Raw genomic sequence first — 228,122 nt, 5'->3', positions numbered from 1 at the left:
GCCGTTGAACAGGATATCACCGGCAGGGTAAACCACCGGCGGCGCGGGCAGCAGGCGCAGTATCGACAGGGCGGTGACGCTTTTGCCGGAGCCGGATTCCCCTACCAGCGCCAGCGTTTCCGCCGGCGCGATTTGCAGCGAGAGTGCGTTGACCACCGGCGTGACGGTGTCGCCCTGGCGGAAGGCGATGCTGAGATCTTGAATTGCGAGCAAAGGAGTGGCCATATCAATGCGCCTTGCTGGGGTCAAAGGCGTCGCGCACCGCTTCGCCGATAAAGATTAATAACGACAGCAGCACTGCCAATACCAAGAAGGCGGTGATGCCGAGCCACGGCGCCTGCAGATTGTTTTTGCCTTGCAGCAGCAATTCGCCGAGCGACGGCGAGCCTATCGGCAGCCCGAAGCCGAGGAAATCGAGCGACGTCAGGGTGGTGATCGAGCCGCAAAGGATAAACGGCAGGAAGGTCAGCGTCGCCACCGTGGCGTTAGGCAGCATATGGCGGGACATGATCACGCGATCCGGCACGCCCATGGCGCGCGCGGCGCGGATGTAGTCAAAGTTGCGGGTGCGCAAGAATTCGGCGCGCACTACGCCCACCAGGCTCATCCAGCCGAACAGGATGGTGATGCCGAGCAGCCACCAGAAATTGGGCTGGACGATGCTCGACAACAGGATGATCAGAAACAGCGTCGGCATGCCCGGCCACACTTCGATAAATCGCTGCCCCCACAGGTCGAAACGCCCGCCGTAATACCCCTGGGTCGCGCCGACGCACACGCCGATCAGGCTGGAAAACAGCGTCAACGCCAGGCCGAACAGCATCGAGATGCGAAAACCGTACAGCACCCGAGCCAGCACATCGCCGCCGTTGCTGTCGGTGCCCAGCAGGTTATGGCGCGAAGGCGGCGAAGGGAAGGGCACCTCGGTGGCGAAGTTGATGGTGTCGTAGCTGAAACGGATCGGCGCCCAGACCGCCCAGCCGTGCCGTTCGATCTGCCGCTGGACAAACGGATCCTGATAGTCGGCCTCGGTGTTCAGCTCGCCGCCGAAGGCGGTTTCGCTGTAGCTAATCATAAACGGCAGGTATAACCGGCCTTCATAACGCACCAACAGCGGTTTGTCGTTGGCGATCAGATCGGCGGCCAGACTCAGGGTGAACAGCACCAGAAAGATCCACAGCGACCAGTAGCCGCGGCGGTTGCGGCGAAAGCGCGCCCAGCGCGCCTGGTTGATTGGGCTAAGGCGGCTCATTGGCGGGCCTCGAAGTCAATGCGCGGATCGACCAGGGTGTAGGTGACATCGCTGAGGATGTTCAACAGCAGGCCGATCAAGGTGAAGATATACAGCGTGCCGAACATCACCGGGTAGTCGCGCTGCAGCGTGGCGTCGTAGCCCAGCAGCCCCAGACCGTTGAGCGAGAACATCACCTCAATCAGCAGCGATCCGGTAAAGAACATGCTGATAAAGGTGGCCGGAAAACCGGCGATCACCAGCAGCATGGCGTTGCGGAACACGTGGCGGTACAGGATCTTTTTTTCGTCCAACCCTTTGGCGCGGGCGGTGGTGACGTACTGTTTGCGGATCTCATCGAGGAACGCGTTTTTGGTCAGCATGGTCAGGGTGGCGAAGCCGCCGATCACCGTCGCCAGCACCGGCAACGTGATGTGCCACAGGTAGTCGGCGATCTTCGCCGGCCAGGAAAGGGTGTCGAAGTTGCTGGACACCAGGCCGCGCAGCGGGAACCAGTCGAGGTAGCTGCCGCCGGCGAACAGCACGATCATCAGGATAGCGAACAGGAAAGCCGGAATGGCGTAGCCGATGATGATCAGCGTGCTGCTCCAGGTATCGAATGCGCTGCCGTTGTGGACGGCCTTGCGGATGCCGAGCGGGATCGACACCAGATAGATGATCAGCGTGCTCCAAAGGCCCAGCGTGATGGAGACCGGCAGGCTCTGCCTAATCAGTTGCATCACCGAAGCGCCGCGAAACAGGCTGTCGCCGAAGTCGAAGCGCATATAGTTCCACAGCATGGTGAAGTAGCGTTCGTGCAGCGGTTTGTCGAAGCCGTACCGTTGGGTGATCTCGGCGATCACCTCCGGATCCAGGCCGCGCGAACCGCGATATTGGCCGTCGCCTGCCGCGATGCCCGTCCGGGCATGGCCCAGGCCTTCGCCGACACCGCCGCTGCCAAAACCGCTGCCGTGCCCCAGCTCGATGGCGGCGATGGCCTGATCCACCGGGCCACCGGGCGCGATTTGCACGATAAAAAAGTTGATGGTGATGATCGCCCACAGCGTGGGGATCACCAATAACAGTCTGCGTATCAGATAGGCCGCCATTCCGACTCCTTATTGCCGCTGAGCCGGTAAGCGCGCCGCCTTGTTGACGTCGTACCACCAGTTGTCGAAGCCGATCGCATAGGCCGGGCGGATCGACGGCGTGGAGAATTTGTCCCAATAGGCATAGCGATCGTGGTTGGAGTACCACATCGGCAGCATGTAGTTGTTCCAGGTCAGCACCCGGTCCAGCGCGCGGCCGAGCGGCAACAGGGCTTTTTCATCGCCCTGATGGGCGGCGATTTGCCTGACCAGGCTGTCAACCGCCGGGTCCTTGACGCCGGGGGTGTTATAGCTGGAATCGATGTACTGCGAATCCCAAATGATTTGCAAGTTGGCGCTGGGGAACGGCATTGCCATATACACCGTCGACATCATGTCGAAATCGCGCTCGCGCAGACGGCGGGTGTACTGCGAGGCGTCAATCTCGCGGATTTGCATCTCGATGCCCAACCGCTGCAGGTTGTGGCGGAACGGCATCACATATTGGAAGTTGCTGCCGCTCAGCAGCATCAATTCAAAGGTGAACGGCTGGCCGGTTTTCGCGTTGACTAACTTTTGATTTTTGACCACCCAACCGGCTTCTTTCAGCAGTTGGGTCGCCTTCAGCAGGTTTTGCCGATCGTTGCCGCTGCCGTCGGAGGAGGGCGGTTGGTAGATGCTGGTAAACACCTCTGGCGGTATCTGGCCTTTGAGCGGCGCCAGCAAGGCCAGTTCAGCGGCGTCCGGGTAGCCGCGGGCGGCGTAGGCGGTATTTTGGAAATAGCTGTCGGCGCGCTGATAGGCGTTGTAATACAGCGCTTTGTTCATCCAGTTGAAGTCGAAAGCCAGGCCGATCGCTTCCCGTACCCGACGATCGGCGAACAGCGGTTTTTGCAGGTTAAACGCCAGCCAGCGGGTATTCTGTGCCGCCTGATTGGTTTCGTCCTGTTTGATGATGTAGTTGCGCGCGAAATTACCGCCCTGATACTGGGTGGCCCAGCTCTTGGGCGACGGCTCGATGCGGAAATCATAAGCGCCGGCCTTGAAGGCTTCCAGCGCCACTTTATCGTCCAGGTAATAATCGTAGCGAATGCTGTCGAAGTTATAGCGGCCGCGATTCACCGGTAGGTTGGCGGCCCAGTAGTCGCGCACCCGCTGATAGGTGATGTACTGGCCGAGGCGGTAATCGCCGATTTTGTACGGGCCGCTGGCGAGCGGCGGGGTGCTGAGCGGTTCGTTGAGCTTATGGTTTTTCCAGAAGCTTTCCGGCAATACGCGCAGGCTGAGCAGGCTGAGGATTTGATCGCGATTTGCCTTAGGCAGCTCGATGCGCACCGTCAGCCGGGAAATGGCCTTGACCGTGACGCCTTTGTAAAAGGAGCGAAACTGCGGTACGCCTTCGGTCATGAATTTATTGAAAGTAAAGGCCACGTCGGCGGCGGTGATCGGGCTGCCGTCCTGGAAGCGGGCGCGGGCGTTGATATCCAATTCCATCCAGCGCATGTCGGCTGGGAAACGGGCCGATTCGGCAATCAACGGGTAATAGCTGCCGGGTTCGTCGTCGGAGTTGGTGAACAGCGTATCGTACAGCTCCATCGTGCGCTCGCCGGGTACGCCGCGGGTAGCGAAACGGTTGAAGTTGTCGTAGGTGCCGATGGCCGCCAGCCGTACGTCGCCGCCTTTGGGCGCCGCCGGGTTGACGTAGTCGAAATGGCTGAAGTCGGTGGCGTATTTCGGTTCACCGAGCAGGGCGAAAGCGTAGCTTTCGTTGAGGGCTTCGGCCTGCAGACCGAAACTCAGTGCCGAGAGCACCAGAGCAGCGAAAATGCGCACGGACATCGGACGGTAAGCTCCTGCTGTGGAATAAGGTACAACCTGCGCCCGGCATAACATTCTTCGGGTGGGCGCAGGGTAAAGTTGCCTAAAGATTAACTATTTTTTTCCTGATAATCAAAGACCTGATTAGCATTGCAGTAAGCGACGAAATCATCGATGCTCAGCGGCTTGCTGAAGTAGTAGCCCTGCATGAAGTTGACGCCGTGTTCTTGCAGGAACTGCATCTGCTCGGCGGTTTCCACGCCCTCGGCCACCGTCAGCATTTTCAGCTTTTTCGCCAGCGAGATCACCGCATCCAGCACCGGCGCGGTGACCGTATCCTGGCCGATGGTGTTGACGAAGCCGCGATCGATCTTCAGGTAATCCATGGTGAAGCGCTCAAGATAGATCAACGCGCTGTGCCCGGTGCCGAAATCGTCCACCGCGATCTCGATACCCTGTTTGTGCAGCCAGTCGAACTCCGCCAGCGCGCTCTCTTCTTCCACCATGCCGCGTTCGGTGATTTCAAACACCAGCGTAAAGTAATCGCCCGGCAGTTGCGTCAGTAGTTCATACACGTCCTGATGGAACGACGGCGCGCTAAGGTGGGCGGGGGAAATATTGAGACCGACTTTGCCTCCCCGTGGCAGCGCTTTGGCGAGCTGCGGCGCATCTTCGGCGATCAGCCTGAACAGATGGCGGGTAAGCGGCACGATCAGCCCGTTGCTTTCGGCGTAGGGGATAAAGACATCGGGCGGGATGCGGCCCTCGAGCGGATGCTGCCAGCGGATCAGCGCTTCCAGCCCACCAATGCTGTTGCTGTCGGTATGGAACACCGGCTGGTATTCGATAAAGAACTCGTTGCGCTTGATGCCGCGCAGCAGCGCGCGCTCCGGGCTTTGCCGCAACAGCAGCATATAGTAGCAGAGCACGCCAATCATCAGTGACAGCACCAGGCTGCCCAGCAGCGTCAGGCGAATGTCATTGGGCGTCAGTTTCTCGTTGTAGAACAGGATGGTCAGCGGCAGATTGGGCATCGTCAGGGTATCCGCCTTGCCTTTCGGCAGTTGATCGACCGGCATCAGGTTCGGGCTGAAGGTGGTCAGGGCGCGGTTGCCCATCACGATGGCGATGCCCGGCGCCTGTTCGTCATGCGAGGTGAACAGTAAATAGGGCATCAGATCGATGTCCAGCGTAGCGAGGATGCCGGTGGCCTTTTCGCCGGGATGCCGCAGCCAAACCGCCACCGCCGGTTTGTTCGGTACGATCGGCGTGCCCTGCTGCAGCTTCAGATCCAAAGGCAGATCCCAGTCGATTTCCTGGTAGAGATTTTTCATCGGCAACATCATGTCACCGGTGGCGGAAGAGCAATAGGCGTAGCCGCCTTTTACCAACAGGAAGGTGCGCACGCCGCTGGTAAAGGCCGCTTGGTAGGTAATATCCGACTGGCTGGAGAGGCAAGGCTTGTCCAGTAGCGGCATCATTTGCTGCATCACTGCCGTCAGGTGCGAGATATAACCCAGCGTGAATTTTTGCGTACGCGCTTCGACCTTGTGTTGATATTGCGTGCGCTGGTGGTTGATCAAAGAAAGCGTGACCGCAGTGAAGAGCGTAAAAAATACCAGGGCAGCGACACCGCTTTTAGCCAGGCTGCGCTGTCGGTGAGACACGCTGCGGGCAAAAGCTCTTTTCAAGCCCATAACCGAGTCCTCTGCAACCGGGCGTCAGGGGTGTCGCACAGCCAGTTAATGGATTGTGCAAACGGCTTTTTTTTCATTTTTGACTTTTTATCCCGAACCAACCGGCGGCGCCGTTTAAATACGCGACGTCGCCGACAGAAATATAATGCGCCTATTTTAAGCGGAAACGTTTTAAATAACGCCGGGGCGCCGTTGCCGTCATCTGACGATAATAGGCGAGTTTTTCCTCGATGGCGCGATTTCCTGCCAACAGTTTATCAAAATAACGACGTGCGGCAGTGTTAAGTGGGGAACGGTGACGATAAGGCAGGGATCAATCTTGATGATACCCATTCGACAGCCAAAAAAAAACGCCGCCCGTAGGCGGCGCTTATCGCTCGTTTGGTATTCAGGATCTTCAGGGCGTTGCGCCGTCAGCCGTTGGTCAACACTCGGCGTGCTTCTCGATAACGTTTATTCCAATAGTTATCGGTCAGCTTGGAAATCATGACGCCACTGCTGGTAGAAGCGTGAACGAACTGATCGTTACCTAAATAGATACCGACATGGCGCCCGGTAGAACCGGCGCGGAACAGCACTAAATCGCCGGCGCGCAGCTTGGTGCGCTGGATTTTCTTGCCGAGATCTTCCTGTTCATAGGTAGAACGCGGTAAATCCATACCGAACTGTTCGCGGAAGGTGCGCTGTACAAACGCCGAGCAATCGATGCCGCGCTTGGTGTCACCGCCTAAGCGGTAGCGAACACCTTTCCAGTCCGCGTACTGATCCATAATCTTTGACTTGACGTCAACGTTGCGGACCATCGCTTCGAATTCATCCTGAGAGGCTTGCAGTAAAAGACCGTCTTTGTCATTAACTGCACGCATCTCAGTTTGTGCGTTATTCAAGTTCGAAGTGTGAGTCGAGCTGCACGCTGACAGCATAACCGCAGCGGCAATTGCAGGGACTACCCGCAAAAAATATCTCAGAAACGGTTGAGATTTGACCATTGTTGTTGTTTTCCCTTGAAGTCCTTAACGACGAAAGTCGCTACCTGAAAAATGCCAAACGGAACGAGCCTAGTCCGCACCTGTTGCATCGACAACCAGTTACCGTTGAAAACGTGCGAGAACGCACATTTTTATCGGATTCCATACTGATTCGACTTAAACCAGGCACAAACGCATCTGAGATTACCGGAACAAATAGGGGATTGCGAGCCTTTTTCCCGTCTTTTTTATATGAATTTGTGATGTAACATAATGTAAATCTTCATATAAAAAACGCCAATTGTCCGATGTATGAATCTGGCGTGAAATCAGGTTGCAAAAGCGTTAACGACTGGTGGCGACATTTTGCGCTCGGCGAAGGGGGAAAGGCCGGGAGGCGGGCACCTCCCGGTATGAGTCATAAATGCATATTATGGTTGGCTGGGACGGTGCTTGCCGGGCAACAGGCGGTTCAACCGATCGACGATCCAGTCGCTGCAAGGCGTCATCAGCACCCAGCTGGCACCAACCAGCACCACGGACAGCGAGCCGACGGCGATATCGGTAAACCAGTGGGCGCCAATCATCACGCGTGGCAATGAGAAGACCAGCGTAATCAGCAGGGCGATGGCAAAGGCGCCGCGGCCGAAATAGCGCAGCATAAAGCAGGAAAAAATAATCAGCATCATGCCGTGGTCGCCGGGGAAGCTGTCGCCGGAAGCGTCCTTAGTGGGGATGCCGGTCAGTTCGCTGACGCGATTGATATTGTCAAAGGTCAGGGTGGGGCTCGGATGCTTCACCGGCAGCAGATGGCCAAGCTGGTTCAGCACCACGGCGGTCAGCAGCATCACCACGCCGGTGATCACCAGACGGCGGCGGCCGGCGGCGTCCTGCTTCAGATAAAAGTACAGATACAGCAGCCCCATGGCGAGCAGCGAGATCGCGTCGAACGCGCGGTTGTTGGTGATGGCGACCAGGTGCAAAAACGCCGGGTCGGTGGCCAGATGGCGGTTAAAGAAGAAGAAGATCGCCGAATCCAGGGTAAACCAGCCGCCGTGATTGGCCGGCAGGAACCAGGACAGAAACAGCGCAACGCCCAGTAAATTGAAGAAGAGAATGAAGGGTAAATTGCGGCGTGTCATGACATAAACCTGTTGGAAAAATGAAAACGAAACAAAACCCGGTTGCCCTGCGACAACCGGGGGGCAACGGTACGGGGTTTAACTTAAACGAATCTTAAACAAGGCGGATTGCAGGGCGTTCCAATCGGCATTTTCGCTGTGGATCAGTTCAATTCGGCTGTCGAGCGGTGCGAGCGGGCGGGTTTCGATGTTGAGATCCTGCCCCTGGCGATTGATCAGCAATGTGCCTTCGGGGATGCGCACCACGCCTTTGATTCGTTCGACCGGCGCCAGCCGCACCCACTCCATGAAACCGACGGTATCGAACCGGGTGTCGCCGTCAAAAATCCAGCCGCAGCTGGTGAAGCCTTGCCCTTCGTTCAGCGCTCGCCGCCAACGGGCGTGTTCCGGCAGCCGCAGCGCCGCCAGCCCCTGCTTTTTCGCCTGACCATGATGATGCTGCGCGTCCGGCAATTCTGTACGATTTGTGCGAGGAAGTGACAACAGCGCGACATCTGCTTCGCCTTGCGCGATGGCGTAGCAGGGCCGCTGCAGCGAATCTTGCGCCCTCCAGGCTTCCAGCGCCAGTCTGTCTTGCGGTTGATAGGTGTCGTTTTTGCTGGCCAGAATAACGTCGGCCGCGGCCAGCTGATCGCGGAAATTTTCGTTGTCGCGGTAGCGGGGTTGGCTAAGCTGGCGGGCATCCAGCAGGCACAGCGTGGCCTGCAGATCGATCCAGCCGGCATAGCTCTCCTGGGTCAGCAGTGACAGGATTTGCTTCGGGTGTCCTAGCCCGGTCGGCTCGATCAGCAGCCGGTCCGGTTTGGCCTGTTGCAACAGCATATTCAAGCCCACCTGCATCGGCAGGCCGTTGACGCAGCACATGCAACCGCCGGGGATCTCTTTGAGCACCGCGCCGCTGTCCGCCAGCAGCGCGCCGTCGATGCCGATCTCGCCGAATTCATTGACCAATACCGCCCAGCGTTCATGTTCGGGTTTATGAGCCAGCAAATGGCGGATAGTGGTGGTTTTACCGCTGCCGAGGAAACCGGTAATCAAATTGGTTTTGGTCATTAATCATTCCTGGCGCAAAAATTAACCTGCTTAATAAATGAGTTACGCAGCCGTATCGGTGAAACGACCGCGATTTAATTTGTGCTCTATCTCGCAAATTTTGCACGTCACCCTGCGCTTTTCAACCGATAAAATCCACCTTTCTTTGCAAGAAAATTCTTAGATAAAACCCTGTATTAGATACGGTTAACTTTTGTTAGTAGCTTGTTTTTACATTGTTAATGACGCGATTAACGATCAAATCCTGTCCCTTTCCTTGCGATTATTCCTAACAAGATCCTCTATGGTTAAATTGGCTTAACTAAAAATGAGGTTGCCATGAATACCTTTCGGTTATTTTTGATCGTAGGAATGTTGTTTTCATGGACGGCAGTGAGTCAGGCAGGAGTGGCCGGCGGGGTAATTCGCTTCGTCGGCTCTATCGTTGAAAGTCCTTGCACGGTCAAGATTGCAGATTCTAAGGCGAATACGCAATGTTACCGCAACGGCCAGCATTATCAGGCCCAGCAAGCGTTGTCAGGTTTTGATACTACACGCAAAGAACTTCCGCTGAATCTTGGCACAACCGAAATGAAGTGGGTAGACCAACAGAAGAAACTTGCTGTTATGACGGTCGTTTATCGTTAAGTCGTTCCGCCATGCCGGCGTAACGTTACGTCGGCATGGTTATTCTCAGCCTGCAGGCACTTCACCGCTTCACCCACTCCTTCACCGTTTCACGCGCACCGCGATCGCGCAGTGACAAATAGGCTTGCGTCACTGCGTCGGTAAACCCCCCATGCGTCGCCAGCGCTTCGCCGAACACCGGTTTGAGCGCCAGCAGCGCCGTTACGCGCCGCCGATCGTCCGGCGTGGCGGCGACAGTCTGTTGCAGCACATCTGCCAGCGGATCGCGAATGTCGATCGGCTGTCCGGCGTCATCGACGCCGCCGATGTAACGCATCCAGCCCGCCACGCCCAGCGCCAGCCCGCTATAGTCGCCGCCGTGCCGCAGATGCCAGCGCACGGCGTCCAGCAGACGCTGCGGTAGCTTCTGCGAACCGTCCATGGCGATCTGCCAGGTGAGGTGTTGCAGCGCCGGATTGCTGAAGCGCGCGATAAGCTGTGCGGCGTAGTCGGCCAGACTGATGCCGGTGACGCTCAGCGTCGGGGCCTGTTCGTCCAGCATCAATCGCAGGGCGGCGCGGCGGTAGTGCTCATCCGCCATGCACTCGTTGATATAGCGGTAGCCGCCCAGGTAGCCGAGATAAGCCAGGAACGAGTGGCTGCCGTTCAGCATGCGCAGCTTCATGTGTTCAAACGGCAGTACATCGCTGACCAACTGGGCGCCGGCCAGCTCCCACGTCGGGCGTCCGTCGACGAAGTTGTCTTCCACCACCCATTGAATGAAGGGCTCGCAGGCGATAGCGCATTCGTCGCGCACGCCGCCCAGCGCGGCGGCGATCTCATCCAGCGTAGTCGGCGTGGCGGCCGGCACGATGCGGTCCACCATGGTGCAGGGGAAGGTGGCGGCGGCGGCGATCCAATCGGCGAGCGACGGATCCCGCGCCTGCGCTAGATCGAGCACCGCCCGGCGCAGCACGTGGCCGTTCTCCGGAATATTGTCGCAGGAGAGCAGGGAAAAGGCGGGCAGGCCGCGTTCGCGCCGCAGCCGCAGCGCCTCTACCACAATGCCGGGCACGGTCTGCGGCTGATGCGGCGCCGCCAGATCGGCGACGATCCCCGGATGCTGCCAATCCAGTTGCCCGTTGCCGGGCTCGATGCAGTAGCCTTTTTCGGTGATGGTCATCGAGACGATTGCCACCTGCGGCTCTGCCAGCTTCTCCAGCACTGCGGCGATGCCCTCCAGCTTGCGGTGCAGGCTTTCATGCACCGCGCCGATCACAATGGCCTGATGGCCGTCCGCGCCTTTCTCCAGCACGCTGTACAGATGATCCTGCTGCCGCAGCGCCTCAAACAGCGGCACGCCGCCAGACAGGCTGATTTCGCAAATGCCCCAGTCGCCGCCCTGGGCGTTCAATACCCGATCCGTCAGCAGCGCCTGATGTGCGCGGTGAAACGCGCCGAAACCCAGGTGCACGATACGGCTGCGCAGGGCACGGCGATCATAGTTCGGTTGCCGGACGGTGCCCGGTAGCGGGGTGTTGGCGATCGTTTTCATCTCATCTCCAAAGCGTGTAGGACAGCTGGCGGGCCACTTGCATCAAGTTAGCGGACCAGTTTGCCGCCGTATGGGCAGGGTGGCGCCGGCGATAAAAAACTGCGACCAGTGTAGGTCTGTCGACAGGTTAAAGGAATTGGTCAGTCCAAAATAAGCCAAAATCGTGAAGTGGATCAACCAATGCGCGGTTCACTTTTGACAGCGCGTTGCGAAAGAGTACTTTAAAGGTAACTGACATCTACGTTAAACTGGTATAACAGCATCGCGATGCGAGACAGGCATAAGGACAAAACATGGAACAAACATGGCGTTGGTATGGCCCGAACGATCCGGTCTCTTTGGATGATGTGCGTCAGGCCGGGGCGACCGGAGTCGTGACGGCGCTGCATCATATCGCGAACGGCGAAGTCTGGCCGATTGATGAGATCCGCGCGCGCCAGACGTTACTGGCGGAAAAAGGACTGGTGTGGTCGGTGGTGGAGAGTGTGCCGGTGCATGAGGAAATCAAAACTCACAGCGGTGACTGGCAGCGGCATATCGCCCATTACCAGCAGACGCTGCGCAACCTGGCGGCCTGCGGCATCGATACCGTCTGCTATAACTTCATGCCGATCCTCGACTGGACGCGCACCGATCTGGCCTATTCGCTGCCAGACGGCGCCAAAGCGCTGCGTTTCGATCAGATCGCCTTCGCCGCGTTCGAGCTGCATATCCTGCAGCGCGTCGGCGCCGAGGCGGACTATACGCCGCAAGAGCGCAGTCAGGCGGCAGCCTATTTCGCCGCCATGAGCGAGGAGGAGAAAGCCACGCTGACCGGCAATATCATCGCCGGCCTGCCGGGAGCGGAAGAAGGCTATACGCTGGATCAGTTCCGCCGCCGCCTGGCGGAATACGACGGCATCGACAAGGCGCAATTGCGCGAAAACATGGCGGTCTTTCTGCGCGCCATCGTGCCGGTGGCGGAAGAGGCCGGCATCCGGCTGGCGGTGCACCCGGACGATCCGCCGCGGCCGATCCTCGGCCTGCCGCGCATCGTCTCCACGATTGAAGACATGCAGTGGCTGAAGCAGACCGTCGACAGCCTTCATAACGGTTTCACCCTGTGCACCGGTTCCTACGGCGTGCGCGCCGACAACGATCTGGTGCGGATGATTGAAACCTTCGGCGATCGCATTCACTTCACCCACCTGCGCGCCACCTACCGTGAGGAGAACCCGAAAAGCTTCCACGAGGGGGCGCACCTGCAGGGCGATGTGGACATGGTGGCGGTGATCGAAGCGATCCTGACCGAAGAGCTGCGTCGGCAACGGGCCGGCGATCGGCGGCCGATCCCGATGCGCCCCGATCATGGGCATCAGATGCTGGACGATTTGAAAAAGAAAACCAATCCGGGCTATTCGGCCATCGGGCGGTTGAAAGGGCTGGCGGAGTTGCGCGGCGTCGAGCTGGCGCTCAAGCGGCGTTTTTTCCCGGAGTTGCCGTAGCGGAAAATGAAACGGGGCCAAGACTCGGCCCCGTTGGCACCGACTAGTCGGCGCGGCTCATGTAGCGGCGTTCGGCGATATGAATGCGAATTTTGTCGCCGGCGCTGAGGTATTCCGGCACGTGGATCACCAGACCGGTCGCCATGGTGGCCGGTTTGTTGCGGGCGCTGGCGGAGGCGCCTTTGATGCCCGGCGCGGTCTCGACGATTTCCATATCTACGGTCTGGGGCAGCTCCAGCGCCAGCACCTGGCCATCCAGCGTCAGCACCTGCATGCCCGGCAGGCCGCCTTCCGGAATGAACAGCAGCTCGTCTTCGATCTGGTCTTTCTTGAAGATGTACGGCGTGTAATCTTCGTCATCCATAAACACGTATTCTTCGCCGTCGATATAGGAGAAGTTCACCTTGCGGCGCGACAGGGAAATGGTGTCCAGGATATCGTCGCCCTTGAAGCGTTCTTCCACTTTCAGGCCGGTGCGCACGTCGGAGAAGCGCATTTTGTACAGGGTGCTGGCGCCGCGGGCGCTCGGGCTCTGCACGTCGATATCTTTTACCAGCAGCAGCTTGCCGTTGTAGCTGATCGCCATGCCGCGTTTAATTTCGTTAGCTCTTGCCATTTCAATTCATCCGCAATGAAGAGTATTAGAGAAGTTGCGACAAGGTACTCGCGCCACCGATTTCAGGCAATAGCCCGGCGCAAAAACAGTGCGGGAAAGGGAGGGCGGCCGCCCTCCCGTCGGGGATTAGTGGAAGACCGGCAGCAGGCCGAAAAGCGACAGAATATGCGCGGCGGCGTTGATCAAGCCGAACAGGATGACGAACAGGATCACGCCGTTACCGCCCGGTGCGCGGTAACCCGCCTGCGGATAGCGGCGGCGGCTGGCGCGCGCCATCAGCGCCGGCACGATCACCGCCCAGATGGTGGCCGCCAGCCCGGCAAAGCCGATGGCGTACAGAAAACCGTTCGGGAACAGCAGCGCGGCCAGGGTCGGCGGCACAAAGGTCACCAGCGCGGTCTTGCTGCGCCCGACGGCGTCATCCTTGAACTTGCAGAAGTCTGCCAGGTAGTCGAACAGGCCCAGCGACACGCCGAGGAACGAGCTGGCCAGCGCCATATAAGAGAAGGCGTTCAACAGTTGGCTGACGGTCTGGCTGCTGGAGACGTTGCCCATTTGCTTGAGCAGGCTGCCGATATTGCCGCCTTCGGCGATCACCTGCTTAAAGGCGTCGCGCGCGATATTGCCCTGAATCACATACTGCCACAGGATGTAGATAGCCAATGCCAGCAGGGTGCCGTACACCAGGCTGCGCACCACGGAGCCGCTGTCCTTGTGGTAGTACTTCACCAGCCCGGGAATGTTGCCGTGGTAGCCGAACGAGGTCAGCAGGTAAGGCAACGCCGCCAGGGCGTAAGGCAGATAGCTGGCCTGGCTATCGCCGGTATTGAACAGCACCGCAGGCTGCACGTGGGTGAACATGTCGCCCACCGACATCACGAAGGTGATCACCATGCCGCCGATCAGAATGGTGCTCAGGCGGTCGACCGCGCGGGTGGAGAGCCAGACGATAAACGCCACGACCAGCGCGAAGACCAGGCCGGCGGTGGTCTGGCCGACGCCGACGATGCCCTCCAGCGTATGCGCGATAATCGAGCCGCCGGCGGAGATATAGGCGTAGGTCAGGATGTAGAGTACGAACGCCACCGACAGGCCGTTCACGGCGTTCCAGCCCTTACCCAGCAGATCCTTGACCATGGTGTTGAAGCTGGCGCCGCTCGGGTAGTGCAGCGTGGCTTCGAGGATCATCAGGCCGGAAAGCAACATGCAGGCCCAGGTATACACCAGCAGCGCGACGGAGCCGCTGAACCAGACACCGGAAGTGACGATCGGAATGGAAAACATGCCGGCGCCAACGGCGGTTCCGGCAATGATCATCGCGCCGCCGAGGACGGAAGGGCGGGCTAGCTTCTGGATGGTGTCCGTAGACATGCGTGCTCCTGATGGAAGAAGTTCTTTTGTACTAGCTCAATGGTACATGGGTGCATGGCGCATGTAAAGCGGGGGGATTGCACGTTTCACGCGTTTTTGTCTTTAAATTGCGGCTTTTTGGGCGTTTACTCGCCAGGCGGCGAATCAGGCGGGGTAAGACGGTTGCGGGACGAGTGTAAAGATCGCCAAGGCGCAGGGATTCTGCTGGCGGCCACCGCGCGCGGCTGCTATTGTCGCGCTTCTTTTCCCCAGCCCACCAGGAGTAGCGCTGATGGACTGTCGCAGCGACTGCGGCGCCTGCTGTATCGCGCCGTCAATATCCAGCCCGATCCCCGGCATGCCGAACGGCAAGCCCGCCAATACCCGCTGCATTCATCTGGATGAACAGCTGCGCTGCGGCCTGTTTCATTCGCCGCTGCGGCCGAAAGTGTGCGGCAGCCTGCAGCCGAGCCGCGATATGTGCCACGATCACCGCGATCAGGCGCTGATCTACCTCGCCAGGCTGGAAGCGGACACCGCGCCCTAAACTTCCCTCAGCTTCCACAGACACAGCGTCGCACCTGCCGCCATCGCCAGCGCGGCGTAAAATACCGCATGGTAGTTCCAGATTTCCGCCACCGCACCGGCGATGGCGCCGGCAATGACCCAGCCGACCCGAATGGTGTTGGTGAACAGCGTGGTGGCCGTGCCGGCCTGGCCGGGCATCAAATCCTGGAAGTAGAGCATGCCGATCCCCGCCAACACGCCGATAAACGCCGCATTCAGCAGCTGCAGGGCGATGAGTTGGACACTGCCGGTGATAAACAGCAGGCTGCAATAGAATAATACGCCGGCGACGGCAGCACCTAGCATCAAACAACGCTTGCCGCAGCGTTTCGCCACCAGACCGGCGATCAGCATGATCGGGATTTCCAGCCCGGCGGCGGTGCCCATCAGCACGCCGACCAGCCGCTCCGGCAGCCGCAGTTCGTGCACCATATACAGCGGCATGTTGATCAGGTACATGCTGTTGGCGGTCCACATCAAAGTGCTGGCGCCAAACAGCAGTAGCGCATCGCGGCGATGCTGGCGCGGTGCGGCCAGGGGCGCACTCGCCGCGGCAGTTTTCGGCATGGAAGGCAGCCGTTTCCACACCAGCAGGCCGCACAGCACAAAGGCCGCCGCGCCCGCCAGATACATGGCCTTGAAGCCGAAGCCCAGCGCCAGCGCGAAGGCGATCGGCGGGCCAATGACCCAGGCGAGCGAGACCTGGGCGCGCATGATGGAGGTGAACATGACCGCCTCGCGGCCGGTGCGATCGGCGTGTTCGCGCGCCAGAGCGAACATTTGCGGGTTAGCGGTGGAACCGAAGCTGGTGAGCAGTACGCCGACGAGCAGCAGCAGGTAATAGTTGCGGCTCCAGGCGAACAGCGTGAACCCCAGCGCACCCAGCATGCAACAGAGAAAAATCAGTGATTTGCGGTCGCCTTTTTTATCCGAGCGGCCGGCGAGAAACTGGCTGACCAGAATGCCGATCACCGCGCTGCCGGTAAAGAACAGCCCGACCAGCGCCGGCCGCACCTTGACCTCGGTTTCCAGAAACAGGCTCAGCGTCGGGGTTTGCAGGGCGCCGGCGATGCCGGTAAGAAACGCCACCGCCAAAAAGGCCAGCGAAGTGAGATCGGGCGCGCGTCGCGTTACTGCGGATGAAGTCGGCATGGTGGTTGAGAATTCGTCGAAAAAGGAAGGGTCGCGCGCATCATACGCCCGTTGAAATGAAACGCAAACCGCTCCTTTGCGGCGAAGGGTAAACGGATATGTCGCGCGGCGACGAGAAAAAGGGGCGCGTTGCGCCCCCTTGCTTGCCGGTAAATCAGGCGCCTTGCGGCACCGCGTGCGCGGTATTTTTCAGCGCCGGCCCCTGATATTTCTCGATCTGCAGCTGCGCCATCTGCCCGCAGTTGCCCTGCGCCAGGCTGGAAGAGCCGATGTCGAAGGTCAGGCAGTTGACGTTACCGTTCTTGCACAGCGAGCCGGGCTGCGCCGGATCGGCCGGATCGAACCAGGCGCCTTCGCTGATGCGCACCACGCCGGGCCGCACGTCTTCGCTGACCACCGCGCCCACCAGGATCTGGCCGCGATCGTTGTACGCCCGTACCAGATCGCCGCCACTGATGCCGCGCGGCTGCGCGTCCTGCGGGTGGATCAGGATCGCTTCACGATCCGCTACCGCGTATTTCTCGCGCAGCGGCGTGTTGTCGAGCTGAGAGTGCAGCCGGTTGGTCGGGTGCGCGGTATTGAGCGACAGCGGATACTTGGCCGCTTCCGGCCCGCGATACCACTCGTGCGGCGGCATCCAGGTCGGGATGCCGGGGCAATCCGCATAATGCATTTTGGCGATCGCGTCGGAGTAGATCTCGATCTTGCCCGACGGCGTGCCCAGCGGGTTCAGCAGCGGGTTGTCACGATAATCGGCGAAGCGCACCCACTGCTTATTGGCCTCGGGCACCGGGAAACGCACGTAGTTATTGGATTGCCAGAACATGTCGAACGGCGGCAGCGCCACCCGCGCGGCGCGCGCCTGGTTTTTCATGTCGTCATACATGCCTTTCAGCCACTGGGTTTCATCCTTGCCCTCGGTAAAGGCCTCCTGCACGCCCAGCCTGGCCGCCATCGCCGAGAAGATGTCGAAGTCACTGCGCGATTCGTGCTGCGGCGGCACGCATTGATGCATCGGGAACACATAGAGCTGCGAATAGTCACCCCCCATCTCCAGATCGTTGCGCTCGTAGCTGGTGGTGGCCGGCAGCACGATGTCGGCATGCTTGGCGGTGGCGGTCCAGTAAGGCTCGTTGACCACGATGGTGTCCGGCCGCTGCCAGGCTTTGACCAGGTTATTGGTGTCCTGATGCTGGTGGAAGGTGTTGCCGCCCGCCACATACACCATTTTCACCTCAGGGTAGGTGACCTTGGCACCGTTGAAGTCGATGGTTTTGCCCGGGTTGCTCAGGCATTCGGCGATGCGCGCCACCGGGATCGGCGCCGGGGAGTTCTTCGGCGCGTTGCCGGCGGAGATGCCGGCGATGATGCCGCCTTTGGCGGTCGGGCTGCCGCCGGAGGAATAGTGGTAGCTGAAGCCGAAGCCGCCGCCCGGCAGGCCGATCTGGCCGAGCATCGCCGCCACCGTCACCAGCAGCCAGTGCTGCTGTTCGCCGTGGTGCTGGCGCTGAATGCCCCAGCCGCCCATGATCATGGTGCGATGCTTCGCCATCTCGCGCGCCAGACCGCGCAGCGTGTCGGCATCGACGCCGCTGATGTCGGCCGCCCATTCGGCGGTTTTCGCCACGCCGTCGCTCTCGCCCAGCAGGTAGGCCTGGAACTTGTCGAAGCCGACGGTGTAGGTTTTCAGGAAGTCCGGGTTATGCAGCTTCTCGGTCAGCAGCGTGTGGGCGATGCCGATCAGCATGGCGCCGTCGGTATAAGGACGCGGGGCGATCCACTGCGCATTGACGAACTTGGCGCTGTCGCTGTGCACCGGATCGATGCTGATCACCCGGGTGCCTTTCTTCTTCAGCGCCTCGAAGCCGGTCTGGCCGACGTGATCCGGCACGTTCCAGCTGTTTTTCAGCGTGACCATCGGGTTGCAGCCCCACAGGATCACCAGTTCGCTGTTCTCGATCACGTTCGGCCAGGCGGTCTGCTGTTCGTAGACCTCCATCGAGCCGACCACGTGCGACATGATCACCTGCGCCGCGCCGGTGGAGTAGTCGCCGGCGTAGCCGAGGAAACCGCCGGTCAGGTTCATCAGGCGCTGCAGCAGCGTGCGGCTGTTGTGCAGCATGCCGACGCTTTTCCAGCCGTAGGAACCGGCGTAGATCGACTGCGGCCCGTGATCTTTTTGCAGGCGGGTGATCTCATTGCACACCAGCTCGGTCGCTTTGTCCCAGCTGACGCGCACCCACTCGTCACGGCCGCGCAGCTCGGTGCGGCTGCCGGGGCCGCCTTCCAGCCAGCTTTTACGTACCATCGGGTATTTGATGCGGTTCTCGGCGTGCACCTGATAAGGCGCCATGGTGATCAGCTCATTGGGATACGGATCGTCCTGCACCGGCTGCACGCCGACCATCTTGCCGTCCTGCACGATGGCCTCAAACGCGCCCCAGTGGGCGCCGGTCAGGATGCCTTTTTGCGCCTGACGCAAGACGATGAACTGCGGCAGCGCTTCGCTGATGGCCTGCGCCAGCGCCGCTTTGGGCCATAAGCCTGCCAGCAGCGGGGCGGTGGCCAGCGCGGCGGCACCGGTCAGGAAGCGGCGGCGGCTCATTGTTAACGGTTGTTGGTTGCTCATTGCGCTTCTCCCTTAAAGCTTGGCCGGTGCGGCAGTTGGCATGTCGCTGGCGTGTTTTTGTACGTATTGTGTCAGCACGCGCAGCTGTTCCTGCGTCAGCGAGGTGCGCGGCGCCATGCCTTTGATGACGCCGATCCATTGGTTGGCGTTGAAGCGATCGAGCGCGGTCAGCCCGTGGCAGCCGGTACAGTTGGCCGACATCATGTCCGCGGCGTAACGCCAGATTTTTTGCTGGTCGTCGATCAACTGTTTACGCGGCAACCACACTTGCAAAGAGACCTGATGCCAGACCAGACCGGTTTCCGCATCGGTCTGGGTGGACGCGGTCTTCAGCTGTTTGCGCGCGTCTTCGCCCAACAGCACGCTGAGGATGCGTTTGCCCTGCGCCGCGTAGAACACTTCGCTGACGCCGTCTTGCTGCCAGCCGCTCACGGTGGCCTGCACCTTGTCGCCCTCCTGTTTCACCACCTGCACTTCGGTGGACGGCATCAGGTTGCCGGCGTTATGGCTGTCGTCCGCGCCGAGGAAGAACGGTTCGGTGGCGATGGTGTAGAGGGTGGTGGCGCCCGGTGCGGTCAGCGCCGCGGCCTTGGCCAGCTCGGCGGCACCGGCCTGGGTTTCGCCGCTCATGTCAGGCAGAATGTGGGCCACGCCTTTATGGCAGTCGATGCAGGTTTCGCCCTGTTTGATCGCCACCGGGTGCTGCAGGCGCGCCTCAGGGCGCTGGGCGGTGATGTCCATGGCGTCGTAGCTGTGGCAGGAACGGCAGGTGGCCGAATCGTTTTCTTTCAGCGTCTTCCAGACCGACTGCGCCATCGCCAGCTTGTGCGCTTCGTATTTTTCCGGCGTATCGATGGTGCCGACCATCTCGCCGTAGATGTCTTTTACCGCGCGGATCTTGGTCCACAGGTAATCGATCGGCTGATGGGGGACGTGGCAGTCGGCGCACTCGGCGCGGATGCCCTTGGTGTTTTGGAAGTGGACGCTGCCCTGATATTCGGCCAGCGGTTGTTGCATGGTGTGGCAGGAAACGCAGAAGGCGGTATCGCTGGTTTTATGGAATACGGTGGCAGTCCCGGCCAACAGCGCCGCGCCGAGGATAATCCCCAGCAGCAAAAGCCATAACCATCCCCACCGGCGCTTTTTTTCAAAGCCAGTCAGTTTTTTGCTCATGGTAAACCCGCTTATAATTATGAATTTAAAATAAAATCTTGCCAAAAGGCCACCGACCGAAGGTCAGAATGCCACGTCGATTGCAGGGGTAATAATAGAAGAGGGTTAACCCCATGGGGTTATCCGTAGTCAAAAAAATGGTTTATATCGCAAAAAATAGCGTTATATTCTAATTTATATAGCGGTGGGGCGGCGCAGCACGCGCTCGCGATGGGTCAGGCCGTGGGCAGATAGGCTTGGCCGCTCAGCCACAGGCGGATCGCTGTGCGGCTGGCTTCGAAATGGGGTTCCGGTAGAGAGTCTGGCGCGCACCAACGCCATTCGGCGCATTTTTCGGGTTCTTTCAGCTCGGCTTCGCCGCCGGGGTGATCCACCTGCAGGCAGATAGACACGGTGTGTTTGCCTTCGGCGTGCCAGGTTTGCAGATTGTTGCTGACGCCAACGAAGCGCGGCGGATCGATGATCAACCCGGTTTCTTCGGCGATTTCGCGCTGGGCGCACTGCTCGAAGGTTTCACCGGCATCCAGATGTCCGCCGGGGATCGACCAAAAGGGCGCGTGGGAGCCGCAGCGTTTGCCCAACAAAATCTCACCTTGTGGGTTGACGATGATCACCCCGACGCCCGTCACTACGTTCATGCTTTTCTCCGTCAGCAAAGTTTCAGCACAGTATGTCATTTTGCCCCGGCGCTGACCAATGCGCCGATGAAAGTGTGCGTAAGCTCAAAAATCTGCAATGGCGAAAGGGAGAAAGCTTGCTTTCATCTTGCGCTGCTTACACACTCCTTGAAACGTTTCAGCGTTATCCGACCGCTTGTGGGCAGCGGGTAACGCTCCTTTTTCTCAATAAAGCTGAAACGATTCAATTCAGCAGGAGAGGAGAATCATGTTCCAGTTGTCACCGCAAGACATTCATCTGGGCGCCGCTGCCGCCGATAAGCAGGGGGCCATCCGTCAGGTGGCCGCCGCGCTGACCGAAGCCGGCTGCGTCAGCGCCGGTTACGTGGACGGCATGCTGCAGCGCGAACTGCAGACGTCCACCTACCTGGGTAACGGCATCGCCATTCCGCACGGCACCACCGATACCCGCGATCTGGTGTTGAAAACCGGCGTGCAGGTGTTCCAGTTCCCGCAGGGCATCGCGTGGGGGGAAGGCCAGACCGCCTATGTGGCGATCGGTATTGCCGCCCGTTCCGACGAGCATTTGGCGCTGCTGCGTCAGCTCACCCACGTGCTGAGCGATGACAGCGTGGCGGAGCGGCTGGCGAAAACCACCTCCGCGGAAGAGCTGCGCAGCCTGTTGATGGGCGAACGGCAGAGCGCTGAATTCCAGTTCGACGTTTCGCTGATTGCGCTCGACGTCGCGGCCGACAGCCTGATGACGCTGCAGGCGCTGAACGCCGGCCGTCTGCAAAAAATCGGGGCGGTCAACGCGCAGTTCGTCAGCGATGTCATCACCCGCAGGCCGCTGAATCTGGGGCAGGGCATTTGGCTGAGCGACAGCGTTGAAGGCAACCTGGCCAGCGCGGCCACCGTCAGCCGCCCGGCGCAGGCTTTCGTGGAAGATGGCGAGCCGGTGGCGCTGCTGCTGACGGTGTCGGTCGCCGACGCGCAGCCGCTGGCGGTGCTCAACTACCTCAGCGATCTGCTGCTGGCCAACAAAGCTGAACGCTTGCTGAAGGCGGATGCCGCCGGGGTGCTGGCGCTGTTGACCAGCGACGTGGCGGAAGAGAGCAGCGTGCTGAGCGCCGAATTCGTGATCCGCAACGAGCATGGCCTGCACGCGCGGCCGGGCACGGCGCTGGTCAACGTGATCAAAAGTTTCAACAGTGACATCACCGTCACCAACCTGGACGGCAGCGGCAAGCCGGCCAACGGGCGCAGCCTGATGAAGGTGGTGGCGTTGGGCGTGAAGAAAGGGCATCACCTGCGCTTTACCGCCAATGGAGAAGATGCTGAAGCCGCGCTGAAGGCGATTGGCGAAGCGATTAATGAAGGACTGGGCGAGGGCGCAGCATGAGCAGAAGAGTAGCAACAATCACCCTGAACCCGGCGTACGATCTGGTGGGTTTCTGCCCGCAGATCGAGCGCGGGGAAGTCAACCGGGTAAAAACCGCCGGCCTGCACGCCGCCGGTAAGGGCATTAACGTCGCCAAAGTGTTGAAGGATTTAGGCATCGACGTCACCGTCGGCGGCTTCCTGGGCAAAGACAATCAGGACGGTTTCCAACTGCTGTTCAGCGATCTGGGGATCGCCAATCGCTTTCAGGTGGTGCCGGGCCGCACCCGCATCAACGTCAAGCTGACGGAAAAAGACGGCGAGGTGACCGATTTCAACTTCTCCGGCTTTGAAGTGACATCACAGGACTGGGATCGCTTCGTCAGCGACTCGCTGAGCTGGCTGGGCCAGTTCGACATGGTGGCGGTGAGCGGCAGTCTGCCGGCCGGTGTCGATCCCGACGCCTTTACCGACTGGATGACCCAGCTGCGCGCCAAGTGCCCGTGCATCATTTTCGACAGCAGCCGCGAAGCGCTGGTCGCCGGGCTGAAGGCCTCGCCGTGGCTGGTGAAGCCGAACCGCCGCGAGCTGGAAATCTGGGCCGGTCGCCCGCTGCCGACGCTGGCGGACGTGGTCGAGGCCGCGCATGCGCTGCGTGAACAGGGCATCGCCCACGTGGTCATCTCCCTCGGCGCGGAAGGCGCGCTGTGGGTTAACGCCTCCGGCGCCTGGATCGCCAAACCGCCGTCCTGTGAGGTGGTCAGCACCGTGGGCGCCGGCGATTCGATGGTCGGTGGCCTGATTTACGGCCTGCTGATGCGCGAATCCAGCGAACACACTCTGCGTCTGGCCACGGCGGTAGCGGCGCTGGCGGTCAGCCAAAGCAACGTCGGCGTGACCGATCGTCCCCAGTTGGCCGCGATGATGGCGCGCGTCGATCTGAAACCTTTCAATCAATAGCAGGAGGCAGAATGAAAACGCTGCTGATGGTAGACAGTTCGCTGGGGCAGGCCCGTGGCCACCTGGCGAAACGCATGCTGGAGGCCGCCGCGGCCAAAACTGGCCTGACGCTGGTCGAGTCACTGCAGGACGCCGAACTGGTGGTGGTGGCGGGGCAGGCTGCTCCTGCTGACGCCGGGCTGAACGGCAAATTGGTGTATGTGGGCGATGTCGAACAGGCGGTGCGGGAACCGGACGCTTTTCTGGCGCGTGCCCAGGCCGAAGCTGAAACCTATCAGGTGCCGCAGGCGGCGGCACCGGTGAAAGCCAATGGGCAAAAACGCATCGTGGCGATCACCGCTTGCCCAACCGGCGTGGCGCATACCTTTATGGCGGCCGAAGCCATTGAAAGCGAAGCCAAGAAACGCGGCTGGTGGGTGAAGGTGGAAACGCGCGGTTCCGTCGGCGCCGGCAACGCCATCACCCCGGAAGAAGTGGCGGCGGCGGATCTGGTGATCGTCGCGGCGGACATCGAAGTGGATCTGGACAAGTTTGCCGGTAAGCCGATGTATCGTACTTCCACGGGTCTGGCGCTGAAGAAAACCGCGCAGGAACTGGACAAGGCGCAGGCCGAGGCGGAGGTGTTCCAGCCGCAGCAGCGCGGTAGCGCGGCGCCGGCGGCGAAAAAGAAAGAGGGCAGCGGCCCGTATCGCCACCTGCTGACCGGCGTGTCCTACATGCTGCCGATGGTGGTGGCCGGCGGTCTGTGCATCGCGCTGTCGTTCGTGTTCGGCATCAAGGCGTTTGAAGTCAAAGGCACGTTGGCGGCGGCGCTGATGCAGATCGGCGGCGGCTCCGCCTTTGCGCTGATGGTGCCGGTGTTGGCCGGTTTTATCGCCTTCTCCATCGCGGATCGTCCGGGCCTGACGCCGGGCCTGATCGGCGGCATGCTGGCGGTGAGCACCGGCGCCGGGTTCCTCGGCGGCATCATCGCCGGCTTCCTGGCGGGTTATGTCGCCAAGGCGATCAGCAGCAAGCTGCGCCTGCCGCAAAGTATGGAAGCGCTGAAGCCCATCTTGATCATTCCGCTGGTCGCCAGCCTGATCACCGGCCTCATCATGATTTACGTGGTCGGCACGCCGGTGGCGAAAATCATGGAAGGTCTGACCCATTGGCTGCAATCGCTGGGCACCGCCAACGCCGTACTGCTGGGGGCAATCCTCGGCGGCATGATGTGTACCGACATGGGCGGCCCGGTGAACAAAGCGGCCTACGCGTTTGGCGTGGCGCTGCTCAGCTCTTCGGTGTATGCGCCGATGGCGGCGATCATGGCGGCGGGCATGGTGCCACCGCTGGCGATGGGTCTGGCGACACTGCTGGCGCGCCGCAAGTTCCCGAAATCCGAACAGGAAGGCGGCAAGGCGGCGTTGGTGCTGGGGCTGTGCTTCATCACCGAAGGGGCGATTCCGTTCGCCGCCCGCGACCCGATGCGCGTGTTGCCGTGCTGCATCGCCGGCGGGGCGCTGACCGGCGCGCTGTCGATGGCCTTCGGCGCCAAACTGATGGCACCGCACGGCGGGCTGTTCGTGCTGCTGATCCCGGGCGCGATTTCGCCGGTGTTGCTGTACCTGGTGGCGATCGCCGCCGGTACGCTGCTGGCGGGCGTAGCTTATGCCCTGCTGAAACGTGCTGAAGTACCGGTTACCGCCGCGGCGTAAGCCTCGCGATACCGCAAAACGCGCAGCCCCGAGCTGCGCGTTTTTGTTTGTGCCTTAGGCAGTTAGCACGATTTACCCCTGGTCAGAAACCACAACGCTTTCTAAGCTGATAGCGCGACTTTGTTCCTGCGAACAAGCAATGACTCAAGGAGATTCATCCGTGGCTAAAAAAGTGGCGATCGTACTCACACCCGGTTTCGCCGATTGGGAATACGCGCTGATTGCCGGCGTTGGCGGCCCGTTTTATGGGCTGGAGGTGGCGTTTTTTGCGCCGCAGGCCGGAACGCTTCGCTCACAGGGCGGGCTGACGGTCGAGGTTGAAAAAAGCGTGGCCGAACTGGCGGATTGGCGCCCCGAGGTGCTGGTGGTGGTCGGCGGCACCCTGTGGGAAACCGAACGGGCGCCGGATATCCGCGCGTTGCTCAACGAGCAGTCTCAACGCGGCGCGACTCTGGCGGGCATTTGCGGCGGGACGTTGGCGTTGGCGCGGGCTGGCCTGTTGAACGGCAGGGCGCATACCTCCAACGCTGCCGAGTTCTTGACGGGCAATGTTGAGGGCTACAGCGGGCAGCGCCATTACGTTGCGAGCGCCGCCGCCGTCGTGGATGACCGTGTCATTACGGCACCAGGCTCGGCGCCGGTCAGCTTTACCACCGCGGTGTTTAGGGCGGCGGGCCTGGATGAAGAAACGCTGCGCCAGTTCAGCGCCATGCTGGCGGCGGAGCACACGGTGGGGGAAACCGCTCGCGCATAGGCGAGCGGCCAAGGGAGGGTTACTGCTGTGCTTTCAGCCAGGCGATCTCTTCCGCCCAGATATCCGGGTTTACCGTTTCCAGAATCAGCGGAATATTGTCGAAGCGCGGATCGCGCATGATGTAGCTGAACACCGTTTTGCCGATGTTGCCTTCCCCCAGGCTGTGGTGGCGGTCGACGCGGCTGTTGAACTCGCTCTTGGCGTCATTCAGGTGCATGCCGCGCAGGTAGTTGAAGCCGACGATGTCGCCCAACTGCTTGAAGGTGTGCTCGCAGTCTTCTTCGGTACGCAGATCGTACCCGGCGGCGAAGGCGTGGCAGGTGTCGATGCAAACGCCGACGCGGCTCTTATCTTCCACGCCGTCGATGATCGCCGCCAGATGTTCGAATTTGAAGCCCAGGTTGCTGCCCTGGCCGGCGGTGTTCTCGATCACCGCCGTCACGCCGGCGGTTTTATCCAGCGCGATGTTGATCGATTCGGCGATGCGCGCCAGGCACTTGTCTTCATCGATTTGCAGCAGGTGGCTGCCGGGATGGAAGTTCAGCAGCGTCAGCCCCAGCTGTTCGCAGCGCTGCAGTTCGTCGATAAACGCCTCGCGCGATTTTTCCAACGCCTCGGCCACCGGGTGGCCCAGATTGATCAGGTAGCTGTCGTGCGGCAGGATCTGCCCCGGCCCGAAGCCGTACTGGGCACATGCGCTCTTGAACTTATCGATCACGTCGGCGGCCAGCGGTGCGGCCTTCCATTGACGCTGATTTTTGGTGAACAGGGCGAACGCGGTCGCCTCCAATTCGTGCGCGCGGATAACCGCCTGATCCACGCCGCCTGACGCGCTGACATGTGCACCGACAAACTTCATCTTCATTCTCCTGTGTTATCGGTGACATTATGGCATTGATGGCGGGCGGATTGAATGGCGAAAAGCGGCGGCCCGCCGAAGCGGACCGCCGAGGGGGATTACAGCAGGTGTTGCACCAGTTGGTTTATCGCGCCGCCGCCGACCAGCAGCCAGACGAACAGCAGCGTCGCCAGCAGAATCGGTTTCATCCCGGCCTGGCGCACGGCGCTGATGTGGGTGGTCAACCCCAGCGCCGCCATCGCCATCGCCAGCATCCAGGTGTCGGCGGTGATCAGATGGCGCACCAGCGTGGCCGGCAGCAGGTTGAAGGAGTTCAGCCCGGCGACGGCGATAAACAGCACGGCGAACCACGGAATGGTGATGGCGGATTTTTCCGCCTTGCCTGCGCTGCCGCGGCTGATGTAGCCCGACAGCAGCAGCAGGAACGGCGCCAGCATCATCACGCGGATCATCTTGGCGATCACCGCCGCATTTTCGGCGTCCGGCCCGATGGCGTGCCCGGCGGCGACCACCTGAGCCACTTCGTGGATGGTGGAGCCGGCGTAAATGCCGAAGGTTTCCTGGCTGAACGGCAGCCACTGGAAGTGTTCATTCAACTGATACAGCCAGGGATAAACGAAAATAGCCAGGGTGCCGAATACCACCACGGTCGAGACCGCTACCGCCACTTTGCTGGAATCGGCCTTCAGCACCGGCTCGGTGGCCATCACCGCCGCCGCGCCGCAAATGCTGCTACCGGCGCCGATCAGTATCGCGGTCTGGCTGTCGATGCCGAACACTTTCTTGCCGAGCCAGCAGGCCAGCAGGAAAGTGGTGATCAGGGTCAGTGCGTCGATGATGATGCCGCTGGCGCCGACGTCGGCGATCTGCTGAAAGGTCAGCCGGAAGCCGTAAAGGATAATCCCCAGACGCAGCAGCCGCTGTTTGGCCAGCTGTACGCCGCTGTGACAAACGGTTTGCCAGTGGGGGTACAGCGTGTTGCCCACCAGAATGCCGAGCAGGATCGCCAGCGTCAGCGCCCCCAGCCCCAGCTCCGCCACCCAGGGAATATCGCCGGCCCAGACGGCCAACGCGGTGAGCGCGCCGGTCAGCGCCAGCCCCGGCACCAGCCGTGGCAGGCCAAACAGCGGAAAGCGTCGCTCGGGATAGGTGTGAGTGGTATCAGTCGCCATAAAAGTCAGTCCTTCAGTCTGTTTCTTGCTGCTAAGAGTACGTTTGGGCTGAATAAAAGAGAAATTGATTATATATTTATAACCTATCTGAATAAGTGGTATGGGATCAGGCATTGGCATAACGCCGCATTGCGGCTAGGGTGTGGAGGAGCGGCGAGCCGCCGTCAACTTTCCAACTAACAGGAGCAGGCGATGGATACCGACGATCAACGCAGAGAGCAGGTAGATCAGGAAGTGGGGCGCGCGGTGCGGCGGTTGATTGAAGAAAACAAGGCGATCGACCGCGATCATCTCGTTGCGATGCTGCAATTGATACTGCGGGACGAAGCCGGCACGCCGCGCGAGCCGGTGCTGGCCGCGGCGGCGCAGCTGGTCGCGTTGGGTAAATAGCGCGCCGATCTGGCCGCAAACAGGGTAGCCTGGCCGGGCTGCCCACATCACCATGTTGGGTTCTCTGGCAGAACCTTCTTTCAATACCGGGACGGCTATGCATATCACGTTGCGTCAACTGGAAGTTTTCACCGAAGTGCTGAAAAGCGGTTCGACCACTCAGGCCTCGGTGGTGCTGGCGCTGTCGCAGTCGGCGGTCAGCGCGGCGCTGGCGGATCTGGAGGGGCAGCTGGGCGTGCAGCTGTTCGATCGCGTCGGCAAACGGCTGGTGATCAACGAGCACGGCCGGTTGCTGTATCCCAAGGCGCTGGCGCTGTTGGAACAGGCGGGGGAGATAGAGCAGCTGTTCCGCCATGACGGCGGGGCGCTGCGCATCGCCGCCAGCAGCACCATCGGCAACTACATGCTGCCGGAGATGATCGCCCGTTACCGTCGGGATTTTCCGGCCACGCCGCTGGAGCTGAACGTTGGCAACAGCCAGGACGTGATCGTAGCGGTGGCGGATTTTCGCGTCGATTTGGGGCTGATCGAAGGGCCTTGCCATATGCCGGAGCTGGTGACGCAGCCGTGGCTGGAGGACGAGCTGGTGGTGTTTGCCGCGCCGGACAATCCCTTGACCCACCAACCGCCGACGCTGGAGGCGCTGGCCAATGCGCCTTGGATCCTGCGCGAGCGTGGTTCGGGCACCCGCGAGGTGCTGGATCATCTGCTGTTGGCGCACCTGCCGCACTTCCAGCTGGTGATGGAACTCGGCAACTCGGAGGCGATCAAGCACGCGGTGCGGCACGGTATCGGCATCAGCTGCCTGTCGCGGCGCGTGGTGGCAGAACAGCTGGCCAGCGGCGCACTGGTAGAACTGCCGGTGCCGCTGCCGCCGCTGCGGCGCACCCTGTACCTGATCCGCCATCGGCAAAAGCACATTTCCAACGCCTTGCAGCGTTTTCTCAGCTATTGCGCGCTGTAATCGACAGCGCGTCACGTCCTCTGCTGCTGCGCAGGCCGAAGAAAGCATAAAAACCTGCGCGCGCTCACATTAATGAGAGTAAGTAAGGCCATAAGGGCCGCGGCTAATAATTGCCTCTGAATTATGAAGCTATCTTATATCAGTGCAATGTTGCTAGTTCACCGGCGGGTATTTGTTACAATCCGCCCTCATTTTTTCAAAGAGCAGATAGGGTACGAATGGCTCAGCAGGATATAAAAACATCGGGGCAGCAAGCACCCGGATTGCGCCGCGAGCTGAAAGCCCGGCATTTGACCATGATCGCCATCGGCGGCTCCATCGGCACCGGCCTGTTTGTGGCCTCGGGGGCCACGGTTTCTCAGGCGGGCCCCGGCGGGGCGCTGCTGTCTTACGCTCTGATCGGTTTGATGGTGTACTTCCTGATGACCAGCCTGGGCGAACTGGCGGCCTTTATGCCAGTCTCCGGTTCATTCTCCACTTACGGCGCCAAATACGTGGAAGAAGGCTTCGGCTTCGCGCTGGGCTGGAACTATTGGTACAACTGGGCGGTGACCATCGCCGTTGACCTGGTGGCCTCGCAGTTGGTAATGAACTACTGGTTCCCGGACACCCCTGGTTGGATCTGGAGCGCCCTGTTCCTCGGCCTGATGTTCCTGCTGAACTACATTTCGGTGAAAGGGTTCGGCGAGGCGGAATACTGGTTCGCGTTAATCAAGGTCAGCACGGTGATTATCTTCATCGCCGTCGGTGTGCTGATGATCGTCGGCATTCTGAAGGGCGGCGAGCATGCCGGCTGGCAGAACTGGACGGTAGGAGACGCGCCGTTTGCCGGCGGCTTCTCGGCGATGATCGGCGTGGCCATGATCGTCGGCTTCTCGTTCCAGGGCACCGAGCTCATCGGTATCGCGGCCGGCGAATCGGAGAATCCGGGTAAAAACATCCCACGCGCAGTGCGTCAGGTGTTCTGGCGTATCCTGCTGTTCTATATCTTCGCCATTCTGATCATCAGCCTGATCATTCCGTACACCGATCCGAGCCTGCTGCGCAACGACGTGAAAGACATCAGCGTCAGCCCGTTCACCCTGGTGTTCCAGCATGCCGGCCTGCTGTCGGCGGCGGCGGTGATGAACGCGGTGATCCTGACGGCGGTGCTGTCGGCCGGTAACTCGGGCATGTACGCATCGACCCGCATGTTGTACACCCTGGCGTCGGAAGGCAAGGCGCCGCGCATTTTCGCCAAGTTGTCGAAAGGCGGCGTGCCGCGTAACGCGCTGTATGCGACCTGCGTGGTGGCTGGCCTGTGCTTCCTGACGTCAATGTTCGGCAACCAGTCGGTTTACCTGTGGCTGCTGAATACCTCGGGCATGACCGGTTTCATCGCCTGGTTGGGCATCGCCATCAGCCACTACCGTTTCCGTCGCGGTTACATGCTGCAGGGGCGCGATCTGAACGATTTGCCGTACCGTTCCGGGTTCTTCCCTCTGGGGCCGATCTTCGCCTTCGTGCTGTGCCTGATCATTACCCTGGGGCAGAACTACCAGGCCTTCCTGCAAGATAAGATCGACTGGTACGGCGTGACCGCGACCTACATCGGCATTCCACTGTTCCTGCTGATCTGGTTCGGTTACAAGCTGTCGCAAGGCACCCGTGTCGTGAAGTACAGCGAAATGGAATTCCCGAAGATGGACGTGAAGTAATTTTCGGTGAGTGATACGCGGCGGGGGTTCCCGCCGCGTTTGGCTTTACTTTTTCCCGCCTTTGGCTTCCGCCAGCGCCTGCTGCGCCGAACTCATCAAATCTTCCACCGTCGCATAATGCTGCGTCAGCGCCACAATGCCAGCGTTGAGCTGCATGTTCACCTCGCCGAACGCGCCAAAATCGTAAGGTGCCTCCAGCGGCGGCACGATGCGCGCCAGGAACTCGCTTTCCGCGCCGTAGGGCAGATCGTGCACCAGAATCAAAAACAGGCCGCCGGTATAGCGGCAGACGTAGTCGCTCGGGCGGATCAGCGTCTTGAGACGCTCGCCGACGGTGCGCAGTACGTCGTCGCCGATCTGGACGCCGTGGCTTTGGTAGAGCGCCGCCAGCGGACCAAACTCAAGAATGAACAGGTGAGAGATCGTCTGTGCCGCTGCGGGGCGGCAGATGCTGCGCATCACCACCTCGCCGCCCGCGCGGTTGAGGAAGCCGGTCAGGCGATCGCGGTGCGACGCCTGCTGCTTCTCCCAGGCCAGCGTGACGTGCTGCACCAGTTGGCGGTGGTAGCGTGCGATCATGCCATGGGCCAGCACCAGCCACAGCGGCGCGAGGTCCGCCAGGACAAACAGATTTTGCACGCGCGACAGCGGTGCTGCCAGCAGGTAAGGCAGCGTCAGCGCGATCACCTCAAGCAGCGCGAAGCGTGGCGCGGCGGCGTGGCGCTGCATCAGCCAGCAGGCCAGAGCGGTGATGGTGAGGCCGGCGAAAAGTATTAAAACGAAGCGGCCCGACAGCATCGCCAGCGCGGCGCTGGCGCCGACCAGCAGCGTCCACAGCAACACCGTCACCAGCATGGCGTCCGGCCAGGCGGGTTGACGCCGGCGCGCCAGCCAGGCTCGCCCGGCGGTCAACAGCAGCAACAGCAGCAGCAGGCCGATACCGACCAGCGGTCGGTTCAGCCAGGCGTACCCCACCAACAGCGCGACCGGCCCTGCGGCATTCAGCCAGGGAGTGAGAGGAGAGGGCGTCAGCGTGAGACGCAGCTGGCGTTGAAACGGCTCGTCATCGGCCTGCAGCGGGCTGTATAACAGCCAGTTCAGCAGCGCCGGGCGTTTGGGCGTTGTCGCCGGAGATGGACTTCTCATTACAGCCTCGTCAATAAGGCCGCTCTTGCGGCGGCCTGAAGGTTTTTTGCACGCGCGGTGCTGTGGCTTTGGATTCTATGTGGTTTTGCCGTTATTTGTCAGAGTCTGGTCGGATCAGGGATCACTTTCAGAATAATGAACCTACTGGCCGCTGGCGGGGGTAAGCGTGGTGGTTTGAAAAATGGCGTGTAAAAACAAATTGTTACATTTCGATAACGCTGTTTTCACCGATTGATATGATTGATAAGTATTATCGTTTGCTTTATTGTGGACGGCTGCGCGCAGGCTGCTGCCGCACACTTTCCGGTTCACGGCGGACGCCTTCGCGCCGCTGTCATGATGGTTGTAACAGGTATCTTAACGAATGAGCGTATCCACCGATCCCATGACTGACGCCAAGGGGCAACCCAACGCCGGCGTGATGGGGCGTTATCAGCATATTCTTCGCCATCGCCTGATGATGATGGGCGTGTTGGCACTGGCGATCCTGGGCTCGCTGCTGCTGGATTTCACCATGGGGCCGTCCGGCCTGTCGCTGTCGTCCTTATGGCACACGCTGCTTGACCCCGCCGCGGCCGATGCCGGCACGCGGGTGATCGTCTGGGACATCCGATTGCCTTACGCGCTGATGGCGGTGGTGGTGGGCTTTGCGCTCGGCCTGGCCGGGGCGGAGATGCAGACCATCCTGAATAACCCGCTGGCCAGCCCCTTTACCCTCGGGGTCTCTTCCGCCGCGGCCTTTGGCGCCGCGCTGGCGATCGTGCTTGGCATCGGCATTCCGGGGATCCCCGATCAGTGGTTCATCTCCGCCAACGCCTTTATCTTCGCGCTGTTCGCTGCGCTGATGCTCGACGGCATCACGCGCTGGACGCGGGTCGCCACCTCCGGCGTGGTGCTGTTCGGCATCGCGCTGGTGTTTACCTTCAACGCGCTGGTCTCGATGATGCAATTCATCGCCAGCGAGGACACGCTGCAGGGGCTGGTGTTCTGGACCATGGGCAGCCTGGCGCGCGCCTCGTGGGACAAACTGGGCATTCTGTTCGGGGTGTTCGCCGTGCTGCTGCCGCTGTCGATGATGAGCTCGTGGAAACTGACCGCGCTGCGTCTGGGGGAAGACCGGGCGGTGAGCTTCGGTATCGACGTGCGTCGTCTGCGTTTGACCACGCTGCTGCGCATCAGCATGCTTTCGGCGCTGGCGGTGGCGTTCGTCGGGCCGATCGGCTTTATCGGCCTGGTGGCGCCGCACATCGCCCGCATGATCTTCGGCGAAGATCACCGTTTCTACCTGCCGGCCAGTGCGCTGATTGGCGCGCTGGTGTTGTCGATGGCCTCGGTGGCGTCGAAAAACCTGGTGCCCGGCGTGATCATTCCGGTGGGCATCGTCACGTCGCTGGTCGGGGTGCCGTTCTTCCTGAGCATTATTCTGCGCCACCGGGGGAACGTATGAGCCAGGGTTTACGGATAGAAAACTTCTCGGCGGGCTACCCGAAACGCCAGGTGATCGACAATCTCTCGGTGCCGATGCTGCCGCGCGGGCAAATCACCGTGCTGCTGGGGCCGAATGGCAGCGGCAAATCGACGCTGCTGCGCTCGCTGGCCGGGCTGAACCCGGCGCAGGGCAAGCTGTGGCTGGACGACGGCGATCTGATGCAGATGCCGTTCGCCCGTCGGGCGGAGAAAGTGGTGTACCTGCCGCAGTCGCTGCCTGCTGGGGTGCATCTGCACGTGCTGGAGTCGATCATCGTGGCGCAGCGCGCCTCGGGCGGCCGCAGCAACGCCGGCAGCGAAGCGGAAGTGATGGCTTTGCTGGAACAGCTGGGCATCGCCCACCTGGCGCTGAGCTATCTCGATCAGCTGTCCGGCGGCCAGAAACAGCTGGTGGGGTTGGCGCAGTCGCTGATTCGTCAGCCGTCGCTGCTGCTGCTGGATGAGCCGCTGAGCGCGCTCGATCTCAACTACCAGTTCCACGTGATGGATTTGGTGCGCCGCGAAACCCGCAAGCGCAATATCGTGACGGTGGTGGTGGTGCATGACATCAACATCGCGCTGCGTCACGGCGACCACGTGCTGATGCTGCAGGATGGCGATCTGATCGCCGATGGCGCGCCGGATCAGGTGATTACGCCGCAGAGCCTGGCGCGGGTCTACGGCGTGCGCGGGCGCATCGAGCGTTGCTCGCAGGGCACGCCGCAGGTGCTGATAGACGGTCTGGTGAACCAGCCGACGATTTAACCCAAGAAAAAGCCCGGCATCGCCGGGCTTTCTTTATCGCGCAGCGTGGTTTAGGGCCTCGCTCACGCGTTCGACGACGTGCTGGGCGGTGACGATGCCGCCGGACAGATACACCTCGGCTGCCGGCAGGTAGACCACCTGGCCTTTTTTCACCGCCGTGGTTTTCTTCAGCGCGGTGCCGGTGAGGATTTTCTGCGGTGCCACCGCGTTCGGCCGCCCGGTCGCGGCGTCTCTGTCGATGACGAACAGCCAGTCCGGATTCAGTTTGGCGACCTGCTCTGGCGTCAGCTTGTTGCCGCGCACGTCTTTTTCGTCGGACTGCAGCGCGGACGCGAAGCCGAGGGCGTCATAGACGAAGCTGAAACGGCTCTTGGGCGCGTAAGCGCTGATCTTGCCGCCGGAGAACAGCACCACCAGCCCACGCCCGGCCTGGGTGGCCTGTGGTTTGACCGCGGCGATCTGCGCATCCAGCTTATCGACCGCCGCCTGCGCCTGTTGCTGCTTATCGAACAGCTCGCCCAGCTGCAGGGTGCGCTGTTTCAGGCTGCCCAACTGATCCTGCGGATCGACGGACATGTTCAGCGTCGGTGCCAGCGCGTTCAGCTCGTCATAGGCTTTGGACGCCCGGCCGGCGATCAGGATCAGGTCCGGCTTGGCGGCGCGCAGCACGGCCATATCCGGTTCGAACAGGGTGCCGGCATTGAGGTATTTGTCATCCTGATAGCGCTTCAGGCTATCCGGCAAGTTCTTGCGGTTGCCGGGCAGCGCCAGCGGTTCGACGCCCAGCAGCTGCAGCGTTTCCAGAGACGCGTAATCCAGCACGACGATGCGCTGCGGGTGCTTCTTCACCTCGGTGCTGCCGTTCAGGTGCTGGACGTTGACGGTGGCCGGAGTAGCGGCTATCGGCGTATCGGTTTTGCTGTGGCAACCCGCCAGCGCCATTGCGGCCAGCAGGGCGATCATCAGGGGGGAGCGGCGTAATCTCATGGAGCTTCCTCACGGTGATGGAATGAAAAGGGCGCGCAGCGCGCGCCCAGGGGCATCAGAAGTTGTAGGTCATGCCGACGGTGTAACGGCGGCCGTCCAGCGTGGTGCGGTAGTGATCGTAATCCACGGTTTTGTCGAGGATGTTGTAAACCCCGCCGGTCAACTGCAGGTTTTTCGCCGCCTGATAGCTCAGGCCTGCATCGACGAAGGTGTAGGACGGCGTGCTGGTCTCCATCGACGTGCGGCTCAGGTAGTCTGAGGTGCGGCTGCGGAAGTTAACGCGCGACCACAGGCTGAGGTCCTGCGTGGCCTGCCAGTCCAGCACGGTATTCAGCATATGCTTCGGCATCTGGTTGAGCGCCTTGCCCTGGAACTCGCCGCTCTTCTGCTCGGAAGCGGTGTAGGTGTAGTTGGTGTTCCACTTCCAGTCTTTGTTAATCTGCCAGCCGAAGGTGGCTTCTACGCCGCGCATATTGGCTTTGTCGACGTTGACGCGATCGCTGATAAAGTCATAGACCTCGTTGCCGATCTTGCAGTCCGGCGTGTCTTCGCAGCGGCGGACTTCGGTGATCTTGTTCTTGAAATCGGTGTTGAAGACGGTCACGCCGGCGTTGACGCCTTTCAGGCTATCCCACATCAGGCCGATCTCTTCGCTCAGGCTCTTCTCCGGCTGCAGATCCGGGTTGCCGACGATGATGCCGTTACGCACGCCGCCGCCGGTGACCTGGCCCCAGCTGGCGGAGGATTGGCGCAGATCCGGCGAACGGTAGCCGGCGGAGACGCCGCCTTTCATCGTCCACTGCTCGGTCAGGTGCCAGACGCCGTACATGCGCGGCGACCAGTGGCTGCCGAAGTTCTGATCGCGGTCCATACGGATGCCGCTGGTCAGGCTGAAGTCGTTGGTCAGCGCCCATTCGTCTTCGGCGAACAGCGCCCAGCTCCAGCGCGTCAGCTGGTTGACGTCTTTCGCCGAGCTCAGCTGGTTGCCGCTGTCGCCCAGTTTCTCATAGCGGTATTGGCCGCCGAGGTTCAGCATGTGGGAACCCAGCTCGAACTGGTTCTGGGTGTTGAAGATGGTGTTGTACATCTTCATCTTACGGCCCGGGTTGTTGGTCTCTTCCCGCTGAACGTAGCTGGTTGAGTTACCGAAGTCGTAATAACCGTTGTGGGTCAGCGAGTAGTTGGTGCGGGTGTAGAGATCTTCGCTGCGAGAGGTAGGTTTGCACTTGCCTTTGCTGCAGCGCTCCGCCACCACCGATTTGCCCGGCGTGCTGTTACGATCCTGCAGCGAGCGGCCGATTTCGAAGTCGAATTCGTTCTTCTCGTCCGGCGTCAGGGTGAACACCGCGGTGCCGCTGCGCATGCGCTGTTCGTTATAACCGTTGGTGATTTTATCTTCGGCGCGGCGCGACAGCAGGCCGTTGACCCGCACGCCGAGCAGGCCTTCAATCAGCGGGCCGGAGGCGTAGGCGTTGGTCTGGAACAGATCGCCGGAATCGCGGTTTTCCTGAAGGGTGGCGTCGCCGTGCAGCGAGCCTTTCCACTCGGTGCGGGAAGTCTTGCGGGTGATGACGTTGATCACGCCGCCCATGGCGTCGGAACCGTACAGCGAAGACATCGGGCCGCGCACCACTTCGATGCGCTCGATGGCTTCCATCGGCGGCAGCCAGCCCTGTTCGATGCCGGCGTTGTCGCTGTTCGGACGGGTTCCGCGGGTGTCAACGCGCTTGCCGTCCACCAGGATCAGCGTGTACTTGGAGGACATGCCGCGGATGCTGATGTCGCTGCTGCTGGCGCCGCCGGTGACCACCACGCCAGGCACGTCTTTCAGCGCGTCGGTCACGTCGCGATAGGCCTTGTCTTCGATCTGCTGGCGCGGGATCACCGAGATGGACGCGGCGGAGTCCTGAATTTTTTGCTGGAAGCCGGAGGCGGTGACGACCATGGTGTCGTGGGTGTCGTCCTGCGGCGCGGCCAGTGCGGCGGTGGCGCTGAGTGAGGCAATCACCAGAGCGGCGAGCTTGCTGTAACGTGGCGTTTCCATGAGGTGAACCTTTCCTGGATTGAAGTGAAAGTAATTAACCAATTGAATTTCTAATGAAATTATTCATCGTTCGCTGAGAAATACTTCGCTTCATCAGCGTTGCGTGAGGGTATTGTAAGGATTTTTTACTGAATGTAAACGCTAATGATAATTCATATCATTTGTATGCTTGTTCTACTGACGGGAAAGGGTAACCGGATGAATTAAAGGGAAAAGCGGCGCAGCGGGCGTGCGCCGGGGAGGATCAGCGTTTCTGGATGTAGGTGATGGCCAGCGCCAGCGCCAGCACCAGGCCTTTGATAATATCCATGGCGTAGTAGGGCACCGACAGCATCACCAGGCCGTTTTGCAGCACGCCGAGGATCACTGCGCCGATCAGGGTGCCGAGCGCATTGGGTTTGCCGGAGCCCGCCAGCGAGAAACCGATATAGGCCGCCGCCACCGCGTCCATCAGATAGCCGCCGCCGGCATTGACCTGCGAAGAACCGATACGTGACGCCAGCAAGATGCCGCCAAGCGCCGCCAGCCAGGAAGAAATGACGTAAGCGGCAACCCTGTAACGTACGGTGCGGATACCCGACAGACGCGCAGCCTCGGGGTTGCCGCCGATGGCGTACATCCGGCGGCCGTGCTTGGTCAACGAGAGGAACAGCTGTACCGCCACGGTGACCGCCAACATGATCAGCACGATCACTGGCACCTGGCCGAGGGCGGAAAACACCTCTGGGATCAGGCCTTCCGCCATGTCGCCATTCGGCAGCACCATGTTTTGGGTGATGGAGCCGCCGTAGCTGTAGGTCATCGCCACGCCCTGGATCACGAACAGGCTGGCCAGCGTCGCCAGCATGTCGGGGATTTTGAGCACCACGATCAGCAGGGCGTTGAACAGGCCGACCAGCGTGCACAGCAGCAGCGTCACCACGATGGCGCCGGTGGTGCCGAACCCGTGCCAGACGAACAGTGAAATCACCAGCGCGTTGGCCAGCGAGGCGGTCGAGCCGACCGACAGATCGAAACCGCCGACCGACAGCGAGATAGAGACGCCGATGGCGATCACCGTCACGATGGCGATCGAACGCAGGATATTGATGATGTTATTGGCATCGAGAAAGTTGTCCGACGCCAGGCCAAACAGGGCGATCAGCGCCGCGACGGTCAGCAGCATGCCCCACTTGTAGAGGAAATCAAACAGCTGTTGGCGCCAGGGCAGCGCAGGCCGCAAGGCAAATTCTTTACTCACGCAGGGGTTCCTCCGGTGGAATAGAGCAATAAGGTTTCTTCGTCGATGTCGGCGGCGTTCAACTCCGCCACGATGCGGCCGTCCCACAGCACGCAGATGCGATCGCACAGGCCAATCAGCTCGGCGAACTCGCCGGAGGCGTAAATCACGCTTCTACCGGCGCGGGCCAGGCCGTCGATCAGGCTGAACAGCTCCTGCTTGGCCTTGATGTCCACGCCCTTGGTCGGCTCATCGAAGATCAGCACCTCGGCGTTGCCGCGCAGCCACTTGCCGATCGCCACTTTTTGCTGATTGCCGCCGGACAGGCGCGCCAGCCGCTGTTGCGGGCCGGAGGCGCGAATGTTCAGACGCTGCATGATCTCGCGCGCCCAGCGCAGCTCTTGCCGCCGGCTGAACAGGCTCCAGCGCGAGAAGCTGTCGTCGGCGCTGACGCTCAGGTTCATCGGGATCGCCTCATCGATGAAAATGCCCTCTTTGCGGCGCTCTTCCGGCACCAGCGCCAATCCTTGTTCGACCGACAGGTGCGGCGCGCGTGGCGCCCAGGGCTGCCCGCGCAGTTCGCCGCGCTCGAGCTGCACGGTGCTGGCGCCGAACAATGCCTTGCACAGTTCGGTTTTGCCCGCTCCGGCCAGCCCGGCGATGCCGAGGATCTCTCCTTCATGCAGCCGCAGCGAAACGTCGCGCAGCTTATGGCGATCGCGCAAGCCCTCCACCTGCAGCAGCTTACGCCCAGCGTGCGGCGGGCGCGGCGGCGGGAAAATGTCGTCCAGCCGATGGCCGAGCATTTTCTCGACGATCTGTTCGCCGCTCAGCCCGCGCATGGCGTCTTCGCTGACGCGCCGCCCGTCGCGCAGCACCGTCAGCCGATCGCAAATGTCGCTCAGTTCGTGGATGCGGTGAGAAATGAACACGATGCCGATGCCTTCGGATTGCAGGCGGCGCACCACGTTGAACAGGCGCTCGCTCTCGGCGCGATCGAGCGGCGCGGTCGGTTCATCGAGCACCAAAAAACGGCAGCGGTGCGACAGCGCGCGCGCCAGCAGCACCTGCTGTTTTTCCGCCAGCGTGCAGTCCGCCAGGCGTCTGCGCGGGTTGAGCGGCAGCGCCCATTGCTGCAGCAGCTGCGCGGCGCGGCGGTGCAGCTCCGCCCAGTTCAGCCAGTGGCCCGGCTCGTTCAGCCAGTCCAGCATGATGTTCTCCGCCACCGACAGCGTGGGGATCAGCGCGACGTCGACCTCTTGCTGTACCACGTGGATGCCGTGGCGGCGCGCCTGCAGCGGGGAATGAATTTCCACTGCCCGGCCGTCGATCAGGATCTCGCCGCGGTAGTGATCGTGGGCGCCGGAGAGGATCGCCATCAGCGTCGACTTGCCCGCGCCGTTGGCGCCGACCAGCGCATGGATTGAACCGCCCTGCAGCGTGAAGTCCACGTCCTGCAGCGCGTTGAAGCCGGCGAAGGCGATCGAGATATTGCGCATCTCGAGGCGTGAAGGCGTTGCGGTTGACATAGGGTGGTAAGGCCGTTTAGATGTTTAGATGGCTGTTTTGCTCTGTTGTAACACAGATTGCGCCGTTGGCAACCAACAAAATGGCATAACGGCGATGAAAAACGTGGAGAGGCAGGGGCGCAACCCGCGTCAGGCTGCGCCGGTGCGAGAAGCGGTCAGAAGGTGGTGGGGGTGTGTGCGCTGACGATGCGGCAAATGCGCGCCGAGGTATTGCTGAAGCTGTGCGGAATGCCGGTGTTGATGGCGTAACTCTGACCGGCGGTCAGGCAATAGCTCTGGCCGTTGATGGTTAGCACAATCTCGCCCTCCAGCAGGGTGCCTATCTCTTCGCCCTGGTGCTTGATCTTTTCACCGGTGGTGGTGCCGGGCTGGTAGGTTTCCAGCATCATCGCCAGGTTGCGCGTCGGGCTGCCGTTGTGCACCAGCTTCATCGACACCCCCTGGCTGCCGATCTCAATCAGATCTTCGGCGTCGATCACCACGCGCGGTTCGTCGGCGGCTTCCGGTTCGGCAAAGAATTCAGACAGCGACAGGCCATACACCTTCAGCAGCTTTTGCAGCGTGCTGATGGCCGGGCTGACCTTGTCCTGTTCGATGGTGCTGATCGCACTGTGGGTTAACCCGGACAGTTCGGCGACCCGGCGCTGTGACAAACCCAATTGCTGACGGATCTGCGACAGGCGTTTGCCCGGTGCCAAGCTGACTTCGCTCATAGCGGTACTTCCTTCTGGTAAGGGCGACAGGCAGAAATGAAGATCGCTATCGGGTGCCTGTCTGGTCGATAACGATACTGCATGATATCGGTAGTTAGGGTGGGTTTGGAAAATATATTGCCCATGTTCACTCTTGGTGCGTTGGACAAAATAGTTGACGTGAAAATGGCAGTAAGGCCTTTTCGGTCAATATTTTATCAATTTAGCAGCCGCTGGCGAATAATCAAACAGGATTGTAACATTTGCAAACCCATTCTGTTAATACTATGTTTCATATTGTGGATGTTATTTTGAGCGCCCGGCAGCGGCGCGGCCTGACGAGAAATCCAATCATGTGTTGAATCGAACGGTGGACGGGCGCCAACGCGCCTTCAGAGCATAATGGCGGGTGACGTATGCAAACCAATAGCGCAGCAGTTGAACATTTTGCACAGCATCATGAAGAGAGGCGAAGTAGCGCGTTCCAAAATGAGGTTGCTCATTATTTGGAACGCCATCCCGCCACGCAGTATGTCGATATCCTTCTCACCGATCTTAATGGTTCCTTCCGCGGCAAACGCATACCCGTCTCTGGGTTAAAAAAACTGGAAAAAGGCAGCTACTTCCCCGCGTCGGTGTTCGCCATGGACATCCTTGGCAACGTGGTGGAGGAGACCGGCCTTGGGCAGGAGCTCGGCGAACCGGACCGCATTTGCCTGCCGGTGCCCGGTTCGCTGACGCCATCAGCCGCCGATCCGGAGCACATCGGCCAGGTGCTGCTCACCATGTTGGATGAAGATGGCACTCCCTTTGACGTTGAACCCCGCAATGTGCTGAACCGCGTGTGGCAGGCGCTGCGCCAGCGCGGTTTGTTTCCGGTGGCAGCGGTAGAGCTGGAGTTTTATCTCATCGATAGGCTGCGCGACGCGGAAGGCGATCTGCAGCCGCCGTGTGCGCCCGGCACTCAGGAACGCAACACCCAAAGCCAGGTGTATTCCGTCGATAACCTGAACCATTTCGCCGAGGTGCTGAACGATATCGACGCGCTGGCGAAGCTGCAGGGGCTGCCGGCGGACGGCGCGGTGGCGGAGGCGTCGCCGGGGCAGTTCGAGGTCAACCTGCGTCATACCGACGACATCCTGCTGGCCTGCGACCACGCGCTGGCGCTGAAGCGGCTGGTGCGGCTGGTCGCCGAGAACCACGACATGCACGCCACCTTTATGGCCAAACCCTATGAGGATTACGCTGGCAGCGGCATGCACGTGCATGTCAGCATGCAGGATAGTGCGGGCAACAACCTGTTTGCCGACGCCGAAGGCGAGGATTCGCCGCTCTTGAAACAGGCATTGGCCGGGATGATCACCCTGATGCCGGCGTCGATGGCGCTGCTGGCGCCGAACGTCAACGCCTACCGGCGCTTCCAGCCGGGGATGTATGTGCCGATCCAGGCCGCCTGGGGCCACAACAACCGCACCGTGGCGCTGCGCATTCCCTGCGGCGAACCGGAGAACCACCGGGTGGAGTACCGCGTGGCCGGCGCCGATGCCAATCCTTATCTGGTGATGGCGGCGATCCTGGCCGGCATGCTGTACGGGCTGGACAACCTACTGCCGTTGCCTGAGCCGGTGACCGGCAACGGGCTGGAGCAGGAAGGGCTGCCGCTGCCGATCCGCCAGAGCGACGCGCTGTACGAGTTTGAACATCAGCACGCGCTGACGCACTATCTGGGCGAGCGTTTCACCCAGGTGTATCACGCCTGCAAGACCGACGAACTGCTGCAGTTTGAACGGCGGGTGACGGAAACCGAGATCGACTGGATGTTGAAAAATGCCTGAATGGGCGTATAAAGTAAGAGGTATGTGCGGGTGACTGGCCTGCCGGCAGCGGATTAATTCGCCTGCCGGGCTGGTTTTCCGTGCGATCGACAAAAAGAATTTGTATTTGAGGGTTTCCGGATCTTGTCATTCGGAGGCATTCTGGTGCAAAATATCTCAAATGCAGATAGCCGACGTTTTGAAAGCGTCGGTTATTTTTTTTGCATTATGTTTTACCAACGTAGCGTTTCATACACCAAGCGAGGCCGGACACCGATCCGGATAGATAAATAGTTTCGTGCACGATCAAACAAAACTTTATGGTCGTGACTCATGAGGATTAGAAAGATGGGGCAATTTTTCACTTTAGCGCCGGTGCCCGCCGGTTTCCGCTGTGGCCGCAGCGACTATGGAGCAGCCGAGGTTTCCTCGACCCGTTATCCAGCTTACAACCCCCTTCTTTTAGAATTAAGTCGCTCGTTGCGAAGTTTCCCCGCAACCTTAAGTCTTGGCGTGTCCGCCATCCGCAAGGCTCAAGGTAAGGGGGGGCTGAACAATGTCCGATAACACCATCAACGCCGCTCCGGCTCAGCGCACTCAGCTGCGTAAAACCCTGACATTAGTTCCGGTAGTGATGATGGGCTTGGCTTACCTGCAGCCAATGACCATTTTCGATACCTTCGGCATCGTATCCGGCTTGACCGATGGTCACGTCGCGACCGCGTACGCCTTCGCTCTGCTGGCGATCCTGTTTACCGCCCTGAGCTATGGCAAGCTGGTGAAGAAGTTCCCTTCCGCCGGTTCCGCCTACACCTACGCCCAGAAAGCCATCAGCCCGCACGTCGGCTTTATGGTGGGCTGGTCATCGCTGCTGGACTATCTGTTCATGCCGATGATCAACATTTTGCTGGCCAAGATTTACCTGGAAGCGATCTTCCCGGGCGTACCGTCCTGGATCTTCGTGGCGGTGCTGGTCGGCTTGATGACGATTTTCAACCTGCGCGGCATCAAGCTGGTGGCTAACCTGAACTCCATCATCGTGGTGGTGCAGGTGGCGATCATGATCGTGTTCCTCGGCCTGGTGATCAACGGTATTTACCACGGCGAAGGCGCCGGTACGCTGGTCAGCAGCCGCCCGTTCTGGTCCGATAACGCCCACGTGGTGCCGATGATTACCGGCGCGACCATCCTGTGCTTCTCGTTCCTGGGCTTCGACGGCATCAGCTCGCTGTCCGAAGAGACCAAAGACGCGGAAAAAGTGATCCCGAAAGCCATCTTCCTGACGGCGCTGATCGGCGGCATCATCTTTATCGTGGTGTCTTACTTCGTGCAGCTGTACTTCCCGGACATCTCGCGCTTCAAGGATCCGGACGCCTCACAGCCTGAAATCATGCTGTACGTGGCGGGCAAGTTCTTCCAGTCGGTGATCCTGGTGTTCTCCTGCGTGACGGTATTGGCGTCGGGCATGGCGGCGCACGCGGGCGTTTCGCGTCTGATGTACGTGATGGGCCGCGACGGCGTGTTCCCGACTCGCTTCTTCGGCTATGTGCATCCGAAGTGGCGTACCCCGGCGCTGAACGTGCTGCTGGTAGGCGCCATCGCGTTGTCCGCGGTGTCGTTTGACCTGGTGACCGCGACCGCGCTGATCAACTTCGGTGCGCTGGTGGCCTTCACCTTCGTTAACCTGTCGGTGATCTCGCAGTTCTATATTCGCGACAAGATGAACCGCACCGTGAAGGACACATTTAACTACCTGATCCTGCCGGTGATGGGCGCACTGACCGTCGGCGCGCTGTGGATCAACCTGGAAGCCAGCTCGATGACGCTGGGCCTGGTTTGGGCGGCCATCGGTTTGATCTACCTGGCCTTCGTCACCCGCAGCTTCCGTCTGCCGGTGCCGCAAGCGAGCGAAGACGCCGCCTAAGCGCGAGCCGTCTCCTCAGCCACAAAAAAGGCCGCTTTCGCGGCCTTTTCCTTTTCTGCTTGCTGCGGGGTTTATCCCACCAACTCTTTGCCGTAATCGAACAGCGCTTTCAACAGGGCGGTTTTCTCTTTGTCGCCTTCGTGCAGGTTATACAGCGATTCGAGCTGCAGCAGGTAACTCTGCACGCGCTCTGCGCTCAGCGCTTCCTGGCGGTGTTGCAGCCAGCGACGCTGCTCGGCGTCGTCCAGCGTATTCGGGTAGTTGCGCGCGCGGAAGCGGAACAGCAGCTCTTTCATGCGGCCGTCGCTGAAGGCCAGATCCAGCGCCGGCAGGTTCTGCGGTTTGGTCTGCTGGATAATCCTCATCGCCGCCTTGTCGGCGTCGCTGAAGAAACCGTCGTACAAGCGGGCGTCGACGTCGTCGGCGCCTTTGAACGGCTCGGCTTCGGCGAACAGCGCGACCACTTTCTCGCGCACTTCCGGATGCTGTTTCAGCAGCTGCAGATTTTGCAGACACGCCTGACGATCGATGCCCAGCCGCTCGGCATTCTCCGGCAGCAGGGTTTTGGCCGGCGCCAGCACCGGGCATTTGTTGATGTGCACCAGCTTGATCGGCACCGGTGCCTGATCCGGCGCCAGATCGTCACGGCGGGTATACAGCCGTTCACGCAGCTGCTCGGCGCTCAGCGTCAACAGCGGCGTCATGTCGCCGGCCAGATCGCACATGATCACCGCGTTCTTGTTGTCCGGGTGCCAGGCCAGCGGCGACACCCAGCTGGTATTGCCGCGCGCCGCGCCGAACATGCCGGAGACGTGCACCAGCGGCGTCATGTCGGCGACGTCGATCAGGGCGTTCAGCTTGTGCTTGTTGCGGTGCTGCAGCAGGAAATCGAACAGCCGCGGCTGTGCCTGTTTGACCAGCTTGGCCATGGCGATGGTGGCGTAAACGTCCGACATCGCGTCGTGAGCCTGCGAGTGCTCGACGCCGTTGGCGCGCGTCAGATGTTCCAGGCGGAAGCTGGGGAAACCGTCTTCGTTTTCCGGCCAAACGATGCCGTCCGGGCGCAGAGCGTAGCAGGCGCGCATCACATCCAGCAGATCCCAGCGCGAGTTGCCGTTTTGCCAGCTGTAGGCGTAGGGATCGTAGAAGTTGCGATAGAAGATATTGCGGCTCACTTCGTCATCGAAGCGGATGTTGTTGTAACCGAGAATGCAGGTGCCGGCCACGCTGAAGGCCTGATGGATTTGGCGGGTGAACTCGGCCTCGTTAACCCCTTTGGCACGCGCCACCTGCGGCGTGATGCCGGTGATCATCACCGCCTCGGGTTCCGGCAGGTAGTCATCGGCCGGGGCGCAGTAGATGACCAGCGGCTCTTCGATAATGTTGAAATCCATATCGGTGCGCACGCCGGCGAACTGCGCCGGGCGGTCCAGCGACGGGCTCTTGCCGAAGGTCTCGTAATCGTGGATATAAAATGTGGCCGGTGCCTTGCTGCTCAAAATCGCGTCTCTTCAGTGGCGGATACAATATGCCTCTATTGTAACGGCGTAGGGAGCGATGCCAAGCGGCGGTTAGCGAAATGCGCGCAATTACGCACGGCGATAGAAATCCAGCCGCTGGTGAAAGTAGGGGAGCAGGTGGTCGGGGATCTGTCGTTCTGTTTCCGCCTGGGTCGAAGCGATGCCGTAGCGCTCGTTGTAGATCACGCTGATGGCCAGCAAATCGGCTTCTATTTTCTCGCGTTGCGCCTGCGGTAAGCTATCCAGCTTTCGAACCATCGTTATCTCCCTGTTAACCTTAGGGTATAATAGGATCGTTAGCGGGTCTTGTCCCTACCCATTCCGAGGGGAGGTGGACGCCTGCGCGCTTTGCTTCGAGCTGGGGGCCAGACTGTGGCGCGCGGCGAACTCGCTCTGCGCCTGGTGCGCATTGAGGCGATCTGCCCGGTTATACAGCGAACAGGCGCCGCTTATCACCGCCCCCCAAAACAGGGTGCACAGCAGTAAAACCCCCAACCAGATTTTTTGGTTATAGGTCATAGGTCCTCCACGGACGAGAAGAGAAATAACATTGACCGTTAAATTAAATCAGGCACTACATCAATGGTATTTAAACGGCAGAGATTAATCATCCAATCTACGCGCTTCTTTTGTTACTAAAGCCACGATGGATGTTTCAAAAGATTCCTTAAGATAATATTAAGAAAAGTGATTCTGGGCGCCGTAATTCTATTTAATATTTGTTTAAATATCCGCAGATACAATCTCCCACATTCAATACCAATGTGGGTGACAATGATGAAAACGCTACTGTTAACCGGCGCTACCGGCTTTCTCGGTGGTGCAGTTCTTGAAAAATTATTGATTGAAAATCAGTCCATTAATTATCTTTTACTGGTGCGCGCCGATGATGCGCAGCAAGGATTGGCTCGTATTCGCACGAATATGGAAAAGTTTAATATCGACGCGAATCTGCTGTCTAAAATTACGATAGAAAATATATTGTTGGGAGACCTTTCCGAGCCGGCCGAATTTTTAACTGACGCACGTATTAACAATGTCACGCACGTTATTAACTGTGCGGCTGTTGCTTCATTTGGTAATAACCCGCTCATTTGGAAGGTAAACGTAGAAGGCACCCTGGCCTTTGCCGAAAGAATGGCGCAGGTGCCGGGATTAAAACGCTTTCTGCATGTTGGTACCGCCATGTCCTGTTCCCCGGAACCGGGTTCGCTGGTGGCGGAGAGCGGCGAATTTGAGGAAGATGCCGAGCATCTGGTGGAATATACGCGTTCCAAATCCACCATCGAACAGCTGATGCGCCAACGCTGCCCGCAAATGCCGCTGACCATCGCTCGTCCGTCGATTGTCGTGGGCCACACCCGCCTGGGCTGCCAGCCTTCCAGCAGCATTTTCTGGGTGTTTGGCATGGCGCTGATGCTGCGCAAGTTTATGTGCTCGCTGCAGGACAATATCGACGTGATCCCGGTGGACTACTGTGCGGATGCGCTGGTGATGCTGATGAACAGCGAAACGCTGGAGAACGACGTTTATCACATCTCCGCCGGTGAAGAGCGCAGCGTCAGCTTTGCCGAAATCGACCGCGCCATGGCGGCAGCGCTGGAAAAAGCGCCGGTGGGCGATGAGTATGCGCAGGTGACGTATGACGCGTTGGTGAAAATGCGCCGTCAGCTGAAAGACATTTTCGGCCCGTGCAACGAGCGGCTGATGCTGAAGGCGATGCGCCTGTACGGCTCGTTCGCCATGCTCAACGTGCGTTTCAGCAACGAGAAGATCCTCAAGCTGGGCATGCCGAAACCGCCGCGCTTCACCGACTACATCGCCGGTTGCGTGCAGTCGACTCGCGGGTTGTCTATCCAGCAGCAGATGGTGGTGGACTTCAAATAACCGCCGGGCGCAGCGGGCGCCCGAGGTTGCTCTGCTACCAGGACGAAGAGGACCAGAAGACGCGGCCGAGCACCACCAGTTGCTCCTTGCGCTGCTGATAGCTGAGATGCTCGTCCTGGTACTCTTCACGGTTGAGGGAGCGGATGATGACGCCGCCGTCCGGCTGCTCGATCAGCACCTTCACCCGCAGCAAATTGCCGTGGCGGATGGCATAGGTTTTGCCCTCGCGGATGCGCGTGTCGTCGGTGTTGATGCCGACCACGTCGCCATCCTGCAGACGTGGTTCCATGCTGGAGCCGGAGATGCGGATAATGCGCGCGGCGTTGACCGCCACCCCCATCTTGTGCAGATAGTAACGGCGGAAGATCAGCGAAAATTCCTCGCGATCGACGATTTCGTAGCAGCCGTCGCCGGCGGAAAAATCAATATCCAGCAGCGGGATCTCCACAAACTCTTCCTTGTCCTGTTCGGTATCTTCCCATACCACCGGTTTTAAACGGGCGGGCTGGAAGTCCGACTCCGCCGCCACGTTGTCAAACGGGCGCACCAGCTGCTTTTCATGAAACACGTCGAACCAGCCCTTGGGCAAATTCAGCCTGGCCTCGATCCGCCTGGCCAGATTGTCGCCAAGATTGCGGGAGGATTTTTCCCCGATGATTTGGCTCAGCGTTGGCGCGGAAGACTCAACCAGCGTGGCGAATTCATTCTGGTTGACGCCTTGCCGGGCGTAGCGGGCCATCAATTCGCGCAGATTGTTGCGCCTGATTTCTTTAGTTTCCATCGTGCAATGATCGCACTCTTTAGCAAAAAGGTAAATAACGATTTTGCTAAAAAACACTTGCGCATGATTTAGCAATTAGCTAAAACAAAAAGGGTGAGCCAAGGGTTCACCCGTGCGGGGCGGCCTGTCATGATGAGGGGCCGCTCAGTGAAATCAAACGAGAGAGGGACTTTACGATGTACAAGATTGATTACAATAGCTACCGATCGGTCGCCAGCTTCGGCCACCGCGTGCGCTTTCTGGTGCTGCACTACACGGCGCAAAACTTCGCCGACTCGGTGAAGTCGTTGACCGGAAAATCGGTCAGCGCGCACTATCTGGTGCCGGATCCGACCGAGGCCACCTATCAGGCCGCCGGCTTCAGCGGCGTGCGCATTTTCAACCTGGTGGACGAGAACGAGCGCGCCTGGCATGCCGGCACCAGCCAGTGGGGCACCCGCAGCAATATCAACGACACCTCGATCGGCATCGAGATCGTTAACCTGGCGAGCGGCGACGGTGGAAACATCACCTTCCCGCCGTTCAATCCGCAGCAGATCGAGGCGGTCACCCAGCTGGCGCAGAACATCCTGCAGCGTTATCCGGACATCTCGCCGGTGAACGTGGTGGCGCACTCCGATATCGCGCCGGGCCGCAAGAGCGATCCGGGCCCGCAGTTCCCGTGGCAGCAGCTGTATCAGGCCGGCGTCGGCGCCTGGTATGACGAAGCGACCAAGCAGCAGCGCCAGCAGGAATACTGCAGCCAGGGCCTGCCGGCGCAGGCCGATTTGCTGAAACTGTTCGCCCAATATGGCTACGACACCTCGGCGGCGAACACCGCAGAAGGCTATCGCCAGCTGGTGCGCGCGTTCCAGCTGCACTTCCGTCAGCAGAAGTATGACGGCGTGATGGATGTTGAAACCGCCGCCGTTCTGCGCGCGCTGGTCGACAAGTACGCCGCCTGAGCCTGACCGCGAATGGGGGACGCCTCATTCGCCTTTTCCTCGCCGGGCTTCCTCCGCTAAAATAGCGGCCTGGCTGGTCTTTATCGGAGGCATTGTGCGCCTCGATCGAAAAATCTCTTCCCTTGAACTGCTGACCTATCGCCACTACCGCATCGTACACGGCGTGCGCATCGGGCTGGCGTTTATTCTGACCTTTCTGCTGATCCGCCTGCTGGCGGTGCCCGAAGGCACCTGGCCGCTGATCACCCTGGTGGTGGTGATGGGGCCGATCTCGTTTTGGGGCAACGTGCTGCAGCGGGCGCTGCAACGCATTGCCGGCACGGTGTTCGGCGCCGCGTCCGGCCTGATCGCCCTGTATCTGGAACTCTATTCGCTGCCGCTGATGCTGGCTTGGTGCGGCGTGGTGATGTTCGTCTGCGGTTACCTGACGCTCGGCAAACGGCCGTATATGGCGCTGCTGGTGGGGATCACGCTGGCGGTGGTATGCGGCGCGGGCGCCGGTGACATGCACACCGCGCTGTGGCGCAGCGGCGACGTGATCTTCGGTTCGCTGCTGGCGCTGCTGTTCACCAGCATCTACCCACAGCGCGCCTACATTCTGTGGCGCATGCAAATGGCGGACTGCCTGCAAACCGCCGCCCGCCTCTACGGCGCGTATTTTTCGCCGAACGTCATTGAGCGGCCGCGGCTGGAGCCGCAGCTCAAGGATCTGTTGAATCAGGTGGTGAAGCTGCGCAGCCTGATCGTGCCCGCCAGCAAGGAAACCCGCATCCCCAAAGCGGTGTTCGAGGCGGTGCAAACCCTCAGCCGCAATTTGGTGTGTACACTGGAGCTGATGGCCGACGCCTACTGGGCCTCGCGCGAAACGCACTTCATCATGTTGAACGCCCGCACGCTGCGCAGTACCCAACTGCTGACGCTGAGCTCGCTGGAATCGCTGGCGGTGCTGATGCGCGAAGGGCCGCAGGCGCAGCGGCAGGCGGTGGCGGGGCAGCTGGCGGAGATCGCCGGCGAGCTGAAAACGCTGATGCAGGAGGTCAGCCTCGGCCAGCACGGCGAAGCGCCGATTTACGGCTACGTTTGGCTCAGCATGGAGCTGGCGCAGCAGTTGGAAGAGTTGGGGGATCTGCTCCAGGTTTGTACCGCCGCCGGGCGTGAATAGGGGGTCAGATCATGAAGGCGGCGCTTTGGGTTTTGGCCGCCGGGGCAAAGTGGGTAAGATAAGGCAATCACTGTTGTGCCGGACCGCCACAAACCTGTATCTTGGTGCCATGTGGCCGTAAGCAAATGAATCTGTGTATTACTAAAGCAAGGGTATAAAGATGGATAATGCAAATAAGCCGAGTTTCCAGGACGTGCTGGAGTTTGTGCGTATGTTCCGCCGCAAAAACAAACTGCAACGCGAGATCGTCGACAACGAAAAGAAAATTCGTGATAACCAGAAGCGCGTGCTGCTGCTCGACAACCTGAGCGAGTACATCAAGCCCGGCATGAGCATTGAAGACATTCAGGGCATCATCGCCAACATGCGCAGCGACTACGAAGATCGCGTTGATGACTACATCATCAAAAATGCCGATCTGTCCAAAGAGCGCCGCGAGCTGTCCAAAAAGCTGAAAGCGATGGGCGAAGTGAAGTAACCCGCTTTATCGGGCCGGGTGCGATGCCTGGCCCGCATTCCTGCCAATCATCTTCTTCCCGCCGTTTCGATCATCTCCCGATCCTCATCGATCCTTTAAATGGGATCGCGATCCGCATTTGTAGCATTTTTAGCCGTAATGTTAACGAACTGTGATTTCGCTCAAATAATTATTTTTGCAGCTTTGGTTATATGTCGCTCTATGTTCACGTTGTCATTTTGAGTTTTCCTGGATGCTTGATGATTAATCAATTGAAATTTATCACTTTATAACGTTTTTTGTTTTTTGTTGGATAAAAATGACAACGTCAACATTAAGAAAATTCAAGCGTTTAACGAGTGTATTGGAGGAAGAGATGAGCCAGTTGCCGGAAAAAATGCGCGCGGTCGTTTGCCACGGCCCGCAGGATTATCGTTTCGAACAGGTGCCTACGCCGCTGCCGAAGGCGCGCGAGCTGGTGATCAAGGTGGAAGGCTGCGGCATCTGCGCCGGCGACTGCAAATGCAAGAACGGCGCGCAGATGTTTTGGGGGGAGAACCCGTGGGTCAAACCGCCGGTGGTGCCGGGGCATGAGTTCTACGGCCGCATCGCCGCGCTGGGCGAGGGCGCGGAAGGCAAATACCGGATCGGCGAGCGGGTGATCGCCGAGCAGATCGTGCCGTGCTGGGAGTGCCGCTACTGCAAATCCGGCAGCTACTGGATGTGTGAGACGCATAACATTTACGGCTTCCAGAAAGACGTGGCGGAGGGCGGCATGGCGGAATACATGCGTTTTTCCGAGAACGCCATCGTGCACAAGATCCCGGAAAGCCTGAGCCATGAAGACGCGGTACTGATTGAGCCGATGGCCTGCGCCATCCACACTGTGGCGCGCGGCGACATCCAGCTGGACGACGTAGTGGTGTTGGCCGGCGCCGGGCCGCTCGGGTTGTGCATGGTGCAGGTGGCGCGCCTGAAAACGCCGAAGAAACTGATCGTGATCGATGCCATCGACGAGCGGCTGGCGCTGGCGAAGGAGTTCGGCGCCGACGTGGTGATCAACCCGCTGAAGGAAGATGCCGACCAGATCGTCAAATCGCTGACCGGCGGCTATGGCTGCGACGTGTACATCGAGGCCACCGGCGCGCCGATCGGCGTCACCCAGGGGCTGCAGATGATCCGCAAGCTGGGCCGCTTCGTGGAGTTCAGCGTATTCGGTAAGGAAACCACCGTCGATTGGTCCATCATCGGCGATCGCAAAGAGCTGGACATTCGCGGCGCGCACCTGGCGCCCTACAGCTATGAAATCGCCATCGACCTGTTCGAGCGCGGGCTGGTGACTTCCAACGGCGTGGTGACCCACAGCTATTCATTGAACGACTGGGACGAAGCCTTCGCCCTGGCGGACTCGACCGACTCCATCAAGGTGATCCTGGTTCCCTGACCCTCCCGCCGTACCGCTGTTGCAGTCACGACCGCCGGCCCGTTCGCAACGGGGGGCCGGTTGGTCGGCCAAACGTAAAGACATGCTGTTGCTCTGATAACCACAACAAGAAGCTTCCCTACAGGAGAATTGGCTATGTTTTCATTATTCAAAAAGACCCTGCCTTTTATCGTCGCCGGTGGAATGTTGGCGGCCAGCCATGGGGCGCTGGCCAAGCAAATCACTATCGGTATGTCGTTCCAGGAAATGAACAACGACTACTTCGTCACCATGAAGCAGGCGCTGGATCAGGCGGCGGCGGATATCGGCGCCAAGGTGTACGTGGCCGATGCGCGCCATGACGTTGCCAAACAGATCGGCGACGTGGAAGACATGCTGCAGAAGAAGGTGGATATCCTGCTGATCAACCCGACCGATTCGGTGGGGGTGCAGTCGGCGGTGATCTCCGCCCATAAGGCCGGCGCGGTGGTGGTGGCGATCGACGCGCAGGCCGAAGGGCCGCTGGATTCGTTCGTCGGCTCGGAAAACTACGACGCCGGCTTCCAGGCGGGCGAATACCTGGCGAAAGCGCTGGGCGGCAAAGGCAAGGTGGCGATCCTCGACGGCATCCCGGTGGTGCCGATCCTGGAGCGCGTGCGCGGCTTTGAAGCGGCGATGAAGAAATACCCCGACATCAAGATCGTCACCAAGCAAAACGGCAAGCAGGAGCGTGACACCGCGCTGACCGTTACCGAAAACATGCTGCAGTCGGCGCCGGATCTGGCGGGTATTTTCAGCGTCAACGACGTCGGCGCGCTCGGCGCCCTGGCGGCGATCGAAAGCAACGGCGCCAAGGTCAAGCTGGTGAGCGTCGACGGCCAGCCGGAAGCCATCAAAGAGATCCTCAAGCCGAATTCGCCGTTCATCGCCACCTCAGCGCAGTTCCCGCGCGACCAGCTGCGCATTGCGCTCGGCATTGCGCTGGCCCGCTACTGGGGCGCCACGGTGCCGAAAACCGTGCCGGTCAAAGTGAAGCTGATCGACCGCAGCAATGCGGCCGGCTTTAGCTGGTAACAGCAGCCGGGTTCGCCCCGCTGCGGCGGGGCGTTCGGTGCGGAGGGCAATACGGTGACACCTTTACTGGAACTGAAGCGAATAAAAAAGAGCTTTCCCGGCGTGAAGGCGCTGGACGGCATCGATCTGGCCATTCAACGCGGCGAGGTGCACGCCCTGCTGGGCGAAAACGGCGCCGGCAAATCGACGCTGGTGAAAATCATGTGTGGCATCTATCAGCCGGACGAGGGCGATATTTTTATCGACGGCGAGCAGCGCCGCTTTAACAACTATCGCCAGGCGATCGAGGCCGGGGTCGGCATTATTTTTCAGGAATTCTCGTTGATTCCCTACATGAGCGCCATCGACAACATCTTCCTCAACCGGGAGATCAGGAACCGCTGGGGCCTGCTGGATCGGCGTGCGATGCGGCGCAAGGCCGAGGCCATTTTCAAGCGGCTGACGGTGGCTATCGATCTCGATTGCCCGGTGGAGCAGCTGAGCGTGGCGCAGCAGCAGTTCGTTGAAATTGCCAAGGCGCTGTCGCTGGAGGCGCGGGTGCTGGTGTTGGATGAGCCGACCGCCACGCTGACGCCGGGCGAGGCCGAGCACCTGTTCAGCGTGATGAACGATCTGCGGCTGCTGGGCGTCGGCATGGTGTTTATCTCGCACCACCTGGACGAGATCTTCACCATCTGCGATCGCATCACCGTGCTGCGCGACGGCACCTACATCGAAACGCTGGCCACCGGCGACACCAACGTGGAAGAGCTGGTGCGGCTGATGGTCGGGCGCAAAATCGAAAACGCCTTCCCGGTGAAACAGCACCCGGTCGATACCGCGACGGTGCTGCTGGAGGCGGAGATCCAGCGCGAGAAGCACGGCGCAACCGACCGCTTCCACCTGCACAAGGGCGAGATCCTCGGCTTCGCCGGGCTGGTGGGCTCCGGGCGCACCGAGACCGTCTCCGCGCTGATCGGCGCCAGCCGCTGCCACCGTAAACGCGTCAGCCTCGGCGGCCAACCGGCGGCGCTGCGCTCTCCGGCGCAGGCGCTGGCGCAGGGTATCGGCCTGCTGCCGGAGAGCCGCAAAACCGAGGGCCTGGTGCTGCCGTTTTCGGTGGCGCAGAACATCACCCTCAATCGGCACCACCGGCGCGGCAAGATCTTCGTCAGCGCCCGCAAGGATCGCGACGTGGTGCAGCGGTTGATCCGCGCCGTGGGCGTGAAAACCCCGGACGCCGAGACCGCCGTCAGCACCCTGAGCGGCGGCAACCAGCAGAAGGTGGTGATCGCCCGCTGGCTCAACAACGACTGCAACATCCTGATCTTCGACGAGCCAACGCGCGGCATTGACGTGGGCGCCAAGGCCGAGATCTACCAGCTGATGCAGCAACTGACCCAGCAGGGCATCTCCATCATCATGATTTCTTCCGAACTGCCGGAGATCATCGGCGTGTGCGACCGCGTGCTGGTGTTTCGCGGTGGCCACATCGTTGCCGAGCTGACCGGCGACGACATCGAATCCAACCACATCATGCTTCACGCGACCGGGAGTGCCTTATGATCGGAATTGAACAACCCGCCGTGGCGCGCCGTGCCGCCGGCACCAGCCTCGGCAAGCGCTGGGAAAAACTGCTGCATCACCCGGCGGTCTTGCCGTTTATCGGCTTCGCTGTCCTGTTCGTATTGATGAGCCTGTTGAACGACAGCTTCCTCAGCGTCAACAACCTAACCAACGTGGCGCGCCAGGTGTCTATCAATGCCATCATCGCGGTGGGCATGACCTGCGCCATCTTGACCGGCGGCATCGATCTCTCGGTGGGGCCGGTGATGGCGCTGGCCGGCTCGGTCGCCGCCGGGCTGATGCTGGCAGCGGTGCCGATCCCGCTGGCGATGGTGGCGGCGCTGGCGGTCGGCGCGCTGTTCGGCCTGGCCAACGGCGCCTGCATCGCCTACCTGCGCATGCCGCCGATCATCGTCACCCTGGCGTCGATGGGCATCGCCCGCGGCCTGGCGCTGCTCTATACCGGCGGCTACCCAATCTCCGGCCTGCCCGACGTCTTCGCGTTCTTCGGCCGCGGCACGGTGCTGGGCATTCAGGTGCCGATCCTGATCATGCTCGGCGTGTATGTGCTGGCCTGGCTGATGCTCAACCAGCTGCCGTTCGGCCGCTACGTGTACGCGATGGGCGGCAACGAAGAGGCGGCGCGCCTGAGCGGCATCCGCGTGCCGCGCTACAAGATGCTGGTGTACGTGATCAGCGGCCTGACCGCCGCGCTGGCCGGGCTGGTGTTGACCTCGCGCCTGATGAGCGGGCAGCCCAACGCCGGCGAAGGCTTCGAGCTGGACGCCATCGCCGCCGTAGTGCTGGGCGGGGCGGCGATCTCCGGCGGGCGCGGCGCCATCATCGGCACGCTGGTGGGGGCGATGATGCTCGGGGTGCTCAACAACGGCCTCAATCTGATGAACGTGTCGCCATATATCCAGAACGTGGTGAAGGGCGGCATCATCCTGGCCGCCATCTACCTCAGTTCCGTGCGGCGCAAATAGGAGGCGCGATGTCAGTCTTTCTTGGCATAGACGTCGGCGGCACGGTGATCAAGGCCGGGCTGTACCGGGCAAGCGGCGAAGAGCTGGCGATCGCCGAGCGCGACGGCGCGGCGATTGCCGCCCAGCCGGGCTTCAGCGAACGCAATATGGACGCGCTGTGGGATGACGTTTGCGCGGCGATCCGCCAGACGCTGCACGCGGCGGGGTTGGAGGCCGGGCAGGTGCGCGGCGTCAGCTTTTCGGCGCACGGCAAAGGGCTGTACGCCATCGACCGGTACGGCAAGCCGGTCGGCAACGGCATCCTCTCTTCGGACAACCGCGCGGCGGCCACGGCGGCTGAGCTGCGCTGCGCCGGGGTGGACGCGCAGACCTACCCGCGCAGCCTGCAGCCGCTGTGGCCCAGCCACCCGGCGCTGCTGCTGCGCTGGCTGAAGCAGCGGCAACCGGCGCAGTACGCCGCCGTCGATCGCATCCTGATGGCGCACGACTACCTGCGCTTTCGCCTCACCGGCGAGGCGGCGGCCGAAGTGACCAACATCTCCGGCAGCAACCTGTTCAATCAACACAGCGGCGCTTACGATCCGGCGCTGATGGCGGCCTTCGGCATCGAAGAGGCACAGGAGAAGACCGCGCCGGTGATCGGCTCGGCGCAGCTGGCCGGGCGGGTGACGGCCGCTGCGGCGGTGCAGTGTGGCCTGCGCGCGGGCACTGCGGTGTACGGCGGCCTGTTCGACGTGGTGGGCGCGGCGCTCAGCTCCGGCGTGGCCGACGATCGCACGCTCAGCGCGGTGGCGGGCACCTGGTCGATCGCCACCTGCGTGACCGAGCGCATCATGCCCGCCGATTACCCCTACGCCTGGGGGCGCTACTGCATCGACGGCCGCTATTTCGTGCACGAAGGCAGCCCGACCTCGGCCGGCAACCTGGCCTGGTTCCTGCGCCAGTTCTGCGCCGACGATCGGCAGCGCTATGCCCAGTTCAATGCCTGGGTGGCCGAGCGCCGCGAGCAGCCCAGCGGGCTGCTGTTCCTGCCTTATCTGTACGGCTCCAACCTCGGCGGCAACACGCCGGGTGGGCTGATCGGCCTGAGCGCCCACCACGAGATGGCGGACGTGGTGCAGGCGATCTACCAGGGCATCGTGTTCTCGCACCTGATCCATCAGGAGCGCATGGTGCAGCTGAACCCGCGCATCGAGCGGGTGCGCATGACCGGCGGGCCGACGCAGTCCGAGGTCTGGATGCAGATGTACGCCGACGCCGGCAACCTGCCGCTCGAGGTGGTGGAAACGCGCCAGAGCGGCTGCCGCGCCGCCGCCCTGTGCGCCGCCGTCGGCGCCGGGGAGTACGCCGGGTTCGCCGAAGCGATCGCCGCCGCGCCGCCCAAGCTGCGCTGTTATTATCCCGCGACCGCCGCCCACCGGCGCCTGCGCGCCCAGCAGGCGCGCTATCTGGCGGTCGCTCAGGCTTTGAGTGAGGTGACTGATGCAAACGACTAACGCCGCCTGTCTGGGGCTGTATGAAAAGGCGCTGCCCGCCGATCTGAGCTGGCCGCAGCGGCTGGCCACCGCCGCCGAGCTGGGCTTTGAGTTCGTAGAGATGTCGATCGACGAACAGCCGGCGCGCCAGCAGCGGCTGGATTGGGATCGCCGCCAGCGGCTGGCGTTTATCCAGGCGCGACTCGACAGCGGGGTGACGGTGCCGAGCCTGTGCCTGTCGGCGCACCGGCGCGACCCGTTCGGCAGCGCCGACGCCGCCACCCGCGAGCGGGCGCGGGTGCTGATGAGCAAAGCGCTGGAACTGGCGACGGATCTCGGCATCCGCAACATCCAACTGGCGGGTTACGACGTCTATTACGAACCCGCCGATCGCCACAGCCGCGAACGCTTTATCGAGGGCATGCAGTGGGCGGCGGCGCAGGCCGCCAGAGCGCAGGTGATGCTGTCGGTGGAGGTGATGGACACGCCGTTCATCAACAGCATCAGCAAATGGCGCGACATCGCCCGCCACGTCAACAGCCCGTGGTTCACGGTGTATCCCGATCTCGGCAACCTCAGCGCCTGGGGTAACGATGTCGCCGCCGAGCTGGCGCTGGGCATCGGCAGCATCACCGCCGTGCACCTCAAAGACACCGTCGCGGTGGGGCCGGGCAGCGCCGGGCAGTTCCGCGACGTGCCGTTCGGCGAAGGCTGCGTGGATTTCGCCCACGCCTTTTCCGTGCTCAACGCGCTCGGCTATCGCGGCCCCTACCTGCTGGAGATGTGGGCGCGCGAAGACGGGCAGGATAAGCAACGCATCGCCCAGGCCAAGGCCTGGATCGAACAACAGATGATCGAGGGAGGCATCGCATGCTGAACGAACTCAAGCGGCAGGTGCTGGCCGCCAACCTCAGCCTGCCGGCATACGGGCTGGTGACCTTTACCTGGGGCAACGTCTCGGCGATCGATCGCCAGAGCGGGCTGGTGGTGATCAAGCCTTCGGGCATCGCCTACGAGGCGATGACGCTGGAGGATTTGGTGGTGGTGGATCTGGAGGGCAAGGTGCGCGAAGGGCACCGTAAACCCTCATCCGATACCGCCACCCACCTGGCGCTGTACCGCGCCTTCGCCGATATCGGCGGCGTGGTGCACACCCACAGCCGCAACGCCACCATCTGGGCGCAGGCCGGGCAGCCGATCCCGGCGCTGGGCACCACCCACGCCGACTACTTTTACGGCGACATTCCCTGCACCCGGCCGATGAGCGAGGCGGAGATCGCCGGCGATTACGAGGGGGAAACCGGCAAGGTGATTATCGAGACCTTCAATCAGGCGGGGCGCGATCCGCAGCAGGTGCCGGGGGTGCTGGTCTATTCCCACGGCCCGTTTGCCTGGGGCAAGGACGCGGCGGATGCGGTGCACAACGCGGTGGTGCTGGAAGAGGTGGCGATCATGGCGATGGCGACGCGCCAGCTGGCGCCGGCTATCGCCCCGATGCAGCCGGAGCTGCTGGACAAACATTTCCTGCGCAAGCACGGCAAACACGCCTACTACGGGCAATAGCGCCCGTCAGCGATTCAACAGCGAGCCGGTGAAGAACTCTCTGCGCACCGGCAACTCGCCGCGCGGGCTGTTAATGGCGCTGAACAGCAGCTCCGCGGCGATCTCCCCCAGTTTTTGCGTATCGTGATACACCCCCGGAATATGCAGGCCGTAAGCGCCGGCGCGCGGCGGTTCGTCTATCGAGAAGAATTTCACCTGCTGATAGAGCCCCATCTCGTGGCAGATGGCGATGGCGCCCAGCGTGATGATGCCGTTCAGGCCGATGATGCAATCCGGGCGGTTCTCCGGCTGCGCCAAATAGGTGCGCACCTCGCTCTCTTGCGAGGTGAAATCGTAGTCGCCGTTGATGATGTGAATCTCACGGCCGCTGCCCTGCAGCGCCGCGACGATGCCGGCGGTGCGCGTTAAGGTGATCTCCGAATCCGCCGGGCCGCCGATAATCAGCAGCTTCTGCTCCGGCTGCTCCGCCAGATAGCGCCCGGCCAGCACGCCGATCTCGCGGTTATCGAGGAACACGCCGCTCAGCTGCTGATCGTAGAGATCGCGGTCGATCAGGATCAGTGGCACGCCATACACCTCGGCCAGCTCGAGATAGGCGGGGCGGTAGCGCTTGTCGTCGCGCACCGCCGAGAGCAGGATGCCGCGCGCCTTGTAGCCGAACAGCGCCTGAATGGCGCGCATTTCCGCCTCTTCGCTGCCGTCGGTGTCGAACAGCATGATCTGATAGCCCTGCTGGCGTGCAATGCGCGACACGGTCTTGATCAGGCCGGAATAGAACGGGTTGTACATGCTGCTGGTGACGATGCCGATAATCTGGCTGCTGCTGCTTTTCAGCCCCTGCGCGAAGGCGTTGGGCACATAGTTCAGCTCTTTGGCGATGGCGTGAATGCGCTCACGGGTTTCCGGCTTGACCAGCTCGGGCTTATTGAAGGCGCGGGAAACGGTGATATTGGTCACCCTGGCGCGGCGGGCGATATCCACGATAGTGGCATTGGGATTGGCTTTCGACACCGTCTTTCCTTGCGTTATGCCTCAACAGATCCCTTATTGTAGGGAAAGGGCGAGGGCGGTGCTAGGGGGGAGTTGGGGGAGAGACTTTCGTGGGGAAGGGAAAATAACGAAATGAAAACGAAGATAATAATTTCATTTATTTATTAATTACGAATTAAATGATTTTTATGTGGCTATATTTTGTTGGCGGTGAATTTGATAAGGTGTTTCTCATGGCCGAAGTTAGGTATCAATGGCTGCTTTGTGACGGAGCGGACGTTTGTGATTCTGGAAGCACATCTTATGATGCGGCCACTTTTTGTCGACCACTTCAGATCAAGTGCCTACCTGTGTGGACGACTTCACGAAGAAATGTCTGACAATGACCTTCGCATTCGGTATTCCAAGCACTCAGGTCACGCGTATCCTGGACCGCATTGCACTATTTCGAGGCTATCCGGCGACCATAAGAACTGACCTTCACTTGCCACGTCCTGGATCAATGGCTTTTGAGCATGGTGTTGAGTTACGCTTAATCCCGTCGCCGGGCAAGCCAACGCAGAACGAATTTATTGAGAGGTTTAACGCACGATTCAGAGATGAGTGCCTGAATGAGCACTGGTTCAGCGATATCGCTCACACCAGGAAAACGATTAATGACTGGCGGCAGGATTATCACGAGTGCCATTCCCATTCATCACTGGATTACCAGATGCCCGCGGAATTTGCAGCCAGGCTGAAGCCGGTTATTCCTGATTATGACTGGAGCACGTTCGGGGTCAGGGGCAAGCTAACCGGCATTACTAACTGAAGGTGGTATCAAAATCAGGGGGCAGGTCATTGATTTGATGATTGTTGAGTATTGAATAAATTTGAAATCTAAAATAAATGGCATTAAGCTCTAAGTTGTTGTACTTTAATGTTTTTAGATATAATTGGTCCTAGAGTTTACCCAACAGGATTGAATGAGTTAAAAAATGGCAGAAACACAATTTAAAAGCCCATTATTTGATGCGTCAGCGACATGGAATGGTTTTTCCTACCAAGGAAAAATTGGGCTCTATGTATGTCTAAAAATAATTTCCGATGCTTTAAATAGAAAAGCAAACATAGATGAGTTTTGTTGTAGATATAGTATTCAATTTGAGTGGTTGGAAGATTTCTCTATACTCAAAGATGATATATATGTTAGCCATCATCAAGTTAAGCATTATAATGAAGTGGCATTTAGTAAATATATAGATGCATTTATTACTATTATGTCGAGACAGCAAGGTCGAATATCCGAAAGTGATCTGTTTAAATATGTCAATCACTATGCTCAGGTACATACTAAAGGTTTTAATAAAGATAGTTACATTGAAATATTAGTTGATAATTTAATTAAACATAATATAGTTAATCAAGAGCGTTTCGCAACAGGGAATAAAATCTCTAAAATATCAAATTATCACTCTGATGTAGCAACAGCTATAAATCTGTACTTGGATGATCTTGACGTTATAAGTAAACAATTTTCAGGTGGATGTATTTATGTTCATACATCTAAAGAGATAATGCAACCAGATAAAGATATATGTGAATATTCGGACGTAATAAGATCGAAAGTGATTTTAAAGACAAACGAAAAAAATACATTAAAAAGCCATAATATACTATGCTCGCTTGACATTGACATTGACACTGAATATGAATTAGCTCTCGATGACGAATCATTAGCGAAAAAGTTGCTTGGTTTAGCTAAAGAAATTCTGCAACATCTAAAACCAGATCTCAACACCACTGATGATGTATTAATTATCTATATTGCTGTATTAAAGAGCAAAGTTGATGAATATATTAAACAGCGGCATCAAAACCTAAGTAATCCAGATGCCGTACGGCTGACTGAAAAAATAAAACAAAAACTATCATTTTCAGAAATTTTAGAATTATTAAAAATGGAAATTATCGATGAGTCAAAGGATGAATATTGGGAACTAATTTGCCGTGAAAATTTTGAGAATGCATTCCAAAAGCAAATTGATTCACTAGATGAGGAAAACTTGGCAGAACGCAATAATCTTAATAGGCATTATAAAACCACTTATGAAAGATATATAAAACAAGGAAGGTTGGTTTTTTTGTTGAAAGAACTAAAACCACACTTATCTATCGATAGGCAATCAAATAAAAGTAATTATTATCAACAGCAGATTGCAGCAGAAAACGATATTAGCGCGGCATTTTTAAACTTCCTGGAAAATCTACACATAGAACATGATGATTGTCTCTTATTCGCCAAAAATGGTAAACATTTCCAAGCAAGTACCATCAGCGTCAACAATTCAAATAAACGTGTTGTAGAACAAGCCATCACAGCTCTAAAAATAGATTTTAAAAATGAATTTATTTATTTAAATAAAGATACGGATTTTATTGTTATTGACTCACCAAATAATACGAGTTTTTCAGGCCGCCTTGAAAAATTTGTAGAGGTACCTAACGTACTTAACTATAAAGTTATAGATGAGCCTCATATAACCTCAACCAAAGATATTACCTTTGTACATTATGTGCTAGCACAGGAAAAATTAAATGAATAAGGATCTTTTCAGCATTATCACTCAATTATTGCTAGAGTTAGAATTAAATGCTGGGATGTTCAGTTTAGCTGAGAACAGTATCACAACATTGGAATCAAAAAATATCATGCTAGTAAGAAAAGCAAGCATGGGGGATTATTTTTTACTGGCGGAAATCCAAGCATCTGAACTACATTTCGTGAATCGTGATTTGCAAACTAGTTTAATGTCGCACCTAAATAGCTTACTCTCCGATACTGGAGTTGTTGATTTGCAATTTTTAAACGGGGTGTCAAAATTAAAAATAGATAATCATTTCGAGAAAAATACAACTTTATTGTTATTCATGAAAAAAAAAGATGATATTAATAAACTTCTTACAAAAATTACTGAAATAGAAGAAGATGAATACTTTTTCAAAAAACAAGTCGTACTATTCTCTGATGACTTTCTAAGCAATTTGGTGAGTGAAGTAACTAAGTCAACGAGTTGTAAGATAACTACATATCTACAAAATTCTATGAATAATACTGATAAGTTCAAAGAATTCATAACAAATCCAAATAATGATACTGACTATGCAGGATGCGCCCAGCTTTTTGAAAAACTACCTTTTTTACACTTGAACATATCTAGCTCGGAATCAAATTCACTGCAAAGTATGATAGAAAATGACCTTTTGTCAAATACAAAAAGATACAGTATAAGAAATAATAACGTACAAGATAATAATGATTCTACCTCACAGGACATAGTTAAGAACCTTAGTGATATTGTCTTGGAAGCGTTAAAATATTCGTCAGAAATAGAAAAGACTAGTGGTAACTTAGATGTTGAAGCACTACTAATCAAATTACAAGGAAATTGATTTTATGAATGATTTTAAGATTGGTCGATTGCTCATTAAAAATTTCAAGTCGTACACTGAAGAATTTTCCTATAATTTTGCGAAACAAGATTTGATTGTTCTAGATGGTCCTAATGGTTTTGGTAAAACAACAATATTTGATGCTATTGAAATAGCGCTTACAGGTACTGTTAGTCGATTTAAAGATTCTAAAAATATTGATACGAAAACAAGAAATAAAAACATGTTGATATCAACTAATGGAGTCGAAGGCGATCCCGCTTTCGTGGTTTTAGAATTAATTGATAATAGCAACTCATTAATCATTGGCACTTATATTGAGGCTAAAAAAGCACAAAACAAAGAATGGTCTAATCATATTTTTCGAGGATTATTAAAATATTGGCCTGATAATGTAAACGATATAATTCCAGAAATAAAGATCGGTAATGACGATGTAGCGGAACAGTTACAGCGAACGTTAAAATTTAAAGAATTGCCTAAAATGTTTAATGTATTCAATTACATTCAACAAGAAGAAACTTTGCATTTTCTTAAGCTCGATGAGAAATCGAGGTTTAAACAAGTAGATCACTTATTTGGCATTGACAATGAAAAGAATGCATTAGCACAATTAGAAAAATTAAAAGACGCAGTGAAAAGTAAGCTGTCATCCTTAGGTTTAGAAAAACAAGAAAAAGAGATACAACTTGAAAATATTAAATCTGATAACAGTGAAGCAAACGTAGTTGCTCTATCTGGTACTACAATAAAATCGCTAGATAAAAACGTTACAATTGAAAATCTTGAAAAGTATAAATCTGCGCTTCTTCAATGCAAATATATCTTGAGTGATGAAGGTAAGGAAAATTGGCCACTTATCAAGCAAAGATATGAAGTTAAATCATTGCTTCAGGCTGATAGTAAAACAGCAATAAAAAACTTGCTTCTTTTTGCTAAAATATCTGAGTTTAGCTATATTGAGTCATTAAGTAATCATATTCTCTGGATTAGCAGTACTACCAATAAATGCAATGATTATAGAGAATTAAAAAATTTAGATATAACTGAGAATATAAGCATTACAGAAAATTTATTAAATAATATTAAAAAATATTTTTCGGGCCTGTATAATGAAAATGAAGCCAATGTTAATAATTATAATGCTCTTGTAAATGCCCAAAGTACAACCGAAAAAATTTTAACCAGTATAAACAACTCAAGTGAAATGCTAATTAAAAAGTTTAAAGAATACTACCATGAAGAAGGTGAAACCATTGAGCATTCGGACCATAAAGGCGTCGATTGTCCATTATGTGGGCAATCATATGAGGGTTTAATCGAACTTAATGATGCATATAAAAAACAAAAGGCTGTTTTTGAAAAATTACAAACAGATACAGGTGAAAAGCTAAAATTGGCTTATGAAAAAGTCATAGATGAATTAATTTCACCTGTTATTCAACGAAGTAAAATTCGTCATGAAAGATACAGTTATTTTGATAACACTTACAAAAACGTATTGAGAGAACGCCAGATTAGCAAAAAGAGCTTCGATGAAATGTTAAAAATTAAAGTTTGGTTTGATCGTCATCTTGCAGAATACAGTGAGCACACTTGTTCAAGCTTATTTTATGTAGATTATCCCATTGAGGAAAAGTATATTGAAATTAAAAATCTTTTAGAAACTTTAGATAGCGAGCTTTCAGTCAAAGTAAATGATGACCTTGAGGTTATTAAAAGGGAGTTAGATTACATTGGAGTAGATACGAATATAGAACTTAGTGATTGGCCTTTTTCATTAGATAATGTTACGAACGATATTATTTATGTTGAAAACCAATTTAAACTTTTAAAAGATATTGAATACAGAAAGCTGAAAGATGAAATAATGGAATGTGAAACAGGCGTTACCAACTACAAAAATATACTAGCCGCAATAAATGATGGACATAAAATATATAAAGATAAAATTTCTCGCTATGAAAAGGAAATAGCCAAAAAAATACAAATACCTTTTTACAATATTAGCAGTAAGATCTTACAAACAAGACTTGAATCAGGGGGGGCAGCCAGTGGTGTTATCTTGGTGGCACCGGATAAGTTGAACAATAATGGTTATTATCGTTTTTGTTCAAATATCAGCGCAGAGCATGATGCTTGGAGTACAATGAGTTCTGGCCAGCTAGCTGGTGTCATTATAGCTTTTATGCTAGCGATGAATAAAGTATTCCCCACAGGGCTAAAAACGTTATTAATCGATGATCCAATTCAAAGTATGGATGACATAAATATGGCATCATTTGTTCAATTGTTGAGGGAAGAATTTATGGACTATCAAGTGATAATGTCTACTCATGAAAGTAGAATTGCAAATTATGTTTCCTATAAATATAAAACATCTGGCTTAAACACATTGGCCATCAACTTAAAAAGTGAGAAGAAAAATAGAGTATTAATTTGATAATTATTGGCGAGACGATTCACGTAATTTCGTGGTTTGTGAAGGTTTTTCTTATTTTTTGAAATTCAGAGGTAGTTGGCAAAGATGGAAAAGATAGATTGATAATATCCGCTTGCATTTCAACGAAGATTATTATAATGGCCACGGCCTTGTTCTGTTATTGACAGAGGGCTGCTGTTACTATATGTATCCCTGTAAAAGAAACTATTCACTTTAACAGATATGCCAACGTCCGCTCCTCGCTCAGAGCAGACCTAGCATCGTTCTGAGTGATGAGTTCCAAAAGATGATGTTGCTAACACCGTCGTGTGTTGATTAAAGAGGAAAATGTCAACGCTTTGCAGGAAGTACAAGAAGATAATTTAATGAGGTAGACCAGCAAACTAATAACCAATTATCGATTGCTGGTCTTACAGAAGCTCACTAAGAGAGTTTGAGTGCTAGCGTTGTACAATTTGACCGTTGGAATCCAACCACATTCCATCAGATAGATACACCATTTCCCCGGGGTCATTTGTTACCTGCAGGTCATGGTAAATTGAAGTAAGTTCGTTTTCGCGCGAAGGCACAATATCGTCGTTTCCAAAAATCATATCTTGGTACTGCGACCAGTTTTGGCGAATTCCGAAATACATATCAACATCATAATCCTGCATTCTTAGTTCATCATCTGAAGTTACATTCAACGTCTTTTTTAGACCGATAATGTTAAAGATCCACTTCCTCCCACTTTTAATGAAGTATGCCCCCGTATAAGCCTCTTGGTCTGGTACTGCCTCATAACCTAAATTTAAAGCTAACTGAATTTGTTCTGCCAATGTAAGAGACTTTTCCCATCCATCCATACTTGTTTACCTGTTTACTGTACGAAAGCGATATAATAAAGCATTATTGATAACCATGACCTAAGTAAACTTAACTAAATATGTATTATAAGATCATTTTACCAAACCTGTTCCCAGCATAAGGTCCGCTCCTCACTCAAAGCCGCCCCTCAAATGCCGTCGTTTAAAGCAATAAACCAGCGCTAGCAGCGCTGGAACGAAGGCGCTGAGGGGCTCATTGGAGGAAGCATCAATCCCCGCTCAAGAATGATCGTATAAACAACGCAGGTGATGATCCCCACGATCGACTATCGGTAACAACACCGCTAATCTAACAGCGACTTCTCACCCCCCAACCCCGCGCCACAACCCCGGCAACAACCCCAGCGTCTCATCAATTAGCGCCCGTCGGTCATTACCCGGTTTCCAGATGGTCACCATGGTTTGGCTGATCCCCTGGCTGCCGACTTCGGTGCGCAGCGTGCTGACGTTTTTCCACTGTTCCGCATGCATATGTGTCGGCAGGAATCCCCAGCCGCAGCCCTGTTCGAGCAGGGCGCGCAGCATCTCCAGTTCGTTGGTAAATATTGTATGCCCGGAGATTTGCAGGCGGCGCGCCACGGGTTCGTCAGAATCCGGGTGCATGATCACCTGTGGCGCGAGCGAGAGCTCCAGCAGTGAAAGCGGCTGTTCCGCGTTGGGGAAAAGCGTTTTTGCGGCGTAAAAATCCATCTCTATCGCCCCTAAGGCGCGCCACTCCATGGCGTCGCCCACGCTGCGATGGCGCGCCTGGCAGATACCCAGATCGGCCTGGCCGTTTGCCAGCAGCCTTTCCGCTTCGTCGCGCGAGGCGTTAATCAGGCTCAGCCGTGTGTTGCGCTGGGCCATGGCGGCAATCAGCGCCTGCAGCAACGCGCGGGGCGTAAAGGGATCGTAGACCAGCGAGATTTCCTGCGCCGCGCTCTTCGGCACGTCTTTGGCAAACGCCTCAAACGCTTTCACCTGGCGCATCAGCAGGTGCGCCTGGCGCTGCAGCTGTTCGCCTTCCGGCGTCAGGTGCAGGCTGCGCCCCTCGCGCAGAAACAGCGCATAGCCCAAGCCATCCTCGAGAAAATCAATCAAATCGCGCAGCGTCGTGCGGTCTTTGCCCAGCTTGAGCGCGGCTTTCGCCAGGCTGCCGTGCTCGGCGACGGCGGTGAAGGCTTCCAGTTGGGCAAAGGAATAAATCAGGCTCGGCACGCGGTTCTCCCGTCGATTTTTCGGGGGATTTTCCCCCATCAGGCGTTTTTTATTATAGGCCGCGTTTTTTTAAGCTGAACGCCTTCCTGAGCTAAGTGAGAAAAAATATGAAAAACAAAGTGTTTAACCGCAGCCTGCTGGCGGGCGTTGTCATCAGTCTCTGCAGCGGCCTGTTGGCGCCCGCCGCGCTGGCCGCCTGTGCGGGCACCGAACTCAGCGCCTGTCCGGCGCCTTTCGATGCGCAATTGCCGGACACGCACAAGATGCTCACCTGGAGCCAGAGTGATCGGGTGATCGGTTTTCGTAACGACTATCGCAACTATGCGGGGGATGTGTTTCATCACGGTAACGCTGCGCCGCTGCTTACTGCCGCTAAACAGCTAACGGACGCCAGTTATCGGGTGAATGGCAAAACCTACAGCCTGCAGGACTATCTGCAGCGCCAGAACGTCAGCGGCATGCTGGTATTGAAAGACGGCAAAATCGCCTGGAAATATCTTGGGGAGGGCAATACCGACGCCACGCTGTGGACGTCGCGCTCGGTGGGCAAATCCGTGGTCGCCACGCTGGTGGGCGTGGCGATTAAACAGGGCAAAATCCGCTCGCTCGACGATCTCATCACGCAATACGAACCCGATCTGAAAGGCACCGCGTGGGACGGCGTGACCCTCAGGCAGCTGATCACCCACACCTCCGGCGTGGCGTGGAATGAGGATTACACCAACCCGAAATCGGACTTCGCGCAGCTGACCGAGTGTGAAGCCAGGCCCGGCACCTACGCCTGCGTGCGCAAGCTGGTGGCCGGCTTGCAGCGTGCGCACCCTGCCGGGCAGAACTGGTCTTACTCCTCCGGCGGCGCGTGGCTGCTGGGCGACGTGCTGGAGCGCGCCACCGGCATGCCGCTGGCGGCCTATCTGCAGCAAAGCATCTGGCAGCCGTACGGCATGGCGAGCGACGGCGTGTGGCATGCCTACGCCAAAGGCCAGCACGACGTGGGCGCGCACGGCTTTAACGCCACGCTGGAAGACTGGGGGCGCTTCGGCGAGTTCATTCTGCATAATGGGACGTTGCCGAACGGCAAACAGATCTTGCCGGAAGATTGGGTAGCCCAGTCGTCCAATTGGACTCAGGCGGTGGGCTCGGTGTCGGCGGCGCATCCCAACGGCATTTACGGATTCCAATGGTGGAACAACGAAGTGCCGGTGAATGCGACCAACGTTGAGCCTGTTCCGCAGGCCTCCCTCAAGCATTCCCTGTGGGCGCTGGGGATCTTCGGCCAGATGATTATGGTCAATCAGGCGGAGAATCTGGTGATCGTCCAGTGGTCCACCTGGCCGCAGGCGGAGCCTTCTTTCAGCGCGCAACCGCTGGAGGCGTCGCTGATGTTTAGCGCGATAGCGAAGGAACTGCGTTAAGCCCGCGGAGCGAGCAGGGGCTGGATGGCGTTTGCTATTCAGCCCCTGAGCGGCATATTACATGTCTTCGACGTCGACCTTAGGGGAGTCTCAATTCTCTACAGGGAGTGGAGGCCAGTCACCACCCTTTTTAATTAATAACTCTTTTATCTTGTCAATTTTCTCTTTATCCTCGGCATCTCCTACGCCTCTATCTATAAAGCGCTGAAGCTGATTGCCCATAGTCCAACCAAACTTCCCTTTGATTTTACTATCCGCACCTCTCTCTAACAAAAGAATCGTATGATCAAACGAATGAGAATCCAATGAGCTTATTAACAAGGTGTTTCCCAATGAGTCTCTTGTATTTATGTCTGCGCCATAATCCAGCATCACCTTTAACGTTTCAGGTTTTTTGGCTTTGATTGTTTGGAATATAATGGGTTCATTGAATACCTTGTCTTTTGCGTTTGGCGGTAAACCGCCGTCGAGCATGGCTTTGACCCAAATCCCCTTGTCGGCTTTCATGACGAATTCCGCTGGGCTGCTTCCTCCTTCTGGTCTGGGTTGCAGCGGGTCTGCACCCGCTTTAACCAAGTCAGTAATAATCCTCAGTCTTTTCGGCGTATTTTTATCATAGATTGCGTTTAGCACCGACCAAAACAGCAGGGTCATGTCTGCTTTCACCGGTCGATTCAGTTCTTCCTTGCTTATAGAGGGAAGCTGCTCTTTCAGTTTCACCTCATCGCCATCATAAATCAGCTGTGCGATGTCCAGCTGCCGGCCTTCAAAAAAATCCTGTGGCTCATATTCCATGCTTTTATTGCATCCTTGCACCATGAGGACAGTAAACAGTAGCGCTATTGCCATTATCAATTTGCTCATATTCTCCCCCTGAGAATGGTGACACCCGCGTCTCTTCAATCAGTTTTATTGTGTGGTCTATAGCGTGTGTATCGGAAAACAGATGCAATCTGACAGCCCCGGTATAAATAATCGGCAGCTGTCAGATCTGCGTTGATGAAATTACTGCGCTTCCTTTGCCCCTTTCAAAAGCATGAGCTCGAGTATTTTCTTACACTGTTCATTGTATTCTGAGCCATCTTGGCTGTCCTTTATTTGCCGGTTTACTGCTGTTAACAGCGAAAGATTATTTATATTTACCGGATTAGGATTCGCACCCCGATTGAGCAGTAGGGCCATGTGTTCAAAGGCTGAGCTAAAAAAAGCATCCATTAATAAGGTTTGTTGCAAGGAGTCTCTGATATTAATGTCCGCTCCGTAATCCAGCATCACCTTTAACGTTTCAGTGTTTTTGGATTTGATTGTTTGGAATACAATGGGTTCATTGAATACCTTATCTTTTGCGTTTGGCGGTAAACCGCCGTCGAGCATGGCTTTGACCCAAATCCCCTTGTCGGCTTTCATGACGAACTCCGCTGGGCTGCTTCCCCCTTCTGGTCTGGGTTGCAGCGGGTCTGCGCCAGCTTTTACCAGGTCGGTTATTATTTTCAGCCTTTCCGGCGTGTTTTTATCGTAGATTGAGTTCAACACCGACCAAAACAGCAGGGTCATGTCCGCCTTAACCTGTCGGTTCAGTTCATCCTTGCTGACAGAGGGAAGTTGCTCTTTCAGTTTCACTTCATCGCCATCATAAATCAGCTGTGCGATGTCCAGTTGACGGCCTTCAAAAAAATCCTGTGGCTCATATTCCATGTTTTTTTTGCATCCTTGCATCATGAGAACAGTAAACAGTAACGCCATGGCCATTATCAACTTGCTCATATTCTCCCCCTGATAGTGGCGACGTCCTCGTCTTTCTGATCTTCAATCAACGTTATTGTCTGGTCTATACCGTGTTTATCGAGCAGGGTTCCTGTCCCACCGGCAAGCGTGTGCGGTATGCCAACGGCATCAGGCACCACCAGCGATGACCACTCTTTCAAGGTGAAAGGCAATGCTACGCCCCAGGGTTTTTGCAAAGAATCGGGTAGGGCATTTTTTAAAAGCTCATAATCACTTTCGTTATTAACCTCCTGTAACGTGGTTAACAGTTCTCCCTCAACTCGATAGGCCTGTATGTTCTTGGCTGAACCAATCATCTCAGCTCCGTATTTCCCTACAGTTCCATGATGGAGTCCGGCTGCATTAAACGTCCAGGCGGGTTTCCCACTGGTCATTGATGCAGCTGAGGCCATTCCCCCGCCCAATGAATGACCAGAAATATCGACGCCGGAGGAGTTCTTTACTTGTAATCCTATTTTAACCGCCTGCTTATAATAATCAGAGCTCGCCCCCATCCCCTGAGCACCATTATTTATCCAGTCATTCACATTTTTAATTCCTGACATATCGCCCCTAAGGGCCTTTTTGGCGGCGCTGCCGATTCCCTCCGGGAACTCTGGGGCTCTTGACCCTCTGAACACGACCGTCGGATTCATCTCTTTACCAAAAACACGGCTATCCGGTTGATATACCCTTGCCAAAAAATCCGGCGATTCATCCCTGTCGAAGAGCATATTTCTGTTTAGCCCAATTTTACTCAGGGCCGTATTATCGTTACTGATATCTTTCCAACCCTCAGGAACGCCGGGAGTCTCCTTTAGCGGATTCGTGGTCTTGTAGATATTCTCCGCCAGCTTTGCCTTCTCGACGGCGACATTGTTTGCCGCCAGGCGTTCCGAGGCGATTCGGGCGTCCGGATAGATACTCCGTTGCCCGCGGCCAATGAGGTATTTTCGCTCCTGCCAACGCTGCGCCTTGGTCAAGGGCTCAGACACGACCTGCTGTGAAACTCTTCCGCCCTGCACCGGGATATCCGGGCGAAGAGCCGGTTTGGCCCGCGTGACTTGTGCGGGGAAGACGGACGGGCGCGCCCGGCGGCCACCGTAAGACTTCACGGCCTCCTCGTACCGCCTCACTATCCTGTCCACCGGGTAGTTGGGCTCTTGTCTCCCCTGCGGTATCAGGTAGCCGTCGATGTCGGCGTAAAATGGTCCCATCGTCGCCAACACACCGGGCCGGGTTTCGACCGCTACGACAACGCCGCTCATCAGGTCGCTCTGCACTCTTGCGCGCAAGTTAGAGCTTATTCCGTTTTGCGTAACGCCAACTTCACGGCGGATCCGTTCACCACCGCGAAAACCAGAGAAAAGCGACAGAATGTCTTTGTCCGGCATGTATGAAAGGCCGTGACAGGCGCGGGAAGGGCTGACTATACGGGGGAATTCATCAGGTGAAATAATATCATCGGCGATATACAGCAGTTTCAAACGGGAAAACATAGCGTGTCTCTTCCTTTGCTTGCTGCGTCTTGGCCTGTTCAGGCGGGCGCTCGCACTCCTTGCAATCGATGGAACCCCGAGGGGCCTGTTATCGAACGGCAGTCAGCGGTAGCTAACGGCGCATAGGACACCAAATAAGGGATGATAACGGCTCAAGCCAATTTGTAAAGCCGGCCAACTATTAACCGGAAAGTTCTTGTTTTCCAAAAGCTGCTAGAGGGGGGCCCCCCCACCGCTCAAATCGATAAACCAATGCCAGGATCAGTAGCGGCCGGGATGTGTGTCTCTATCTGCCCTTAACGCTATCAATCTTTGCCATACCAGGATTTAAAATACTTTAGGAAACTGTAGGCCACGGCATAAAACCCAGTAACGGCGCCGACTTTGCCTTCCTTCCATGCGCCGCTCAGTACGTACCATTTGAAAAACGCGCCGATCGCGCTTACGACGCCACGAAATATCGAGGGCCTGATGTCTCTGTATTTGACTACCCTTGTCGTATAGCTATTGAGCTTATTGAGTATTTCATGGAGAGAATAAAAAGTATCGTGCTTAACATTGCCCGGAATGACCGACGTGTGAATATAGCCTTCAGCGGCATCATCTACCGGAGCATCATTGAACCTGACCTGTGTTCTATTGAACAGTCGAACGGGGTAGTCCGGTGAGGAGATGGGATAAATCGTTCTGACTGGCTGTCCGAGTACAAACCAATTCCTTTTTATTCTATAGGCTTGCTGTGGTGGCGGGTTTGCCAGCGATTTGAATGTTAAAAGGGACGCTATGGTTTCGGCATCAAGGATTTCGTCGCTGTCCAGGCACAGTACCCAATCATGGTGAGATTGAGAAATCGCAAAGTTCATTTGTCGTCCATGCGTTTCGAAACGATGGTAAATAGGGCTTATTCCAAAGCTTTGGCAAATAGACAGCGTTTTATCCGTACTGCCGGAGTCCACCACAATCCACTCATCCGCAATGCCCATGAGTGGAGAAAGCACCTCGTGTAATAAACGAGAGGAGTTAAAAGTCAGTATACAAACAGCTATCTTTGCCATTAACTAACATCCTTAAAAATCGCTGAGCAGGTGAGCGCGTAATGTTTTCTCTGGAATGGAAATTGCGATTCTCTTCTTATCCCTTATCAACCTCGGAAAATGCCTAACCCCGCCGATCAAACCGATAAACCAGCGCCAGCGACAATGCCAGGAGTAAAAGCGGCGGGGCGAGGGCGGTGAAGGGCGCGTTGAGGGCGAACAGCAACCCCAGATTGAGGACGATCTGGTAAGCGATGTAGGTCAGCAGCCCGATGATGACGCCGAGCGCTAATCGGCTGCCCATGCCGGGCGCGCGCGGGGCGGTGAAGGTAAACGGGATGGCCAGCAAAATCATCGCCAGCACCAGCAGGGGCTGGCCGAGTTTTTTCCACAGCGCCAGGCGGTATTCGGTGCTGGGCTGCCCCGAGCCCTGCAGGTAATCGATATAGCGATCCAGCTGTTGGAGCGAGAAGCTGCCGGCCGGCAGGGTCAGCTCTTTCAGGCTCGGCACGGCGAACAGCGAGCGCCAGAGCAGGCTGTCTTGCCGCTGAATCGTCTCCTTTCTGCCTTGCCAGCTTTTTTGCATCACGTTGTGCAGCAGCCAGTTGCCGTCGGCGGCGGTGCTGGCGCTGTCGGCGTAAATGTAAGATTCCAGCGCGTGGTTGGCCTGATAGCGGAAGATCTCAATGCCGTGGGGCTGGTCGTTCTCATCGACGGTTTTGACCGTCACAAACTCATTGCCGCGCCGCGCCCACAGCGGGTTAACGGTGACGTCGTTATCGTTCGACTGCGCCAGCGCGTTGTTCTTTATCTGCAGCGCGCGTTGCTGCAGCGGCGAAGCGGCCCATTCATCGAGGGCGCCGAGCGAGAGGTTCATCAGCAGCCCGGCGGCGAGCATCACCAGCGCGATGCGGAATATCGACATCCCGGCGGAGCGGATCGCCGTCAGCTCCAGGGTTTTAGACAGCTGCCCCAGCCCGACGATGCCGCCGAGCAGCGCGATAAACGGCCCCAGATCGACCAGGCTGCGCGGCAGGGTCATCACGGTCACCAGCAGCGCCTGCTGCCAGCGGTAGCCGCCCGGAGTGACGTCCTCCAGCTCGTTGATCAGCGTAAAGGTGGTGAACAGCGGGATGAGCAACCCGGCCGCGGCGGCGAAGCCGATGAACACGTTGCGCATTAGGTAGCGGCTAAAAATGGTCATCGGGAGGGTTTCCGCAGCAGTGATAAGTCGCGCGCCAGCAGCAGGGCGATGCCGACAGCCATTGCTATCGGCACCAGCCAAACGCCGGGGATCGGTGGCAGAGAGCCGTTGGCCACCAGCGTGCGGCAAATGTTGCCGCCATAGAAAATCACGGTAAACAGCACCGTCAGGGGCAACAGCGCGGCGTAGCGCCCCTGTCGCGGCTTGATGCGGCTAAAGGGGATCGCTAGCAGCACCATCAGTACGGTGGTCAGCCCGCGGCTCTCGCGCCATTGCAGTTCGGCGGCGTCGCCCGGATCGGCGGAACGCGCCAGCTCCGCCGGCGAGGCCGACTTGTGCCGGCTTTCGGCGCTGGGCACGAACGGTTTAAGCGCGATATCAAAGTTGTCGTAGTTCTGCCCGTTGTCGTCGGCGCCCTCACGATCAAGCACATAGGCGGTGCCGGTTTTCAGCCGCACGGCGGGGCTGGCGGGGGAGGCGTCGAGCACCTCCACCGACTGCGCGCGATACAGGTTGGTGTGATGGCCGCCGCGCACATAAATCAGGGCGTCCGTCAGGTGGTTGGCCGTTTTGTCGACGTGATTGGCGAGGATCATGCGGCCGTTGCCGCTGACGTTGAATTTGTCGGCCTGCAGGTGGCTCACGTCCAGCACCGATTGCGACTGTTGCTGCAGCTGATAAATATTGGCGTACGCCCAGGGCCTGCCATACAGCGACAGCAGCGTGACCGCGATCGCCAGCGGTACGGCGAGCAGCAGCACCGCCTTGTACAGCCGCAGCGGGCTGGCGCCGGCGGCCAGCATGGCGGTGATCTCCGCATCGCTGTACAGCTGGCTCAGCGCTACCGCCACCGAGACATACAGCGCGACGGGCAATATCATCTCCAGCGCGATCAGCGATTTATAGAAAACCACGTCGGCCACCACCCGCAGCGCCAGCGTGCCGTTGGCTGCGTCGGTCAGGTAGCGCTGGGCGGAGTAGCTGGCGAACATGAAGATCAGAAACCCGGCGATCATCATCACCAGGCGGCGGATCTCAACCGTGATATAGCGTTCAATCAAAGACATGCGTCATCGGCTCCCGGCGGCGTGCGCTTCATGGCGTCTCCTGCGCGATCAGGGTGCGCAGCAGGGCGATCACCTGGTCAACTTCCTGCGGGGTGAGTGCGCCGTCCTTCGCCCACTGCACGCGCCCGGCCTTATCCAGCACCACGATGGTGGAGCTCTCCTCCGGCAGCCGCCAGGCCATGCGCCCCAGCCCGTCGCTGTCGACGATGAACTGCGCCCAGGGGTAATGGCGTTTGTTTTTCTCGATCTTGCCGCGCACGAAGAAGCCGGAACCCGGTATCGCGTCGTCGGTGTTAACGATGGTGGTCGGCTGGAAGCGATCGCCCGGCAGGTTCGCGTCCTTAACGGCGTTGATCAGCAGCGAGTTCTTCTTTTTGGCTGAGGTGCGCCCGGCGATGTACTGGATCACCCGCACCTTGCCCGCCAGTTTTGCGCTGTTCCACGGCCGGTAGCTGAAATCGCCGTTGCGCAGCAGCAGCTCGCCGCGATCGGCGATGGCGATCGGCGCCACCGGCCGGCCATGCACGAAGTTATGCGCAGATGCCGCCAACGGCGACAGCAGCAGCGCAAGGGCCAGCAAGCGAGGTAACGTCATCATGGCTCCGTACAACCCGCTTATCTGCCCGCCGCGATGGCCGGCTGGGAAAACGACAGCGGAAAGCGCGCCAGCAGCAGCTCCAGGCGCTGGCGGATGTCGATATCCAGGATCGCCGGCCGATCATAGATATCGCCGCCGGCCAGCTTGTCCGCCACCATCACGTCATGCCGGTCACCCATCAGGCCGTTAATCGCCGCCAGGAAGCGCGAGATCTGCCGGGCCTCGCGGTTGTCCGGATCGATCGATCTCAGCGTGTCGTAAAACGAGACCTGGCGGCTGACGATTTTGCGCACGTCGTGGAACTGATGCCCGGTCAGCGCCGGGCCGGCGATCAGCGTCTGCAGCTGGCGCATCTGCTCCTGGCGGTAGGCGATAAAGCCCTGTGCGCTTTCCAGGCGGGTGTGGCGCAGCGCATAGCGCACGTAAGACCATACCGGCTTGCTGAGCAGCAGCCGCAGCAGGTTGCCGTACAGCGTCAGGTTCTTCTGGTTGCCGTTGCGAAACGCGTCCTGAAAATGGCCGAGTACCACGGTAGTGGTGTGGAACAGGCGGTTGGCGCGGTGGGGGGCGCCGTACAGCTGCTGGGCGAAGCGCAGGTGCTTGTAGCGGGCGCGGATATATTTGTAGCGCATGCGGGTAGCCGCCGCCAACTGCGGGTCTTGCAGGAAACCGTTCACCAATTGCAGCAGCTCGCGGCGGGAAAAACCGTCTTCCCAAAACTGCAGGCACAGCGCGTAGTTGTCCCGAATGCTCTCGGGGGAGCATTCCAGATCGATCTGCTGCGGCAGGCTGATATTCGCCTCGACCAGGTCATCCTCTTCCACCGCGACAAACAGCGCCTGGGTGGTTTCGGCGGAGAACTTCTTCCAATTCGTGATAGCGGTCATTGATTACTCTCTTTGGGCACATTCAGCCCCAACATAAAGCGATTGCGGTAGGCGCCGATCGTCGGTATCAGGGATAACAGCACGTCTAAACATTGCCCCAGTAAATAAGCGAAGGCGGCGCCCTGCACGCCGAAGGCATACGCCATCGACACCAGCAGCGCAATGTAGGCCGCCGAGGCCGTCGCCTGCGCGATCAGGAAAGCGCGCTGCTTGCCTGCCATAAACAGTAAGGATTCCTGCGGGAAGCCCATCATGGAGACGATGATCGCGCCCAGCATGATTTGAATCAGGTCATAGGCTTCCAGGTATTGCTGCCCGAAGACGGCGGAAATGAGCGGTTTGCCCACCAGCAACATCAACACCGCGACGGCCAGGCCGATGCCGCCGGCCAGCAGCGAGGAGCGCAGGCCCAACAGCCACGGGGTCTTGGTGCGCGGATCCAGGCGCATGATCTCGGGATAGAAGCTTTTTTCCAGCAGCTTGGCCGGGGTGCCCGTCGCATCGAAGAAGGTCATGGCGATCTTGAACAGCCCGGCGGCGGCCGGCCCGAGCACCACGCCCACCAGCACGGTGGTGCAGGAGTTGCGCGCGGCCCAGATGGTATGGGCGATGTTGGTGGTCCAGACGAAGTTCCAGGCGCCCTCGATGCGGCGCGCGACGTTGAACAGGCGTGGCCTCAGCGCGCCGTGGATATCGCGGCGGCGCAGTTCGCGCGCGGTGAACCACCAAAACAGCGTGCCGCCGATCAGGTTAGAGGCGTACCAGGTGACGATAAAGCCGGGGAACCCCAGATCGAAATAATAGGAGATGACGCTGCCCACTGCCTGCAGGAACGGCTTGATCGCCTGCTGGATGGCGATGAGATCGAAGCGGTTGAAGGCGCGCAGCACGCCGGTCGGCGTGGACGAGGTCATCGACGGGATCAGGGTGCAGTACAGCATGGCGAGCCAGAAGCTTTCGCTGTCCAGCCCCAGGGCGTGAGACAAGAACGGCAGCATGATCATGCCGCCCAGCACGGCGATGACGCCGCTGGCGATATCCAGGCCAAAGGAGAAGGCGACGACGTCGCGGAAGCGCCCGGTATTTTGATGCTCCAGCGCCGGGGTGCCGAATTGCACCACAAACTGCCAGGTCTGGAATTTGATGAAATCGCTGACCGCTTTGGTGTAGGCCTGGATCACCACCAGCACGCCGAACATTTCAGGCGACATGCCTTTCCCGGCGCAGGAGAGCGCCAGCAGGCCGAGCAGCGCGCTGGCGACGCTGCCGGAGCCTAAATAGGCGGCATTACGTAAAATGGAGCGAAACGCGCCATCGGAAAACCACCGTTTCATAACCAAAACCAGCCGTTATCGTTGTTTTGCTGCATTTTTTTTTCCGCCGTCATGCGCTTGCCCTGTATGCGTTTAATAAACCTGAGTTTCTTCGCCGGCGTTTTCGCCGGGTTGCCCGATATCGCTCTGTGGGCGCTTCGCGGGATTCACTACGGCGGAAATGGCGTTGAGCGCGTTGCTCAGCACCTCGTCGTAAGGGGCTCTGGCGTCCAGCTCGATGATGCGCGCACCGTTGTACTGCAGGCGCACCATGGCGGCTATCTTGTCTTTCAGCTCTTCATAGCTGTGATCGGGCTTGCGGGAAAATGCCGTATCGACGTCGATATCAAGGCGAATGATCAGCGCCGGCCGATAGACGGCCATGCGTTGATATAAACGGCGTTCGCGCGCCGCCAGGCGGCTCAATAGCCAGCCTTTTGCGCGTTCCACGCCGATGCCGGGCCCATCGTAGTAAAAACCTGAAATTTCCGCCTGCGGGTAGCGATCGCTGACCACCAGCACGCCGCTCTGCGCCAGCCGTCGCACCTTGCGCAGGTTGGCGGCGCGCCACAGCGAAAAGCCGTACATGATCAGCGCCGCCCACAGCGCCGGCGGCCTGTTGCTCATGCGCTGGGTTTTATCGGATTTGGCCGCCAGGCGCCGTTCCAACCACACGCCGATGAACGGCAACTTCTTGATTTTGTCGCCGTCTTCGCCGGAGATCAGCCCCAAATAGCGGCGCTCCGTGGGGCGATGTTGCTGCAGGTTTTTCACCAGATCGGCGGTCAGCGTGGACTTGCCCGTGCCGTCGCTGCCCACCACGGCAATCAGCCCGGTGATGCAGGTGGGAGAGGTATCCTGTTCGGCGGTGAGTTTATTTTTTTTCATCTGTTTCGGTACGAAAAGGTTATTTGGCTGCTAGGCATTGGCGGCCCTCAGCGATATTTTAACGGCGCGCAGTGAGGCATCGAAAATACGGTTAGCCGGCTCGCGGCCGTCTAAATCCAATATGTTAGCGCCATTAAACGTCAGGTGCGGGATGACGGCGATCTTTTCACGCAACGCCGCCAGCGAGTGATCGGGTTTACGTGAATAGGCCGTTTGTTCGTCAATATCCAGCCGAATTAATAATAAGGGCTGATAAGACGCCATCCATTGGTACAGCTTTTGTTCGCGCTTTCTCAGCCAGCGGATCCAGCGATTGCCGCCGGCGGTTTTCGCCAGCTGCGGGCCATCGAAACGAAACCCCGCCACTTCGGCCTGCGGATAACGATCGGTGATCAGCAATGCGCCGCTGCGGCTTTTCTTCAGCATGCGACGGAATTTATAAACGCGCCAATAGGAGAGTAAAAAAATTACCAGCGCCGTGGCATTATCCGGCGGTGTGGAAGGGCGCTCATGCACGCGTTCCGATTTCTTCAGCAAATAACGCCCGAAGGGCGCGCCAATAATCGGCAGCGAACTGATCCATTCGCCGATGCGCCCGGAAGACTGGCCGAGATACAGCAGTTCGGCAGGTTCTTGTGCCGATAACGCGTTGACCAGGCTGGCAGCTAACGTGGATTTTCCCGAGCCGTCACAGCCGGTTATCGCTATTACGCGCACGGGCGAGCGATCAGATGAAGGTCTTATCTGCTGACTCACAATAATTGATCCAATGCGAAAAAAACTATTGTATTCCAATACGCCTTGGGTTCAAGATATTTATTGTGCTTTGCTGCGATAAAATAATGAGATTGGTATTCTTGTTCGCTATTTTAATTGATATTTATGGCGTTCGTTCTTGTTATTTTGTGCTAATTGTTCGTGCGCGCGCCGGTTTCGCTTTTTATGTTAATTTCCGGTAGGGCTCACGGTGAAAAAAGAGCAGAGGTTTTCCATTTTCGCTTAATATTTTGTGCTTTTTGGCGCCGCGCTACGGTAAATTTTTTCACGTAGCCGCCACGGCAATGATAAGCGATAGGCCGCTTCAAATATGGCACGCCGTTTCTGGTGTATTGAAAGAGAGTCTTATTATGAGTGCAAAATTTCCGCCGCTGATTGCGGTTATCGGCAGCGACGGATCGGGTAAGTCCACCGTTTGTGAACATCTGATCGCGTATATGAAACATTATGGCCCGGCGGTGCAAGTGCATCTGGGCAAACAGGCGGGCAACGTCGGCCGCGCGGCGGCGAAATTGCCGCTGCTCGGGCGCTCGGTGGGCAAGGCTATCGAGAGTAATACCAAAAAAGTCAAAACGAAAAAATCCCGCATCGGCCTGTTGCCGTCGGCGGTGATCATCGCTTTCGTGGGGCGGCGGCTGCTGCGTTTCCGCCGCATGCTGGCGTACCGTCGGCAAGGGTTCATCGTGTTGACCGACCGTTTTCCGCAGGCGCAAATCCCCGGCGCTTACGACGGTACGGTTTTTCCCGTCGACGTGGAAGGGAGCCGTTTTGTCCGTTGGCTGGCGGCGCGCGAGCGGGCGGCGTTCCAATGGATGGCGGGGCAAAAACCGGATCTGGTACTCAAGCTGAATGTCAGTCTGGACGTGGCCTGCGCGCGTAAACCCGATCACCGCAAAGCGGCGTTGGAGAAGAAGATCGCCGTCACGCCGTTATTGACGTTCGAAGGCGCCGACATCGTGGATCTCGATGCCGATAGGCCGATCGAGGAGGTGCTTTCGGCGGCGGAAAAAGCCATCGGGGAATTTATGGCGGCGCAGGGTTATCGCTATTCGGCTGATGGGGTATCAACGGCTGCGCACTGAGGTGCGCAGCGATTCGGCAGGGCGGCGATACCATTTTGGCACCGCCGCCGCGGCCGAGAGGGAAGGCTTTATTTTTTCAGCGCCGCAAAGGCGCGCACGATGGCGTCTATCTCTTCATCGCTGTGCGCGGCATTGACGCTGCAGCGCAACAGGGTGACGCCCGCCGGCGCGGCCGGTGGCAGCACCAGGTTTACATACACCCCGTGGGCGATCAGCTCGCGCCAGAAACGCAATCCTTCTTCTTTTGAACCGATCATCACCGGCACCACCGGGCTGATGCGCGGCCCCAGGGTATACCCCAGTTCGGCGAGGCCGTGGTACAGACGGTGCGCGTTGCTCCACAGCTTTTCCCGCAGCTCGGGATGGCGCGCGATTTTTTGCAGCGCCGTGCGCACCGATGCGATGCTGGACGGCGACGGCGAAGCGGTAAAGATATACGGCCGGCTGCTGTAGCGCAGCACGTCCATCCCTTTGCCGCCGACGGCGAAACCGCCGATCGAAGCCAGGCTTTTGCTGAAGGTGCCCAGGATAATATCCACGTCTTGCTCGACGCCGAGCGCTTCGGCCAGGCCGCGGCCGTGCTTGCCCATCACGCCGAAGGAGTGCGCTTCGTCGACCAGCAGATAGCCGCCGAGCCGCCGCTTGATATCGACGATTTCCACCAGCGGGGCGACGTCACCCAGCATGCTGTAGATGCCTTCCACGATAATGATCGCCTCGCGGGCCCGCTCGCCCAGGCGTACCATGCGGCGCTCCAGATCGGCGGCGTCATTGTGGCGGAAGCGAATAATCTCCGCGCCGCCGAGGGCGCAGGCGTCGTAAATGCTCGCGTGGCTGTCTGCGTCGATCAACACCACGGCGCCCGGCCCCGCCAGGGTGCTGATGACGCCCAGGTTGGCGGTATAGCCGGTGGAGAAAACGATAGCGCTTGGGCGATCGAAGAATTCCGCCAGCTCCCGTTCCAGCGTCAGGTGCGATCCGTAGCTGCCGTTCGCCATGCGCGAGCCGGTGGTGCCGGTGCCGAGTGCGGCCAGGGCCGCCTGGCCGGCGGCGATCGCCTGCGCATCGAACGTCAGGCCAAGGTAATTATTGGTGCCGGCGAGGACAATCTTTTGATCGCCGATGCGCCCCTGGGTGGCGGAATAGACTTCGTCGATGCAGGTGCCGAACGGATTCAGACCGGACGTTTGAAATTGCTCACGGTCATTGGCGAGCCGCGCAAACTTATCATACAGTCCCATGGTTTTTCTCCAGATAAGGGCGCAGCGCGTCAAGCAGTTGCTCAGGCGTTCTGACATCAAGCAATATATTGATAGGAATGGAGATATCTAATTCATCTTCCAGCATCATCAGCAGATCCAAGACTCTGATGGATTCCAGGCCAAGATCATTGACGAGATCGCTATCAGGTTTTATTTCCACTCCGCCTTCGACGATACCTTGCAAACACGTCAGGATATAATCCATTACAGCATCGCGATTTAGCATAAGAACGTTGACACACCTCTAATTGGAATAATTAAAACAGCCCTTCGCGCAGTGCGCGCTCCAAACTTACCTGTGGAAACCAATTAATCTGTTGCGACAGCGCGTGATTACTGGCGGACCAGTCGTGATGCGTTAATTCGCGTATTTTGCTGCGCGTCAGCATCGGCTCTTGTTTGACCAGGCGGTTCCACACCACGCTGATATCCGCCAGGGCTTTCAGCAGCGGCAGCGGAATGCTCACCAGACGCACCGGCCCGTGACGCACGGCGGCGCCGATGTCGCGCAGGCGCAGCCAGTTATAGCCTTCGGCCACGCCGTCGCACAGTTCGTAAATATTCGGCTGCGCGGGTTCGGCCTGCACCCATTGGCTGACCGCCTTTGCCAAATCGCTCACGTGCAGAAAAGTGAGCTTGGCCTCAGGCGCGCCCAGCCGGGGCAGTACGCCGCGCAGCAGGCCGTTGAACAGCGGTTTCAGCTCTTTATCGCCCGGCCCGTAAACCGCCGTTGGGCGGAAAATCCCCAGCGCGATATCGCCGGAGGCGGCGATGAGTTGCTGCTCGGCGGCCTGTTTTGAATGGGCGTACCAGGACAGCGCCGGATGGCGGGCCGCCAGCGACGACATGAACAAGAAACGATTGCAGCGGCCGTTTTGCCTGGCCGCCTGCATCAGGTTCAGGCTGCCGGTGACGTTGCAGCGGGTGAACACCGCTTCCGCATGCCCGCGCACCTGGCCCGCACAATGCACGACGTATTCTGCGCCACGCACCAGCTCGGTGAGCGAGGGCCGATCTTCCAGCGCGCCGGGGATCCACTGCAGGTTGTCCGCGGCGGCTTTTCCGGCTTGCCGCGTCAGGGCGCGCACGTTAAACCCTTGCGCCAGCAGTTCCTGGACGATATGCCGGCCGATAAAGCCGGTCGCGCCCGTCACTGCGACGGTGCCGCTCATTGCGCGAAACCGGCCAGCTGCGGCATTTGCGGATAGAGCGAAGCGCTCAGCCAGCGTTTTTTGGCCTCCGCACGGGCAGGTTTGCCCGATGACGTGCGGGGAATGCTGTGCGGCGGCAGCAGCTCGATGTCCACCGCAATGCCGAACTCGCTTTGAATGCGCGCGCTCAGCGAATGCACGATTTGTTCTCGGCGTTCTTCCGAACTGACTCGGCACTGGATTTGCAAAATGATCCTGGCCGCTTCGTCGTGTTCTTCAGTCACGAAGGCAATCGCATCGCCGGAACGGATTTCCGGTTCGGATTCCGCGACGTACTCGATATCCTGTGGCCAGATATTGCGGCCGCGAATGATGATCAAGTCCTTCTTGCGGCCGGTGACGTACAGATAGCCGTCCAGCAGGTAGCCCAGATCGCCGGTATCCATCCAGCCGGTCACCTGAATTTGCTTCTGAGATTCATCGTCGCAGAAATAGCCGTTCATCAGGCTGGGGCCGGAAATCGTGATATGGCCGACCTGGCGCTCCGGCAGCGGTTGCCCGGTTTCGCTGCGGATCTCGATGCGGTGGCCGGGCAGCGCACGGCCGCAGTTGACGAAGGTCGAGACGGCGCGGGTTTTTTTGCCCGGCGCGACCGCTTTACCCTCGTACTCCAAAATATCGCGGTCGACCGCGTTGGTTTGCGGGCCGGAGCAAGGATCGGAAAAGCTCACCGCCAGGGTGTTCTCGGCCAGGCCGTAACACGGCATGAAGGCTTTGCTGTCGAAGTTGATGCTGCTGAAGTGTTCGCCAAACTGGCCGAGCAGCTCGGCCGGGATCGGCTCGGCGCCTACGCCGGCAACCCGCCAGCTGGAAAGATCCAGATCGGCCAGCTCTTTGGCGTTGCTGCGGCGTAGACACAGATCGTAGCCGAACGGCGGGGCGACGGACACCGTGCCGCGATTCTTGGCGATCAGTTTCAGCCACTGCATCGGGCGCATGGCGAAATCTTGCGTGCGCAGATAATCGACGGACAGCTGGGTCGCCACCGGCGTCAGCAGGAAACCGACCAGGCCCATGTCGTGATAGAAGGGCAGCCATGAAACGCAGCGATCGCCCGCACGCAGCTTGATCCCGTCGCGGCTGATCGCGTTCAGGTTCGCCATGGCCGCCCGCTGGGTAATGATCACGCCGCGCGGGAAGCGGGTGCTGCCCGAGGTGTATTGGAGGTAGGCGATATCGTCGGGCGAAGGCGCGGGCAACGCGATCTCCGGCTCCGGCAAGGCGTTAAAATCCTCGTCGCTGAGGATGTGCATCGCCGACGTGTTTTCCGTGGCCGACGCGATGAGCGGTGTCCACTCTTCGCTGCTGATGATCGCCGCCGGGTTGCAGCTGGCGATCAGCCCTTTCAGTTTGGCGGTGTAGGAGTCGCGCTGGCCCACGCCCATCGGGATCGCCAACGGTACCGCCACCAGGCCGGCATATTGGCACGCAAAAAAGGCTTCGACGAATCCCGCGCTGGTTTCGGCGATAAGCGCCACGCGATCGCCTTTCTTGAGCTTCAGGGACAATAAGCGCCGCGCGCCCGAGATCGCTTTTTGCTGCAGCGTGCGATATTCGAGAACGGTCACGAGTTGATTGCGACGGTCGTAAAAATTCATTCCCGTATTGCCCAGCGCCGCGTAATCCAACGCGTCCACTAAAGTGGGGAAGTCCGCATAGCGCATAGGAAGAGAATGAACGGAACTTGTTTCAGACATAGACAAACTTAGCCATAGATTAAAAATCACCAAAAGAGAAAAATCACTCTTGGCGAGGTAATTGATGTTTTACTATGAATAGGTTTTTGAATAAGTTTGTTATTCAACCATCTTCATTCCGCGAACAGCGTATATTGCCGTGCTTGAGCGGCACGCCGGTTATTAACCGGTCAGAGCGCGAGTAGCCCGTGCTATCAGCCTGAACGGCACCCCGGCGATATACGAGAGGCTATTGTAATATCCGGGTTTCGCCGTTCTTTAGTCTGCATCTGTCGGGCAGGAAATAACTGTCGGCTCATAGGTTATGACCTCATGCATGGCTATCTTGGAACTTAAACACTTCCTAAACAGTATGCCGCAAGAAATCCAAAAGTGAACGATTCATTTAAGGCTAATCTTAAAAAGAGCATTAAGTGGTAAAGATGGCGACACACCTCCTGATTAAAGTCGGTACACTAAAAATGGCGAGTTTCTTTTGCCATAACAGCACGAAATAATAAAAGAGCACCATTAGCGTAGCCTGGCTGCGCCGCTTTCTGTTTCCTTTTTTTATCAATTATGGACATCACAGGGTGAATGTAGAGCCAATAATGCGCTGATTCACAGGGGGTAATATTCGGTTTTTCTTATCATTGAACCGGAGGCAATACACAATCCAATAAAAGAGAACAGCATAAAAAATGCTAAAGGCGTTGTCGCGCGCTCATTTAATTATTTTATTAAAACGTAAGGCTATTTATGATCCGTATTGAGAAAGTTCTGGATAAACGCGAACTTAAAGAATTTATTGCTTTCCCCTCGCAACTGTTTCGCGATGATCCGAACTGGATTGAGCCGCTGCATATCGAGCGCGAAGAGCACCTGTCAAAGAAGAATCCCGGCACCGACCATATTGAATGGCAGGCATGGGTGGCCAAAAAACATGGCAAAGTCGTTGGGCGCATCACGGCGCAAATCGATTCTCTGCACCGGGAGCTGCATGGCGAGGATACCGGCCACTTCGGCATGATTGACGCCGTTGACGATCCCGCCGTTTTCAGCACCTTATTCACGGTCGCGGAAGAGTGGCTGAGATCGAAAGGCGCGCGTAAAATCACCGGGCCATTCAGCCTCAATATCAATCAGGAAAGCGGCCTGTTGGTCGAAGGGTTCGATACCCCGCCTTCCGCCCTGATGACGCACGCGAAACCCTACTACGCGGCCCAGATAGCGCAACAGGGCTACAGCGAAGGGATTGATTTGCTTGCCTATTGGATGAAAAGAACCGATCTGCATTTTTCGCCGTCGCTGACCCGGATGATGGATCAGGTGCGCAAAAAGGTGACCGTGCGCCGCCTCAATCGCAAGCGCTTTCGCGAGGAGATGCAGGTGCTGCGCGAGGTGTTCAACTCCGGGTGGCAGCATAACTGGGGGTTTGTCCCGTTCACCGAGCATGAGTTCGCCACCATGGGGGATCAGCTGAAGTTTCTGGTGCCCGACGATATGATCCATATCGCCGAGGTGGATGGTGCCCCCTGTGCCTTTATTGTCGGCCTGCCAAACATCAACGAAGCGATTGCCGATCTGCAGGGGCGGTTATTGCCGTTCGGTTGGGCGAAGCTCTTGTGGCGGCTGAAAGTCAGCGGCGTGCGCACCGCGCGCGTGCCGTTGATGGGCGTGCGTCAGGAATATCAATTCAGCCGCATCGGGCCGATTATTGCGCTGTTGCTTATTGAGGCGCTGCGCGAGCCTTTCGCGAAGCGCAATATCGACGCGCTGGAAATGTCGTGGATCCTGGAAACCAATACCGGCATGCGGACGATTTTAGAACGCATCGGCGCAGTTCCCTATAAGCGCTACCGCTTGTTCGAGAAAACGCTTTAACCGGCTGATAACGCATCGCCTTTTCACGTTCTCAGAATAATAACCGCGGCAGGGTATTTTCGGGCGGTGCCGTTTCAGGGGCAGGGTGACGGCGCGTGAGGGAATGCATCGCCTCCTGGAAGAGAACAGTTAAGGTCCTTAATTAATAAACTCGTGATAAATTCACGTCGCGTTATTTATTCGCGAGTGATTGTCGCAGTCTTGACGAGAGCAGATTGTATGCCTGTGGAAAAGAAAAAAGGAATAAGCCGATTAACCTACAGCATAAGGAATTCCTGGGCCGGGTTTATTGACGCCGTGCTTACCGAAGATGCGTTCCGCCAATTATTGGTTATTAACGCCATTTTACTGGTTGTTACATTTGGTTTAGATATTACAAATATAGAGCGGCTGTTATTAATCACCTGCAGTTTTCTGCTATTGGTGGTTGAACTGCTTAATACGGCGATTGAAACCGTGGTCGATCGCATTTCGCTGGAATTGCATCCGTTATCCAAACGCGCCAAAGATTTGGGCGGCGCAGCGCAGCTGGTGGCCGTGGTGATGACTATCATTATTTGGGGAATGGTGCTGCTGGGGCGATAGGGGCTTTGGTGGCTCAACCAGCAAGCCGGTTGCCGTGGCGATATAAGCGGTTATCATCGTTGTTTTGCGTCCTCTGCCATTTCAGCAAGGAGAGTTGGCCGTTATGCCCGTGAATTTTGATCTCAACGATCTTTATGCGTTTCGCGCGCTGGTGGAGTACGGCAATTTTCGGCTGGCCGCAGAGTCCATCTGCCTGTCGCAGTCGGCATTGAGCCGCAGGATTGAGAAGCTGGAAAACGCGCTGGGCATCAAATTGTTCGACCGCACCACCCGGCGCGTGACCTTGACGCTGTACGGGCAGGCCTTCGCCGAACGTTCGGAGCAGTTACTGATGAACGTCGAAGCGGTGATGGCCGATATCGATAAGGTCAGCCAGGAGCGGGTGGGGCTGGTCACCGTCGCCACGGTGCCATCGGCGGCCTACTATTTCATGCCCGACGTGATACGCCGTTTCCGGCTTCGCTATCCGCGCGTGCGCGTTAAGCTGATCGACGGCAGCGCAGGCAATGTCATCGAGGCGGTCACCGGCGGCCAGGCCGATTTCGGCATCTGCTTCGCCGGGCGGCTGCAGCCTAATCTTGAGTTTGTGCCGTTGGTGGGGGACGTCTACGTGGCCGCCTGCCGGCGTGACCATTCGCTCGCCGGTAAAAAGACTCTCACCTGGCGGGAGTTTTATCAGCAGGATTACGTGTCGCTGGATAAAACCTCCGGCAATCGCAATCTGCTCGATCAGCGCCTGGAACACCTCGTGCCGGAACGCCCCAGCGTGTGTGAAACTCGCCATGTGACGACCATGCTGGGCATGGTTGAGGCGGGCATCGGCATTGCCGCCGTGCCCGCCATGTCGATGCCCGCTTCAGAGCATTCGGTGTTGACGTCGGTACCGCTGGTCGATCCGGTGGTGAAACGCACCGTAGGCCTCATCAGACGCGGCGGCCGCATGCAGTCTTTCGTCGCCGCCGAGCTGGAAAAGCTGATTACTGAACAGTATCACTCTGCCTGACCGGCTGCGGTGCAGGAACGGTTCGCATGCCGGTCGCGCGAATGGTCGGCTGCGCCTGAGAGGAGGCGAGGAAGTCCAGCAGCGCTTTGCCTTCGCGGCGGTGCTCCGCCTTGGCGGTTACCGCGCCCGCGAAGCGGGTGATGTACTGCACGTTTTCCGGCAGCTCGCCGATAAAGGTCACGCCCGCCACGGGCAGCAATTCGCTGACCTGCTGGAAGCCCAGTGCGTATTTCCCCTGCGCCACTTCAGAGGCCACCGGAATGCGCTCAACCTTATGCGCTTTCCCTTTCACCTGTTCCTCGATACCCAGCTTTTTGAACAGTTGGCCGCTGACATAGCGGCCGCTGGCGCTGTCGGAATAGGCGAAAGAGTCCGCCTGCAGCAGGACATTGCGCAGGTCGGCATCCGTTTTTATCACCGGCTTGGGCGCGCCCTGTTTGACCACCATGCCGATCGGCGAATCGGCCAGCTCCACGCGCGAACCCGGCTGGGTCCAGCGCTCTTTTTCCAGTTGGGTGAGCGCGTCGCCCACCATGATCAGCACATCGGCTTGCTCTCCGCGCGCCAGCCGCGCGGGGATCGCCTGCGGCGTTTTGCCCATCGAGGGGCCGGACACCAGAATGATTTTATCGCCGCTTTGGGCTTCATATTCCGGGGCCAACTTCTCCAGCGCGGCTTTGAAGCCGCCGGAGATCATCACGGTCACGTCTTTGGCCAGCGCCGCCGTACTGCAGGAGGCGCACACCAGCGCGGCGAGGATCGAACGAGTGAGTTTTAGCATGACATCATTCCTTTTGAGATGGCGGCTTAGCGCGCGGTTTGCAGCGGCATGGCGATGCGGCGATACATATACAGCGTTGCCAGCAGGGCGCACAGCGCGGCGAAGCTCATCCAGTAGCCCGGTGAAGCCTTGTCGCCGGTGTATTCGATCAACGCGGTGGAGACTACCGGCGTAAAGCCGCCGAACACCGCCGTCGCCAGGCTGTAGGCCAGCGAGAACCCGGCCACCCGCACTTCCGTTGGCATGATCTCCGTCAAGGCCGGGATCATCGCGCCGTTGTAGAGGCCGTAAATGAAGGACAGCCACAGCAGCACGGCCAGCATCATGCTGAAGCTGGGGGCGGCGGCGAGCAGGCTCAGCGCCGGGTAGGCGGTGGCCAACGTCAGCAACGTCATGGCGACCAGAACCGGTTTGCGGCCGAAGCGATCCGACAGCGCGCCGCCGATGGGCAGCCAGATGAAGTTGGAGATCGCCACCAGCAGGGTGACCAGCAAGCTGTCGGAAGCGCTGAGCAGCAGCACCTTTTTGCCGAAGGTCGGCGCATAGACGGTGATGAGGTAAAACGCGGTGGTGGTCATGGCGACCATCAGCATGCCGGCGATCACCACCGGCCAGTTTTTCAGCAGGGTTTTAAACACGTCGCGCATCGCCAGGTGGTGACGGCGAGCGGTAAATTCCTGCGTCTCTTCCAGCTTGCGGCGCAGGAAGAAGATGAAGGGAACGATCAGGCAGCCAAACAGGAAAGGCAGGCGCCAGCCCCATTCGCGAATGGCGCTTTCTTCCAGCGCCGCATTGAGCGCGAAGCCCATGGCTGCCGCCACCATGATAGCCACCTGCTGGCTGCCGGACTGCCAGCTGGTGTAGAAGCCTTTACGGCCCGGCGTGGCGATTTCAGCCAGATAGACGGACACGCCGCCCAGCTCCGCGCCCGCCGAGAAGCCTTGCAACAGACGCCCGCACAGCACCAGCAGCGGCGCCCAAAGCCCGATGCTTTGGTAAGAGGGGATCAGCACGATCAGGAAGGTGCCAGCGGCCATGATCGACAGGGTCACGATCAGCCCTGTGCGGCGGCCGACTTTATCGATGTAAGCACCTAGCACGACAGCGCCGATCGGGCGCATCAGAAAACCGGCGCCGAATACCGCGAAGGTCATCATCAGCGAGGCAAATTCGCTGCTGGCCGGGAAAAAGGTGTGTGCGATGTAGGTAGCGTAAAAGCCGAACAGGAAAAAATCGAACTGTTCTAAAAAGTTGCCGGAGGTGACGCGCAGTATCGCGCCGGTTCTGGCCCTGATGGTCATGGGTGAGGTAGAGGAATGCATCTTTATCTCCAGTTTGTTATTGGCGCTTGACGCCGCGCCTGTTGCTGAAGACTCGCTCAGGAAAATAAACTAAATAAGCGCAATAAACGCATGACGCGATGCGTTTGACGCATCAATCGGCGTTAACAATGTTGCCTAACCCGATGTAACGTGGCGTTAACAAGTTTGTCGCTCATTGCCCGCTGCGCAGAACGCCGAAAACGTTATGCGCTTTTTGTGACAGGGTTCATAAAGGGGCGGCGGGGAAGCGCCCCGTGCCTCTGAACGATTGTTCGATACCGTACGTAAAAAGATGAATACCTCGCACTGCGTTTGCAAAATACGTGGATGTACGTTCAGCCTTGCAGTATCCACGTATGCCTTTGCATGTTATCCCTGCGCCTCTCTGCTATAGCTTTACATCTATATAGTTACTGATCTATATTTTAGGGAGGTCCCGTGTGGGAAATTAAAACAACGGATGCATTTGATCATTGGTACAGATCGCTCAGCGATGCCGATCGGGCCGGCGTACTTGCCGCATTGATGGTCCTGCGGGAAAAGGGGCCGGGGCTGCCCAGACCCTATGCCGATACGGTTAAAGGCTCACGTTACAGCAATATGAAAGAGTTGCGCATTCAGTGCCGAGGCGAACCGTTGCGGGCATTCTTCGCTTTCGATCCGTACCGTATTGGCATTGTGCTTTGCGCGGGCAATAAAGCCGGTAATGAAAAGCGTTTTTACGATCGGATGATCCAGGTTGCCGATCGGGAATTCACGAACTGGCTGAACACATTAAACGAGAAGGAGTGACGCGATGGGCAGAACGTTGGAACAGCTTATTGCGGATGAAAAGCCCGAGGTCGTGGCCAAAGCACAGGCGCTGGCGGCGGACATCATGCTGAACATTCACCTTGCCGAGCTGCGTGAAAAAGTACAGAAAACGCAGGTTGAAATGGCGCAGGCGCTGGGGATCAGGCAGCCGACCGTTGCCGTGATGGAAAAACCGGGCCGCGATCTGAAACTGTCTTCGCTTAAACGCTATGTTGAGGCGGCCGGCGGCAAACTGCGCCTGGACATCGAACTGCCGGACGGCTCTCACTACGAATTTGTGCTGTAAGCGCTAACGGCAGAAAAGCAAAAGCCCGCTCAGGTTTCCCCGAGCGGGCTTTGCGTACCTGGGATGCTTTGAAACAACCAGGCGGCCGTAAAAGCAAAGAGGCGCAAGACGGGCAGGCTGTCTGAGCACTTTCGTTTGGGCCGGATAGCGTTAAACAAGCCACGCGCACTCCCTTTGCGATGTCTTGCTTGCCCGTAACTGTCTCCTTGCTCCTTAGCTGAAACGATACAAATTATATTGATAAGTAGCTCGTTTCATGTGCAAAAACTCAACGTCTTTCATTAAAACTGCGATGAAATTCGTATTTTTATCGCGCTATTTCGTCAAATACTCACCCGGTGAAGCTCATCACATTTCTTTAACCTGCTTAACAGTAGATTTTCCTTGTTTATAAAAAATCGATTCAGCTAAAGGGGAAGGGAAATGAAAAAGACATGGGTGATGGCGGTGTTTTCGGCCCTGATTTCAGGGCAGGCTGCGGCGCAGAGTTGGGTGCTGACCAGCGCTGAAGATGGCGTGGAGAAAGGAAACTGGAAGATTTCGAGCGAGGCGCTGAAGGTGAAGGATAAAACGTTCAGCATTGAGCAGAAAGTGTTGCACGGCGGTAAGCAAGAAGGCAGCAAAGTCGTGATTATCCGCAGCGAGGATGGCCTGACCATCACGCTGAGTCCCACTCGCGGCATGAACCTCCTGCGGGCAGAAGGCTTTGGCGCGAAAATGGGATGGGATTCCCCGGTCAAAGAGGTGATCAACCCCGCCTTTATCAACCTGGAAAGCCGCAATGGGCTCGGCTGGCTGGAAGGTTTCAATGAGATGATGGTGCGTTGTGGCTATGAGTGGACCGGTCATCCGGTGACCGACGCAGGGCAAATTTACACGTTGCACGGCAAAGCGGGCAATACGCCGGCCTCGCGGGTTGAGGTTGAGGTCGCGGATACGGCGCCGTATGAAATTCGTGTTCGCGGCCTGATCAAAGAGAGCACATTCAAAAAAGCCGATCTGCAAACCCTGACCGAATTGCGCTATGTGCCCGGCAGCAACAGTTTCCGCCTGCATGATGTGTTAACCAACCGGGCGGATTATCCCCATGACTACCAGATTATTTATCACAGCAATTTCGGCGCACCGATTCTGGAAAATGGCGCCCGCTTCCTGGCGCCGATGGCCAGCATCAGCCCGTTTAACGACTATGCCAAAGCCGGGCTGAAGACCTGGGCAACCTATGCCGGTCCAACCAAAGGGTTCGATGAAATGGTCTTTAACATTAAGCCCTTATCGGATCCGAATCATCAGACACTGGCGGCGCTGGTCAATAACGCGGGCGACAAAGGGGTGGCGATTCAGTTCGATACCCGCCAGTTGCCCGTCCTGACGCTGTGGAAGAATACCGATACGTTAAAACAGGGGTATGTCACGGGGATTGAGCCGGGCACCAGTTATGCCTACCCGGTCACTATCGAGCGCGAACAAAAACGCGTTAAGCAGCTGCAGCCAGGCGCCAGTGCGCAGTTTGATCTGACCTATACCTTGCTGCACAGCAAAGCGCAGGTGGCGGATCTGGAGCAGAAGATTGCGGATATTCAGGGCAAGGTAAAAATTGATGAGAATGACGCGCCGATAGCCAAAGAGTAACGCTGCCTGTCGATGCATTTAGCGTTAAAGCAAAAAGCCCGCTTAAGTTTCCTTAAGCGGGCTTCTCTAAATATGGCTCCTCTGACTGGACTCGAACCAGTGACATACGGATTAACAGTCCGCCGTTCTACCGACTGAACTACAGAGGAATCGTGTGAACGGGGCGAATAATAGCGGGGCGCCTGGGGTTTGTCAAAGCGCTAAACTGCAAAAAAAGTGCGTTTGCTGAGGGAATGAGCACCTTGCGCTGTTTTTCGGCATTTTCCATCGCTATGCGTTGATTTTTGCATCCCCAATCGTTTTGACGCCGCTTGCACACGCCTTTGCACGGCGATGGTGCAGGGCCGTTCTCCCCCCCATACTTCCTCTCGCGTTAGCCGTATTGCCCAGTCCCCGGCTAACGCCGCCACACGCCGCGCCGCAACTGATATGTAGGATGAATAAGCAAACAATATGTATTCGTCGTCACAATGGCTGGATTTTTGCTTACCCATTTTTGGGGAATGCGACTGCGCTCTCAAGAAAATTATTTTCCCCGTCTACACATAAAGTGACTGATCCGCGCCCCAGGGCGTTTCGCTACAACAGTGCTGAGGAAGATAACAATGTCATCGAAATTGATAAAAAGTCCGCTCGCTGCTTTGCTCATCGGTTGTTTAGGTACGGCGTTTTCCGCGCAGGCCGATATTGTCATCGGCGTCGCTGGGCCGTTCTCCGGGCCGAACGCCACTTACGGCGATCAGTATTGGCGCGGGGCTTCGCAGGCGGCGGCGGATATCAACGCCGCCGGCGGCATCAAAGGGGAAAAAATCAAGCTGGTGCAGGGGGATGACGCCTGCGAACCGAAACAGGCGGTCGCGGTCGCCAACCGGCTGGTGGATCAGGACAAGGTCTCGGCGGTGGTCGGCCACTTCTGCTCCTCTTCCACCATGCCCGCCTCCGAGGTGTATGACGAGGCCGGCATCATCGCCATTACCCCCGGCTCCACCAACCCGCAGATCACCGAGCGCGGCATGAAGACGATGTTCCGCATGTGCGGGCGCGACGATCAGCAGGGGGTGATCGCCACCAACTACATGCTGGATACCCTGAAGGCCAAACGCATCGCGGTGATCCACGATAAAGACACCTACGGCCAGGGGCTGGCGGACGCAGCGAAGGCGGCAATGAACAAGCGCGGGGTCAAGGAAGTGCTGTATGAGGGGCTGTCGCGCGGTGAGAAAGACTTCAACGCGCTGGTGACCAAGATCGCCTCGGTCAAGCCGGACGTGGTCTACTTCGGCGGCTGCCATCCGGAAGCCGGGCCGCTGGTGCGCCAGATGCGCGAGCAGGGCGTGACCGCCAAGTTCTTCTCCGGCGACTGCGTGGTGACCGAAGAGCTGGTGACCGCCGCCGGCGGGCCGCAGTACACCAACGGCGTGCTGATGACCTTCGGCAACGATCCGCGTCAGATCGCGGAAGGCAAGGCGGTGATCGCCAAGTTCCGCGCCAGCGGTTTTGAACCGGAAGGGTACACCCTCTACTCCTATGCCTCGATCCAGGCGATCGCCGCCGCCTTCAACGCCACCGGCGGCAAAGACAGCGCCAAGGCCGCCGAATGGCTGAAGTCGCACGACGTCGACACCGTGATGGGCAAAAAAGCCTGGGATCAGAAGGGCGACCTGAAGGTCTCGGACTACGTGGTCTATCAGTGGGATGACAAGGGCAAATATCACCAGCTTTGAACAACCCAATACTGACGTTGTGACTCTATGACAGACGGGCTCGCCGCCCTGGCGAGCCCGTTCCGCGATGACCTTTGGGCCGCGTCGGACTGCGTTGGCGGCCTTACCAGGCGAGACTGCTCATTATGGATGTATTCTTTCTGCAACAGCTGATCAACGGCCTGACCCTCGGTGCGGTGTATGGCCTGATCGCCATCGGCTACACCATGGTTTACGGCATCATCGGCATGATCAACTTCGCTCACGGCGAGGTGTACATGATCTCCGCCTACCTGTGCGCCATCGGTTTGGCGCTGCTGTCGTTCTTCGGGCTGCACTCGTTCCCGTTGCTGATCCTCGGCACGCTGGTGTTCACCATCGTCATCACCGGGGTGTACGGCTGGGTGATCGAGCGCATCGCCTACAAGCCGCTGCGCAACTCCACCCGCCTGGCGCCGCTGATCTCCGCCATCGGCATGTCGTTAATCCTGCAAAACTACGCGCAGATAAGCCAGGGGCCGCGCCAGCAGGGCATCCCGACGCTGCTGAGCGGCGTGTTCCGCCTGGAGTTCGACGGCGGCGTGGTGCAGATCACCTACACCAAGGTGTTCATTCTGGTGGCGTCACTGCTCGGCATGGCGATCCTCACCTACATCATTCAGCGTACCCGGCTAGGGCGCATCTGCCGCGCCACCCAGCAGGATCGCAAAATGGCCTCGATTCTCGGCATCAATACCGATCGGGTGATCTCGCTGGTGTTTGTGATCGGTGCTGCCATGGCCGGGCTGGCCGGGGTGCTGATCACCATGAACTACGGCACCTTCGATTTTTACGTCGGCTTTATCATCGGCATCAAGGCCTTCACCGCCGCGGTGCTGGGCGGCATCGGCTCGCTGCCGGGCGCGATGCTGGGCGGGCTGCTGCTCGGGGTGGCGGAGGCGCAGTTCGCCGGCATGGTGAACTCGGATTACAAGGACGTGTTCTCCTTCGGGTTGCTGGTGGCGATCCTGATCTTCCGTCCGCAGGGGCTGCTCGGCCGGCCGCTGATCGCCAAGGTTTAAGGAGAACGCCATGTCGCAATCCGTGATCAACGGCGGGCTGAACGTCAAACGCAGCCTGCTGGACGCCGTCTTGGCCGGGCTGATCGCCCTGATCGTGTTCGGGCCGATCGTCGGCATCGTGCTGAACGGCTACAGTTTCAACTTCGAACCGCACCGGCTGGTGTGGATTATCGTCGCGGTGATGGCCGGACGGCTGCTGCTGAGCCTGTTCCTGCAAACCGCGCCGGGGCGCAGAGTGCTGGCGCGCTTCGACGGCGGCAGCGACGGCGTCTACGTACGGCCGCTGGGCTATAAATCCAACCTGCGCTGGTTCCTGCCGCTGATGGCGGCGATCGCGCTGCTGTTCCCGTTCGTCGCCACCAAATACCTGCTGACGGTGGCGATCCTCGGCCTGATCTACGTGCTGCTCGGGCTGGGGCTGAACATCGTGGTCGGGTTGGCGGGGCTGCTCGATCTGGGGTACGTGGCGTTTTACGCCATCGGCGCCTACGGGTTGGCGTTGGGCTACCAGTATCTCGGGCTGGGGTTTTGGGCGATGCTGCCGCTGGGGGCGCTGATGGCGGCGTTGGCGGGCGCGCTGCTGGGTTTCCCGGTGCTGCGCATGCACGGCGACTACCTGGCGATTGTTACGCTCGGGTTCGGCGAGATCATCCGGCTGGTGCTGAACAACTGGATGTCGCTCACCGGCGGGCCGAACGGCATTTCGGTGCCGGCGCCGACGGTGTTCGGCCTGGAATTCGGCCGGCGCGCCAAAGACGGCGGCGTGCCGATCCACGAGTTTCTCGGCATCGATTACAACCCGAATCTCAAGTTCATTTTCATCTACGCGGTGCTGTTTTTGGTGGTGCTGCTGGTGCTGTACATCAAGCACCGGCTGACGCGCATGCCGATCGGCCGCGCCTGGGAGGCGCTGCGCGAAGATGAGATCGCCTGCCGCTCTCTCGGGCTGAACCACGTGCTGGTGAAGCTGTCGGCGTTTATGCTGGGCGCCTCCACCGCCGGGCTGGCGGGGGTGTTTTTCGCCACCTATCAGGGCTTTGTCAACCCGACCTCGTTCACCTTCTTCGAGTCGGCGCTGATCCTGGCGATCGTGGTATTGGGCGGCATGGGGTCTACCCTTGGCGTGGTGCTGGCGGCCTTCGTGCTGACGGTGGCGCCGGAGCTGCTGCGCAGCTTTGCCGAATACCGGGTGCTGTTGTTCGGCGTGCTGATGGTGGCGATGATGATCTGGCGGCCGCGCGGGCTGGTGCGCATCAGCCGCGCCAGCTTTGCGGAACGCAAGGGGGTGGCGCCATGAACGACGCCATTTTGCGGGTGGAACACCTGATGATGCGCTTTGGCGGCATCAAGGCGCTGAACGACGTCAATCTGGAGGTGGAGCGCGGCTCCATCACCGCCCTGATCGGCCCCAACGGCGCCGGCAAGACCACGGTGTTCAACTGCCTGACCGGTTTTTACCGCGCCACCGGCGGCGCGATCCTGCTCAATACCCACAAGCGGCCAACCGATGTGATCCAGGTGCTGGGGCAGAAGTTTCGCGCCGGTGATTGGATACGCCCGAAGCGGCTCGGTTCGCGCCTCTATTACAAGATGTTCGGCGGCACCCACCTGGTCAACCGCGCCGGGCTGGCGCGTACCTTCCAGAATATCCGCCTGTTCCGCGAAATGTCGGTGGTGGAGAACCTGCTGGTGGCGCAGCACATGCAGAGTAACCGCAACCTGATCGCCGGGGTACTGAATACGCCGGGCTACCGCCGGGCGGAAAGCGCCGCGCTCGATCACGCCTTCTACTGGCTGGAGGTGGTAGATCTGGTGGACTGCGCCAACCGGCTGGCGGGGGAGATGTCCTACGGCCAGCAGCGGCGGCTGGAGATCGCGCGCGCCATGTGCACCGCGCCGGAGATGATCTGCCTCGACGAGCCTGCCGCCGGGCTGAACCCGGTGGAGACGGCCACGCTGAGCCGCATTATCCGCTTCCTGCGCCAGCATCACGGCATCACGGTGCTGTTGATCGAGCATGATATGGGCATGGTGATGGAGATCTCCGATCGGGTGATCGTGCTCGATCACGGCGACGTGATCGCCCGCGGCACGCCGCAGGAGATCCAGCACAACGAGGCGGTGATCGCCGCCTACCTGGGCGCGGACGAAGAGGAGCTGGCGGGATGAGCGAGGCGATGCTGGAATTTCGCGAAGTGGACGTGTTTTACGGGCCGATCCAGGCGCTGCGCAAGGTGTCGTTGCAGGTTAACGCCGGGGAGACGGTGGCGCTGATCGGCGCCAACGGCGCGGGCAAATCCACGCTGTTGATGTCGATCTTCGGCCAGCCGCGCATCGCCGGCGGGCAGATCCTGTTTGGCGGCGAGGACATCAGCCGCCGCTCCACGCACTTTGTTGCCAGCAGCGGCATCGCGCAGGCGCCGGAAGGGCGGCGCATCTTTCCGGACATGAGCGTAGAGGAGAACCTGCTGATGGGCACCATCACCGTCGGCAATCGCTACCTGGAGGAGGATTTGCCGCGCATGTTCGAGCTGTTTCCGCGCCTGAAAGAGCGGCGCAACCAGCGGGCGATGACCATGTCCGGCGGTGAGCAGCAGATGTTGGCGATCGCCCGCGCGCTGATGAGCCGGCCGAAGCTACTGCTGTTGGACGAGCCGAGCCTGGGGCTGGCGCCGATCGTGGTGCGGCAGATCTTCGGCGTGCTGCGCGAGCTGACCCGCAGCGGCATGACGCTGTTTCTGGTGGAGCAGAACGCCAACCACGCGCTGAAGCTGTCCGATCGCGGTTATGTGATGGTCAACGGCCAGATCCGCCTCACCGGCAGCGGCCAGGAGCTGTTGAACGATCCGGAGGTGAGAAAGGCCTATCTGGGCGGCGGCTGAGCGCCGCCCCACGGGCAGGGATGCCCGCGTTCATCCTTCGATGGCGCTTCGTTCTTGATCATCGTAGCGCGAGCGGGCCGCTCTGAAGGAGCCGGCGGAGGAGATAATCCACGACCAGAGCGGCAGCATGTTGAGCAGCATCTCTTTCCCGGCCTCGGTGATGGTGTAAACCACGCGGGGCAGTTTTTCCTGATAATCGCAGCGCGATATCAGGCCGTCCCGCTCGAGATGGCGCAGCGTCCGCGTCAGCATTCTCTGCGTCACGCCCGCCAGTTGGCGGCTTATCTCGCCGTGGCGCAGCGGCCCGTGAGTGCCCAGGAGATGCAATACCCCCAGCGACCAACGGTTGCCCGCATGCGCGAGGATCTCACGCTTCAATCCTTCATCGTCGTTGCTCAGTTCTTCACAGAACGCCTGCGAAAATTGCAGCAGCGCTTCCCGATCGCTCGTCATATTCCTCTCCGGTATCACGCGTGTACCTAATTGAACCCGTTTTTGTCAGCTGTCAGGATGACGCAGTGTCAAGACAGGAGGCAAGAATGAAATCCACAAATCCATCTATCAATACCGTGCTCATACTCGGCGCCGGTGAACTGGGGCTGCCGGTATTGCGTGCGATGAGCCGGCAGGCTCGGTTACACCATGCTTTAAAAATCAGCGTGCTGCTCCGGCCGGAGGCCGCCCGCGCCGAGAGCGGCCCGCATCGTGCGCGGCGGGATGCGCTGGCGCGGCTCGGTATCGCCGTGGTGGAAGGCGATCTGCAGCAAAACGGCGTGGAGGCGCTGAGTGCGCTATTCCGTTCCTTCGACGTGGTGATCAACTGTAGCGGCTTTGTCGGCGGGACGGGCACGCAGATAAAGATCACCCAGGCCGTCTTGCAAGCGGGCGTGGCGCGCTACTTCCCGTGGCAGTTCGGCGTGGACTACGATGTCGTCGGTAAAGGCAGCGGGCAGCCGGTGTGGGATGAACAGCTCGAGGTGCGTCACCTGCTGCGCGCGCAGAGCGCAACGGAGTGGGTGATTGTTTCCACGGGCATTTTCACCAGCTACCTGTTTGACTCGGGCTTTGGCGTGGTGGACGCGGCAACCAAAACGGTGCGCGCGCTGGGCGACTGGCGCTACGCGGTGACGCTGACCACTCCCGCGGACATTGGCCGGCTGACGGCCGCGATTTTTTTCCATCGGCCCGCGTTTCGCAACCAGGTAGTCTATATCGCCGGGGACACGCTGACCTACCGCGAGCTTGCCGATGTCATGCAGGCGCACTGGGGCGTTGAGGTCAACAGAGTCTTGTTGGACAAAGAGCGGCTGCAGGAGGAGGTGCGGAACCATCCGCGCGACGTCGGCGCCAAATACCGGCTGGCTTTCGCCCGCCCCGACGGCGTGGCCTGGGATAAGGTGAAAACCTTCAATGCGCGCCAGGGCATAGCCACCACCACCGCCGAGCAGTGGCTGGCGCAGCAATGGCCGATCTCTCAGGACGGTTAGTCGCCTGAGCGCCGGAATCAGAACTGGCGCTGCATCCAGCGCACGTTCAGCCGCACCAGGGCGATGATGGCGCTGGAGAGCAGCCGCAGCCCGCCGGGCATGTCGCGGCGGCGGATGTCCAGCAGCAGCACGGTGCGCACCTGCGGGCTGTCGTTCCACACCTCGTGTTCGAAGGTATCGTCCCACAGCATGAACTCCCCTTCGTGCAGCCGGTATTCGCGGCCGTCCACTTTCAGCACCGCCGCGGGTACGCCGTCGGCGCGTTTGGGCATGTCCAGCACCAGATAGCCGCGCAGAATGCCGCGAAACGGCCCCCGGTGGGGCGGCACCTGCTTGCCGGGCGCGAGGAAGGAGAGCGAGGCGGACAGTACGTCCGGCGACGAAGCGATCAGCGCCGCCAGCGTCGGGCAACGCGCCAGGTTGCGGTCAATCGGCTGGCCGTAGGCCTTCATGATGAACATGCGCCAGTCGCGCGCGTCGTTGGCGGAGATCGATTCCTGCTGGATCATGATCTCGTGAAAACGGGGAATATTGTGCAGATCGTGGGCGACGGTCAGCGCCTCTTCGCGGATCTGCCGCCATTGGGCGGTGAAACGTTCGGCGTCGGGGAACAGCGCGGCGCTGTCGAGCACTGGTTTGCCCTGAATGCGGCGATCGTAAACATTGCGCAATGCGAGCACGGACCAATCATAAATCGCAGACATAATGACCTCGCCTCAGAAAACGCCAAAGGGACACTGCGCGCGGTTCTTCGGCGCGGCGCGTCCTGTGTGGCGGCCGGAGGGGAAGAGCGGCAGGAAAAATTGGTACGCTTCAAGAGATTAGCACAGCATTTGTGCAACCGTGTGTCTGCGAATGTGTCGAAATGCGGCGAAAAAAACCACACAATTAAAGTGTGACGCGTATCGCATTTAGCGGGCCGGTTGGTTAAAATATCGCTACTTGCCCGCACCTGTCCGGATTTTGTTTACCATGGAACACGCTCCCGTTTCGCGCTCAACCGCCTGGTTGCGCGTGGTTATCCTCGCCGTCTCGGCCTTTATCTTCAACACCACCGAATTTATCCCGGTCGGTCTGCTGAGCGATATCGCCGCCAGCTTCTCGATGCAAACCGAACAGGTCGGCCTGATCATTACCATTTATGCCTGGATCGTCGCCGCCGCCTCGTTGGCGTGCATGCTGCTGACCAGCAAAATTGAGCGCCGCAAGCTGCTGATCGGCGTGTTCATGCTGTTTATCGCCAGCCACGTGCTGACCGCCGTGGCCTGGGACTTCACCACGCTGGTTATCTCGCGCGCCGGCGTGGCGCTGGCGCACTCGGTGTTCTGGTCGATCACCGCCTCGCTGGCGATCCGCGTGGCGCCGCCGGGCAAGAAAGCCCAGGCGCTGAGCCTGCTGGCGGGGGGCACCGCGCTGGCGATGGTGCTCGGCCTGCCGCTCGGGCGGGTGGTGGGGCAGTTGCTCGGTTGGCGCATGACCTTTATCGGCATCGCGGTGTGCGCCACCCTGGCGCTGGTGCTGCTGTGGCGCCTGCTGCCGGTACTGAAAAGCGAGCATTCCGGCTCGCTGGCCAGCGTGCCGCTGCTGTTCAAACGCCCGGCGCTGGTGGCGCTGTACATGCTGACTATCATCGTGGTGACGGCGCACTTCACCGCCTACAGCTACATCGAGCCGTTTATCCAGACCGTGGCCGGGCTGTCGGAGAACTTCACCACGCTGATGCTGCTGCTGTTCGGCGCCGCCGGCATCGTCGGCAGCCTGCTGTTCAGCCGCTACAGCGAGCGTTTCCCTTCCGGCTTCTTTATCGGCGCCATCGCGCTGCTGACGTTGAGCCTGCTGCTGCTGTTGCCGGCCGCCGGCAGCGAAAGCCACCTGACCGTGCTGTGCATCTTCTGGGGTATGGCGATCATGGCCATCGGCCTGTCGATGCAGGCCAAAGTGCTGAGCCTGGCGCCGGACGCCACCGACGTGGCGATGGCGATCTTCTCCGGCCTGTACAACTTCGGCATCGGCAGCGGGGCGCTGCTGGGCAACCAGGTGAGCCTGCATCTGGGCATGGGCAATATCGGCTTCGTCGCCGCGCCGCTGGCGCTGATCGCCCTCGGCTGGTGCCTGCTGAGCGTCTACCGCAGCGAACGGCTGCAGCAGCACCCCAGCCGTTAAGCCACCGATTTGGGATACCGCTGCAGCATCCCAGGTTGCATTTTCCTGCTATAAAACAGGCCGCTGCAGCGTTTTATGCTTAACTTTTTTTCATAGTCTGCTAATTAAAAATTTAACTCCGACGCCGCTTCGCTAGCATAGAAAGTCATCAAAAATGTTAATGCGAGGTTAACGGTGAGTGACTCTGTAGCGGCGTCGCCGATCCATGCGCGGGATTTGGCGGCCAGAATCGACGCCTTGCCCGCGTCGGCCGGCCTGTGGCGCTTTATCATTCTGCTGTCGCTGGGCGGCTTTTTCGAACTCTACGATCTGTTCCAGACCGGCTATATCAGCACCGGCCTTATCGCCGACGGCATTTTCCACACCGGCGCGCAGGGCGTCTTCGGCGTGTCGGACCAGGCGGCCTTCGCCTCTGCCACCTTTCTTGGCCTGTTCGTCGGCGCCAGCCTGCTGAGCCCGTACGCCGATCGCTTCGGCCGGCGTGCCACCTTTATGTTCGCCCTGATCTGGTACGGCGCCTTCTCGCTGCTGTTGGCGTTTCAACAGCAGGCGGAATGGGTGATCTTTCTGCGCTTTCTGGTGGGCGTCGGGCTCGGCATCGAGCTGGTGACCATCGACACCTACCTGACGGAGTGGGTGCCCGCGCATCTGCGCACCCGGGCTTTTGCCTTCGCGTTCTTCGTGCAGTTCCTGTCGGTACCGGCGGTGGCGCTGATGTCCTGGTGGCTGGTGCCGCAGACGATTTGGGGCCTGAGCGGCTGGCGCTACGTGGTGATCGCCGGCGCGCTGGCTTCGCTGGTGATCTGGCTGGTGCGCAAGGGGCTGCCGGAGTCGCCGCGTTGGCTGGTGCAGCAGCGGCGCTATGCGCAGGCCCGGCAGGTGATGCGGGACATGGAACGGCGCTGCGGCGTGGCGGCCACGGATTTTCCGTCGCGCCCGGTGGACGATGCCGAGGGGGCGCCGCTGCGCGGCCGCTTTCGCGACATCTGGGCGCCGCAGTATCGCGATCGCACGCTGATGCTGGTGGTGATGAACTTCTTTCAGGCCATCGGTTTCTTCGGCTTCGGCAACTGGCTACCGGCGCTGCTGTCGGGCAAGGGCGCTTCGGTCACCCACAGCCTGCTGTACGCTTTCTTCATCACGCTGGCTTACCCGCTGGGCTCGCTGCTGTGCAGCTTCTACGCCGACAAGATGGAGAACAAGTGGCAGATCGTGTTGTCCTGCCTGGTGACGGTGATCTTCGGCTCGCTGTTCGCACTGCAGAACAACCCGCTGTGGCTGATCCTGTGCGGCTTCTTCATCACCTGGTCCAACGCCTGGCTGACCTACAGCTACCACTCTTACCAGTCCGAGATCTTCCCGACCCATATCCGCGCCCGCGCCGTCGGCTTCTGCTACTCCTTCAGCCGCCTGTCGACGGTGTTCAGCAGCATCATCATCGGCATTATCTTGCAGTACGGCGGTTCGCTGGGAGTGATCGCGTTTATCGTTGCCAGCATGCTGATCGTGATGCTGGTGATCGGGCTGTTCGGCCCGAAAACGCGCGGCATCGATCTGGAAAACATCTGACGTTTTGCGCCGGCGGTGACGCCGGCTTCTTCAGCAAAAAAATTCGCGATCATGCGAAAATTATTCCGTTATCACTGCCTTTGCGCCTGCCGTACTGTTAACCCGTACAAAATCCAATTCGATACCGAGCGGGGAACACGTCATGAGCACCCTTACCGCGCCCGATGGCGCACGCATTTTCTATAAGGATTGGGGCCGCGGCCAGCCGATCCTGTTCTCCCACGGTTGGCCGCTGTCCGCCGACGCCTGGGACAACCAGCTGCTGTTTTTCGGCCAGAGCGGATTCCGCGTGATCGCCCACGATCGCCGCGGCCACGGCCGTTCCGATCAAACCTGGCACGGCAACGACATCAATCAATACGCTGACGATCTGGCCCTGCTGATCGAAACGCTGGATCTGCGCGATCTGATCCTGGTCGGCCATTCCACCGGCGGCGGCGAAGTGGCGCGCTACATCGGCCGTCACGGTAGCGATCGGGTGGCGAAGGTGGTGCTGGTCGGCGCCGTACCGCCGCTGATGCTGCAAACGCCGGTCAACCCAGAGGGTACGCCGATGGCGGCCTTCGACGGCATTCGCAGCGGTGTGGCGGGCAACCGCTCGCAGTTCTTCAAAGATTTGGCGGTGCCGTTCTATGGCCTCCACTGCGACGAGGTGGAGAGCAATGCGGGGCTGATCGACCACTTCTGGCTGATGAGCATGCAGGGCGGCGTGAAAGGGCAGTACGAGTGTGTGCGCGCGTTCTCCGAAGTGGATTACACCGCCGATCTGCTGGCGATCGACAAGCCGACGCTGCTGGTGCACGGCGACGCCGATCAGATCGTGCCGATCGGTGCCTCGGCGCTGAAAGCCGCTAAGCTTATGCAACAGGCGGAGCTGAATGTTTACGCCGGCGGTTCTCACGGTTTGGCGCAGGTCGATCCCGATCGCTTCAACGCCGATCTGCTGGCCTTCATCCAGAATTCGCCGTTTTAAGGGGGCGCGATGAACCTGACTGCTATCGCCGCCCGCTGCGTACAGCGGCTGCATGCGCCCGCGGTGCGCTGGCTGCTGCTGCTCGCGATTTGTACCGCCTATATTCAGGGCGGATTGGTCAAGGCGTTGAACGTTGAGGGCGCCATCGCCGAAATGACCCACTTCGGCCTGCAGCCGGCGGCGCTGTTCGCCGTGCTGGTGACGCTGCTGGAACTGGCCGCGTCGGCGCTGATCCTGAGCGGCTTTTATCGCTGGCTCGGCGCGTTGGCGCTGGCCGGTTTTACCCTGATGGCGACGCTGATGGCCAATCCGTTCTGGCAGTTCGACGGGGCGGAGCGCGGCCAGATGATGAACGGATTTTTTGAACACCTCGGGCTGGCCGGCGCGCTGTTGCTGGTGGCATTTAACGATTTGAAGGAGCGAACGGATGGCTGAACAGACGGAAAACAAGGCGGCGGCGGGCGGCTTCGCGCCGCTGAAAATCCCATTATTTGCGGTGCTGTGGGGCGCCACGGTGCTCGGCAACGTCGGCAGCTTTATGCGCGACGTCGCCAGCTCGTGGCTGATCACCGACCTGTCGAGCAACCCTTCGGCGGTGGCGCTGATGCAGACCGCCGCTACGCTACCGGTGTTCCTGCTGGCGATCCCGGCCGGGGTATTGTCGGACATCCTCGATCGGCGGCGCTTTCTGATCTTCGTGCAAATTCTGCTGGCCTGCGTCAGCGGCAGCCTGTTGCTGCTGTCGCAGACCGGCGCGCTGACGGTGGAATACCTGCTGGCGCTGACCTTCGTCGGCGGCATCGGCGCGGCGCTGATGGGGCCGACCTGGCAGGCGATCGTGCCGGAGCTGGTACCGCGCACCGAGCTGAAAAACGCCGTGGCGCTGAACTCGCTGGGCATCAACATCGCCCGTTCCATCGGCCCGGCGGCCGGCGGCCTGCTGTTGGCCAGCTTCGGTGCCGGCGCGGCCTACGGCGCGGACGTGATGAGCTATGTGCTGGTGATCGCGGCGCTGCTGTGGTGGAAGCGGCCGAAGGCCGAGGACAGCGGGCTGTCGGAGCATTTCTTCGGTGCCTTCCGCGCCGGCCTGCGTTATGCCCGCTCCAGCCGCGAGCTGCACGTGGTGCTGCTGCGGGCGGCGGTGTTCTTCGCCTTCTCCAGCTCGGTTTGGGCGCTGTTGCCGCTGGTGGCGCGCCGCATGCTGGGCGGCAGTGCCGGTTTCTACGGCGTTCTGCTGGGGGCGGTAGGCGCCGGGGCGATCCTTGGGGCTATTGTGCTGCCGCGTCTGCGCCAGCGGCTGAATGCCGACGGGCTGGTGTTGCTGGCGGCGGTGCTCACCGCCGTGGTGATGGCGGCCCTGTCGCTGGCGCCGCCGCAGTGGCTGGCGGTGGTGCTGCTGCTGGTGCTGGGCGCCGGCTGGATTATCGCGCTGACCACGCTTAACGGCGCGGCGCAGGGCGTGCTGCCCAACTGGGTGCGCGGCCGTGGTCTGGCCATTTACCTGATGGTGTTCAACGGCGCGATGGCGGCGGGCAGCCTGCTGTGGGGACTGGTGGCGCAGGAGCTGGGCGTGGCCGCCACGCTGCTGGTCGGCGGCGTCGGCCTGTTGGCGGCGGGGCTGCTGTTTCACCGCCTGCGTCTGCCGACCGGTGAGGCCGATCTGCAGCCGTCGAACCATTGGCCGGAGCCGTTGGTTAACACGCCGGTTGAAAACGATCGCGGCCCGGTCATGATCCAGGTGGAGTACCGCATCCGCGAACAGGATCGGCCGCAGTTCTTGCGCACGCTGCTGATGCTGGAACGGGCGCGCCGCCGCGATGGCGCTTACGCCTGGGGCATCACCGAGCACACCGGCGATCCGGAATGCATCATGGAGTGGTTCCTGGTGGAGTCCTGGGCGGAGCACCTGCGGCAGCACCAGCGGGTGTCGCACGCCGACGCCGACCTGCAGCAGGAGGCGCTGCGCTTCCACATTGGCCCTGAGAAACCGGTGGTGCATCACTTCCTGTCGCTCGACCGGCGTCAGGTGAAGCATTAACTGCACGGCCAGGCGGCGAGAAGGTGCTATGCTTTTGGTCGGTTCGGCGGCGCGGCCGCCGTAAGACGAATGTAGTCAGCACAGGGAGACACATTGATGACGGCACCTTCTGCTTTTGCCCGCGAGCTTGGGCTGCGCTATCCGATCGTTCAGGGGCCGATGAACGGCGCGTCGCCGCCGGCGTTGGCGGTGGCGGTGAGCAACGCCGGGGCGCTGGGATCGTGCGCGGCGGCGCTGTTTTCACCGGCGGTGATCCTCGAACGGGTGCAGCAGATCCGCGCGCAGACCGCCGCGCCGTTCAACATCAATCTGTTTCTGCTCGATGAGCAGCACCCGGATCTCGCCGAGCTCAAGCGCGCCCAGCACCTGCTGCGGCCGTTCCGCGAAGCGCTGGGGCTGAGTGAGCCGCCCATGCCGATCCAATTCGCCGAAAACAACCGCGACCAGATCGCGGCCCTGTTGGAGGCGGCGCCGCCGGTGGTCAGCTTCACCTTCGGCGTGCTGCCGCGCGCCACGGTCACGCAGTTCAAGAAGGCCGGCTCGCGGGTGATCGGCACCGCCACCACGGTGGCGGAAGCCCGCGCCTGGGAAGAGGCGGGCGCCGACTTCGTGTGCGTCTCGGGCGCGGAGGCGGGCGGCCACCGCCCGACCTTCCTCGGCGACATTGAGCAATCCTGCGTCGGCCTGATGGCCCTGCTGCCGCAGGTGGTGGCGGCGGTGAAGATCCCGGCGATCGCCGCAGGCGGCATCATGAACGGGCGCGGCATCGCAGCGGCGCAATTGCTGGGCGCGCAGGCGGCGCAGCTGGGCACTGCGTTCCTGTGCAGCCCGGAGTCGGGCATCGCCGAAGCCTGGCGGGCGGCGCTGCGCAACGCCGGCGATGACAGCACGCGCCTGACGCGCGCCTTCAGCGGCCGCCCGGCGCGCGGCATCGTCAATGATTTCATGCGGCAGATGCGCGCGGAAGAGGCGCAGATCCTGCCTTATCCGGTGCAGAACGCGCTCACCGGCGATATCCGCCAGGCGGCGGCCAAGGCCGGGCGCGGGGAGTTTATGTCGCTGTGGGCCGGGCAGGGCGTGGGCCTGGCGCGACCGATGCCGGCGGCGGAGCTGGTCGCCACCCTGGCGGCGGAGCTGGAAGCGGTGTGAGCTCGTCTGCGCGATTTATTGCTGTGGCAATGTAAAAAGACGCCGGGGTGAGGCCTGAGAAGAGATGAACAGTCCGGCGTGAAGGCCGGACTGCGGGTTTGCCTTGGCTAGACGAGAATATCGGCGGAAGCGTCGACATGCCCAACGATTTTGACAAGGAAATCAGGTAATTGATTGCCGGAGAGATTGATGGCCAGATCGGTGACATTCTGCTGCGCGTCATAATTCAGTGCCGCTTCATACAACGAGCCGCTTAAACTATCCACGAAGTGCAGCTCGCTCCCGTCGGCCTTAGCCGTCTGGTTGAGCCACGACAGATCGATTTTATCCACCGCCGTCTGGAAATCGCGGATCCAATCCGGCGCGGCGGCTTGGCTGTCGCCGGCTTCGCGGAAGACGAAGGTGTCCGCGCCTGCATTGCCCCAGAGCTGATCGGCGCCGCCGGCACCGTAAATGATGTCGTTGCCTGCACCGCCTTTTAGCGTATTGTTCAGCGCGTTGCCCACTAAAATGTCTGCGCCGCTGCCGCCGATGATATTTTCAATCTGCGCGCCGTAGGCGATGGCGATATTTGCCTTCAAGCCGCCCACATCAGAGAATGCGCCTTCGTTAATGTTGATGCGCTGATCCTGGCTGTAGCCTGAAAAATCCAGCGTGTCATTGCCGCCGGCATCCCAGATAGCCGCCACGATTTTGTCCGTGGACGCCTTAACGCTCAGAAAGTCTCTGTCCGTATTCGAGTTGAAACCATAGGTGGTATCGCCGGTGCGCGTGGTGGTATTCGCGCCGTAAAGCTTCTGTATGGCGGTAATATCATCCAGCTGCGGCCCTGATGGCCAAATGCCTTTATAGTCAGCGCTGGTGTATTGTTCGTTAAAATAGCTCATCAAAGAATATTGATGGTCGTCTTCATAATACTTCGCCGAGTTGGCGTAGGTGGGGTAGGTGGCATTTGACGCATCATAATTGCCGGGATGAGAAAGCCCCAACGCATGCCCTATTTCATGAGTCAGCGTATCCCTGGCGTAGTTATTGGTTTGCGGATTGGAGGCGTCGTAGCCGTTATTGCCGCTGATCCAAATGGTGCTTTTGAGATTGCTCTGCGTACTTTCATACGAGGTGTAATTGCCCCCGCTGGCCGCCTTATAAAAACCAAACTTGATATCTGCATTTTTCGCGTCGTTGCCTTTAACCTCGGTGAACGTGATGTTGGCCACATCCGACCAGGATTGCAATGAAAGCTTGGTTTGGGCTTGCTGGGCGGCGGTAAGCTGCGCGGCGCCCGTCTTGTCGCTGTCGGTATAGACGGGGAAAGAGTAGGTCAAGGTAGCCGCATGGTCGGTCACGCCTTTGCCATTGGCGGAATAATGGCTCCTCAGCAGCAGATCTGAAACCTCTTGCGTGGTATATGACGGTTTACTGCTCCCCGCGTGATCGCCTCTTTCATAACGGGTTAAATAATCGGAAATCTTATCGGTCGCTAATGACATATCAAACTCCTTTGGACGTTGACAATATTGCACCTAACGCTCTATATGCTCGTACACAGGTTTGAAAATCAGGGGTAATTAATGTGATATCATTGGCTTGCCTCCTTGGTCTGGCTTGAATATTGCGTTCAAGCGGAATATATCCTTATCATTAATCACGGTGAGGAATTAATTGTGCACTGTGATTGAGTTAAAGCAGTATAAACACAGTTATTTCATTAATGAGTTATTCTTATATGAATCTTTTACATAAGATATGCGTAAAAGGCGTGCTTAAATAACCAGGTGGAATTAAATGTTTATTTAATATTACACTGTAATTGGCTAGCGGAGTTTACGTGATTGATTTATCTTTTTGCTTTTATTTAGCTTTTATCTGTGAATGGCGGCGAGTAGCCGCCATTGCCGCAATGCATATGGGCGGCTACTCGCCGGCGCTCGGCATTAATTGAGTACGGGATTATTAAGGGCGTCCGCGTACACCGATTAACTTACCTGATACTTAAAAACTGTAGGTGCCCTGCGCCAGCACGAAGTTCATGTTTTTCAGCCCGGCATGTTGCTGCAGGCTGTTGCTGACGTCGAAGTAGACATAGGCCACCTTGAACTGAAGATCGCTGCGCGGTGTCCAGGTCGTTTCAACCTGATACTGGTTGCCGATAAAGCGCGAGCCCTGCGCGCTGCCCTTCACCGGGCGCATTGGCCCGAGGTAGAAGGCATCCTCGCGGCGTTGCCGCCACAACGCGTCCCAGCTGAAGTCGATGGCCAGGGTTTGCCACGGCATAATCGTGACCGAAGGATGGATGGCGATCAGGTTAGCCGGCGCCACCAGCCCGTTCTCGGTCAGGTAGGGCAGCTTGGGGTACATGGCGTTAAAGGTGTTGAGCTGCCCATCGTGACCGTTTTTATCGCCGCTGGCGATGCCAATCTTGCCGCCGAAGCGCGGTTGCCAGCGCCAGTCGTTGACCGTATAGCCGGCGTGCGCCGACGCCGACCAGGCGCGGATGTCACGCTGTTCTGCGCTGCCGAACTGCCAGGCGGCTTCATTATCCCAGTCGAACCCCTGTGCCGCGCCGAAAATGCGTGCGCCGAGGGTATAGCGCCGCTCTTGCCCGCTGAGCTGCGCGTAGTGGACGTCGTTATCCTCAAAGCCGAAGGTGTAGAGATCGAGCGAGGAGGCCAGCGCTGCCAGCGGCGTGGTGCCGTACAGCCCCCAGACCTTTTGGCTGTTGTCAGTATCGTCGTCGAAACTGCCGGTTTTGAGGGTGACGGGATGGCCGATAAAGGCGTCGAGGCGGTTTTTATCCTTGGCCCAACTGGCGCGGATAGCATCGAAGGAACGGCGCACGTTGGGGCCGTCGCGGGTGCCCAGCAGGTGCAGCGAGCCCAGCGCAATCTCCTGGCGGCCGGCCCGCAGGGTGCCGAGGCCGTAGGCGGTGGGCAGTTTTAAGTCCACATAGCCCTGGCCGAGATAAGCATGATCTTCGTCGGTCGGCTTGCGCCCGCGATCGCGCGGGGTGGCCAGCGACGATCCCACCTGCACATAGGCGCCGACATAGTCGCCGTAGTCGAGGCGCGCGCCAACCAGCAAGCGCTGCATGAAAGTGTCGTCGCGTCCGCCGCTCAGATCCCGTTGATCCGTCCATTCATAGCGCTCGCGCAATGAACCGTCGAAAGATAAGGTGGCCGCATCGCCCAACGGGATGTTTTTCCAGGGGGAAGCGGCGGGCTCCGCCGCCAGCGCGGGGAGCGTGGAGAACAGCAACAGTGCGGGTAGCGTGCGTTTCATCATGAATATCCGAAGAAAAAGCGCGCCGCAGCGCGCCTTGGGTTTATTTAGCCGTCTGGTGAATTTCGGCGATATAGCCGCCGGGGAAACGCACCAGCGCCGAGGCGCGGCGTTCCGCCGCCGTCGAATGCCACAGCACCTGCGCGCCGCTGGCCGTCGCTTTGGCCAGCGTGGCCTGCAGATCGTCGACGCCATAGCCGGTGCGCTCATGGCCGAACGGATAAGGCAGATGCCCGTCGGTGACGAAAATGCGCGTTTTGCCGAAGCGGGAGTCCAGTTCGATCTGGCGGATCTTGCCGTTGCCGTTACGGCCGATCGCCGTGTCGCTGACCTGTTCGTCGCTCACGACCTTGCCGTGTGAGAACGCCTGGTAGCTTTTCAGGAAATCGTCGACGCGGTAGGCGGAGAGATACAGGCGGTTTTCCGGCACGCTCAGCAGCGGCTTGTAGTCAGGCGCCTTGGTGTGCCAATAGAGCTGCATGTTGACACCGCCGGGCCATTGGATCACCGCGTCGCGGCCGATCGGATCGTCGAAAGGCGCAACCTGCACATCGGCGCCGGCGGCCCTGGCCTGCCGGATGGCGGCGTCCATATCCCTGACCAGAAAACCGTTGCGCTCGGCGCCGAACGGGTACGGGATCTGCGTTTTGAAATCGAACACCGAGAAGCTGCCGGCCGGCGTCAGTATCAGCTGGGAGTAGGTTTCGCTCGGGGTGGGCGTGACGTTGACCAGCACGCGTTTGGTACTGGTGCCGCCGAAGGTTTTCAGGATGCTGTCGACAAAGGCGTCCATCTTGCCGCGTTCGACGTAGACATGGGTGGTGTCATATTGCGGCCCCACGGCAAGAGGCGCCGTATCGGCCGCCCATGATACGGTAGGGAGCAGTAGCGCAAGGGCCGATATCCTCAGCCGACGAGAAGAAATGCCGATAATATGTTGCATGATGACCTCCAGGTAGCGGTTATTTTCCTGAGTGAAGCGTAATTTCCTATGAGCTTTCCCGTCGGCTGAAAAATAAAAACGAAAAACGCAATGTGCGTCGTGAAACATTAAATAAGGGCGATGTTCTGGCGCCTAAGCGAATATCGCGCAGGTGCAAAATATCTCTTTTTATGGGCGTGGAACGGTGGGGCGCCTTTGCCGGCTCAGCCCGCTATCGCTAAGGAATGGCGGTGGTCATGAGGCCCGCTTCGCCGCGTGTTGAGGTGAATCGAGGATAATCCATAACGGTGTTCTCCTAGATGGGATATATCGCATGAGCCAGCTGAGTTTACGGTCTTCATTGCCGTCTAAATATAAATACAGCATTAAAAGAATTGCCGCCCATCAAATTTTTATATGACTTGTTGAGTAAATACGAATAAGCGGGGAAAGAGAATATCGCGGCTCCTGACAGGGCTGACGTGGAGCGGAAGCGGTGCTGATCTCGGGAGAAAAAACGGCCTGCCAAAGCAGGCCGTTGGGGGGGCGTTACGCCAGATCGAAACGATCGAGGTTCATCACTTTGTTCCAGGCGGCGACGAAGTCGTGGGCGAACTTCTCTTGCGCGTCGGCGCTGCCGTAGACTTCGGCCAGCGCGCGCAGCTGCGCGTGCGAACCGAACACCAGATCGACGCGGGTGCCGGTCCACTTGACCGCGCCGCTGCGGCGATCGCGGCCTTCGAACAGGCCGTCTTCACCGATCGGGTGCCAGGTGGTGCCCATGTCGAGCAGGTTGACGAAGAAGTCGTTGGTCAGCGCCTGCGGCCGCTGGGTGAACACGCCGTGCTGCGTGCCGCCAACGTTGGCGCCGAGCACGCGCAGCCCGCCGACCAGCACCGTCATTTCCGGCGCGGTCAGGGTCAGCAGCTGCGCCTTGTCGACCAGCAGCGTTTCGGCCGGCACGCGGTATTTGCCCTTCAGGAAGTTGCGGAAACCGTCGGCGAGCGGCTCCATCGCCTCGAAGGAGTCCACGTCGGTCTGTTCCTGCGAGGCGTCCATGCGGCCCGGGGCGAACGGCACCGTCAGGGCGAAACCGGCGTTCTTCGCCGCCTGTTCCACGCCCGCCGCGCCGGCTAGCACGATCAGATCCGCCAGCGAGACGCGCTTGCCGCCGGTCTGCGCGTCGTTGAAGGCGCGTTGGATGCTCTCCAGCTTGGCCAGCGTCGCGGCGAGTTGCGCAGGTTGGTTGACCGCCCAGTCCTTTTGCGGCGCCAGGCGAATGCGCGCGCCGTTGGCGCCGCCGCGTTTGTCGGAACCGCGGAAGCTGGAAGCGGAAGCCCAGGCGGTGGAGACCAGCACCGACACCGGCAGGCCGGAAGCCAGCACGGCGTTTTTCAGCGCGGCGATGTCCTGCTCGTCGATCAGCGGATGATCGGCCGCCGGGATCGGATCCTGCCAAATCAGCTCTTCCTGCGGCACTTCCGGGCCGAGGTAGCGCGCGCGCGGCCCCATATCGCGGTGGGTCAGCTTGAACCAGGCGCGGGCGAAGGCGTCGGCCAACTCTTCCGGATGCTCATAGAAACGGCGCGAAATCTTCTCGTAGGCCGGATCGAAGCGCAGCGACAGGTCGGTGGTCAGCATGGTCGGGCGGCGTTTCTTGTTGGGATCGAAGGCGTCGGGAATGGTTTCGCCGATGTCTTTCGCCACCCACTGGTGCGCGCCGGCCGGGCTTTGGGTCAGCTCCCATTCGTATTCGAACAGGTGGCGGAAGAAGTCGTGGTTCCACTGGGTCGGGGTGGTGGTCCAGGTGACTTCCAGGCCGCTGGTGATGGCGTCTTTGCCAACGCCGGTGCCGAAGGTGCTGTGCCAGCCGAGGCCCTGCGACTCCAGCCCGGCGGCTTCCGGATCGGCGCCGACGTTAGACGCCGGGCCGGCGCCGTGGGTCTTGCCGAAGGTGTGGCCGCCGGCGATCAGCGCCACGGTTTCTTCGTCGTTCATCGCCATGCGGGCGAAGGTTTCACGGATGTCGCGTGCGGCGGCCACCGGATCGGGATTGCCGTCCGGGCCTTCCGGGTTGACGTAGATCAGGCCCATCTGCACTGCCGCCAGCGGGTCCTCCAGATCGCGGTCTCCCGAGTAACGGCTGTTTGGCCCGCCGCTCAGCTCCAGCCAGATCTTCTCAGAACCCCAGTAGACGTCGTCCGGCTCCCAGGTGTCGGCGCGGCCGCCGGCATAGCCGAAGGTTTTGAAGCCCATCGATTCCAGCGCCACGTTGCCGGTCAAGATAATCAGGTCTGCCCAGGAGAGGTTGCGGCCGTATTTCTGTTTGATTGGCCACAGCAGGCGACGCGCCTTGTCGAGGCTGACGTTGTCCGGCCAGCTGTTGAGCGGGGCGAAGCGCTGCTGGCCTTCGCCCGCGCCGCCGCGGCCGTCGCCGATGCGGTAGGTGCCGGCGCTGTGCCAGGCCATGCGGATGAACAGGCCGCCGTAGTGGCCGAAGTCTGCCGGCCACCATTCCTGCGAGTCGGTCATCAGGGCGTGCAGATCCTGTTTGACCGCCGCCAGATCGAGACTGTTGAAGGCATCGGCGTAGTTGAAGTCTTTATCCATCGGATCGGACAGGGGGGAATGTTGGTGCAGCGGTTTCAGGCTGAGCTGATTAGGCCACCAATCCTGATTGGTGGGGCCGTTCTGCGGTGCGGGCTGCTTGCCGCCCGAAAACGGGCATTTGCTTTCAGTTGTCATAATGCGCTCTCTGCTTCCATAAAGGTGCTCCAGCCGCCGGGCGTGGAGCGGTTAACAAGGCATGCGGGTAAGGCTTGCGTCGGGTGTTGCGCTAAATAACTGAACTCAATGGATTCGCATCGCCCCGGCCGCTAACGGGCAAAAGGCGACTCATGGCTAAGCTTAGTCAGCGGTGGCGGAGAGATAAAATAGGAATGAGTGAATATTGTGATAGCTTGCGGCGATTTATGGGTGTGCTATTGATAGTCAACACGCCGTGTTATCGGCGCCGCAGCATAACCTTGAGCACCGCGTCCGCCAGCTTGCCGAACGGCGCGCGCAGGAGGTCGGTAAAACGCCAGCGGCTCTGGATAAAGACGCCTTTGGCGTGGCTCAGCGCCCGAAATCCTTCGATGCCGTGACAGGCCCCCATGCCGCTGGGGCCGATGCCGCCGAACGGCAGATCGTCCTGGGCGAAATGCAGTAGGGTGGCGTTAACGCTGACGTTGCCGGAGGTGGTGCGCGCCAGCAGCCGGTCCCGATCCTCGCCCGGCGGACCGAAGTAGTAGAGCGCAAGCGGGCGCGGCCCGGCGTTGATAACGTCGATCGTTTCATCAAAGGCGGCGTAGGTGCGCACCGGCAGCAGCGGCCCGAAGATCTCTTCTTGCATGATCGCGCTGTCATCAGGGGCGCCGACGATAAGCGTAGGGGCCAGCGTGTTCGGCCGTTCAGACGCCGAGTCCGGGCGGTGGCCGACCGGATGGATTTGCGCGCCCCGCGCCTGGGCATCGGCGAGCAGATCGTGCAAGCGGTGGTAGTGCCTGTCGTTGATGATGGCGCCGTAGTCGTCGCCGGTTGGCCCGTCGGGATAAAAGCTTTTAACCGCCGCGTCATAGAGCGCCATGAAGCTTGCCAGATCGTCCTGATGAACCAGCAGGTAATCGGGCGCGATACAGGTTTGGCCCGCGTTTGACAGCTTGCCGAACGCCACGCTCTTGACGTTTCTGGCGTTAACCGCGCCGCGCGCCATGACGGCGGGGCTTTTGCCGCCCAGTTCAAGCGTTAACGGCACCAGATGTTTGCCGGCCGCCTGCATGACCTGACGGCCGATCGCCGTGCTGCCGGTGAACACCAGATGGTCGAACGCCAGCTCGCTGAATTTGGCCCCGACGTCCGGCCCGCCGGTCACGACGGCGACCTCATCGGCGGGAAACAGCGCCGCCAGCATCGTTTCGATGAGGCGGCTGGTATGTGGCGTGAGCTCCGAAGGTTTCAGCATCACGCGGTTGCCGGCGGCCAGCGCGGTGGCCAGCGGGATGAAGGTCAACGAGAAGGGATAGTTCCACGGCGCCATGATGCCAATCACGCCCTTGGGCTGATATTGCACATAGGCGCGTGCGGCCTGATACGGCAGGGCGACGTGGCGGCGCTCCGGCTTCATGAAGCGTTTCAGGTTGCGCAGCAGGTAATCGATCGCCTGAACGGTAACCAGAATCTCCAGAATGTCGGTTTCGTAAGGCGAACGGTGGCCGAAGTCCGCGCTGACGGCCGCCGCCAGCGCGGCGCGCTGGGCCAGAATGGCGCTTCGCAAGCGGCGCAGGGCGGCCTTGCGCTGTTGCATCGTCGGCGCGCCGTCGCGCAGGAAGGCGTGGCGCTGGGCGGCAAGCCACGGCTCCATCGTCATGAGGATGTCATCTCCCTGCACTTGAATTCTCCTGATGCCGATCGCGTTACTGAGGGAAATACCGCTTGCCGGGCCACTATTGACCTTAAAGTGAACTTTAAACCTATACTCGTTAAACGATCAACGCAAGATCGTCGGCCAACCGGGATGAGGGAGCCAGAGATCCCGGCGCCGCGCGCAGTATAAACCTTCTTTTTTAACCATAGTGTAAATGGGAGAAACGACATGGGTTATGTAACGACCAGCGATGGCGTCGAGATTTTCTACAAGGATTGGGGCCCAAAAAACGGCAAGGTTATCTACTTCCACCACGGTTGGCCGCTGTCCAGCGATGACTGGGATGCCCAGATGCTGTTCTTCGTGAACAAAGGGTTCCGCGTGGTTGCGCACGATCGCCGCGGCCACGGCCGCTCCAGCCAGGTGTGGGAAGGGCACGACATGGATCATTACGCCGATGACGTCGCCGCGGTGGTAAAACACCTGGGCGTGCAGGGCGCCATGCACGTAGGCCACTCGACCGGCGGTGGCGAGGTGGTGCGCTATATCGTGCGCCACGGCGAGGACAAGGTGTCCAAAGCGGTGCTGATCAGCGCGGTGCCGCCGCTGATGGTGAAAACCGACGCCAATCCGCAGGGCACCCCAAAATCGGTATTCGATGATTTCCAGGCGCAGCTGGCCGCCAACCGGGCGCAGTTCTATTACGACGTGCCGGCCGGCCCGTTCTATGGCTATAACCGCCCGGGTGCCAAACCGTCGGAGGCGATTATCTGGAACTGGTGGCGGCAGGGCATGATGGGTGGCGCCAAGGCGCACTATGACGGCATCGTCGCCTTCTCGCAGACCGATTTCACCGAAGATCTCAAGAAGATTGCCATTCCGGTGCTGGTGATCCACGGCGATGACGACCAGGTGGTGCCTTATCAGGATTCCGGCGTGCTCTCGGCCAAGCTGGTGCAAAACGGCACGCTCCATACCTATAAGGGCGCGCCGCACGGCATCCCGACCACCCATGCCGATCAGGTCAACGCCGATCTGCTGGCGTTCGTGAACAGTTAAGCGCGAACAAGCACTTTTGCTCCGCCCTGAGTGGGCGGAGCTTTTTTCATTACGATGAGGAACGGAAATGCAAACGATCCTGGGCGCCAGTGGCCAGATCGCCCAAGAGCTGGCGCGTGAACTGAAGCGCGCGTACACCGATGATTTAAGATTGGTCAGCCGCAACCCGAAGAAGGTCAACGACAGCGATACGCTGGTCGCGGCCGACCTGCTCGACGCGCAGCAGACCCTGGCGGCGGTGAAGGGCAGCGACGTGGTGTATTTCGCCGCCGGCCTGCCGCCGGATTCGGCGCTGTGGGAGCGGCAATTTCCGACCATGCTGCAGAATGCGCTGGACGCCAGCCGTACCGCAGGCGTGCCCTTCGTCTATTTCGACAATACTTACATGTATCCGCAGAACGGCGAACTGCAGACGGAATCGACGCCGTTCGCGCCACGGGGCCGCAAGGGACGGGTGCGCGCTCTGATGACCGAGAAGGTGCTCGACGAGATGAAGCGCAAGCAGATCCCCGTGCTGATCGGCCGTGCTCCTGAGTTTTATGGGCCGGGGAAAACGCAGAGCTTCACCAACGCGTTGATCGTCGACAGGCTGAAAGCGGGGGGAAAACCGCGCGTGCCGGTTCGCGACGACAGGCTGCGCACGATGATCTGGACGCCCGACGCCAGCCGCGGGTTAGCCCGGCTCGGCAATACGCCCGACGCGTTCGGCCAGACGTGGCATTTGCCGTGCTGCGACGAACGGCTCACCTATGCGCAGTTCGCCGCCTTGGCCTGCGAGGTGTTTGGGAAGGACATTTCATATTCCGTCATCGGCAAATGGGCGTTGATCGCCGCAGGGCTGGTTTCATCCGGAGCGCGTGAGATGCGCGAGCTGCTGCCGCGCTACGAGCACGACAACCTGTTCGACTCGACCAAGTTCAAGCAGCGCTTTCCCGACTTCGCCGTCACGACGTATCGCGCCGGGCTGGAAACGATTTGGCGGGAGTGGAAGAACGCGCAAGCGCGGCGTTAAGATACCCGCCGCGCCAGGGCTAGCCATAGCGCGCTACGCTGGGCTGCCGGCCCACTCGAGCCATTAAGCGAGCCTCGCCCCTCACCGGGCGGGGCTTTTTATTGGCTACGGGAGAGCGGATCACCAGTGATAGCTGATGCCCATATCAAGCTTGTCCGACGCATCGACGCCGGCTGCGTGCTGAGAAAGGTTATTGAATTCATAGTTAATAAATACCTGCATGTTGCTATTAAGCAACCAGGTCACCCCCAGCTCCTCGTAGTTCAATAAGTCGGTGTTGCAGCCTGCCCGGGCCTGTATCAAGCGGGTATAGCCGATGTTGGGCTGAATATGGTCCGTCAGCCGGTATTTGACGAGCGCTTCATAACTTGACGCCGAGCCGCGGTTAGCGGTTTGTTGCGGGCTGATGGCGTTGTCGCTTTGGGTGAACACGGCCGCAAGATAGATTTTTTTCGACGTATAGAGAACCCCTTCGGCCAGCGTATCGATGTGTCGGCGATAGCCGGCGGCGTGTTGCTGCCGCTGCGTGGTTTGAGACGCCGAGGCGGCGGCGATGAGGCTGAGCGTCGGCGTCAGCGCATAACGGAACGAGGCGCCGAAGCCGTTGCCGTTTTGTTTGCCCGGCGCTTGCCGATCGTCGCCGTCTTTGAACTGATATTGCAACGCGAGGGCGGCGCGCCGCTGAAACAGGCTGAAAGTTTGGCGGTAGGTGAGCAGGTTATGCGCCCGGCCGCGCATAAAGTTATCGATGTAGTTGTACGCCATTTCCCTAAACAGCGGGGAGCGATCGGTCAGGGCGGTCACATCATAAAGCACGCCCCAGTTGCGGCCGATATCGAGGCTGCCCAGGGTGGCGTTTTGCACGCCGATATAGGCGAGCCGGGTGCTGTTGCGAGTCGCGTCGGCGAAGCTGACGGTATATTCCCAGTGGGCGTAGGCCTGCCAGCGCGGCGCGATCTTTTTTTTGCCTATCAGGCCGAAATAGAGGTAGCTGCGGTCGCCGTCGTCGCGTTCGTTTTGGCCGCTGTAGCGTCTGGCGATAATCGTGCCGTAGAAATTCAGGCTGTTTTGCTGCGATCCCGTCAACGACACGGCGAAGGCGCCGCGCGGCAACAGGGCCAGCAGGGGGAACAGCATGCCCGCCGAAAAATAACGAGGATTGCGTTTTATCATGATGGCACCGTCCCTGTGCGCGGCAAGCCCGTGTGCTTGCCGCCCCGGCGAAGCTTAAGCGTGCGTTTCGCGTTTAAAGTAACTGACGATCCCCTGAGCGATCGCCGTGGCAATTTTATTTTGGAAGGCGGGGGTGCCGAGCAGCCTTTCTTCCTCAGGGTTGGTGATGAAAGAGGTTTCCACCAAGACGGAAGGAATATACGGGGACTTTAAGACCACGAAGGCCGCCTGTTCGGTATTTTTGGCATGCAAGTGATGGATGGGCGCAATATGCTGAATCAGGTGCGAGCCCAGCGCCAGGCTCTCTTTGATCGTTTCCGTCTGCTCCAAATCAAACAGTATCTTCTGCAAATAGCGGTCTTTCTTGATGACGTTGGGGCCGGCGAGATCGTCCGCCGCGTTTTCACTGTTCGATAAGTATTTCGCCATCGCGCTGCTGGCGCCTTTATTGGAAAGCGCAAAAACCGACGCGCCGCAGGCACTGGGGCAGGTAAAGCCGTCGGCGTGGATGGACATGAAAAGATCGGCGCCATGCCGGTGCGCGATCTCCACCCGATCGTACAGCGGAATAAAAACGTCGCTGTCGCGCGTCAGGCGGGCATCGATGCCGTGTCGATCAAGCTGTGCACGCACATTTCTGGCGATCTCCAGAACGACATGTTTTTCCAGCGAACCGGTGTGGCCAATGGCGCCGGAGTCGATGCCGCCATGACCGGGATCCAACATGACCAGGAATCGTTTTCGCGCCCCCTGAGGGCCCGCCTGTTTTTTGGGGCGTGGCAAGCCGTGGGCGTGAGCCAGCGGGGAAACGGCGCCGTTCAGCGCCAGGGCCGCCAACCCTGCCAACATCATTCTGCGGCGAGATAACCGGGTGTTCAAAAGGTCCGTCTTAGCCATAAGGTTAACCAGCATAAAAGGAAAGGGTGTTTTTGTTATAACATAACAATTTCACGCGCCGGCGGGGTTGTCTGTTAGCGGCTGTTACTTTTAATGTCATTCCTTAAATTCACTGGTTTTTTATACTGCATTTATTTTGTTTATTGAATGTTTATATTGATATAAATTTGTTTTGCATTTGTTAATTCTTATTTTGACAAACTATTTAATCTAATATTTCAAATGAGATTTATTCTCCTCTTTAATTGATATGTTATAACATAAACATTAAAACGGATAAAAAACGGGGTCTTTGCCGCCGGCATGAAGCTACTCACGTTTTTGGAGCGTTAACATGACTTTTAAACACCAGGAAAAAGAGACACTAAATATATTCGCCGTTCTCGCGGTCTCGTTAAGCACGGTCATCGCCATGCTCGACAGTACCATCGCCAACGTGGCATTGCCGGTTATCGCCAAAGATTTCGGCGTTTCCGAATCGGCCTCCATCATGATTATTAATGCCTACCAGTTTGCCGTTGTCGCCTCTTTGATGCCCTTCGCGGCGCTGGGCCGCGCGGTGGGCAATAAAAAGATCTTTATAGCCGGGGTGGTGCTGTTCGCTTTTTCATCCTTGGGCTGCGCGCTGTCCACGACGCTGTCGATGCTGACGGCATTCAGGGTGATACAGGGCTTCGGTGCGGCGGCGGTACTCAGCGTCAATGCGGCGCTGATCAAGGAGATATACCCGGAAAGGCTGCTGGGGCGCGGTCTGGGGATTAATGTGATGGTGGTGTCGGTTTCCGCCGCCGCCGGGCCGTCCATCGCCTCGGCGATACTTTCTCAGACGAGCTGGAACTGGCTGTTTACCATCAATGTTCCCATCGCCTGCCTGTCGCTGCTGCTGAGCCTGATCTTCCTGGCCCCCCGCGAGCGGCGCAGCGGTGGATTCGACAGCGGCGGGGCTCTGTTGGTGTTTGTGCTGTTCATCGCTTTCTCGCTCAGCACGATGAGTATGACCACCCACCATCTGCCGGCGGCGGCGCTCAGCTTTGCGGTATTCGCCGGGCTGGCCGGGTGGCTGTACATCAATCAGAAAAGAAAGGCCAACGCCGCGCTGATCCCGGTCGCGATGCTGCATAACCCGACGCTGTCATTGTCTTTGCTGATGTCGATGCTGTCTTACAGCACCCAGCTTTTGGCTTTTGTATCGCTGCCTTTCTATTTCCACAATGTCCTGCAAAGAAACGTGGTGGACATCGGTCTGCTGCTGACCGCCTGGCCGCTGGCCACCATGGCGTCTTCGCTGATTTCCGGTGATTTGGCCAAGAAATACGATCCCAATCTTGTTGCCCTCTCGGGCCTCGCCTGTCTGCTGGCAGGCATGCTGCTGATGGCCAATTTGCCCAGCGATCCGTCGAATGGGGCGATCGTATGGCGCGTGGCGCTGTGCGGCATCGGTTTCGGCCTGTTTCAATCACCGAACAACCTGCTGATCATGACCTCTGTGTCCCATGAAAACAGCAGCATCGCCAGCGGCCTGTTGGGCAGCTCCCGATTGATCGGGCAAATCGTCGGTTCGGCGTTAGTGGCGATTTTCTTCAATATGCGCGGCGCGCAAGCGACGAATATCAGTTTAATGGCGGGGGCGGCATTCTCGTTCCTTTCTCTGGTCGTGAGCTATATGCGCTTCAAGTCCGCCGTTACGTTAAAAACCAGCAAATAGAAGCACGAGGTTTCCCATGCGATTTATCCCATTAGTGCCGTTGGTTATCGGGATGGCGGCGTTTTCCCTTGCCGGCTGTACGACCTACCACGACGTGGCATTGCAACAAAAAGAGGCGGGGCTCAATAGCCCGTATTACCTGCTGCAGCCGCCGGTCTATGTCGGCGACCAGTTGAAATATGGCCTGAAGGACGGCAGCGGCGGCGAGCTGACGGTGGCGAAGGTTGAACCTAAAGACATCGTCGCCGACAGTGGAAAAATCATTCCCCTGGCAGAGCTTTCTTTCCTGCAACGAAAAGACCTTTCCACGGGAAAAACCGCCGCGTTGGTTGGCGGCGGCGCGGTAGCCACCACGGCAATCGTCTTTGTGGCCGGGATAACCATTATGGCAGCAGGCATCGCCGCGTCGGCCTAATACAGCCCATCGACGCGCGCCGCCGAGCGTGCGCGCAGGAGGCACCATGTGCGTAACAGTGAAATTTATCGCCACCGCGCTGCTGGCCCTATTTGCCTTGCCGACGGTGCCTTGCGCCGGCGCCAGCCTGCCGGCGGCGGCCGAGCCGTTGCAAAGCGCGGCGACGCAAACGCTGCCCGGCAGCTACCCGCGGATCGTCATCACCGGCAACTGCCCCTTCGGCGTGATCCTGGCGAACGAGGCGGCCTATCGGCATGTCGTCGGCGTGGGGCCCTGGGCGTTCATGCATGCCGATAGGCATGTGTTGAAGGACATGAAGCCGGATATCGGCAGGATCACGTCCGATTTCATCAATAAGGACTATCGGGTCAACATGGAGTCGTTAATGAATCTGCGGCCCGACATCATTTATTACTACGGCAAAAGCCAGGACGATCGGCTGGAAAGGGCGGGCGTGATGACGGTCGATCTGGACGCCGGCGGGAAGACCAAATACCAGCCGATGGTTACCCAGGTGTATTGGGAAAATACCTTCGCCGACACCCTCGGCCTGCCGCGTACGCATAAATTCAAAGACGCCTGGGAAAAGACCCTGAAACAGATCCGCCCCTATGCCGCCGCCATCCGCGCGCAGCACGTCAGGGCGTTATATCTGGAAGAAAGCGACGGCAGGCAGCTGAAGGTGAGCGGCCCACACACCTACGGCGACACCTATCTGAAAATGGCCGGCATGGACAACGTCGCCGGGGATTTGCCGGTAAAAGGGGATGCCGGCAGGTACATCAACGTTTCGATGGAGCAAATCATGGCCTGGGACCCGGATGTGATTTTCGTGGTGTTCGGCAGCGCCAAAGCGCTGCTGCACGGGGGGATCCCCGGCCAGGCGTGGGAGACGCTCAGGGCGGTGAAAAACGGCAAGGTTTTCTCGACGCCGGTGGGCATTCACAACTGGGGGGGCCTGTCGGCGGAAACGTCACTGCTGCCGCTGTTTATGATCAACCGGTATGCCCCTGAAGACATTAGCGACAAAACGCTGCGGGAGGAGACGCGTCGCTATTATCAGACGATGTTCTCTTATGCGATCCCGGACCGGTTGCTGGATGAGGTGCTGGCGCAACGCTAGTGCCACGGTTGAATAGCGTGAGTTCGTTGGAGGAGCTTGGGGATGCCGGGCAGAGGAAAATATGTGGCGATCATGGCGGGATTGTTTATTTCGCTCTGTGTGGTCGCCTTCGCATCACTGTTTGCCGGCCGCTATGCCTTGTCGGCCCACGATGTGGTGCAGATTTTATGGCGGGGGAACATGCCGGGGGAAAACCAGGCCCGCTATTCGGTGATTTTTAACCTGCGCGCGCCGCGGGTGGTGGCGGTGATGCTGGTGGGCGGCGGGTTGGCGGTCGCCGGCGCGACCTTTCAGGCGGTGCTGAAAAACGCGTTGGCCAGCCCGGACGTGCTGGGCACCTCTTCCGCCTCCGCCTTTGGCGCGGCGCTGGGCATTCTCTTGAGTTTGCCCTTTGCCCTGAGTTCCCTGCTGTCGTTTCTTTTCGGCGTGGTGAGTTTGTTGCTGGTGCTGGGCATTTGCCGCCTCAAACGCCGGCAGGATGCGCTCACCACGATTTTGTCCGGCATGATTATCGCGTCGCTGTTTATCGCGTTTGTCTCGGTCATAAAATATGTCGCCGATCCGCAGGATACCTTGCCGGCGATCGTCTTCTGGCTGATGGGCAGCTTCGCTTCGGTAGCGAAAGCGCAGGTTTATTGGCTGATCCCGCTGTTTGCGGCGTGTTACCTGACTATCTACCGGCTCAGGTGGAACATGAACATTCTTTCGCTGGGGGACGACGAGGCGCGCATCGCCGGCCTGAATCCACCCCGGCTGAAGATCCTGCTGCTGATCGCCGCCTCCCTGCTGGTTTCCGCCTCGGTGAGCTTGGCCGGCGTGGTGGGGTGGGTCGGCTTGGTGATCCCGCATTTGGTGAGAAGCGTGCTGGGATATAACCACGGCCGCCTGATCCCGGCTTCGGCGCTGAGCGGGGCGCTGTTTTTGCTGGCGATCGACAATATCGCCAGAGGTGCCACCTATGCTGAAATCCCGATCGGCATCCTGACCGCGCTGATCGGCGCGCCGCTTTTCGCTCTCCTTTTTATTATGAGCAGCAAACATGATCACAGTTAACCAGCTGACCCTGGGTTTCAAGGGGCGAGAACCCCTTCTCGACAACGTCAGTTTTCATCTGGCGCGGGGCGAGATCCTTAGCGTGCTCGGGCCGAACGGCGCCGGTAAAACCACGTTGCTGAGACACATCGCGGGCCTGTGCCGGCCCCTGTCTGGCGGGTGCAAGATCGGCCTGGTCGACAATCGGCCCGCCCGGTTGGCCTATGTGCCGCAGGCAAAAACGCCGCATTTCGCTTATGGGGTACTCGATTTTGTCACTTTCGGCTGTGCTCGCCAGGCGGGATGGTTCGCCAGGCCGCGGCGGCAAGATGTCGCCAGGGCGCAGGCGGTGTTGCATGCGCTGGAGATCGCGCCGCTGGCGCAGAAAAATATCAACCAGATCAGCGGTGGAGAACTGCAGATGTGTTATTTCGCCAAGGCCCTGGCGGCGGATCCCGACGTCATGATCCTCGACGAACCGGAATCGAATCTGGATTTTTACAATCAGGCTAAAATGATCGAGATGCTTTGGTGCCTCGCGAAAGAGCGGCAGATGACGATCGTGCTGAATACGCATTTTCTGCACTACGCCGATCGCATCTCTGACAAGTGCCTGCTGATGAACCAGCGGCAGTGCATGTTTGGCGATAAAAATGCACTGCTGCAAGAGGACATCCTGGAGCGTTATTTCCAGGTGCCGGTGAGAAAGTGCCGGTATGAATATGCCGGCGTCAGCGAAGAAACGTTTATTGTCGCGCTACGGCATCATGCTTGAGTGCCGACGTCGCGAGGGTGATTGAGGGATATCCCTCATTGCGGCCCCGCCGGCGGTTATTTAAGCTGAAAGGGCAATGTAACGGTGAATATGGAGATAATCATGACTGATTCAGTGTCCAACGATCGTAATCCCACCCCGGATGTGGCGGAAGACAACGCGTTCTTCCCATCGCCTTACTCCCTCAGCCAGTACACCTCATCCAAAACCGACTTTACGGGCGCCAGCTACCCGAACGCCTATCGCGGCGGCAAGTGGAAGGTGCTGATGATCGCCTCGCAGGAGCGCTACCTGCTGATGCAAAACGGCAAGTTCTTCTCGACCGGCAACCACCCGGTCGAGATGCTGTTGCCGATGTATCACCTGGATCTGGCCGGTTTCGAGATCGACATCGCCACGCCGTCCGGCGATCCGGTGAAGCTGGAGATGTGGGCGTTCCCGCATGAAGATGAAGCAGTCAAGGCCACCTACGAGAAGTACCGCAGCCAGCTCAAGCAGCCGAAAAAGTTGACGGAAGTGGTGAAGGATCTGGATGGCGGCAACTACCTCGGCGTTTTCATCCCCGGTGGCCACGGCGTGCTCAATGATATCCCATTCAGCGAAGAGGTGAAAAAGACCCTACACTGGGCGCATGACAACGATCGCTACGTGATTTCGCTGTGCCACGGGCCGGCCGGTTTGCTGGCGGCGGGCATCGGCGAGAACAAAGAGGATTTCCTCTATCGTGGCTATGAGATGTGCGTGTTCCCGGACTCGCTCGATACCGGCGCCAACATCGACATCGGCTATATTCCCGGTCCGATGCCCTGGCTGGTGGGCGAACGCCTGCGCGAGCGGGGCGTGAAGATCGTCAACGCCGACATCACCGGCAAGGTGCATAAAGATCGGCGCCTGCTGACCGGCGACAGCCCGTTGGCTTCCAACAACCTCGGCAAACTGGCGGCAGAGACGCTGCTGGCCGACGTCGCCACGCGATGAGCGACGAGATCGCGCAGCACGCTTTCCAGACGGCGCTGGCGATGGACCACGAGCGAACCCTGTCCGCCATTCAGGGGCGGGTTCGCGCCTTTGCCGCGCCGTTCGGCTTCGATCGCTTTGTGCTGTTTTCCGCTTCCGCCACGGCGGAAGCGGGGATCGAGCATATCTATTGGGTCGAAGGCGACTGGTTCGGCGACGGCGAGGCGGTCGATGCGCTGACCTACGTGCGGCACTGCCCGGTGACCCGGCACATGCTGCGGGCCAGCGAGCCGTTCTTCTGGACCAAAACCCGGGCGCAGCAGGGCGAGCGCTACCGGGTTGTGCGCACGCCGCGCGGCGCCGGTCTGCACGGCGTGCAGATCCCGGTGTTCGGCCCCGCCGGCCTGGAGGGGGCCGTCAGCCTGGGGGGCGAGCGCATCGACACCTCGCCGCCGGTGCGGCTGGCGCTGTCGCTCGTGGGTTCGGCGGCCTTTCTGGCGGCGCGGCGGCTGTTCGAACCGGCAGCCGGTGAGGGGGGGAGCCGGCTGTCGGCGCGCGAGCGCGAGGTGCTGAGCTGGACCGCCATCGGCCGGCGGCAGGCGGATATCGCCGCGATGCTCGGCCTGTCTGAACGCACGGTGGAAAACCACCTGCGCCGCATTCGCCAACGCCTTGGCGCCGCCACCACCGCGCAGGCGATCAGCGTGGCGATCCGCCTGGGGGAGATCGCCCCCGAGAGCCGTTAGCCCGCCGCCATTTGCCGCAGCAACCACTCGCGTAGCGCAATGATATCGGGGCGCTGCGCAGTTTCTTCGGTGGCCATCAGATAGTAGTTGGCGCCGGGTAACGCCATCTCGAACGGCGCGGCCAACACGCCGCGCTGCAACAAATCGCGTGCCAGCAGCCGGCTGGCGATCACCACCCCCTGGCCGGCCACCGCCGCCTGCAGCGCATGGGTTTCGTCGCTGAAGGTCAGCCCGGCTTCCACATTCAACCCTTCCGGCCCGTAGCGCCGCCGCCAGTTTTCCCAGGTCGGCGCGTCGGCGGGCACCTGCCGATGTTCCACGTGAAACAGCGTTACCCGCTGCAAATCCTCGATGCGCTCCAGCGCCAGCGCCGGGCTGGCCACCACGATAAAACGATCCTCATGCAGCAAGGTGCAGTGCAGATCGCTTTCCGGCGTTTCGCGGTAGCGAATGGCGACGTCCACGGTGCGCTGGCTGAGATCGACCCGCTCGACGCTGGTGTGCAGGCGCAGATCGATGGCGGGAAACTCCGCCTTGAAATCGGCCAGGCGCGGCACCAGCCAGTGGGTGAGAAAATTGGAGGTGGTGGTGACGGTCAGCGCCGGCGGCTGCTGGGCGCGGGTGATTTGGGCGACGGACTGCTCCAGCGCGGCGAAGGCGCGCTGGGTGCCGGCATACAGGATCTCGCCGGTCTCGGTCAGGCTGACGCCCTGCGCGCTGCGCTCGCACACCCGGCATTCCAGCACCGACTCCAGCAGCTTGATCTGGTGGCTGACCGCCGTCGCGCTCACGCCCAGCGCTTCGGCGGCATGTTTAAAGCTGCGGCAGCCGGCCACGGCGTGGAAGGCGCGCAGCGCGCCCAGCGGCGGCAAACGGGTTTTTCTCATGGCTGAATTATTCTCATCCAAGGCTGAAAACTATGAGTTTGTCTGAGCGATTATACAAGAGATAGGCTACTGACATGTGAACAGGGAAATGAATTTATTTCATCATTTCCATCATGTCGGGAGTGAACGATGAGCCTTTATATCAACAACGGTGCCCTGGGCGCCATGGCACACACGGGAGCGGCGGCGAGCGCCCTGGCGCTCAGCGTGCCGGCCGCGGCAGGCGCCTTGCTGCTGAAGACCGAAAATCTGCTGGGCATCGGCGCGACCCTGATGCTGCTAACGGCATTGGCGCTGGCGTTTCTCGGCGGCGCCGCACTGGCCCGTCTACGGCCGCTGCGGAACCGGCCTGCGCTGGCGATTCTCCGCTACGGCTTTTTACTGGCAGCGGTGGGGTGGCTATTGACGCTGCTGATGCTGTTCGGCGGCCATGATTGGCCGGCCCTGCTGGCGGGCATCGTCCTCGGCGGTCTGGGGCAGGGCGTCGCCTACCGCACGGCAGTGGGGGAGAAAGCGGCGTTCGCCGTGGCGTGCAGGCTGACGACGGTGGTGACTATCGTGGCCGTAGTGATTGCCGCTTCGCTGGTGCAAACCTATGCCGCACCGGGCGTGAGAGGGAGCTGTTTCGCGCTGGCGTTGCTGGTCGACCTGGCGTTGCTGGGGGCATTGATGGCGCGGGTTGCGGAGCAGGATGGGGCCTGAGACATTGCGGAGGGATAAAGGCCTGCCTGGGGGCGGGCCTTTTGGTGTTTGTGGGGATTGGTAGGGTTAGCAATCTGACGGCCGGCTTTGTACCAGGAGCAGACATTGATTGTGAATTGAAAGCCGTGGCGATGTGTTTCCATTAACGTAACTTTAGTTAGAATGGCCTCGTTGAAAACGAGAGAACTGGAGTGAAAATGTTTGCTGATTTTGGTGTCGTGAATTTCTGGACGTACCTGCTTGGTGCGACGCTGATAGTCCTTGTGCCAGGCCCTGAAACCCTGTTCGTGATTAAAACGAGCATTACCAGCGGCATCAAGCGAGGCTTTGCTGCAATATTTTCCATCCTCCTGAGCGACGTTATCCTGGTTCTTTTGGCCTGGTGCGGGCTGGCGGCAGTTATCAGCTCAACACCAGCCTTGTTTAACGCCATCAAATACGCAGGTGCTGCTTATCTGTTCTATCTCGGAGTCCAGACGATACGCGCTATCTTTAAGCCAGCGGTCGAAACGAGTGAGGAAAAGAAATCTTCAGCTGATGCTAAGGGGATCATCGGGCGCGGAATGCTGGTTACGCTATTGAATCCAAAGACGCTGCTGTTCTATATCTCTTTCTTCGCCCAGTTCATCAATGTTCAGGCTGAGCACTCCTGGATGGCGTTTATCATTCTTGCTGCAGTGATGTTCGCGATTACTCTCGTTTATTTCGGCTTCCTCGTTTTCTGCGGCTCTTATCTGCTCAGTCGTCTGAAAGGCAACCGTAGGTTATCTGCCACCGGAAACGCGCTGGTAGGTATGTTCTTCATTGGATTTGCAGCACGGCTTGCAAGCGCAACTTCCTAACTGGATAACTAAACCGCCGCGAGGCGGTTTTTTTACGTTCTTTCGCTGGATGGGACGTCCGCTCTTCGTATAGCAGCCCTTAGGATTGAAAGTGCAAAAATACGACCTAACACCATTCTGCACAGTGAAGGCTCGGTCATCGCTAAACGCTCAGATTTTCAATGTTTCAATGACCATTCGCAGAGCGGGGGATACATTGCGATGAGGGTAATAGAGAAACAACCCCTCCATTCGCAGGCTGTAACGCTGTAAAACTCTGATAAGCGCCCCGCGTTCCAGATCATCTGTGACCAGTTCGACAGGAACATAGGCCAGCCCCAAGCCCAGCCGGGCGGCTTCTGCTTCCATATAACTGTCAGATAAGGCCCATTGTCCTTCAGGCCGATGAGTGATTTTTTTATCATCCTGATTGAGTTCCCACTGGTACACGCTGCCGTCGGCAAACTGATAGGCGATACAGGGATGCGTTGTTAAATCCGCCGGGGTTTGCGGAAAACCGTAGCGACGAAAATGCTCAGGGGTACCCACAATGGCCATCTCCATATCGGGCGTAATGCGTACAGCAACCATGCCAGTGCTTACTTCGGGCCCCAGGCGAACGCCCGCATCGAATCTTTCTTCGATAATATCGACGAACCTGCTCTCGTTTATGAGTTCCAGCCTGATATCAGGATAGCGCTGTTTAAATATCGCAAGCTTTGGCAGCAGGCATTTATCAATCGCGTGCTGGCTGGCATTGATACGAACCGTGCCGGAAGGGGTCTCGCGATAATGTGCCAGCGCGGCAAGCCCTAGATCTAGCGTATCAAATCCAGATGCCGTCTTCTGGTAGAGCTGCTCGCCCGCTTGCGTCAGCGACAGTTTACGCGTGGTGCGCACCAGTAGCTGGACACCCAGCCTTTCCTCAAGCTCACGAACGGAACGGCTGACCCCTGATTGAGCAAGCCCCAGCCGTTGAGCCGCCGCGGTAAAACTGCCTTCCCGTACCACCTGCATAAATAGGTACAACTCGTTGTAGTTCTCCCTTTTCGCCATTGAATAATCCCTCCTGAACGACAGCAAACTCAGCATTAATTTATAACAATATGGTATCAATCTTAGCAGTAATACCCCTCTAATCAGCACTAATTCTGCTCACTATAATGACCCCATCAAAACAAAGCACCGCAGCGTTGTCCGTAGGAAACCTGTATCTCTCTTGTTTTTCATGGGGATTTTTATGAAAACCTTCACCCGAACGCTAAAAACCGCGATGCCGGCCATGCTGTTATTCGCATCATTAAGTGGAGTCACGACAATGAGTTATGCTGATTCAACCAATCCGAACGCCCCTGTATCCATGACAGATAAATGGGATAAAACGTTCGCCGAGAGCCAGAAAGTCGATCATCGTAAAGTCTCGTTCCAGAATCGATATGGCATCACCTTAGTGGGCGATCTTTACCTGCCCAAAGATCGCGGCGATCGCAAGCTGGCGGCGATTGCGGTCAGTGGGCCTTTTGGCGCGGTGAAAGAGCAATCCAGCGGACTGTATGCGCAGACGCTGGCGGAACAAGGGTTTATTACCCTGGCGTTTGATCCCTCTTACACGGGGGAAAGCGGCGGCTATCCGCGAAACGTCGCCTCACCGGATATCAATACGGAAGATTTCAGCGCGGCGGTGGATTTCTTAGGGCTGCAAAAAGAGGTGGACCGCAACCGTATCGGGCTGCTCGGCATTTGCGGCTGGGGTGGCATGGCGTTAAACGACGCCGCGATGGATACCCGCGTTAAAGCAGTGGCAACAAGCGTAATGTACGATATGAGTCGGGCGATGGGCCATGGCGTGGGAGATGGCAAAGACCGTTACTCCACCGCTGACCGTCGTGCCGTTCTGCAGTATCTGAATGAACAGCGCTGGAAGGATGCGGAAAGTGGAACGTTCGCTCACGGCGCTCATGATATTAACGTCGACAGAAATGGCAAGGTCAGCGCGGGTCAGCGCATTCTGCCAGAAACCCTGCCGGCCGATCCGCATCCGGTGCTGAAGGAGTTCTTTGATTACTACCGCATGCCGCGCGGTTTCCACGCGCGTTCCGTTAACTCTACGGGAGCGTGGACGGCAACGATGCCGCTGTCGTTTATGAATATGCCGCTGCTGAGCTACGCCAGTGAAATCATCATCCCGACGCTTATCGTGACCGGCGAGAAAGCGCATTCACGCTATTTTGCCGAAGATGCTTATAAGGCGGTCGGCAGTAAAGACAAAGAGCTGGTGATTGTCCCCGGTGCAAATCATGTGGACTTGTACGATAACGTTGCCGGAAAAATACCTTTCGCTAAGTTCGAACAATTTTTCAAAGCCAATCTGAAATAAACCCTCTACTGACAACATTAAAAGCCACCTGTCTACGCGGTGGCTTTATTCTGACTTTTGTGAAATCTGACTATGTCTATACTTAGCCAAACACCATCACCGAATAATCAGCACGCTCACTGGAGCGGCATTTTTGCCATGACCCTGTGCGTCTTTGTGCTGATTGCATCGGAATTTATGCCCGTCAGCCTGCTTACGCCGATTGCCCGTGATTTAGGCGTGACGGAGGGACTGGCAGGACAGGGGATTGCCATCTCCGGCGCGCTGGCCGTCCTGACCAGCCTGACGCTTTCGGCGCTGGCTGGAAACAGGGATCGCAAGTCCCTGTTACTGGGGATGACGTTTCTGATGGCCGTGTCGGGGCTCGTTATCGCACTGGCCTCCAGTTATCTGGTGTATATGGCCGGTCGCGCGATGATAGGTATTGCGATCGGGGGATTCTGGTCGATGTCTGCGGCAACGGCGATTCGTCTGGTGCCACAACATCAAGTCGCGCGTGCCCTGGCTATTTTCAACGCCGGCAATGCGCTGGCGACGGTAGTGGCAGCCCCGCTGGGGAGCTACCTTGGCACCACTGTCGGATGGCGAGGCGCTTTCTTGTGCCTGGTTCCTATCGCGGTGGTGGCCTTTATCTGGCAGTGCGTTAGTTTGCCTGGTATGAACGGCAATAAAGCTCCTGCATCACGTGGAACCGTACTCCGCCTGTTCGCTCGTCCTGTTGTCTCTCTTGGCATGCTGGCCTGTGGCCTGTTCTTTATGGGGCAGTTTGCGCTATTTACCTATGTGCGCCCATTCCTGGAGACGGTGACGCGTGTTGATTCCTCTGGCTTGTCGTTGATTTTACTGATTATCGGCGTGGCCGGTTTTATTGGCACGCTGGTTGTCTCGGCATGCCTCAACAGGAAATTCTACCTAACGTTGATGGTTATCCCTGGGCTGATGGCCGTCATTGCCGTCGCCCTGATTCTTACTGGGCATCACGTTTGGGCTGTCTCGCTGCTGTTAGGTCTCTGGGGCATGCTGGCCACCGCCGCCCCAACGGGATGGTGGACATGGATTGCCCGCACGCTTCCCGACAATGCGGAAGCCGGAGGCGGACTGATGGTTGCGGTGATTCAGCTCTCGATTGCGCTTGGTTCAACGACAGGAGGCATGGTGTTTGACCATCTCGGCTGGCAGAGCGCCTTTGCCATCAGTAGCATGCTGCTGCTTTGCGCCGGAGTGTTGACGTTTTTCACCTCACGCCAGAAGAGCAGTGCGCCTTAATCCGGCGAAGGCCCGCGCGCCAGAAACGTGGAAAGCGAGATGTCGCTGCGCACAGAGCGTACGCCCTCAAAGCTCTGGATCTCCATCAGGAAATTCTCCAGCGATTCGGTATCGGCGGCGCGTACTTTGATAAAGACGCAACCGTCCCCGGCAAAGGGTATGCAATTCTTCCACTTCCTTGCGGCTGGTGAACTGCAAAAGGGCGCGCGTTGCTTGATAGTTTAGCTGCTGGTATCGGTCACCAAAAACGTTAGTACTCTATACCTCAAGGTCGCGTTCGCCATACCAAATAAGCCTCAGTGCGATGAAACAAATACCGAGGCAGGCTGCGCGGGCGGAATGGCGAAGTGACGCTGCATGCGTTTTATCTCCTCTGCCGGTGGCAGGCCAAACAGACGTTTGAATTCGCGGTTAAATTGCGATGGGCTTTCATAGCCAACGGCGTAACTCGCGGCGGCGGCGGTGATTTGTTGGCGCACCATCAGCATCCGTGCCTGGTGCAGGCGTACCGATTTCACATACTGCATTGGCGGCATCTGCGTTATCGCTTTGAAATGGCTATGAAAGGTCGGCACGCTCATGCCGGCCATCATTGCCAGCTGCGTCAGCGTTAACGGCTCCGCGTAAGCGGCGTGGATGTGCTGCAACGCTTTACCGATTTTGCCAAATTGGCCCTGCAAGGCCAGCGCGGCACGCATTGCGTTGCCCTGTGCGCCTGTCAGCACGCGAAAATAAAGCTCACGCACCCGCGCCGGGCCGAGGATCGCCGCCTCAAGCGGGTTAGCCAGGACTTCAAGTAAGCGAAGTACGGCCATTTTTACCGTGCTGTCCATGGGGCTCGACATCATGCTTTGCGGCGCGACGGGAGGATGCGGGGCGCCATGCTGTTCAATCTGCAACATCAGTTCAGCGGCAAGCTGAAAATCCAGATGCATATAAATCGCCAGCAGCGGATGTGCTGCCGACGCGTCGGTTTCCATCACAAACGGCACCGGCACCGAAACCGCCAGGTAGTGCTGCTCATCATATAAATAGGTCTGTTGACCGAAATAGCCGCGTTTGCTGCCCTGGCAGACGATCACGATCCCCGGATCGTAAAGCACCGGCGTTCTGGCAAGCGGGCGATCGGAACGCAAAATTCGCACATCAGGTAGGGCAGTGAGGTTGTATCCCTCTTGCACCGCAAGTCTATTCATCAGGGCAATCATGTCGGACATCCCACCACCTCATAAAATCAGGCAAGAAAAAGAGAAGATACGGCCTAAAAATGCGGCAGAACAGAGAATACCATGCAACCTTCATGGTTCATGGGAGTTCTTTTTATGGCATCTTCAAAAACGATTTTAATTACCGGTGTCAGCAGTGGCTTTGGTCAGGCGCTGGCGCGGGAAGCCCTCGCCGTAGGGCATCGGGTTGTAGGGACGGTGCGCAACAGCGAAGCACTGCAGGCTTTCGCCGCGCTCGATACGCAGCGGGCTTTTGGCTATCTGCTTGATGTCACGGACGATGAACGTATTGATGAGGTGGTTGGAGAGATAGAGTCCGCCGTCGGTCCGATAGATGTGCTGGTGAACAATGCCGGTTACGGCCATGAAGGCATTCTGGAAGAATCCCCGCTTGCAGAGCTGCGCCGCCAGTTTGACGTCAATGTGTTTGGCGCGGTGGCGATGATCAAAGCCGTGCTGCCGGGCATGCGCCAGCGCCGTCGCGGCCACATTATCAATATCACCTCAATGGGCAGTTTCATTACCTTGCCCGGTATCAGCTATTACTGCGGCAGCAAATTCGCCCTGGAAGGGATATCAGAAACGTTAAGTAAAGAGCTTGCCCCGTTCAACCTACACGTGACCTCCGTGGCGCCCGGTTCGTTTCGAACGGACTGGGCCGGGCGTTCAATGGTACGCAGCCCTCGCCGTGTCCCTGACTATGACGCGCTATTTGAACCTGTTCGTCAGGCGCGCCAGGAAAAAAGCGGCAAGCAACTCGGCGATCCGGTTAAGGCGGCTCACGCCATGCTGGCATTGATCGAGAGCGGGAAGCCGCCAACGCATCTGTTGTTAGGCAGTGACGCATTAAGTTTGGTGCGGCAAAAGCTCGAGGCGCTAGGTAAGGAAATTGAACAATGGGAGAAACTCACCCGTTCAACGGATGGCTGAACGGTGTCGGGTAGAGAGAGTGTAGGGGATCACCGATTATGATCCGCCCAACAGCAAAAAGCCCGCTCAGGTTTCCCTGAGCGGGCTTCTCTAAATATGGCTCCTCTGACTGGACTCGAACCAGTGACATACGGATTAACAGTCCGCCGTTCTACCGACTGAACTACAGAGGAATCGTGTGAACGGGGCGAATAATAGCGAGGCGCCGTCGGCATGTCAAAGGCGGATTACACATTCTGTGACTGTTTGCTTACAGAATGCGCAACCCGTTGAGTTTTTTGGCAGATTTAGCCCTCGGGCGCCCGCTGCAGGCGCAGCTGATAGCGGTAAACGCCGGCGGTGAGCAGGTAATCCCGGTGCACGCTCGGGCTCCAGGAATCGTCGCCGCCCACCCCCATATGGAAGCCGTCCAGATGCAGCCAGGTGCCTGCTTCCGGCTGCAGCAGATGCTGGTGGCTGCAGGCCATCAGCTGTTGCAGGCCGTAGCGGCTGAGCGAGAAGTGGAAGCGGCCGTCGATGCGCCAGCCGCCGTAGCGCAGGCTGCGGGTGTCGCAGCGCAGGCCGTTCTCGCCGGGGAAAATATACGGCGTGTGCAGATCCGCCAGCGGCAGGCGCCAGCGCCCGTGCTGCGCGGCTAGGCAGCGATCCGGGTAGTTCTCGTGCGGGCCCAGGCCCAGCCATTCCGCCTGCGGCTGCACCGTCGCCAGTTGGCAGTGCAGGCCGATGCGCGCCGGCGGCGGCAGGGCGTCGGCCACCTCGACCTCCACGTTCACGCTCACCGCGCCCAGCGCGTCGAACAGCCACTGTTTGCGGCTGATCAGCAAAATCTCCCCGTCCACGCCGAACTGGTGTTCGCTCACCACCTGCACGCCGTTTTGCAGCATATCCGCCTGCAGCCGCGTGCAGCGCTCCTCCAGCCGGTACAGGCCCGCCAGCTTCCAGCGTTCGACCCAGGCGTTGGGATCGATATGATCCGCCTCGCTGACGCCGATGTCGTTATCGATCGGCGCGCGCGCAAAGCCGTCGCGCAGCGGCGTCAGCAGCTGCGGCTGTTCATTCTGCCACCACTGCGTCAGGTGGCCGCTGCTGCGCTCGAAGCGCCAGCGCTGGTCGCCGTGGGTGAGCGTCAGCCCCTGCTCGTCTTCAGTCAGTGTGGGCGGCAGGCCCTGCGCCGGCGGCGGGGCGGGATGCAGCGCGCGCGGCACCCGCCACTGATCCCAGGCGCAGCGGTGGTGCGCTTCGGACCAGTCGGTGGCCTGCGGCTGCACCACCTCCACGTTCAGCCACAGCTCGCCGGGCTGATGCAGCATCGGCAGCCGGTCGAGCAGGGTGAAGCGAGTGCTGCCCTGCGGCGGCAGCGCCAGATCGAAGCTGCCGCTGGCGCGCTCCACGCCGTCCAACTCCAGCCGCCAGTTGAGCTGTTCGTTGTCGGTGTGGCGGAACAGGTAATCGCTGGTGACGGTCAGCGTCAGCGAGGCGGCGTCGAAGGCGAAGCGGAACAGCTGCTGGGCCCGCTGCGCTTCGAACAGTGCCGGGTGTGGGGTACGATCCGCGAACACCAGCCCGTTCAGGCAGAACTGGCGATCGTTGGGGGTGTCGCCGAAGTCGCCGCCGTAGGCCCAGAACTCTTGGCCGTGCTCGTCGCGTTTGATCAGCGCCTGATCGACCCAGTCCCAGACAAAGCCGCCCTGCAGGCGCGGGTAATGGTGGAACGCGCGCCAGTAGCGCTCAAAGCCGCCGAAGCTGTTGCCCATCGCATGGGCGTATTCGCACAGGATCAGCGGCCGCTGTTCCTCCGGCAGGCCGATCCACTTGCCGATCGCCCATTTGGGCACCGCCGGGAACGGCTGATCCTGATCCACTCGCGCATACATCGGGCAGATGATGTCGGTAGCGGCGGTGTCGGCGCCGCCGCCTTCATATTGCACCGGGCGGGTCGGATCCTGGCTTTTCACCCAGCGGTACAGCGCGTCGTGGTTTACGCCGTGGCCGGACTCGTTGCCCAGCGACCAGATAATGATGCAAGGGTGGTTGCGATCGCGTTGCACCATGCGGGTGACGCGCTCGCTCATCGCCGGCAGCCACAGCGGATCGTCAGCCAACCGGTTCATCGGCTGCATGCCGTGGGTCTCGATATTGGCTTCGTCCACCACGTACAGCCCGTAACGGTCGCACAGCCGGTACCACAGCGGGTGATTGGGGTAATGCGAGCAGCGCACCGCGTTGAAGTTGTGCTGCTTCATCAGCAGGATGTCGTGGCGCATCGTCGCCTCGTCCATCACCTGGCCGTGGCGCGGATGATGCTCGTGGCGGTTAACGCCGCGGATCAGCAGCGGCTGTCCGTTGAGCTTCAGCAACCCGCCGCTGATTTCTACCTGACGGAAGCCGACGTCATAGGCCTCCACCTCGATAATCTCCCCCTCGGGCGAGAGCAGGGCGACGGTGGCGCGATACAGCGCGGGCGTTTCGGCGCTCCACAGCGCCGGGCGTTCCACCGGCAGGCGCAGCGTGGTGCGATCGTCATAGACGCCGCGCTCGTCCACGATCTCGCTGCCGAGCGGCTGGGTGCGTTCGGCCACCCGCGTGCCGTCGCGCCACAGCTGAACCTGCACCTGCAGCGGGCCGGGCCGGTTGGCGCGCGCCGTCACCACCAGTTCGCCGCGGGTAAAGCTGTCATGCAGCGGCGTGGTGATGCGCACATCGCTCAGGTGCGCGGCGGGTTTGTGCAGCAGGCTGACGTCGCGGAAGATGCCGCTCATGCGCCACATGTCCTGATCTTCCAGATAGCTGCCGTCGCACCAGCGCAGCACCATCACCGCCAGCCGGTTTTCACCCGGCCGCAGCCACGGGCTGAGATCGAACTCCGCCGGCAGGCGGCTGTCCTGCGAATAGCCGACCCAGTGGCCGTTGCACCATAAATAGAACGCCGAGTTGACGCCGTCGAAGATAACGCGCGTCTGGCCGGCGGCCAGCCAGGCCGGATCGACGCTGAAGGTGCGCGAGTAGCAGCCGGTCGGGTTGTCTTCCGGCACGCGCGGCGGATCGACCGGGAACGGGTAGCGCACGTTGGTGTAGATCGGCGCATCGTAGCCGGCGAGCTGCCAGTTGCCCGGCACTGCCAGCGGGGCGGCGTCCGGCAGATCCTGCTGCAGCCAGCCTTCCGGTGCCGCCTCTGGGCGCGGGAAATAGCTGAAGCGCCACTCGCCGTTCAGCGACCGGCGGCTGGCGCTGGGGGCATCGTCGCGCGCGTCTTCCACCGTGCGCCAGCTGGCGAACGGCGGGTGAGCGTCCAGCCGGCGGTAGTGGGGGCAGGCCGGGTTTTGCCAGTCACGGCGGGCGAGGATTTCGGTCAGGGAAGCAAGGGGCGCAGCGGGCATCGGCGATCGTCCTGTCGGCTAGGTGATGCTCACCAAGATGCTGACCGGCGCATAAAAAGTAAAGCGGTTACATGCAACCTTGCAAGGGCGATCAAATAACCGTTAATGCGGTTCGCCGGCGCGGTAGATCCGCTGTGGGCGGCCGACCTTGCCGTAAATGATCTCGGCGCGCAGCTGCTGTGCGGCGGTACAAAACTCCAGATAACGGCGCGCGGTGGTGCGGCTGAGCCCCATTTTTTGCGCAACGCTTTCAGCGGTGTGGCGCGCGGCGGGTTCGGCGAACAGCGCGCGGATCTTGCCCAGCGTCAGCTCGTCGATGCCGGCGGGCAGCGTCGCCTGCTGTTCGCCGCGGGCGTAGGTGTTGAACATCTCGTCGATGCGGCGCTGGTTGAGGCGCGCTTTGTCCTTCAGCGCTTCGCGGCGTTGGCTGAAGCGCTGCAGGGTCTGGCTCAGCCGGTCATAGGCCAGCGGTTTGATCAGGTAGTCGAACACGCCGTAACGCAACGCCTCGGCCACGGTGGCCATGTCGCTGGCGGCGGTGATGAACACGATGCCGCCGCGATACCCGCTCAGCGTCAGTTCGCGCAGCAGGGTGATGCCCTGGCCGTCCGGCAGAAAGTTGTCCAGCAGAATCAGGTCCGGCTTGAAGCGCTCGGTCATGGCGCGCGCCTGCGCCAGGGTGCCGGCCAGCCAAATCTGGCGGCAGCCGCCGTTCTGGCGGATAAACTCCGCGTGCATTTCCGCCAGCGGCGTTTCGTCTTCAACGATCAGGATGTTCAGCCATTCCATAATGAAACCTACTATTGCAATCAAGATGCTAAATGAATGTAAGTAAACTGCGGCGCCAAATAAAGATTATCTCAATAATAAACACCATAAGATTAATTAAGCAAATAAAGAACATTAAATAACTTATTAACCGGGAACGGTTTGTGAAATAGGTCAATAATCGGCGTTTTTTTTCTGTTTACCATTGCTTTATCGAACGCGAAGCGGCGTTTATCTCCATGGTTTTTAAGGTTTTAATTATCCTTGTTGATGTTAATTAAAATGCCTTTTTGTATTTAACTTGTTGTTTGTCAGTTAACCCAGAGAGCGTGTTATGTTAGGCGATGCCGTATTTAATCGGGTAAAGCGATCGGATCATAAAGCGATTTCGGAAATAAGCGCCTTCTTGCGCAGTAACGATCTGAATATCGACACCACGGTTGAAATATTTATTACCGTTACCCAGCACGACAAATTGGTCGCCTGCGGCGGTATCGCCGACAATATTATCAAATGCGTCGCCATCAGTCCGCTGATGCGCGGCGAAGGGTTGGCGCTGGCGCTGGCGACCGAGCTGGTGAACCTGGCCTACGAGCGCCATCACACTCAGCTGTTTATCTACACCAAGGTGCAGAACGAGCCGCTGTTCCGCCAGTGCGGTTTCTACCCGATCGCCACCGTGCCGGGCATCGTGGTGCTGATGGAAAACAGCCCGTGTCGCCTGAAGCGCTACGCCGCCCAACTGGCGAGCCAGCGCCGGCCGGGCGATACCATCGGCAGCATCGTGATGAACGCCAACCCCTTTACCCGCGGGCACCAGTATCTGGTGCGTCAGGCGGCCAAGCGCTGCGACTGGCTGCACCTGTTTCTGGTAAAGGAAAACACCTCGCGCTTCAGCTATGAAGACCGGCGCCGGCTGGTGCTGGCCGGCACCGCCGATATCCCCAACCTCACGGTACACGAAGGCTCGCAGTACGTGATCTCGCGCGCCACCTTCCCCTGTTACTTCATCAAGGATCAGGGCGTGGCCGACGACTGTTACACCGAAATCGATCTGAAGATCTTCCGCCAGTATCTGGCGCCCGCGCTGGGCATTACCCACCGCTTTGTCGGCAACGAGCCGTTCTGCGCGGTGACCGCGAAATACAACCGCGACATGCGTTACTGGCTGGAAACGCCGGCGCTGCCCAGCCCGCCGATCGCGCTGGTGGAAATCGAGCGTTTGCAATATCAGGGCACGGCGATCTCCGCCTCCTGGGTGCGCAAGCTGCTGGCGGCGGGGGACTTCCACGCCGCCGCGCCGCTGGTACCGCCGGACACCCTGTACTACCTGCAGGATCTGCAAACGCAGCGCCGGGCCAAGGCGGCCCCGCATCCTTTTGAGTCCGCACAATCAGGTGAATGATGAAAATTATCCGAGAAGCAATGGCCGGCACGCTGGAATCCAGCGATGTCATGGTGCGCATCGCGCCCGCCGAGGGGCCGCAGCACGATCTGTTGATCGCCAGCAGCGTGGAAAAACAGTTCGGCGCGGCGATCCGTCGCACCCTGCTGGAGGTGCTGCAGCGCTATGAGGTGGAGCCGGTGCAGGTGATCGTCGACGACAAGGGGGCGCTGGACTGCGTGCTGCGCGCCCGGCTGGAAACCGCGCTGATGCGCGCCTGCGAGGGCGGCCAACTGCCGTGGGAGGCGAAAGATGAAAACGCTGAATAAAACCCGGCTGCGCCGCAGCATGCTGTTCGTTCCCGGCGCCAACGCGGCGATGGTCAGCAACGCCTTTATCTACCAGGCCGACGCCCTGATGTTCGATCTGGAAGACTCGGTGATCCTGCGTGAAAAAGACGCGGCGCGCCGGCTGGTGTACCACGCGCTGCAGCACCCGCTGTACCAGGAGGTGGAAACCATCGTGCGCGTCAATGCGCTCGACTCCGCCTACGGCCTGGCGGACTTGCAGGCCGTGGTGCGCGGCGGCGCGGACATTGTGCGCCTGCCGAAGACCGACAGCGCGCAGGACGTTGTCGACATGGAGCGCGAGATTGCCGCCATCGAAGCAGCCTGCGGGCGGCCGGTCGGCAGCACCGGGCTGCTGGCGGCGATCGAATCGGCGCAGGGCATCACCCACGCGGTGGCGATCGCGCACGCTTCGCCGCGGCTTATCGGCATCGCGCTGGGGGCGGAGGACTACGTGCGCAACCTGCGCACCGAGCGCTCGCCGGAGGGCATCGAGCTGCTGTTCGCCCGCTGCTCGCTGCTGCAGGCGGCGCGCGCCGCCGGCATTCAGGCGTTCGACACCGTCTATTCCGACGCCAACAACGAAGCCGGCTTCCTGCAGGAAGCGGCGCTGATCAAACAGCTCGGCTTCGACGGTAAATCGCTGATTAACCCGCGCCAGATTGAGCTGCTGCACAACCTGTACGCGCCGACCGCCAAAGAGGTGGCGCACGCGCAGCGGGTGGTGGACGCCGCCGAAGCGGCGGAGCGGGAAGGGCGCGGCGTGGTGTCGCTCAACGGAAAAATGGTCGACAGCCCGGTGATTGAACGCGCCCGGCTGGTGCTGGAGCGCGCCGCGCTGTCCGGCTTGCGGGAAGAACCGGCGCAGCACGGGGAGGAAGCATGATGAACCGCCAACAACGATTGATGACCTTCGCCAACCCGGCGGATCTGCCGGGCTATCAGGACGTGTCCAAAGCCAACCTGCAGGCGCGCAAACCGCGCGATCTCAAGCTGTGCGATTCCTTGCAGGAAGCGGTGCGCCGCAGCGGGCTGCAGGACGGCATGACCATCTCCTTCCACCATGCGTTTCGCGGCGGCGATTTGACCCTCAATCAGGTGATGGAGACGCTGGCGGCGATGGGGTTCCGCAACCTGACGCTGGCCTCCAGCTCGCTGACCGACTGCCATTCGCCGCTGGTTGAGCATATCCGCCACGGCGTGGTGAGCCGCATTTACACCTCCGGGCTGCGCGGCCCGCTGGCGGACGCGGTTTCGCGCGGCCTGCTGGCGGAGCCGGTGCAAATTCACTCGCACGGCGGCCGGGTCAACCTGATCGAATCCGGCGAGCTGAAGATAGACGTGGCCTTCCTCGGCGTGCCGGCCTGCGATGAGTTCGGCAACGCCAACGGCTACAGCGGTGAAGCCTGCTGCGGCTCGCTCGGCTATGCGCGGGTGGACGCCGAGGCGGCGGGCACCGTGGTGCTGCTGACCGAGCAGCTGGTGCCGTATCCGCATCATCCCGCCAGCCTGGCGCAGGATCGGGTGGATCTGATCGTGCAGCTGGAGCGGGTGGGCGATGCCGACAAGATCGGCGCCGACGCCACGCGCATGACCTCGAACCCGCGCGAGCTGCTGATCGCCCGCCGCGCCGCCGAGGTGATCGCCGGCTCCGGCTACTTCACCGAAGGGTTCTCGCTGCAAACCGGCACCGGCGGCGCCTCGCTGGCGGTGACCCGGTTCCTGGAAGACAAGATGCGCGCCCGCGGCATCCACGCCGCGTTCGCCCTCGGCGGCATCACCTCGACCATGGTGGATCTGCACGAGAAAGGGCTGATCGGCAAGCTGCTGGACGTGCAGAGCTTCGATCGGGCGGCGGCGACCTCGCTGGCGCGCAACCCGCGCCATATCGAAATCAGCGCCAACCAGTACGCCAACTTCAGCTCCAAGGGCGCGTCGGTCGATCGGCTCGACGTGGTGGTGCTGAGCGCGCTGGAAATCGACACCGGCTTCAACGTTAACGTGCTGACCGGCTCCGACGGCGTGCTGCGCGGCGCGTCCGGCGGCCACTGCGACACCGCCGCCGCCGCGCGGCTGGCGATCATCGTTGCGCCGTTGGTGCGCGGGCGCATCCCGACGCTGGTGGAGCAGGTGACTACCTGCGTCACGCCGGGTTCCAGCATCGACATTCTGGTGACCGACCACGGCATCGCCGTCAACCCGGCGCGGCCGGAGCTGGCGCAGCGCCTGCGGGAGGCCGGGCTCGAGGTGGTGAGCATCGACTGGCTGCGCGCCCGCGCGCTGCAGCTGACCGGCGAACCGCAGCCGATCGCGTTTACCGACAAGGTGGTGGCGGTGGTGCGCTACCGCGATGGTTCGGTGATCGACGTGGTGCATCAGGTGGCGGAGTAAGCGATGGCCGCCGTCGATCCCCAACTGGCCGCCGAACGCGCGGTCAGCCTGCCGGAGCTGCTCACCAGCCGCGAATGCCGCCAAGCGCGCCAGCAGGCGTGGCTGGCGCAGCACGAGTGCACGCTGCTGGTGCTGACGCTGGTGGTGCCCGGCCCGGTGAAGGACAGCGCGTTGACGCGCGGCATCTTCAACCTGGGGTGGGCGGCGCTGCTGCGGCTGTGCGCCGAACAGGGTTGGCCCAGCCCGCAGGCCGAGGCGCTGGCGCTCGCCACCGGTTGCGAAGGGTTTGTGGCTCTGCGCGCCGATGCCCAGCGGGTGAAAGACTGCGCCATGCAGCTGGAGGTGAGCCGCCCGATCGGCCGACTGTGGGATATCGACGTGCTGGATACGCGGGGGCGCATTTTGTCGCGCCGCGACATCGGCCTGCCGGAACGGCGCTGCCTGCTGTGCGGCCAACCGGCCAAGATCTGCGCCCGCCAGCGGCGGCACAGCAGCGAGCAGCTGCTGCATGAAATGGAAAGGATGTTCAACGATGCGATCTCTGCCGATTAATCTGCCTGCCCGCCGCACCGAGCCGGCCTGCGACTTCGCCCGCGCCGCTTTCCGCGCGCTGCTGGTGGAGGTCAACCTCACGCCCAAACCGGGGCTGGTGGATCGCCATAACACCGGTGCCCATCGTGACATGGATCTTGGGCATTTCTACCGCAGCGCCCGCGCCATCGGCGTGTGGCTGCCGCGCTTTATCCAACGCGGACGGGAAGACGCGGCTTTGCCGGCAGAGCAGCAGCTGGCGCGGCTGCGGCCGCTCGGCATGGCCTGCGAAAACCAGATGTTTCGCGCCACCGGCGGCATTAACACCCACAAGGGCAGCGTGTTCTCACTCGGGTTGCTGTGCACCGCCTTCGGCCGCCTGCAGCAGCAAGGGCAAGCCATCGGCGCGGAGGCGCTGTGCGCCGAGGTGGCGGCGATGTGCAGGGGGCTGGTGGAGCGTGAGCTGCGGCGCAACAACGCCGGGCAGACCGCCGGCCAGCGGCTGTTCGCCGCGCACGGGCTGAGCGGCGCACGCGGCGAGGCGGAGTCCGGTTTTCGGTTGGTGCTTGACGGCGCGCTGCCGCTGTATCGGCAACGGCTGGCCGCCGATGGCGACGAACAGCGGGCGCTGCTGGACAGCCTGCTGTGGCTGATGGCCCACAACGACGACACCAACGTCGCCTCGCGCGGCGGCCTGCACGGGCTGCGCTGGTTGCGGCGCCGGGCGGCCTGGCTGCTGGCGCAGGGCGGCTCGGCCGGGGAGGCGGGCCTGGCGCGCCTGCAACGCTTCGATGCCGACTGCATCGCCCGTAACCTCAGCCCCGGCGGCAGCGCCGACCTGTTGATAGTGACCTGGCTGCTGGCGCAGCTGGGTGCCCAAGAATAATAACCAAGCCTTCAGGAGAGTCCCAATGTCCCAAACCCAGGAAAAGATCTGGAAAGCGATAGCGCCGCTGGCGGTGCTCGCGATCCTGTTATTGATACCGGTGCCCGACGGCATGCCGCCGCAGGCCTGGCACTACTTCGCCATCTTCGTGGCGATGATCGTCGGCATGATTTTGGAGCCGATCCCGGCCACCGCCATCAGCTTTATTGCGGTGACCGTCAGCGTGCTCAGCGCCAACTGGGTGCTGTTCGGCGCGCAGGAGCTGGCGGAGCCGGGCTTCAAGGCCGGTAAAGAGGCGCTGAAATGGGGGCTGGCGGGCTTCTCCAGCACCACCGTCTGGCTGGTGTTCGGCGCCTTTATCTTCGCGCTGGGCTACGAGGCCACCGGGCTGGGGCGGCGCATTGCGCTGTTCCTGGTGAAGTTCATGGGCAAGCGCACGCTGACGCTGGGCTATGCGGTGGTGATCATCGATATCCTGCTGGCGCCGTTCACGCCGTCCAACACCGCGCGCACCGGCGGCACGGTGTTCCCGGTGGTGAAAAACCTGCCGCCGCTGTTCGATTCTTTCCCTAACGACCCCTCCTCGCGCCGCATCGGCGGTTACCTGATGTGGATGATGGTGGTCGGCACCAGCATCAGCTCCTCGATGTTCGTCACCGGCGCCGCGCCGAACGTTTTGGGCATCGAGTTCGTCGGCAAGATTGCCGGGGTGCATATCAGCTGGATGCAGTGGTTCCTGGCGTTCCTGCCGGTCGGCCTGCTGCTGCTGATCATCGCGCCGCTGATCTCCTACTACCTGTACAAACCGGGCGTGACCCACAGCAGCGAAGTGGCCGCCTGGGCGGATACCGCGCTGGGGGAAATGGGCAAGCTGACGCGCAAGGAGTACACCCTGATCGGCCTGGTGCTGCTCAGCCTGTGTCTGTGGGTGTTCGGCGGCAAAATGCTGGACGCCACCGCGGTATGCCTGCTGGCGGTGTCGCTGATGCTGGCGCTGCACGTGGTGTCGTGGAAAGAGATCACCAAATACTCCAGCGCCTGGAACACGCTGGTTAACCTGGCGACGCTGGTGGTGATGGCCAACGGCCTAACGCGCTCCGGCTTTATCGACTGGTTCGCCCAGACCATGAGCACCCACCTGGACGGCTTCTCGCCGAACATGACGGTGGTGGCGCTGGTGCTGGTGTTCTACTTCGCCCACTATCTGTTCGCCAGCCTGTCGGCGCATACCGCCACCATGCTGCCGGTGATCCTGGCGGTCGGCAAAGGGCTGCCGGGCGTGCCGATGGAACAGCTGTCGATGCTGCTGGTGCTGTCGATCGGTATCATGGGCGTGCTGACGCCGTACGCCACCGGGCCGGGGGTGATCATCTACGGCTGTGGCTACGTGAAATCGAAAGACTACTGGCGCCTGGGCGGCATTCTCGGCGTGGTGTACATCGCCGCGCTGCTGCTGATCGGCTGGCCGATCATGAGCCTGTGGTACTGAGTTGAAGCCACGCGGCCACCGCCCGGTGGCCGCGGTTACGATCCTTTCCCGTGAACCCTGTCACACACTTGTCACACTAACCCCGCCATCATACGCAGGCAAACGCTAACACCTTAAAAATAATCATTTTCCGGGAGCCTCTGCGGATGAGAAAAAAAACGTTATTGCTGTGCCTGCCTTTGTTATTCACCGGGAACGCGCTGGCGGACGCCGGCGGTTATCAATTGGAACAGGTGCTGGTGATGAGCCGCCATAACCTGCGCGCGCCGCTGGCCAACAACGGCAGCGTGTTGGCGCAGTCCACGCCGAAGGCCTGGCCGGCCTGGGAAACGCCGGGCGGCCAGCTGACCACCAAGGGCGGGGTGCTGGAAGTGTATATGGGGCACTACTTCAACGCCTGGCTGAAGCAGACCGGCCTGTTGCCGCAAGAGGGCTGCCCGACCGCCGGCAGCGTGTACGTCTACGCCAACAGCCTGCAGCGCACGGTGGCCACCGCGCAGTTCTTCAGCAACGGTGCGTTCCCTGGCTGCGACGTCAGCGTGCATCATCAGGACAAGATGGGCGAGATGGATCCGACCTTCAACCCGATCATCACTGATACCAGCGAAGCCTTCAACCAGCAGGCGCTGGCGGCGATGAACGCCGCGCTGGGATCGCTGAAGCTGGACGCCTCTTACCAACAGCTGGCGAAGATCATCGACTACAAGGATTCCGCCGCCTGCAAGACCGACAAACACTGTGACCTGACCAAAGAAGCCAGCGTGATGAGCGCGGTGCCGGGCAAAGAGCCGGGCGTCTCCGGCCCGCTGCGGGTGGGCAACTCGCTGGTGGACGCCTTTATGCTGCAGTATTACGAAGGTTTCCCGATGAAAGAGGTGGCCTGGGGCAAAATCGCCACCCCGCATCAGTGGCAGCAGCTGGCGCAGTTGAAAGACGGCTATCAGGATTCGCTGTTCACCTCGCCGGTGGTGGCGCAAAACGTCGCCAAACCGCTGCTGACCTACATCAACAACGCGCTGCTGGGCGAGCGCAAACCGGACGCGCCGAAGTTGACGGTGTTGGTCGGCCACGACTCCAATATCGCCTCGCTGCTGTCGGCCATGCAGTTCCAGCCGTATCAGCTGCCGCAGCAGTACGAGAAAACGCCGATCGGCGGCAAACTGGTGTTCCAGCGCTGGCGCGACGCGCAGAACGACCGTGAATTGCTGAAGATTGAGTACGTCTATCAGTCCACCGAACAGCTGCGCAAGGCGACGCCGCTGACGCTGCAAACCCCGCCGCAGCGCGTGACGCTGGCGCTGAAAGGCTGCCCGATCGACAAAGACGGCTTCTGTGCCTGGAGCGATTTCGAAAAGACCATGAAAGGCATCTTGTAATGCCCGGCCTCTCTTCCGATCGCGGGGGAGAGGCATAGGCGCGGCTGCCGGGGGATTGTGCTTGAATCCCCTCAACCGATCACCTAGCATTTCGTTAGGTGTAACGGGGAGAGAAAACCATGCGACCATCCATTGTTCTTGCAGAACATCGCCAGGCGATCCGAAAAACGGTTGGGCTGTTCCCTGCGGCCAATCCGCGGATTTTCGGCTCGGTGCTGCATGGCACCGATCGGGAGGGCAGTGATTTGGATCTGTTGGTCGATGCGTTGCCGGGTGCCACGTTGTTTGATCTGGGAGGGCTGCAGTCGGAACTGGAAGCGCTGCTGGGCATTCAGGTGGATCTGCTGACGCCGCTCGATTTGCCGCCGACCTTTCGTCAGCAGGTTTTGGCGGAGGCCCAACCGGTATGAAAGATGCGCGGCTGGTCGATTATCTGAGCCACATGCAACAGGCGGCGCAGGATGCCTGTGATTTCGTTGATGGCTTGGCGGCGGCAGATTTTATCGAAGATAAACGCACTCAGCAGGCGGTCATTATGAGCCTGATTATTATCGGTGAAGCCGTGACGAAAATCATGGATGGCAGCCCCGCGTTTACGCAACGCCATCCTGAAATCCCCTGGCGAAACATGCGCGGCATGCGTAATCGCATTGCGCACGGTTATTTTGATATCAACCTTGAAGTGGTCTGGGCGACGGTGCAAACGGCGTTGCCGGAACTGCTTACACAGCTGTTGGCGGTACGCCAGGATGCTGAGAAGTTAAACGACGGTGATTAAGCTTTCTTTGGACAGTGACTCTGGTTCCTGCCGGAGCCCCACTTTTATCCGCAATATCGAATTTTTCACGCCGGACGGCTATCCGGGCCAGGTGGCGTGCTGCCATTTTGCACTGGCGGAGTATCGCGACGAGCGTTTTCCCGAGGCGGGCTTTGCGCTGCCGGATCATCTGGCGCGCGCGGTGCCGAAGCGCCGTGCGGAGTATCTGGCCGGGCGTGTTCTGGCGCGGCAACTGTTGGCGCCGCTCGGTTTTGCCGATTTCACCCTGGCGCGCGGCGAAGATCGCGCGCCGCAGTGGCCGCCGGGTATCGCCGGGGCGCTGAGCCATAATTCGGATACCGCGTTGTGCGCCGTACACCGCGAGAGCGGGCTGGGTGGCGTTGGGTTGGATGTGGAGACGCTGCTCTCCGACGTGCGGGCGGAGGAGCTGTGGGGGGCGATCGTTTCGGCGGGGGAGCGCGAGGCGTTACTGCGCGAGGCGCTGGCGTTCAACGAACTGCTGACGCTGACGTTTTCCGCCAAAGAGAGCCTGTTCAAGGCGCTTTATCCGCAGGTGCGCTGTTACTTCGATTTTCTCGATGCGCGCATGGTCGCCGTGGATACGCAGCGGCAGACGTTTGTATTAGCGTTGCTTAAGACCTTGACGCCAAATTGCCCCGCCGGCCGCCGGTTTAACGGGCGTTTTTGGCGTGAAGGTGACGATGTCACGACTTTTATTTTTTGCTAAAACATAATAATAACAGTGTGTTATTTCTTGCGGCACCGTAACGCGGATGTGCCGCGGCGGGCGGAAAGATTCATTCATCGGAGATTGACCCACGGTGGGGTTCCGGTGTAGTTTATTCTCCTTTTTATAGCTAATGATAATTATTCGCATAAACATTATCATTGGTAAGGCGCAACAAAGGAGTGGTCTTGTGGCGACACTGACGACAGAAAACCAAACCTTCCCCGGGTTTGTGTACGCCGAACAATCGACCTTTTTGTACCGGTCCGAATTCCGGTCCCTCTCCGCCGACGGTGTGTTTGAGCGTATCGAAACGCCGGCGTTCGGCGGCGAGCAGGAAGGCAGCGCGCTGACGCAGCATATTCGCCAGGCGCTGACGCGCGCCAAAGCCGCCGGCCAAGAGACGCCGGTGGTGGTGGGCGCCATTCCGTTCGATACGCGCCGGCCTTCCTGCCTGTACGTGCCTGAAAACTGCCAGTTTGTCGCCAACGACAGCTTTACCCGCGCCGCGCGCCCGATGCTGCAACAGCCGCATCGCCTGGCCGCCTGCACCAGCATTCCGGACGAACCGCGCTTCAAGCATGCGGTGGCGGAAGCGGTCAGCCGCTTTAAACAGGGCAAGCTGGACAAGGCGGTGCTGTCGCGCATCCTCGACATCGAGCTGGAGCAGCCGGTGGCGGGCCACCAGATCCTCAATAACCTGATGGTGCAGAACCCGACCGGTTACCACTTTTCCCTGCCGCTGGCCGATGGCGGCGTGCTGATCGGCGCCAGCCCGGAGCTGCTGATCCGCAAGCAGGGCGGCGAGATCCACACCAACCCGCTGGCGGGCTCGGCGCGCCGTCAGGACGATCCGCAACAGGATCGCCTCGGCAGCGAGCGCCTGATGCGCTCGACCAAAGACAAATACGAACACAAGCTGGTGATCGACGACATCCGTCGGCACCTGGCACCGCTGTGCGCCAGCCTGAGCGTGCCCAGCGGCCCGTCGCTGCTCAGTACCGGCACCATGTGGCATTTGTCCACCCGCATTCGCGGCGAGCTGCTGAACCCGAATCTCAACGTGATGCAGCTGGCCTGTCTGCTGCATCCGACGCCGGCGCTGTGCGGCTTCCCGACCGAGAGCGCCCGCCAACTGATCGCCGATCTGGAACCGCACGATCGCGGCCTGTTCAGCGGCATCGTCGGCTGGTGCGACGCCAACGGCGACGGCGAGTGGGCGATCGTCATCCGCAGCGGCCTGCTGCGCGGCAACCGGGTGCGGCTGTTCGCCGGCGCGGGTATCGTCGCCGCCTCGACGCCGCAGTCCGAGTGGCTGGAAACCGCCGCCAAACTGGGCACCATGCTCAACGCTTTCGGCCTGAACAGCGGCGCGCTGTAGGGCCACTTTGCGGCGCAGCGCGCGCCGCATCCTATCCTTTTCGCAGGAGACAACGATGAACAACAATATGACCCGGCTGTGCGCCCGGATGGCGGTGCGCGCATGAGCATTCAGATGGATTTCACCGGCAAACGCGTGTGGGTGACCGGCGCGGCGCGCGGCATCGGCGAGCAGATCGCCCGGCATTTTTTGACGCAGGGCGCCGAGGTGGTGGGGTTTGACCGCGAGTTCGCCAACCCGGATTTGCCTTACCCTTGCGTGACGCTGGACATCAGCCGGCCGGAGCAGGTGGAGGCGGTGTGCCGCCAACAGCTGGCGGAGAACCCGCAACTGGACGTGTTGGTCAACGCCGCCGGCATTCTGCGCATGGGCAATACCGAAGATCTGAGCGTGGACGACTGGCATCAGTGCATCAACGTCAATGCCTCGGGGGCGTTTTACCTGTTCCGCGCCGTGCTGCCGCACTTTAAGGCGCAGCGCAGCGGGGCGATCGTCAGCATCGGCTCCAACGCCGCGCACGTACCGCGCGCGCAGATGGCGGCCTACTGCGCCTCCAAGGCGGCGCTGACTAGCCTGAACCACTGCGTGGGGCTGGAAATGGCGCCGTTCGGCGTGCGGTGCAATCTGGTGTCGCCGGGCTCGACCGACACGCCGATGCAGCGCGGCATGTGGCAGACCGACGATGCGCAGCAACGCACCATCGCCGGCTTCCCCGAGATGTTCAAGCTGGGGATCCCGCTGGGCAAAATCGCCCGTCCGGACGAGATCGCCAACGCGGTGTTGTTCCTGGCCTCCGACCTGGCCAGCCACATCACCATGCAGGACATCGTGATCGACGGCGGCGCGACGCTGGCCGCCTGAGTCAGACCCGCTGGCGGCGCAGCAGGTGCTGCGCGCCTTCCGCCGCCAGCAGCAGCACCGCCAGCCAGATCGCCAGATAGGTTGGCCATTCGCTTTGGCTGATGCTCTCGCCGAGCAGCAGCGCGACGATCACCAGCAGCACCGGCTCCACATAGCTCAGCAGGCCGAACAGGCTGAACGGCAGCAGGCGGCTGGCGATGATGTAACACACCAGCGCCACGGCGCTGATGACGCCGAGCAGCGGAATGCGCCAATACAGCTCGGCATTGATCGACAGCGCCGCCGCGCCGCCGTCGCCGAAGGCGAACCAGGCCGCCGCCGGCAGCATCAGCGCCAGTTCGCACCACAGCCCGCCGAGATTGTCGGTGCCGAAACGCCGCCGCAAAATAAAGTAGAGCGGATAGCCCAGCGCCACCACCAGCGTCGGCCATGAGACGCCGCCCGCCTGATACAGCTCATTGCCTACCCCCACCATGGCGCACGCCACCGCCAGCGTTTGCAGCAGCGACAGCCGATCGCGGTAGATCAAACGGCCCGCCAGCACCATGGTCAGCGGCAGCAGAAAATAGCCGAGCGATACGTCGAGCGCCTTGCCGTGCAGTGGCGCCCACAGGAACAGCCACAGCTGCACCCCCAGCAGCGCCGAGGTGAGCAGGAGGCCCAGCAGGCGCTGCGGCCGTTGGCCGATCCAGGCCAGCGTGTCGCCCACTTTGCGCCAATCGCCGGACAGCGCCATGAACAGCGTCAGGAACGGCAGCGTCAGCAGCGTGCGCCAGCCGTAGACCTGCTCGCCGTTCAGCGGGGTGAGGGTAGAGGTGAAGTAATACATCGCGCCGAACAAGATGGAGGCGACGACCGAAAGAGTAATACCCTTAATCACACGCATTCCTGGTGAGTGATTGATTTTATGGCGGCTACTGTAGAGAAATTTGTCGCCAACGACAATGGCGTTGCCGGGCGCTGGACAATCGGCGGCGGCGGGTTACAATGACTACTGTGTATTCATACAGGGCATGGCGATGACAATCGATCTTTTTGAAGACGCGCTGCCGCCGCCGTGGCGCGAAGAGATCGCCCCCGGCGCGGTGGTGATGCACGGTTTTGTGCGCGATCACGGGCCGGAACTGCTGGCGGCGGTGCAGGGCGTGGTGGCCCAGGTGCCGTGGCAGCACTTGACCACGCCCGGCGGGCACGTGATGTCGGTGGCGATGAGCTGGTGCGGCAACGGCTGGACCAGCGACAGCCGCGGCTACCGCTATTCGGAACGCGATGCACGCAGCGGCAAACGCTGGCCGCCGATCCCGCCGATCCTGATGGCGCTGGCGGACGAAGCCGCGCAGCAGGCGGGCTTTGGCCCCTTCGTGCCGGATTCCTGTTTGATGAACCGTTACGATCCGGGCAGCAAGCTGTCGCTGCATCAGGATAAAGACGAACACGACTTCGGTGCGCCGATCGTCTCGGTGTCGCTCGGGCTGCCGGCGGTATTTCAGTTCGGCGGGCTGCAACGCAGCGACCGGGCGCGGCGCATCCCATTGGCGCACGGCGACGTGGTGGTGTGGGGCGGCCCATCGCGGCTCTGTTTTCACGGCATTTTGCCGGTCAAAGAAGGCTACCACTCGCTGGTGGGGCCGCACCGCATCAACATCACGCTACGCAAGGCGCTTTAGCTGCGGCTCCTGCGCCAGGCCGGCGACGAGATAGTCGATAAACACCCGCAGTTTGGGCGGCAGATACTGGTTGGGCGCGTAAAGCAACCACAGGCCGCCGTGATAGCTGCTGAGGAAATCCCATTCCGGCAACACCTGCACGATCTCGCCGTCGTCGAGCGCCTGGCGAGCGGTAAAATACGGCAGGCTGCCGATGCCGATATGCCGTTTCACCGCGTCCAGCCGCACGCCGGTGTGGTTGGCGGCGTAGCGGCCGCGCACGTTGACCGTCACCGTTTTGCCGCTGCGGCGGAATTTCCATTGCGCGTCGCTCGGCGTTTCTCCCAGATAGATGCAGCTGTGCGCCGCTAGATCGTGCGGGTGCTGCGGTGTGCCGTGCTGCGCCAGGTAGTGCGGCGTGGCGCACAGCAGATGGTCTATTCTCATCAACTGGCGGCCGATCAACCCGGGCGACGGGCGATCGGTAATGCGCAGCGCCAGATCCACCCGATCGTCGATCAGATCCATATAACGATCTTCCAGCCGCAGCCTCACGTCCACCTTCGGATAACGCCGCAGGAACGCCGGCATGTGCGGATGCAGGACGAAACGGCCTACCGCCTTGGGCACGCTGACGCTGACCAGCCCTTCGGGCTCTGCGGCGCCGCGCCCGCCGATCGCCATCACCGCGTCGGCCGCCGCTAGCAGGGTGCGGCAGTGCGCAAACGCCTCTTCGCCGCTTTCGCTCAGCCGCAGTTTACGGGTGGTGCGATGCAGCAGCTGCAGCGCCAGCGCCTGTTCGAGCTTCGCCACGCTGCGGCTGACGGCGGAAGGTGAAGCGCCCAGTTTGCGGGCGGCGGCGGAAAAGCTGCCGCTCTCCACGACCTGGACGAAAACGGCCATTTCGGCCAACAGCGCGTAAGAAAGATTTGTGCTCATGACGCAAAGGTCCATTGTGATGGCGACGGATTATGCTTCGATTATGACATGAATATAATGGCTCTTCGAACCGAGGAGAAAAATGATGACCGAGCGACGTTATTACTACAGCGACGATTTACAGGGCCAGGCGCAGGTATTGAGCTGTGAGCCGGCCGAGGCGGGCGCTTACGCCGTGGAACTGGACGCCACGCTGTTTCACCCGCAGGGCGGCGGGCAGCCGGCCGACGTGGGAGCGTTGAATGGCGTCGCCGTGTTGCGGGTGCAGCAGCAGGGGGATAGGGTGTTGCACTATACCGCGGCGCCGCTGCCGATCGGGCCGGTCAATATGCAGGTCGACGAAGCGCAACGCCGGCTGCACGCCCGCTGGCACTCCGGCGGCCATCTGATCGGCTGGCTGGGGGAAACCCGCGGTTGGCGGCCGATGAAAGCGCATCATTGGCCGGGAGAAGGGCGCATCACGTTCACGCCGGGGCCGGATGCACAGACGATAGAAGCGGACTTTTTGCAGGCGGAGCTGACGCGCTTGATTGCTGCCGATTTACCGCGCCGCCAGCAGGCGGTGGACGGTTTGCGCCAGATCGGTTTCGGCGAGCTGCCCGCCTACGGCTGTGGCGGCACCCATGTCGCCGCGCTGGGCGAGGTGGGCGCGATCGCGATCACCGGCATAAAGATGAAGAAAGGGCAGTTGAATGTGCAGTATGAGCTGGGTTGAATAAGGGAGAGCGGCTCAACGCCCGGCCTGCCGCAGCTGGGTGCAGAATGCGCATTGACATCCCGCTACCGGCACTGCCGCGCAGCTGCCGATGTTCACCGGCTGGGCGTCCATGGCGTGAAAGCCGTAAAACAGATTTTCGATGTTTTGTTCCGCCGCGCGCGCCTGTTCCGGGCGCGGTTCGGGCACTTTTGACTGAAACGCCGCGGCCTTGCCGGCCAACAGGCTGAGAAACAGCAGCGACAGCTGGATTTTCATCGTCGTCTTCCTTTGGCTGAGATTTTGATACTTTATAACAAAATGCATTCGCCGCCAAGCGACGCGTCTTGTGCGATTTACACCATTGGTTAGCGAAATTAGTTCGTTCAATTCCCCGCCGATTTGGTTTGTTATCTAACCCATAACTTTCAGAAATAATATGGGTGCGGCGCGAATGTTTAAGTTTTCTTTCAAGGTATTAACCGGTGGAATAGCGGTGGCGTTAGGAGGGGCGGCGGCGATGAGCCCGGCGTTGGCGGCGGTGCAGGGCGGCACGCTGATCTACCTCGAACAGCAGGCGCACACCAATCTTTATCCGCCTTCCGGTGGGTTTTACCCCAACGGCGGTATTCTCAATCAGATCACCGATAAGCTGACTTACCAGAACCCCAAGACGCTGGAAATTGAACCCTGGATCGCCGAGTCCTGGAGCAGCAACGCCGACAAAACCGAATATACCTTCAAGCTGCGCCCCGGCGTGACTTTCTCCGACGGCACGCCACTGGACGCCAACGCGGTGGCGAAGAACTTCGACACCTACGGGCTGGGCAACAAGGAGAAACGCCTGCCGGTTTCCGAGGTAATCAATAACTACCAGCGCAGCGAAGTGGTGGATCCGCTGACGGTTAAATTCTACTTCACGCGGTCGTCGCCGGGTTTCCTGCAGGGCACCGCCACTATTGGCTCCGGGCTGGTATCGCTCGGCACGTTGAACCGCAGCTACGACGAACTGGGCGATGCGCGCCATATCATCGGTTCCGGTCCGTTTGTGGTCAGCGGCGAAAAGCTGGGGCGTGAGGTCGAGCTCAGCGCCCGCAAGGATTATGACTGGGGGCCGGCCAAATCGCCCCAACAAGGGCGAGCCAATCTGGACGGCATCAAGGTGATCGTCACCGGTGAGGACAGCGTGCGCATCGGTGCGCTGCAGGCCGGGCAGGCGGATTTTATCCGCCAGATCCAGGCCTATGACGAGAAGCAAACGCAGGATCAGGGCTTTATCATTTATGCCGCACCGACGCGCGGCGTCAACGACAGCATCGCTTTCCGGCCGGATAATCCGCTGGTGGCCGATCTGCGCGTGCGTCAGGCGCTGCTGCATGCCACCGACAGCAAACAGATCGTCGATACGCTGTTCTCCGCCAACTACCCGCAGGCCAAATCGGTGATTGCCTCCTCGGCCGCCGGCTTTGTCGATCTGTCCGACAAGCTGAAATTTGACCCGCAGCAGGCTAACCGGCTGTTGGATGAAGCGGGTTGGAAAAAGGGCGGCGACGGGCTGCGGGAAAAGGACGGCAAGAAGCTGGTGCTGACGGTGTATGAATCGTTGCCGCAGCCGCAGAACAAGGCGGTGTTGCAGCTGGTTTCTCAGCAGTGGGGGAAGGTCGGCGCGCGGCTGAACATTCTGGCGGGCGACGCCGGCAGCCGGGTGGCGGATAATCTCGACCCACAGAAAACCCCGGCGACGGTGGTGGAGGTGGGGCGCGCCGATCCGGACGTGATCAAAAGTCAGTTTTATCCAACCAATCGCGATGGGCTGCTGCAGAAGGGCGGTACCAGCAGCAACAGCAATTTTAGCGATGACAAGCTGAACGCCCTGCTGCTCGGCATTGCCTCCGAGGTTGACGCGCAAAAGCGCCTGCAGACAGCCGGTGAGGCGCAAAACTACCTGATTGACCAGGCCTACGTGATCCCGTTTTTTGAGGAGCCGCAGGTGTTCGCCGGCGCGCCTTATTTGAAGGGGGTGAGCTTCGAAGCGGTCGGCCGCCCGAGCTTCTACGGCGCCTGGTTAGAGAAACATTAAGGGGGCGCAATGAAGCGATATCTGGCGGGGCGCATCGGGCAGGCGGCATTGGTGCTGTGGGCGGCCTTTACCCTGTCGTTCCTCCTGCTGCAGGTGCTGCCGGGCGATGCGATCCTGATCAAATTCCAGAACCCGGACATGGGGCTGAGCCCGGCGCAGATCGCCGACATGCGCGCGGCCTATGGCGCGGATGTCCCCTTGTGGCGGCAGTATCTGCATACCCTGGGCAGCGTGCTGCATGGCGATTTGGGCTTCTCAATGCAGGCCGGGGTGCCGGTTACCGCGCTGCTGGCGGCTAATCTGCCCGCCACGCTGCAGTTGGCGGTACTGGGCTTTGCGGTGGCGTTGCTGCTGGCGCTGATTATCGCTTTTGCTTCCAACCTGACCGGCTTCGGCTGGCTGCGTTCGGCGCTGCAGATGCTGCCGTCGCTGTTCGTTTCAGTGCCTACCTTCTGGCTGGGCATTGTGCTGATTCAGCTCTTTTCGTTCCGCCTGAAGCTGATCCCGATCATTAACCCCGGCGAGTGGCAGGGGTTGATTTTGCCGATCGCGACGCTGGCGCTGCCGATCTCTGCGCCGTTGGCGCAAATTCTGATCCGCAGCATCGATGCGGTGCAAACCCAGCCGTTCGTCGCGGTAGCGCGGGCCAAGGGCGCCAGCCGCAGCGGGGTGCTATGGCGGCATGTGGCGCGCAACGCCATGCTGCCGGCGCTGACCATCGCCGGCATGCTGTTCGGCGAACTGATCGCCGGGGCGCTGATCACCGAAACCGTGTTTGGCCGCAGCGGCCTGGGGCAATTGACCCAGCAAGCGGTGGTCAACCAGGACGTGGCGGTGCTGCAGGCGATAGTGCTGATCTCGGCCACCGCTTTCGTCATCATCAATTTGCTGGTGGATCTGCTGTTCCCACTGCTGGATCCGCGGCTGAAAACCCAGGCAGGAGCATCCCTATGAGCAGTATCTCCTTTGAAAAAGCCACGGTTCCTGAGCGCGATCTGTCCGGCGCTGAAAGTGAAGGCGCGCTGCCCGCCAGTCGTCCAAGCCGCCGCCGTGTCCCCCTGACGCTTTTGCTGGCCTGGGCGGTCATTGCGCTGGTGGTGCTGTGGGCGTTGGCGCCGCAGCTGTTTACCGCCTACAGCGGCACCGAAGGCATTGCCGGCGCGCAGCGGCTGGCGCCCGGCGGTGACCATTGGCTTGGCACCGATCAGCTGGGACGCGACCTGTATGCGCGCATGGTGTACGGCGCGTCGCAAACCCTGGCCGGCGCGGTAGTGGCGGTGGCGCTGGGGTTGGTGTTCGGCACCGCGCTCGGCCTGATCGCCGGTGCGTTGGGCGGCGTGGCGGACGACGCGGTGATGCGCGTCGTCGATGTGCTGTTGTCGATCCCCGGCCTGCTGCTGTCGCTGAGCATTATCATCCTGCTTGGTTTCGGTACGGTCAACGCCGCCATCGCGGTGGGTGTCACTTCAGTTGCCAACTTTGCCCGTCTGGCACGGGCGGAAGTGGTGCGAGTGCGGCACAGCGATTACGTTGAAGCGGCCTACGGCAGCGGCGGTAGCTTTTGGGCGGTGCTGTGGCGGCATATCCTGCCGAACTCGCTGACTTCGGTGATCGCCTTCTCGGCGCTGCAGTTCGGCAGCGCGATCCTGGCGATCGCCACCCTGAGTTTCCTCGGTTACGGCACTCCGCCGCCAACCCCGGAATGGGGGCTGCTGATCGCCGAAGGGCGTAACTACATTTCCACCGCCTGGTGGCTGACCACCTTCCCGGGCATTGTGGTGGTGGCGGTGGTGTTGGCGGCTAACCACATCAGCCGTTCGCTGGGAGGAAAAGCGCGATGAGCATGCAAGCGGCATGGCAACGGGCGGCGCGGCCGCCGGTACTGGCGCTGGACAAGGTTTCCATCGCCTATGAGGGCAACGAAGGCAGGCGAAGGGTGGTGCATGAGGTGTCGTTCACGATTGAGCCGGGCGAGGTGGTGGCGCTGGTTGGCGAATCCGGTTCCGGCAAAACCACCACGGCGCAGGCGATCATCGGCTTGCTGGCCGACAACGGCCACCTTGAACAGGGCACCATCCGGCTGCACGGTACCGATATCGCCGGCTGGTCATCGCGGCGGCTGGATGCGGTGAGAGGGGCGCAAATCAGCCTGATCCCGCAAGATCCCGCCAGCTCGCTCAACCCGGTAAAAACCATCGGCGAGCAGGTGGCGGAGATCGTCAATATTCACCGCCGGTTGCCGCGCGCGCAGGTACAACAGCGGGTGACGGAACTGTTGACTCGCGTCGGGCTGACGCACCCGGAACTGCGGGCGCGCCAGTTTCCGCATCAACTTTCCGGCGGCATGAAGCAGCGGGTATTGATCGCCATCGCTATTGCGCTGCAGCCGGCGTTGATCATTGCCGACGAACCGAGCAGCGCGCTGGACGTGACGGTGCAAAAACGCATTCTCGATCTGATCGACGAGCTGCGGCGCGAATTTGGCACTGCAGTGTTGCTGGTGACGCACGATTTGGGCGTGGCGGCGGAACGCGCCGATCGACTGCTGGTGTTCCGCCACGGCCGGGTGCAGGAACAGGGGGCTACCGCGGAGGTGCTGCGCGCGCCTGCCAGCGCATACACCCGCAAACTGTTTGCCGATGTGCCTTCATTGAGCGGCGCCGTTGCGCCGCCGCCGAAACGCAGCGGGCAGCCGCCGGCGATCGTGGTTCAGGCGCTGGTGAAGGATTTTCGGCTGTCCGGCGGCCAGGGGTTCCGCGCGCTGGATAGTGTGTCGTTTAGCGTGCCGCGCGGCACCACCCATGCGTTGGTAGGAGAGTCCGGGTCGGGCAAAAGCACGCTGGCGCGTTGCCTGCTGGGCTTCGAGCGGCCGGATGCCGGGCAGATCCTGATCGACGGCGTCAACGTTATCGGTCTCAGGGGCGAAGCGCTGCGTCAGTTTCGGCAGCGCATTCAGCTGGTTTATCAGAATCCGTTCAGCTCGCTCGATCCCAAACAGACTCTCTATCGGGTGATTGAAGAACCGCTGCTGAATTTCGCGCCGATCGGCAAACCGGAGCGCGATCGGCGGGTGCGTGAGCTGTTCGAACGGGTTGCGCTGCCGCCCGATTTGCTGAACCGCAGGCCGCACGAGTTGTCCGGCGGCCAGCGTCAGCGGGTGGCGATTGCCCGCGCGCTGGTGCTGCAACCGCGAATATTGGTATTGGATGAGGCCACGTCGGCGCTCGACGTCACGGTGCAGGCGCAGATCCTGCATTTGTTGCAAGAGTTGCAGCAGGAGCGGGACCTGACCTACCTGTTTATTTCTCACGATCTGGCGACGGTGCGGCGGATTTCGCACAGCGTTTCGGTATTGCACCGCGGTGAACGGGTGGACGGCGGCGCCACCGCCGAGCTGTTCGCCATGCCGGGGAGCGATTACACCCGTCAATTGATCGCCGCCATTCCCGGCCGCGCATCGCATGCCGGACAGCCAAAATTTGAGGAGGCGATATGAGCGGAAAAAGACTCGGTTTCTTCACCCGATTGCTGGATCAGGGCAGCGCGCAGGAGCGCTACCGGCTGGCGATCGAACAGATCGTGCACGCCGAACGAGCCGGGTTCGACACCGCTTGGGTGGCGCAGCACCACTTTCATGCTGATGAGGGCGGTCTGCCATCACCGCTGGTGTTTTTGGCGCAGGCGGCGGCACGCACCCGCCGTATCCGGCTGGGCACCGGGGTGATCACGTTGCCGATGGAGTCGGCGCTGCGGGTGGCGGAAGACACTGCGGTGCTGGATCTGTTGTCCGACGGCAGACTGGAGGTGGGCGTGGCCGGCGGCGGCACGCCGTCTTCTTTCGCCGCTTTCGGTCTCGACGCCGGTCAGCGCAACACGGCATTCGCCGAGAATTTGCGCACGTTGCTGAGTGCCTGGCGCGCAGAGGCGTTGGGCGGCGAAGACAACCGGCTGTACCCGGCGGCGCCGCAGCTGGCGCAACGTGTCTGGCAGGCCACGTTCTCGGTGGAAGGGGGGGGACGGGCCGGCCGCGCCGGTGACGGCCTGATGCTGTCGCGCACGCAGCCGCGCCCCGCGGACGCGCCTGACCTGCCGCTGGACGAACTGCAGAATCCGATCATTGACGCTTATCTGGCGGCGCTGCCGCCAGGGGTGGCACCGCGCATCATGGGGTCGCGCACCGCGTTTGTCAGCGAGAACGGCCAGCAGGCGCGCGACTTCGCCACGGCCGGGTTGAGCCGTGGGCTGGAGCGTATGCGCGCCAGCGGCCACCGGTTGGCCGATACGTCGCTCGACGGCCTGATCCGCGCTTTCGACGTGCACTTGGGCACGCCAGATCAGGTGATAGCCTCGTTACAACGGGACAGCGCGCTGGCGCGCGTCACCGATCTGGCGTTTCAGGTGCACTCTATCGATCCACCGCACGCCCATATTCTGCGTTCTATCGATCTTATCGCCCGCCACGTGGCCCCTGAACTGGGCTGGCAGCGCGGCACGCCTGCCGCTGCTTATGAATATCACGTTGAGGAAAAGCTATGACGACATTATCGCACCAGGTCGATCTGCTGGCCGAACTGGCCGAGATTGCGCCGGATTCCACGCTGGCGCAGGCCAGAGCCACCCGTCAGGCGGCGACCGATGCCGTTCAGTCCAGCTATCTGGCGCTGTTTGCGCCTGCGGACGCCGGCGATTTTCCGCTGGCGCAGCGGCTGCGCTTGGCTCAGCGCATCAGTGAATGGCACGGCGAGCCGCGCTTGGCCGCGCACTACGCTGCTCTGCTGGAACGTCAGGGCGACGCGCCGGAAGACGAGCGGCTGCCGGTGGCGTTGGCGCATGCAGAACGTTTGGCGTTTCAACCGGCCAACGCCAACGCCCAGCACTTGCAGGCGCTGCGGCAGGCCGGCTGGTCGCTGGACGCCATCGTCACATTGTCGCAGTTAATCGCCTTTGTCAGTTTCCAAAGCCGCTTGCTGCGGGGCTACCGGCTGTTGGGCGGCAAGACGGACGACGCTGCGGCGCATCAGCCGGTAACGGCCGGCCGCTGGCGTACGGAGCGCACGACGCGAGGCGGCCGTCACGCGCCGCCGGCGTTTACCCGGCAAGAACTGGGGTGGGAGCCGTGGATCGCCGCCAAACCGTTGGTGGAATTCGATGACGCCGGCCGGGCGTTGCTAGAGCGGTTTGGCCACGCCGATTCCGATTACTTCCGCCTGTTGGCGCGCAACCATCCGGTGCTGGAACAACGCACGCTGGCGGACCGGGCGATTTTTTATACCTCCGGCGGGTTGGCGCGGCAGGATCGCGAGCTGGCGGCAACGGTCGCCAGCAAGGTGAACGGCTGCATCTACTGCGCCTCGGTGCATGCGCGCAAGGCGGCGCAGCTGTCGAAGCGCGAAGCCGAGATAGATCGGTTGCTGGCGGTGGCGCCGGGCGGCGCGTTGAGCCAGGGGCAGGATGACGCCTGGCAAGCGCAGATAACCTTTGCCGCCGCACTATCCGCAACGCCGCCGCAGGCCGACGCCGGGCAGCTGGCGGCGTTGCGCGCTCAGGGCCTGGATGAGCTGGCGCTGTTGGATTTGGTGCAGGCGACGGCGTTTTTTGCCTGGGCCAACCGGTTGATGTTGACGCTGGGCGAACCTTATCTCTGATCCCTGCCATCTTTCAGGTGGCGGCATTGTCGGCTGCAACCTGGAATCCACCGGACATCTGGCGTTGGCGCTTTCGGCAGGGGATCACATCAGCCAAACCGCCTCGCGCACGGCGATCGCTCTGGGCAGCAGCCCGAGGGCGTAGAAGCGGTCGGCGATGCTTTGCTGCTGGCGGATCACCTGTAAATCCATGGCGCGAACCTCGTGGCTGCGGCGCGACAGCGCGAGTTCCAGTGAGGCGCTCGCCAGCCCCAGTTCGTTGGAAAGGTGACGAGCGGCTTCTCTCGGCTGCGCGGCGATGTAGCGGCCGGTGTGCTGCAGCGCCTGCATCAGCGGCCGCAACAGATCGTCCGAACGCTCGGCGAAGCCGCGGCGCGCCAGGTAGAATTGCTGATTGAGCACCCGCTGGGTGCCGTCGGCGAGCACGCGCAGTTCCCCGTTGCGCTGCGCGTCGCTGAGCAGCGGATCCCACATCATCCAGGCGTCTACCGCCTGCAGGTCGGTCGCCGACAGCGGATACTTCGGCGGCGCGTAGACGATACGCACGTCGTTCAACGTCAATCCCTGTTCGTCCAGCATCTGCAACAATAAATAGTGCACGTTGGAGCCTTTGTTGAGCGCGATGCGTTTGCCGCGCAGATCGGCGGCGCTGCGTATTGGGCTGTCTTGCGGCACCACCATCGCCACGCTCTGCGGCGCAGGCGGCTCAAAACCGACGTACACCAGCGCATTGCCCTGTGCCTGGGCGAAGATCGGCGGCACTTCGCCGGTGGTGCCGAAGTCTATCTCATCGCCGTCGAGCGCGTGCAGCAGCTGCGGCCCGGCGGGAAACTCGCTCCACAACACGCTGATGCGCTGTGTGGCGAAGAGCTGTTCCAGGCTTTGCCGCGCCTTGAGCACCCCGAGGTTGCCGAACTTTTGATAGCCGATGCGCAGTTCGCGTTCGGGCAGAGACGCTGCGGCGATGGCCGGTGAATGTGCGGGTGCGCCGGCGCTGCGACGGCGCGGTTTGATCAGACCAAGATGTGCCAAATGGGTGCGCAGGGTATTGCGGCTGACGCCAAGCAACGACGCCGCTTGCAGCTGGTTGCCGCCGCTGCTTTCGAAGGCGTTGCGCACCAGCGCATCCAGCACCCGTTGGTAAAGCTGTGCGCTGTCGCCTTGCAACTGCCGCTGCACAAAGCGGTCGATGGCGTCGTCACTGCTGCCGTCGTTATCCGTCAGGCGATGGGTGAGCTGCAGTTGCTGCGGTGCGATCGCCCCCTCCTGGCTCAGCAAGACCGCATTATGTAGCGTGTTCTCCAGCTCGCGCACGTTGCCAGGCCAAGGGTAGTCCAGCAGCGCCTGCTGCGCTTCCGCCGTCAACCGCGGCAGTGGCCGTTCCAGACGGCGGGCGTACAGCGCAAGAAAATGTCTGGCCAGCACCGGAATATCCTCCGGCCGCTGGCGCAAGGGCGGTAAAGTCACCGCCGCCACGTTCAGGCGGTAATAGAGATCTTCACGGAACCGCCGTTGGCGAATCGCGCCGGCCAGATCGACGTGGGTGGCGGCGATGACCCGCACATCGATCTTCAGCGGTTTGCGCGAACCGACGCGGGTGATCTCCCGTTCCTGCAGCACGCGCAGCAGCTTGACCTGCAGCGACAGGTTCAACTCGCCGATCTCGTCCAGCAGCAGGGTGCCGCCTTCCGCCGCTTCGAACCAGCCCTGATGAGTGCCGACGGCGCCGGTGAAGGCGCCTTTCTCATGGCCGAACAGTTCGGCTTCCGCCAGGCTTTCCGTCAGCGCGCCGCAGTTGACCGCCAGGAAAGGTTGATGGCGGCGCGCGCTGTGGTGGTGCAGATAGCGCGCCACCACTTCTTTGCCGGTGCCGGTTTCACCGACGATCAGCACGGTGGCGTCGGTGGGAGCCAGCCGATCGAGCACGCTTTGCAGAGCGAGCGACGCCGGATCGATCAGCACCGGCTTGTCGGCGGCGAACGGTTGGGGATCGTACATGGGCGTCTCCTGTCTACGACGATGGGAAAAAAATCTTATCCCAGCCAATGGGCAGCCGCGAGAGGATAAAAGGCGCACGGTGCTGCATTGGCAACAGCTTTCCGCCGCTGCCTGCTGCCAATGCAGCAGTGTTTTGACGTCGATATTTCATCAATATATTGATATTTATTGGTTTTTTAAAATCTGCAATGTGGCATGCATCCTGCTTTTCTTTTTATAACCAAGCAAAGTCTTTCTATCGATAAATACTGAAAATAGTTATATAGGAAAGGCATAAATGACTGAGTCAGTGAAAGAGCGCATCAACGTTTTCTGGTTTCTGCCGACCCACGGCGACGGCCGCTATCTGGGCACGGCGCAGGGCGGGCGCCCGGTGGACCTGCCTTATTTGCAGCAGGTGGCGCTGGCTGCCGACAACCTCGGCTATTACGGCGTGCTGATCCCAACCGGTAAAAGCTGCGAGGATTCCTGGCTGGTGGCGGCGGCGCTGGCGCCGATCACCCGCCGGTTGCGCTACCTGGTGGCGGTGCGCCCCGGCCTGCAGCCGCCGAGCCTGGCGGCGCGCATGGCGGCGACGCTGGATCGGCTGTCGGACGGACGCCTGCTGATCAACGTGGTGACCGGCGGCGATCCGGTGGAAAACAAAGGGGATGGCATCTTCCTCAGCCATGCCGAACGTTACGAAGTGACACAGGAATTTCTCACGGTGTATCAACGGCTGCTGCAAGGGGAGAAGGTGGATTTCAGCGGTAAGCATATTCGCGTCGAAGGCGCCGAATTGCTGTTCCCGCCGGTGCAGGAAAACGGCCCGCCGCTCTATTTCGGCGGCTCATCGCCGGAAGCGATCGACATCGCCGCTGGGCAGATCGACACCTACCTGACCTGGGGCGAACCGCTGGCTCAGGTGGCGGAAAAGCTGGCGGCGGTGCGCCAGCGCGCCGAGCGGCAGGGGCGTAAACTCAGCTATGGCATTCGCCTACACGTTATCGTGCGCGAAACTGAAGACGAAGCCTGGGCGGCGGCCGAGCGACTGATCGCGCATCTGGATGACGACACCATCGCGGCGGCGCAGCAGATCTTTGCGCGCATGGACTCCACCGGCCAGCGCCGCATGAGCGAACTGCACGGCGGCTCGCGCGAGAGTCTGCGCATCGGCCCCAACCTGTGGGCCGGCGTCGGCCTGGTGCGCGGTGGCGCTGGCACCGCATTGGTGGGCAATCCGCAGCAGGTGGCGGCGCGCATACGCGAGTATCAGGCGCTGGGCATCGACAATTTCATCCTTTCCGGCTATCCGCATCTGGAAGAGGCTCACCGCTTCGCCGAGCTGGTGATGCCGCTGCTGTCGCTGGCGCAGTCGGCTCATCAGACGGCTCGCACGATCAATACCGGCCCGTTTGGCGAAACCATCGGCGGCGATCGTCGTCCCGGCCCGGCGCAGCGGGAGGGCTGATGGCGAAGCGTGCCCATATTATCGTTATCGGCGGCGGTTTCACCGGCGCGGCGCTGGCGATCCAGCTGGCGCACGGAGCGGTGGATGTCACGGTGATCGAACCGCGCGCCGCGCCGGGCTATGGCGTGGCGTATTCGACCACCGAGCCGACCCACCGCATCAACGTCCCGGCCGATAGGATGCAGCTGGCGGATGAGCCCGCGGGGGATTTTGACCGCTGGTTCCGTCAGGGCGGCGGGCTGACGGCCGATCCGCAGGCGTTATGGCGCGACGGTAAGGCCTATCCGCAGCGCGGCGCCTTCGGCCGCTATGTCGAGGAACGTTTTCATCAGGCGGCGCAGTCGGGCCAGGCCCGCTTGCGGCACCTGCGCGATCGGGCGCAGTACCTGCAGCCGCAGGCGCAGGGCGCGTCCGTCATCACCGCCGGCGGCGAACGGCTGTGGGGCGATTATGTGGTGTTGGCGACCAGCCATCCGCCGCCCGCGCTGCCGCGGCAGATCGCCCCGGAACTGGCGCGCGACGCGCGGTTAATCGCCAATCCCTGGGCGGAGGGGGCGCTGGATGAGATTGAACCCGATGAATCATTGGCGATCGTCGGCAGCGGGCTGACGATGGCCGATGCGGTGGCGGCGTTGCACCGCCGCGGGCATCGTGGGCCGATTACCGCGTTCTCTCGTCATGGTTTGTTGCCGCGTGCCAATGCCGAAGGGGAGTACCCGACGTGGTCGTTTACCCCGCCATCCGGACTGTGTGACGGGGTGCGGCAGGTGCGCCTTGAAGTGGCGCGCGCCGCTGGGCAACGGGTGCCGTGGCAGGCGGTGTTGGACGAGGTGCGCGCCCAGGGCCAGCGTCTGTGGCAAGCATTGACGCCGACCGAACAGCAGCGCTTTCTGCGGCATCTGCGCGCCTATTGGGACGTGCACCGCTATCGCATTGCGCCGCAGGTGAGCACGTTGCTGGCGGAGCAACAGGCGGCGGGCACGCTGCAGGTATTGGCCGCTCGTTTGCGGCGGGCAGAACCCACGCCGCAGGGCGTGCGTTTGACGATTCTGCCGCGCCAGGGCGCAGAGCGGGCGCTGCAGGCGCAGCGGCTGCTGATCGCTACGGGTCCGGCCCATGCCGGCCTGATCGCCGCCAGCCCGTTGCTCAGCTCGCTGGCGGAGCAGGGGGCGCTGCGCGCCGATCCGCTGGGATTGGGGCTGTGGGTCAATGCCGACAGCCAGGCGATCGGCGGCGACGGCCTTGCCAACCCGCGCCTGCTGGTGGCCGGCCCGGCGGCGCGTGGCCGCTTCGGCGAACTGATGGGGCTGCCGCAGGTGGCGGAACACGCCCAAAGCGTCGCGCAATATCTGCTGGCGCGATGTCCGGCTGCAAACTGATCGTCCATTCCCGTTTTTAACACCCTAAGACCCCCCATCCGGCCCGGCTCCGCCCGTGGCCGGCAGATAATTGTGGAGCTCGCTATGTCATCGCAACGTGAAATTCGTCTTAACGCTTTTGATATGAACTGCGTCGGCCATCAGTCGCCGGGGCTGTGGGCGCACCCGCGCGACCGTTCCTGGCAGTATAAGGATCTCGAATATTGGACCGATCTGGCGCGCCTGCTGGAACGCGGCAAGTTCGATGGATTGTTTATCGCCGACGTGCTGGGGATTTACGACGTGCTTAACGGCAGCGGCGACGCGGCGATCCGCCAGGCGACGCAGGTGCCGGTTAACGATCCGCTGGCGCTGGTGACGCCGATGGCGCTGGTTACCGAACATCTCGGCTTCGGGTTGACCGCCTCGCTGTCATTTGAGCACCCTTATCCTTTCGCCCGCAGATTGTCGACGCTTGATCACCTGACCAAGGGGCGTATCGGTTGGAATATCGTCACTTCTTACCTGGAGAGCGGCGCGCGCAATATTGGCCACCGGGCGCAGACCGATCACGATGCGCGCTACGACTACGCCGATGAATACCTACAGGTGGTTTACAAGCTGCTGGAGGGCAGTTGGGAAGACGGCGCGATTTTGCGCGATCGTCAGCGGCGCATCTTCAGCGATCCGGCGAAAATTCATCCGATCAACCACAAAGGCGAGTTCTTCCAGGTGCCGGGCATTCACCTGAGCGAGCCTTCGCCGCAGCGCACGCCAGTGTTGTATCAGGCCGGCGCTTCCAGCCGTGGCAAGCAATTTGCCGCGGAGCACGCCGAATGCGTGTTTGTCGCCTCTCCTTCGAAAACCTTGCTGAAAAAAACCGTGGCCGATATCCGCCGCCGCGCCGCCGAGGCCGGGCGCGACCCGCGCAGCATCCTGATCTTCAACCTGCAGACGGTGATCGTCGGTGAAACTGACCGGCAGGCGCAGGAAAAATGGCGGGAATACAAATCCTATACCAGCTACGAAGGCGCGCTGGCGCTGGTGTCCGGCTGGACCGGCATCGATTTCGGTCAGTATCAGCCGGATCAGGTGCTGAAGCATCTGCACACCAATGCCATTCAGTCGGCGGTGGAAACTTTCTCCAGCGCCGATCCCAGCCGTGAATGGACCGTACAGGGCATCGCCGAATGGGTCGGCATCGGCGGTTTCGGCCCGCTGTTGGTGGGCGGCCCGCAAACCGTGGCCGACGAACTGCAGGCGTGGGTGGAGGAAACGGATGTTGACGGTTTCAATTTGGCCTACGCCGTTACCCATGAAACCTTCACCGACGTGGTGGAACTGCTTATCCCCGAGCTGCAAAAACGCGGAGTGTATAAGCGCGACTACACAGCGGGCACTCTGCGAGAAAAATTGTTCAATCAGGGGCCGCGCCTGGCAGAGCCGCACCCGGCGGTGGGCTACCGCTGGCCGGCCGGCGCGCTCTTGGCCGATGCACTGAGCGTCAAGTGAGGATGCGATGATAGAGATTGAAGGATTGCACAAGGCTTACCGCGCGCCGGACGGGCGACGGATTGAGGTGCTGAAGGGCGTTTCGCTGCAGGTGCCGGCCGGATCGATTACCGCCGTGGTCGGCCCCAGCGGGGCGGGCAAATCGACGCTGGCGAAATGCATCAGCCTGCTGGAGCGGCCGAGCAGCGGCAGTATCCGGGTGAACGGCCAGGACTTGTCGCGGCTTGCGGGCGAGGCGCTGCGCAGGGAGCGGCGGGCGATAGGCACGGTGTTCCAGTCTTCCGCGCTGCTGCAGCGTAAAACCGCCTGGCAGAATGTGGCGCTGCCGTTGACCTATCTGGGCGTGGTGCCGCGCGATATCGACAAGCGGGTAAAGAGCCTGCTGGCAGCGGTAGGGTTGGCGGACAAGGCGGCGTTTTACCCGGCTCAGCTGTCCGGCGGCCAGCGCCAAAGGGTCGGCATCGCCCGCGCGCTGGCGCTGAATCCGTCGGTGCTGCTGGCGGATGAGGCCACCTCCGGGCTGGATCCGGACGCCACCGGGGCCATTCTCAGCCTGCTTAAACAGCTGCGCGATCGGTATGGCCTGTCGATCATCCTGATCACCCACGAGATGGATGCGGTGCGCGACGCCGCCGACGCGGTGGCCGAGATCCGCGACGGCGTGATTGTGCAGCAAGGGCCGGTGCGCGAGCTGTTGGCGGCGCCCGATTCCTCGCTGGGCCGCCAGCTGTTCCCGCTGAAGACGCTGGCGTCTGACGCCGCGTTGCGGCTGCAGGTGACCTATTCCGCCCGTCAGCCGGCGGCCACCGACTGGATCAGCCGCATCAGCCGCCAACTCGACCTGCAGATCGATCTGCTGGGCGGCCACGTTGAAGTGGTGGGCGGCAGCCTGGCCGGGCGGTTGGAGATTGCGGTGCGTTTTGGCGGCGGTTCGCATTCGGTGGCTGAACTGCAGGGCGAGCTGCGGCGGTTGGGCATTCTCGCCGAGGTGCTGGAACAGCCGGCGGTCTTGCAGGAGGCGGTATGAAAAATCTGTCTGACAGCGTGATGAGCCAGGACACACCCTGGCGCGAGATCCATCGGTTGATGCTGCCGGCCTACGGCGAAACCTGGCTGATGGTCGGCATCGTGATGCTGTTTGTGGTGGCGATCGGCGGCGCCGTCGGCGTGGTGTTGTTCAACACCTCATCGCGCGGCTTGTTTCCGCGCCCGGCGCTGAATCGCGCGCTGAGCTGGTTGGTGAACATGGGCCGTTCGCTGCCGTTTCTGGTGCTGATGGCGGCGATTATTCCGTTCACCTTCTGGTTGACCGGCACCACCATCGGCATTCCGGCGGCGGTGATCCCGATGATCGTCGCCGGCATTCCGTTCTTCGGCCGGCTGGTGGAGAACGCGCTGCGCGAACTGCCGCCGGAGGTGACGGCGGTGGGGCTGGTGTCCGGCGGTTCGATCTGGCAGATAGTCACCCGCGCGCAGCTCAGCGAGGCGCTGCCGGCGATCGTCGCCGCCATCACGCTGAACGTCATCTCGATGATCGAGTATTCGGCCATCGCCGGCACCATTGGCGCGGGCGGCATCGGCTATCTGGCGGTGGTGTACGGTTACCAGCGTTTCGACAATCACATCATGATCGCCACCATTGTGGTGCTGATCGCCACGATTCAACTGATTCAGTTTATTGGTGACCGCCTGGTCGCCGCGTTGCGTCATCATCAGGAAACCTTTTAATCATGCCTAATCACGATTTTGAGATAGTGAAGAAGAAACGCTGGCCGTGGCCGGTGGGTATCGCGGCGGTGGCGATTGTCGCCGCCGCGGTTTGGCACTTCAGCGCCGGCCAGCAGCAGACGGTGCAGTTCGGCAGCACGCTGAAAGTGCACTTTGAGCCGGCGATGGCCGGAGAGCAGCGGGTGATCGAGTACGTCGGCGACCATATCGCGCCGGATTACGGCCTCAGGCTGGAGGCGGTTGGCCTGCAGGATCCGGTGCAGGCCGATCGTGCGGTGGCGCAGGGGCAGTACGCCGCCACGATCTACCAGCACCAATGGTGGCTAAAGCAGGTGGTAGATGCCAATGGTTTTAAGCTGACCCCGACGCTGCCGGTGTTTCAGTGGGCGTTTGGCATTTATTCCGACCGCTATAGGTCGATCGCGGAGTTGCCGGACGGCGCGGAGATCGTGGTGCCCAACGACGGCGCCAATCAGGGGCAGGCGTTGTGGCTGCTGCAGCGCATTGGACTGATCGGGCTGGATCCGGCGATCGAGGCGCGCACCGCCAGGCTGAAAGACATTCGCGAGAACAAACGCCATTTTAACTTCAAGGAGCTGGATTTGCTGACCATGCCGCGCGCGCTGAATTCGGTAGATGCGGCCATTGGCTATGTGTCGCAGTTCGACGCCGGCAAAGTGCCGCGTGAGAAGGGCATCTTGTTCCCACCGGCGCCGAAAACCTTCGCCTCGCAGCTGGTGATTGGCACGCCCTATCTGCAGGACGAAAATATTCGCAAGCTGCAGCGGGCGTTTGCCGATCCCAGGTTGCAGGCGTGGCTGAAAAGCACCGACGACCCGCTGGTGAAAGGCGTGCTGGTGCCGGTCTCGGCAGAATAATCCCCGCCCGAAATGACCGTGATAAAGACCGGATTAACGCGCGTTAATCCGGCGTTTTTGTTACGCTGTAACTGTGTTTAATTTATTGATATTAATGATATTTATAGAAGAAATTGTTGTTTGTCGGCGTAATTTTTTCACCCTATAAACGAGGTGTCACCTGCCAATTACAACGAGGAAGCTATGAGTACCTTAAATATCGATACCGCGCCGCCGTTATCTGCGCCCATCGGCTCGGCCAGCGATGTGGCGCGTTTGATTAACCAGCGCAGCGAGAAAAATACCCATGCGCGCATGATCGTGCTGTTGGCGCTGGGCGGTGTTTTTCTCGATGCCTATGACCTGACCACGCTGTCTTACGGCATCGATGACGTGGTGCGTGAATTCAGCCTCAGCCCGCTGCTGACCGGGGTGGTAACTTCTTCGATCATGGTCGGGACCATTCTCGGCAACCTGGTCGGCGGCTGGTTGACCGATAAGTACGGCCGCTATCAGGTGTTTATGGCCGATATGCTGTTTTTTGTGGTTTCCGCCATCGCCGCCGGGCTGGCGCCCAACGTCTGGGTGCTGATCGGCGCGCGCTTTTTGATGGGGATCGGCGTCGGCATTGATTTGCCGGTGGCGATGGCCTATCTGGCCGAATTCTCCAAATTCACCGGCAAGGCCAACAAGGCGTCGCGCCTGGCGGCCTGGTGCCCGATGTGGTACGCCGCTTCGTCGGTGTGTTTTCTGATCATCTTTGCGCTCTATTTTCTGTTGCCGGCCGAATATGCGAACTGGTTGTGGCGCGCCTCGTTAATTTTCGGCGCCGTGCCGGCGTTGCTCATCATCATGGTGCGCAGCAAGTTTATGAACGAGTCGCCGCTGTGGGCCGCTAACCAGGGCGATCTGAAAGAGGCGGCGCGCATCCTGCGCGAGTCATACGGCATTGCCGCCCATGAGGCGGAACCTGACGCCGCCCAACCGGCGCCGCCGCCGAAGGTCAGCTTCCGCGTGCTGTTCCGCAAGCCGTACCGCGAGCGCACGCTGGTCGCCAGCGTGATGAACGTTTGCATTTCCTTTGAATACACCGCCATCGCCTTCTTTCTGCCGTCGATTCTGGCGCAGTTTCTCGGCGCCGGGGTGTTTGAAACTATCTCCGCTTCGCTCGGGCTGAACGTGCTGTTCGCCTTTACCGGTGGCCTGCTCGGCATGCGTCTGGCATGGAAGTATCCGTCGCGCCAGGTGGCGATCGCCGGATTTGCGCTGCAGTTTATCGCGCTGATTGCCCTGGCGTTGATCGGACATCCGCAGGCGGCGTTCGGCGTTGGGCTGGCGATCCTGATGTTGGGCCTATGGCTGTTCGCCGAAGGATTCGGCCCAGGCGCGCAGATGATGATTTATCCGGCGCTCTCTTACCCGACGGCGATCCGCGCCACCGGCGTCGGTTTCGGCCGTTCGCTGTCCGGTATCGGCAGCGCGCTGGCGCTGTTTATTCTGCCGATTTTGCAGGCGCGCTTCGGCACCGACATGTTTTGGATTGTTTCACTGGCGGCGGCGATCCCCATCGTCTTCCTGCTGATCATTCGCTTTGAACCGACGGCGCACGATATCGACGATCTGGCCGATCGCGCTTAACCACAGAGGACACTGACATGACGCAACACCTGTTATCCACCGGAGCAGACTACGCACAGCTGGCCGCGCGTTTTCGGCCGATCTTCGCCGAAATCGCCGCCGGGGCGGTGGAGCGAGAGCTGTCGCGCACGCTGCCGCATGAACCGATCCGTTGGCTGAAAGAGGCGGGGTTCGGCAGGGTGCGCCTCCCGCGTGAAAAGGGCGGCGACGGCGCTTCGTTGCCGCAGCTGTTCGAACTGCTGGCCGAACTGGCGGAGGCGGACTCTAACCTGCCGCAGGCGCTGCGGGCGCATTTCGCCTTCGTGGAAGATCGGCTGAACGCGCCGGACGGCCCGGAGCGCGATCGCTGGTTCGAACGCTTTCTCGACGGCGAGCTGGTCGGCAGCGGTTGGACCGAGATCGGCGGCGTGAAGCTGGGGCAGGTCAATACCCGGGTAACGCCACAGGCCGACGGCTGGTCGCTCAACGGCGAGAAATTTTACAGCACCGGCAGTCTGTTTGCCGATTGGATCGACGTGTATGCCGAGCGTAGCGACAACGGCGGCCCGGTGATCGCTTTGGTGAACGTCACCCAGCCGGGCGTAGAGCGCGACGACGACTGGGACGGATTTGGCCAACGCACTACCGGCAGCGGCACCACGCGTTTTATTGATGCGCAGGTCGAGCAGGCGCACGTCTACGCCTTTGCCGAGCGCTTCCGTTACCAAACTGCGTTCTATCAGCATGTGTTGCTGGCGACGCTGGCGGGGATCGGCCGCGCGGTGCTGCGAGACGTCGGCGAGGGCGTGAGGCAACGTAAAAGGATCTATAGCCACGGCAACGCCGGTTGGGTGAAGGACGACGTGCAGATCCAGCAGGTGGTGGGGCAAATCAGCGCCTGGGCCTATGCGGTTGAGGCGACGGTGCTAAAAGCGACTTCCTCGCTGCAGCAGGCTTACGAGGCGCATCGATCCGGCGATGAAGCGCTGCTGCAGGCGCTTAACGTGACGGCGGAGCTGGACGCCGCCAGGGCGCAGGTCATCGCCGGGGAGTGGGTGCAGCGCGCCGCCGGTGAATTGTTCAATGCGCTCGGCGCTTCAGATACCCGTACCGGCAAGGCGTTGGATCGCCACTGGCGCAATGCGCGCACGCTCTCTTCACATAATCCGGTGATCTACAAGGCGCGCAATATCGGTGACTGGGAAATTAACCGCCATACGCCGACCTTTATCTGGCAAATCGGCAGTGGCGGTTGAGGCCGAGGCTATTCCGTCCAAACCTGCGTGCTGCGCGGGCTGTCCATCTGATAATCCGAGTAGGGGCGGGTGAAGAACTCGCGCCCCAACTCGCGGGCGGCCTGCAGCGGGTTGCGCGGATCGCGGGCGATCTCACCGCGCTGGTTGCCGGCGCCGTGCACCAGCCCGACGAAGGCGGAATGGGTGTAACGGCTGAACTCCTGGATCTGATGCACGATGCCCAGCGCCGCGCCAGGATAAGTTTCTTCCGACGCCACCGCCAGCCCGATGCGTTTGCCGCTCATGCGTTGGTGCACCTGTTCCGCCTGAGGGCAGGCGTTGGAATAGAAGCTGAACGAGCGATCGAAAAAGGCCTTGGTTTGCGCCGACATGCCGTACCAGTAAATCGGCGTGCAAAATACCGCGCCGTCGGCCGGCAGGAAGTGCTCCAGGAACAGCTCGGCGTAGCGATCGGCCGACGGCGGCGTATGGCGTTCATCGCTCAGAAAACCGCTCAGGTAATCATCGAGAAAATGCAGGCTGGCGACGGTGCCGGCTTCGGCGGCGCCCACCAGGATCGCCTGCGCCAGCGTGGCGCTGTTGCCGTCACGGCGCGGGCTGCCGACCAGCACAACCAGACGTTTGGATTGATGAGTTGTATTCATGTCATGTTCCTCGGTATGAAGTGAATTCAACCCTACTTTAGAAACAAGTGACGGCAGGCGACAAATGACGGCTTTTCTGCCAGGATGAATTCAACTCACCTAGAGGGATTTCGCCATGTTCGCCACGCTGCCCGTCAACGCATTACGCACCTTTGAATCCGCCGCTCGCCTGCGCAGCTTCAAGCTGGCGGCGGCCGAGCTGGCGGTGACGCCGACGGCGATCTCGCACCAGATCAAAGCGCTGGAGCAGCAGTTGGGGTTTGCGCTGTTCGAGCGAGTGCCGCGCGGCGTGCGGCTGACGGCGAAGGGAGAAACGCTGTTCGCCGGGGTGCACGGCGCGCTGCTGGACATCGCCGCCACGCTCGAAGGCCTGCGGCCGCAGCCCAGCAGCGGCTCGCTGTGCGTCTCGGTGACGCACTCGTTCGCGGCGCTGTGGTTGGTGCCGCGCCTGGGGCGTTTCTACCAGGCGTACCCGCACTATCTGGTGCGCCTGGAGGCCTGCGCCGAGGTGATCGATCTGCAGCAGGACGCCAGCGTGGATGTGGCGGTGCGTTACAGTCGCGCACACTATCCCTCGCTGCATCAGACGGCGCGGCTGGAGGAGAGCTTTGGCGTTTACGCCGCGCCGGGGCTGGCTGCCGCCGAACCGGAAAATCCGGTGCTGATCACCGTGAAGTGGGGGGATTCTGCGCTGTACGACAGCGGTTGGCATGACTGGTGCCGGGCCGCCGGCGTGGACTGGTGGCAGCGCCATGCGGCGATGCGCAGCTATCACGAGGAACATTACGCCCTGCAGGCGGCGGTGGCCGGGCAGGGGTTGGTGCTCGCCAGCTCGGTGATGGTGTCCGAGATGGTGGACAACGGTCTGCTGGTGGCGTACCGGCCGGAGGTGCGCGTTCCGGGTGCCGCGTACAGCGTGTTGTGCGCGCCGGGACGCGAGCGGCACCCGCCGGTCAGGGCGTTTCTCGCCTGGCTGCAGCAGGAACTGCCGCAAGGCAATGGCACGAAATAAAAGTTTTACCGTCCTAAGCTGTGGGAATATCAGCGAACTTTTGTTTTTACTTCACTGCGAGAACCTATCATGAGCCAGCCAAGAACCTCCGATTACCCGATTGACGCGCAATTTATCGAGCGCTGGTCGCCGCGCGCGATGACCAACGACGCCATCGACGATCAAACGCTGCTGAGCTTCTTTGAAGCGGCGCGCTGGTCGCCTTCGGCCTACAACATTCAGCCGTGGCGCTTTGCCTACAGCAAGCACGGCTCCGACAGCTGGGAGAACTACCTGGAGTTCCTGATCGACTTCAACCGCGGCTGGGCGCAGCACGCCTCGGCGCTGGTGGTGATCGTCTCCAAAACCACCAGCCTGAACGGCGAGCGGCTGGTGGACAACCCGACCCACGCGTTCGACACCGGCGCCGCCTGGGCCAACCTGGCGCATCAGGCGCACCTGAAAGGCTGGCTGACCCACTGCATGAGCGGCATTCACCACGACAAGATCAAAGCGGCGTTGCAGCTGCCGGACGACTATGCGGTGCACGCCATGGTGGCGATCGGCAAACCGGGCGACAAAGCCCGCCTGCCGGATTTCCTGCAGGAAAAAGAGGCGCCGTCGGGCCGCCTGCCGCTGGGCAAGACCGTCAGCGAAGGGCTGAATTTCACGCTGTGATTGTCCGCTTTCCCTCAGGCCCGCTTGGCGGGCCTTTTTTATGCGACGAGTAAAACTTAGGGAGTATGTTCTCGTTCGCTTATTCGCTGTATATTTTGTTATATAGCGATGGCGTGATGAGGAGGAAACCGTGGGGGATCATTTTGGCAAAGGGCTGTTGGCGGGGCTAAAGGCAGAGAGCCTGAAGCCGGAGACGGAGCTGTCGCGCTTTTGCTCCGACTACAAGCGCGGCTTTGTGCTCGGTTATGCGCACCATTTGGCGCAGCGCTGCGGCGACGAAAACCGGGCGGCGTTCGAGGCCGGGCAGCTGAGCCGCGCCTATGGCCTCGGCAGTGAGCCGATGAGCGAGTTCTTTTCCGGCGGCGACAGCCGGCTGGCGGCGAAGTTTTTCCGCGCCGGCTATAACCGGCCGACGCAGGGCTAGCGCGGGCGGGGTGTCAGGCGGCGCTCAGCACCGCCACCATATACACGCACGGTTGGTCGCTCTGGTTTTCAAAGCGGCAGTCCGCCGGCGGGCCGAGCTCCAGGCAGTCTCCCTCGGCCATGTCATGGCGCGCGTCACCTTCCACAAAGACCAACTCACCGGATAAGACCCAGATCAGCTGGCGCTTGAAGGCATACACCGAAGCCGGCATCGGGATCGTCGCGCCGGCCGGCAGTTCGATACGTACCAGATCGAGCGGCAGATCGGTGCGCGGCGAAACGTGGCGCCGCACGTAGCCGCTCTCCGGATCGACCCAGACCGGTTGATCTTCTCGGCGTAGCAGCCGGCCTTCCTGCGTTTCCGCCCGGGCGATGAGCTTGGACATGCTGAGGCCGAACGCCCCCGCCAGCCTGGCCAGCAGCATCGCCGTCGGGCTGCTCTCGCCGCGCTCGATCTTATGAACCATCGCCCGTGAAACGCCCGCCTGCTCGGCCAGATCGGACAGCGACCAGTGGCGCGCCTCGCGTTCAATGCGAATGCGTGCGCCGATCAGCTGATTTAGATTGTCTAATTTAATATTCATATCGTAGTATTATAATGGACAATTGGCCGGGGTAAACCATGATTATACGAAATGCGACGCTTAACGATAGCGCGGCGATTGCCGCCATCTATAACGACGCGGTGTTGAACAGCACCGCCATCTGGAATGAACAAACGGTGGATGCGGCCAATCGCGCGGCGTGGATCGGCGAACGGCAGGCGGCGGGCTACCCGGTGCTGGTGGCGGTGAACGGCGCGGACGAGGCGATCGGCTACGCGTCGTTCGGTGACTGGCGCGCCTGGGACGGCTATCGCCATACCGTAGAACACTCGGTGTATGTCCATCAGGCGCATCGCGGTGAAGGGATTGGCAAAGCGCTGTTGATCGCCCTGATCGCACGGGCGCGGGAGATCGGCAAGCACGTGATGGTGGCCGGCATCGAATCCGGCAATCAGGCCTCCATTCAGCTGCACCTGGCGCTCGGGTTCCGCGAGGTGGGGCGCATGGAGCAGGTGGGTGCCAAATTTGGCCAATGGCTGGATCTGACTTTCCTGCAGCTGACGCTCGACGAGCGGGCGGAGCCGCCGGCGCGCTGATCCCGGGAGGCAGGGCGATGAATATGCTATTGCTGCTGATCGCGGCGGGAATGGGGCTGGTGGTGCAGAATCTGCTGATGGTGCGCATTACCGAAAGCGTCTCGACCATCCTTATCACGCTGGTGATCAACTCCAGCGTCGGTTTGCTGCTGCTGGTGGGGTTGCTGCTGGCCAAAAACGGCCTCGGCGCGGTGGCGGAAGTGACCGGCGCCGCCAGGTGGTGGATGCTGTTACCGGGGCTGCTGGGATCGCTGTTCGTGTTCGCCGGCATCCTGGGCTACCAAAAACTGGGCGCGGCGGCCACCATCTCGATCTTGGTCGCCAGCCAGCTGTGCATGGGGCTGCTGGTGGACGTCTACCGCGCCGGCCCGGCGGCGCTGCGCGAGAATCTGCCGGCGCTGTTGGGCGCCCTGCTGCTGGTGGCGGGCGCCTATCTGGTGGCGAAACGCAGCTTTTGAGGGAACGGTTTGCCGCCGCCGGGATAGTTTCTGCGTCTTGAACTATGCCGCATGTTATCGGGGGAAATTATTCCCCCGATAACAATCTAGTAAACATAGTCATATTTTATTTCTGCAACGTGGTTGTAGACGTTATCCCGGTTTTTCTTCACGTCTTTAATTAAAATTGAAATGTTTTGCTGAGCATTAATGCATCTTCCAAACTTATCCCAGCTTTTACAGGTGGTCGTGGTCGTTTCTGTGGTGAAGGACTTCATCACTTCTTTGCTGGTTAACTCTCTATCGTCGTTATCATAAGTAAAATCTCCGGTGGTTGTACCTGATAGTGTTCTTGTTAAACGGTTTTTAGCGTCATAACTATAGGCGGTGTTGCCACTGTCATTGCCCAGCGTACTAACGCGTTTTGCCTCGGACAGCCTCCCGGCGTCATCGGCTAAAAATGTTGTTACCGCCTTGCTTGACTGGTGCTTTTGCTTGATGAGCAGGTCGGATGCCTCTTCCGATCGGACGATTCGGCCACCGTCACCGGTGAGCACGGTGCCGCTGATTTCTTGCGCCATCAGCTCATGGCGGGCATTGCCATTCTCAATCATAGACATGTTAAATGTTGAGCTGTAATCCCAGTTGTTATGGTTTTTATCAAGCGTGCTGCTGAACTGGATCACTAAAATACTCTTGTTAATTTGTGACCTGACGGTTTTTTTAGCGCGTGAATGCAGCAGGGTACCGCAGTCATCAAATTCTACCTGGGAATCAGCCGAGATATAGTCATCCTTGCTGGTTATACGCATGCTGATTTTTTTAGGCGTTTTCTTAGCTGACCACTCTTGAGCCAAGATGGCATTGTTAAAGGCGTTGTTGGCTGATGTTTTTTCAGAGCAGAGGTTTTCATTTGCATATACATTGCATGAATAAATAATCGGCAAACAGAACAACATTGATTTTTTCAAAGTGAACACTCCATGTCATAGCACATTGATGTTGTATGATTATATCTACGTATTGCCATATATCGCAACTTTTGCCAGCCTGGGCAACAGGCCATCCGTTTTTGCAAAGATAACGGAAAACAGGCCAGAGCGTTCATGAATCGGTACCTGTCGTTACGTTACACAATATATACTATGGTATTGTAATTTTAGAGCATGTACTATTATCGTAACTATACGACTGTAGTGATGGATATTTATGCTATGCTAACATCTGACCCACGTTATCAACTTCTAGCAGTATATAGTGCACAACATCTCCGTGCTGTTGCTGGCAGAGTCATTGCTCGTGCTGAGCTGACACCTCTGAATTTTTCTACGCTGCTCTGGCGCTCAATGTGGCAATCACCAATTCCACCTCTTTTACACCCTGAATCAGGTCACGAATTTTTACAGGAAAACGGCTGCCCCTATCCACGACCTTATGGCCTTGAGTCGTGGATCACGACCAACAATAAAGGTATTCTTGATTTCCAGTCTGCTAATAAGATTATTTATTTGGCTGGTTTTATTGAAAAAGACTGGGGTCTTAGCAGGCAAATGCCAATATGGAGAAAACACGCAACGAGTCGGATCAATGGCTATGCATATAATATTGTTCAGATGTTTATGTATGATGGGCTTTCGGATGCTTATCCAACTGAATACTATGTTACGTTCGACTACGATCTTTTGAGTGACGAGTTGAAAAACACAAGGCTTAATCGCTGGGTGTCTACATACCAAAAAAAATCGAAAGATCCCTTTGTCGTTGCATCAATGGAAATTACTCGGATATCTAATGCGAGATCAATATTTCTATGGCAAATTACGCTTGAGACAGTTAAAGGGTTATGTACATCTTTAACGATGGAGGCTACACCGGGTAATTCATATTTAAGCTATTTTCACCCCGTCAGACAAAAGCGAGTTCATCCGTTTATTGGCTATATTTGAATGCTCAAAGGATATAGTATTAAAGGGGGGGATGTGCTATGCGATAAATTTACTCTGTAAAACCTAAGGGTATAGGCGTGGAGCAAGAAGATGAAATATAATACCACTCAGTCGCCGTAGAATTTCTCGGCCAAAACCGTGCGAATAGAGACTGTAATTTAAATTGTGTATCTGCCTGTTTTTGATATGTTCATTCCCACAACGGAGACAGGCAAATTATGGATGAAAATAAACTCAAAGTGCTGGCTGCTGAACTGGCCAAAGGCCTTAAAACCGAAGTCGACCTAAACCAGTTTTTCCGGATGCTGACAAAGCTTACCGTCGAAACGGCGCTCAATGCAGAAGTGAGCGAGCACCTCGGACACGAGAAAAACGCGCCCAAAAAGCTCAAAGACCCGCAATGGCTACTCGTTAAAACGCTGCTGAGTGATGATGGCGAGAGCGAGCTGAGCACCCCGCGTGACCGTGAAAATACCTTTGAACCTCAGTTACCAGACGCGTATTACGCAGATGGACATCCAGATTTGGTCCCTCTACGCCAAAGGCACGACCTCCCGCGAAATCGTCGCCACGTTCAAGGAAATGTACGATACGGACGTGTCTCCCACGCTGATATCTAAAGTCACCGATGCAGTTAAAGAACAGGTGACAAAGTGGTAAAGTAGGCCTCTTGATGTACTGTATCCCATTGTTTATCTTGACTGTATCGTGGCGAGGGTTCGTCAGGCTGGCAGCGTGATTAACAAAGCCGTATTCCTCGCTCTGGGCATTAATACAGAAGGTGATCTTGACCCGCTATCTCCAGACAGCTTTTGTATCTTGAGTTAACAATGCCCGCAGGCGTCGGTATTCTCCCGGGGAGTGATATCCCAGTGCGAAACGAGGGTTTCCTCACCCAAGCTGGTGAATTTCATTCTGACCAGTGGAACAGTCGGCACCATGTTGACCTTTGTGGTCACCGGGCCATTTGTGGCGCACTTAGGCGTACATGCGGTGCTGGTTATGGCGGATGTGCTGTATTTTTTGGTCTTTATTCTCTGCTTTGCCCTGGGGTTCTGCACTCGGCACCACTTGCACGGCGGCAACGCCGAAAATATCTGACTCGCGCCGTGCCGAATAGCAAAAAGCCCGCTCGGGTTTCCCTGAGCGGGCTTCTCTAAATATGGCTCCTCTGACTGGGATCGCCTTTGCCAGTAACTGGCTAATAAATAAGCTAAACCTGAATACTCTTTCTGTCAAGACCACCATTATGACCCCCTCTAAGAAATGTATGCGCTTGTAAGAAGAAGCAATGCCCATTGGGGTGGATAAGGATACAATCGGTACTCTGCCTGAGCATTATGTTTTAGTGATCTGCTACGATCGCAACAGACAGCTGGTTGATGAAGATATCCACTGCTTTGTCTAGAGAAAACCCCAATGCAGTTCACCAGATATATCTAAATTTTTAGTCTGGCTGAGAGAAGTGAAACTAGTATCCTTAAGGATTTCGGAGAAATCCGAATCAGGGTATAGTGGTCACTGAGCATAAACAAATAGTTGCGTTATTGGGTTATAATTCATTGATAATTATGAATAAAATTTTCAATGTCTGTTGATAAAAATGCAACTTGATTGAAATTGTTTCATAAGGATTCGCTTATGGTTAGGGGATTGTTACTATTCGGAATTATTTTGATGGTAATTATTTTGATGGGGTACTTCTCTTTTTTACCGGCCTCACAATGGTGGTTTATCAAAAATATCATATCAAATTTTGATTTTGTAAAAGCGCTCCTTTCAATTCTAATATTATCATTGATTACTATATTTTTGTTTTTCGGTATTTTAGAGAAAAAATACTCATTAAAGTTAGAAAAATTAACTTTCGGTGGGTTAAATGTTTTATTTGATAGTTCTGACTTGCTATATAAAAGATCTGTTCGCAATTTACTTGATACTAAAAGAAGTGTGTTCAAAATTGATCCACATTTTGATTCATTTGAAGAGGTTTTTAACTCTTTATATGATATCTATAATTTTATTCGTGTTGAAATAAGAGTGCTGGATGTTAAGCGGAAAAGAGATATGGAGTTGTATGGTATATCTAATAAAATGCTAAAAAAACTGAATCAACTGCTTACCAAACATCAGAATAATTACAGGCGTTGGCATAAGTACATCTCAACAAACGATATTGTATTGACGAGGGATAAAGATTCTAACGGTGAAAATGTTTCTTTGATTTATCATTTAACACCGATTGGAGTAATCCAGACTCATTATTATCATTTCAGCCAGTTGATGGCTGATTTTGAATGCATTAATAAATTCTTCTGTGAGGAAGTTAGTGTTGTATTTAACATCGATATTGCTAAGTGGGATGAGTAATGCATAAAACTTTTCTGAGTTATCATCATGCAAACGAACAGGATTTGAAGAACGGAATCATTGAAGCATTTGCTGGTGCGTCATTTATTGACAAGTCCGTCAGTGACGGGGATATCAGCACTAATGTCAGTGAAGATTACATTATGCGGAAAATTCGGGAGGACTATCTTGGTGACTCTACCGTAACAGTAGTACTCATAGGTACAGAAACTGCCAGCAGACCTTTTGTTAACTCAGAAATTCAAGCATCTTTATGGGGGGAGAATCCTGGTGGATTAATCGGGGTAATTCGAGATGAAATATATTCGAGCGTGTTTAGCTCGGGTGTGTGTAGTGATACCTCTTGCAATTGCGGGATTGGAATTAGAACCATTGATTGGGGTTATGAACATTATCTCCCTTGGTTAATTAAAAAAAATCATAGTTTTTCAAAACTCGTCCCCCACTATGATGATATGGATGTTTATTGCTCCCTGGTTAAGTATTCAGATTTTATAGGGAATAGTGAATTTTATATTAACCAGGCATTTGATAAAAGAAATATTATGGAACCTGCAGCAAAGAAAAATCCCGCTGATGTTCCTGCTATAAGAACTAATTTACTATGGTGATGAGATGATTTTTACGCCAAGATAAAATTAAGGTAACAGATATGTATAATACCAAAATAATTAAAAGAAAAGTTTTTTTAAGCTACCACCATGATGGTGACCAATATTACTATGATGAATTCTCAAGAAAATTTCATGATGAATATGAGGCTGTAACGGATAATTCTCTTGATCGTCGAGTTGACAGTGACGATATTGACTATGTCATGCGACGTATTCGTGAGTATTATATCGCAGGGACTTCATGTTCCATTGTCTTGGTCGGTAATGAATCATGGGGAAGAAAATATATTGACTGGGAAATTAAATCGACGCTTGATAAACAACATGGACTTATTGGTGTCCAGTTGCCAACATTGTTATCAAATTCTTATGGACAAGTGACTGTGCCCGCTCGACTCAGTGATAATATTGATTCTGGATATGCGCTGTGGGTAAGTTGGGCTGATTTTACAGCTAGCATTTCATCGTGTAGGGAATATATCGAACAAGCCAATTGTCGTAGTAATACTCTGATAAGAAACACTCGTGAACGCCGCTTAAGGAATGCATAATATGCTTGAGACGAATTTGGCAAAACCATTTCTGGTTGTTTATATCATTTGGCACCCGGATTTCGCCGGTGGTGCTGGACTGGCCGAAATATTGCGTGGACACTTTCGTCGGGAACTCTATCAGAATGTTGCTGGAGGAACCGGTTTAAGTGTTATTTTTCGTTCTGAGCCTCTACCTAAAACGGGGAAGCCGCTGCCGATCAATTTTTCAGAATCAGAGACCACCGCAGTCCTCATACTTGCAGAATCATGTATGGCAAATGATCCTGAATGGGGGACTTACCTTCGGGAGCTATCCACGCAGTCGGAAATAGCTGGACTAGGTACACATCTTTTCCCCATTGCTATTGATGGAGAAGGATTGAATCTGGGACTGGAAGAGCAGGCATTACGCTGGGACCAATGGATACAGGATGGGAGCAACGATACTGCAAACCTTCATATACGATTGATTAGTGAGCTTACATACGAATTTTGCAGGATGCTGCGCCATTACCTGGAACATCTGAAACAACCAGAAAAAGATGAAGATGAGTTGCTTAATTATCTCAAGAAAGTTCAGATATTCCTTAGCCATTCTAAACATGATAAAGATGGAGAGCGGATTGCTCATTTGATACGTGAGCAATTACATAGTGGACATGGGTTAAGTTCATTCTTTGATGTCCATGATATCCCTGCCGGGCTTCGGTTTCATCAGGTGCTATTGAAACAGCTGGCGCAAAGCGCAGTTGTTGCTATACATACCGACTCTTATTCTTCGCGTGAATGGTGTCGCCGAGAGATTATAGAAGCTAAACGTAATAGTGTACCTTTAGTTGTTGCCAACTGTATTAGCGAATTGGATGAAAGGGGATTTCCTTATATGGGAAATGTCCCCATAGTGAGAATGGATCCACAGCAGGCTGAACGAATTAATATCATTATTGCACGACTGCTTGATGAGGTTCTGAAAGATTTTCTGTGGCGCTGTCGTATACAATTGGTTAATACCGAACAAAGTGCAGTGCAGTTTGTTCCGCGTGCGCCGGAGTTAATCTCACTTGCTGGCTTAAAGTTCCACGGTATCGGGCAGCCTACAATTGTATATCCCGACCCACCCTTAAGTTCGGAAGAGGAGCGCTTATTTGAAGAAGTTAAACCCGGTATCAGGCTTAGAAGTTTTACCGAATGGCTGGCAGAGGGAACATCATGACTTATCGTGAAATGCTTAGTCAGCATGTTATTGCAATATCTACATCAGATAGCTCAGATATGCCTGTATTGGGGTTAAGTCAACAGCATTTATATGACGCGATGACAGAAATTGCGCGTCATTTATTAGCCTTGGGAGCCCGGATTGTTTATGGAGGAGATTTACGTGCTAACGGTTTTACTGAACTGTTATTTGAGTTAGTAGCACGCCATAGAAGAGATGCGGATGAGGGGGATGAACGTTCCAGTATATTGAACTATCTGGCATGGCCGGTGCATATGCAAAAAGATTCCAGTGACTTGGAAAGGCTCAGTGCGGACCTGAAAGGAATGGCAAGGCTTGTTTTATTCAATCGGGATGGCGAGTCGTTGCCAATGGCAGAACGAGCCCATTACATAGCAACTATTCCTTCTGATGAAGATTGGGAAAAAGGTTTGACAGCAATGCGACATGCTATGTTACAAGACACACATGCCCGTATTATTCTTGGCGGGCAGGTAGATAAGTATAAGGGGGCAATGCCTGGTATAGCAGAAGAGGCTATATTATCACTTCGCGCTAAACAACCCCTTTTCATTATGGGGGGCTTTGGTGGATGTGCAAAAGATATCACCGAGTCTCTGAATATTGTGGCATCTGACGGAATGCAGAAACGCAACTGGAGAGGTCGGGAAGAATTTTCTGGTTTCTCTTTCCAGGATCTTAATAACGGACTCACTGAGGAAGAAAATACTGTGCTAGCACAGACTCCGCATGTGGACCAAGCTATCGCCATGATTTTGAGAGGACTTTTCCGATTAGTAAAACGTTGCTGAAAAAATACTTAAATTCCATTATCATTATATGTATTAGCTTAGACTTGCTTTGGCACTCTTGCGGTACTGAGCTAAACCTAATCTGATATGTCGGTCTGTGCAAAAGCCCGTACACATAGTAGCCTTTTAATTTGTATAAGTAGCAGCAGAGCCGAAGTGCAAGGAAAACGTTGTGAGACGATGACGATATACAGAGCAATCATATATAATATGAAGAAAGAGCCGTGCTTGCGGCTCCAAAATGTTATAATTTCGCATATATAGCATTAAACCAAGTTAATGTCTCGCCTTTTGCATCACTTGCAGTGAGCATTTGATAACTCATTTTTGCTGTAGCAAATTTATTTATCTTCTTCTTCGCTTTACTTTCATTATAACGTGTTAAAGCAGATACCTCTGTTGATACATCTGTCGTATCATCTATGGTTATTTTTACACCAAACACCGCCTGAATAGCATCAGGATGTAAATAATTTTCCATTTCCCTTTTTTCAGTCATGAATGCTATGGAACCATCATTTCTAGCATTTACTGACTTACATTCTTTTTCATACTGAGGAGGGATGGCAACATCTCTATCATAGATGTGAATCTCAGGTTTATTTAGAATTTTTAAGTAATTATTATTAACCCAATCTTTAAGAGTATGTCCCCCCATTGGAATGAAAACTATACGCGGATCATTTATCATATCAGGAACATTTGGAACACCTTGGTCGAGATAAATTTTACCGATATTCTTTAAAAAGTTTATATCATTAGGGCCTTCAACGCATACAAGAACAGATGCCCTACTATCAGGGTATACGCCAAGATCATTCGCTATGTTCTTTAGCACATCATCATTACCATTTTTAACCTCTAAACCATCATCGAGTGTTCGGGTTATATGGCGTAGAGATTCTGTAGGTATCTTTTCCACAAGTGCAGGGACGTGGGTGGTAATCAATACTTGGCATTTATCAGCATTTGCTAATTCTTGAAATGCATCAATAAGAAGTCTTTGATTAGATGGGTGTTGAGATGTTTCAGGTTCTTCAATTGCATAAATAACTCCTTTATCTGGGAATTCTTTTTGCAATCTTTCTGCTTCCGCTTTAAAAAAACTAATCAGGACTAAACGTCTAACACCACTACCACGTTTATTGATAGCTATTCCTCTATCATCTTCCAATGTTAGCTTGAAAATATTTTCCCACTTAGGTTCCACTTTAAACTTTGGGACTAACCCGGCAGCAAGATTAGGAGATATATCATGTAAATGTTTAATTGTGTTTTCAGCCACTTCAACTGCATGTTCTTTTACGCTTTCTTTAATGGATTCAAGTTGAATGTCAATCTTCTGCAATGCTGTTTGAACCGCTGACTTCATAGGATCCTGTACTTCTGATTCTTCATCGGTACTAGGCCTGTCTGCGCGGAATAATGCAAAGTGAGGGAGTTTGTCATATATTTTTTCACAAATAACCTTGCCCTCCTCAGCATTTAATTTAACGAAGATTTCTTTGAGCTTTAAATCTCCAATTTTCCTGTAAATTTCTTGTCTTAAACTAACATTGGACCTTTTATCAGCTCCATCAACACCAATAGATTCGGCAATTACTTTAAGTTCATCATTTTTTTTAGCAAGTAAAGATTTCGCGCCTTTTGCTGAGGGAGCCATACATTTAGCTTGAACGCTGCCAGATCCCTTACCTTTTGCAAATACTCTATATATTTCTAGCTTTCCATTACTATTTAATAAATATTCTTCTTTAAGGTTAGTTATAGATGTGGCATCCAAAACTATAGGTATATCAGCTCCTGAAAAGATACATCCAATTGACACGTCTTCATTTTCCACGCTATCGACACATTTATCGGTAGCATCATATTTACATAGTTTATGTTCAAAGAAGACACCAAGTGCGTCTAAGATAGTTGTTTTACCAACATCATTACGACCAACTAATGCAGTTAGTGAGTTAATGTCAATGCTATGTTCTCCATGATAGCCACGAAAGTTCTTTAAGATTAGTTTTTCAAGTTTCATAAAAATCTCCATTTTTAAAAATTAAAATTTTATTTTTTTTAAAACTTACGCATTCGAAAAAACATTTGATTTTGTTGTATTCGAAGTAACAAGAACAATTTATAAAATTAGTTCAATCGAAGTCTTGGGTAAGACGCTTTTTCTCTTTAACAAAACGGATAACTACGCATTGGACAATAGATACTTTAGGAAACACGAGGAAAAATTGTAACGTTTTGCTCATTCTAGACCTGATATTCCTTCAAATTAGCAAGTTCGAGAGATAAGGGAAAATTACGACAGTCTACCAGAATCATTTCACACCTGCTCTAAACAATATGCAGAAAATAATATATGTATTTATTAGTAAAGTTCTCCAGTTCCCTGATCTACACGTTTATAGAAATCAGAAAAATTACATGGGTCAGATATAACTGAGTTTTTATCACTACGAAAATCAAATTCTATTTTTTTTATAAGATCAATGGCTGGTATAGTCGAATTTAAAGGGATTTTTTTATAGTTTCTAATTCTGTGATATTCAATTGAGTCTAAGTCTACTTCAATCGCTTTATTACCGAAATAATAAAAATGATCTGAAATCAACACGTTATTGGAGCTAGTATCTCGTTCAAGATTTGTCATGTTAAATGAACCATCAGCATTGCTATGATGAGAATCTTCTTGTATCCATTCATTGTTTTCATTTTGATGGTAGATATTATCGCCCAGAATTTGTACATGACTACCATTTCTAGCAGGCTTTTTGAGAGAGAACCTGGTATCCTCCCAATAACCATTGAAACTAATTTTTTCTGAAACTTTCATTAATAGGATACATTTTTTTTTAGCTGATTTTAAATTGGCTCCACCAACTCCGAGTATCCAATCACCCACTTTAGCCGACTTTCTAATTCCAGGTTTGCATGTTGCCAAGGTACAACTTCCATGAAATGGATTAGGTGCAAAACCAAAGTCTCTCGTTATTGCATAAACATAAAGGTGTGAGTTGGGATCAATTAGCATACGACATTTCCACCTTGAACTTTATCACGATCCGTACCATCAGGTTTTTCAAAGGAAGTTTTACCTTCTAGTGCGTTGATAATGGCATCACTTCTCCAGGCCACTATAGAGGTTGCATACTTTTCGAGATTCTCTGGTAGTTTTACATCGCCTTTTAACCCATTTTCATATACACCTATGATTGGTTTTCCAAGTTGATGAGCTACTTGAATTTCCCAGTTTACCCAAGGTCTAGTATGTGTCTCTTTCCCGATAACAACTATAACTTGACTAGCCCACCTCATTTTCATTCTAAGTAAACGTGCAATCGTTCGGTCACTAAGTTTTTTTTCCTCAACTCGTCGCTGGTTTTCAGGTTTCATTCTAATAGAACTATTGCGTAAATGATAACCTTTTGCTGCAGCTAAACGAGAAACTCCATCAACACTCGCGTCGTCTTTATGATGATGGCTAACAAAAACATTTTTCTTAATTTCTTTAACCATTTTTAAATCCTTTGTAATTTGCTAATTATAAAATAATTCTATATTATTGCTTTGATAATGATATTTTTGTTTAGGCCTTTTATTGTTAAATTTAGTTCGGCATCTTTTATCTATCTCGCATGCACCACTATTTTCCATGTCCATTAAAGTGTAAACTCTTTCTTCTTTAGGCAGGAAATGGAATATTTCATCCATGTTCCAATTTTCACTATACTTTTCAGCGATGTTATTTTGGTTTATAGTGAACCAGAATAAACACTCTTCGCTATTCATTCCATCTCTATTAGAAAAAATCCAATTAATTCCTCTTTCACAACCAGGACCTGAAATAACAAAGTTCAATTCTGTAAACGGAAAGTTGGGTATGTATGTCAGATCTATGAAAATTTGATATGCTAGAAAATCCCCAATCCCTGAGAATGATTTTAAATGTTCAAAAACTTCGAACTGATTTCCTGATGATTTTACACCATTAACGATTTTATCTTGGTTATAATAAACAAATTTTATCATTCTAATTACCATATCATTTTCCGGTATTCCTTCTATATTTTTTAAGTATTTTCCGAAGTTAAACTTCGGACCTCCTAAAATATAGGCTGCACTAAAAAATACGTAGCCTGGTTTTTTTAATGATATATTTATTGTCTTTTCTCTGATCTTTTCATTGATGTCGCGAATAGTCATTTTTGTGAAATCAAAGGGCGCATCAAGTTCATTTAATGTATCGCTTTTATTTATTACTCTAAACAAAAATGAATTGAGTATTTTATTTTCATAAGTTAATTTATTGTTGTTTGTTATATTTTTCAATAACCATTTGGTTTCTTTGTCCCATGTTCTTTTAGTATTTACAAATTTATAGTTTCTCAATATTTTGTCGTCTGTCCAATATGGCGGAAGGTTAAGTATCTCTTTCTTGTAATATATGGATGTCCTCTCTCGTTGATGATAAAACCATTCCCTGATAACAGCTTCATTCAAGATAGGTTTAGCGGTTTTAATTTTCATTTCTCTGACATTACAAAAAAGTTGATCGTTTTTACTGTTCACTTAATAATACCTTTTCGAAGAAATGTTTAAAACTATCAATTCCGTTCACATTGTTGTCAAAATGATATTCTGATTTTGTTTTATTCTCAGTGACATACTTGTCGATTTCGTATTTTTTATAATTGTTATTTTCCCGTTCTATATGTACTATAGTGAACTGATTGTTCTTACACCATGCTAATTCTTCATTTGATCTTATGTCAGTAATTATTATATTTTTATTCATCCCTCCATTTTTTTCTAAAATTTTCAACTCTTCTGATAGCATTCTAATAAATATTTTTTCTTCAATTTTCCTTAGGCTGTCTAAGCTCAGCCATATATCTCTTGGTGAATGGCTGATAAAGTCGCCGGTAGGTAAGGTTATATTGAGTGGTAACATTTTATTTTCAGGGGGGTAATCCTTTTCCATCCAAGGATAAATGTAATTGGCCAATTTTTTGAGTTGATCGCTAAATGATAATCTAATAAATCCATAGTTGGATATCAGATAATTGGCAAGAAAGTCTTTTCCACTACCCGATATGCCCATGAATGCAATTTTCATAGACTGTCCTTATTAGAATTATTAAAATAATTAGAAGTTACGCTTAGATTGAAATCATTGCTTAACTTAGTTTTTAACACTATTGGTTGGTTGAATCTTTCCTGGAAAACATATGATAGAGCTGCTTCTGCATATCCCCAAAGTAAATTCCTTTCAGTTTCTACAAAGTGTTTAATAAATATTTTTTTTAGATTTTCGGTTTCCATATCTATTGTGTCTATTTTATGTTCATTTTCTGTTATTATTCTTTCAAGGAACGAAACTATATCACAGAATAATGATTTTATATTTTGTAACGATGGAGGGAATGATATTTCATCATCGTTTATCAAATCTGTCATTTGTTCTTCTTTTCTTTCGTATATTTCATTGGCTTGTCCTACTCTATCATCATATATATGAAGATTTGTTACTGACTGATGTAAGTATCCCAGTTTAATCTCGCTATCAACTTCCCTCTGTAATATTGAAAGTACTATCTCTTGAAGTAAACTAAACTCGAAAAGATTTATATTGCTCACTCCAAATATTAGATCGCCGCTTCTTTGAACTATTTTAATGTTTAAATTTTTGTCAGGAGTGATAAAGAAATGAATTAAGTTATTACAAGGAATATCGACACTATGTTCTATGTTGTATACTTTTATGAGGCTTTCATTCGTATCTCTGTCAGGCATGTATAAGCTAATGACTGCTCTTCTTGTAAATATTCCTTCTTTTTTGAATTGTTGCACGACATTTTCAAGTTGCCCGTGAGCGTATAGTCTTTCCCCATAAGCTGCTCGCCAAATGACACCATCATCTGAGTATTTAGGTGCTCTTGGTAAAAAAAAATTTAGATATGGTTTAATTCTGTTGTCGCCAGCAAAAACCCATATAGCTTCAGCAAATGTGGAAAATATATTATTTTTTCGACCCGCTAAACTTAAATGCCTTGATCTAGGGTTTCGTAAGATCATACTAACATCATAAATAGTTATAGCATCCCCATTCCTTGTTGAAATACGAACTCCTTCATTAAGCACTTTTTCTAGGAGTTTCATTATTACATCGTTAATAGTTTCTCCGTAAATGACGTGCATAAACAAAACCTCATGCTATAAAAAACATCTTTCTAGTTGATATAGTTTATTGGGCCTAATCCAGAATTTGGTCCAGCTATGATCTGGACTAACCGGATAGCACGTTTCAATCTCTTGCCTCTAAGAACAGGCTCGAACGTGATAGCCAATTGGCTTCCCACTTAGCAAGTGAGACCTCGACCCACGCTACCGCCCTCAGTTGCATAGGCACTGCGTTTGTATGAACATTTACAAATGTTACTCATGTTATGGGTTTGGTCAATCTGGCAATAAGATAATTACGAAACTTTAGACTTATTACTTAAGTGGAGGCGGCGCGAGTCGCTAGCGAGTAAGACTGTCTCTTATATGTACCAGAAGCACAACTGACGATGCTCCAAAACCATAGTCACCGCTGCGTAGCAAGCTGTGGCCTCTCGCTACTCCCGGGTGCCCCAGTTACAACGTTGTGGGTTGCTTAAGAAATCTGTCCCGCCGGATTAGAGTGGTGGTGGATTACTGACTGTACTCTGCGTTCAATACAGAGACAGCCCGGAACAGGCAGTAATTGATGCCGGAACGAGACTATTTAAGAACAAACCGCCCCCGGTTAGCAGGATCGTCTCGGCCGGCAGGAAAGCATGCTAACACCTACATGAAGTCCCTGTCAGTGCAGGCCCCAGACTCAACACCACCAATCTACTTTTCGCCACTGCGAAGTAAGGGGCGCTACGCCCGGCTATGCAGGGGCAGTTTTTTTCCTGTGCGCTTTTCGTTCCTCTATCGGCTTCCTGTTAATCGTTTCCCAACACAACCCGTCCCGCAAGGGTAAATGGCACGCATGCTGCGCCCTTGCAGGACAGAACGATGTCGGGAAAGCGAACCGTCAGGCGATACGAAGACGAAAATCACACACTGACGGAGAAAAAACGATGACGATTTCCCTGCATACCACCCGGACAAGCGCCCCTAACACCGCAGCGGCGACCAGCGTATCCCCGCTGGACCCGTCAGGCTCCTCAAAAACGAAATTTTCTAAAACCAGAACCGACATTTACCAGACTGTTACTGACAACATCATTGCAGCGCTGGAAGCCGGAGTAAAACCGTGGTCCTGCCCGTGGCAGCGTGTAGATGGCATGTCTGGTTTGCCTTCCAATTACGCCACTGGTGTGGCTTATAGTGGCATGAACATCATGTTGCTGTGGTGCAGCGCATCTAAGCAGGGTTTCAGCGATTCACGCTGGATGACCTACAAACAGGCACAGACTGCAGGTGGACAGGTTCGCAAGGGTGAGCATGGCACAACAGCTATTTTCTACACTACGCTGGAGAAGGAAAACGACGCCGGAGACGTTGAACAAATCCCGATGCTGAAAACTTTCACCGTGTTCAACGTTCAGCAAATCGACGGCCTGCCCCTGACAACTGAAACGGTCAGCCCGGAAGCAACCTTTGACTCGTTGCCCGAGGCTGAAAACCTGTTCAGGAAGAGCGGCGCAAACATCATTGAGAAAGGACAAAACGCCTTTTTCAGCCCATCAACTGATGAAGTCTGGTTACCGGAGCGCCATCTATTCGCTGATGCGGCTAACTTCTATGCTACCGGTCTGCATGAGCTTGTCCACTGGAGTGGGGGCAAAAAACGTTTGAACCGTGAAATGAAAGGGAAGTTTGGCAGTGCGGATTATGCAGAGGAAGAACTTGTCGCGGAGCTGGGAAGTGCCTTTTTGATGGCTGATCTTGGCATTGAGGGAGAGGTACAACATGAAAGCTACATTGCTTCATGGCTGAAAGCGTTGAAAAACGACAAGCGTTATATTTTCAAAGCGGCGAGCGCAGCCTCTAAAGCACATCGTTACCTGCTGGATAAACTCTGAGACCGGGATCAGGCAACCGCAAGGGAATGCGGTTACATGGTTTTTAACCGGTAACGCTGCAAGGCGCAGATTGAGGCGGAACGCAGCACAGCGAGTACCGAACAGTCTGCGCCTCGCAGTGGAATAAAAATTATTTCGACCTGGCGGTATCGCCGCCAGTCCGGTGAGGCCATCTCGATGGCCTGAGTAAAAGCTTACGTATAGCTGCCTAGTGACAGGCGTTTCAGTTCATCAAGGGTATAAATGCGAAACACCCGGCGGTGACGTTCTTCCAGCGGGACGTGCTGATGGTTGATGATGACATGTTTGATGCTGTCAAACAGTAGTTCAAGTGCCCGTTTTTTCTGTGGGTCAGGCATGACATAAAAAACATAAATCCAGTGCTTGCGTGTACGGGCCAGCAGGTGGCTGGCGATAATAGACTGGTAACGGGATCGGGTTTTCAGGCGGCGCTCGGTTTCAATGGCAATAACGTTTCCGTCAGGCAGGGTTAATAACCCGTCCGGGCGATGTTTCACCTGATACTGGCTGATAAAGGTGGCCCGGTCGCCGTTAATCCATCCCGAAGCGCCTTTCTTCTCCAGAATAAGTCTGGCGGCCTGATTATCAAGATGGTGCTCCAGCGTCCAGCCGGTCATTTTTGATGGTTCGAACCGCGCAGGAAAGATTTTATCATCCGGGGTTAACACCACCGCCAGCCCGTCACTGGTGATCCCCCATAATGAAATCTTCATTGTTCGTGATTCAAGCACATGCTTCTGTATTAACCCCATTCGCTCTGTTTTTGCCAGTAGCGAATAAAGCGACTTATGATCCCGGAAACCAAATAACAGCATCAGCGTTTTAAAATCACTGTAGGTTTCTTCTTTCAGGAAGTTCAGCAGTTGTTTTATTTTTTCTCTGTTGCGTGTCTGGCGCTCTTGATATGTCGAAATCAGCATAACCGCTCCTTAAAAATCCAGCGGGGACAGGTGTTCTTGCTCATCAGGTTGGGGCTCTGCCGGTTTGACTTCGATTTCGTTGAAGAAAAGATCCGGGTGCGTTGTCATTACATCCTGTATGGATGGTTTATCATCCTCGTCAAAATCCAGTGCGATTTTCACCGGTGCCGCCGATGCGGCAATATCAGGGGAAACCCAGAAGATTTTTAGCTGACGCTTTCTGACCTTTATCGGTGAAATCAAGGAGGCAGAAGGTAGCGTTTTTGTCGTAAAGATAAAGCTGACAAAATCGGGCAGGTTCAGGATCATATTGCTGTCAATAAAGAAACGTTCGGCCTGGCGGATTGTGCGCTCACTGTCGATGGTCTCCGTCAGCATATTATCCGTTTTAGCCTTACGAAGTTCATCATCCACCAGAATCGTGCCTGACATTCTGGCCACCCAGTCCGCCGTATCCGGGTCCATAACCCGATAAACCAGTTTGAATTTGGCATTTTCAACGACCGCACCGACAACGGCGTCGCCTTTCAAATCTGCCGGGCAGTCTTTTAAATCGGCAATGGACTGATGATCCATAATAATATGCATGCCTTTATCCCGAGCAGCGCCTAAACCTTCCAGCGCTGGCCTGGATAAATGGTATTTCAGTTCGGAAAGATAAACAGCAATGGGGCGGGGTACGTCTGTTACACGGTCGCGCCTTTCTGCTAACTGGTACAGACGTACCAGTAGCATGCGCTGTGTGGTAATAATTTTGCTGTTTCGCATGGAGCCGATAACATAACAGCAGCCACCTTCATCAAATATTTTTTTGAGTGAAAAACCCTCCGGTGAATTAATGGCATTGAGTAATGCCAGTTCCTCTATCTTGCCAAAAAATGCTTTGATTTTTTCGGCAATACCCTGAACGTAATCACCGTTATAAACATCCCGGATTGTTGTCGATGGATTATCGCTGACAAATTGTGCGGCCATACGGGCGGCTTTCCGGTCGTCGATCCGATAAAAGTCAGATTCCTGACCTTTTTCCGCCAGACTGAAACCTGCAACGAACAATTCTTCCAGTTCATCTGGCGTAATATCTTCAATCAGGTTTAGCTGGTATTGCTGTTTTCGCAGATCAATTAAGGCAAAGGGTTTTCCTGCATCCTCGCAGGCTTTCCGGTAAAGGTGTGGAGCCCATTCATCATCCTTGGGGTCCATAACAAACACACCTTCACCGGCCAGAATACTTTGATAAAGTAATATGCCGGCGGCTACCCCTTTGCCGGCCCCTGTGGTACCGATAATATCCGCGTGTTGTTTCTGCCAGTCTTTTAATGGGATATACATTGGTTCGTTCTCCCTGTCCATGCCAATAAAAATGCCTTTATTCAGGTCAATATAATCCAGCGGATCATAATGCAGTGTTTCCGGCAGCAGGGACTTTACGGTGCGGACATCGGTGCGCAATTCGCGTTCAAGGGTGGTTTTTTTAACAAGATGTTTCTTTATTTTGTCCAGTTCCGGCGTGAATACCCTGCGAAGCATAATATGAAAAATAATTCCGGTTACAGTGAAAGCAATCCGTACTGACCAGGCCAGTACCGTATTATCACTGGTGAGTCTGGTCTTATACAGCCACTGGAAGGATCCGATAACTATCGGGGCCAGTGTGCCAGAGAGAAAACACAACATGGAAAAAGCCATAATCAGCTTTTGCCACAACGGGGCTTTTTGCCGTTCATCGCTTTTCATCGACGCGAAAAACGGCATCGTCAGCCCCGATAACAGCGCCAGCATCAGCTGGTGCTGTTGCATAAAAGCCATGAAGCTCAGCGCGCCATTCACTATCGGCGACAGTGAAACGGCCAGCTTATTCAAAATCACGATGCCTCCTTCGTCAGCAGTTCGCCCCATGACATCGCCCCATCAGTTCGCCCCACGGTGTCGGGCGAAAAGGCGGGGCGAACGTCAGGGACGAAGAAGGTGGCCGCGTTGCGGCCATATGCAGGAAAGCATGCTTCCCTGCCTTAAACGGCGTGCGCCAGTTCATGCGGGCTGGACGCCCTTATGATATGTCGCATGGGGGTAATGTCGCGGCTGGACGCCGCGCCAAAACCCCCAACGTCAACGGCGGCACACCGTCGCTCGCTACGCGCGACCACCCCCTTTAAGACGGTCGCTTTCGCCTTTTTCTTCCCTTTGCTCGTTCCTCGCAGCGGGAATAAAAGGGAAGCTGACCTTTAAAGAGGGTGGTCGCGCCACGCTACCGGCTTTTGGCCGGAGACTTAGCCGCGACGGTGTGCGGGGCTGTGCCCCCCAAATAAAGCGCTGTCGTGGGCGACAGCTTTTCGCTCGCTGGGGCGGCGAAATTTATTCGGCTCCCCCCGGCCGGCAAAACCCGCGTGGGCGCGGCTGTTTGCCGGTGAGGCGCGGTGCCTGAACTATTTTCGCTCCTTAACCCGCGAAAATAATTCTGTCCGCTGCCTCATTTTTACGGCCCGCATTTCTTCACTCCTTAATCCGCGAAAAATGTGGGGCCGTAAAAACCGGAAAACCGCCACGCCTTAAGCCTGATTCGGCTGAAATATTCCGCTGTCGTTTGAGAGCTGAGAATAAAATAATAGCAAGGGTTAATATTGGCTCTCGTGGATTTCTCTGATGACGTCTGAATAACACTGACGACTTTCTTTAATGCTGGTTTCATCCAGCGTAAATCCACGTAGGTTAGCTTCCTCGGTCAGCGTTATTCTGTCGGTGCCGTTCAGCGTTTGTAGTAATTGCAATAACCGGCATATAACCCGGTAGTGATAAATTTCATAATAAAGGCCGCATCCGTGCATTGCCTCATTTTCAATGTGCTCAATAACACGGGCTGCGCGCATGGAATCCCCGCGCTGATGTGTCCAGGGATGCTGAATAAAACCCGGTTTGGTCATAAAGATAACCTCCGTTAATTAACCACGCATGCGGCCAAATTTACTGATAATCTGGCTGATAATTGCCGGGTCTGCCGAATCACACTCAAGTAAGAACGATTTTCTGGCATCGGCAGTATGGTCCTGCAGAAAACCGTGCTTGTTCTTTTTCACGATATTAAAGAATGCACGTTCGGCCGAATGGCATTCATTGCCGCCGCCGTTCCCGGTGGCTTTACCGTACATGCATAGCACCACTTCACAGGCGTCAGCGGCCATGACGGAGGTTGAATATGACGCCATAGCGCTGAGTAATAATGCGGAGGATATTACTTTTTTCATTTCGGTCACCTTCATATTTAAACGAGGGTTGCGTAATTCGATAAGTTATTTACTTGAGCCCTTTGCTGAATACACCTCTCATGCCATTGAGATGAAGGGGTTTAAAATAAACATCACTCATACGGCGTATGTCACCGTGAATATCAATGCTGACTATCACATCAACGCTCTTAAGCACCTTGCGTAACAGCACGTCGAAAGGCATGTTCCGGCAGTCGGGGTTTTCATAGCAGCGGTCAATTAACCCTTCAATACATTCTTCCGGGCTGCCCGCATGCAGGGAGGTCATCAATCCCTCATGCCCGGAACCGACGATTTTCAGCGCATCCCAGGCTTCTTGTCCGCGAATTTCAGCCAGTAATATCCGGTCAGGGTTCATACGATAATTAGCGCGTATCAGTCTGCCGGGCGTGACAATGGCATTATCCCCGGCGTCTGCCGGATAAAAGAGATGGACATAGTTGGTGTGGTGATAAAACCGGATTTCGGGATTATCCTCGATGGTGGTCAGCCTGAGGTGCCGGGGAATAGAGTGCAGCAGCGTTTTCATATAGGTGGTTTTACCGGAGCCGGTTTCACCGACGATAAAAATCGTCTTGCCGTATTCCACCGCTTTTTCCATAAAGCGGGAAATATCCCCACCTTGATAGTAGCGGGTCAATTCAACATCTTTGCCTTCCGTTCGCTCCTTACCGCTTACCCGGTTATAAAATCCCGCATCAATCCATGACTGATGCGTTTTCTGCCCAAATGCGGGCTTGCGCAGCGTAATAGACACGGTATTACGCTCACAGGCCGGGGGAATAATGGCCTGAATTCGCTCGCCTGATTCAAGCGTGGCGGAAAGGATCGGCGAGGTGTCGTCGATATTATCTTCCTGCCAGGACGCCAGCGCTCTGGCAAAGGCGTAACACTGGCGCAGCGTAATCGGGGCTTCATGTCTTCGCCATTTCCCCCGGATTTTGGTATGCAGTTCACCCGGCCGGTTAACGGCAATTTCCGTCAGGCCGTCCTGCGCAATAAAATCACCAAACAGCTGGTTTTTCATAAAATCCAGCGACAGGTTTTCAGCGTTCATACCACCTCTTTTTCAGTCGTAGCTGCCAGACGGATGAGAAATCAATATCGGTGCCGGTCATGATGCCGATGACATCACCCTGATTCAGGTACAGGGTGGGCGGGATATTGATGCTGTTGTCCAGCGTCGTTTTCGCCATTTCCGCCGTGGCGGCGCGGGTGTTTTCGGTGTAGTCGGTATTGCGGTCTTTCCCCGGGGAGCATCCGACGCCGCAGCAGCCACGTCCTGCACGGTACTGAGCATCAGGGCATTGCCGAAGCGCTCCCAGAAATGGTCGTCGATCCAACCTGAGATCCCCGCCTCGCCGAGCGGGCCGCTGGCCTGCGTATCAGTTAGCGGGATTTGCAGGCTGCCGGGCTCAGGCGTACGCAGCTCCGTCCACAGCACAAACATCCGGCTGCGTCCGTGTTGCAGCGCCCCGGTGCGGTAGATGCCACGGGCGACCGTTCCCGCCGGGATCAGCGTCACATGGTTGCTGGCGCTGTAAACATCTTCACTGACCAGGCAGGAAATATGCCCCCCGACATCGGACACGAAGCGCCACATCATCGAACACGGGATATAGCGGTCCACCGGGATATAGAGATCAGGATCGAGGCCCAGCCGTCTGACGCCGGTGACCCGGGCGACGCCCGGATTGTCGTTGTTAGCCGTTTCCGGCGCGGCAGTATCCGTGCAGCGAAGGCTGCCATCCTTTCCCCTGGTCAGTACTGACGGGCAGGATGTGTACGTCGTGGATGATGACCCACTGTCGGATGTTTCTGCGTGGCTGCGCGTTTCACCCGGGGACTTGCGTGCAGTATCGCCCGGCATTGTTCGGGCGTTGTTCACCCCGTCAGCCAGCGCGGCTGCCTTGTTCAGGGCGGGTGGGGCCGGTGGCTGCGTTGGTGCGGGAGTAACGGTCTGGCTGACAGGGTCTGTTCCGTCCTGTGTGTGTGGCCCGAACAGGCCAAACGGGTTACTGTCCATGCCCAGATTTTGACGCTCATGCAGCGTCTTCCCGGCGGAGGGTTGCGGCGCGGTGTCGGCTTCTTTCTCATTACCCCCTTTGAATGCACTGAAAAGACGATCGCCGCCGGATGCCAGGGCGATCACCAGCGCCAGACTCAACAGGCTGACGATCAGCGTGCGGCGACCGGATGCCTTACGAAAACGGGTCACTTCCGGCTGGCCGGGCGGTGTTTTCTGCTCCGGCTCCTGATACGCCATTGCCGCACGGGCGCGTTCGCGGGCTTCCGCTTCCCGCTCTGCGGTGGTTTTTTCCGGTTCGTCCGGGACATGTTTGTCAGTCATTTGGCCTCCAGCGTAACGGACGGTGAAACGGTGTCGCGGCGGGTTATCGGGATGCGCCCGAATCCGTCGTTTTCGATCCCCACCACCGAAGTGCCGTAACGCAGCACCAGTTGTGGTGATGCCGGAACCACCATCACGATGTAGTTACCCTGTTTAACCGTCCTGGGCGTGACCGCCTGCTCCCGTCCGTTAACCACCCGGAAAACGGAAGGCAGGGTTCTGAGATGCGAGAATCCGAGCCAGGTGAAGCGGCCATCGTCCCAGGCAAAATCCGGTGCGATGGAGGCCGAACCGGCGGCGACCCGTTTGGTGTAGCGCCAGTTGCGTGGCGTGCTGGCCTCTCCGAATGCTGCCGCTATCTGCTGCTTCTCCTGTCTTTCACGCTGCTGCGTCTGACGTGCGGCGCTGGCGGCGGCGGATTGCTGGCGAGCCTCGGCCGGATAGTGGTAACGGATAACGAACGCCTGCGCGGGGGAATCGTGGTCCAGCACGTTCAGTTCCAGGCTGTAATCACGCTTTGAGGTCACCACGAAGAGGTTGGTCTTCCAGTCCTTTGCCGTGGGCAGGAACACCTGGCTGATGTTGTTGCCGCTGGCGTCCGTCACCGGCTGGGTGATGGGGTTCGGGCTGACGCCTACCCGGTTATCACTCTTCGTCACCGTCCAGCCTTTGGGAAAACCCGCTTGCGCATCAATCACAGCTTCATCGTCGTCAAACAGCAGTGTGGTGACGTAGCCAGGGCGGGTATTCACCACGGTGGCGTTCTGGCTGTTATACGATACGTTCTGCATCCGGCTGTCATAGCCGCTGCCAAGCGGGGTGGCGGCACTCCATGCCGCGCATGATGCCAGTAAGCCCGTCAGGAGCAGGATGTTTTTCAGCATCATTCGCTCCTCAGTTCTTTATCGCGCTGGTAGCTGGTGACGATAAAGCCCAGCGGGTTCACTTCACGCTGACTGTCCGTCAGTTGCTGATGCGGGACATAACGGTAAGTGAGTCGGATATTCCAGAAGTCCGTTTTCACTGAATTATCAGAAATACGGCGAAGGGTACGCTTGATACGCAAGGTTGCCAGGTTATCCTGCCCGGTGGCAGGCGCGTGCACATTGGAAATAATGTCGATATAGACAACATATTCGGCTTTATTAAAAACAACGTCCGGTGCCTGGTCGCCGTTAAACCCGTCAAGATAATCCCGGTTCACGCTGTCGCTGTTAAATAATTGTACGTCGTCGTAATCACGCTGAAGGGAGAAATAATTATACCCTTCGCGGAGTCTGGCATAGTGTGCGGCCAGTGAATGCGCCAGCGCTTTTTCAGACGCAATATCCCTCTCTTTAAGGCGGGTCATATACTCATAACGACCGGTCTGTTTATCCACCGACCACAATTCAATGTCAGTGGTTTTCAGCGGCAGCAGAATAAGAATGGCCGTAATTGCCAGTGCAGCCAGAATCAGCCCGGCAGCGGCCACCCGCCAGGCAGTTTTGCGGGAACGCTCTTCCTTTTCCAGCAGAATGGATTCAAAAGAGCGCGAGACATTAATGATGCGCTGAATATCAGACATGGTGAGTCTGCTCCTGAATGATGGCGGGGGAATTAACCGGCTGGGGATCGCCGGACACCGGCGGGAGGTTGCCCTGATGCTGCGCGCAGCCCGTAAGCGCGCACAGCATCAGAAGCAAGATGCTGAATTTCATGGAAGCCTCTTATCGGATAAATGCAGGAAAGCCGCACCGCTGGCAGAGGCCACGGCGTGACGGGGGGAGAGATTAGCGGTCGGGAGGATTAACGGTGACGCTGCTGATTCTGGCGTTTCATGCTTTCGATGGCGGTGGCACGTTTCTGCCAGGCGTTCACCGCTTTGCCTGCCCCTGCGGCAATGAACCTGCCGGTTGTCGCGGCTGCTACCATGCCACCTTTGGCGGTCAGTCGGCCCCCGGCCTTTATGCCGGGTCTGGCGACGTCGGCAGATTTGCTCGCCAGCCCGCGCAGTCCGCTCATGGCTGCACCCTGTAACACGGCCTGCACGGCGGCACCGCCTAATGCGCTGGCAACTTTTGCTGAGAAGTAGATGATGACGCCTGAAATAACACCGGCGACACAGCACTGAACGCCGAGCGTGATGATATTGGCGTTATCCGCGAAATTGACCGCCTTATCCAATATTTCGTTCAGATAATTAATCACTATCCTGATTGATAATGCTGAAAACATAATCGTCAGAATAACGGTAAATATAGTTTTCAACCAGTTATTGAACATGGAGGTTAGGAATCTATATAGCAGGCAGAAAATAAAAATCGGCGCGGTAGTGGTCATTAATACTATTGTGATTTCGGCTAAAAGATTAACGGTCGAGCAGAATAGCAGGGTAACAATAGCGCCTCCCCAGACCAGAATTTCAGCAATCCCTCCGTTAAGTTTTACATAGTTGGAATCATCATTTTGATAAAGTTTTTGTCCGATTGCCTGTGCTTTTTCCCATACGGTATCGAGCAATGCCCAGACATTATCGTCGCCGCTGACACCATCTTTTAATCCATTAATGGCTGAGATGGCTAAATCCAGCCAACTGCCAAGATTTAAAACGAACGTCATGATCAACAACATTCGTCCGACATCCCATACGACATCTTCTATCGGGGTTTGAAGTTTTCCTGCCAGAGTCTGATACCCACGATAAGTGATAAATAATGTAAATGAACTGACGGCGATAACACTGATCATATTGCCGTACACGGAAGTTTGTCCCTGTAATACGGCATTTAAACCGCCAGTGATAGTGTTGTTCATTCCAACAAACATACCACCTGACATAGGTCACCTCGTTAATTTAAATCGGGAACCTTTGCATTCCCCTGACGGAGTTCAAATCGTGCCTCACGTGCGTTTTTACAATCCATGGAATCATCACCGGATGATTCGCACGTCTTATATCGGATATTCATTTCATCCTGGTGTTCTTTATACCATTGCGTTGATTTCGGGTTATCACATCCTGTCAGTAATAAGAATCCTGAAATAATTGGAATCAACAAAATTGATGTTTTCATGTTTGCCCTCTCAATCATTAAAATCAGGAACAGGCGCGGCGAGTTGCTGCTCATTGAAAGCCTTTTGCCGCTGCTGAGTCAGCATAGTGGAACGTTGCTCTGCCTGTTTGACTGACATTTCCCACTGGCTGGTCAGCGCATTCAATTGTACGCTTTTGGCTGCGATGGCGTTAGCCAGGTCCTGTGACTCTTTCGTATCCTGCGCATTAGCAATACGGTCCGATAAATCTGATATATCGCCGAGCGTGCCCGCGATCTTGTTTTCAACCTCGGACGTATTTTCTATCGCTACAGCCTGATTCAGGATCATCTGTTTGCAGCTGTCCAGATAGCGTTGTGAAGCGCTGGAGGGGTTACAGGTATCGAACGATTTATATTTGTTATACAAGCTATTTAGTTCAGACGAATATGACCCGTTTTGGTTGCTCAGCAGGTCATCCAGTGAAATACCGTTTTGACGAAGATTATCAATATCGGTTCTCAGACTTTTGGCCTCGCGGAGAAATGCCTGAACGTCCCGCACGCCCGTTGCCGTGGCTAATTGCTGCTTGTAGGCATCAAGTTCACTTCTGTAATGGGTAACGGTTTCCTGCCACTGCTGGAGTTTCTGGATCCACTGATTCATGGATTCGGTATTCTGTACGGCGTCGAATACCGGTATTCCGGCGCTCATCGCCTGGGTGGAAATAAACAACGATAATGCCAGTATGAGTTTTCTGAACCGCATTTTCATTACCTCCGTCGTGAATATTACAGGGCTTGTTCAAGGAAGGCGGCTTTCCAGTCATCAGGCTGCATTCCTTCCTGATACAGGGTGTCGAACAGTTTCAGGTTGTCTTCGCTGCCGCTCAGCATTTTGGTGAGTTTCCCGAGGCCCGATAAATCCATTTTCGCCATCGCCATAAAAGGCCGGGTTTCACCTGCGCGTAACGGCGTTTTCAGAACCACCATGTAGCGCTCACCCGGATCGAGGTTTCTGACGATGTCGTACACGCTTTCAGGCACTTTCATCTTTTCCACGTAATCCTCCCGGCTGGCCTTCGGGTTGGCGAGAAAAATCTGCGTGCCGCACTGCTCGATAATCGCCGGAGCAATAGGGTGTTTGACGATTTCGTCAGGTGACTGGGTGGCGGGGACGAAGATGCCGTTCAGCTTGCGGATCACCTTCAGCATATTGAGCGAGAAGCGGGAAAATTCGACATCGGCCAGCCATTTCCAGAACTCGTCCATGAACATCACCAGCCGGCGACCATCCAGCAGGCCGGTGACGCGGTAAAGCAGATAAAATGTGATGGGGCCGCGAATATCGTCATCATCGAGAAATTCCGTACCGTCGATACCCACGTTATCAATGTTGCTGATGTTGAAGGTGTCCTCCTCATTGTCGAATACCCAGCCGAACTCGCCGCCCTGCGCCCACTGTTTAAGGCGAATACGTAGCCCGTTGAGGCGGGCGTCGGTAGTGGGCGGCTCCGGCAGGACTTCCAGCAGCCGGGTGATACCGAACTTGCGGTATTCCGGCGGGTAGTCGAGCATAATGGTATCTACGGCGGCACTGATCCGCTCCTCATCGCGCGGATCGAGCGGCTTGCCGTTGCGGCGGCACAGCATGCGCACCAGCCGTTTGATAAAGCTGATATTCCGCCGGGTTGGGGCCAGCGCAAAAGGATTGAACCCGGTAGGCACACCGGTGCGAATACGGAAGTAGCGTCCGCCCATCTGACGTATCGCCATCTCCGCCGCCCGGTCCTTGTCGAAATACACGGTAGTCAGTTGCTTAAGAGGGGCTGATTCAGAGAACGTCGCCGGATTGCGGTACTTCTGCATCAGTTGCTGCATCATGGTCATCAGCATCGTTTTCCCTGAGCCGGTTTTACCGATAATCGCCGTAGTACCCGGCGTTTTTTCGTTGAAGTCATCCCGTCCGCTCTGGCTGTCATGCAGGTTCAGATAATACCCGCCGCCGCCGGGGGATTTGAGGATGGCGATGGCATCGCCCCAGGGATTGCCGTTTCGTTTGTGAGGATGAAAATTGTGCAGGCTCGCCAGGTCGGCAAAGTTCTGGCTGCTGACGGCCACCAGACGGGGGCGCAGCGTATACACCCCCGGCAGTTGCGCCAGATACGCGGCGGGCAGCGACAGCGTGGACAGCGTTGTCATGATGCCGAGGTCGGCGAAAGGCTGCGCCAGCGCGTTGGCATCCTTCACCACCTGCTCGGGGCTGTCTGAAGATACCAGCAGGGAAAAGTGGTATTTCCCGCAGGAGACATGCCCGGACTGGAGCAGGTCGCGCAGGACAATCAGCTCTTCCCGCTGCGAAATGGCGTCGTCATCCGCCGAACTCAGGCGCTTTTCCGCCAGACGAATATGCTTCTGCGCCTCATCGCGGGCCATGCAGGTGAAGGACTGTGTCAGCACATACTCACTTTCGGCATACAGCAGCGCGTCCAGCAGGCCGGTCGCGGTTTCAGGCGAGTAATCTTTGATTTCCAGACTGCGGAAAAAACGGGAGCCGCCGACCGTCTGGCACTCGGCAGTGTCGGTGGTAAAAAAGACATCCGGCGTACTTAATGTTTCATAAAACGGCGCACGCGTGACCGCCACCTTTTGCCACTGGCCGGTGAGCAGGCGGTGATACAAGGAAATCTGGGTGGAATACACCCGCCCGTTGTCTTCATACATCCCCAGCTGCGTTGCCGTATAGCGGGACAGCGCCGATGCCAGCGCATCCCGGTGTTCCAGCATCACTTTCAGAGCCTCATCCAGCGCCGCTTTGCGTTTGCCGGAACTCTGCGCCTTCATGGCCTTTTTCTCCAGCGGAGAGAAGGGCGCGTAGCAGACGGTGAAAAACAGCCGGTGCCGCCAGAACGGTTTTTCGCTGATCGGCTGGTAATACAGCCGGGTCACTTCATCAGAAAAGGGAATGCCTGAATTCGCGTCAAAGACATCGTGGTACTTTTCCCGGATACGGTGAAGATAAAAAGTAACCGGCAGGCCTTCATACGCACGAATAACGTTATTGAGATGCGACGCCATTAACGTCAGGTGATGTTCGTCCTCGCATTCAAAAACGGTGCCCTCCAGCTCCCAGCTGGCAACCAAATCACCCTGGCGGTTTCTGATGACGTGCGGGTGAATATGGGAGGAATACGGAATGTATTTATCCAGCGTAACGCGCTCGTTTAACTTCATCTTTTCAATAAACTCCGAGACGTCGACAGCGTCATAGCGGTTTGCCAGCAGGGCATTGGCACCAAAATGTTTATTGGTGCCAAAACGGCCACGGGTTTTAAAGGCCAGCCAGAGCAGGCCGAAATAGTGAATATCGGTTCTGGCCTTTGCCTTCATCTCCAGCCAGGCCGGAATAAGCAGTAATATCAGGTAATAGCTGACATAGACCGCCAGCAGGACGATGGCCCCGCTGACCATCACGAACGGCACGAGGGGAATGCCGGCTATGGCGGCAGGCCGCGTCAGCGCTTTGTTCAGCGTAGCCATCGTTACCTCCTTATGACGCCCAGTAGGCACCGAAACCTGACGCACCGACGATAAGGATGGCGCCAATGATGACGTTGCGCACGTCATGGAGGCTCTTGCCGTCAAACAAGACTTTGTATCCTACCCACATGGTGGCAAGCGTGATGGTGACGGCGGCCAGTCCGAGCAGGCCTGTGGAAGTGTTACTCAGCGTCTCATTGGCTTTATTAAATCCGCTGTCTGCTGCCAGCACCGGGCTTGCCATTAACAAGGAAGAGAGGACGGGCCAGTCATACTCTTTTCTTTTCATCATTGTTCCTCCTAGGGGCCGGGAATGGGTAACGCGCCGCGTATCACGGCATTGGGGTAGCGCAGGGATGCCAGTACTGGCGTGGCGTTATCGGTAAGCTCGCCACGCATGACGGCGGTGGGGTAATGGATTTCCGGCATGAGCTTTTCGGCGGGAGGTCGCTGCCGGTCTTCCTGCGTCGACGGCACGGCGTAGCCGATGCGCTGGATGTAGCTGGTGTGGTTAAACGCGGATTCCGGCTGTTGGCCGGTCGTGAAATTTCCTGAGTAGTAGCAACTGAGCGCACGCTTGAGGGAACCGCCGCGGCGGTAGCAGTCGGTGAGGATGCGCTCAAAAACGGACAGGTTGGTACAGGGGTTAAGAAGGTCACGGGCACTCACGCGGTAATGACGGAAATTGGTGCTGGTGATTTGCATCAGCCCGACCGAATAACGTCGGCCCTGTGCCGCCAGCCGTCCGGTTAGACTGACGGCCTCATCCTTGCTTGTGGGGAAATGTGAAGTCACGCCTTTGCCACCGGGCAGAATTTCAGCGATGGCATACGGATTCAAACCGGATTCGACCCGCGCCACATCAAGTGCCGTCGACGGGTGAACGCTGGCGGCGCACTGCATGGCCGCCGCCAGAAATACGGTGGTGGAAAGCATGGTGGCCTCGGAATGGTAAACCGGGCAACGCGTACCGCCATCAGACGGCACAGGGCCGGGAAAAGAGGGAAGGTCGGTTAAATGGGCTGAGTATCCTGTGTCGCGTCGCCGTCATCCCTGGGCTCAAGGAGCACTAACTTGCCGGAAACGGCAATGCCGGGTGTCAGTACCACGTTCAGGCCGGGTTTACCGTGATGGGCAAAAGCCACGCCGACTTTCGTCCACCAGGTGTTTTTTTCACCCTGCGGGTCGGGCTGACTTTCATGGGTGACAAATACCTGATAAATGGGTTTTCGCATGTGGCCTCCTCTACTAAAAACAAGGATGAGTTAAAGAAATGTCACATCCCAATTCTGCATTCCGGTTTTAACGGGTCAGCGAGAACATTCAGCGGCACCCTGAATTGTGGTTTCGTGACAGCCCGAACCTTATTTTTAAAGAGCAACGCCTGATTCAGGCAAATTTACGTCAATACGGGTAACTATTATGTAATGACGCTTTCAGGATCAGATATCCGGGGCGGTATATAAACGATAAATTCAAATTTAAAATGAGAGAGATAAATTAGCGGTAGAAGCGGATAAGCTTTGGGGTAAATAAAAGGAAGTGAAATATATAATAAAGACGACTGTGGATTTATAGTTAATGATAGAGACATGCAGGGGAAATATTCCTGCATGTCTCTGTGACCATTATTAACGTCTTCGGCGTTCAAGTTTTTCCTGACATTCCGTGCAGGTGGTTATGCCCGGAAGTGCCTGCCGTCGCTTTTCAGGAATGGGCTTACCGCATACACGACAATGGAATAATGATGGCGTAGACCCTGGCTTAAAACGACTCTGTTCAATCATATCCTCCAGTCGTTGCTCATTAAATTCCTGATCGCGGTCAATCTCATCTGGCATGGGCGGCCCTCCGGTCTGACGCCTCCTGTTCGCAAAGTGCGATACGCTTCCAGACGATGGTCAGTGACAACCCTTCGACTTTCGGCAGCAGGGTTTGCGTTACCTGCATCATGGCGGCCAACGCATCGGTCGATTCCAGGTTGGCCACCCGGCATTGTTGCCATTGCCGCCAGATGGCCGCATCCGTCTCTTCGTCCGGCTCTGGCGTCCGGCCATAAGGCACACGGACGCCCAGTAAGCGGCGGCGAAGGCAAACTTCGTTGGAGGTGAGGCCAAAATACTTGTTGAGTAGCGCAATTGACCCACCCAGCCGGATAGCGTGGTTGATACGTTGCTGCTGCAGAACCTCCTCACGGGATTTCGCCAGAAGCAGGTGTAATGCGTCGTGATGAACCGTCACAGCCAAAAACTGCGCAGACTCCCGACTGATGATAAACAGCTCGTCTAGTGATAATTGGTTGAGGGCATTCATTTCGTCGAAAGTGAATCCTAGCGATTCACAGTAACGAATGTTGCCCTCCTTCAATGCATGCAGGGCATCGGTTAATACGGCGTAATTAAGTGATGGGATAATCATGGTATTTTCTCCCTTCAGCCTATTGAGCGGCGGACTAATTTAATATTGATCCATTCGTCAATTTCCGATTCGAGCCAGGCGACACTGGCCGGGCCAATCTTGATTGAGCGGGGGAAGGTGCCGTCTTTCATATACAGATAGATTTGAGAGCGCTTCAGGCCCGTTTTTTCCTCAACCTGTTTCAGACGTAATAACTGATGAGATGTCACGGTATTCTCCTGTGGCAGATATAGCGCTAGCCGGGAGAACACACGACAACACAAAGTCGTGGTGTGGCGAAAGCTGATGAGTCCGTATTACGGAAAATACAATCCTTAATACGGACTTACACTGCAAAGGGACATCATCTTACTTTTGTGCCGATATGGAAGAGGGCGAGCCGCGCTCAAGCGCTGTCTTCAGCGTGTCGCCACTGAATCGATCAGTAATGCCTTCCTCAGATGCCCATTGTTCAAAAATGGACAATAATTTATACGGTTGCATGATTAACGGACTGATAGTTTCATTATTTTTGCAGGCAAGCCAGAAGAGGCGTGATAGAGGGGTGGATATCCGAGTTGGAGACGGTTGAAGTATTTCTTTTTCGATCGGTTTGTTGATCAACTTATCAAGTTCACTTTTTCTGAGGACAAAGCAGGCATCACTCGGTAATTCATGCATAGGAAAATAATATTTATGCGAATCTTTCTTTGTAGCGTTTAGTATTATATCTTCGTAATCATCTGATGAAATATCTTTAGGTAGCCTTTTTACGTGTCGTTCGATTCTTTCATGCCATGTCATCTTTTCGAAAAGTTGAAACGATTCCCCCAATAAACAGACGGTAATACCATAATTATTCGACTTTGCTCCTGTTACAGGTGATGGTATCTTTAATGAATGTGCAAGTAAACGCTGTATAAGGACATATTCATAGCCGAGTAATGTTGTGTCAATGACTCTTTGTACAGGGTGGATATATCTTCCTTCAGTACTGAAAGTTAAATTGTTCTCGTTGACAAAGGAACTTTCGGTAGGCATGAATGATTTCATCGTTGACGAATTTTTTATTGGTCTTAGCTTTAATTTATGATTTCGTGATTTAATTTTCCTCAATATTACTGGGGATTGAAAATATATTGAAAACCGAATTTTCCCTTGCAGAGCAAATCGATAAAAATCACTTTTTCTTATTTTACACCCATTCAATGCATTGAGAAGTCTTACCGCCTCCCTTATAGTTATCCAGTCTGGAATTCCATCTCTAATGTTTAGGCAAGTTGGATTGTCTGACATAATACATCTCCTTTCACACAATGATATTGCTGATGAATTTCGCTGTGTTTTTGAAAGATGTTTAAAATTCTGATTGATATGAAATAGATCAGAATGATATGGGCTGATTTTATAAAATAAAAAATAACCTATGTTTTGTTGTGACATTTTTCAAAGAGGTAAAATAAAATGGCTCAGTGATTTGGTGTTCACTGAGCCATTTTAAATGCTATGTGTACTATCAGGAGTAATCGGAGGTGGTGCGTCTTTTATTAGAATTTATTTGTAATAACATCCATAAAATACCAACGATTACTACTCCGCCTCCAACCCAAGTAGGGCTTGTAAGACCAGTAACATTCAGTGCTACCCCCCCCAATAGCGACCCTAATGCAATTCCTCCGTTAAAACCGGCAATATTCAGTCCTGCTGCCACAGCTGGAGCTTCAGGTGCATGTATGTGAGATAGCCCTATCACTCTTGCTTGCATTGAGGGGACCGCTGCGTATGTCAATGCTCCAAGCAACCCAATAAACAGTGCCATTAACATTAAGGATGAGACAGAGAACCACATAGCAAAGAGGACGATCGCCAGACCAATAAGAATTGTCATCACGGCACGATCTGCACCTTGCTTGTCAGTCAGGCGACCACCCCAGACATTCCCGATAGCGGCCATCACGCCGTAGACCAACATAAGCAAACTACTCGTACGCTCGTCTACATGCGTTACCTGAAGTAGAATCGGGGAAATATACGTATACAGGGCAAAAGATCCTGCATAGGCCAAAACTGTAATTCCTGCTCCCGCAAGCAGTAGTGGGTTGAACATGGCTTTTAAACCGTCCATGGCATTTGCTTGCAAGGAGGGATCATTTTGATCCGTGGGCATCAGCATTGCCAATCCAATGAAACCGATCGCTCCACTTGCCGTTACTGCCATGAATATAGACTGCCAACTCAACAGACTACCGATGTAGGTACCAAGTGGTACGCCTAATGCCAACGCAATTGTAAGACCGCCAAAAACGACCGAAACAGCGGCGCCAGCACGATGTCGCCCAGCCAGTTGGGTTGCCACACTTGAAGCAACAGCAAGAAACACTCCGTGCCCTAAACCGGAAGCAAATCGTGCAATCAACATAGGCGTTAGGGACTCAGACGCACCGACGATACCATTGCCAACTGTAAACAGGCCCATAGCAACAAGTAATAATCTTTTACGAGGCCATCGTGTTGCCAACGCAGTTAATCCCGGAGCACCAATTACGGCACCGAGGGCGTAGGCTGTCACCGCTGTACCTACATGACTGACACTGACGTTTAGATCAGCTGATATCCTGGAAACTAAGCCGATCGTGACAAATTCAGTGAATCCCAAAGCAAAAGCGCAGAGTGCAAAGACATATATAACAAAAGGCATGCGTTCTTTCATAACTCAGGCTCTTCTATTTTCAATAGAAGCCAACAAAGGCAGCATTGCCTCAGCGACTCCTTTTGCGGAAGCGGGATTCTGTCCGGTCACTAATCTCTCGCTGACAATCACCTGTGGCTGAAAATTTGCGGCTGCAAGATGCTCAGCACCTCTTTGCTTCAGCGTGTCTTCAAGTAAGAATGGAACAATGTCGTACAACCCTACAGCACGTTCTTCATCGTTGGTAAAAGCTGACACCTTTTTGCCCGCAACCAGATATTCATTATCGGAAAGCCGAATATTCACCAATCCGGCGGGGCCATGACAAACCGCAGCGACAACGCCACCCTTTTCATAAATTCGTGATGAAACACCCGCCAACTCTATATTGTCAGGGAGATCCCACATCGTCGCATGCCCTCCTGCATAGTAGACGGCGTCATAGACGTCAGGATCAATCTGCGAGGGTTTTAATGTGGTTTTAGTTGCCTCGCGTAAGGAATCATTATTCCAAAAGGAGGCGTTAACCGGATCGCTGAGGTCTAAACCGTCAACATGTGTCTTGCCTCCCTTGGGACTCACGAAATCAATTTCATATCCTTCTTTTGTGAGTACATCGTAGGGGTGAGACACCTCAGAAAGATAGAAACCACTGGGTGCGGCATCTTTACTCTCGGCTTGACCTTTACGGTCATGGCTGGTCAATACAAACAGGATACGTTTGGGCATTTTAACTTCCTCTATATGGGGGGACTTAAAGCAAAATTCTTCTGACTGCATGCGACATAACAGACTTGTCATATTGAGTCTTATTGTGGAACAATCTATTTATCCTTTAAATAGACCTAAACGGACAAACACTTACCCCAAAATGAACAAAATAAACTTGAGAAATGACGACCTTGAAGTGTTTTTACACGTCGTCGACAGAAACAATTTCTCTGCCGCAGCACGAGACCTACAGATACTCCCCAAGATGGTGAGCAAGCAGATAGCCAGGCTGGAAACTGCACTTGGCACTACACTTTTTGAAAGAAACACCCGTAATCTACGTATTACAGACGAGGGCAGAGCTATAGCTGAGAGGGCTCGCGTAGCGTTGGCCGTTCTGGATGAGATGAAGGAACTTTCCCGAGGGGATAGTGAGGAGTTAAGCGGAAATATTCGTTTGACTGCGCCCGCACCGTTTGGCCGAAAATATGTTGCTCCTGCGATCGCTGCATTCTGCCAAGTACATCCGAGGGTGGGCTTTGATTTAAGGTTATCTGACCAAATCCAGGATCTTTACAGTGGTGATTTCGATCTGGCTATTCGTATGGGGGATCTGGCTGATTCTCGCCTTCTGGCCAGAAAAATAGCAAATAATAGACGTATTCTCATCGCATCGTCCGAATATCTGAAGAATCATCCACCCATTGAGCGACCAGAAGATCTTTTAAATCACAACTGCTTAGTATTCGCTTACCCGGGTTTTTTACACAATTCATGGACGTTACGTAAAGCCGGTCATGAAAGAAGCATCAGCGTTACTGGCAACCTTATCAGTGACAACGGAGACGTATTGCATGCCTGGAGTTTGGCGGGGCTTGGCATATCTCTTCGAGAAACTTGGGATATTCATGATGAATTGAGAGCTGGGAAACTTTGCCGAGTTCTGCCTGATTGGGAAGCAAACACATCTCAGATCAGTGTTGTCCGGGCGCGGCGAGAACCAATACCCCGTAGGCTAAGTGTATTTATTGATTTCATGACTGAAAAATGGAAACGGGCACCATGGGATGATGATTAATGTTCCGAGAGGTAGTCCGAACCGGTCTAAAAGAAGCTAACCGCTTCACTGACCAACGGAATTTGTGATAACTCGATTTGAGTTGAGGTCGTCAACGTTAATAGATAAAAATACAATGATTGTTTAGTCAATTTAAAGGTTTAGCGACTATCACTCCCCAGAGTATGTAATAGAAGACAACACGCCAATCCGAATCTCATGGCATGCTTGAAACCTTAATGCCAACCAGTATAACGCACGTAAAATATAGGTATATCAATGGGTTATCTTGATATGTTCTATCCTTGCCCTATAAAATCCTTTAATTGTTAAAATAAGTTAATATGTATAGAAGCATTAACGGAACATGTTTATAACATAATACTGTGCAGGCTTTCGATTTTATGTCGTAATCGGAGAGCTTCAGGCTCTTAAGGATGCGCAGTATGAGCTATCTGGTTCAGTTACGAAGTTTTGTTGAAGTATACAAAGCTGGTTCGATTTCAAAAGCGGCAATGCGGTTGGGCATAAGCCAGCCTGCAATGTCTGCCCACATTCATTCACTTGAGGCTTTTACCGGGTGTGTTCTCTTTACTCGTCGTTCACATGGTGTGGTGGCTACAGTGGATGGGGAGGAATTGGCGAGATTGGTGGCTTCAGATTTAGAAACGATTGAACTGAAGTTGTCGATGCTTAGATCACGTACAAGAAAGTCCTCGGGGACAGTATCTTTCATCGGGCCAGCAGAATTAATGTGGTCAAAATTACCGTACTTGGTGAAAATATTATTCAATGAAGGTATTAAATTTAAAGTTTTGACAGGAAATAGGAAGCGCATATACAGCTGTCTTCTGGACGGAAGTTGTCAACTAGGTTTCACAACTTCTATGCCGGATAAACAAAAATTTGGATATGCTGAAATTGGAATGGAAAAGTTAATAGTTGTGGTAGCGTCACTCATAGCAGACAACTTCAAAGAAAATGAGGACGTGATTGATACGCTGTCGAAGCTTCCTCTAATAGCTTACGATGAACAGTTACCCTTGATAAGGGAAGTTTTCCAGGATTCTTCGCGATTTTTTGCACTGCTTCGTCCGTCTATTACTGTACCGGATTTGCGGATTTTAGAAAGAATGATCCGAGAAAATATTGGTTGGACTGTGATGCCTGAGTATTTATGCGCCCAAAGCATAGCAGGAGGTCAGATCGTTGAAGTGAATGTCCATGAGAGACTCCCTATAAATTCAATCTATTTGGTATGGATTGATAGCTCATTACGTAACCCACTCGTTTCAGGAATAAGAGACAGAATTCTCGAACTATCAAAAAATAGCGGATTTATGGTTTGAGATACATAAAACAGGCAGCCTTATCGGCTGCCGTGTCATTATTTTATCCGTGGAGATCGCTTGGCAAAGTCATCTGCAATGTCATTCAATTTTAGGAATTTCACCCCTGGATGACCAAGCATATGAGTTAAGAGGCGTTCGAGCATCATTAACACGTGCGGGCGTCCAGATACGTCCGGGTGAATCGTAAAAGTAAAGATCGCATATTCATGCTCACGGTAGACCCAATCGAATTGATCTCTCCACAACTGTTCGATGTCCCTGGGATTCATGAAACCTTGGCTGTTGGGTTTTGTTTTCATGAACATGAAAGGAGGAATATCGTCGATTGTCCAACTGGCGGGTAATTCAATAAGGTCCGTCTCTTCTCCGCGTACCAGCGGTTTCATCCATTCGGTCGGTGTCTTGGAATAATCTATCTTGGTCCAGGAATCACCTTTCCTGACATAATAAGGCTGATGATCATGATGCATTAGTGAATGGTCATATTTGATGCCATTTTCTAATAGAAGATCTGTGGTTACAGGAGAAAATTCCCACCATGGAGCGACATACCCAGTAGGTCTCTTCCCTGTTAATTTTGTGACCATGTCAATGCCTTTTAGAAGGACTTCTCTTTCTTGGTCAGGCGACATAGATATTGGGTTTTCATGACTGTAATTATGAACCCCTACCTCATGTCCAGCATTGACAACTGCTTCCATTTGCCGAGGAAAGGTTTCGATGGAATGACCAGGCATAAACCAGGTGGTGGGGATATTAAACTGGTCAAATAGATTCAGAAGACGTGGAGTACCTACTTCGCCAGCGAACATACCGCGAGATATATCGCTTGGAGAATCTTCTCCCCCATAAGAAGATAGCCAGCCTGCAACGGCATCTACACCCACTCCAAAACCACATAGTATTTCTTTCGCCATGAGTTATTACTCCTCATACAGAAAAAATTGAAATAATATTGCGTTAAGAGGGTTTCTTGACTAATTTCAAGAGATCCTCGGTATCTAATTCATTAATTCCTTTTTGAAGTGCCATTAATTTATGCTCAGGGATGTTGTATCCCCAATTAGCCCAAAATGATTGAATGCCATGATCTAATGCATCAATAACATTTTGGATATTGTCATCAATAAATAGAATATCCTCGTTTTTATCTAAGGCTATTGATTTTAGCAAGGTAAGAGTCTTGTTTTTGTCAGTCATCCTCCCATATATTTTATTCGCGGGTATGTTTAAACCATATTTACTTAGAATGTATAATATAGACTCTTCATCCTTTCCTGATACAATATAGATATCATTAGCTGTTTCAAATAAATTTGAAACATCCAATAGCGGACGGTGTAGTTCAGCCCAAAAATCAGGGTAGAGACTTCTTGCCAGCTTCCTATAATGGATGAACTTATCCCTGAATATTTTCTTATCTTCAGTTGGAATTGATTCATATATAGCAGTGAATCTGTCATTATCTATAGCTTCATTACCAAATTCAGTGAATGAGGCAATAAAGTGACCGTCATGGCGTACAAAATTCCTTAATTTCCTGAATCGTTTAGCCATCAGGCGTGGGATGTTTTGAAGTACATCTTGGTTAAAATCACTGAGAGGTCTGTCATGTAATACATTCCATGTAATTAGCATGCATTCGTCTACTCCATCAACCACGACCCCGTCGAAATCCATTGCTATTAACATCGAATTATACCACCAGCGGTTCTTTAAGAGTTTCGCCGCGCTTCCATCTATCTATTGCATCGAATGTCTGACGCATAAATTTTCCACATTCAGCATAATAGGAGCAAGTTATGATATTCCCGTCGACAACTACATCTGCTTCAATTACATTGGCGCCGGAATTAACCATATCGTCTTTCAGACCAACATAAGCGCAGGTGAGTTTGTCTCTTAGAATACCGGCAGAAATCATAATCCAGGGACCATGGCAGAGCCCAGCCACAACTTTCCCCTGTATTACCATCTGCTTTAGAAAATCTTTAACTCTCTGATCTTGGCGAACTCTATCAGGCGCTTCATGACCGCCAGTGAGAATAACAGCATCAAAATCAGTGGCGTTGAGTTGATCAAAATTAATATTGTCTTTGGATCTTTTATCCATAGGAACAGTGATGCCATATTTCCCTGTCACTGCACTTCCATCCTTTGTTGCAATAGATATATCGTATCCTTCCTCTTTAGAACGATAGTAAGTATAAACTACATCGTGATCCTGAAAACCTGGACCAGTGATTATCACTACTCGTGTCGGATTAGACATGTTATTTTCCTTCTTATTGCGTTACGGGACGTTAATTAAAAATACATTCTGACCACAGTACATTTCTGAGATGGCATCTTTAGCTCGTAGGATATGAATCTTTCCCATTAGATGGCTTTTTACATCTAATGAAATAAAAATAAAATCATCCTCGTCATTCAACATTTTTCTATCAAGATTTTTGACGGAAAAGTATGCTAATTTGTGTAGGTCATGTTCTCTGATCAATGTGCCTGCAGCTATCTGTTGCAAAGGAGGTAAAAGATCATGTTCCTGTGATTTCTTTTCATATGCCATATTTTGCCGGCCATAATTATCTTTAAGTCTGAGTAAGTCGAATTTGTTTCTTGGATTTTCAACTTCGATTAATTCGATGCCTGATTTTCCCGAAATAGTCTGATGGAATACACCTTTTGCAATATATATGCTGTCCCCAGATTTTAACGCCTGATGTGTACCATCAAGAAATCTGGTCTCGCCATCACCATGTAGGCATATAAGGACGGTGTCTTTGAGTATATGACAATGCATTGACGTGGATTGATTCTTTGATATATGAAGGCGCCATACATCAAAAATAGAATCACAATAAACTCTATACTCATATCCCCATGGTTTTTCTATGAATCCATTGAGATGTAAGTCTTTCTCAAATGACTCACCATTATTTGAAGTTGAAAGTAGGATTTTGTTTATTTCAAGCAAGTCATATACATTTGGAGTCCGGTTGTGGATTTCCATATGGTCGCTCCCCCGCTAATTGAATTGCTGAATGTTGATTTCACTTCGGTCAATCGTTCTGTGATTTCAGTCTATAACGGTTATTTAGTACGAGAGAAATAACTTTTATGATGATTGCCTATATTGTTTCTTTTGATCAGTCCTTCATACTCAATAATTACTGAAAACTATGCTTCTATACTTGGGTACTGTTAAAGATGCATAGATTCTATGCCGTCAGGAGGTCATAGCTCACAAGCGATTAAGATGCTTAGCAAGATGCCGAACTCGGACGTCAGCACGATACATCGCATAATGTAGATATCGCAGCGTTTACGTCCCTGTTTGTAGCTCTATCTTAAGAAGTTGCCCCCATAGTGGTAGACAACACCTCAATCTTAAAGTAATCTACCATCTAGTAGGTTGATTGCGTTTGGCACCAACCTTATCTTTGAGATCACTCGACACTTCAGGAGTTGTCATGACTAATTCAAAAAAACCTTTTGCTGACGCTAATGTTATTCGCGGTACACGAGAAGCTATTCGCCAGCAGCCAGAGCTGGGCAATCTCACCTTTAACATGAAGAGTAAATCCAACGGTGGGGTATCCGTCCGTGTGGAAACTCATGCGACTATCCAGAACGGCCAGGTTGATACCAGTCGCTCCGGAAAATTTGCTAATGTTGGCGATGAACCTGCTGATTTATCGGGTACTGATAGCGGTATGGGCCCAGCTGAGTACATTTTGCAGGCACTTGCCGGCTGTTATACCGCGACTCTGACTGTGATGGCGGCAGAAAAGGGCATTGAGCTTGATGGTATTGAACTTGACCTGAACTTCGACATTAATCTGAACGGTTTCCTGGGTCTTGACGAAAAAGTTCGCAACGGGGCGAAAGCGATCCGTGTTGGCGTTAAGCTCTCCAGTCCGACCGCCAGCCGTGAACAGCTTGAAGAAATGGTTCGTGCACTGCCAGAAAGCTCGCCGATCCACGATACGTTGGCGAACCCGGTCAGTATTGATACCCGGTTGGTGTAGGTAAACCTCAGAGAGGGAAATGCCTGAACACTGTCATTTCCCTACTGCCTGATGGCTATTAACCCCGACCAAAACGCGTTATCAGAGAAGGTTAAATCGCTGTTGTGAACTGATGTCCCCTTGCAGGGAACAACAGGCGCAGATAATATCTACCAACTAGTAGATTATAATTGTGAGGATTATATGTCAGTCATGACACGAGAAAGGCTTCTGAATGAAGCGGACCATCTGATGCGCGAACGGGGTTACTCTGCATTCAGCTATGCTGATTTGTCAAAGAGCATTGGTATCACCAAGGCCAGTATTCATCACCACTTCCCAACAAAAGACGTTTTGGGCGAACAAGTGGTGATTCAGGCCCATACCGATACCAAAAACCGATTTGAACAGATTGAAGCGACGGAGAATACGGTTGCGCAGATGCTTACCGCCTATGTAGAGCTTTTCATCGAAAGCTATCGCACGTCGCGTATGCCGCTATGCTGTGCTTTGTCTTCGGAAATGGCCAATCTGCCACCGAATATCAGAGTACAGGCGACCGAATATTTCGATATGCAGATTGCCTGGTTGACCAAGATTGTCAGCCGTGGCGTTGATGCAGGGGAGCTGACTGCTGACCTGCTGCCATCAAAAATGGCTCTGCTTATTTTGAATTTATGCGAGGGCGCAAGCGTTGTTTCCCGGGCGATTAATAAGCCTGAGCTTTTCAACGATACGCTTGAACAGATCCTAATGATTGTTAAAAGAAAATAATTCTGGAGATGACCCCATGTTAGATTGGAATGAATACCGCTCAGAAGTGATGCAACGTGTTGGTGATCTGGGTAAGTTGACCCCGGAAACACTAAAAGGCGTCATGGCTTTGGGCAACGCCGGCAATAAGACCAACCTCCTGGGCGCGAAAGTGCGTGAACTGATTGCACTGGCTTGTGCGGTGACGACTCGCTGTGATGGTTGCATCGCCGTCCATGCCGAAGCTGCCGTTAAAGCTGGCGCCACAGAAGAAGAAATTGCTGAAGCCCTGGGTGTGGCAATCAACCTGAATGCAGGCGCTGCCGTTGTCTATTCCGCACGTACGCTGGATGCGATTAAGCAACTGAAAGCGCAATAGTTATCGCGTTGAAAATATAAAAGGGCATGACTGCCCTTTTTTCACTTCTGACAGACATTGTCATCATGCTCTCTGGCATTAGGTCTGATATGACTTACATTGCCACTTATCAGAACGAAAACAGACTTTATTCCTCGTTAAACACATTTCTTACCCATTCGGCCAAAGCCTGAACGCCTGGTCGGTTAAGGTTTTCTCGTGGCATAATGAGGTCATATCCTCGCCCGGCGGGTATTTCTATTTCAAAAGGGGCAATCAGTCGGCCCTCATCGAGGTAATGTCGAATGAGTCGTTTTCTGCCCATGATGATACCGCCGCCATTGAGTGCCGCTTCAATCGACATCTGACAATTGTTGAAGCTCAAAAAATTATCTTCAACAGGCAGGTTTTTGCCAGACTCCCTGCACCATTCTCGCCATTCGGAAAAAACATTCTGGGAGTCAACGGATTCAGACGTATGAATGAATGGGACTTCAGCTAACCAATGGTTTGCTTGCCTGATTTTTTTTGCAAGAGATGGAATACAGACGGGAACCAGCGTCTCTTCAGATAACCGTTCGCAGTAGAGATCGGGGTATTTCAGATTACTGTAGTAGATAGCGACATCTACCCGTTCAAGATTAAAATCTACCAGACCGGCTCTCACTCTGAAATTGATATTCAGCCCCGGCCACCGTTCGGTAAATACCGGTAAGCGCGGCATCAGCCAGAGAAAAGCGAAGGTAGGTGGAAGGCCGACAGACAAGGTTCCTCTCAGCCCCTGCACGCGAATATCTTCTATTTCATCACTGATGCGTTTAAGTGAAAACGCGAGTACGCCAAGTAAACGCTCCCCTTCATCGGTCAACTGAAGCTTTCTGGTCATTCTGATAAATAGTCTGAATCCGAGCATGGATTCAAGAGAACGAATGCGTTGGCTAACGGCCCCTTGCGTCAGATTGAGGGTAGTCGCCGCCTTAGTAAAGCTCATATGCAGTGCTGCCGTTTCAAACGTATGCAATAGTGCCAGTATGTTCTGTTGAGCGAGCATTCATCATTTTCCTTCTTAATTTTTCTTATGCATTATTTACAGTAATGCATACCCCGGAATTGATCGTTTGTCCACTAAGCCCCTTGTCCTCTTTAATTGGCCCAACAGACGTCCTGACAACAACGATGAGGGGAATATCTAATGAAGGGTCTTAAGTTAGTGGTTATTGGAGCGGGTTCAAGCTACACACCTGAACTGATGGAAGGCATTATCAAGCGTCAAAATGAATTTCCGATCCGCGAGTTATGGCTGGTTGATATTGAGGATGGCCGTGAAAAAATGGCGATCATTGCTGGCCTCACCCGACGGATGCTGGAAAAAAATGGGCTGGATATACCGGTTTATGAAACCCTTGACCGCACAGAAGCACTGCTCGGTGCCGATTTTGTTTGTTCTCAGTTCAGGGCCGGCTGCCTGGAAGCACGGATCAGCGACGAAAGGATATCGCTGAAATACGACATGATCGGTCAGGAAACCAATGGGCTGGGTGGGTTTGCCAATGCATGCCGCACTATCCCGATTGCATTGGCTATAGCGAAAGAAATGGAACAACTGTGCCCGGATGCCTGGTTGCTGAACTTTACCAACCCGTCGGGAATGGTCACTGAAGCGATACTGAAATACAGCAAAGTCAAAACCGTAGGGCTGTGCAATGTGCCTGTTATCATGCAAAAAGGTATTGCCAGTGCTTTAGGTGTCAGTGACATCAATGAATTTATCATGCAGGTCGCGGGACTTAATCACTTCATTTTTGCGCGCCATATTTTTCATGAAGGTAAGGATAAGCTGCCTCAGGTTATTGAGCTGATTTCAGAGGGGAATGATCCTTTGGTGCCTAAAAATATTCCTCCTTTCAAATGGCCGGATCGGTTGTTGGCGAATATGGGAATGATACCTTGCCCCTACCTGCGTTATTACTACATGAGCGACGACATGTACCGTCAGGAGCTTGGCGAAGCACAAGGGGAAGGGACTCGTGGTGAGATCGTAAAGGAGCTCGAAAGAGAACTATTCGAAATTTATCGAAACCCGGAACTCGCCGAGAAACCGAAAGCGCTGGAAGGTCGGGGAGGGCAGTACTATTCGGATGCGGCATGTGAATTGATGAGCGCAATATATAACGACAAACGCATCATCATGCATGTCAATACGCGAAACGATGGTGCGATTGCGGGCCTGCCGGATGACTGTGCGGTTGAGGTCAGTTCAATGATCACCCGTTCAGGACCTATACCACTGAATGTCGAACCTTTCCCGGAAGATGTACTTCGTCTGATTCAACTGATGAAAAGCTTTGAGCAATTGACCATTGAGGCAGCCATCAGTGGTAATCGGTATACGGCATGGCGTGCCTTGGTTATTAATCCCCTAGTCAAAAGCGGTCAACTGCTTGAAAATGCATTGGATGAAGTGATCGAACATAACAAAGCGTTGATGCCGGCCTTCCAACGCAATAAATAACGCTAAGCAGACTGGTCGGTTATTTTATAACAAAGCGGTTATCACTCTGAACGAGGGGTAACCGCTTGCCGATGATGCATCAGACCGCTAAGAGACTTTTTTAAACATAGATAAAATGGCATCACTGCCCTTTTTTCAGCTCTGACAATGCTTGCTGATAAAACCCTGCCGATTTAACACCCGGTATACGCTGGACCAACTGCCCATCCTTGAACATGAGTACGGAAGGCAGTCCCCAAATTTCATATTTGGTGGTCAGTACCGGTGCCAGATCCACATTCACTTTGCCGACTTTGACGTCGCTTTCTATCTGCTCGGCAAAATGGTTAAAAATGTCTTCGCTCATCTGACAAGGTGGGCACCAGGGGGCAGAGAAGCGCACCACCGCAACCCCTTCATGCCTCTCGATTTCTCTAAAATTATCTTCATTGTAAAGGGTTAATTCACGCATCATTCACTCCTGCAGGATGTAACTTGATAGTAATTCTACCTACTAGTTGGTTTGTTTAATTAACATAAAAAGCTATCATCGATAGAAAGGTGCTTAAGCGAAGATAATGCCATGTTTTATCAATGGATAAGCGTCATCTTATGTGGACGGCGTGCTGAGGATTATGATATTTCACTCCATCTGAATGAGAAAACTGACGTATTGTAAAATCGGGATTACTTTATAAAAAAGCAAGCCCATCCATAAAGTGTCGGCCTACAGGGCAGGCCTATTCCTTTTCGTAAGGCGATGATGGAAAGAACATTATCCAGTCGTATTAATGTGGGGAGTACAGCGCATGTGCTGCATACGCAGCCCCTGATGATGCGCCATATCACTATAGATGAACCCACAATCATCCTGGTCCGCCATGGCAGGAAAATAATCCGCTGGGCGCAAGAGGAGATAACGCTGGAAGCGGGGGACGCGGTGGTCATCGGGGAGGGGCACTCTTTTGATATCATCAATACACCATCACCTTTAACGGGTACGTACGAAGCATCATGGCTGAGTTTTTGTGCCGATTTCGTCCAAAACTACTGCTTCATGCATGCCCCACGTATGAGCATGAACGAAGCAAATAAAATGGCAGAGCCAGGCAACAGTTTTCGCCAGGCCTTTTATCACACTGCGGAGGCCATTACAGATACTGAAAACATACCTGAAAGTATCGTGGCCAGGCGTATGGAAGAGATGCTGAGTTGGCTGGATGAATACCGAATTTTCTTCGCGCTGAAACAACATACCGGACTGGCGATAAAAATCCGCAAACTCGTTGCAGCAGACATATCACAAGACTGGAATACTGCGCAGGTGGCGGCTGAATTGGGTATGTCGGCCACCACCCTGAGACGCCATCTGCATGCCGAAAATACGTCATTCACCCATCTGGTGACTGACATTCGCATGTGCCGCGCCCTGACACTTTTGCAGGTGACCGATCTTTCAGTCACCCGCATATCCCTGGAAGTCGGCTATGAAAATCCGTCTAAGTTCGCCGCCAGATTTCGAACTCGCTTCGGATTCAGCCCCAGCCTGGTCCGGGTTTCCGGCCAGGCTATCGGCAACCTGGCTGCGGTTAGCGGCCCTGCGTAATCTGAAGATGCGCTTCGCCCAGTGAGTTCGCTTTTGCCATAAAGCCGACCAGGGCGGGCGTCGAGTCCGCCGTTATTCCCGGAAGTTTGTCGACACGAAGTGCCGTCAGCGTGATCTCATAACGGTGCGTTTCACCCTTCGGCGGGCAAGGGCCGCCATAACCCGGGATACCGAAATCAGTCCGGGTCTGAAGAGCCCCTTGCGGGAGATTTTTGTTATCCGCCGTTATCCCAGCCGGTAACGAGTGAAGAGATGAGGGAATATTCACCACCTGCCAGTGGATCCAACCGAGGCCTGTCGGCGCATCCCTATCATAAATTTTGAGAGCGAAGCTTTGAGTTCCTGCCGGCGCGCCACTCCAGTTAAAAGAGGGGGCAAGGTTTCCACCGCTGCACCCAAATCCATAAGGTGAACTCAGGGTCTGAGCTGCGGGGAAACGGTTTTTTTCAAGCTCATGACTTGTCAGCGTAAAACTGGCTGAAAAAGCGACCTGGCTCGACAACGCCAGGCATAATGTACTGATAACAGTAAGGTGAAGTTTGGACATTTACTCTTCTCCATCGGGGTGATTAATATCCCAATGATAAGGGGAGAGAAAGACTCCTCGCCGCCCTGAACCGGCCAGTCTTAGCTCCATAACGCCCAATAATGATATTTGTAATTCCCTGATTTCACAGGATGACGACCATCTCACCGACGGGAGCTCACCTTACACAGCATTCCCTGTGCCTGTCTCCGGTGACAAAAGGACAGCATGATTTGTTCTTTTACCTATTGACCAATCAACTAGTAGGTAGATATAGTGCAGCCATACGCTTAACCGGCATCAGGAAGCGATCGTCAGCTCCCCGGCCCGCTAAGTATTAACTCCGGCCCCAGCGGGGCTTTTCTCACTTTCGCCTTGCGAGGTATACGATGAGTAAGTTGTTCACCCCCTACAATCTGTCAGGCATGCAGTTAAAAAACCGCGTGGTCATGGCCCCGATGACCCGCACCCGCACAATGAACGACGTGCCGGATGACGTCGTTGCACTTTACTACGCCCAGCGCGCCTCTGCGGGGCTGCTTATCACCGAAGGCATGCCTGTTTCTGAAGAAGGGCGCGGCTATCTGTATACCCCGGGGATCTACAACGCTGCACACGTTCAGGGCTGGCGCAAAGTGACCGATGCGGTACATGCGAAGGGCGGCCGTATTTTTGCTCAGTTGTGGCATGTGGGCCGGATGTCTCATACCTCAATTCAGCCGGGCAACATCGCGCCAGTTTCCGCCGGTACCGTACAAGCGGTTAACACCACCGTCTTTGCACTGACCGAGTCTGGCGAACCGGGACCTGTCGTTCCAAGCCAGCCGCGTGCACTGGAAACCGCAGAAGTTCGACGCGTTACCGCTGACTTTGTCCATTCAGCGCGTCTGGCAATGGAGGCCGGGTTTGACGGCGTGGAAATCATGGCGGCGAACGGCTTCATTTTCGACCAGTTCCTCAGCAGTGAACTGAACCCTCGCACTGATGAATACGGTGGCTCTGTGGAAAACCGTCAGCGGTTCCTGCTGGAAACGGTTGATGCCATCTCTGCGGCTATTGGTAGCAATAAGGTGGGCTTGCGCATTTCACCGTTCGGGCGGATTTACGACCTGGCGCCTTATGAAGGTGAAGAAGAGATTTGGGCCAGTATCGCTGCGGCCCTCGGCCAACGTGAGCTGGCTTATGTGCACCTCTATTATCAACCTGTTTATACCCAGGCACCGGTACCTGCCGGTTTCAAAGCCGCGTTCCGTAAAACTCTGGGGGGCACCGTTATTGCCGCCGGCGGCTTCACCCGCGAGATTGCCGAAACCGCACTTGAGGCAGACGAACTGGATCTTGTTGCGTTTGGCGTGCCGTACATCGCCAACCCTGATCTGGTCGAAAGAATGCAGAACGGCTGGCCGCTGGCTGAAAGCGATCGCTCGACGTATTACGGCGTGACGGGGTCGC

General features: G+C 56.9%; 214 protein-coding genes, 2 tRNA genes and 4 pseudogenes (2 of these 220 running past the window's edge). 114 read left to right on the top strand and 106 right to left on the bottom strand.

The window, feature by feature from the left end; all coding sequences use genetic code 11:
• From yejF to ACSJLU_RS16740, 8 genes are all read right to left on the bottom strand, one after another.
• Nucleotides 1-225, bottom strand: partial view of a microcin C ABC transporter ATP-binding protein YejF gene (gene yejF / locus ACSJLU_RS16775; RefSeq protein ID WP_025303558.1) — the 5' end (the start) only. 1,386 nt of this gene lie to the left of the window's left edge; 225 of the gene's 1,611 nt are visible here — the first part of the coding sequence; the start codon lies at nt 223-225; its stop codon lies beyond the left edge, outside the window.
• A 1-nt stretch (nt 226) separates the two neighbouring features.
• The gene (locus ACSJLU_RS16770) at nt 227-1,252 is read right to left on the bottom strand and encodes an ABC transporter permease (RefSeq protein ID WP_439041012.1); all 1,026 of its coding nucleotides are present in this window, start codon (nt 1,250-1,252) and stop codon (nt 227-229) included.
• Entirely contained in the window at nt 1,249-2,340 is a 1,092-nt protein-coding gene (locus tag ACSJLU_RS16765) for a microcin C ABC transporter permease YejB (protein WP_049208502.1), read from the bottom strand. Before ACSJLU_RS16765 ends, ACSJLU_RS16770 begins: the two co-directional genes overlap by 4 nt.
• Nucleotides 2,341-2,349: 9 nt before the next feature.
• Nucleotides 2,350-4,158, bottom strand: coding sequence for an extracellular solute-binding protein (locus ACSJLU_RS16760; RefSeq protein WP_049208504.1), 1,809 nt, complete (start codon nt 4,156-4,158; stop codon nt 2,350-2,352).
• 89 nt (nt 4,159-4,247) lie between these two features.
• A complete protein-coding gene (locus tag ACSJLU_RS16755) occupies nt 4,248-5,834 on the bottom strand; it encodes a cyclic di-GMP phosphodiesterase (RefSeq protein WP_025303554.1) in 1,587 nt (528 codons plus the stop codon).
• A 413-nt stretch (nt 5,835-6,247) separates the two neighbouring features.
• Nucleotides 6,248-6,823 carry a bifunctional murein DD-endopeptidase/murein LD-carboxypeptidase gene (gene mepS, locus ACSJLU_RS16750; RefSeq protein WP_025303553.1) on the bottom strand — a complete coding sequence of 192 codons (576 nt, stop codon included), beginning with the start codon at nt 6,821-6,823 and terminating at the stop codon, nt 6,248-6,250.
• Between the two features lie 410 nt (nt 6,824-7,233).
• Nucleotides 7,234-7,944, bottom strand: a complete 711-nt coding sequence (locus tag ACSJLU_RS16745; protein WP_025303552.1) for a phosphatase PAP2 family protein — start codon at nt 7,942-7,944, stop codon at nt 7,234-7,236.
• 78 nt (nt 7,945-8,022) lie between these two features.
• Complete coding sequence (locus tag ACSJLU_RS16740) at nt 8,023-8,997, bottom strand: CobW family GTP-binding protein (protein WP_025303551.1); 975 nt, start codon at nt 8,995-8,997, stop codon at nt 8,023-8,025.
• Between the two features lie 318 nt (nt 8,998-9,315).
• On the opposite strand from ACSJLU_RS16740, the gene ACSJLU_RS16735 reads away from it, so the two are divergent.
• Nucleotides 9,316-9,624, top strand: coding sequence for a type 1 fimbrial protein (locus tag ACSJLU_RS16735; RefSeq protein ID WP_004935734.1), 309 nt, complete (start codon nt 9,316-9,318; stop codon nt 9,622-9,624).
• Nucleotides 9,625-9,685: 61 nt separating this feature from the next.
• Here the strand turns inward: ACSJLU_RS16735 and ACSJLU_RS16730 are convergent, their stop codons facing one another.
• A complete protein-coding gene (locus tag ACSJLU_RS16730) occupies nt 9,686-11,158 on the bottom strand; it encodes a mannitol dehydrogenase family protein (RefSeq protein ID WP_380824561.1) in 1,473 nt (490 codons plus the stop codon).
• A gap of 293 nt (nt 11,159-11,451) precedes the next feature.
• Here ACSJLU_RS16730 and uxuA point away from each other — a divergent pair, with 293 nt between their 5' ends.
• Nucleotides 11,452-12,642 (top strand): mannonate dehydratase, encoded by a 1,191-nt coding sequence (uxuA, locus tag ACSJLU_RS16725; RefSeq protein WP_380824563.1) that lies wholly within the window; start codon nt 11,452-11,454, stop codon nt 12,640-12,642.
• A 43-nt stretch (nt 12,643-12,685) separates the two neighbouring features.
• Here the strand turns inward: uxuA and yeiP are convergent, their stop codons facing one another.
• Nucleotides 12,686-13,258: an elongation factor P-like protein YeiP gene (gene yeiP, locus ACSJLU_RS16720; protein ID WP_004935725.1), complete on the bottom strand. Its 573-nt coding sequence runs from the start codon at nt 13,256-13,258 to the stop codon at nt 12,686-12,688.
• Between the two features lie 126 nt (nt 13,259-13,384).
• A complete protein-coding gene (gene mtr / locus ACSJLU_RS16715; protein WP_089181135.1) occupies nt 13,385-14,629 on the bottom strand; it encodes a tryptophan permease in 1,245 nt (414 codons plus the stop codon).
• A 271-nt stretch (nt 14,630-14,900) separates the two neighbouring features.
• On the opposite strand from mtr, the gene ACSJLU_RS16710 reads away from it, so the two are divergent.
• Nucleotides 14,901-15,155: a YkgJ family cysteine cluster protein gene (locus ACSJLU_RS16710; RefSeq protein ID WP_019453627.1), complete on the top strand. Its 255-nt coding sequence runs from the start codon at nt 14,901-14,903 to the stop codon at nt 15,153-15,155.
• Here the strand turns inward: ACSJLU_RS16710 and ACSJLU_RS16705 are convergent.
• The 4 genes from ACSJLU_RS16705 to ACSJLU_RS16690 all read right to left on the bottom strand — a co-directional run bounded on the left by ACSJLU_RS16705 (nt 15,152) and on the right by ACSJLU_RS16690 (nt 20,767).
• Entirely contained in the window at nt 15,152-16,327 is a 1,176-nt protein-coding gene (locus tag ACSJLU_RS16705) for a sugar efflux transporter (protein WP_099817474.1), read from the bottom strand. The genes ACSJLU_RS16710 and ACSJLU_RS16705 overlap by 4 nt on opposite strands.
• Before the next feature lie 154 nt (nt 16,328-16,481).
• Nucleotides 16,482-18,956, bottom strand: coding sequence for a trimethylamine-N-oxide reductase TorA (torA, locus tag ACSJLU_RS16700; protein WP_197780995.1), 2,475 nt, complete (start codon nt 18,954-18,956; stop codon nt 16,482-16,484).
• Between the two features lie 12 nt (nt 18,957-18,968).
• The gene (locus tag ACSJLU_RS16695; RefSeq protein ID WP_334273805.1) at nt 18,969-20,129 is read right to left on the bottom strand and encodes a NapC/NirT family cytochrome c; all 1,161 of its coding nucleotides are present in this window, start codon (nt 20,127-20,129) and stop codon (nt 18,969-18,971) included.
• Between the two features lie 215 nt (nt 20,130-20,344).
• Nucleotides 20,345-20,767 (bottom strand): nucleotide triphosphate diphosphatase NUDT15, encoded by a 423-nt coding sequence (locus ACSJLU_RS16690; RefSeq protein ID WP_043136420.1) that lies wholly within the window; start codon nt 20,765-20,767, stop codon nt 20,345-20,347.
• A gap of 247 nt (nt 20,768-21,014) precedes the next feature.
• Here ACSJLU_RS16690 and fruB point away from each other — a divergent pair, with 247 nt between their 5' ends.
• The 4 genes from fruB (at nt 21,015) to ACSJLU_RS16670 (ending at nt 25,537) form a co-directional block, all read left to right on the top strand.
• Nucleotides 21,015-22,148, top strand: a complete 1,134-nt coding sequence (gene fruB, locus ACSJLU_RS16685; RefSeq protein ID WP_049294865.1) for a fused PTS fructose transporter subunit IIA/HPr protein — start codon at nt 21,015-21,017, stop codon at nt 22,146-22,148.
• Nucleotides 22,145-23,086 carry a 1-phosphofructokinase gene (fruK, locus tag ACSJLU_RS16680; RefSeq protein ID WP_043136417.1) on the top strand — a complete coding sequence of 314 codons (942 nt, stop codon included), beginning with the start codon at nt 22,145-22,147 and terminating at the stop codon, nt 23,084-23,086. The genes fruB and fruK overlap by 4 nt, the downstream gene beginning before the upstream one ends.
• Nucleotides 23,087-23,097: 11 nt before the next feature.
• Entirely contained in the window at nt 23,098-24,783 is a 1,686-nt protein-coding gene (gene fruA / locus ACSJLU_RS16675) for a PTS fructose transporter subunit IIBC (protein ID WP_197835094.1), read from the top strand.
• Between the two features lie 160 nt (nt 24,784-24,943).
• Nucleotides 24,944-25,537, top strand: coding sequence for a DJ-1/PfpI family protein (locus ACSJLU_RS16670; RefSeq protein WP_025303540.1), 594 nt, complete (start codon nt 24,944-24,946; stop codon nt 25,535-25,537).
• Nucleotides 25,538-25,556: 19 nt separating this feature from the next.
• Here the strand turns inward: ACSJLU_RS16670 and nfo are convergent, their stop codons facing one another.
• Nucleotides 25,557-26,396, bottom strand: a complete 840-nt coding sequence (gene nfo / locus ACSJLU_RS16665; RefSeq protein ID WP_049205268.1) for a deoxyribonuclease IV — start codon at nt 26,394-26,396, stop codon at nt 25,557-25,559.
• A gap of 98 nt (nt 26,397-26,494) precedes the next feature.
• On the bottom strand, nt 26,495-27,568 hold the full coding sequence (locus ACSJLU_RS16660) for a YeiH family putative sulfate export transporter (RefSeq protein ID WP_049205269.1): 1,074 nt from the start codon (nt 27,566-27,568) through the stop codon (nt 26,495-26,497).
• A 192-nt stretch (nt 27,569-27,760) separates the two neighbouring features.
• On the opposite strand from ACSJLU_RS16660, the gene ACSJLU_RS16655 reads away from it, so the two are divergent.
• The 3 genes from ACSJLU_RS16655 (at nt 27,761) to ACSJLU_RS16645 (ending at nt 30,619) form a co-directional block, all read left to right on the top strand.
• A complete protein-coding gene (locus ACSJLU_RS16655; protein ID WP_043136401.1) occupies nt 27,761-27,958 on the top strand; it encodes a hypothetical protein in 198 nt (65 codons plus the stop codon).
• Nucleotides 27,959-28,055: 97 nt separating this feature from the next.
• Nucleotides 28,056-28,922: a DNA-binding transcriptional regulator YeiE gene (yieE, locus tag ACSJLU_RS16650; RefSeq protein ID WP_025303536.1), complete on the top strand. Its 867-nt coding sequence runs from the start codon at nt 28,056-28,058 to the stop codon at nt 28,920-28,922.
• A gap of 218 nt (nt 28,923-29,140) precedes the next feature.
• Nucleotides 29,141-30,619 carry an amino acid permease gene (locus ACSJLU_RS16645; protein ID WP_025303535.1) on the top strand — a complete coding sequence of 493 codons (1,479 nt, stop codon included), beginning with the start codon at nt 29,141-29,143 and terminating at the stop codon, nt 30,617-30,619.
• A gap of 45 nt (nt 30,620-30,664) precedes the next feature.
• Here ACSJLU_RS16645 and ACSJLU_RS16640 read toward each other — a convergent pair whose 3' ends face one another.
• Complete coding sequence (locus ACSJLU_RS16640) at nt 30,665-31,765, bottom strand: GGDEF domain-containing protein (RefSeq protein WP_049294860.1); 1,101 nt, start codon at nt 31,763-31,765, stop codon at nt 30,665-30,667.
• Between the two features lie 364 nt (nt 31,766-32,129).
• Here ACSJLU_RS16640 and ACSJLU_RS16635 point away from each other — a divergent pair, with 364 nt between their 5' ends.
• Together ACSJLU_RS16635 and ACSJLU_RS16630 are read left to right on the top strand one after the other, a co-directional pair.
• A complete protein-coding gene (locus tag ACSJLU_RS16635; RefSeq protein WP_025303533.1) occupies nt 32,130-33,212 on the top strand; it encodes a FecCD family ABC transporter permease in 1,083 nt (360 codons plus the stop codon).
• Nucleotides 33,209-33,997, top strand: coding sequence for an ABC transporter ATP-binding protein (locus tag ACSJLU_RS16630; RefSeq protein ID WP_004935663.1), 789 nt, complete (start codon nt 33,209-33,211; stop codon nt 33,995-33,997). Before ACSJLU_RS16635 ends, ACSJLU_RS16630 begins: the two co-directional genes overlap by 4 nt.
• Nucleotides 33,998-34,030: 33 nt before the next feature.
• Here the strand turns inward: ACSJLU_RS16630 and ACSJLU_RS16625 are convergent, their stop codons facing one another.
• The 5 genes from ACSJLU_RS16625 to puuR form a co-directional block, all read right to left on the bottom strand.
• Nucleotides 34,031-34,984, bottom strand: a complete 954-nt coding sequence (locus tag ACSJLU_RS16625) for a siderophore ABC transporter substrate-binding protein (protein ID WP_380824576.1) — start codon at nt 34,982-34,984, stop codon at nt 34,031-34,033.
• A 55-nt stretch (nt 34,985-35,039) separates the two neighbouring features.
• Nucleotides 35,040-37,028 carry a ligand-gated channel protein gene (locus ACSJLU_RS16620; protein ID WP_380824579.1) on the bottom strand — a complete coding sequence of 663 codons (1,989 nt, stop codon included), beginning with the start codon at nt 37,026-37,028 and terminating at the stop codon, nt 35,040-35,042.
• A gap of 244 nt (nt 37,029-37,272) precedes the next feature.
• Nucleotides 37,273-38,268 carry an ABC transporter permease gene (locus ACSJLU_RS16615; protein WP_099817478.1) on the bottom strand — a complete coding sequence of 332 codons (996 nt, stop codon included), beginning with the start codon at nt 38,266-38,268 and terminating at the stop codon, nt 37,273-37,275.
• Nucleotides 38,265-39,776 carry a sugar ABC transporter ATP-binding protein gene (locus ACSJLU_RS16610; protein WP_380824582.1) on the bottom strand — a complete coding sequence of 504 codons (1,512 nt, stop codon included), beginning with the start codon at nt 39,774-39,776 and terminating at the stop codon, nt 38,265-38,267. Before ACSJLU_RS16610 ends, ACSJLU_RS16615 begins: the two co-directional genes overlap by 4 nt.
• A gap of 155 nt (nt 39,777-39,931) precedes the next feature.
• The gene (gene puuR / locus ACSJLU_RS16605) at nt 39,932-40,489 is read right to left on the bottom strand and encodes an HTH-type transcriptional regulator PuuR (RefSeq protein ID WP_025303528.1); all 558 of its coding nucleotides are present in this window, start codon (nt 40,487-40,489) and stop codon (nt 39,932-39,934) included.
• Nucleotides 40,490-40,884: 395 nt separating this feature from the next.
• On the opposite strand from puuR, the gene ACSJLU_RS16600 reads away from it, so the two are divergent.
• Together ACSJLU_RS16600 and ACSJLU_RS16595 are read left to right on the top strand one after the other, a co-directional pair.
• Nucleotides 40,885-42,303: a glutamine synthetase family protein gene (locus tag ACSJLU_RS16600; RefSeq protein ID WP_025303527.1), complete on the top strand. Its 1,419-nt coding sequence runs from the start codon at nt 40,885-40,887 to the stop codon at nt 42,301-42,303.
• 535 nt (nt 42,304-42,838) lie between these two features.
• Complete coding sequence (locus ACSJLU_RS16595; protein WP_025303526.1) at nt 42,839-44,206, top strand: APC family permease; 1,368 nt, start codon at nt 42,839-42,841, stop codon at nt 44,204-44,206.
• A gap of 71 nt (nt 44,207-44,277) precedes the next feature.
• On the opposite strand, the gene sbcB is transcribed toward ACSJLU_RS16595, so the two are convergent.
• The 3 genes from sbcB to ACSJLU_RS16580 all read right to left on the bottom strand — a co-directional run bounded on the left by sbcB (nt 44,278) and on the right by ACSJLU_RS16580 (nt 46,245).
• Nucleotides 44,278-45,705, bottom strand: a complete 1,428-nt coding sequence (sbcB, locus tag ACSJLU_RS16590) for an exodeoxyribonuclease I (protein ID WP_099817480.1) — start codon at nt 45,703-45,705, stop codon at nt 44,278-44,280.
• A gap of 90 nt (nt 45,706-45,795) precedes the next feature.
• The gene (locus ACSJLU_RS16585; protein WP_025303524.1) at nt 45,796-45,984 is read right to left on the bottom strand and encodes a DNA polymerase III subunit theta; all 189 of its coding nucleotides are present in this window, start codon (nt 45,982-45,984) and stop codon (nt 45,796-45,798) included.
• Nucleotides 45,985-46,038: 54 nt separating this feature from the next.
• A complete protein-coding gene (locus tag ACSJLU_RS16580; RefSeq protein WP_043136378.1) occupies nt 46,039-46,245 on the bottom strand; it encodes a hypothetical protein in 207 nt (68 codons plus the stop codon).
• 258 nt (nt 46,246-46,503) lie between these two features.
• On the opposite strand from ACSJLU_RS16580, the gene ACSJLU_RS16575 reads away from it, so the two are divergent.
• Nucleotides 46,504-47,613 carry an SDR family oxidoreductase gene (locus ACSJLU_RS16575; RefSeq protein ID WP_025303522.1) on the top strand — a complete coding sequence of 370 codons (1,110 nt, stop codon included), beginning with the start codon at nt 46,504-46,506 and terminating at the stop codon, nt 47,611-47,613.
• 34 nt (nt 47,614-47,647) lie between these two features.
• Here the strand turns inward: ACSJLU_RS16575 and ACSJLU_RS16570 are convergent, their stop codons facing one another.
• Nucleotides 47,648-48,394, bottom strand: a complete 747-nt coding sequence (locus ACSJLU_RS16570) for a S24 family peptidase (protein ID WP_019453597.1) — start codon at nt 48,392-48,394, stop codon at nt 47,648-47,650.
• Nucleotides 48,395-48,570: 176 nt separating this feature from the next.
• Here ACSJLU_RS16570 and ACSJLU_RS16565 point away from each other — a divergent pair, with 176 nt between their 5' ends.
• The 10 genes from ACSJLU_RS16565 (at nt 48,571) to araD (ending at nt 59,023) form a co-directional block, all read left to right on the top strand.
• Nucleotides 48,571-49,338 carry an N-acetylmuramoyl-L-alanine amidase gene (locus ACSJLU_RS16565; protein WP_025303521.1) on the top strand — a complete coding sequence of 256 codons (768 nt, stop codon included), beginning with the start codon at nt 48,571-48,573 and terminating at the stop codon, nt 49,336-49,338.
• Between the two features lie 94 nt (nt 49,339-49,432).
• Nucleotides 49,433-50,500 carry an FUSC family protein gene (locus ACSJLU_RS16560; RefSeq protein ID WP_025303520.1) on the top strand — a complete coding sequence of 356 codons (1,068 nt, stop codon included), beginning with the start codon at nt 49,433-49,435 and terminating at the stop codon, nt 50,498-50,500.
• A gap of 160 nt (nt 50,501-50,660) precedes the next feature.
• Nucleotides 50,661-50,978, top strand: coding sequence for a PTS system regulator TmaR (tmaR, locus tag ACSJLU_RS16555; protein ID WP_004935612.1), 318 nt, complete (start codon nt 50,661-50,663; stop codon nt 50,976-50,978).
• 355 nt (nt 50,979-51,333) lie between these two features.
• Entirely contained in the window at nt 51,334-52,401 is a 1,068-nt protein-coding gene (locus tag ACSJLU_RS16550) for an erythritol/L-threitol dehydrogenase (protein WP_016927009.1), read from the top strand.
• A gap of 135 nt (nt 52,402-52,536) precedes the next feature.
• Nucleotides 52,537-53,454: an ABC transporter substrate-binding protein gene (locus ACSJLU_RS16545; protein WP_015378502.1), complete on the top strand. Its 918-nt coding sequence runs from the start codon at nt 52,537-52,539 to the stop codon at nt 53,452-53,454.
• Nucleotides 53,455-53,508: 54 nt separating this feature from the next.
• Entirely contained in the window at nt 53,509-54,999 is a 1,491-nt protein-coding gene (locus tag ACSJLU_RS16540) for a sugar ABC transporter ATP-binding protein (RefSeq protein WP_079450654.1), read from the top strand.
• Entirely contained in the window at nt 54,996-55,985 is a 990-nt protein-coding gene (locus tag ACSJLU_RS16535) for an ABC transporter permease (RefSeq protein WP_164063963.1), read from the top strand. The genes ACSJLU_RS16540 and ACSJLU_RS16535 overlap by 4 nt, the downstream gene beginning before the upstream one ends.
• Before the next feature lie 8 nt (nt 55,986-55,993).
• Nucleotides 55,994-57,481: an FGGY-family carbohydrate kinase gene (locus ACSJLU_RS16530; RefSeq protein WP_164063965.1), complete on the top strand. Its 1,488-nt coding sequence runs from the start codon at nt 55,994-55,996 to the stop codon at nt 57,479-57,481.
• Complete coding sequence (locus ACSJLU_RS16525) at nt 57,468-58,337, top strand: L-ribulose-5-phosphate 3-epimerase (RefSeq protein ID WP_046687461.1); 870 nt, start codon at nt 57,468-57,470, stop codon at nt 58,335-58,337. The genes ACSJLU_RS16530 and ACSJLU_RS16525 overlap by 14 nt, the downstream gene beginning before the upstream one ends.
• Nucleotides 58,331-59,023 carry an L-ribulose-5-phosphate 4-epimerase gene (gene araD, locus ACSJLU_RS16520; RefSeq protein WP_033632583.1) on the top strand — a complete coding sequence of 231 codons (693 nt, stop codon included), beginning with the start codon at nt 58,331-58,333 and terminating at the stop codon, nt 59,021-59,023. Before ACSJLU_RS16525 ends, araD begins: the two co-directional genes overlap by 7 nt.
• A gap of 6 nt (nt 59,024-59,029) precedes the next feature.
• On the opposite strand, the gene ACSJLU_RS16515 is transcribed toward araD, so the two are convergent.
• Nucleotides 59,030-60,034: a LacI family DNA-binding transcriptional regulator gene (locus ACSJLU_RS16515; RefSeq protein WP_197837178.1), complete on the bottom strand. Its 1,005-nt coding sequence runs from the start codon at nt 60,032-60,034 to the stop codon at nt 59,030-59,032.
• 325 nt (nt 60,035-60,359) lie between these two features.
• Here ACSJLU_RS16515 and ACSJLU_RS16510 point away from each other — a divergent pair.
• The 4 genes and pseudogenes from ACSJLU_RS16510 to ACSJLU_RS16495 form a co-directional block, all read left to right on the top strand.
• Nucleotides 60,360-60,824, top strand: a pseudogene (locus tag ACSJLU_RS16510) (integrase core domain-containing protein); the annotation flags it as partial.
• Between the two features lie 166 nt (nt 60,825-60,990).
• Nucleotides 60,991-62,598 (top strand): hypothetical protein, encoded by a 1,608-nt coding sequence (locus tag ACSJLU_RS16505; RefSeq protein WP_380824594.1) that lies wholly within the window; start codon nt 60,991-60,993, stop codon nt 62,596-62,598.
• Entirely contained in the window at nt 62,591-63,445 is an 855-nt protein-coding gene (locus ACSJLU_RS16500) for an ABC-three component system middle component 1 (protein ID WP_380824596.1), read from the top strand. The genes ACSJLU_RS16505 and ACSJLU_RS16500 overlap by 8 nt, the downstream gene beginning before the upstream one ends.
• A 4-nt stretch (nt 63,446-63,449) precedes the next feature.
• Nucleotides 63,450-65,888, top strand: coding sequence for an AAA family ATPase (locus ACSJLU_RS16495; RefSeq protein ID WP_197837175.1), 2,439 nt, complete (start codon nt 63,450-63,452; stop codon nt 65,886-65,888).
• Between the two features lie 440 nt (nt 65,889-66,328).
• On the opposite strand, the gene ACSJLU_RS16490 is transcribed toward ACSJLU_RS16495, so the two are convergent.
• Both ACSJLU_RS16490 and ACSJLU_RS16485 read right to left on the bottom strand, forming a co-directional pair.
• Nucleotides 66,329-66,733, bottom strand: a complete 405-nt coding sequence (locus ACSJLU_RS16490) for a hypothetical protein (protein ID WP_197837174.1) — start codon at nt 66,731-66,733, stop codon at nt 66,329-66,331.
• A 324-nt stretch (nt 66,734-67,057) separates the two neighbouring features.
• Complete coding sequence (locus ACSJLU_RS16485) at nt 67,058-67,951, bottom strand: LysR family transcriptional regulator (RefSeq protein WP_197769037.1); 894 nt, start codon at nt 67,949-67,951, stop codon at nt 67,058-67,060.
• 107 nt (nt 67,952-68,058) lie between these two features.
• On the opposite strand from ACSJLU_RS16485, the gene ACSJLU_RS16480 reads away from it, so the two are divergent.
• Nucleotides 68,059-69,366: a serine hydrolase domain-containing protein gene (locus ACSJLU_RS16480; RefSeq protein WP_197837173.1), complete on the top strand. Its 1,308-nt coding sequence runs from the start codon at nt 68,059-68,061 to the stop codon at nt 69,364-69,366.
• Nucleotides 69,367-69,456: 90 nt separating this feature from the next.
• Here the strand turns inward: ACSJLU_RS16480 and ACSJLU_RS16475 are convergent, their stop codons facing one another.
• From ACSJLU_RS16475 to ACSJLU_RS16425, 11 genes are all read right to left on the bottom strand, one after another.
• A complete protein-coding gene (locus tag ACSJLU_RS16475; protein WP_197837172.1) occupies nt 69,457-70,230 on the bottom strand; it encodes an ankyrin repeat domain-containing protein in 774 nt (257 codons plus the stop codon).
• Between the two features lie 141 nt (nt 70,231-70,371).
• Nucleotides 70,372-71,130 (bottom strand): ankyrin repeat domain-containing protein, encoded by a 759-nt coding sequence (locus tag ACSJLU_RS16470; RefSeq protein WP_197837171.1) that lies wholly within the window; start codon nt 71,128-71,130, stop codon nt 70,372-70,374.
• Nucleotides 71,127-72,629 carry a phospholipase gene (locus tag ACSJLU_RS16465; RefSeq protein WP_197837170.1) on the bottom strand — a complete coding sequence of 501 codons (1,503 nt, stop codon included), beginning with the start codon at nt 72,627-72,629 and terminating at the stop codon, nt 71,127-71,129. The genes ACSJLU_RS16470 and ACSJLU_RS16465 overlap by 4 nt, the downstream gene beginning before the upstream one ends.
• A gap of 305 nt (nt 72,630-72,934) precedes the next feature.
• The gene (locus tag ACSJLU_RS16460; protein WP_380824603.1) at nt 72,935-73,684 is read right to left on the bottom strand and encodes a glycosyltransferase family 2 protein; all 750 of its coding nucleotides are present in this window, start codon (nt 73,682-73,684) and stop codon (nt 72,935-72,937) included.
• 103 nt (nt 73,685-73,787) lie between these two features.
• On the bottom strand, nt 73,788-74,867 hold the full coding sequence (gene lptG / locus ACSJLU_RS16455) for an LPS export ABC transporter permease LptG (RefSeq protein WP_197832528.1): 1,080 nt from the start codon (nt 74,865-74,867) through the stop codon (nt 73,788-73,790).
• Nucleotides 74,864-75,934, bottom strand: a complete 1,071-nt coding sequence (lptF, locus tag ACSJLU_RS16450) for an LPS export ABC transporter permease LptF (protein WP_089181118.1) — start codon at nt 75,932-75,934, stop codon at nt 74,864-74,866. The genes lptG and lptF overlap by 4 nt, the downstream gene beginning before the upstream one ends.
• Before the next feature lie 28 nt (nt 75,935-75,962).
• Nucleotides 75,963-76,529 (bottom strand): YtfJ family protein, encoded by a 567-nt coding sequence (locus ACSJLU_RS16445; RefSeq protein WP_319868933.1) that lies wholly within the window; start codon nt 76,527-76,529, stop codon nt 75,963-75,965.
• A gap of 20 nt (nt 76,530-76,549) precedes the next feature.
• The gene (locus tag ACSJLU_RS16440; RefSeq protein ID WP_197819200.1) at nt 76,550-77,419 is read right to left on the bottom strand and encodes a hypothetical protein; all 870 of its coding nucleotides are present in this window, start codon (nt 77,417-77,419) and stop codon (nt 76,550-76,552) included.
• On the bottom strand, nt 77,416-78,753 hold the full coding sequence (locus ACSJLU_RS16435; RefSeq protein WP_004935553.1) for a lipopolysaccharide biosynthesis protein: 1,338 nt from the start codon (nt 78,751-78,753) through the stop codon (nt 77,416-77,418). Before ACSJLU_RS16435 ends, ACSJLU_RS16440 begins: the two co-directional genes overlap by 4 nt.
• A gap of 72 nt (nt 78,754-78,825) precedes the next feature.
• Nucleotides 78,826-79,620: a hypothetical protein gene (locus tag ACSJLU_RS16430; protein ID WP_043143074.1), complete on the bottom strand. Its 795-nt coding sequence runs from the start codon at nt 79,618-79,620 to the stop codon at nt 78,826-78,828.
• Nucleotides 79,621-79,650: 30 nt separating this feature from the next.
• Nucleotides 79,651-80,376 carry a hypothetical protein gene (locus ACSJLU_RS16425; RefSeq protein WP_197835858.1) on the bottom strand — a complete coding sequence of 242 codons (726 nt, stop codon included), beginning with the start codon at nt 80,374-80,376 and terminating at the stop codon, nt 79,651-79,653.
• A 371-nt stretch (nt 80,377-80,747) separates the two neighbouring features.
• Between ACSJLU_RS16425 and ACSJLU_RS16420 the strand changes: the two genes are divergently transcribed.
• Nucleotides 80,748-81,479, top strand: coding sequence for an ATP-binding protein (locus ACSJLU_RS16420; RefSeq protein WP_025303502.1), 732 nt, complete (start codon nt 80,748-80,750; stop codon nt 81,477-81,479).
• Nucleotides 81,480-81,547: 68 nt separating this feature from the next.
• Here ACSJLU_RS16420 and spt read toward each other — a convergent pair whose 3' ends face one another.
• From spt to ACSJLU_RS16400, 4 genes are read right to left on the bottom strand one after another with little or no spacing between them, the layout of a single operon-like run.
• Nucleotides 81,548-82,720 carry a serine palmitoyltransferase gene (spt, locus tag ACSJLU_RS16415; protein WP_049203519.1) on the bottom strand — a complete coding sequence of 391 codons (1,173 nt, stop codon included), beginning with the start codon at nt 82,718-82,720 and terminating at the stop codon, nt 81,548-81,550.
• Complete coding sequence (locus ACSJLU_RS16410) at nt 82,707-82,967, bottom strand: acyl carrier protein (protein ID WP_015378483.1); 261 nt, start codon at nt 82,965-82,967, stop codon at nt 82,707-82,709. Before ACSJLU_RS16410 ends, spt begins: the two co-directional genes overlap by 14 nt.
• 31 nt (nt 82,968-82,998) lie before the next feature.
• A complete protein-coding gene (locus ACSJLU_RS16405) occupies nt 82,999-83,913 on the bottom strand; it encodes an NAD-dependent epimerase/dehydratase family protein (protein WP_025303500.1) in 915 nt (304 codons plus the stop codon).
• Entirely contained in the window at nt 83,910-85,649 is a 1,740-nt protein-coding gene (locus tag ACSJLU_RS16400; protein ID WP_038629655.1) for a fatty acyl-AMP ligase, read from the bottom strand. The genes ACSJLU_RS16405 and ACSJLU_RS16400 overlap by 4 nt, the downstream gene beginning before the upstream one ends.
• Nucleotides 85,650-86,387: 738 nt before the next feature.
• Between ACSJLU_RS16400 and ACSJLU_RS16395 the strand changes: the two genes are divergently transcribed.
• The 3 genes from ACSJLU_RS16395 to ACSJLU_RS16385 all read left to right on the top strand — a co-directional run bounded on the left by ACSJLU_RS16395 (nt 86,388) and on the right by ACSJLU_RS16385 (nt 89,100).
• Nucleotides 86,388-87,512, top strand: a complete 1,125-nt coding sequence (locus ACSJLU_RS16395) for a hypothetical protein (RefSeq protein WP_043143083.1) — start codon at nt 86,388-86,390, stop codon at nt 87,510-87,512.
• A 219-nt stretch (nt 87,513-87,731) separates the two neighbouring features.
• Nucleotides 87,732-88,097, top strand: coding sequence for a diacylglycerol kinase (locus ACSJLU_RS16390; protein ID WP_004935528.1), 366 nt, complete (start codon nt 87,732-87,734; stop codon nt 88,095-88,097).
• Between the two features lie 103 nt (nt 88,098-88,200).
• Entirely contained in the window at nt 88,201-89,100 is a 900-nt protein-coding gene (locus ACSJLU_RS16385; protein ID WP_025303496.1) for a LysR family transcriptional regulator, read from the top strand.
• Here ACSJLU_RS16385 and ACSJLU_RS16380 read toward each other — a convergent pair.
• Together ACSJLU_RS16380 and ACSJLU_RS16375 are read right to left on the bottom strand one after the other, a co-directional pair.
• Nucleotides 89,075-89,881 (bottom strand): substrate-binding domain-containing protein, encoded by an 807-nt coding sequence (locus tag ACSJLU_RS16380; RefSeq protein ID WP_089196057.1) that lies wholly within the window; start codon nt 89,879-89,881, stop codon nt 89,075-89,077. The two genes, ACSJLU_RS16385 and ACSJLU_RS16380, sit on opposite strands and share 26 nt — an antisense overlap.
• Before the next feature lie 26 nt (nt 89,882-89,907).
• On the bottom strand, nt 89,908-91,203 hold the full coding sequence (locus ACSJLU_RS16375) for an MFS transporter (RefSeq protein WP_089196056.1): 1,296 nt from the start codon (nt 91,201-91,203) through the stop codon (nt 89,908-89,910).
• A 438-nt stretch (nt 91,204-91,641) separates the two neighbouring features.
• Here ACSJLU_RS16375 and ACSJLU_RS16370 point away from each other — a divergent pair, with 438 nt between their 5' ends.
• The 3 genes from ACSJLU_RS16370 to ACSJLU_RS16360 all read left to right on the top strand — a co-directional run bounded on the left by ACSJLU_RS16370 (nt 91,642) and on the right by ACSJLU_RS16360 (nt 93,934).
• Nucleotides 91,642-91,995: a type II toxin-antitoxin system RelE/ParE family toxin gene (locus ACSJLU_RS16370; protein WP_025303493.1), complete on the top strand. Its 354-nt coding sequence runs from the start codon at nt 91,642-91,644 to the stop codon at nt 91,993-91,995.
• 4 nt (nt 91,996-91,999) lie between these two features.
• The gene (locus ACSJLU_RS16365; protein WP_016927038.1) at nt 92,000-92,302 is read left to right on the top strand and encodes an XRE family transcriptional regulator; all 303 of its coding nucleotides are present in this window, start codon (nt 92,000-92,002) and stop codon (nt 92,300-92,302) included.
• 423 nt (nt 92,303-92,725) lie between these two features.
• Nucleotides 92,726-93,934 carry an aldose 1-epimerase family protein gene (locus ACSJLU_RS16360; RefSeq protein ID WP_089196055.1) on the top strand — a complete coding sequence of 403 codons (1,209 nt, stop codon included), beginning with the start codon at nt 92,726-92,728 and terminating at the stop codon, nt 93,932-93,934.
• A gap of 73 nt (nt 93,935-94,007) precedes the next feature.
• On the opposite strand, the gene ACSJLU_RS16355 is transcribed toward ACSJLU_RS16360, so the two are convergent.
• Nucleotides 94,008-94,083 (bottom strand) — tRNA-Asn (locus ACSJLU_RS16355).
• A 456-nt stretch (nt 94,084-94,539) separates the two neighbouring features.
• On the opposite strand from ACSJLU_RS16355, the gene ACSJLU_RS16350 reads away from it, so the two are divergent.
• From ACSJLU_RS16350 to ACSJLU_RS16330, 5 genes are all read left to right on the top strand, one after another.
• On the top strand, nt 94,540-95,658 hold the full coding sequence (locus ACSJLU_RS16350) for a branched-chain amino acid ABC transporter substrate-binding protein (RefSeq protein WP_016927040.1): 1,119 nt from the start codon (nt 94,540-94,542) through the stop codon (nt 95,656-95,658).
• A 125-nt stretch (nt 95,659-95,783) separates the two neighbouring features.
• Entirely contained in the window at nt 95,784-96,698 is a 915-nt protein-coding gene (locus ACSJLU_RS16345; RefSeq protein ID WP_004928592.1) for an ABC transporter permease subunit, read from the top strand.
• Nucleotides 96,699-96,708: 10 nt separating this feature from the next.
• Entirely contained in the window at nt 96,709-97,995 is a 1,287-nt protein-coding gene (gene livM, locus ACSJLU_RS16340) for a high-affinity branched-chain amino acid ABC transporter permease LivM (protein WP_193402883.1), read from the top strand.
• A complete protein-coding gene (locus ACSJLU_RS16335) occupies nt 97,992-98,867 on the top strand; it encodes an ABC transporter ATP-binding protein (protein ID WP_342101839.1) in 876 nt (291 codons plus the stop codon). Before livM ends, ACSJLU_RS16335 begins: the two co-directional genes overlap by 4 nt.
• Nucleotides 98,864-99,580, top strand: a complete 717-nt coding sequence (locus ACSJLU_RS16330; RefSeq protein ID WP_025303489.1) for an ABC transporter ATP-binding protein — start codon at nt 98,864-98,866, stop codon at nt 99,578-99,580. Before ACSJLU_RS16335 ends, ACSJLU_RS16330 begins: the two co-directional genes overlap by 4 nt.
• A gap of 30 nt (nt 99,581-99,610) precedes the next feature.
• Here the strand turns inward: ACSJLU_RS16330 and ACSJLU_RS16325 are convergent, their stop codons facing one another.
• A complete protein-coding gene (locus ACSJLU_RS16325; protein WP_342101841.1) occupies nt 99,611-100,033 on the bottom strand; it encodes a winged helix-turn-helix transcriptional regulator in 423 nt (140 codons plus the stop codon).
• An 86-nt stretch (nt 100,034-100,119) separates the two neighbouring features.
• Here ACSJLU_RS16325 and ACSJLU_RS16320 point away from each other — a divergent pair, with 86 nt between their 5' ends.
• On the top strand, nt 100,120-101,067 hold the full coding sequence (locus ACSJLU_RS16320) for an aromatic alcohol reductase (protein ID WP_380824619.1): 948 nt from the start codon (nt 100,120-100,122) through the stop codon (nt 101,065-101,067).
• Between the two features lie 17 nt (nt 101,068-101,084).
• On the opposite strand, the gene ACSJLU_RS16315 is transcribed toward ACSJLU_RS16320, so the two are convergent.
• Complete coding sequence (locus ACSJLU_RS16315) at nt 101,085-101,771, bottom strand: aspartyl/asparaginyl beta-hydroxylase domain-containing protein (RefSeq protein WP_025303486.1); 687 nt, start codon at nt 101,769-101,771, stop codon at nt 101,085-101,087.
• A 268-nt stretch (nt 101,772-102,039) separates the two neighbouring features.
• Between ACSJLU_RS16315 and ACSJLU_RS16310 the strand changes: the two genes are divergently transcribed.
• From ACSJLU_RS16310 to ACSJLU_RS16285, 6 genes are all read left to right on the top strand, one after another.
• Nucleotides 102,040-103,230 (top strand): sugar transporter, encoded by a 1,191-nt coding sequence (locus ACSJLU_RS16310; protein WP_142590221.1) that lies wholly within the window; start codon nt 102,040-102,042, stop codon nt 103,228-103,230.
• A gap of 174 nt (nt 103,231-103,404) precedes the next feature.
• Nucleotides 103,405-104,799: an MFS transporter gene (locus ACSJLU_RS16305; protein ID WP_170852885.1), complete on the top strand. Its 1,395-nt coding sequence runs from the start codon at nt 103,405-103,407 to the stop codon at nt 104,797-104,799.
• Between the two features lie 142 nt (nt 104,800-104,941).
• Complete coding sequence (locus tag ACSJLU_RS16300) at nt 104,942-105,772, top strand: alpha/beta fold hydrolase (protein WP_043143107.1); 831 nt, start codon at nt 104,942-104,944, stop codon at nt 105,770-105,772.
• Nucleotides 105,773-105,781: 9 nt separating this feature from the next.
• Nucleotides 105,782-106,207: a DoxX family protein gene (locus ACSJLU_RS16295; protein ID WP_043143109.1), complete on the top strand. Its 426-nt coding sequence runs from the start codon at nt 105,782-105,784 to the stop codon at nt 106,205-106,207.
• Nucleotides 106,200-107,810, top strand: a complete 1,611-nt coding sequence (locus tag ACSJLU_RS16290; RefSeq protein WP_049203315.1) for an MFS transporter — start codon at nt 106,200-106,202, stop codon at nt 107,808-107,810. Before ACSJLU_RS16295 ends, ACSJLU_RS16290 begins: the two co-directional genes overlap by 8 nt.
• Before the next feature lie 96 nt (nt 107,811-107,906).
• A complete protein-coding gene (locus tag ACSJLU_RS16285) occupies nt 107,907-108,959 on the top strand; it encodes an NAD(P)H-dependent flavin oxidoreductase (RefSeq protein ID WP_049209250.1) in 1,053 nt (350 codons plus the stop codon).
• 107 nt (nt 108,960-109,066) lie between these two features.
• Here ACSJLU_RS16285 and ACSJLU_RS16280 read toward each other — a convergent pair whose 3' ends face one another.
• The 5 genes from ACSJLU_RS16280 to ACSJLU_RS16260 form a co-directional block, all read right to left on the bottom strand.
• A complete protein-coding gene (locus ACSJLU_RS16280; protein WP_197825209.1) occupies nt 109,067-110,449 on the bottom strand; it encodes a serralysin family metalloprotease in 1,383 nt (460 codons plus the stop codon).
• A 502-nt stretch (nt 110,450-110,951) separates the two neighbouring features.
• Nucleotides 110,952-112,241, bottom strand: coding sequence for an alginate export family protein (locus tag ACSJLU_RS16275; protein WP_043143120.1), 1,290 nt, complete (start codon nt 112,239-112,241; stop codon nt 110,952-110,954).
• A 40-nt stretch (nt 112,242-112,281) separates the two neighbouring features.
• Nucleotides 112,282-113,181, bottom strand: a complete 900-nt coding sequence (locus ACSJLU_RS16270; protein ID WP_380824637.1) for a glyoxalase — start codon at nt 113,179-113,181, stop codon at nt 112,282-112,284.
• A gap of 528 nt (nt 113,182-113,709) precedes the next feature.
• On the bottom strand, nt 113,710-115,905 hold the full coding sequence (gene katG / locus ACSJLU_RS16265; RefSeq protein WP_197825211.1) for a catalase/peroxidase HPI: 2,196 nt from the start codon (nt 115,903-115,905) through the stop codon (nt 113,710-113,712).
• 259 nt (nt 115,906-116,164) lie between these two features.
• Entirely contained in the window at nt 116,165-117,589 is a 1,425-nt protein-coding gene (locus ACSJLU_RS16260) for a coniferyl aldehyde dehydrogenase (protein ID WP_380824641.1), read from the bottom strand.
• A gap of 204 nt (nt 117,590-117,793) precedes the next feature.
• Between ACSJLU_RS16260 and ACSJLU_RS16255 the strand changes: the two genes are divergently transcribed.
• Together ACSJLU_RS16255 and ACSJLU_RS16250 are read left to right on the top strand one after the other, a co-directional pair.
• The gene (locus ACSJLU_RS16255; protein WP_025303474.1) at nt 117,794-118,624 is read left to right on the top strand and encodes an alpha/beta fold hydrolase; all 831 of its coding nucleotides are present in this window, start codon (nt 117,794-117,796) and stop codon (nt 118,622-118,624) included.
• Between the two features lie 67 nt (nt 118,625-118,691).
• On the top strand, nt 118,692-119,636 hold the full coding sequence (locus ACSJLU_RS16250) for an NAD-dependent epimerase/dehydratase family protein (protein WP_380824648.1): 945 nt from the start codon (nt 118,692-118,694) through the stop codon (nt 119,634-119,636).
• A gap of 120 nt (nt 119,637-119,756) precedes the next feature.
• On the opposite strand, the gene ACSJLU_RS16245 is transcribed toward ACSJLU_RS16250, so the two are convergent.
• Entirely contained in the window at nt 119,757-120,809 is a 1,053-nt protein-coding gene (locus ACSJLU_RS16245) for a porin (protein ID WP_151429218.1), read from the bottom strand.
• 54 nt (nt 120,810-120,863) lie between these two features.
• Nucleotides 120,864-121,706, bottom strand: a complete 843-nt coding sequence (gene amiA, locus ACSJLU_RS16240; RefSeq protein WP_167324434.1) for an N-acetylmuramoyl-L-alanine amidase AmiA — start codon at nt 121,704-121,706, stop codon at nt 120,864-120,866.
• A 334-nt stretch (nt 121,707-122,040) separates the two neighbouring features.
• On the opposite strand from amiA, the gene ACSJLU_RS16235 reads away from it, so the two are divergent.
• The 7 genes from ACSJLU_RS16235 to ACSJLU_RS16205 all read left to right on the top strand — a co-directional run bounded on the left by ACSJLU_RS16235 (nt 122,041) and on the right by ACSJLU_RS16205 (nt 128,459).
• On the top strand, nt 122,041-123,411 hold the full coding sequence (locus ACSJLU_RS16235) for an MFS transporter (protein WP_025303470.1): 1,371 nt from the start codon (nt 122,041-122,043) through the stop codon (nt 123,409-123,411).
• Nucleotides 123,412-123,427: 16 nt separating this feature from the next.
• The gene (locus ACSJLU_RS16230) at nt 123,428-123,826 is read left to right on the top strand and encodes a hypothetical protein (protein ID WP_025303469.1); all 399 of its coding nucleotides are present in this window, start codon (nt 123,428-123,430) and stop codon (nt 123,824-123,826) included.
• A 46-nt stretch (nt 123,827-123,872) separates the two neighbouring features.
• Nucleotides 123,873-124,949 carry an ABC transporter substrate-binding protein gene (locus ACSJLU_RS16225; protein ID WP_025303468.1) on the top strand — a complete coding sequence of 359 codons (1,077 nt, stop codon included), beginning with the start codon at nt 123,873-123,875 and terminating at the stop codon, nt 124,947-124,949.
• A 42-nt stretch (nt 124,950-124,991) separates the two neighbouring features.
• On the top strand, nt 124,992-126,002 hold the full coding sequence (locus tag ACSJLU_RS16220; protein WP_230490732.1) for a FecCD family ABC transporter permease: 1,011 nt from the start codon (nt 124,992-124,994) through the stop codon (nt 126,000-126,002).
• Nucleotides 125,989-126,756: an ABC transporter ATP-binding protein gene (locus ACSJLU_RS16215; RefSeq protein ID WP_380824658.1), complete on the top strand. Its 768-nt coding sequence runs from the start codon at nt 125,989-125,991 to the stop codon at nt 126,754-126,756. Before ACSJLU_RS16220 ends, ACSJLU_RS16215 begins: the two co-directional genes overlap by 14 nt.
• Before the next feature lie 102 nt (nt 126,757-126,858).
• Nucleotides 126,859-127,734 (top strand): glyoxalase III HchA, encoded by an 876-nt coding sequence (hchA, locus tag ACSJLU_RS16210; protein WP_016927070.1) that lies wholly within the window; start codon nt 126,859-126,861, stop codon nt 127,732-127,734.
• Nucleotides 127,731-128,459: a PA1136 family autoinducer-binding transcriptional regulator gene (locus ACSJLU_RS16205; RefSeq protein ID WP_164067445.1), complete on the top strand. Its 729-nt coding sequence runs from the start codon at nt 127,731-127,733 to the stop codon at nt 128,457-128,459. Before hchA ends, ACSJLU_RS16205 begins: the two co-directional genes overlap by 4 nt.
• Here the strand turns inward: ACSJLU_RS16205 and ACSJLU_RS16200 are convergent.
• Nucleotides 128,456-129,346, bottom strand: a complete 891-nt coding sequence (locus ACSJLU_RS16200) for a LysR substrate-binding domain-containing protein (RefSeq protein WP_060433546.1) — start codon at nt 129,344-129,346, stop codon at nt 128,456-128,458. The two genes, ACSJLU_RS16205 and ACSJLU_RS16200, sit on opposite strands and share 4 nt — an antisense overlap.
• A 129-nt stretch (nt 129,347-129,475) precedes the next feature.
• Between ACSJLU_RS16200 and ACSJLU_RS16195 the strand changes: the two genes are divergently transcribed.
• Nucleotides 129,476-130,048, top strand: a complete 573-nt coding sequence (locus tag ACSJLU_RS16195; RefSeq protein WP_197826455.1) for a hypothetical protein — start codon at nt 129,476-129,478, stop codon at nt 130,046-130,048.
• A gap of 197 nt (nt 130,049-130,245) precedes the next feature.
• The gene (leuE, locus tag ACSJLU_RS16190; RefSeq protein WP_016927074.1) at nt 130,246-130,890 is read left to right on the top strand and encodes a leucine efflux protein LeuE; all 645 of its coding nucleotides are present in this window, start codon (nt 130,246-130,248) and stop codon (nt 130,888-130,890) included.
• Between the two features lie 150 nt (nt 130,891-131,040).
• Here leuE and ACSJLU_RS16185 read toward each other — a convergent pair whose 3' ends face one another.
• Complete coding sequence (locus ACSJLU_RS16185; protein WP_016927075.1) at nt 131,041-131,925, bottom strand: LysR family transcriptional regulator; 885 nt, start codon at nt 131,923-131,925, stop codon at nt 131,041-131,043.
• A 262-nt stretch (nt 131,926-132,187) separates the two neighbouring features.
• On the opposite strand from ACSJLU_RS16185, the gene ACSJLU_RS16180 reads away from it, so the two are divergent.
• Both ACSJLU_RS16180 and ACSJLU_RS16175 read left to right on the top strand, forming a co-directional pair.
• Nucleotides 132,188-133,246 carry an alpha/beta hydrolase gene (locus tag ACSJLU_RS16180; RefSeq protein WP_127146113.1) on the top strand — a complete coding sequence of 353 codons (1,059 nt, stop codon included), beginning with the start codon at nt 132,188-132,190 and terminating at the stop codon, nt 133,244-133,246.
• Nucleotides 133,247-133,384: 138 nt separating this feature from the next.
• Nucleotides 133,385-134,512, top strand: coding sequence for an MFS transporter (locus ACSJLU_RS16175; RefSeq protein WP_049295958.1), 1,128 nt, complete (start codon nt 133,385-133,387; stop codon nt 134,510-134,512).
• On the opposite strand, the gene ACSJLU_RS16170 is transcribed toward ACSJLU_RS16175, so the two are convergent.
• On the bottom strand, nt 134,509-134,673 hold the full coding sequence (locus ACSJLU_RS16170) for an Lrp/AsnC ligand binding domain-containing protein (RefSeq protein WP_227257835.1): 165 nt from the start codon (nt 134,671-134,673) through the stop codon (nt 134,509-134,511). The genes ACSJLU_RS16175 and ACSJLU_RS16170 overlap by 4 nt on opposite strands.
• Before the next feature lie 135 nt (nt 134,674-134,808).
• Nucleotides 134,809-135,729 (bottom strand): AraC family transcriptional regulator, encoded by a 921-nt coding sequence (locus ACSJLU_RS16165; protein ID WP_043143139.1) that lies wholly within the window; start codon nt 135,727-135,729, stop codon nt 134,809-134,811.
• Nucleotides 135,730-135,834: 105 nt separating this feature from the next.
• On the opposite strand from ACSJLU_RS16165, the gene ACSJLU_RS16160 reads away from it, so the two are divergent.
• Nucleotides 135,835-136,668 carry an oxidoreductase gene (locus ACSJLU_RS16160; RefSeq protein WP_380825245.1) on the top strand — a complete coding sequence of 278 codons (834 nt, stop codon included), beginning with the start codon at nt 135,835-135,837 and terminating at the stop codon, nt 136,666-136,668.
• Between the two features lie 97 nt (nt 136,669-136,765).
• On the opposite strand, the gene ACSJLU_RS16155 is transcribed toward ACSJLU_RS16160, so the two are convergent.
• The 3 genes from ACSJLU_RS16155 to dpiA form a co-directional block, all read right to left on the bottom strand.
• Nucleotides 136,766-136,841, bottom strand: a tRNA-Asn gene (locus ACSJLU_RS16155).
• A gap of 114 nt (nt 136,842-136,955) precedes the next feature.
• The gene (locus ACSJLU_RS16150) at nt 136,956-140,045 is read right to left on the bottom strand and encodes a beta-galactosidase (RefSeq protein ID WP_380824666.1); all 3,090 of its coding nucleotides are present in this window, start codon (nt 140,043-140,045) and stop codon (nt 136,956-136,958) included.
• 102 nt (nt 140,046-140,147) lie between these two features.
• Nucleotides 140,148-140,834: a two-component response regulator DpiA gene (gene dpiA / locus ACSJLU_RS16145; RefSeq protein WP_089196040.1), complete on the bottom strand. Its 687-nt coding sequence runs from the start codon at nt 140,832-140,834 to the stop codon at nt 140,148-140,150.
• Nucleotides 140,835-141,147: 313 nt separating this feature from the next.
• Here dpiA and citC point away from each other — a divergent pair, with 313 nt between their 5' ends.
• The 13 genes from citC to dhbA all read left to right on the top strand — a co-directional run bounded on the left by citC (nt 141,148) and on the right by dhbA (nt 152,964).
• Nucleotides 141,148-142,218 (top strand): [citrate (pro-3S)-lyase] ligase, encoded by a 1,071-nt coding sequence (gene citC / locus ACSJLU_RS16140; protein WP_004940809.1) that lies wholly within the window; start codon nt 141,148-141,150, stop codon nt 142,216-142,218.
• Entirely contained in the window at nt 142,218-142,526 is a 309-nt protein-coding gene (gene citD / locus ACSJLU_RS16135) for a citrate lyase acyl carrier protein (protein WP_004940811.1), read from the top strand. The genes citC and citD overlap by 1 nt, the downstream gene beginning before the upstream one ends.
• A complete protein-coding gene (gene citE / locus ACSJLU_RS16130; RefSeq protein WP_033651847.1) occupies nt 142,510-143,430 on the top strand; it encodes a citrate (pro-3S)-lyase subunit beta in 921 nt (306 codons plus the stop codon). The genes citD and citE overlap by 17 nt, the downstream gene beginning before the upstream one ends.
• The gene (gene citF, locus ACSJLU_RS16125; protein ID WP_342096469.1) at nt 143,430-144,935 is read left to right on the top strand and encodes a citrate lyase subunit alpha; all 1,506 of its coding nucleotides are present in this window, start codon (nt 143,430-143,432) and stop codon (nt 144,933-144,935) included. The genes citE and citF overlap by 1 nt, the downstream gene beginning before the upstream one ends.
• 3 nt (nt 144,936-144,938) lie before the next feature.
• On the top strand, nt 144,939-145,487 hold the full coding sequence (gene citX, locus ACSJLU_RS16120) for a citrate lyase holo-[acyl-carrier protein] synthase (protein WP_025303457.1): 549 nt from the start codon (nt 144,939-144,941) through the stop codon (nt 145,485-145,487).
• Nucleotides 145,468-146,352, top strand: coding sequence for a triphosphoribosyl-dephospho-CoA synthase CitG (gene citG, locus ACSJLU_RS16115; protein WP_342096438.1), 885 nt, complete (start codon nt 145,468-145,470; stop codon nt 146,350-146,352). Before citX ends, citG begins: the two co-directional genes overlap by 20 nt.
• Nucleotides 146,353-146,377: 25 nt before the next feature.
• Complete coding sequence (locus ACSJLU_RS16110; RefSeq protein WP_004940821.1) at nt 146,378-147,841, top strand: anion permease; 1,464 nt, start codon at nt 146,378-146,380, stop codon at nt 147,839-147,841.
• A 146-nt stretch (nt 147,842-147,987) separates the two neighbouring features.
• Complete coding sequence (gene agp, locus ACSJLU_RS16105) at nt 147,988-149,217, top strand: bifunctional glucose-1-phosphatase/inositol phosphatase (RefSeq protein WP_043143150.1); 1,230 nt, start codon at nt 147,988-147,990, stop codon at nt 149,215-149,217.
• Between the two features lie 119 nt (nt 149,218-149,336).
• Nucleotides 149,337-149,627: a nucleotidyltransferase family protein gene (locus ACSJLU_RS16100; protein ID WP_049204986.1), complete on the top strand. Its 291-nt coding sequence runs from the start codon at nt 149,337-149,339 to the stop codon at nt 149,625-149,627.
• Nucleotides 149,624-149,995 carry a HepT-like ribonuclease domain-containing protein gene (locus tag ACSJLU_RS16095; protein ID WP_043143151.1) on the top strand — a complete coding sequence of 124 codons (372 nt, stop codon included), beginning with the start codon at nt 149,624-149,626 and terminating at the stop codon, nt 149,993-149,995. Before ACSJLU_RS16100 ends, ACSJLU_RS16095 begins: the two co-directional genes overlap by 4 nt.
• A gap of 7 nt (nt 149,996-150,002) precedes the next feature.
• Complete coding sequence (locus ACSJLU_RS16090) at nt 150,003-150,722, top strand: 4'-phosphopantetheinyl transferase family protein (protein ID WP_313246235.1); 720 nt, start codon at nt 150,003-150,005, stop codon at nt 150,720-150,722.
• 190 nt (nt 150,723-150,912) lie between these two features.
• On the top strand, nt 150,913-152,103 hold the full coding sequence (locus ACSJLU_RS16085) for an isochorismate synthase (protein ID WP_197771117.1): 1,191 nt from the start codon (nt 150,913-150,915) through the stop codon (nt 152,101-152,103).
• A 102-nt stretch (nt 152,104-152,205) separates the two neighbouring features.
• On the top strand, nt 152,206-152,964 hold the full coding sequence (gene dhbA / locus ACSJLU_RS16080) for a 2,3-dihydro-2,3-dihydroxybenzoate dehydrogenase (protein ID WP_025303452.1): 759 nt from the start codon (nt 152,206-152,208) through the stop codon (nt 152,962-152,964).
• Nucleotide 152,965: 1 nt separating this feature from the next.
• Here the strand turns inward: dhbA and rarD are convergent, their stop codons facing one another.
• Nucleotides 152,966-153,844, bottom strand: a complete 879-nt coding sequence (rarD, locus tag ACSJLU_RS16075) for an EamA family transporter RarD (RefSeq protein ID WP_099817421.1) — start codon at nt 153,842-153,844, stop codon at nt 152,966-152,968.
• A 139-nt stretch (nt 153,845-153,983) separates the two neighbouring features.
• Here rarD and alkB point away from each other — a divergent pair, with 139 nt between their 5' ends.
• Complete coding sequence (gene alkB / locus ACSJLU_RS16070; protein ID WP_099817435.1) at nt 153,984-154,631, top strand: DNA oxidative demethylase AlkB; 648 nt, start codon at nt 153,984-153,986, stop codon at nt 154,629-154,631.
• Here the strand turns inward: alkB and ACSJLU_RS16065 are convergent.
• Nucleotides 154,614-155,549, bottom strand: a complete 936-nt coding sequence (locus ACSJLU_RS16065; protein WP_342096436.1) for a LysR family transcriptional regulator — start codon at nt 155,547-155,549, stop codon at nt 154,614-154,616. The two genes, alkB and ACSJLU_RS16065, sit on opposite strands and share 18 nt — an antisense overlap.
• A gap of 85 nt (nt 155,550-155,634) precedes the next feature.
• Here ACSJLU_RS16065 and ACSJLU_RS16060 point away from each other — a divergent pair, with 85 nt between their 5' ends.
• Nucleotides 155,635-156,264, top strand: a complete 630-nt coding sequence (locus tag ACSJLU_RS16060; protein WP_342096435.1) for an alanyl-tRNA editing protein — start codon at nt 155,635-155,637, stop codon at nt 156,262-156,264.
• 15 nt (nt 156,265-156,279) lie between these two features.
• Here the strand turns inward: ACSJLU_RS16060 and ACSJLU_RS16055 are convergent, their stop codons facing one another.
• Complete coding sequence (locus ACSJLU_RS16055) at nt 156,280-156,522, bottom strand: hypothetical protein (protein ID WP_025303447.1); 243 nt, start codon at nt 156,520-156,522, stop codon at nt 156,280-156,282.
• A gap of 241 nt (nt 156,523-156,763) precedes the next feature.
• Here ACSJLU_RS16055 and ACSJLU_RS16050 point away from each other — a divergent pair, with 241 nt between their 5' ends.
• The 6 genes from ACSJLU_RS16050 to ACSJLU_RS16025 are packed head-to-tail and all read left to right on the top strand — an operon-like array spanning nt 156,764 to nt 163,968.
• Entirely contained in the window at nt 156,764-158,323 is a 1,560-nt protein-coding gene (locus tag ACSJLU_RS16050; RefSeq protein WP_235211384.1) for a TIGR04028 family ABC transporter substrate-binding protein, read from the top strand.
• A 9-nt stretch (nt 158,324-158,332) separates the two neighbouring features.
• Complete coding sequence (locus tag ACSJLU_RS16045) at nt 158,333-159,277, top strand: ABC transporter permease (protein WP_049208728.1); 945 nt, start codon at nt 158,333-158,335, stop codon at nt 159,275-159,277.
• A complete protein-coding gene (locus tag ACSJLU_RS16040; RefSeq protein WP_043143166.1) occupies nt 159,274-160,164 on the top strand; it encodes an ABC transporter permease in 891 nt (296 codons plus the stop codon). The genes ACSJLU_RS16045 and ACSJLU_RS16040 overlap by 4 nt, the downstream gene beginning before the upstream one ends.
• On the top strand, nt 160,161-161,819 hold the full coding sequence (locus tag ACSJLU_RS16035; protein ID WP_049295943.1) for a dipeptide ABC transporter ATP-binding protein: 1,659 nt from the start codon (nt 160,161-160,163) through the stop codon (nt 161,817-161,819). Before ACSJLU_RS16040 ends, ACSJLU_RS16035 begins: the two co-directional genes overlap by 4 nt.
• Nucleotides 161,816-162,859, top strand: a complete 1,044-nt coding sequence (locus ACSJLU_RS16030; RefSeq protein WP_342096434.1) for a putative FMN-dependent luciferase-like monooxygenase — start codon at nt 161,816-161,818, stop codon at nt 162,857-162,859. Before ACSJLU_RS16035 ends, ACSJLU_RS16030 begins: the two co-directional genes overlap by 4 nt.
• On the top strand, nt 162,856-163,968 hold the full coding sequence (locus tag ACSJLU_RS16025) for an alkylhydroperoxidase domain protein (protein ID WP_197759387.1): 1,113 nt from the start codon (nt 162,856-162,858) through the stop codon (nt 163,966-163,968). Before ACSJLU_RS16030 ends, ACSJLU_RS16025 begins: the two co-directional genes overlap by 4 nt.
• A gap of 84 nt (nt 163,969-164,052) precedes the next feature.
• On the opposite strand, the gene ACSJLU_RS16020 is transcribed toward ACSJLU_RS16025, so the two are convergent.
• Nucleotides 164,053-165,966 (bottom strand): aliphatic sulfonate ABC transporter substrate-binding protein, encoded by a 1,914-nt coding sequence (locus ACSJLU_RS16020; protein WP_141998458.1) that lies wholly within the window; start codon nt 165,964-165,966, stop codon nt 164,053-164,055.
• A gap of 277 nt (nt 165,967-166,243) precedes the next feature.
• Between ACSJLU_RS16020 and ssuD the strand changes: the two genes are divergently transcribed.
• The 8 genes from ssuD (at nt 166,244) to ACSJLU_RS15980 (ending at nt 175,744) form a co-directional block, all read left to right on the top strand.
• Nucleotides 166,244-167,416 (top strand): FMNH2-dependent alkanesulfonate monooxygenase, encoded by a 1,173-nt coding sequence (ssuD, locus tag ACSJLU_RS16015; RefSeq protein ID WP_439041011.1) that lies wholly within the window; start codon nt 166,244-166,246, stop codon nt 167,414-167,416.
• Nucleotides 167,416-168,795, top strand: a complete 1,380-nt coding sequence (locus ACSJLU_RS16010) for an FAD/NAD(P)-binding protein (RefSeq protein ID WP_142590241.1) — start codon at nt 167,416-167,418, stop codon at nt 168,793-168,795. The genes ssuD and ACSJLU_RS16010 overlap by 1 nt, the downstream gene beginning before the upstream one ends.
• Nucleotides 168,796-168,879: 84 nt before the next feature.
• Entirely contained in the window at nt 168,880-170,286 is a 1,407-nt protein-coding gene (locus tag ACSJLU_RS16005; protein ID WP_025303423.1) for an LLM class flavin-dependent oxidoreductase, read from the top strand.
• Between the two features lie 7 nt (nt 170,287-170,293).
• Nucleotides 170,294-171,313 (top strand): methionine ABC transporter ATP-binding protein, encoded by a 1,020-nt coding sequence (locus tag ACSJLU_RS16000; protein ID WP_060447879.1) that lies wholly within the window; start codon nt 170,294-170,296, stop codon nt 171,311-171,313.
• Nucleotides 171,310-172,014, top strand: coding sequence for a methionine ABC transporter permease (locus tag ACSJLU_RS15995; RefSeq protein WP_016927110.1), 705 nt, complete (start codon nt 171,310-171,312; stop codon nt 172,012-172,014). The genes ACSJLU_RS16000 and ACSJLU_RS15995 overlap by 4 nt, the downstream gene beginning before the upstream one ends.
• A gap of 2 nt (nt 172,015-172,016) precedes the next feature.
• Nucleotides 172,017-172,892, top strand: a complete 876-nt coding sequence (locus ACSJLU_RS15990) for a MetQ/NlpA family ABC transporter substrate-binding protein (RefSeq protein WP_049295938.1) — start codon at nt 172,017-172,019, stop codon at nt 172,890-172,892.
• Nucleotides 172,893-173,075: 183 nt separating this feature from the next.
• A complete protein-coding gene (locus ACSJLU_RS15985) occupies nt 173,076-174,509 on the top strand; it encodes an MFS transporter (protein ID WP_334671238.1) in 1,434 nt (477 codons plus the stop codon).
• Nucleotides 174,510-174,526: 17 nt separating this feature from the next.
• The gene (locus ACSJLU_RS15980; protein ID WP_380824699.1) at nt 174,527-175,744 is read left to right on the top strand and encodes an acyl-CoA dehydrogenase family protein; all 1,218 of its coding nucleotides are present in this window, start codon (nt 174,527-174,529) and stop codon (nt 175,742-175,744) included.
• Between the two features lie 8 nt (nt 175,745-175,752).
• Here ACSJLU_RS15980 and ACSJLU_RS15975 read toward each other — a convergent pair whose 3' ends face one another.
• Complete coding sequence (locus ACSJLU_RS15975) at nt 175,753-176,388, bottom strand: flavodoxin family protein (protein WP_342096432.1); 636 nt, start codon at nt 176,386-176,388, stop codon at nt 175,753-175,755.
• 115 nt (nt 176,389-176,503) lie between these two features.
• On the opposite strand from ACSJLU_RS15975, the gene ACSJLU_RS15970 reads away from it, so the two are divergent.
• The 3 genes from ACSJLU_RS15970 (at nt 176,504) to ACSJLU_RS15960 (ending at nt 178,481) form a co-directional block, all read left to right on the top strand.
• Nucleotides 176,504-177,400 (top strand): LysR substrate-binding domain-containing protein, encoded by an 897-nt coding sequence (locus ACSJLU_RS15970; protein ID WP_043143182.1) that lies wholly within the window; start codon nt 176,504-176,506, stop codon nt 177,398-177,400.
• 69 nt (nt 177,401-177,469) lie between these two features.
• The gene (locus ACSJLU_RS15965; protein WP_043143183.1) at nt 177,470-178,057 is read left to right on the top strand and encodes a nitroreductase family protein; all 588 of its coding nucleotides are present in this window, start codon (nt 177,470-177,472) and stop codon (nt 178,055-178,057) included.
• Nucleotides 178,058-178,187: 130 nt separating this feature from the next.
• Nucleotides 178,188-178,481, top strand: a complete 294-nt coding sequence (locus ACSJLU_RS15960) for a DUF2623 family protein (protein WP_147823978.1) — start codon at nt 178,188-178,190, stop codon at nt 178,479-178,481.
• Between the two features lie 13 nt (nt 178,482-178,494).
• Here the strand turns inward: ACSJLU_RS15960 and ACSJLU_RS15955 are convergent, their stop codons facing one another.
• The gene (locus tag ACSJLU_RS15955) at nt 178,495-179,064 is read right to left on the bottom strand and encodes a helix-turn-helix domain-containing protein (RefSeq protein WP_102984420.1); all 570 of its coding nucleotides are present in this window, start codon (nt 179,062-179,064) and stop codon (nt 178,495-178,497) included.
• 38 nt (nt 179,065-179,102) lie between these two features.
• On the opposite strand from ACSJLU_RS15955, the gene ACSJLU_RS15950 reads away from it, so the two are divergent.
• Nucleotides 179,103-179,621: a GNAT family N-acetyltransferase gene (locus tag ACSJLU_RS15950; RefSeq protein ID WP_060433500.1), complete on the top strand. Its 519-nt coding sequence runs from the start codon at nt 179,103-179,105 to the stop codon at nt 179,619-179,621.
• Nucleotides 179,622-179,638: 17 nt separating this feature from the next.
• Nucleotides 179,639-180,079, top strand: coding sequence for a DMT family transporter (locus ACSJLU_RS15945; RefSeq protein WP_025303411.1), 441 nt, complete (start codon nt 179,639-179,641; stop codon nt 180,077-180,079).
• A gap of 86 nt (nt 180,080-180,165) precedes the next feature.
• Here the strand turns inward: ACSJLU_RS15945 and ACSJLU_RS15940 are convergent, their stop codons facing one another.
• On the bottom strand, nt 180,166-181,029 hold the full coding sequence (locus ACSJLU_RS15940) for a hypothetical protein (protein ID WP_230201396.1): 864 nt from the start codon (nt 181,027-181,029) through the stop codon (nt 180,166-180,168).
• A gap of 243 nt (nt 181,030-181,272) precedes the next feature.
• Between ACSJLU_RS15940 and ACSJLU_RS15935 the strand changes: the two genes are divergently transcribed.
• From ACSJLU_RS15935 to ACSJLU_RS15900, 8 genes and pseudogenes are all read left to right on the top strand, one after another.
• The gene (locus ACSJLU_RS15935) at nt 181,273-182,004 is read left to right on the top strand and encodes a hypothetical protein (RefSeq protein ID WP_342096431.1); all 732 of its coding nucleotides are present in this window, start codon (nt 181,273-181,275) and stop codon (nt 182,002-182,004) included.
• A gap of 218 nt (nt 182,005-182,222) precedes the next feature.
• A pseudogene (locus ACSJLU_RS15930) lies at nt 182,223-182,832 on the top strand (transposase).
• 51 nt (nt 182,833-182,883) lie between these two features.
• A pseudogene (locus ACSJLU_RS15925) lies at nt 182,884-183,105 on the top strand (MFS transporter TsgA); the annotation flags it as partial.
• A gap of 576 nt (nt 183,106-183,681) precedes the next feature.
• A complete protein-coding gene (locus tag ACSJLU_RS15920; RefSeq protein ID WP_439041010.1) occupies nt 183,682-184,374 on the top strand; it encodes a hypothetical protein in 693 nt (230 codons plus the stop codon).
• A complete protein-coding gene (locus ACSJLU_RS15915; protein WP_198338021.1) occupies nt 184,374-184,985 on the top strand; it encodes a TIR domain-containing protein in 612 nt (203 codons plus the stop codon). The genes ACSJLU_RS15920 and ACSJLU_RS15915 overlap by 1 nt, the downstream gene beginning before the upstream one ends.
• Nucleotides 184,986-185,026: 41 nt before the next feature.
• The gene (locus ACSJLU_RS15910) at nt 185,027-185,539 is read left to right on the top strand and encodes a TIR domain-containing protein (RefSeq protein WP_074182786.1); all 513 of its coding nucleotides are present in this window, start codon (nt 185,027-185,029) and stop codon (nt 185,537-185,539) included.
• Between the two features lies 1 nt (nt 185,540).
• Nucleotides 185,541-186,734 (top strand): toll/interleukin-1 receptor domain-containing protein, encoded by a 1,194-nt coding sequence (locus ACSJLU_RS15905; protein ID WP_088402940.1) that lies wholly within the window; start codon nt 185,541-185,543, stop codon nt 186,732-186,734.
• Complete coding sequence (locus ACSJLU_RS15900) at nt 186,731-187,549, top strand: hypothetical protein (protein ID WP_103972535.1); 819 nt, start codon at nt 186,731-186,733, stop codon at nt 187,547-187,549. The genes ACSJLU_RS15905 and ACSJLU_RS15900 overlap by 4 nt, the downstream gene beginning before the upstream one ends.
• Before the next feature lie 244 nt (nt 187,550-187,793).
• On the opposite strand, the gene ACSJLU_RS15895 is transcribed toward ACSJLU_RS15900, so the two are convergent.
• The 6 genes from ACSJLU_RS15895 to ACSJLU_RS15870 all read right to left on the bottom strand — a co-directional run bounded on the left by ACSJLU_RS15895 (nt 187,794) and on the right by ACSJLU_RS15870 (nt 193,714).
• On the bottom strand, nt 187,794-189,581 hold the full coding sequence (locus tag ACSJLU_RS15895; protein ID WP_098363227.1) for an ATP-binding protein: 1,788 nt from the start codon (nt 189,579-189,581) through the stop codon (nt 187,794-187,796).
• 342 nt (nt 189,582-189,923) lie between these two features.
• The gene (locus ACSJLU_RS15890; RefSeq protein ID WP_023143489.1) at nt 189,924-190,586 is read right to left on the bottom strand and encodes a hypothetical protein; all 663 of its coding nucleotides are present in this window, start codon (nt 190,584-190,586) and stop codon (nt 189,924-189,926) included.
• Nucleotides 190,580-191,071, bottom strand: a complete 492-nt coding sequence (locus ACSJLU_RS15885) for a TIR domain-containing protein (RefSeq protein WP_002911710.1) — start codon at nt 191,069-191,071, stop codon at nt 190,580-190,582. The genes ACSJLU_RS15890 and ACSJLU_RS15885 overlap by 7 nt, the downstream gene beginning before the upstream one ends.
• A 21-nt stretch (nt 191,072-191,092) precedes the next feature.
• A complete protein-coding gene (locus ACSJLU_RS15880) occupies nt 191,093-192,124 on the bottom strand; it encodes a nucleotide kinase domain-containing protein (RefSeq protein ID WP_063945090.1) in 1,032 nt (343 codons plus the stop codon).
• On the bottom strand, nt 192,114-192,671 hold the full coding sequence (locus ACSJLU_RS15875; protein ID WP_439041009.1) for an adenylate kinase: 558 nt from the start codon (nt 192,669-192,671) through the stop codon (nt 192,114-192,116). Before ACSJLU_RS15875 ends, ACSJLU_RS15880 begins: the two co-directional genes overlap by 11 nt.
• The gene (locus ACSJLU_RS15870) at nt 192,668-193,714 is read right to left on the bottom strand and encodes a thymidylate synthase (protein WP_198338019.1); all 1,047 of its coding nucleotides are present in this window, start codon (nt 193,712-193,714) and stop codon (nt 192,668-192,670) included. The genes ACSJLU_RS15875 and ACSJLU_RS15870 overlap by 4 nt, the downstream gene beginning before the upstream one ends.
• Nucleotides 193,715-194,664: 950 nt before the next feature.
• On the opposite strand from ACSJLU_RS15870, the gene ACSJLU_RS15865 reads away from it, so the two are divergent.
• Entirely contained in the window at nt 194,665-195,612 is a 948-nt protein-coding gene (locus tag ACSJLU_RS15865; RefSeq protein ID WP_103972477.1) for an ArdC family protein, read from the top strand.
• Between the two features lie 194 nt (nt 195,613-195,806).
• Here ACSJLU_RS15865 and mobC read toward each other — a convergent pair whose 3' ends face one another.
• The 22 genes and pseudogenes from mobC to ACSJLU_RS15755 all read right to left on the bottom strand — a co-directional run bounded on the left by mobC (nt 195,807) and on the right by ACSJLU_RS15755 (nt 214,535).
• A complete protein-coding gene (mobC, locus tag ACSJLU_RS15860; RefSeq protein WP_098363225.1) occupies nt 195,807-196,553 on the bottom strand; it encodes a MobC family replication-relaxation protein in 747 nt (248 codons plus the stop codon).
• Nucleotides 196,554-196,562: 9 nt separating this feature from the next.
• Entirely contained in the window at nt 196,563-198,422 is a 1,860-nt protein-coding gene (locus ACSJLU_RS15855; RefSeq protein WP_439041008.1) for a type IV secretory system conjugative DNA transfer family protein, read from the bottom strand.
• Nucleotides 198,423-199,168: 746 nt separating this feature from the next.
• Nucleotides 199,169-199,474 (bottom strand): hypothetical protein, encoded by a 306-nt coding sequence (locus ACSJLU_RS15850; RefSeq protein ID WP_098363224.1) that lies wholly within the window; start codon nt 199,472-199,474, stop codon nt 199,169-199,171.
• A gap of 18 nt (nt 199,475-199,492) precedes the next feature.
• Nucleotides 199,493-199,795 (bottom strand): TrbM/KikA/MpfK family conjugal transfer protein, encoded by a 303-nt coding sequence (locus ACSJLU_RS15845; protein ID WP_439041007.1) that lies wholly within the window; start codon nt 199,793-199,795, stop codon nt 199,493-199,495.
• 49 nt (nt 199,796-199,844) lie between these two features.
• The gene (virB11, locus tag ACSJLU_RS15840; RefSeq protein WP_439041006.1) at nt 199,845-200,873 is read right to left on the bottom strand and encodes a P-type DNA transfer ATPase VirB11; all 1,029 of its coding nucleotides are present in this window, start codon (nt 200,871-200,873) and stop codon (nt 199,845-199,847) included.
• Nucleotides 200,863-202,166: pseudogene (gene virB10 / locus ACSJLU_RS15835) on the bottom strand (VirB10/TraB/TrbI family type IV secretion system protein). The gene virB11 and the pseudogene virB10 overlap by 11 nt, the downstream one beginning before the upstream one ends.
• The gene (gene virB9, locus ACSJLU_RS15830) at nt 202,163-203,050 is read right to left on the bottom strand and encodes a P-type conjugative transfer protein VirB9 (protein WP_203260276.1); all 888 of its coding nucleotides are present in this window, start codon (nt 203,048-203,050) and stop codon (nt 202,163-202,165) included. Before virB9 ends, virB10 begins: the two are co-directional and overlap by 4 nt.
• Nucleotides 203,050-203,733 (bottom strand): virB8 family protein, encoded by a 684-nt coding sequence (locus ACSJLU_RS15825; RefSeq protein ID WP_203260258.1) that lies wholly within the window; start codon nt 203,731-203,733, stop codon nt 203,050-203,052. The genes virB9 and ACSJLU_RS15825 overlap by 1 nt, the downstream gene beginning before the upstream one ends.
• Nucleotides 203,726-203,866: a hypothetical protein gene (locus tag ACSJLU_RS15820; RefSeq protein WP_203260259.1), complete on the bottom strand. Its 141-nt coding sequence runs from the start codon at nt 203,864-203,866 to the stop codon at nt 203,726-203,728. The genes ACSJLU_RS15825 and ACSJLU_RS15820 overlap by 8 nt, the downstream gene beginning before the upstream one ends.
• Nucleotides 203,867-203,954: 88 nt before the next feature.
• A complete protein-coding gene (locus ACSJLU_RS15815; RefSeq protein WP_439041005.1) occupies nt 203,955-204,986 on the bottom strand; it encodes a type IV secretion system protein in 1,032 nt (343 codons plus the stop codon).
• An 11-nt stretch (nt 204,987-204,997) separates the two neighbouring features.
• Nucleotides 204,998-205,222, bottom strand: coding sequence for an EexN family lipoprotein (locus ACSJLU_RS15810; RefSeq protein ID WP_071823624.1), 225 nt, complete (start codon nt 205,220-205,222; stop codon nt 204,998-205,000).
• 10 nt (nt 205,223-205,232) lie between these two features.
• Nucleotides 205,233-205,949 (bottom strand): type IV secretion system protein, encoded by a 717-nt coding sequence (locus ACSJLU_RS15805; protein ID WP_203260277.1) that lies wholly within the window; start codon nt 205,947-205,949, stop codon nt 205,233-205,235.
• Between the two features lie 23 nt (nt 205,950-205,972).
• Nucleotides 205,973-208,720: a VirB3 family type IV secretion system protein gene (locus ACSJLU_RS15800; RefSeq protein WP_439041090.1), complete on the bottom strand. Its 2,748-nt coding sequence runs from the start codon at nt 208,718-208,720 to the stop codon at nt 205,973-205,975.
• 10 nt (nt 208,721-208,730) lie between these two features.
• Complete coding sequence (locus ACSJLU_RS15795) at nt 208,731-209,009, bottom strand: TrbC/VirB2 family protein (protein WP_049112398.1); 279 nt, start codon at nt 209,007-209,009, stop codon at nt 208,731-208,733.
• 11 nt (nt 209,010-209,020) lie between these two features.
• Entirely contained in the window at nt 209,021-209,656 is a 636-nt protein-coding gene (locus ACSJLU_RS15790) for a lytic transglycosylase domain-containing protein (protein ID WP_410735709.1), read from the bottom strand.
• A 77-nt stretch (nt 209,657-209,733) separates the two neighbouring features.
• Nucleotides 209,734-209,955, bottom strand: a complete 222-nt coding sequence (locus ACSJLU_RS15785) for a hypothetical protein (protein ID WP_049112361.1) — start codon at nt 209,953-209,955, stop codon at nt 209,734-209,736.
• A gap of 396 nt (nt 209,956-210,351) precedes the next feature.
• A complete protein-coding gene (locus ACSJLU_RS15780; RefSeq protein ID WP_009635174.1) occupies nt 210,352-210,561 on the bottom strand; it encodes a TraR/DksA family transcriptional regulator in 210 nt (69 codons plus the stop codon).
• A complete protein-coding gene (locus ACSJLU_RS15775; RefSeq protein WP_049264849.1) occupies nt 210,551-211,138 on the bottom strand; it encodes a DUF2857 domain-containing protein in 588 nt (195 codons plus the stop codon). Before ACSJLU_RS15775 ends, ACSJLU_RS15780 begins: the two co-directional genes overlap by 11 nt.
• A gap of 14 nt (nt 211,139-211,152) precedes the next feature.
• Entirely contained in the window at nt 211,153-211,347 is a 195-nt protein-coding gene (locus ACSJLU_RS15770) for an AlpA family transcriptional regulator (RefSeq protein WP_009635172.1), read from the bottom strand.
• Nucleotides 211,348-211,486: 139 nt separating this feature from the next.
• On the bottom strand, nt 211,487-212,413 hold the full coding sequence (locus tag ACSJLU_RS15765) for a hypothetical protein (protein ID WP_203260263.1): 927 nt from the start codon (nt 212,411-212,413) through the stop codon (nt 211,487-211,489).
• 220 nt (nt 212,414-212,633) lie between these two features.
• Nucleotides 212,634-213,827 carry an MFS transporter gene (locus ACSJLU_RS15760; protein ID WP_049112356.1) on the bottom strand — a complete coding sequence of 398 codons (1,194 nt, stop codon included), beginning with the start codon at nt 213,825-213,827 and terminating at the stop codon, nt 212,634-212,636.
• Nucleotides 213,828-213,830: 3 nt separating this feature from the next.
• Entirely contained in the window at nt 213,831-214,535 is a 705-nt protein-coding gene (locus ACSJLU_RS15755; protein ID WP_024359930.1) for a type 1 glutamine amidotransferase domain-containing protein, read from the bottom strand.
• 142 nt (nt 214,536-214,677) lie between these two features.
• On the opposite strand from ACSJLU_RS15755, the gene ACSJLU_RS15750 reads away from it, so the two are divergent.
• Nucleotides 214,678-215,595 (top strand): LysR family transcriptional regulator, encoded by a 918-nt coding sequence (locus ACSJLU_RS15750; protein ID WP_032693554.1) that lies wholly within the window; start codon nt 214,678-214,680, stop codon nt 215,593-215,595.
• Between the two features lie 425 nt (nt 215,596-216,020).
• Complete coding sequence (locus ACSJLU_RS15745) at nt 216,021-216,923, top strand: LysR family transcriptional regulator (protein WP_015689822.1); 903 nt, start codon at nt 216,021-216,023, stop codon at nt 216,921-216,923.
• A 38-nt stretch (nt 216,924-216,961) separates the two neighbouring features.
• Here the strand turns inward: ACSJLU_RS15745 and ACSJLU_RS15740 are convergent, their stop codons facing one another.
• Genes ACSJLU_RS15740 through ACSJLU_RS15725 form a run of 4 tightly spaced genes read right to left on the bottom strand, consistent with a single transcriptional unit; the run spans nt 216,962 to nt 219,939 of the window.
• The gene (locus ACSJLU_RS15740) at nt 216,962-217,843 is read right to left on the bottom strand and encodes a polysaccharide deacetylase family protein (protein ID WP_015689823.1); all 882 of its coding nucleotides are present in this window, start codon (nt 217,841-217,843) and stop codon (nt 216,962-216,964) included.
• Nucleotides 217,844-217,886: 43 nt separating this feature from the next.
• Entirely contained in the window at nt 217,887-218,618 is a 732-nt protein-coding gene (locus tag ACSJLU_RS15735; protein WP_439041004.1) for an HAD family hydrolase, read from the bottom strand.
• Nucleotides 218,619-218,622: 4 nt separating this feature from the next.
• Entirely contained in the window at nt 218,623-219,198 is a 576-nt protein-coding gene (locus tag ACSJLU_RS15730; RefSeq protein ID WP_024359927.1) for a DJ-1/PfpI family protein, read from the bottom strand.
• A gap of 21 nt (nt 219,199-219,219) precedes the next feature.
• On the bottom strand, nt 219,220-219,939 hold the full coding sequence (locus tag ACSJLU_RS15725; protein WP_024359926.1) for a cupin domain-containing protein: 720 nt from the start codon (nt 219,937-219,939) through the stop codon (nt 219,220-219,222).
• 460 nt (nt 219,940-220,399) lie between these two features.
• Here ACSJLU_RS15725 and ACSJLU_RS15720 point away from each other — a divergent pair, with 460 nt between their 5' ends.
• The 3 genes from ACSJLU_RS15720 (at nt 220,400) to ACSJLU_RS15710 (ending at nt 222,068) form a co-directional block, all read left to right on the top strand.
• The gene (locus tag ACSJLU_RS15720) at nt 220,400-220,957 is read left to right on the top strand and encodes an OsmC family protein (protein ID WP_032693557.1); all 558 of its coding nucleotides are present in this window, start codon (nt 220,400-220,402) and stop codon (nt 220,955-220,957) included.
• A gap of 183 nt (nt 220,958-221,140) precedes the next feature.
• Nucleotides 221,141-221,710 (top strand): TetR/AcrR family transcriptional regulator, encoded by a 570-nt coding sequence (locus ACSJLU_RS15715; RefSeq protein WP_024359925.1) that lies wholly within the window; start codon nt 221,141-221,143, stop codon nt 221,708-221,710.
• A gap of 16 nt (nt 221,711-221,726) precedes the next feature.
• A complete protein-coding gene (locus ACSJLU_RS15710; protein ID WP_032693558.1) occupies nt 221,727-222,068 on the top strand; it encodes a carboxymuconolactone decarboxylase family protein in 342 nt (113 codons plus the stop codon).
• 127 nt (nt 222,069-222,195) lie between these two features.
• Here the strand turns inward: ACSJLU_RS15710 and ACSJLU_RS15705 are convergent, their stop codons facing one another.
• Nucleotides 222,196-223,098 carry a LysR substrate-binding domain-containing protein gene (locus tag ACSJLU_RS15705; protein ID WP_032693559.1) on the bottom strand — a complete coding sequence of 301 codons (903 nt, stop codon included), beginning with the start codon at nt 223,096-223,098 and terminating at the stop codon, nt 222,196-222,198.
• Between the two features lie 141 nt (nt 223,099-223,239).
• On the opposite strand from ACSJLU_RS15705, the gene ACSJLU_RS15700 reads away from it, so the two are divergent.
• Nucleotides 223,240-224,559, top strand: a complete 1,320-nt coding sequence (locus ACSJLU_RS15700; RefSeq protein WP_032693560.1) for a 6-phospho-beta-glucosidase — start codon at nt 223,240-223,242, stop codon at nt 224,557-224,559.
• A gap of 121 nt (nt 224,560-224,680) precedes the next feature.
• Here ACSJLU_RS15700 and ACSJLU_RS15695 read toward each other — a convergent pair whose 3' ends face one another.
• Complete coding sequence (locus ACSJLU_RS15695; RefSeq protein ID WP_015697014.1) at nt 224,681-225,010, bottom strand: thioredoxin family protein; 330 nt, start codon at nt 225,008-225,010, stop codon at nt 224,681-224,683.
• A 291-nt stretch (nt 225,011-225,301) separates the two neighbouring features.
• On the opposite strand from ACSJLU_RS15695, the gene ACSJLU_RS15690 reads away from it, so the two are divergent.
• Complete coding sequence (locus ACSJLU_RS15690; protein ID WP_077258706.1) at nt 225,302-226,144, top strand: helix-turn-helix transcriptional regulator; 843 nt, start codon at nt 225,302-225,304, stop codon at nt 226,142-226,144.
• On the opposite strand, the gene ACSJLU_RS15685 is transcribed toward ACSJLU_RS15690, so the two are convergent.
• The gene (locus tag ACSJLU_RS15685; protein WP_032693561.1) at nt 226,128-226,691 is read right to left on the bottom strand and encodes a YbhB/YbcL family Raf kinase inhibitor-like protein; all 564 of its coding nucleotides are present in this window, start codon (nt 226,689-226,691) and stop codon (nt 226,128-226,130) included. The two genes, ACSJLU_RS15690 and ACSJLU_RS15685, sit on opposite strands and share 17 nt — an antisense overlap.
• Nucleotides 226,692-227,059: 368 nt before the next feature.
• Here ACSJLU_RS15685 and ACSJLU_RS15680 point away from each other — a divergent pair, with 368 nt between their 5' ends.
• Nucleotides 227,060-228,122, top strand: partial view of an alkene reductase gene (locus tag ACSJLU_RS15680; RefSeq protein WP_439041003.1) — the 5' portion only. It continues 44 nt past the right edge of the window; only the first 1,063 of its 1,107 coding nucleotides appear in the window; its start codon is at nt 227,060-227,062; its stop codon lies beyond the right edge, outside the window.

Source organism: Serratia bockelmannii (assembly GCF_051803255.1).
Classification (GTDB): Bacteria; Pseudomonadota; Gammaproteobacteria; order Enterobacterales; family Enterobacteriaceae; genus Serratia; species Serratia bockelmannii.
Note: the sequence above shows the minus strand (reverse complement) of the source record. Positions and strands in the feature narration are given on the sequence as shown.

Coding starts and splice junctions, on each gene's coding strand:
- ACSJLU_RS16770 (WP_439041012.1), bottom strand. CDS start 1,252: ATGAGCCGCCTTAGCCCAATCAACCAGGCGCGCTGGGCGCGCTTTCGC.
- ACSJLU_RS16765 (WP_049208502.1), bottom strand. CDS start 2,340: ATGGCGGCCTATCTGATACGCAGACTGTTATTGGTGATCCCCACGCTG.
- ACSJLU_RS16760 (WP_049208504.1), bottom strand. CDS start 4,158: ATGTCCGTGCGCATTTTCGCTGCTCTGGTGCTCTCGGCACTGAGTTTC.
- ACSJLU_RS16755 (WP_025303554.1), bottom strand. CDS start 5,834: ATGGGCTTGAAAAGAGCTTTTGCCCGCAGCGTGTCTCACCGACAGCGC.
- mepS (WP_025303553.1), bottom strand. CDS start 6,823: ATGGTCAAATCTCAACCGTTTCTGAGATATTTTTTGCGGGTAGTCCCT.
- ACSJLU_RS16745 (WP_025303552.1), bottom strand. CDS start 7,944: ATGACACGCCGCAATTTACCCTTCATTCTCTTCTTCAATTTACTGGGC.
- ACSJLU_RS16740 (WP_025303551.1), bottom strand. CDS start 8,997: ATGACCAAAACCAATTTGATTACCGGTTTCCTCGGCAGCGGTAAAACC.
- ACSJLU_RS16735 (WP_004935734.1), top strand. CDS start 9,316: ATGAATACCTTTCGGTTATTTTTGATCGTAGGAATGTTGTTTTCATGG.
- ACSJLU_RS16730 (WP_380824561.1), bottom strand. CDS start 11,158: ATGAAAACGATCGCCAACACCCCGCTACCGGGCACCGTCCGGCAACCG.
- uxuA (WP_380824563.1), top strand. CDS start 11,452: ATGGAACAAACATGGCGTTGGTATGGCCCGAACGATCCGGTCTCTTTG.
- yeiP (WP_004935725.1), bottom strand. CDS start 13,258: ATGGCAAGAGCTAACGAAATTAAACGCGGCATGGCGATCAGCTACAAC.
- mtr (WP_089181135.1), bottom strand. CDS start 14,629: ATGTCTACGGACACCATCCAGAAGCTAGCCCGCCCTTCCGTCCTCGGC.
- ACSJLU_RS16710 (WP_019453627.1), top strand. CDS start 14,901: ATGGACTGTCGCAGCGACTGCGGCGCCTGCTGTATCGCGCCGTCAATA.
- ACSJLU_RS16705 (WP_099817474.1), bottom strand. CDS start 16,327: ATGCCGACTTCATCCGCAGTAACGCGACGCGCGCCCGATCTCACTTCG.
- torA (WP_197780995.1), bottom strand. CDS start 18,956: ATGAGCAACCAACAACCGTTAACAATGAGCCGCCGCCGCTTCCTGACC.
- ACSJLU_RS16695 (WP_334273805.1), bottom strand. CDS start 20,129: ATGAGCAAAAAACTGACTGGCTTTGAAAAAAAGCGCCGGTGGGGATGG.
- ACSJLU_RS16690 (WP_043136420.1), bottom strand. CDS start 20,767: ATGAACGTAGTGACGGGCGTCGGGGTGATCATCGTCAACCCACAAGGT.
- fruB (WP_049294865.1), top strand. CDS start 21,015: ATGTTCCAGTTGTCACCGCAAGACATTCATCTGGGCGCCGCTGCCGCC.
- fruK (WP_043136417.1), top strand. CDS start 22,145: ATGAGCAGAAGAGTAGCAACAATCACCCTGAACCCGGCGTACGATCTG.
- fruA (WP_197835094.1), top strand. CDS start 23,098: ATGAAAACGCTGCTGATGGTAGACAGTTCGCTGGGGCAGGCCCGTGGC.
- nfo (WP_049205268.1), bottom strand. CDS start 26,396: ATGAAGTTTGTCGGTGCACATGTCAGCGCGTCAGGCGGCGTGGATCAG.
- ACSJLU_RS16660 (WP_049205269.1), bottom strand. CDS start 27,568: ATGGCGACTGATACCACTCACACCTATCCCGAGCGACGCTTTCCGCTG.
- ACSJLU_RS16655 (WP_043136401.1), top strand. CDS start 27,761: ATGGATACCGACGATCAACGCAGAGAGCAGGTAGATCAGGAAGTGGGG.
- yieE (WP_025303536.1), top strand. CDS start 28,056: ATGCATATCACGTTGCGTCAACTGGAAGTTTTCACCGAAGTGCTGAAA.
- ACSJLU_RS16645 (WP_025303535.1), top strand. CDS start 29,141: ATGGCTCAGCAGGATATAAAAACATCGGGGCAGCAAGCACCCGGATTG.
- ACSJLU_RS16640 (WP_049294860.1), bottom strand. CDS start 31,765: ATGAGAAGTCCATCTCCGGCGACAACGCCCAAACGCCCGGCGCTGCTG.
- ACSJLU_RS16635 (WP_025303533.1), top strand. CDS start 32,130: ATGAGCGTATCCACCGATCCCATGACTGACGCCAAGGGGCAACCCAAC.
- ACSJLU_RS16630 (WP_004935663.1), top strand. CDS start 33,209: ATGAGCCAGGGTTTACGGATAGAAAACTTCTCGGCGGGCTACCCGAAA.
- ACSJLU_RS16625 (WP_380824576.1), bottom strand. CDS start 34,984: ATGAGATTACGCCGCTCCCCCCTGATGATCGCCCTGCTGGCCGCAATG.
- ACSJLU_RS16620 (WP_380824579.1), bottom strand. CDS start 37,028: ATGGAAACGCCACGTTACAGCAAGCTCGCCGCTCTGGTGATTGCCTCA.
- ACSJLU_RS16610 (WP_380824582.1), bottom strand. CDS start 39,776: ATGTCAACCGCAACGCCTTCACGCCTCGAGATGCGCAATATCTCGATC.
- puuR (WP_025303528.1), bottom strand. CDS start 40,489: ATGAGCGAAGTCAGCTTGGCACCGGGCAAACGCCTGTCGCAGATCCGT.
- ACSJLU_RS16600 (WP_025303527.1), top strand. CDS start 40,885: ATGCAAACCAATAGCGCAGCAGTTGAACATTTTGCACAGCATCATGAA.
- ACSJLU_RS16595 (WP_025303526.1), top strand. CDS start 42,839: ATGTCCGATAACACCATCAACGCCGCTCCGGCTCAGCGCACTCAGCTG.
- ACSJLU_RS16585 (WP_025303524.1), bottom strand. CDS start 45,984: ATGGTTCGAAAGCTGGATAGCTTACCGCAGGCGCAACGCGAGAAAATA.
- ACSJLU_RS16580 (WP_043136378.1), bottom strand. CDS start 46,245: ATGACCTATAACCAAAAAATCTGGTTGGGGGTTTTACTGCTGTGCACC.
- ACSJLU_RS16575 (WP_025303522.1), top strand. CDS start 46,504: ATGAAAACGCTACTGTTAACCGGCGCTACCGGCTTTCTCGGTGGTGCA.
- ACSJLU_RS16570 (WP_019453597.1), bottom strand. CDS start 48,394: ATGGAAACTAAAGAAATCAGGCGCAACAATCTGCGCGAATTGATGGCC.
- ACSJLU_RS16565 (WP_025303521.1), top strand. CDS start 48,571: ATGTACAAGATTGATTACAATAGCTACCGATCGGTCGCCAGCTTCGGC.
- tmaR (WP_004935612.1), top strand. CDS start 50,661: ATGGATAATGCAAATAAGCCGAGTTTCCAGGACGTGCTGGAGTTTGTG.
- ACSJLU_RS16550 (WP_016927009.1), top strand. CDS start 51,334: ATGAGCCAGTTGCCGGAAAAAATGCGCGCGGTCGTTTGCCACGGCCCG.
- ACSJLU_RS16545 (WP_015378502.1), top strand. CDS start 52,537: ATGTTTTCATTATTCAAAAAGACCCTGCCTTTTATCGTCGCCGGTGGA.
- ACSJLU_RS16535 (WP_164063963.1), top strand. CDS start 54,996: ATGATCGGAATTGAACAACCCGCCGTGGCGCGCCGTGCCGCCGGCACC.
- ACSJLU_RS16530 (WP_164063965.1), top strand. CDS start 55,994: ATGTCAGTCTTTCTTGGCATAGACGTCGGCGGCACGGTGATCAAGGCC.
- ACSJLU_RS16525 (WP_046687461.1), top strand. CDS start 57,468: ATGCAAACGACTAACGCCGCCTGTCTGGGGCTGTATGAAAAGGCGCTG.
- araD (WP_033632583.1), top strand. CDS start 58,331: ATGCTGAACGAACTCAAGCGGCAGGTGCTGGCCGCCAACCTCAGCCTG.
- ACSJLU_RS16505 (WP_380824594.1), top strand. CDS start 60,991: ATGGCAGAAACACAATTTAAAAGCCCATTATTTGATGCGTCAGCGACA.
- ACSJLU_RS16500 (WP_380824596.1), top strand. CDS start 62,591: ATGAATAAGGATCTTTTCAGCATTATCACTCAATTATTGCTAGAGTTA.
- ACSJLU_RS16495 (WP_197837175.1), top strand. CDS start 63,450: ATGAATGATTTTAAGATTGGTCGATTGCTCATTAAAAATTTCAAGTCG.
- ACSJLU_RS16490 (WP_197837174.1), bottom strand. CDS start 66,733: ATGGATGGATGGGAAAAGTCTCTTACATTGGCAGAACAAATTCAGTTA.
- ACSJLU_RS16480 (WP_197837173.1), top strand. CDS start 68,059: ATGAAAAACAAAGTGTTTAACCGCAGCCTGCTGGCGGGCGTTGTCATC.
- ACSJLU_RS16475 (WP_197837172.1), bottom strand. CDS start 70,230: ATGAGCAAATTGATAATGGCAATAGCGCTACTGTTTACTGTCCTCATG.
- ACSJLU_RS16470 (WP_197837171.1), bottom strand. CDS start 71,130: ATGAGCAAGTTGATAATGGCCATGGCGTTACTGTTTACTGTTCTCATG.
- ACSJLU_RS16465 (WP_197837170.1), bottom strand. CDS start 72,629: ATGTTTTCCCGTTTGAAACTGCTGTATATCGCCGATGATATTATTTCA.
- ACSJLU_RS16460 (WP_380824603.1), bottom strand. CDS start 73,684: ATGGCAAAGATAGCTGTTTGTATACTGACTTTTAACTCCTCTCGTTTA.
- lptG (WP_197832528.1), bottom strand. CDS start 74,867: ATGACCATTTTTAGCCGCTACCTAATGCGCAACGTGTTCATCGGCTTC.
- lptF (WP_089181118.1), bottom strand. CDS start 75,934: ATGTCTTTGATTGAACGCTATATCACGGTTGAGATCCGCCGCCTGGTG.
- ACSJLU_RS16445 (WP_319868933.1), bottom strand. CDS start 76,529: ATGACGTTACCTCGCTTGCTGGCCCTTGCGCTGCTGCTGTCGCCGTTG.
- ACSJLU_RS16440 (WP_197819200.1), bottom strand. CDS start 77,419: ATGACCGCTATCACGAATTGGAAGAAGTTCTCCGCCGAAACCACCCAG.
- ACSJLU_RS16435 (WP_004935553.1), bottom strand. CDS start 78,753: ATGAAACGGTGGTTTTCCGATGGCGCGTTTCGCTCCATTTTACGTAAT.
- ACSJLU_RS16430 (WP_043143074.1), bottom strand. CDS start 79,620: ATGAAAAAAAATAAACTCACCGCCGAACAGGATACCTCTCCCACCTGC.
- ACSJLU_RS16420 (WP_025303502.1), top strand. CDS start 80,748: ATGAGTGCAAAATTTCCGCCGCTGATTGCGGTTATCGGCAGCGACGGA.
- spt (WP_049203519.1), bottom strand. CDS start 82,720: ATGGGACTGTATGATAAGTTTGCGCGGCTCGCCAATGACCGTGAGCAA.
- ACSJLU_RS16410 (WP_015378483.1), bottom strand. CDS start 82,967: ATGCTAAATCGCGATGCTGTAATGGATTATATCCTGACGTGTTTGCAA.
- ACSJLU_RS16405 (WP_025303500.1), bottom strand. CDS start 83,913: ATGAGCGGCACCGTCGCAGTGACGGGCGCGACCGGCTTTATCGGCCGG.
- ACSJLU_RS16400 (WP_038629655.1), bottom strand. CDS start 85,649: ATGTCTGAAACAAGTTCCGTTCATTCTCTTCCTATGCGCTATGCGGAC.
- ACSJLU_RS16395 (WP_043143083.1), top strand. CDS start 86,388: ATGATCCGTATTGAGAAAGTTCTGGATAAACGCGAACTTAAAGAATTT.
- ACSJLU_RS16390 (WP_004935528.1), top strand. CDS start 87,732: ATGCCTGTGGAAAAGAAAAAAGGAATAAGCCGATTAACCTACAGCATA.
- ACSJLU_RS16385 (WP_025303496.1), top strand. CDS start 88,201: ATGCCCGTGAATTTTGATCTCAACGATCTTTATGCGTTTCGCGCGCTG.
- ACSJLU_RS16380 (WP_089196057.1), bottom strand. CDS start 89,881: ATGCTAAAACTCACTCGTTCGATCCTCGCCGCGCTGGTGTGCGCCTCC.
- ACSJLU_RS16375 (WP_089196056.1), bottom strand. CDS start 91,203: ATGCATTCCTCTACCTCACCCATGACCATCAGGGCCAGAACCGGCGCG.
- ACSJLU_RS16365 (WP_016927038.1), top strand. CDS start 92,000: ATGGGCAGAACGTTGGAACAGCTTATTGCGGATGAAAAGCCCGAGGTC.
- ACSJLU_RS16360 (WP_089196055.1), top strand. CDS start 92,726: ATGAAAAAGACATGGGTGATGGCGGTGTTTTCGGCCCTGATTTCAGGG.
- ACSJLU_RS16350 (WP_016927040.1), top strand. CDS start 94,540: ATGTCATCGAAATTGATAAAAAGTCCGCTCGCTGCTTTGCTCATCGGT.
- ACSJLU_RS16345 (WP_004928592.1), top strand. CDS start 95,784: ATGGATGTATTCTTTCTGCAACAGCTGATCAACGGCCTGACCCTCGGT.
- livM (WP_193402883.1), top strand. CDS start 96,709: ATGTCGCAATCCGTGATCAACGGCGGGCTGAACGTCAAACGCAGCCTG.
- ACSJLU_RS16335 (WP_342101839.1), top strand. CDS start 97,992: ATGAACGACGCCATTTTGCGGGTGGAACACCTGATGATGCGCTTTGGC.
- ACSJLU_RS16330 (WP_025303489.1), top strand. CDS start 98,864: ATGAGCGAGGCGATGCTGGAATTTCGCGAAGTGGACGTGTTTTACGGG.
- ACSJLU_RS16325 (WP_342101841.1), bottom strand. CDS start 100,033: ATGACGAGCGATCGGGAAGCGCTGCTGCAATTTTCGCAGGCGTTCTGT.
- ACSJLU_RS16320 (WP_380824619.1), top strand. CDS start 100,120: ATGAAATCCACAAATCCATCTATCAATACCGTGCTCATACTCGGCGCC.
- ACSJLU_RS16315 (WP_025303486.1), bottom strand. CDS start 101,771: ATGTCTGCGATTTATGATTGGTCCGTGCTCGCATTGCGCAATGTTTAC.
- ACSJLU_RS16310 (WP_142590221.1), top strand. CDS start 102,040: ATGGAACACGCTCCCGTTTCGCGCTCAACCGCCTGGTTGCGCGTGGTT.
- ACSJLU_RS16300 (WP_043143107.1), top strand. CDS start 104,942: ATGAGCACCCTTACCGCGCCCGATGGCGCACGCATTTTCTATAAGGAT.
- ACSJLU_RS16295 (WP_043143109.1), top strand. CDS start 105,782: ATGAACCTGACTGCTATCGCCGCCCGCTGCGTACAGCGGCTGCATGCG.
- ACSJLU_RS16290 (WP_049203315.1), top strand. CDS start 106,200: ATGGCTGAACAGACGGAAAACAAGGCGGCGGCGGGCGGCTTCGCGCCG.
- ACSJLU_RS16285 (WP_049209250.1), top strand. CDS start 107,907: ATGACGGCACCTTCTGCTTTTGCCCGCGAGCTTGGGCTGCGCTATCCG.
- ACSJLU_RS16280 (WP_197825209.1), bottom strand. CDS start 110,449: ATGTCATTAGCGACCGATAAGATTTCCGATTATTTAACCCGTTATGAA.
- ACSJLU_RS16275 (WP_043143120.1), bottom strand. CDS start 112,241: ATGATGAAACGCACGCTACCCGCACTGTTGCTGTTCTCCACGCTCCCC.
- ACSJLU_RS16270 (WP_380824637.1), bottom strand. CDS start 113,181: ATGCAACATATTATCGGCATTTCTTCTCGTCGGCTGAGGATATCGGCC.
- katG (WP_197825211.1), bottom strand. CDS start 115,905: ATGACAACTGAAAGCAAATGCCCGTTTTCGGGCGGCAAGCAGCCCGCA.
- ACSJLU_RS16255 (WP_025303474.1), top strand. CDS start 117,794: ATGGGTTATGTAACGACCAGCGATGGCGTCGAGATTTTCTACAAGGAT.
- ACSJLU_RS16250 (WP_380824648.1), top strand. CDS start 118,692: ATGCAAACGATCCTGGGCGCCAGTGGCCAGATCGCCCAAGAGCTGGCG.
- ACSJLU_RS16245 (WP_151429218.1), bottom strand. CDS start 120,809: ATGATAAAACGCAATCCTCGTTATTTTTCGGCGGGCATGCTGTTCCCC.
- amiA (WP_167324434.1), bottom strand. CDS start 121,706: ATGGCTAAGACGGACCTTTTGAACACCCGGTTATCTCGCCGCAGAATG.
- ACSJLU_RS16235 (WP_025303470.1), top strand. CDS start 122,041: ATGACTTTTAAACACCAGGAAAAAGAGACACTAAATATATTCGCCGTT.
- ACSJLU_RS16230 (WP_025303469.1), top strand. CDS start 123,428: ATGCGATTTATCCCATTAGTGCCGTTGGTTATCGGGATGGCGGCGTTT.
- ACSJLU_RS16225 (WP_025303468.1), top strand. CDS start 123,873: ATGTGCGTAACAGTGAAATTTATCGCCACCGCGCTGCTGGCCCTATTT.
- ACSJLU_RS16220 (WP_230490732.1), top strand. CDS start 124,992: ATGCCGGGCAGAGGAAAATATGTGGCGATCATGGCGGGATTGTTTATT.
- ACSJLU_RS16215 (WP_380824658.1), top strand. CDS start 125,989: ATGATCACAGTTAACCAGCTGACCCTGGGTTTCAAGGGGCGAGAACCC.
- hchA (WP_016927070.1), top strand. CDS start 126,859: ATGACTGATTCAGTGTCCAACGATCGTAATCCCACCCCGGATGTGGCG.
- ACSJLU_RS16205 (WP_164067445.1), top strand. CDS start 127,731: ATGAGCGACGAGATCGCGCAGCACGCTTTCCAGACGGCGCTGGCGATG.
- ACSJLU_RS16200 (WP_060433546.1), bottom strand. CDS start 129,346: ATGAGAAAAACCCGTTTGCCGCCGCTGGGCGCGCTGCGCGCCTTCCAC.
- ACSJLU_RS16195 (WP_197826455.1), top strand. CDS start 129,476: ATGAGCCTTTATATCAACAACGGTGCCCTGGGCGCCATGGCACACACG.
- leuE (WP_016927074.1), top strand. CDS start 130,246: ATGTTTGCTGATTTTGGTGTCGTGAATTTCTGGACGTACCTGCTTGGT.
- ACSJLU_RS16185 (WP_016927075.1), bottom strand. CDS start 131,925: ATGGCGAAAAGGGAGAACTACAACGAGTTGTACCTATTTATGCAGGTG.
- ACSJLU_RS16180 (WP_127146113.1), top strand. CDS start 132,188: ATGAGTTATGCTGATTCAACCAATCCGAACGCCCCTGTATCCATGACA.
- ACSJLU_RS16175 (WP_049295958.1), top strand. CDS start 133,385: ATGACCCTGTGCGTCTTTGTGCTGATTGCATCGGAATTTATGCCCGTC.
- ACSJLU_RS16165 (WP_043143139.1), bottom strand. CDS start 135,729: ATGTCCGACATGATTGCCCTGATGAATAGACTTGCGGTGCAAGAGGGA.
- ACSJLU_RS16160 (WP_380825245.1), top strand. CDS start 135,835: ATGGCATCTTCAAAAACGATTTTAATTACCGGTGTCAGCAGTGGCTTT.
- ACSJLU_RS16150 (WP_380824666.1), bottom strand. CDS start 140,045: ATGCCCGCTGCGCCCCTTGCTTCCCTGACCGAAATCCTCGCCCGCCGT.
- dpiA (WP_089196040.1), bottom strand. CDS start 140,834: ATGGAATGGCTGAACATCCTGATCGTTGAAGACGAAACGCCGCTGGCG.
- citC (WP_004940809.1), top strand. CDS start 141,148: ATGTTAGGCGATGCCGTATTTAATCGGGTAAAGCGATCGGATCATAAA.
- citD (WP_004940811.1), top strand. CDS start 142,218: ATGAAAATTATCCGAGAAGCAATGGCCGGCACGCTGGAATCCAGCGAT.
- citE (WP_033651847.1), top strand. CDS start 142,510: ATGAAAACGCTGAATAAAACCCGGCTGCGCCGCAGCATGCTGTTCGTT.
- citF (WP_342096469.1), top strand. CDS start 143,430: ATGAACCGCCAACAACGATTGATGACCTTCGCCAACCCGGCGGATCTG.
- citX (WP_025303457.1), top strand. CDS start 144,939: ATGGCCGCCGTCGATCCCCAACTGGCCGCCGAACGCGCGGTCAGCCTG.
- citG (WP_342096438.1), top strand. CDS start 145,468: ATGCGATCTCTGCCGATTAATCTGCCTGCCCGCCGCACCGAGCCGGCC.
- ACSJLU_RS16110 (WP_004940821.1), top strand. CDS start 146,378: ATGTCCCAAACCCAGGAAAAGATCTGGAAAGCGATAGCGCCGCTGGCG.
- agp (WP_043143150.1), top strand. CDS start 147,988: ATGAGAAAAAAAACGTTATTGCTGTGCCTGCCTTTGTTATTCACCGGG.
- ACSJLU_RS16100 (WP_049204986.1), top strand. CDS start 149,337: ATGCGACCATCCATTGTTCTTGCAGAACATCGCCAGGCGATCCGAAAA.
- ACSJLU_RS16095 (WP_043143151.1), top strand. CDS start 149,624: ATGAAAGATGCGCGGCTGGTCGATTATCTGAGCCACATGCAACAGGCG.
- dhbA (WP_025303452.1), top strand. CDS start 152,206: ATGAGCATTCAGATGGATTTCACCGGCAAACGCGTGTGGGTGACCGGC.
- alkB (WP_099817435.1), top strand. CDS start 153,984: ATGACAATCGATCTTTTTGAAGACGCGCTGCCGCCGCCGTGGCGCGAA.
- ACSJLU_RS16065 (WP_342096436.1), bottom strand. CDS start 155,549: ATGAGCACAAATCTTTCTTACGCGCTGTTGGCCGAAATGGCCGTTTTC.
- ACSJLU_RS16060 (WP_342096435.1), top strand. CDS start 155,635: ATGACCGAGCGACGTTATTACTACAGCGACGATTTACAGGGCCAGGCG.
- ACSJLU_RS16055 (WP_025303447.1), bottom strand. CDS start 156,522: ATGAAAATCCAGCTGTCGCTGCTGTTTCTCAGCCTGTTGGCCGGCAAG.
- ACSJLU_RS16050 (WP_235211384.1), top strand. CDS start 156,764: ATGAGCCCGGCGTTGGCGGCGGTGCAGGGCGGCACGCTGATCTACCTC.
- ACSJLU_RS16045 (WP_049208728.1), top strand. CDS start 158,333: ATGAAGCGATATCTGGCGGGGCGCATCGGGCAGGCGGCATTGGTGCTG.
- ACSJLU_RS16040 (WP_043143166.1), top strand. CDS start 159,274: ATGAGCAGTATCTCCTTTGAAAAAGCCACGGTTCCTGAGCGCGATCTG.
- ACSJLU_RS16035 (WP_049295943.1), top strand. CDS start 160,161: ATGAGCATGCAAGCGGCATGGCAACGGGCGGCGCGGCCGCCGGTACTG.
- ACSJLU_RS16030 (WP_342096434.1), top strand. CDS start 161,816: ATGAGCGGAAAAAGACTCGGTTTCTTCACCCGATTGCTGGATCAGGGC.
- ACSJLU_RS16025 (WP_197759387.1), top strand. CDS start 162,856: ATGACGACATTATCGCACCAGGTCGATCTGCTGGCCGAACTGGCCGAG.
- ACSJLU_RS16020 (WP_141998458.1), bottom strand. CDS start 165,966: ATGTACGATCCCCAACCGTTCGCCGCCGACAAGCCGGTGCTGATCGAT.
- ssuD (WP_439041011.1), top strand. CDS start 166,244: ATGACTGAGTCAGTGAAAGAGCGCATCAACGTTTTCTGGTTTCTGCCG.
- ACSJLU_RS16010 (WP_142590241.1), top strand. CDS start 167,416: ATGGCGAAGCGTGCCCATATTATCGTTATCGGCGGCGGTTTCACCGGC.
- ACSJLU_RS16005 (WP_025303423.1), top strand. CDS start 168,880: ATGTCATCGCAACGTGAAATTCGTCTTAACGCTTTTGATATGAACTGC.
- ACSJLU_RS16000 (WP_060447879.1), top strand. CDS start 170,294: ATGATAGAGATTGAAGGATTGCACAAGGCTTACCGCGCGCCGGACGGG.
- ACSJLU_RS15995 (WP_016927110.1), top strand. CDS start 171,310: ATGAAAAATCTGTCTGACAGCGTGATGAGCCAGGACACACCCTGGCGC.
- ACSJLU_RS15990 (WP_049295938.1), top strand. CDS start 172,017: ATGCCTAATCACGATTTTGAGATAGTGAAGAAGAAACGCTGGCCGTGG.
- ACSJLU_RS15985 (WP_334671238.1), top strand. CDS start 173,076: ATGAGTACCTTAAATATCGATACCGCGCCGCCGTTATCTGCGCCCATC.
- ACSJLU_RS15980 (WP_380824699.1), top strand. CDS start 174,527: ATGACGCAACACCTGTTATCCACCGGAGCAGACTACGCACAGCTGGCC.
- ACSJLU_RS15975 (WP_342096432.1), bottom strand. CDS start 176,388: ATGAATACAACTCATCAATCCAAACGTCTGGTTGTGCTGGTCGGCAGC.
- ACSJLU_RS15970 (WP_043143182.1), top strand. CDS start 176,504: ATGTTCGCCACGCTGCCCGTCAACGCATTACGCACCTTTGAATCCGCC.
- ACSJLU_RS15965 (WP_043143183.1), top strand. CDS start 177,470: ATGAGCCAGCCAAGAACCTCCGATTACCCGATTGACGCGCAATTTATC.
- ACSJLU_RS15955 (WP_102984420.1), bottom strand. CDS start 179,064: ATGAATATTAAATTAGACAATCTAAATCAGCTGATCGGCGCACGCATT.
- ACSJLU_RS15950 (WP_060433500.1), top strand. CDS start 179,103: ATGATTATACGAAATGCGACGCTTAACGATAGCGCGGCGATTGCCGCC.
- ACSJLU_RS15945 (WP_025303411.1), top strand. CDS start 179,639: ATGAATATGCTATTGCTGCTGATCGCGGCGGGAATGGGGCTGGTGGTG.
- ACSJLU_RS15935 (WP_342096431.1), top strand. CDS start 181,273: ATGCTAACATCTGACCCACGTTATCAACTTCTAGCAGTATATAGTGCA.
- ACSJLU_RS15920 (WP_439041010.1), top strand. CDS start 183,682: ATGGTAATTATTTTGATGGGGTACTTCTCTTTTTTACCGGCCTCACAA.
- ACSJLU_RS15915 (WP_198338021.1), top strand. CDS start 184,374: ATGCATAAAACTTTTCTGAGTTATCATCATGCAAACGAACAGGATTTG.
- ACSJLU_RS15910 (WP_074182786.1), top strand. CDS start 185,027: ATGTATAATACCAAAATAATTAAAAGAAAAGTTTTTTTAAGCTACCAC.
- ACSJLU_RS15905 (WP_088402940.1), top strand. CDS start 185,541: ATGCTTGAGACGAATTTGGCAAAACCATTTCTGGTTGTTTATATCATT.
- ACSJLU_RS15900 (WP_103972535.1), top strand. CDS start 186,731: ATGACTTATCGTGAAATGCTTAGTCAGCATGTTATTGCAATATCTACA.
- ACSJLU_RS15895 (WP_098363227.1), bottom strand. CDS start 189,581: ATGAAACTTGAAAAACTAATCTTAAAGAACTTTCGTGGCTATCATGGA.
- ACSJLU_RS15890 (WP_023143489.1), bottom strand. CDS start 190,586: ATGCTAATTGATCCCAACTCACACCTTTATGTTTATGCAATAACGAGA.
- ACSJLU_RS15885 (WP_002911710.1), bottom strand. CDS start 191,071: ATGGTTAAAGAAATTAAGAAAAATGTTTTTGTTAGCCATCATCATAAA.
- ACSJLU_RS15875 (WP_439041009.1), bottom strand. CDS start 192,671: ATGAAAATTGCATTCATGGGCATATCGGGTAGTGGAAAAGACTTTCTT.
- ACSJLU_RS15870 (WP_198338019.1), bottom strand. CDS start 193,714: ATGAAACTCCTAGAAAAAGTGCTTAATGAAGGAGTTCGTATTTCAACA.
- ACSJLU_RS15865 (WP_103972477.1), top strand. CDS start 194,665: ATGACGATTTCCCTGCATACCACCCGGACAAGCGCCCCTAACACCGCA.
- mobC (WP_098363225.1), bottom strand. CDS start 196,553: ATGCTGATTTCGACATATCAAGAGCGCCAGACACGCAACAGAGAAAAA.
- ACSJLU_RS15850 (WP_098363224.1), bottom strand. CDS start 199,474: ATGACCAAACCGGGTTTTATTCAGCATCCCTGGACACATCAGCGCGGG.
- ACSJLU_RS15845 (WP_439041007.1), bottom strand. CDS start 199,795: ATGAAAAAAGTAATATCCTCCGCATTATTACTCAGCGCTATGGCGTCA.
- virB11 (WP_439041006.1), bottom strand. CDS start 200,873: ATGAACGCTGAAAACCTGTCGCTGGATTTTATGAAAAACCAGCTGTTT.
- virB9 (WP_203260276.1), bottom strand. CDS start 203,050: ATGCTGAAAAACATCCTGCTCCTGACGGGCTTACTGGCATCATGCGCG.
- ACSJLU_RS15825 (WP_203260258.1), bottom strand. CDS start 203,733: ATGTCTGATATTCAGCGCATCATTAATGTCTCGCGCTCTTTTGAATCC.
- ACSJLU_RS15820 (WP_203260259.1), bottom strand. CDS start 203,866: ATGAAATTCAGCATCTTGCTTCTGATGCTGTGCGCGCTTACGGGCTGC.
- ACSJLU_RS15815 (WP_439041005.1), bottom strand. CDS start 204,986: ATGTCAGGTGGTATGTTTGTTGGAATGAACAACACTATCACTGGCGGT.
- ACSJLU_RS15810 (WP_071823624.1), bottom strand. CDS start 205,222: ATGAAAACATCAATTTTGTTGATTCCAATTATTTCAGGATTCTTATTA.
- ACSJLU_RS15805 (WP_203260277.1), bottom strand. CDS start 205,949: ATGCGGTTCAGAAAACTCATACTGGCATTATCGTTGTTTATTTCCACC.
- ACSJLU_RS15800 (WP_439041090.1), bottom strand. CDS start 208,720: ATGGCTACGCTGAACAAAGCGCTGACGCGGCCTGCCGCCATAGCCGGC.
- ACSJLU_RS15795 (WP_049112398.1), bottom strand. CDS start 209,009: ATGAAAAGAAAAGAGTATGACTGGCCCGTCCTCTCTTCCTTGTTAATG.
- ACSJLU_RS15790 (WP_410735709.1), bottom strand. CDS start 209,656: ATGCTTTCCACCACCGTATTTCTGGCGGCGGCCATGCAGTGCGCCGCC.
- ACSJLU_RS15785 (WP_049112361.1), bottom strand. CDS start 209,955: ATGCGAAAACCCATTTATCAGGTATTTGTCACCCATGAAAGTCAGCCC.
- ACSJLU_RS15780 (WP_009635174.1), bottom strand. CDS start 210,561: ATGCCAGATGAGATTGACCGCGATCAGGAATTTAATGAGCAACGACTG.
- ACSJLU_RS15775 (WP_049264849.1), bottom strand. CDS start 211,138: ATGATTATCCCATCACTTAATTACGCCGTATTAACCGATGCCCTGCAT.
- ACSJLU_RS15765 (WP_203260263.1), bottom strand. CDS start 212,413: ATGTCAGACAATCCAACTTGCCTAAACATTAGAGATGGAATTCCAGAC.
- ACSJLU_RS15760 (WP_049112356.1), bottom strand. CDS start 213,827: ATGAAAGAACGCATGCCTTTTGTTATATATGTCTTTGCACTCTGCGCT.
- ACSJLU_RS15755 (WP_024359930.1), bottom strand. CDS start 214,535: ATGCCCAAACGTATCCTGTTTGTATTGACCAGCCATGACCGTAAAGGT.
- ACSJLU_RS15750 (WP_032693554.1), top strand. CDS start 214,678: ATGAACAAAATAAACTTGAGAAATGACGACCTTGAAGTGTTTTTACAC.
- ACSJLU_RS15745 (WP_015689822.1), top strand. CDS start 216,021: ATGAGCTATCTGGTTCAGTTACGAAGTTTTGTTGAAGTATACAAAGCT.
- ACSJLU_RS15740 (WP_015689823.1), bottom strand. CDS start 217,843: ATGGCGAAAGAAATACTATGTGGTTTTGGAGTGGGTGTAGATGCCGTT.
- ACSJLU_RS15735 (WP_439041004.1), bottom strand. CDS start 218,618: ATGTTAATAGCAATGGATTTCGACGGGGTCGTGGTTGATGGAGTAGAC.
- ACSJLU_RS15730 (WP_024359927.1), bottom strand. CDS start 219,198: ATGTCTAATCCGACACGAGTAGTGATAATCACTGGTCCAGGTTTTCAG.
- ACSJLU_RS15725 (WP_024359926.1), bottom strand. CDS start 219,939: ATGGAAATCCACAACCGGACTCCAAATGTATATGACTTGCTTGAAATA.
- ACSJLU_RS15720 (WP_032693557.1), top strand. CDS start 220,400: ATGACTAATTCAAAAAAACCTTTTGCTGACGCTAATGTTATTCGCGGT.
- ACSJLU_RS15715 (WP_024359925.1), top strand. CDS start 221,141: ATGTCAGTCATGACACGAGAAAGGCTTCTGAATGAAGCGGACCATCTG.
- ACSJLU_RS15710 (WP_032693558.1), top strand. CDS start 221,727: ATGTTAGATTGGAATGAATACCGCTCAGAAGTGATGCAACGTGTTGGT.
- ACSJLU_RS15705 (WP_032693559.1), bottom strand. CDS start 223,098: ATGCTCGCTCAACAGAACATACTGGCACTATTGCATACGTTTGAAACG.
- ACSJLU_RS15700 (WP_032693560.1), top strand. CDS start 223,240: ATGAAGGGTCTTAAGTTAGTGGTTATTGGAGCGGGTTCAAGCTACACA.
- ACSJLU_RS15695 (WP_015697014.1), bottom strand. CDS start 225,010: ATGCGTGAATTAACCCTTTACAATGAAGATAATTTTAGAGAAATCGAG.
- ACSJLU_RS15690 (WP_077258706.1), top strand. CDS start 225,302: ATGGAAAGAACATTATCCAGTCGTATTAATGTGGGGAGTACAGCGCAT.
- ACSJLU_RS15685 (WP_032693561.1), bottom strand. CDS start 226,691: ATGTCCAAACTTCACCTTACTGTTATCAGTACATTATGCCTGGCGTTG.